At 65.8% G+C, this 228,002-nt stretch carries 214 protein-coding genes, 2 tRNA genes, 1 other RNA gene, 11 pseudogenes and 1 riboswitch (2 of these 229 cut by a window edge); of the genes and pseudogenes, 111 read left to right on the top strand and 117 right to left on the bottom strand.

The features are described from left to right. From P0Y64_11275 to proS, 11 genes are all read right to left on the bottom strand, one after another. Positions 1 to 461 carry the 5' portion of an HAD-IIB family hydrolase gene (locus P0Y64_11275; protein ID WEK41975.1) on the bottom strand. 286 nt of this gene lie to the left of the window's left edge, so the window shows 461 of its 747 coding nt (coding positions 1-461); its start codon is at positions 459 to 461; its stop codon lies beyond the left edge, outside the window. Next, positions 458 to 1,252, bottom strand: a complete 795-nt coding sequence (locus P0Y64_11270; protein ID WEK45041.1) for a Cof-type HAD-IIB family hydrolase — start codon at positions 1,250 to 1,252, stop codon at positions 458 to 460. The genes P0Y64_11275 and P0Y64_11270 overlap by 4 nt, the downstream gene beginning before the upstream one ends. Next, complete coding sequence (gene gnd, locus P0Y64_11265; GenBank protein WEK41974.1) at positions 1,252 to 2,238, bottom strand: decarboxylating 6-phosphogluconate dehydrogenase; 987 nt, start codon at positions 2,236 to 2,238, stop codon at positions 1,252 to 1,254. Before gnd ends, P0Y64_11270 begins: the two co-directional genes overlap by 1 nt. 69 nt (positions 2,239 to 2,307) lie before the next feature. Then, complete coding sequence (tal, locus tag P0Y64_11260; protein WEK41973.1) at positions 2,308 to 3,417, bottom strand: transaldolase; 1,110 nt, start codon at positions 3,415 to 3,417, stop codon at positions 2,308 to 2,310. 96 nt (positions 3,418 to 3,513) lie between these two features. Further along, positions 3,514 to 5,583 (bottom strand): transketolase, encoded by a 2,070-nt coding sequence (gene tkt / locus P0Y64_11255; protein WEK41972.1) that lies wholly within the window; start codon positions 5,581 to 5,583, stop codon positions 3,514 to 3,516. Between the two features lie 71 nt (positions 5,584 to 5,654). Then, the gene (rpiA, locus tag P0Y64_11250) at positions 5,655 to 6,332 is read right to left on the bottom strand and encodes a ribose-5-phosphate isomerase RpiA (GenBank protein WEK41971.1); all 678 of its coding nucleotides are present in this window, start codon (positions 6,330 to 6,332) and stop codon (positions 5,655 to 5,657) included. Between the two features lie 18 nt (positions 6,333 to 6,350). After that, positions 6,351 to 7,241: a crotonase/enoyl-CoA hydratase family protein gene (locus P0Y64_11245; GenBank protein ID WEK41970.1), complete on the bottom strand. Its 891-nt coding sequence runs from the start codon at positions 7,239 to 7,241 to the stop codon at positions 6,351 to 6,353. A 68-nt stretch (positions 7,242 to 7,309) separates the two neighbouring features. Then, on the bottom strand, positions 7,310 to 7,681 hold the full coding sequence (locus tag P0Y64_11240; GenBank protein ID WEK41969.1) for a DUF6491 family protein: 372 nt from the start codon (positions 7,679 to 7,681) through the stop codon (positions 7,310 to 7,312). Between the two features lie 91 nt (positions 7,682 to 7,772). Beyond that, positions 7,773 to 9,296 (bottom strand): fumarate hydratase, encoded by a 1,524-nt coding sequence (locus tag P0Y64_11235; GenBank protein ID WEK41968.1) that lies wholly within the window; start codon positions 9,294 to 9,296, stop codon positions 7,773 to 7,775. A gap of 17 nt (positions 9,297 to 9,313) precedes the next feature. Further along, the gene (locus tag P0Y64_11230; protein ID WEK41967.1) at positions 9,314 to 9,739 is read right to left on the bottom strand and encodes a hotdog fold thioesterase; all 426 of its coding nucleotides are present in this window, start codon (positions 9,737 to 9,739) and stop codon (positions 9,314 to 9,316) included. Continuing rightward, a complete protein-coding gene (gene proS / locus P0Y64_11225; GenBank protein ID WEK41966.1) occupies positions 9,739 to 11,271 on the bottom strand; it encodes a proline--tRNA ligase in 1,533 nt (510 codons plus the stop codon). Before proS ends, P0Y64_11230 begins: the two co-directional genes overlap by 1 nt. A 70-nt stretch (positions 11,272 to 11,341) precedes the next feature. Between proS and P0Y64_11220 the strand changes: the two genes are divergently transcribed. Continuing rightward, entirely contained in the window at positions 11,342 to 12,304 is a 963-nt protein-coding gene (locus tag P0Y64_11220; GenBank protein WEK41965.1) for a DMT family transporter, read from the top strand. 40 nt (positions 12,305 to 12,344) lie between these two features. Further along, a complete protein-coding gene (locus P0Y64_11215; GenBank protein WEK41964.1) occupies positions 12,345 to 14,081 on the top strand; it encodes a DUF885 family protein in 1,737 nt (578 codons plus the stop codon). Here the strand turns inward: P0Y64_11215 and P0Y64_11210 are convergent. Together P0Y64_11210 and fdhD are read right to left on the bottom strand one after the other, a co-directional pair. Continuing rightward, entirely contained in the window at positions 14,041 to 14,580 is a 540-nt protein-coding gene (locus P0Y64_11210; protein WEK41963.1) for a molybdenum cofactor guanylyltransferase, read from the bottom strand. The two genes, P0Y64_11215 and P0Y64_11210, sit on opposite strands and share 41 nt — an antisense overlap. Then, positions 14,577 to 15,362 carry a formate dehydrogenase accessory sulfurtransferase FdhD gene (fdhD, locus tag P0Y64_11205; protein ID WEK41962.1) on the bottom strand — a complete coding sequence of 262 codons (786 nt, stop codon included), beginning with the start codon at positions 15,360 to 15,362 and terminating at the stop codon, positions 14,577 to 14,579. The genes P0Y64_11210 and fdhD overlap by 4 nt, the downstream gene beginning before the upstream one ends. A gap of 97 nt (positions 15,363 to 15,459) precedes the next feature. On the opposite strand from fdhD, the gene P0Y64_11200 reads away from it, so the two are divergent. The 4 genes from P0Y64_11200 to P0Y64_11185 all read left to right on the top strand — a co-directional run bounded on the left by P0Y64_11200 (position 15,460) and on the right by P0Y64_11185 (position 17,784). After that, positions 15,460 to 16,053, top strand: coding sequence for a malonic semialdehyde reductase (locus P0Y64_11200; GenBank protein WEK41961.1), 594 nt, complete (start codon positions 15,460 to 15,462; stop codon positions 16,051 to 16,053). Positions 16,054 to 16,068: 15 nt separating this feature from the next. Beyond that, positions 16,069 to 16,680: a tRNA (adenosine(37)-N6)-threonylcarbamoyltransferase complex dimerization subunit type 1 TsaB gene (gene tsaB, locus P0Y64_11195; GenBank protein WEK41960.1), complete on the top strand. Its 612-nt coding sequence runs from the start codon at positions 16,069 to 16,071 to the stop codon at positions 16,678 to 16,680. Then, positions 16,677 to 17,150, top strand: a complete 474-nt coding sequence (gene rimI / locus P0Y64_11190) for a ribosomal protein S18-alanine N-acetyltransferase (GenBank protein ID WEK41959.1) — start codon at positions 16,677 to 16,679, stop codon at positions 17,148 to 17,150. Before tsaB ends, rimI begins: the two co-directional genes overlap by 4 nt. 70 nt (positions 17,151 to 17,220) lie before the next feature. Next, positions 17,221 to 17,784 (top strand): GNAT family N-acetyltransferase, encoded by a 564-nt coding sequence (locus tag P0Y64_11185; GenBank protein WEK41958.1) that lies wholly within the window; start codon positions 17,221 to 17,223, stop codon positions 17,782 to 17,784. 9 nt (positions 17,785 to 17,793) lie between these two features. Here P0Y64_11185 and P0Y64_11180 read toward each other — a convergent pair whose 3' ends face one another. Further along, positions 17,794 to 18,417, bottom strand: a complete 624-nt coding sequence (locus tag P0Y64_11180; GenBank protein ID WEK41957.1) for a TRIC cation channel family protein — start codon at positions 18,415 to 18,417, stop codon at positions 17,794 to 17,796. Positions 18,418 to 19,591: 1,174 nt separating this feature from the next. On the opposite strand from P0Y64_11180, the gene P0Y64_11175 reads away from it, so the two are divergent. The 4 genes from P0Y64_11175 to P0Y64_11160 all read left to right on the top strand — a co-directional run bounded on the left by P0Y64_11175 (position 19,592) and on the right by P0Y64_11160 (position 21,820). Beyond that, positions 19,592 to 19,900: a glycine zipper 2TM domain-containing protein gene (locus P0Y64_11175; protein WEK41956.1), complete on the top strand. Its 309-nt coding sequence runs from the start codon at positions 19,592 to 19,594 to the stop codon at positions 19,898 to 19,900. A gap of 74 nt (positions 19,901 to 19,974) precedes the next feature. After that, positions 19,975 to 20,403: an OsmC family protein gene (locus P0Y64_11170; protein ID WEK41955.1), complete on the top strand. Its 429-nt coding sequence runs from the start codon at positions 19,975 to 19,977 to the stop codon at positions 20,401 to 20,403. Positions 20,404 to 20,488: 85 nt separating this feature from the next. Continuing rightward, positions 20,489 to 21,355 (top strand): phenylalanine 4-monooxygenase, encoded by an 867-nt coding sequence (gene phhA, locus P0Y64_11165; protein WEK41954.1) that lies wholly within the window; start codon positions 20,489 to 20,491, stop codon positions 21,353 to 21,355. Positions 21,356 to 21,406: 51 nt separating this feature from the next. Next, on the top strand, positions 21,407 to 21,820 hold the full coding sequence (locus tag P0Y64_11160; protein WEK41953.1) for a globin: 414 nt from the start codon (positions 21,407 to 21,409) through the stop codon (positions 21,818 to 21,820). Between the two features lie 3 nt (positions 21,821 to 21,823). On the opposite strand, the gene P0Y64_11155 is transcribed toward P0Y64_11160, so the two are convergent. From P0Y64_11155 to P0Y64_11145, 3 genes are read right to left on the bottom strand one after another with little or no spacing between them, the layout of a single operon-like run. Beyond that, entirely contained in the window at positions 21,824 to 22,756 is a 933-nt protein-coding gene (locus P0Y64_11155) for a 50S ribosomal protein L11 methyltransferase (GenBank protein ID WEK41952.1), read from the bottom strand. After that, a complete protein-coding gene (locus P0Y64_11150; protein WEK41951.1) occupies positions 22,746 to 23,441 on the bottom strand; it encodes an SDR family NAD(P)-dependent oxidoreductase in 696 nt (231 codons plus the stop codon). Before P0Y64_11150 ends, P0Y64_11155 begins: the two co-directional genes overlap by 11 nt. Positions 23,442 to 23,497: 56 nt before the next feature. Continuing rightward, positions 23,498 to 24,853: a methyl-accepting chemotaxis protein gene (locus P0Y64_11145; protein ID WEK41950.1), complete on the bottom strand. Its 1,356-nt coding sequence runs from the start codon at positions 24,851 to 24,853 to the stop codon at positions 23,498 to 23,500. Positions 24,854 to 25,076: 223 nt separating this feature from the next. Here P0Y64_11145 and sdhC point away from each other — a divergent pair, with 223 nt between their 5' ends. Genes sdhC through sdhA form a run of 3 tightly spaced genes read left to right on the top strand, consistent with a single transcriptional unit; the run spans position 25,077 to position 27,630 of the window. Further along, entirely contained in the window at positions 25,077 to 25,445 is a 369-nt protein-coding gene (sdhC, locus tag P0Y64_11140; protein WEK45040.1) for a succinate dehydrogenase, cytochrome b556 subunit, read from the top strand. After that, entirely contained in the window at positions 25,445 to 25,828 is a 384-nt protein-coding gene (gene sdhD / locus P0Y64_11135) for a succinate dehydrogenase, hydrophobic membrane anchor protein (GenBank protein ID WEK41949.1), read from the top strand. Before sdhC ends, sdhD begins: the two co-directional genes overlap by 1 nt. Next, positions 25,828 to 27,630 carry a succinate dehydrogenase flavoprotein subunit gene (sdhA, locus tag P0Y64_11130; GenBank protein ID WEK41948.1) on the top strand — a complete coding sequence of 601 codons (1,803 nt, stop codon included), beginning with the start codon at positions 25,828 to 25,830 and terminating at the stop codon, positions 27,628 to 27,630. Before sdhD ends, sdhA begins: the two co-directional genes overlap by 1 nt. A gap of 72 nt (positions 27,631 to 27,702) precedes the next feature. On the opposite strand, the gene P0Y64_11125 is transcribed toward sdhA, so the two are convergent. From P0Y64_11125 to P0Y64_11100, 6 genes are all read right to left on the bottom strand, one after another. Continuing rightward, complete coding sequence (locus tag P0Y64_11125) at positions 27,703 to 30,000, bottom strand: TonB-dependent receptor (GenBank protein WEK41947.1); 2,298 nt, start codon at positions 29,998 to 30,000, stop codon at positions 27,703 to 27,705. Positions 30,001 to 30,013: 13 nt separating this feature from the next. Further along, on the bottom strand, positions 30,014 to 30,958 hold the full coding sequence (locus tag P0Y64_11120) for a FecR domain-containing protein (protein WEK41946.1): 945 nt from the start codon (positions 30,956 to 30,958) through the stop codon (positions 30,014 to 30,016). Further along, positions 30,951 to 31,457: a sigma-70 family RNA polymerase sigma factor gene (locus P0Y64_11115; protein WEK41945.1), complete on the bottom strand. Its 507-nt coding sequence runs from the start codon at positions 31,455 to 31,457 to the stop codon at positions 30,951 to 30,953. The genes P0Y64_11120 and P0Y64_11115 overlap by 8 nt, the downstream gene beginning before the upstream one ends. Positions 31,458 to 31,493: 36 nt before the next feature. Next, the gene (locus tag P0Y64_11110; GenBank protein ID WEK41944.1) at positions 31,494 to 32,306 is read right to left on the bottom strand and encodes a ChbG/HpnK family deacetylase; all 813 of its coding nucleotides are present in this window, start codon (positions 32,304 to 32,306) and stop codon (positions 31,494 to 31,496) included. After that, positions 32,303 to 33,193 carry a glycosyltransferase family 2 protein gene (locus P0Y64_11105; GenBank protein WEK41943.1) on the bottom strand — a complete coding sequence of 297 codons (891 nt, stop codon included), beginning with the start codon at positions 33,191 to 33,193 and terminating at the stop codon, positions 32,303 to 32,305. Before P0Y64_11105 ends, P0Y64_11110 begins: the two co-directional genes overlap by 4 nt. A 125-nt stretch (positions 33,194 to 33,318) precedes the next feature. Beyond that, on the bottom strand, positions 33,319 to 33,975 hold the full coding sequence (locus tag P0Y64_11100) for a uracil-DNA glycosylase (GenBank protein ID WEK41942.1): 657 nt from the start codon (positions 33,973 to 33,975) through the stop codon (positions 33,319 to 33,321). A gap of 27 nt (positions 33,976 to 34,002) precedes the next feature. Here P0Y64_11100 and folK point away from each other — a divergent pair, with 27 nt between their 5' ends. Both folK and P0Y64_11090 read left to right on the top strand, forming a co-directional pair. Then, positions 34,003 to 34,500, top strand: coding sequence for a 2-amino-4-hydroxy-6-hydroxymethyldihydropteridine diphosphokinase (folK, locus tag P0Y64_11095; GenBank protein ID WEK41941.1), 498 nt, complete (start codon positions 34,003 to 34,005; stop codon positions 34,498 to 34,500). Next, positions 34,491 to 34,566, top strand: a tRNA-Lys gene (locus tag P0Y64_11090). Before folK ends, P0Y64_11090 begins: the two co-directional genes overlap by 10 nt. Positions 34,567 to 34,616: 50 nt before the next feature. On the opposite strand, the gene P0Y64_11085 is transcribed toward P0Y64_11090, so the two are convergent. Next, positions 34,617 to 36,836, bottom strand: a complete 2,220-nt coding sequence (locus P0Y64_11085) for a sulfatase-like hydrolase/transferase (GenBank protein ID WEK41940.1) — start codon at positions 36,834 to 36,836, stop codon at positions 34,617 to 34,619. A gap of 227 nt (positions 36,837 to 37,063) precedes the next feature. Here P0Y64_11085 and P0Y64_11080 point away from each other — a divergent pair, with 227 nt between their 5' ends. Then, positions 37,064 to 38,275, top strand: coding sequence for an efflux RND transporter periplasmic adaptor subunit (locus P0Y64_11080; protein ID WEK41939.1), 1,212 nt, complete (start codon positions 37,064 to 37,066; stop codon positions 38,273 to 38,275). Continuing rightward, positions 38,272 to 41,388, top strand: a complete 3,117-nt coding sequence (locus P0Y64_11075) for an efflux RND transporter permease subunit (GenBank protein WEK41938.1) — start codon at positions 38,272 to 38,274, stop codon at positions 41,386 to 41,388. Before P0Y64_11080 ends, P0Y64_11075 begins: the two co-directional genes overlap by 4 nt. A gap of 16 nt (positions 41,389 to 41,404) precedes the next feature. On the opposite strand, the gene P0Y64_11070 is transcribed toward P0Y64_11075, so the two are convergent. Both P0Y64_11070 and P0Y64_11065 read right to left on the bottom strand, forming a co-directional pair. Then, a complete protein-coding gene (locus P0Y64_11070; protein ID WEK41937.1) occupies positions 41,405 to 41,677 on the bottom strand; it encodes a hypothetical protein in 273 nt (90 codons plus the stop codon). Beyond that, positions 41,674 to 42,732: a Glu/Leu/Phe/Val dehydrogenase dimerization domain-containing protein gene (locus tag P0Y64_11065; GenBank protein ID WEK41936.1), complete on the bottom strand. Its 1,059-nt coding sequence runs from the start codon at positions 42,730 to 42,732 to the stop codon at positions 41,674 to 41,676. Before P0Y64_11065 ends, P0Y64_11070 begins: the two co-directional genes overlap by 4 nt. Positions 42,733 to 42,854: 122 nt before the next feature. Here P0Y64_11065 and P0Y64_11060 point away from each other — a divergent pair, with 122 nt between their 5' ends. Continuing rightward, positions 42,855 to 43,325: an Lrp/AsnC family transcriptional regulator gene (locus P0Y64_11060; protein WEK45039.1), complete on the top strand. Its 471-nt coding sequence runs from the start codon at positions 42,855 to 42,857 to the stop codon at positions 43,323 to 43,325. A 10-nt stretch (positions 43,326 to 43,335) separates the two neighbouring features. On the opposite strand, the gene P0Y64_11055 is transcribed toward P0Y64_11060, so the two are convergent. The 3 genes from P0Y64_11055 to P0Y64_11045 all read right to left on the bottom strand — a co-directional run bounded on the left by P0Y64_11055 (position 43,336) and on the right by P0Y64_11045 (position 45,229). Continuing rightward, on the bottom strand, positions 43,336 to 44,601 hold the full coding sequence (locus tag P0Y64_11055; protein ID WEK41935.1) for a pyridoxal-dependent decarboxylase: 1,266 nt from the start codon (positions 44,599 to 44,601) through the stop codon (positions 43,336 to 43,338). Positions 44,602 to 44,852: 251 nt separating this feature from the next. Next, positions 44,853 to 44,942, bottom strand: a tRNA-Ser gene (locus tag P0Y64_11050). Next, a complete protein-coding gene (locus P0Y64_11045) occupies positions 44,921 to 45,229 on the bottom strand; it encodes a hypothetical protein (protein ID WEK45119.1) in 309 nt (102 codons plus the stop codon). The genes P0Y64_11050 and P0Y64_11045 overlap by 22 nt, the downstream gene beginning before the upstream one ends. Here P0Y64_11045 and P0Y64_11040 point away from each other — a divergent pair. Then, positions 45,120 to 45,885, top strand: a pseudogene (locus P0Y64_11040) (DUF1134 domain-containing protein). The gene P0Y64_11045 and the pseudogene P0Y64_11040 overlap by 110 nt on opposite strands. A gap of 56 nt (positions 45,886 to 45,941) precedes the next feature. Here the strand turns inward: P0Y64_11040 and P0Y64_11035 are convergent. Beyond that, a pseudogene (locus tag P0Y64_11035) lies at positions 45,942 to 46,728 on the bottom strand (crotonase/enoyl-CoA hydratase family protein). A gap of 103 nt (positions 46,729 to 46,831) precedes the next feature. Here P0Y64_11035 and P0Y64_11030 point away from each other — a divergent pair. Together P0Y64_11030 and P0Y64_11025 are read left to right on the top strand one after the other, a co-directional pair. Continuing rightward, positions 46,832 to 47,284 carry a PaaI family thioesterase gene (locus P0Y64_11030; protein WEK41934.1) on the top strand — a complete coding sequence of 151 codons (453 nt, stop codon included), beginning with the start codon at positions 46,832 to 46,834 and terminating at the stop codon, positions 47,282 to 47,284. Next, on the top strand, positions 47,281 to 47,664 hold the full coding sequence (locus tag P0Y64_11025; GenBank protein ID WEK41933.1) for a PaaI family thioesterase: 384 nt from the start codon (positions 47,281 to 47,283) through the stop codon (positions 47,662 to 47,664). The genes P0Y64_11030 and P0Y64_11025 overlap by 4 nt, the downstream gene beginning before the upstream one ends. Positions 47,665 to 47,717: 53 nt before the next feature. Here P0Y64_11025 and P0Y64_11020 read toward each other — a convergent pair whose 3' ends face one another. From P0Y64_11020 to P0Y64_11005, 4 genes are all read right to left on the bottom strand, one after another. Next, positions 47,718 to 48,365, bottom strand: coding sequence for a hypothetical protein (locus P0Y64_11020; protein ID WEK41932.1), 648 nt, complete (start codon positions 48,363 to 48,365; stop codon positions 47,718 to 47,720). A gap of 118 nt (positions 48,366 to 48,483) precedes the next feature. Next, complete coding sequence (locus P0Y64_11015; protein ID WEK45038.1) at positions 48,484 to 49,005, bottom strand: CHAP domain-containing protein; 522 nt, start codon at positions 49,003 to 49,005, stop codon at positions 48,484 to 48,486. A 194-nt stretch (positions 49,006 to 49,199) separates the two neighbouring features. Further along, positions 49,200 to 50,618 carry an MFS transporter gene (locus P0Y64_11010; GenBank protein ID WEK45037.1) on the bottom strand — a complete coding sequence of 473 codons (1,419 nt, stop codon included), beginning with the start codon at positions 50,616 to 50,618 and terminating at the stop codon, positions 49,200 to 49,202. 77 nt (positions 50,619 to 50,695) lie between these two features. Continuing rightward, a complete protein-coding gene (locus P0Y64_11005; protein ID WEK41931.1) occupies positions 50,696 to 51,523 on the bottom strand; it encodes an SDR family NAD(P)-dependent oxidoreductase in 828 nt (275 codons plus the stop codon). Positions 51,524 to 51,685: 162 nt separating this feature from the next. Between P0Y64_11005 and P0Y64_11000 the strand changes: the two genes are divergently transcribed. Beyond that, positions 51,686 to 52,474 carry an SDR family oxidoreductase gene (locus P0Y64_11000; GenBank protein WEK41930.1) on the top strand — a complete coding sequence of 263 codons (789 nt, stop codon included), beginning with the start codon at positions 51,686 to 51,688 and terminating at the stop codon, positions 52,472 to 52,474. Positions 52,475 to 52,998: 524 nt separating this feature from the next. Here the strand turns inward: P0Y64_11000 and ssrA are convergent. After that, positions 52,999 to 53,385, bottom strand: a transfer-messenger RNA (tmRNA) gene (gene ssrA / locus P0Y64_10995). Between the two features lie 42 nt (positions 53,386 to 53,427). Here ssrA and P0Y64_10990 point away from each other — a divergent pair. Further along, a complete protein-coding gene (locus P0Y64_10990; GenBank protein WEK41929.1) occupies positions 53,428 to 53,859 on the top strand; it encodes an Rrf2 family transcriptional regulator in 432 nt (143 codons plus the stop codon). A gap of 145 nt (positions 53,860 to 54,004) precedes the next feature. Here P0Y64_10990 and mscL read toward each other — a convergent pair whose 3' ends face one another. After that, complete coding sequence (mscL, locus tag P0Y64_10985) at positions 54,005 to 54,436, bottom strand: large conductance mechanosensitive channel protein MscL (GenBank protein WEK41928.1); 432 nt, start codon at positions 54,434 to 54,436, stop codon at positions 54,005 to 54,007. Positions 54,437 to 54,543: 107 nt separating this feature from the next. Between mscL and P0Y64_10980 the strand changes: the two are divergent. The 6 genes and pseudogenes from P0Y64_10980 to P0Y64_10955 all read left to right on the top strand — a co-directional run bounded on the left by P0Y64_10980 (position 54,544) and on the right by P0Y64_10955 (position 57,269). Next, positions 54,544 to 55,138: pseudogene (locus P0Y64_10980) on the top strand (LemA family protein). 84 nt (positions 55,139 to 55,222) lie between these two features. Further along, positions 55,223 to 55,363, top strand: coding sequence for a hypothetical protein (locus tag P0Y64_10975; protein ID WEK41927.1), 141 nt, complete (start codon positions 55,223 to 55,225; stop codon positions 55,361 to 55,363). 17 nt (positions 55,364 to 55,380) lie between these two features. Continuing rightward, on the top strand, positions 55,381 to 55,626 hold the full coding sequence (locus P0Y64_10970) for a TPM domain-containing protein (protein WEK41926.1): 246 nt from the start codon (positions 55,381 to 55,383) through the stop codon (positions 55,624 to 55,626). A 202-nt stretch (positions 55,627 to 55,828) separates the two neighbouring features. Next, complete coding sequence (locus tag P0Y64_10965) at positions 55,829 to 56,080, top strand: hypothetical protein (protein WEK41925.1); 252 nt, start codon at positions 55,829 to 55,831, stop codon at positions 56,078 to 56,080. Next, positions 56,080 to 56,752, top strand: a pseudogene (locus tag P0Y64_10960) (hypothetical protein). Before P0Y64_10965 ends, P0Y64_10960 begins: the two are co-directional and overlap by 1 nt. Then, positions 56,749 to 57,269 (top strand): annotated as a pseudogene (locus tag P0Y64_10955) (NUDIX hydrolase). The pseudogenes P0Y64_10960 and P0Y64_10955 overlap by 4 nt, the downstream one beginning before the upstream one ends. A gap of 21 nt (positions 57,270 to 57,290) precedes the next feature. Here P0Y64_10955 and P0Y64_10950 read toward each other — a convergent pair. The 3 genes from P0Y64_10950 to P0Y64_10940 are packed head-to-tail and all read right to left on the bottom strand — an operon-like array spanning position 57,291 to position 61,072. Continuing rightward, complete coding sequence (locus P0Y64_10950) at positions 57,291 to 57,572, bottom strand: ETC complex I subunit (protein ID WEK41924.1); 282 nt, start codon at positions 57,570 to 57,572, stop codon at positions 57,291 to 57,293. Between the two features lie 10 nt (positions 57,573 to 57,582). Beyond that, positions 57,583 to 60,021, bottom strand: a complete 2,439-nt coding sequence (gene hrpB / locus P0Y64_10945; GenBank protein ID WEK41923.1) for an ATP-dependent helicase HrpB — start codon at positions 60,019 to 60,021, stop codon at positions 57,583 to 57,585. A 52-nt stretch (positions 60,022 to 60,073) separates the two neighbouring features. After that, positions 60,074 to 61,072, bottom strand: a complete 999-nt coding sequence (locus tag P0Y64_10940) for an adenosine kinase (GenBank protein ID WEK41922.1) — start codon at positions 61,070 to 61,072, stop codon at positions 60,074 to 60,076. 123 nt (positions 61,073 to 61,195) lie between these two features. Between P0Y64_10940 and P0Y64_10935 the strand changes: the two genes are divergently transcribed. Both P0Y64_10935 and P0Y64_10930 read left to right on the top strand, forming a co-directional pair. Further along, the gene (locus tag P0Y64_10935) at positions 61,196 to 61,864 is read left to right on the top strand and encodes an EI24 domain-containing protein (GenBank protein WEK41921.1); all 669 of its coding nucleotides are present in this window, start codon (positions 61,196 to 61,198) and stop codon (positions 61,862 to 61,864) included. Continuing rightward, complete coding sequence (locus P0Y64_10930) at positions 61,861 to 62,232, top strand: hypothetical protein (GenBank protein WEK41920.1); 372 nt, start codon at positions 61,861 to 61,863, stop codon at positions 62,230 to 62,232. The genes P0Y64_10935 and P0Y64_10930 overlap by 4 nt, the downstream gene beginning before the upstream one ends. Before the next feature lie 16 nt (positions 62,233 to 62,248). Here the strand turns inward: P0Y64_10930 and P0Y64_10925 are convergent, their stop codons facing one another. From P0Y64_10925 to pdxH, 3 genes are read right to left on the bottom strand one after another with little or no spacing between them, the layout of a single operon-like run. Further along, positions 62,249 to 63,046 carry a PhzF family phenazine biosynthesis protein gene (locus P0Y64_10925; GenBank protein ID WEK41919.1) on the bottom strand — a complete coding sequence of 266 codons (798 nt, stop codon included), beginning with the start codon at positions 63,044 to 63,046 and terminating at the stop codon, positions 62,249 to 62,251. 17 nt (positions 63,047 to 63,063) lie between these two features. Next, complete coding sequence (locus P0Y64_10920; GenBank protein WEK41918.1) at positions 63,064 to 64,011, bottom strand: cation diffusion facilitator family transporter; 948 nt, start codon at positions 64,009 to 64,011, stop codon at positions 63,064 to 63,066. After that, entirely contained in the window at positions 64,008 to 64,589 is a 582-nt protein-coding gene (gene pdxH / locus P0Y64_10915; GenBank protein WEK41917.1) for a pyridoxamine 5'-phosphate oxidase, read from the bottom strand. The genes P0Y64_10920 and pdxH overlap by 4 nt, the downstream gene beginning before the upstream one ends. Positions 64,590 to 64,691: 102 nt before the next feature. On the opposite strand from pdxH, the gene P0Y64_10910 reads away from it, so the two are divergent. Continuing rightward, on the top strand, positions 64,692 to 65,438 hold the full coding sequence (locus P0Y64_10910) for a YebC/PmpR family DNA-binding transcriptional regulator (GenBank protein ID WEK41916.1): 747 nt from the start codon (positions 64,692 to 64,694) through the stop codon (positions 65,436 to 65,438). A 19-nt stretch (positions 65,439 to 65,457) separates the two neighbouring features. Then, entirely contained in the window at positions 65,458 to 65,946 is a 489-nt protein-coding gene (gene ruvC, locus P0Y64_10905) for a crossover junction endodeoxyribonuclease RuvC (protein ID WEK41915.1), read from the top strand. Positions 65,947 to 65,969: 23 nt separating this feature from the next. Here ruvC and P0Y64_10900 read toward each other — a convergent pair whose 3' ends face one another. Continuing rightward, positions 65,970 to 66,776 (bottom strand): hypothetical protein, encoded by an 807-nt coding sequence (locus tag P0Y64_10900; GenBank protein WEK41914.1) that lies wholly within the window; start codon positions 66,774 to 66,776, stop codon positions 65,970 to 65,972. Between the two features lie 197 nt (positions 66,777 to 66,973). Between P0Y64_10900 and ruvA the strand changes: the two genes are divergently transcribed. The 3 genes from ruvA (at position 66,974) to ruvB (ending at position 69,466) form a co-directional block, all read left to right on the top strand. Further along, the gene (gene ruvA / locus P0Y64_10895; protein WEK41913.1) at positions 66,974 to 67,576 is read left to right on the top strand and encodes a Holliday junction branch migration protein RuvA; all 603 of its coding nucleotides are present in this window, start codon (positions 66,974 to 66,976) and stop codon (positions 67,574 to 67,576) included. A gap of 456 nt (positions 67,577 to 68,032) precedes the next feature. Continuing rightward, positions 68,033 to 68,332 carry an RcnB family protein gene (locus P0Y64_10890; protein ID WEK41912.1) on the top strand — a complete coding sequence of 100 codons (300 nt, stop codon included), beginning with the start codon at positions 68,033 to 68,035 and terminating at the stop codon, positions 68,330 to 68,332. Between the two features lie 111 nt (positions 68,333 to 68,443). Then, entirely contained in the window at positions 68,444 to 69,466 is a 1,023-nt protein-coding gene (gene ruvB, locus P0Y64_10885; protein WEK41911.1) for a Holliday junction branch migration DNA helicase RuvB, read from the top strand. 54 nt (positions 69,467 to 69,520) lie between these two features. Here the strand turns inward: ruvB and P0Y64_10880 are convergent, their stop codons facing one another. Next, entirely contained in the window at positions 69,521 to 70,219 is a 699-nt protein-coding gene (locus tag P0Y64_10880; GenBank protein ID WEK41910.1) for an alpha/beta fold hydrolase, read from the bottom strand. 400 nt (positions 70,220 to 70,619) lie between these two features. Between P0Y64_10880 and tilS the strand changes: the two genes are divergently transcribed. The 3 genes and pseudogenes from tilS (at position 70,620) to ftsH (ending at position 73,509) form a co-directional block, all read left to right on the top strand. Then, the gene (gene tilS / locus P0Y64_10875; protein ID WEK41909.1) at positions 70,620 to 71,081 is read left to right on the top strand and encodes a tRNA lysidine(34) synthetase TilS; all 462 of its coding nucleotides are present in this window, start codon (positions 70,620 to 70,622) and stop codon (positions 71,079 to 71,081) included. A 19-nt stretch (positions 71,082 to 71,100) separates the two neighbouring features. Further along, on the top strand, positions 71,101 to 71,472 hold the full coding sequence (locus tag P0Y64_10870; GenBank protein WEK41908.1) for a hypothetical protein: 372 nt from the start codon (positions 71,101 to 71,103) through the stop codon (positions 71,470 to 71,472). A 65-nt stretch (positions 71,473 to 71,537) separates the two neighbouring features. Then, a pseudogene (ftsH, locus tag P0Y64_10865) lies at positions 71,538 to 73,509 on the top strand (ATP-dependent zinc metalloprotease FtsH). Positions 73,510 to 73,577: 68 nt separating this feature from the next. Here ftsH and P0Y64_10860 read toward each other — a convergent pair. Genes P0Y64_10860 through P0Y64_10845 form a run of 4 tightly spaced genes read right to left on the bottom strand, consistent with a single transcriptional unit; the run spans position 73,578 to position 78,196 of the window. After that, a complete protein-coding gene (locus P0Y64_10860; protein WEK41907.1) occupies positions 73,578 to 74,687 on the bottom strand; it encodes a DUF3667 domain-containing protein in 1,110 nt (369 codons plus the stop codon). Positions 74,688 to 74,745: 58 nt separating this feature from the next. Then, positions 74,746 to 75,987 (bottom strand): cytochrome P450, encoded by a 1,242-nt coding sequence (locus P0Y64_10855; protein ID WEK41906.1) that lies wholly within the window; start codon positions 75,985 to 75,987, stop codon positions 74,746 to 74,748. A gap of 50 nt (positions 75,988 to 76,037) precedes the next feature. Next, complete coding sequence (locus P0Y64_10850; protein ID WEK41905.1) at positions 76,038 to 77,282, bottom strand: ABC transporter permease; 1,245 nt, start codon at positions 77,280 to 77,282, stop codon at positions 76,038 to 76,040. After that, positions 77,279 to 78,196 carry an ATP-binding cassette domain-containing protein gene (locus P0Y64_10845; GenBank protein ID WEK41904.1) on the bottom strand — a complete coding sequence of 306 codons (918 nt, stop codon included), beginning with the start codon at positions 78,194 to 78,196 and terminating at the stop codon, positions 77,279 to 77,281. Before P0Y64_10845 ends, P0Y64_10850 begins: the two co-directional genes overlap by 4 nt. A 117-nt stretch (positions 78,197 to 78,313) precedes the next feature. Between P0Y64_10845 and queG the strand changes: the two genes are divergently transcribed. Next, positions 78,314 to 79,357 (top strand): tRNA epoxyqueuosine(34) reductase QueG, encoded by a 1,044-nt coding sequence (queG, locus tag P0Y64_10840; GenBank protein ID WEK41903.1) that lies wholly within the window; start codon positions 78,314 to 78,316, stop codon positions 79,355 to 79,357. 112 nt (positions 79,358 to 79,469) lie between these two features. On the opposite strand, the gene hemA is transcribed toward queG, so the two are convergent. From hemA to murI, 3 genes are read right to left on the bottom strand one after another with little or no spacing between them, the layout of a single operon-like run. Continuing rightward, positions 79,470 to 80,714, bottom strand: a complete 1,245-nt coding sequence (gene hemA / locus P0Y64_10835) for a 5-aminolevulinate synthase (protein WEK41902.1) — start codon at positions 80,712 to 80,714, stop codon at positions 79,470 to 79,472. A gap of 49 nt (positions 80,715 to 80,763) precedes the next feature. Further along, positions 80,764 to 82,350 carry a hypothetical protein gene (locus P0Y64_10830; protein WEK41901.1) on the bottom strand — a complete coding sequence of 529 codons (1,587 nt, stop codon included), beginning with the start codon at positions 82,348 to 82,350 and terminating at the stop codon, positions 80,764 to 80,766. Positions 82,351 to 82,406: 56 nt separating this feature from the next. Continuing rightward, positions 82,407 to 83,195, bottom strand: a complete 789-nt coding sequence (gene murI, locus P0Y64_10825; GenBank protein WEK41900.1) for a glutamate racemase — start codon at positions 83,193 to 83,195, stop codon at positions 82,407 to 82,409. A gap of 206 nt (positions 83,196 to 83,401) precedes the next feature. Between murI and plsY the strand changes: the two genes are divergently transcribed. From plsY to topA, 4 genes are read left to right on the top strand one after another with little or no spacing between them, the layout of a single operon-like run. Then, a complete protein-coding gene (gene plsY, locus P0Y64_10820) occupies positions 83,402 to 84,001 on the top strand; it encodes a glycerol-3-phosphate 1-O-acyltransferase PlsY (GenBank protein WEK45036.1) in 600 nt (199 codons plus the stop codon). Next, positions 83,998 to 85,068, top strand: coding sequence for a DNA-processing protein DprA (dprA, locus tag P0Y64_10815; protein ID WEK41899.1), 1,071 nt, complete (start codon positions 83,998 to 84,000; stop codon positions 85,066 to 85,068). The genes plsY and dprA overlap by 4 nt, the downstream gene beginning before the upstream one ends. Positions 85,069 to 85,084: 16 nt before the next feature. Next, positions 85,085 to 85,435 carry a hypothetical protein gene (locus tag P0Y64_10810; protein WEK41898.1) on the top strand — a complete coding sequence of 117 codons (351 nt, stop codon included), beginning with the start codon at positions 85,085 to 85,087 and terminating at the stop codon, positions 85,433 to 85,435. A 60-nt stretch (positions 85,436 to 85,495) separates the two neighbouring features. Then, positions 85,496 to 88,045, top strand: a complete 2,550-nt coding sequence (gene topA, locus P0Y64_10805; GenBank protein WEK41897.1) for a type I DNA topoisomerase — start codon at positions 85,496 to 85,498, stop codon at positions 88,043 to 88,045. A 141-nt stretch (positions 88,046 to 88,186) separates the two neighbouring features. On the opposite strand, the gene P0Y64_10800 is transcribed toward topA, so the two are convergent. Continuing rightward, complete coding sequence (locus P0Y64_10800; protein WEK41896.1) at positions 88,187 to 88,483, bottom strand: hypothetical protein; 297 nt, start codon at positions 88,481 to 88,483, stop codon at positions 88,187 to 88,189. 86 nt (positions 88,484 to 88,569) lie between these two features. Next, on the bottom strand, positions 88,570 to 89,415 hold the full coding sequence (gene panC / locus P0Y64_10795; GenBank protein WEK41895.1) for a pantoate--beta-alanine ligase: 846 nt from the start codon (positions 89,413 to 89,415) through the stop codon (positions 88,570 to 88,572). A 78-nt stretch (positions 89,416 to 89,493) separates the two neighbouring features. Between panC and P0Y64_10790 the strand changes: the two genes are divergently transcribed. From P0Y64_10790 to P0Y64_10775, 4 genes are read left to right on the top strand one after another with little or no spacing between them, the layout of a single operon-like run. Next, positions 89,494 to 90,288 (top strand): division plane positioning ATPase MipZ, encoded by a 795-nt coding sequence (locus P0Y64_10790; protein WEK45035.1) that lies wholly within the window; start codon positions 89,494 to 89,496, stop codon positions 90,286 to 90,288. Beyond that, a complete protein-coding gene (locus P0Y64_10785) occupies positions 90,288 to 90,569 on the top strand; it encodes a J domain-containing protein (GenBank protein WEK41894.1) in 282 nt (93 codons plus the stop codon). The genes P0Y64_10790 and P0Y64_10785 overlap by 1 nt, the downstream gene beginning before the upstream one ends. Positions 90,570 to 90,576: 7 nt before the next feature. Further along, positions 90,577 to 91,962, top strand: a complete 1,386-nt coding sequence (locus P0Y64_10780; protein WEK41893.1) for a phosphomannomutase/phosphoglucomutase — start codon at positions 90,577 to 90,579, stop codon at positions 91,960 to 91,962. Between the two features lie 4 nt (positions 91,963 to 91,966). Further along, complete coding sequence (locus P0Y64_10775) at positions 91,967 to 92,725, top strand: 3'-5' exonuclease (protein WEK41892.1); 759 nt, start codon at positions 91,967 to 91,969, stop codon at positions 92,723 to 92,725. A gap of 7 nt (positions 92,726 to 92,732) precedes the next feature. On the opposite strand, the gene P0Y64_10770 is transcribed toward P0Y64_10775, so the two are convergent. Next, complete coding sequence (locus P0Y64_10770) at positions 92,733 to 93,500, bottom strand: SDR family NAD(P)-dependent oxidoreductase (protein ID WEK41891.1); 768 nt, start codon at positions 93,498 to 93,500, stop codon at positions 92,733 to 92,735. Between the two features lie 101 nt (positions 93,501 to 93,601). On the opposite strand from P0Y64_10770, the gene P0Y64_10765 reads away from it, so the two are divergent. The 3 genes from P0Y64_10765 to P0Y64_10755 are packed head-to-tail and all read left to right on the top strand — an operon-like array spanning position 93,602 to position 96,623. Continuing rightward, positions 93,602 to 94,675 (top strand): acyl-CoA/acyl-ACP dehydrogenase, encoded by a 1,074-nt coding sequence (locus P0Y64_10765; GenBank protein ID WEK41890.1) that lies wholly within the window; start codon positions 93,602 to 93,604, stop codon positions 94,673 to 94,675. Further along, positions 94,672 to 95,859: an acyl-CoA dehydrogenase family protein gene (locus tag P0Y64_10760; protein ID WEK41889.1), complete on the top strand. Its 1,188-nt coding sequence runs from the start codon at positions 94,672 to 94,674 to the stop codon at positions 95,857 to 95,859. Before P0Y64_10765 ends, P0Y64_10760 begins: the two co-directional genes overlap by 4 nt. Then, positions 95,856 to 96,623, top strand: a complete 768-nt coding sequence (locus P0Y64_10755) for an SDR family oxidoreductase (GenBank protein ID WEK41888.1) — start codon at positions 95,856 to 95,858, stop codon at positions 96,621 to 96,623. Before P0Y64_10760 ends, P0Y64_10755 begins: the two co-directional genes overlap by 4 nt. Here P0Y64_10755 and nth read toward each other — a convergent pair. After that, a complete protein-coding gene (nth, locus tag P0Y64_10750; GenBank protein WEK41887.1) occupies positions 96,620 to 97,282 on the bottom strand; it encodes an endonuclease III in 663 nt (220 codons plus the stop codon). The genes P0Y64_10755 and nth overlap by 4 nt on opposite strands. Continuing rightward, complete coding sequence (gene dapB, locus P0Y64_10745) at positions 97,279 to 98,007, bottom strand: 4-hydroxy-tetrahydrodipicolinate reductase (protein WEK41886.1); 729 nt, start codon at positions 98,005 to 98,007, stop codon at positions 97,279 to 97,281. The genes nth and dapB overlap by 4 nt, the downstream gene beginning before the upstream one ends. A gap of 154 nt (positions 98,008 to 98,161) precedes the next feature. Here dapB and P0Y64_10740 point away from each other — a divergent pair, with 154 nt between their 5' ends. Together P0Y64_10740 and P0Y64_10735 are read left to right on the top strand one after the other, a co-directional pair. Continuing rightward, positions 98,162 to 99,808, top strand: a complete 1,647-nt coding sequence (locus P0Y64_10740; protein WEK41885.1) for a M28 family metallopeptidase — start codon at positions 98,162 to 98,164, stop codon at positions 99,806 to 99,808. Beyond that, on the top strand, positions 99,805 to 100,770 hold the full coding sequence (locus P0Y64_10735) for an agmatine deiminase family protein (GenBank protein ID WEK41884.1): 966 nt from the start codon (positions 99,805 to 99,807) through the stop codon (positions 100,768 to 100,770). The genes P0Y64_10740 and P0Y64_10735 overlap by 4 nt, the downstream gene beginning before the upstream one ends. Positions 100,771 to 100,859: 89 nt before the next feature. Here P0Y64_10735 and P0Y64_10730 read toward each other — a convergent pair whose 3' ends face one another. The 4 genes from P0Y64_10730 to aguB form a co-directional block, all read right to left on the bottom strand. After that, positions 100,860 to 101,261 carry a hypothetical protein gene (locus P0Y64_10730; GenBank protein WEK41883.1) on the bottom strand — a complete coding sequence of 134 codons (402 nt, stop codon included), beginning with the start codon at positions 101,259 to 101,261 and terminating at the stop codon, positions 100,860 to 100,862. A 121-nt stretch (positions 101,262 to 101,382) separates the two neighbouring features. Then, a complete protein-coding gene (locus P0Y64_10725) occupies positions 101,383 to 102,078 on the bottom strand; it encodes a response regulator transcription factor (GenBank protein WEK41882.1) in 696 nt (231 codons plus the stop codon). Positions 102,079 to 102,231: 153 nt separating this feature from the next. Then, entirely contained in the window at positions 102,232 to 103,272 is a 1,041-nt protein-coding gene (locus P0Y64_10720; protein ID WEK41881.1) for an AI-2E family transporter, read from the bottom strand. A 143-nt stretch (positions 103,273 to 103,415) separates the two neighbouring features. Further along, positions 103,416 to 104,279: an N-carbamoylputrescine amidase gene (aguB, locus tag P0Y64_10715; protein ID WEK41880.1), complete on the bottom strand. Its 864-nt coding sequence runs from the start codon at positions 104,277 to 104,279 to the stop codon at positions 103,416 to 103,418. 358 nt (positions 104,280 to 104,637) lie between these two features. Between aguB and P0Y64_10710 the strand changes: the two genes are divergently transcribed. Then, entirely contained in the window at positions 104,638 to 105,132 is a 495-nt protein-coding gene (locus P0Y64_10710; protein WEK41879.1) for a PEPxxWA-CTERM sorting domain-containing protein, read from the top strand. A gap of 130 nt (positions 105,133 to 105,262) precedes the next feature. Here the strand turns inward: P0Y64_10710 and P0Y64_10705 are convergent, their stop codons facing one another. Together P0Y64_10705 and P0Y64_10700 are read right to left on the bottom strand one after the other, a co-directional pair. Further along, the gene (locus P0Y64_10705) at positions 105,263 to 106,933 is read right to left on the bottom strand and encodes an amidohydrolase family protein (GenBank protein ID WEK41878.1); all 1,671 of its coding nucleotides are present in this window, start codon (positions 106,931 to 106,933) and stop codon (positions 105,263 to 105,265) included. Further along, entirely contained in the window at positions 106,930 to 107,769 is an 840-nt protein-coding gene (locus P0Y64_10700) for an NAD(P)-dependent oxidoreductase (GenBank protein WEK41877.1), read from the bottom strand. Before P0Y64_10700 ends, P0Y64_10705 begins: the two co-directional genes overlap by 4 nt. Positions 107,770 to 107,900: 131 nt before the next feature. Between P0Y64_10700 and P0Y64_10695 the strand changes: the two genes are divergently transcribed. Both P0Y64_10695 and P0Y64_10690 read left to right on the top strand, forming a co-directional pair. After that, positions 107,901 to 109,142 (top strand): threonine ammonia-lyase, encoded by a 1,242-nt coding sequence (locus P0Y64_10695; GenBank protein ID WEK41876.1) that lies wholly within the window; start codon positions 107,901 to 107,903, stop codon positions 109,140 to 109,142. 135 nt (positions 109,143 to 109,277) lie between these two features. Then, the gene (locus P0Y64_10690) at positions 109,278 to 110,027 is read left to right on the top strand and encodes an arginyltransferase (protein ID WEK41875.1); all 750 of its coding nucleotides are present in this window, start codon (positions 109,278 to 109,280) and stop codon (positions 110,025 to 110,027) included. Positions 110,028 to 110,036: 9 nt separating this feature from the next. Here P0Y64_10690 and P0Y64_10685 read toward each other — a convergent pair whose 3' ends face one another. Beyond that, entirely contained in the window at positions 110,037 to 112,022 is a 1,986-nt protein-coding gene (locus P0Y64_10685) for a protein-disulfide reductase DsbD family protein (protein ID WEK45034.1), read from the bottom strand. Between the two features lie 89 nt (positions 112,023 to 112,111). Here P0Y64_10685 and P0Y64_10680 point away from each other — a divergent pair, with 89 nt between their 5' ends. Beyond that, on the top strand, positions 112,112 to 113,770 hold the full coding sequence (locus P0Y64_10680) for an alkaline phosphatase family protein (GenBank protein WEK41874.1): 1,659 nt from the start codon (positions 112,112 to 112,114) through the stop codon (positions 113,768 to 113,770). A gap of 12 nt (positions 113,771 to 113,782) precedes the next feature. On the opposite strand, the gene P0Y64_10675 is transcribed toward P0Y64_10680, so the two are convergent. Beyond that, complete coding sequence (locus P0Y64_10675; protein WEK41873.1) at positions 113,783 to 116,671, bottom strand: PAS domain S-box protein; 2,889 nt, start codon at positions 116,669 to 116,671, stop codon at positions 113,783 to 113,785. A 72-nt stretch (positions 116,672 to 116,743) separates the two neighbouring features. Here P0Y64_10675 and P0Y64_10670 point away from each other — a divergent pair, with 72 nt between their 5' ends. Continuing rightward, on the top strand, positions 116,744 to 118,786 hold the full coding sequence (locus tag P0Y64_10670) for an NAD(+) synthase (GenBank protein WEK41872.1): 2,043 nt from the start codon (positions 116,744 to 116,746) through the stop codon (positions 118,784 to 118,786). Positions 118,787 to 118,899: 113 nt separating this feature from the next. Here P0Y64_10670 and P0Y64_10665 read toward each other — a convergent pair whose 3' ends face one another. From P0Y64_10665 to P0Y64_10630, 8 genes are all read right to left on the bottom strand, one after another. Further along, the gene (locus tag P0Y64_10665) at positions 118,900 to 119,688 is read right to left on the bottom strand and encodes an enoyl-CoA hydratase-related protein (protein WEK41871.1); all 789 of its coding nucleotides are present in this window, start codon (positions 119,686 to 119,688) and stop codon (positions 118,900 to 118,902) included. Continuing rightward, entirely contained in the window at positions 119,688 to 120,623 is a 936-nt protein-coding gene (locus tag P0Y64_10660; GenBank protein WEK41870.1) for a nitronate monooxygenase, read from the bottom strand. Before P0Y64_10660 ends, P0Y64_10665 begins: the two co-directional genes overlap by 1 nt. An 88-nt stretch (positions 120,624 to 120,711) precedes the next feature. Then, positions 120,712 to 122,289 (bottom strand): aminomethyl-transferring glycine dehydrogenase subunit GcvPB, encoded by a 1,578-nt coding sequence (gene gcvPB, locus P0Y64_10655; protein WEK41869.1) that lies wholly within the window; start codon positions 122,287 to 122,289, stop codon positions 120,712 to 120,714. Next, positions 122,286 to 123,644: an aminomethyl-transferring glycine dehydrogenase subunit GcvPA gene (gene gcvPA, locus P0Y64_10650; GenBank protein WEK41868.1), complete on the bottom strand. Its 1,359-nt coding sequence runs from the start codon at positions 123,642 to 123,644 to the stop codon at positions 122,286 to 122,288. Before gcvPA ends, gcvPB begins: the two co-directional genes overlap by 4 nt. Beyond that, positions 123,644 to 124,411: a methyltransferase domain-containing protein gene (locus P0Y64_10645; protein WEK41867.1), complete on the bottom strand. Its 768-nt coding sequence runs from the start codon at positions 124,409 to 124,411 to the stop codon at positions 123,644 to 123,646. Before P0Y64_10645 ends, gcvPA begins: the two co-directional genes overlap by 1 nt. After that, positions 124,408 to 124,779: a glycine cleavage system protein GcvH gene (gcvH, locus tag P0Y64_10640; GenBank protein ID WEK41866.1), complete on the bottom strand. Its 372-nt coding sequence runs from the start codon at positions 124,777 to 124,779 to the stop codon at positions 124,408 to 124,410. Before gcvH ends, P0Y64_10645 begins: the two co-directional genes overlap by 4 nt. A 1-nt stretch (position 124,780) precedes the next feature. After that, entirely contained in the window at positions 124,781 to 125,923 is a 1,143-nt protein-coding gene (gene gcvT, locus P0Y64_10635) for a glycine cleavage system aminomethyltransferase GcvT (protein WEK41865.1), read from the bottom strand. A gap of 168 nt (positions 125,924 to 126,091) precedes the next feature. Beyond that, a riboswitch (glycine riboswitch) is annotated at positions 126,092 to 126,201 on the bottom strand. 80 nt (positions 126,202 to 126,281) lie between these two features. Further along, positions 126,282 to 127,514, bottom strand: coding sequence for a PQQ-dependent sugar dehydrogenase (locus P0Y64_10630; protein ID WEK41864.1), 1,233 nt, complete (start codon positions 127,512 to 127,514; stop codon positions 126,282 to 126,284). A gap of 172 nt (positions 127,515 to 127,686) precedes the next feature. On the opposite strand from P0Y64_10630, the gene rimP reads away from it, so the two are divergent. The 12 genes from rimP (at position 127,687) to P0Y64_10570 (ending at position 140,428) form a co-directional block, all read left to right on the top strand. Beyond that, positions 127,687 to 128,220, top strand: a complete 534-nt coding sequence (gene rimP / locus P0Y64_10625; protein WEK41863.1) for a ribosome maturation protein RimP — start codon at positions 127,687 to 127,689, stop codon at positions 128,218 to 128,220. Beyond that, positions 128,220 to 129,845, top strand: coding sequence for a transcription termination factor NusA (nusA, locus tag P0Y64_10620; protein ID WEK41862.1), 1,626 nt, complete (start codon positions 128,220 to 128,222; stop codon positions 129,843 to 129,845). Before rimP ends, nusA begins: the two co-directional genes overlap by 1 nt. Then, the gene (locus tag P0Y64_10615) at positions 129,845 to 130,081 is read left to right on the top strand and encodes a 4-oxalocrotonate tautomerase family protein (protein WEK41861.1); all 237 of its coding nucleotides are present in this window, start codon (positions 129,845 to 129,847) and stop codon (positions 130,079 to 130,081) included. The genes nusA and P0Y64_10615 overlap by 1 nt, the downstream gene beginning before the upstream one ends. Further along, complete coding sequence (locus tag P0Y64_10610) at positions 130,062 to 130,793, top strand: DUF448 domain-containing protein (GenBank protein WEK41860.1); 732 nt, start codon at positions 130,062 to 130,064, stop codon at positions 130,791 to 130,793. Before P0Y64_10615 ends, P0Y64_10610 begins: the two co-directional genes overlap by 20 nt. Then, positions 130,790 to 133,618, top strand: a complete 2,829-nt coding sequence (infB, locus tag P0Y64_10605; protein WEK41859.1) for a translation initiation factor IF-2 — start codon at positions 130,790 to 130,792, stop codon at positions 133,616 to 133,618. The genes P0Y64_10610 and infB overlap by 4 nt, the downstream gene beginning before the upstream one ends. 72 nt (positions 133,619 to 133,690) lie before the next feature. Continuing rightward, positions 133,691 to 134,071: a 30S ribosome-binding factor RbfA gene (gene rbfA, locus P0Y64_10600; protein WEK41858.1), complete on the top strand. Its 381-nt coding sequence runs from the start codon at positions 133,691 to 133,693 to the stop codon at positions 134,069 to 134,071. A 21-nt stretch (positions 134,072 to 134,092) separates the two neighbouring features. Continuing rightward, positions 134,093 to 134,680 carry a thymidine kinase gene (locus P0Y64_10595; protein WEK41857.1) on the top strand — a complete coding sequence of 196 codons (588 nt, stop codon included), beginning with the start codon at positions 134,093 to 134,095 and terminating at the stop codon, positions 134,678 to 134,680. 88 nt (positions 134,681 to 134,768) lie between these two features. After that, complete coding sequence (locus P0Y64_10590) at positions 134,769 to 135,461, top strand: site-2 protease family protein (protein ID WEK41856.1); 693 nt, start codon at positions 134,769 to 134,771, stop codon at positions 135,459 to 135,461. Continuing rightward, a complete protein-coding gene (truB, locus tag P0Y64_10585; protein WEK41855.1) occupies positions 135,458 to 136,354 on the top strand; it encodes a tRNA pseudouridine(55) synthase TruB in 897 nt (298 codons plus the stop codon). Before P0Y64_10590 ends, truB begins: the two co-directional genes overlap by 4 nt. Positions 136,355 to 136,378: 24 nt before the next feature. Beyond that, complete coding sequence (rpsO, locus tag P0Y64_10580) at positions 136,379 to 136,648, top strand: 30S ribosomal protein S15 (GenBank protein ID WEK41854.1); 270 nt, start codon at positions 136,379 to 136,381, stop codon at positions 136,646 to 136,648. 192 nt (positions 136,649 to 136,840) lie between these two features. Beyond that, the gene (pnp, locus tag P0Y64_10575) at positions 136,841 to 139,177 is read left to right on the top strand and encodes a polyribonucleotide nucleotidyltransferase (GenBank protein ID WEK41853.1); all 2,337 of its coding nucleotides are present in this window, start codon (positions 136,841 to 136,843) and stop codon (positions 139,175 to 139,177) included. Positions 139,178 to 139,366: 189 nt separating this feature from the next. After that, positions 139,367 to 140,428: a class I SAM-dependent methyltransferase gene (locus tag P0Y64_10570; protein ID WEK41852.1), complete on the top strand. Its 1,062-nt coding sequence runs from the start codon at positions 139,367 to 139,369 to the stop codon at positions 140,426 to 140,428. 85 nt (positions 140,429 to 140,513) lie between these two features. On the opposite strand, the gene P0Y64_10565 is transcribed toward P0Y64_10570, so the two are convergent. Beyond that, complete coding sequence (locus tag P0Y64_10565; GenBank protein ID WEK41851.1) at positions 140,514 to 141,287, bottom strand: class II aldolase/adducin family protein; 774 nt, start codon at positions 141,285 to 141,287, stop codon at positions 140,514 to 140,516. Positions 141,288 to 141,415: 128 nt separating this feature from the next. Here P0Y64_10565 and clpB point away from each other — a divergent pair, with 128 nt between their 5' ends. Beyond that, entirely contained in the window at positions 141,416 to 143,995 is a 2,580-nt protein-coding gene (gene clpB, locus P0Y64_10560) for an ATP-dependent chaperone ClpB (protein ID WEK41850.1), read from the top strand. 90 nt (positions 143,996 to 144,085) lie between these two features. On the opposite strand, the gene P0Y64_10555 is transcribed toward clpB, so the two are convergent. Beyond that, positions 144,086 to 145,009, bottom strand: a complete 924-nt coding sequence (locus P0Y64_10555; GenBank protein ID WEK41849.1) for a TauD/TfdA family dioxygenase — start codon at positions 145,007 to 145,009, stop codon at positions 144,086 to 144,088. Positions 145,010 to 145,099: 90 nt separating this feature from the next. Between P0Y64_10555 and P0Y64_10550 the strand changes: the two genes are divergently transcribed. After that, entirely contained in the window at positions 145,100 to 146,074 is a 975-nt protein-coding gene (locus P0Y64_10550) for a hypothetical protein (protein WEK41848.1), read from the top strand. A gap of 25 nt (positions 146,075 to 146,099) precedes the next feature. On the opposite strand, the gene P0Y64_10545 is transcribed toward P0Y64_10550, so the two are convergent. Beyond that, the gene (locus P0Y64_10545) at positions 146,100 to 147,515 is read right to left on the bottom strand and encodes an aspartyl/asparaginyl beta-hydroxylase domain-containing protein (GenBank protein ID WEK41847.1); all 1,416 of its coding nucleotides are present in this window, start codon (positions 147,513 to 147,515) and stop codon (positions 146,100 to 146,102) included. Positions 147,516 to 147,547: 32 nt separating this feature from the next. On the opposite strand from P0Y64_10545, the gene P0Y64_10540 reads away from it, so the two are divergent. Next, positions 147,548 to 148,498 carry a hypothetical protein gene (locus P0Y64_10540; protein ID WEK41846.1) on the top strand — a complete coding sequence of 317 codons (951 nt, stop codon included), beginning with the start codon at positions 147,548 to 147,550 and terminating at the stop codon, positions 148,496 to 148,498. An 18-nt stretch (positions 148,499 to 148,516) separates the two neighbouring features. Here P0Y64_10540 and P0Y64_10535 read toward each other — a convergent pair whose 3' ends face one another. Beyond that, positions 148,517 to 148,792 (bottom strand): hypothetical protein, encoded by a 276-nt coding sequence (locus P0Y64_10535; GenBank protein WEK41845.1) that lies wholly within the window; start codon positions 148,790 to 148,792, stop codon positions 148,517 to 148,519. Positions 148,793 to 149,393: 601 nt separating this feature from the next. On the opposite strand from P0Y64_10535, the gene P0Y64_10530 reads away from it, so the two are divergent. Further along, a complete protein-coding gene (locus tag P0Y64_10530) occupies positions 149,394 to 150,512 on the top strand; it encodes a sulfotransferase (GenBank protein WEK41844.1) in 1,119 nt (372 codons plus the stop codon). A 57-nt stretch (positions 150,513 to 150,569) separates the two neighbouring features. On the opposite strand, the gene P0Y64_10525 is transcribed toward P0Y64_10530, so the two are convergent. After that, positions 150,570 to 153,737 (bottom strand): TonB-dependent receptor, encoded by a 3,168-nt coding sequence (locus P0Y64_10525; GenBank protein ID WEK41843.1) that lies wholly within the window; start codon positions 153,735 to 153,737, stop codon positions 150,570 to 150,572. 228 nt (positions 153,738 to 153,965) lie between these two features. Between P0Y64_10525 and P0Y64_10520 the strand changes: the two genes are divergently transcribed. Then, on the top strand, positions 153,966 to 154,493 hold the full coding sequence (locus tag P0Y64_10520; protein WEK41842.1) for a hypothetical protein: 528 nt from the start codon (positions 153,966 to 153,968) through the stop codon (positions 154,491 to 154,493). A gap of 119 nt (positions 154,494 to 154,612) precedes the next feature. On the opposite strand, the gene P0Y64_10515 is transcribed toward P0Y64_10520, so the two are convergent. The 3 genes from P0Y64_10515 to xseA are packed head-to-tail and all read right to left on the bottom strand — an operon-like array spanning position 154,613 to position 157,098. Further along, positions 154,613 to 155,524, bottom strand: a complete 912-nt coding sequence (locus tag P0Y64_10515; protein WEK41841.1) for a M23 family metallopeptidase — start codon at positions 155,522 to 155,524, stop codon at positions 154,613 to 154,615. Next, positions 155,521 to 155,721 (bottom strand): DUF2093 domain-containing protein, encoded by a 201-nt coding sequence (locus P0Y64_10510; GenBank protein WEK41840.1) that lies wholly within the window; start codon positions 155,719 to 155,721, stop codon positions 155,521 to 155,523. The genes P0Y64_10515 and P0Y64_10510 overlap by 4 nt, the downstream gene beginning before the upstream one ends. A gap of 12 nt (positions 155,722 to 155,733) precedes the next feature. Beyond that, on the bottom strand, positions 155,734 to 157,098 hold the full coding sequence (gene xseA, locus P0Y64_10505; protein WEK41839.1) for an exodeoxyribonuclease VII large subunit: 1,365 nt from the start codon (positions 157,096 to 157,098) through the stop codon (positions 155,734 to 155,736). Between xseA and purD the strand changes: the two genes are divergently transcribed. From purD to P0Y64_10465, 8 genes are all read left to right on the top strand, one after another. Next, positions 157,098 to 158,348, top strand: a complete 1,251-nt coding sequence (gene purD, locus P0Y64_10500; protein WEK41838.1) for a phosphoribosylamine--glycine ligase — start codon at positions 157,098 to 157,100, stop codon at positions 158,346 to 158,348. The genes xseA and purD overlap by 1 nt on opposite strands. A gap of 57 nt (positions 158,349 to 158,405) precedes the next feature. After that, positions 158,406 to 159,125, top strand: a complete 720-nt coding sequence (locus P0Y64_10495; protein WEK41837.1) for a hypothetical protein — start codon at positions 158,406 to 158,408, stop codon at positions 159,123 to 159,125. Between the two features lie 62 nt (positions 159,126 to 159,187). Next, complete coding sequence (locus P0Y64_10490) at positions 159,188 to 160,123, top strand: DnaJ C-terminal domain-containing protein (GenBank protein ID WEK41836.1); 936 nt, start codon at positions 159,188 to 159,190, stop codon at positions 160,121 to 160,123. Positions 160,124 to 160,153: 30 nt separating this feature from the next. Further along, entirely contained in the window at positions 160,154 to 161,122 is a 969-nt protein-coding gene (locus tag P0Y64_10485; GenBank protein WEK41835.1) for a YihY/virulence factor BrkB family protein, read from the top strand. Beyond that, positions 161,119 to 161,922 (top strand): enoyl-ACP reductase FabI, encoded by an 804-nt coding sequence (gene fabI, locus P0Y64_10480; GenBank protein WEK41834.1) that lies wholly within the window; start codon positions 161,119 to 161,121, stop codon positions 161,920 to 161,922. The genes P0Y64_10485 and fabI overlap by 4 nt, the downstream gene beginning before the upstream one ends. An 8-nt stretch (positions 161,923 to 161,930) precedes the next feature. Then, a complete protein-coding gene (locus P0Y64_10475; protein WEK41833.1) occupies positions 161,931 to 162,455 on the top strand; it encodes an N-acetyltransferase in 525 nt (174 codons plus the stop codon). Beyond that, positions 162,452 to 163,522: a chorismate synthase gene (gene aroC / locus P0Y64_10470; protein WEK41832.1), complete on the top strand. Its 1,071-nt coding sequence runs from the start codon at positions 162,452 to 162,454 to the stop codon at positions 163,520 to 163,522. Before P0Y64_10475 ends, aroC begins: the two co-directional genes overlap by 4 nt. A gap of 218 nt (positions 163,523 to 163,740) precedes the next feature. Beyond that, complete coding sequence (locus P0Y64_10465) at positions 163,741 to 164,007, top strand: hypothetical protein (protein WEK41831.1); 267 nt, start codon at positions 163,741 to 163,743, stop codon at positions 164,005 to 164,007. 73 nt (positions 164,008 to 164,080) lie between these two features. On the opposite strand, the gene P0Y64_10460 is transcribed toward P0Y64_10465, so the two are convergent. The 4 genes from P0Y64_10460 to P0Y64_10445 form a co-directional block, all read right to left on the bottom strand. After that, complete coding sequence (locus tag P0Y64_10460) at positions 164,081 to 165,370, bottom strand: adenylosuccinate synthase (protein WEK41830.1); 1,290 nt, start codon at positions 165,368 to 165,370, stop codon at positions 164,081 to 164,083. A gap of 109 nt (positions 165,371 to 165,479) precedes the next feature. Continuing rightward, positions 165,480 to 166,574, bottom strand: coding sequence for an ATP phosphoribosyltransferase regulatory subunit (locus P0Y64_10455; protein WEK41829.1), 1,095 nt, complete (start codon positions 166,572 to 166,574; stop codon positions 165,480 to 165,482). 123 nt (positions 166,575 to 166,697) lie between these two features. Then, on the bottom strand, positions 166,698 to 168,275 hold the full coding sequence (gene serA, locus P0Y64_10450; GenBank protein WEK41828.1) for a phosphoglycerate dehydrogenase: 1,578 nt from the start codon (positions 168,273 to 168,275) through the stop codon (positions 166,698 to 166,700). A gap of 98 nt (positions 168,276 to 168,373) precedes the next feature. After that, the gene (locus tag P0Y64_10445) at positions 168,374 to 169,534 is read right to left on the bottom strand and encodes a phosphoserine transaminase (protein ID WEK41827.1); all 1,161 of its coding nucleotides are present in this window, start codon (positions 169,532 to 169,534) and stop codon (positions 168,374 to 168,376) included. A gap of 145 nt (positions 169,535 to 169,679) precedes the next feature. Here P0Y64_10445 and P0Y64_10440 point away from each other — a divergent pair, with 145 nt between their 5' ends. From P0Y64_10440 to P0Y64_10430, 3 genes are read left to right on the top strand one after another with little or no spacing between them, the layout of a single operon-like run. After that, positions 169,680 to 170,699: a sterol desaturase family protein gene (locus tag P0Y64_10440; GenBank protein ID WEK41826.1), complete on the top strand. Its 1,020-nt coding sequence runs from the start codon at positions 169,680 to 169,682 to the stop codon at positions 170,697 to 170,699. Between the two features lie 31 nt (positions 170,700 to 170,730). Next, positions 170,731 to 171,369 (top strand): extensin family protein, encoded by a 639-nt coding sequence (locus P0Y64_10435; protein WEK41825.1) that lies wholly within the window; start codon positions 170,731 to 170,733, stop codon positions 171,367 to 171,369. A 9-nt stretch (positions 171,370 to 171,378) separates the two neighbouring features. Beyond that, the gene (locus tag P0Y64_10430) at positions 171,379 to 172,248 is read left to right on the top strand and encodes an LOG family protein (GenBank protein ID WEK41824.1); all 870 of its coding nucleotides are present in this window, start codon (positions 171,379 to 171,381) and stop codon (positions 172,246 to 172,248) included. A gap of 136 nt (positions 172,249 to 172,384) precedes the next feature. On the opposite strand, the gene P0Y64_10425 is transcribed toward P0Y64_10430, so the two are convergent. After that, a complete protein-coding gene (locus P0Y64_10425) occupies positions 172,385 to 173,038 on the bottom strand; it encodes a cytochrome c family protein (GenBank protein WEK41823.1) in 654 nt (217 codons plus the stop codon). A gap of 140 nt (positions 173,039 to 173,178) precedes the next feature. Between P0Y64_10425 and P0Y64_10420 the strand changes: the two genes are divergently transcribed. Both P0Y64_10420 and P0Y64_10415 read left to right on the top strand, forming a co-directional pair. Then, positions 173,179 to 174,069: a prephenate dehydratase gene (locus tag P0Y64_10420; GenBank protein ID WEK45033.1), complete on the top strand. Its 891-nt coding sequence runs from the start codon at positions 173,179 to 173,181 to the stop codon at positions 174,067 to 174,069. Positions 174,070 to 174,140: 71 nt separating this feature from the next. Further along, positions 174,141 to 174,749, top strand: a complete 609-nt coding sequence (locus tag P0Y64_10415; GenBank protein WEK41822.1) for a GNAT family N-acetyltransferase — start codon at positions 174,141 to 174,143, stop codon at positions 174,747 to 174,749. 13 nt (positions 174,750 to 174,762) lie between these two features. Here P0Y64_10415 and P0Y64_10410 read toward each other — a convergent pair whose 3' ends face one another. The 5 genes from P0Y64_10410 to P0Y64_10390 form a co-directional block, all read right to left on the bottom strand. Further along, entirely contained in the window at positions 174,763 to 175,290 is a 528-nt protein-coding gene (locus P0Y64_10410) for a DUF1254 domain-containing protein (GenBank protein WEK41821.1), read from the bottom strand. Then, entirely contained in the window at positions 175,287 to 175,856 is a 570-nt protein-coding gene (locus P0Y64_10405) for a DUF1214 domain-containing protein (protein ID WEK41820.1), read from the bottom strand. The genes P0Y64_10410 and P0Y64_10405 overlap by 4 nt, the downstream gene beginning before the upstream one ends. A 10-nt stretch (positions 175,857 to 175,866) precedes the next feature. Continuing rightward, positions 175,867 to 178,539 (bottom strand): pyruvate, phosphate dikinase, encoded by a 2,673-nt coding sequence (gene ppdK / locus P0Y64_10400; protein ID WEK41819.1) that lies wholly within the window; start codon positions 178,537 to 178,539, stop codon positions 175,867 to 175,869. Between the two features lie 73 nt (positions 178,540 to 178,612). Continuing rightward, positions 178,613 to 180,649 (bottom strand): glycine--tRNA ligase subunit beta, encoded by a 2,037-nt coding sequence (glyS, locus tag P0Y64_10395; protein WEK41818.1) that lies wholly within the window; start codon positions 180,647 to 180,649, stop codon positions 178,613 to 178,615. After that, entirely contained in the window at positions 180,646 to 181,551 is a 906-nt protein-coding gene (locus P0Y64_10390) for a glycine--tRNA ligase subunit alpha (protein ID WEK41817.1), read from the bottom strand. The genes glyS and P0Y64_10390 overlap by 4 nt, the downstream gene beginning before the upstream one ends. 94 nt (positions 181,552 to 181,645) lie before the next feature. On the opposite strand from P0Y64_10390, the gene P0Y64_10385 reads away from it, so the two are divergent. From P0Y64_10385 to ychF, 6 genes are all read left to right on the top strand, one after another. Next, the gene (locus P0Y64_10385; GenBank protein WEK41816.1) at positions 181,646 to 182,545 is read left to right on the top strand and encodes a TraB/GumN family protein; all 900 of its coding nucleotides are present in this window, start codon (positions 181,646 to 181,648) and stop codon (positions 182,543 to 182,545) included. Between the two features lie 120 nt (positions 182,546 to 182,665). Then, a complete protein-coding gene (locus P0Y64_10380) occupies positions 182,666 to 183,283 on the top strand; it encodes a 50S ribosomal protein L25/general stress protein Ctc (GenBank protein ID WEK41815.1) in 618 nt (205 codons plus the stop codon). Positions 183,284 to 183,363: 80 nt separating this feature from the next. Next, a complete protein-coding gene (gene pth, locus P0Y64_10375) occupies positions 183,364 to 183,933 on the top strand; it encodes an aminoacyl-tRNA hydrolase (GenBank protein ID WEK41814.1) in 570 nt (189 codons plus the stop codon). 46 nt (positions 183,934 to 183,979) lie between these two features. Beyond that, positions 183,980 to 184,561, top strand: coding sequence for a TIGR02466 family protein (locus P0Y64_10370; GenBank protein ID WEK41813.1), 582 nt, complete (start codon positions 183,980 to 183,982; stop codon positions 184,559 to 184,561). Positions 184,562 to 184,666: 105 nt separating this feature from the next. Beyond that, positions 184,667 to 186,409: a hypothetical protein gene (locus P0Y64_10365; protein WEK41812.1), complete on the top strand. Its 1,743-nt coding sequence runs from the start codon at positions 184,667 to 184,669 to the stop codon at positions 186,407 to 186,409. A gap of 73 nt (positions 186,410 to 186,482) precedes the next feature. After that, positions 186,483 to 187,583 carry a redox-regulated ATPase YchF gene (ychF, locus tag P0Y64_10360; GenBank protein WEK41811.1) on the top strand — a complete coding sequence of 367 codons (1,101 nt, stop codon included), beginning with the start codon at positions 186,483 to 186,485 and terminating at the stop codon, positions 187,581 to 187,583. Positions 187,584 to 187,650: 67 nt separating this feature from the next. Here ychF and P0Y64_10355 read toward each other — a convergent pair whose 3' ends face one another. Next, complete coding sequence (locus tag P0Y64_10355; protein WEK41810.1) at positions 187,651 to 188,052, bottom strand: MerR family DNA-binding protein; 402 nt, start codon at positions 188,050 to 188,052, stop codon at positions 187,651 to 187,653. 42 nt (positions 188,053 to 188,094) lie between these two features. Between P0Y64_10355 and P0Y64_10350 the strand changes: the two genes are divergently transcribed. The 4 genes from P0Y64_10350 (at position 188,095) to P0Y64_10335 (ending at position 191,279) form a co-directional block, all read left to right on the top strand. Further along, a complete protein-coding gene (locus P0Y64_10350; GenBank protein ID WEK41809.1) occupies positions 188,095 to 188,844 on the top strand; it encodes a glutaredoxin domain-containing protein in 750 nt (249 codons plus the stop codon). A 64-nt stretch (positions 188,845 to 188,908) separates the two neighbouring features. Then, positions 188,909 to 190,210, top strand: coding sequence for an ectonucleotide pyrophosphatase/phosphodiesterase (locus tag P0Y64_10345; GenBank protein ID WEK41808.1), 1,302 nt, complete (start codon positions 188,909 to 188,911; stop codon positions 190,208 to 190,210). Between the two features lie 14 nt (positions 190,211 to 190,224). After that, the gene (locus P0Y64_10340; GenBank protein WEK41807.1) at positions 190,225 to 190,686 is read left to right on the top strand and encodes a MaoC family dehydratase; all 462 of its coding nucleotides are present in this window, start codon (positions 190,225 to 190,227) and stop codon (positions 190,684 to 190,686) included. After that, positions 190,683 to 191,279, top strand: coding sequence for a nucleotidyltransferase family protein (locus P0Y64_10335; GenBank protein WEK41806.1), 597 nt, complete (start codon positions 190,683 to 190,685; stop codon positions 191,277 to 191,279). Before P0Y64_10340 ends, P0Y64_10335 begins: the two co-directional genes overlap by 4 nt. A 12-nt stretch (positions 191,280 to 191,291) precedes the next feature. Here the strand turns inward: P0Y64_10335 and P0Y64_10330 are convergent, their stop codons facing one another. The 5 genes from P0Y64_10330 to petA all read right to left on the bottom strand — a co-directional run bounded on the left by P0Y64_10330 (position 191,292) and on the right by petA (position 195,470). Then, entirely contained in the window at positions 191,292 to 191,705 is a 414-nt protein-coding gene (locus P0Y64_10330; protein ID WEK41805.1) for a hypothetical protein, read from the bottom strand. A gap of 362 nt (positions 191,706 to 192,067) precedes the next feature. Next, the gene (locus P0Y64_10325; protein WEK41804.1) at positions 192,068 to 192,604 is read right to left on the bottom strand and encodes an adenine phosphoribosyltransferase; all 537 of its coding nucleotides are present in this window, start codon (positions 192,602 to 192,604) and stop codon (positions 192,068 to 192,070) included. A 116-nt stretch (positions 192,605 to 192,720) separates the two neighbouring features. Further along, positions 192,721 to 193,563, bottom strand: coding sequence for a cytochrome c1 (locus tag P0Y64_10320; GenBank protein ID WEK41803.1), 843 nt, complete (start codon positions 193,561 to 193,563; stop codon positions 192,721 to 192,723). Positions 193,564 to 193,587: 24 nt separating this feature from the next. Then, positions 193,588 to 194,874 (bottom strand): cytochrome b N-terminal domain-containing protein, encoded by a 1,287-nt coding sequence (locus P0Y64_10315; GenBank protein WEK41802.1) that lies wholly within the window; start codon positions 194,872 to 194,874, stop codon positions 193,588 to 193,590. A gap of 11 nt (positions 194,875 to 194,885) precedes the next feature. After that, on the bottom strand, positions 194,886 to 195,470 hold the full coding sequence (petA, locus tag P0Y64_10310) for a ubiquinol-cytochrome c reductase iron-sulfur subunit (protein WEK41801.1): 585 nt from the start codon (positions 195,468 to 195,470) through the stop codon (positions 194,886 to 194,888). A gap of 204 nt (positions 195,471 to 195,674) precedes the next feature. Between petA and P0Y64_10305 the strand changes: the two genes are divergently transcribed. Next, positions 195,675 to 196,124 (top strand): tRNA (cytidine(34)-2'-O)-methyltransferase, encoded by a 450-nt coding sequence (locus tag P0Y64_10305; GenBank protein WEK41800.1) that lies wholly within the window; start codon positions 195,675 to 195,677, stop codon positions 196,122 to 196,124. Positions 196,125 to 196,175: 51 nt separating this feature from the next. Here P0Y64_10305 and P0Y64_10300 read toward each other — a convergent pair whose 3' ends face one another. After that, positions 196,176 to 197,171 (bottom strand): nitronate monooxygenase family protein, encoded by a 996-nt coding sequence (locus P0Y64_10300; GenBank protein ID WEK41799.1) that lies wholly within the window; start codon positions 197,169 to 197,171, stop codon positions 196,176 to 196,178. A gap of 178 nt (positions 197,172 to 197,349) precedes the next feature. After that, complete coding sequence (locus P0Y64_10295) at positions 197,350 to 198,720, bottom strand: acyl-CoA dehydrogenase family protein (protein WEK41798.1); 1,371 nt, start codon at positions 198,718 to 198,720, stop codon at positions 197,350 to 197,352. Between the two features lie 111 nt (positions 198,721 to 198,831). Here P0Y64_10295 and P0Y64_10290 point away from each other — a divergent pair, with 111 nt between their 5' ends. The 4 genes from P0Y64_10290 (at position 198,832) to P0Y64_10275 (ending at position 202,085) form a co-directional block, all read left to right on the top strand. Beyond that, a complete protein-coding gene (locus tag P0Y64_10290; protein WEK41797.1) occupies positions 198,832 to 199,800 on the top strand; it encodes a phosphotransferase family protein in 969 nt (322 codons plus the stop codon). Further along, entirely contained in the window at positions 199,797 to 200,147 is a 351-nt protein-coding gene (locus P0Y64_10285) for a DUF6285 domain-containing protein (protein ID WEK41796.1), read from the top strand. The genes P0Y64_10290 and P0Y64_10285 overlap by 4 nt, the downstream gene beginning before the upstream one ends. A 105-nt stretch (positions 200,148 to 200,252) precedes the next feature. Continuing rightward, the gene (locus P0Y64_10280) at positions 200,253 to 200,777 is read left to right on the top strand and encodes an FxDxF family PEP-CTERM protein (GenBank protein WEK41795.1); all 525 of its coding nucleotides are present in this window, start codon (positions 200,253 to 200,255) and stop codon (positions 200,775 to 200,777) included. Between the two features lie 123 nt (positions 200,778 to 200,900). Continuing rightward, on the top strand, positions 200,901 to 202,085 hold the full coding sequence (locus tag P0Y64_10275; GenBank protein WEK41794.1) for an acyl-CoA dehydrogenase: 1,185 nt from the start codon (positions 200,901 to 200,903) through the stop codon (positions 202,083 to 202,085). 137 nt (positions 202,086 to 202,222) lie between these two features. On the opposite strand, the gene P0Y64_10270 is transcribed toward P0Y64_10275, so the two are convergent. From P0Y64_10270 to cyoA, 8 genes and pseudogenes are all read right to left on the bottom strand, one after another. Further along, positions 202,223 to 203,023 (bottom strand): hypothetical protein, encoded by an 801-nt coding sequence (locus P0Y64_10270; GenBank protein ID WEK41793.1) that lies wholly within the window; start codon positions 203,021 to 203,023, stop codon positions 202,223 to 202,225. Positions 203,024 to 203,144: 121 nt separating this feature from the next. Further along, a complete protein-coding gene (locus P0Y64_10265; GenBank protein WEK41792.1) occupies positions 203,145 to 203,675 on the bottom strand; it encodes a response regulator transcription factor in 531 nt (176 codons plus the stop codon). Further along, entirely contained in the window at positions 203,672 to 205,009 is a 1,338-nt protein-coding gene (locus tag P0Y64_10260; GenBank protein ID WEK41791.1) for an ATP-binding protein, read from the bottom strand. Before P0Y64_10260 ends, P0Y64_10265 begins: the two co-directional genes overlap by 4 nt. After that, entirely contained in the window at positions 205,006 to 205,674 is a 669-nt protein-coding gene (locus tag P0Y64_10255; GenBank protein ID WEK41790.1) for an SURF1 family protein, read from the bottom strand. The genes P0Y64_10260 and P0Y64_10255 overlap by 4 nt, the downstream gene beginning before the upstream one ends. A 79-nt stretch (positions 205,675 to 205,753) precedes the next feature. Next, positions 205,754 to 206,149, bottom strand: a complete 396-nt coding sequence (gene cyoD / locus P0Y64_10250) for a cytochrome o ubiquinol oxidase subunit IV (GenBank protein WEK41789.1) — start codon at positions 206,147 to 206,149, stop codon at positions 205,754 to 205,756. Then, positions 206,146 to 206,775, bottom strand: a complete 630-nt coding sequence (gene cyoC, locus P0Y64_10245; protein ID WEK41788.1) for a cytochrome o ubiquinol oxidase subunit III — start codon at positions 206,773 to 206,775, stop codon at positions 206,146 to 206,148. The genes cyoD and cyoC overlap by 4 nt, the downstream gene beginning before the upstream one ends. A 3-nt stretch (positions 206,776 to 206,778) precedes the next feature. After that, positions 206,779 to 208,785, bottom strand: a pseudogene (gene cyoB / locus P0Y64_10240) (cytochrome o ubiquinol oxidase subunit I). A 4-nt stretch (positions 208,786 to 208,789) separates the two neighbouring features. Beyond that, positions 208,790 to 209,837: pseudogene (gene cyoA / locus P0Y64_10235) on the bottom strand (ubiquinol oxidase subunit II). A 124-nt stretch (positions 209,838 to 209,961) separates the two neighbouring features. Here cyoA and P0Y64_10230 point away from each other — a divergent pair. Beyond that, positions 209,962 to 211,284, top strand: a complete 1,323-nt coding sequence (locus P0Y64_10230; protein WEK41787.1) for an MFS transporter — start codon at positions 209,962 to 209,964, stop codon at positions 211,282 to 211,284. Positions 211,285 to 211,306: 22 nt separating this feature from the next. Here the strand turns inward: P0Y64_10230 and P0Y64_10225 are convergent, their stop codons facing one another. Continuing rightward, positions 211,307 to 212,062 carry a hypothetical protein gene (locus tag P0Y64_10225; protein WEK41786.1) on the bottom strand — a complete coding sequence of 252 codons (756 nt, stop codon included), beginning with the start codon at positions 212,060 to 212,062 and terminating at the stop codon, positions 211,307 to 211,309. A gap of 281 nt (positions 212,063 to 212,343) precedes the next feature. Between P0Y64_10225 and acnA the strand changes: the two genes are divergently transcribed. Both acnA and P0Y64_10215 read left to right on the top strand, forming a co-directional pair. Continuing rightward, positions 212,344 to 215,031 (top strand): aconitate hydratase AcnA, encoded by a 2,688-nt coding sequence (acnA, locus tag P0Y64_10220; protein ID WEK41785.1) that lies wholly within the window; start codon positions 212,344 to 212,346, stop codon positions 215,029 to 215,031. Positions 215,032 to 215,276: 245 nt separating this feature from the next. After that, on the top strand, positions 215,277 to 216,569 hold the full coding sequence (locus P0Y64_10215; GenBank protein WEK41784.1) for an NF038122 family metalloprotease: 1,293 nt from the start codon (positions 215,277 to 215,279) through the stop codon (positions 216,567 to 216,569). 65 nt (positions 216,570 to 216,634) lie between these two features. Here the strand turns inward: P0Y64_10215 and P0Y64_10210 are convergent, their stop codons facing one another. Next, positions 216,635 to 217,897, bottom strand: coding sequence for an amino acid permease (locus P0Y64_10210; GenBank protein WEK41783.1), 1,263 nt, complete (start codon positions 217,895 to 217,897; stop codon positions 216,635 to 216,637). A 281-nt stretch (positions 217,898 to 218,178) separates the two neighbouring features. Here P0Y64_10210 and hemF point away from each other — a divergent pair, with 281 nt between their 5' ends. After that, complete coding sequence (gene hemF, locus P0Y64_10205; protein WEK41782.1) at positions 218,179 to 219,024, top strand: oxygen-dependent coproporphyrinogen oxidase; 846 nt, start codon at positions 218,179 to 218,181, stop codon at positions 219,022 to 219,024. A gap of 8 nt (positions 219,025 to 219,032) precedes the next feature. Beyond that, a pseudogene (locus tag P0Y64_10200) lies at positions 219,033 to 219,633 on the top strand (GNAT family N-acetyltransferase). Positions 219,634 to 219,821: 188 nt separating this feature from the next. Here the strand turns inward: P0Y64_10200 and P0Y64_10195 are convergent. From P0Y64_10195 to P0Y64_10185, 3 genes are read right to left on the bottom strand one after another with little or no spacing between them, the layout of a single operon-like run. After that, a complete protein-coding gene (locus P0Y64_10195; GenBank protein ID WEK41781.1) occupies positions 219,822 to 220,376 on the bottom strand; it encodes a hypothetical protein in 555 nt (184 codons plus the stop codon). After that, positions 220,373 to 220,819, bottom strand: coding sequence for a hypothetical protein (locus P0Y64_10190; GenBank protein WEK41780.1), 447 nt, complete (start codon positions 220,817 to 220,819; stop codon positions 220,373 to 220,375). Before P0Y64_10190 ends, P0Y64_10195 begins: the two co-directional genes overlap by 4 nt. Beyond that, entirely contained in the window at positions 220,732 to 221,121 is a 390-nt protein-coding gene (locus tag P0Y64_10185; protein ID WEK41779.1) for a hypothetical protein, read from the bottom strand. The genes P0Y64_10190 and P0Y64_10185 overlap by 88 nt, the downstream gene beginning before the upstream one ends. Before the next feature lie 181 nt (positions 221,122 to 221,302). Between P0Y64_10185 and lipB the strand changes: the two are divergent. The 3 genes and pseudogenes from lipB to P0Y64_10170 all read left to right on the top strand — a co-directional run bounded on the left by lipB (position 221,303) and on the right by P0Y64_10170 (position 223,253). Continuing rightward, a pseudogene (gene lipB, locus P0Y64_10180) lies at positions 221,303 to 221,941 on the top strand (lipoyl(octanoyl) transferase LipB). A 307-nt stretch (positions 221,942 to 222,248) separates the two neighbouring features. Beyond that, a complete protein-coding gene (locus P0Y64_10175; protein WEK41778.1) occupies positions 222,249 to 222,371 on the top strand; it encodes a hypothetical protein in 123 nt (40 codons plus the stop codon). A gap of 192 nt (positions 222,372 to 222,563) precedes the next feature. After that, on the top strand, positions 222,564 to 223,253 hold the full coding sequence (locus P0Y64_10170) for a hypothetical protein (GenBank protein WEK41777.1): 690 nt from the start codon (positions 222,564 to 222,566) through the stop codon (positions 223,251 to 223,253). Positions 223,254 to 223,329: 76 nt separating this feature from the next. Here the strand turns inward: P0Y64_10170 and queE are convergent. From queE to P0Y64_10140, 6 genes and pseudogenes are all read right to left on the bottom strand, one after another. Beyond that, positions 223,330 to 223,964: pseudogene (gene queE / locus P0Y64_10165) on the bottom strand (7-carboxy-7-deazaguanine synthase). After that, a complete protein-coding gene (queC, locus tag P0Y64_10160; GenBank protein ID WEK41776.1) occupies positions 223,964 to 224,662 on the bottom strand; it encodes a 7-cyano-7-deazaguanine synthase QueC in 699 nt (232 codons plus the stop codon). Before queC ends, queE begins: the two are co-directional and overlap by 1 nt. Before the next feature lie 171 nt (positions 224,663 to 224,833). Then, positions 224,834 to 225,232: a hypothetical protein gene (locus tag P0Y64_10155; GenBank protein WEK41775.1), complete on the bottom strand. Its 399-nt coding sequence runs from the start codon at positions 225,230 to 225,232 to the stop codon at positions 224,834 to 224,836. A gap of 50 nt (positions 225,233 to 225,282) precedes the next feature. Continuing rightward, a complete protein-coding gene (locus tag P0Y64_10150) occupies positions 225,283 to 226,221 on the bottom strand; it encodes an Hsp33 family molecular chaperone HslO (protein ID WEK41774.1) in 939 nt (312 codons plus the stop codon). A 129-nt stretch (positions 226,222 to 226,350) separates the two neighbouring features. Further along, on the bottom strand, positions 226,351 to 227,274 hold the full coding sequence (argF, locus tag P0Y64_10145) for an ornithine carbamoyltransferase (GenBank protein ID WEK41773.1): 924 nt from the start codon (positions 227,272 to 227,274) through the stop codon (positions 226,351 to 226,353). A gap of 99 nt (positions 227,275 to 227,373) precedes the next feature. Further along, positions 227,374 to 228,002, bottom strand: the 3' portion of a protein-coding gene (locus P0Y64_10140) for an aspartate aminotransferase family protein (GenBank protein ID WEK41772.1). Its footprint extends 562 nt past the window's final position; only the last 629 of its 1,191 coding nucleotides appear in the window; its start codon lies beyond the right edge, outside the window — the gene reads right to left on this strand; the stop codon is at positions 227,374 to 227,376.

Raw genomic sequence — 228,002 nt, 5'->3', positions numbered from 1 at the left:
TTGCGCTTGGCGAAATCCGGATCCCATTTCTCCTTGGCCTCCAGCGGCGCCTGCTGACCGAGCGCGGAGAAGGTGATCTGGCTGCCGCGATCCTCAATCCGCTCCCCCCAGGTCTGTTCGGGCACAAAGCCGGTCGCGGCGAGACTGGCGTTGAACGCGTCGATGATCTGCTTCTTTTCTGCGTCGGAGAATAATTCGGCATAGACCGGGGACCATTGCCCGTTGCGGAACGTGAAGAGCTTGGTGCCTGTGGTCGGCATCAGCCACAGCTTCGCACGATCGGCGCGATCGGGCAGACGCGAGGCGACCTGTTTGTCGAACTGCGGCCAATCCCCGCCGGAGATCACGGCGACATCCGCCACGCCGAGCAGATCGGCCAGCGCCTCGGCCATGTCCGGCTTTATCGCCTGCTTGCTCTCCGCGAGCGTGCCGTCGAGATCGAACGCCACCAATTGCTTCACATCATTCTCCCGAGAATCAGATTATCGATGGCATGCGCCACGCCATCCGCGTCGTTACCCGTGGTGACGTCGTTCGCCCTGCCCTTCACCGCATCGGTCGCGTTGCCCATCGCGATCGAGCGCCCTGCGCGCTCGAACATTGCGAGATCGTTAGCCTGATCGCCGATCGCGACAATATGCTTCAGCGGCACATTCATCGCATGGGCCAGCGCGGTGATGCCATCGCCCTTGTTCGCCGGTAGGGCAGTGATGTCGAGATAATAGGTCTGCGACTGGACGATCGTCGCGCGATCGACAAACGGCTTCACCTTCTCCGCCAGCGCCACCAGCAGCGCCGCATCGTCGCTGACGAAGGTTATCTTGTCGGCGCGATCGAGCAGATCGTCGAATGTGTCGCGGATGATCGGCTCCTGCGCCGATGCCAGCCGCTCATGCTCGACATGCACGCCCTGATCGGTTGAGGCGTACCAGTGATTGTCAGCGAACACCCACCGATCGACCGCCGCATCGCCGATCAGATCGAAAACGCCGCGCGACACGTCCGCCGGGATCACGTGATGCTCGGCAATGCTGCCGTCGCGGCGGAAGATGATGCCACCGTTGAATGCCCCCATCGGCACATCGAGCGCCAGCCGTTCGGCGAGCGGCATCATGCCTGACATCGGCCGCGCGCTGATGATCGTGAAGCGGATGCCGGCCTTGCGCAGCCGCGCAACCGCCGCGATCGTCGTCTCAGTCAGCCGTTTCTGCTTGTCGACCAGCGTGCCGTCGACATCGCAGACCACCAGCATCACTGCGGAATCTCGACATGGCCGCCAAAGCCATAGCGCATCGCGGAGAGCAATTTGTCGCCGAACATGCTGTCGATGCGGCTGCGATAGCGCGCGAACAGGGCGGTGGTCAGCACGGCCACCGGGGTCGATTGCTCCATCGCCGCGTCGATCGTCCAGCGGCCCTCACCCGAATCCGCGACATGGCCGGAGAAATTGGACAGATCATGGTCCTTCGCCAGCGCCGCCGCGCTCAGATCGAGCAACCAGGACGAAATCACCGAGCCGCGCCGCCACACCTCCGCGATATCGGCCATGTTGAAATCGAACTTTTCATCTTCGGGCAGATGCGGCGCATTGCGGCCGAACAGCACGTCGAAGCCCTCGGCATAGGCCTGCATCAGCCCGTATTCGATGCCGTTGTGGACCATTTTGACAAAGTGCCCCGCGCCGACGCGACCGGCGTGGATATAGCCTTTCTCCGCGCGCGGATCCTCCCCGTCGGCAACTTCCCGGCCGGGGGTGCGCGGCACGCTGCCCGATCCGGGCGCGAGCGTATCAAAGATCGGATCGAGCAGGTCGACGGCCTCCTGCGCGCCGCCGATCATCATGCAGAAGCCGCGTTCCAGCCCCCACACGCCGCCTGATGTGCCGACATCGACATAATGCACGCCCTTTTCCGCCAGCGCGTGCCCGCGGCGGATATCGTCTTTCCAGAAGGTGTTGCCGCCATCGATCACGATCGTGCCCGGCGTGGCCTTCTCGGCGATCGCCATCACGGTCTGTTCGGTCGGATCGCCGGCCGGGAGCATCACCCACCAGATCGCGGGATCGGCGAGCTTGCTCCTCATATCATCGAGCGAGTCCGCGGCGATCGCGCCATCGGCCGCCAGTTCCTTCACGGCATCGGCATTGCGATCCCACACGACGCATTCATGGCCGCCGCGCATCAACCGTCGCGCGATATTGCCACCCATCCGGCCGAGGCCGACGATGCCGATTTTCATGAGCAATCCTTCTTCCCATTCCCGCCCCGGCTCAATCGCCGGGGGCGGATATCGTTCCGAAGGGAGGGGTCAGGCGGCAGCGGGATGCTTCGCCGCGATCGCGCCCAGCAGATCATCGAACGAGTGGACGAAGGCGTGAACGCCCTCCTCGACCAGCAGCGCGGTCACGCCATCGAGATCGAGCCCCAGTCGTTCGGCATCGGCCAATTCCCTGCGCGCGCCATCCACATCCTGCGTCAGCGTCTCCGCGACATTGCCGTGATCGCGGAAGGCGTCGAGCGTCTTGGGCGGCACGGTGTTCACCGTATCCTGCCCGATCAGCGTGTCGATATAGAGCGTGTCAGGATAAGCGGCGTTCTTCGTCCCGGTCGATGCCCATAGCAGCCGCTGCGGCATCGCGCCCTTCGCGGCGAGCTTCTGCCAGCGATCGGAGGCGATGAACTCCTGATACCAAGCGTAGGCCAGCTTGGCATTGGCGATCGCCACCTTACCCTTCAGCGCCTTCGCCGCGTCACCGCCGACGCCCGCGTCGATCTTGTCGTCGATCTTGCTGTCGATACGGCTGACGAAGAAGCTCGCCACGCTGGCGATGCGATCGATCGGCTGGCCCTTGGCGACACGCTGCTCCAGCCCCTCGACGAAGGCGAGCGCCACCGCTTTATATGCCTCGATCGAGAACAACAAAGTGACGTTGACGTTGATCCCGGCCGATATGGTTGCCGCGATCGCCGGCACGCCCTCCGGCGTCCCCGGAATCTTGATCATCAGATTGGGGCGATCGACCGCTTTCCACAGCCGCGCCGCTTCGGCGATCGTGCCGTCGGTATCTTCCGCCAGCTTGGGCGAAACCTCCAGGCTGACATAACCGTCCTTGGCGTTCAGGCGGTCGTACACCGGGCGCAGCGTATCCGCCGCGGTCTGAATATCCTGCACCGCGAGATGCTCGTAGCGCGCCATCGCGGACGCTTCCGGGTTCGCCTTGTCGAACGCCGCGAGGCTCTCGTCATAGGCCGTGCCATGGCCCATCGCCTTTTCGAAGATCGACGGGTTGGAGGTGACGCCGCTGATGCCATCCTCGGTAACGAGTTTCGTCAGCCCACCGTCGTTCAGCAGCTTGCGGTCGATGAAGTCGAGCCACACCGCCTGACCGTGGCTTTCAAGGTCATTGATGCGTCCCATAGCTTCCAACTCCATTTTCGAACCGAGTAACCAACAACAATATCTGATCGCACCCGCGCCGGCACAAGGTTGAACCCGATGCCGGCGCGGGGGATATCAGCCGCGCAGCGTGTCCTTCGCCACCTTCACCACGTTCGCCACGGTGAAGCCGAACTTCTCCGCCAGCTTGCCGGCCGGGGCGGATGCGCCGAAGCCATGCATCGTCACCGTGCGGCCCTGCGCGCCGACATAGCGATCCCAGCCCATCTCGCCGCCCATCTCGACCGCGACACGCGCCGTCACCTTCGCGGGCAGCACCTTTTCCTTATAGGCCGCGTCCTGCCGCTCGAAACGGAACCACGACGGCATCGACACGACACGCGCGGCGATCCCCTCGGCCTTCAACTGCTCATAGGCGCCGACCGCGAGCGACACTTCCGAGCCGGTGGCGATCAGGATGACCTGCGGATCGGGGCTGTCGGCCAGGATATAGGCGCCCTGCTCCACGCCCGAGGTGCTGCCGTATTTGCTGCGATCCAGCGTCGGCAGGGCCTGACGCGACAGGATCAGCGCGGTCGGATGCGCGCCATCGCGGACGATCAGGCGCCATGCCTCCGCCACTTCGTTCGCATCGGCGGGGCGGATCGTGTCGATGCCCGGCGTCGCGCGCATCATCGCAAGCTGCTCGATCGGCTGGTGGGTCGGCCCATCCTCGCCTACGCCGATCGAATCGTGCGTGTAGATCCAGGTGCTGCCCAGCTCCATCAGCGCCGAAAGGCGGACCGGCGGGCGCATGTAATCGAGGAACACGAAGAACGTGCTGCCATAGCCGCGCAGGCCGGACAGCGTCATGCCGTTGACCACCGCGCCCATCGCATGTTCGCGCACGCCGAAGTGGAAGTTCGCGCCGCCGTAATTGTTCGGCTCGAACGAAGCCGCGCCCTTGATATCCGTCTTGGTCGACGGCGCGAGATCGGCCGATCCACCGATCAGCCACGGCACGCGCTTCGCGATCGCATTGAGCACCTTGCCGCCGGCATCGCGGCTGGCCATGCCCTTTTCGTCCGCATCGAACGTCGGGATATCGGCGTCCCAGCCCTCGGGCAGCTTGCCGGCGAACACCAGCTCAAGCTCCGCCGCCAGTTCCGGCTCGACCTCGGCGAATTTGGCGAAGGTCGCCTGCCATTCCTCGCGCAGCGGGCGGCCGCGCGCGGTGATCGCCTGCTCGAACGCGGGCTGGACGCCTTCGGGAACGAAGAAATCCTTGGCCGGCCAGCCATAGGCTTCCTTGGTCTTGGCGATATTTTCGGCACCCAGCGGCTCGCCATGCGCCTTTTCGCTGCCGGCGCGCGGAGAGCCCCAGCCGATCACCGAGCGGACGATGATCATCGTCGGGCGATCGCTCATCGCGCGGAATGAGGTGAAGGCGGCGGTAAGCGCGGCGATATCATTGGCGTCAGCGACATGGATGACGTGCCAGCCATAAGCCTCGAAACGCTTGCCCACATCCTCGTCGAACGCCAGCTCGGTGCTGCCCTCGATCGAGATGTGATTCGAATCGTAGATCCAGCACAGGTTGGACAGCTTCAGGTGCCCGGCAAGGCTCGCCGCCTCGGCCGAAACGCCCTCCATCAGATCGCCGTCGCCGCACAGCGCGTAAACGTCATGATCGAACAGCGTGAAGCCCGGCTTGTTATAGCGCGCGGCGAGCCAGCGCTCGGCGATCGCCATGCCGACCGAATTGCCACAGCCCTGCCCCAGCGGGCCGGTGGTCGTCTCGACGCCGGTGGTGTGGCGGAATTCGGGATGGCCCGGCGTCTTCGAGCCGAGCTGACGGAACGCTTCGATATCGGCGAGGCTGACGGCCGGCTGGCCGGTCGGATTGCCGTTGCGATCCAGTTCCTTCACGCCCGCAAGGTGGAGCAGCGAATAGAGCAGCATCGACGCATGGCCGACTGACAGGACGAAACGGTCGCGGTTCGGCCAATCGGGCGTGCCGGGATCGTAACGCAGGAACTTCGCCCACAGCGCCCAGCCGACCGGGGCCAACGCCATCGGCGTGCCGGGGTGGCCGGAATTGGCCTTTTGCACCGCATCCATCGACAGCGTGCGGATCGTATCGATCGCCAGCCGTTCCGGGCTGCCATCCTCATGGAGGCTGGTGGGTGCGGTTGCGGTGTCGGTCATCAAAAGGCCTCGCTCGGGATCATGATGGCGAACGCACCGGACGGGCGCGCAGTTGCCGATTCCCCGCCCCCTTAGTCTGTCGATCCGCCGCGTTCCAGCCGTGTAACGACGCCATCGGCGGCAATATAGGCCGCATCGACCTCGTCGAGGAACAGCCCGTGCCCCAAAGCGCCCGGAATCGCGGCGATCCTCGCCGCCAGCGCGCGTGGATCGGGCATCGCAGGAAAGCGGCAATCGGCGACGATATTGCCATTGTCGGTTCGGTATCCGGCGCGCACCGTCACCATAGCGCCCAAATGCTCCAGCGCCGCCACCACGGAGGCGCGGGCGAAGGGGAGCACCTCCACCGGCAGTTTCGCCGCACCGATCGCGGCGACCCGCTTCGATGCGTCGGCGATCACCACCATCCGGCGGGCAGCGGCGGCGACCGTCTTCTCGCGCAGCATCGCCCCGCCCGCGCCCTTGATCGCGAACAGCCGGGCGTCGATCTCGTCCGCGCCGTCGATCGTCAGGTCCAGCAACGCGATCTCACTAAAGTCTCGCACGGCAATGCCGCCAGCGCGCGCGGCATTGGCGGTCACCTCGCTGGTCGCCACCGCCTCCACGCGCAGCCCGGCGGCGACGCGCCGCGCCAGCGCCGTGATGGCGTGCGCGGCGGTGGAGCCGGTGCCGAGGCCGACGAGCATCCCGTCCACCACCTCGGCCACCGCGGCCTCGGCCGCCAGTCGTTTGTCGTCATCCACGCGCATCGTGGCGGGGATAACGGATCAGCTGTATTTCTGCTCCTCCCACCACGGCACGAAGTCCGGCATGTCGGCGGATACGCGATCGGGATAGACCGGCGTGCGCTTTTCGAGGAACGACGACACCCCCTCCTTCGCGTCGCCCGAGCGGCCGCGCGACAGGATCGCGCGGCTATCAACCTTGTGCGCGTCCATCGGATGCGAATAGCCGAGCCCGCGCCACAGCATCTGCCGGGTCAGTGAGATCGAGACGGCGGCGGTATTGTCCGCGATCTCGCGCGCCAGTTCGTTGGCGCGGGCGAGCAGCTTGTCGCCGGGCAGCACTTCGGACACCAATCGCCCGCGCAAAGCCTCCGCCGCGTCGAACACCCGGCCCGAATAGCACCATTCCAGCGCCTGGCTGATGCCCACGACGCGCGGCAGGAAATAGCTCGATGCCGCTTCGGGGACGATCCCGCGCCGCGCGAAGACAAAGCCCATCCGCGCGCTTTCGCTGGCGAGGCGGATATCCATCGGCAGCGTCATGGTCGAGCCCACCCCCACCGCCGGGCCGTTGATCGCGGCGATCACCGGCTTCAGGCATTCGAAGATGCGCAAGGTCAGCCGGCCGCCGCCATCGCGCGCGCTTTCGCTCGAATAACGCAGCTCGCCATTCGGGCCGATCGGCGAATCGTCGCCGCGTCCCTCATAGTCGAAGGTCTTGGCGCCGCTCGACAGATCGGCACCGGCGCAGAAAGCGCGCCCCTCGCCCGTCACGATCACCGCGCGCACGTCATCGTCCGCGTCGATCCGGTCGAACGCATCGATCATCTCGTTCATCATGCGCCCGGTGAAGGCGTTAAGCTTTTCGGGGCGGTTCATCGTGATCGTCGCGATCCCGTCGCTCACCGCATAGCGAATCTGTTCGTAGTCCAAGCCGCCTCTCCTTCGATCTGGTTCGAAGGCAGCATAACATTATTTATGGTGAGAGGCGCAAGCGCGGCTCAGCTCTTCTTCGGTTTCTTCCCCGGCGGCGGCGCGCTCTTGACGAGTGAGGTGAGCTGGCACCGCTGATGGCCGACGATCAACGTCGCGAAGCGATCCAGCGTGTCCGTGCCCCGCGTCTCCACGCCGATATGTTCCGCGAACGGCAATTGCGTGCACGGGCCCATCAGCCGCGCATAATACCAGTCGAAGCCGTTCGCCCGCAGATAGACGGCCTGATCCCCGTCCGCGCGGAAATCATCGATCGTGCCGTGATTGACGAAGGGGACGCTGGCCTCCTTGGCATCCGGCGCGCCCGCGGCCTGTTTCGCCTGTGCGGCTGGAACCGAAGCAATCAGCGCGATCGCGGCGATTGTACCCGATTTGAACATGGCTTCGTCTCCATTCGACGCGCCATCAACGAACGAACATCAATGCGGCTCCGGACGCCGGGGGAGCCTGACGCTCCCCCGCCTGTTTTACTCACGCGCCGACGAGCAGATGCTCCTTCGCAATCTTCTCGCGCCACACCAGCGGAGCGAGCTGGTGGACGTTATTCCCTTCCGCATCCACCGCGACGGTGACGGGGAAATCCTGCACCTCGAATTCGTAGATCGCTTCCATGCCGAGATCCTCGAACCCGACAACCTTCGAGCCCTTGATCGCGCGCGCCACCAAATAGGCAGCGCCGCCCACCGCCATCAGATAGCCGCTCTTGTGATCCTTGATCGCCTCGGTCGCCGCCGGGCCGCGTTCAGCCTTGCCGACCATCGCGAGCAGGCCCTGCTCAAGCATCATGCGGGTGAACTGATCCATCCGCGTCGCGGTGGTGGGGCCTGCGGGGCCGACCACTTCCTCGCCGACCGGATCGACCGGCCCGACATAATAGATCACGCGGCCTTTGAACTCGACCGGGAGCTGCTCGCCCTTCGCCAGCATATCCTTGATCCGCTTGTGCGCGGCATCGCGGCCGGTGAGCATCTTGCCGTTGAGCAACAGGCGGTCGCCCTGCTTCCAGCTCTGCACCACCTCGGACGTCAGCGTATCGAGATCGACGCGGATCGCGGCCTTGTCCGGCGTCCAGTTGACGTCGGGCCATTCGTCGAGCTTCGGGGCCTCCAGATAGGCCGGGCCGGAGCCGTCGAGCGTGAAATGCGCGTGGCGAGTCGCGGCGCAATTCGGGATCATCGCCACCGGCTTGCCCGCCGCATGGCACGGTGCGTCCATGATCTTCACGTCGAGGATCGTCGCAAGGCCGCCCAGCCCCTGCGCGCCGATGCCCAGCGCGTTGACCTTGTCGAAAATCTCGATGCGCAGCGCCTCGATATCATTCTTCGGCCCGCGCTGTTTCAGCGTCGCCATGTCGATCTGTTCCATCAGCGACTTCTTGGCGAGCAGCACGCAATGCTCCGCCGTGCCGCCGATGCCGATGCCCAGCATCCCCGGCGGGCACCAGCCGGCGCCCATCTGCGGCAGCATCTCCAGCACCCAGTCGACGATCGAGTCCGACGGGTTCATCATCTTGAATTTGGATTTGTTCTCGCTGCCGCCGCCCTTGGCCGCGACATCGACATGCACCTTATCGCCCGCGACCATCTCGACATGGAGGACGCAGGGGGTGTTGTCCTTCGTATTGCGGCGCGTGAAGGCGGGATCGGCCAGCACGGAGGCGCGGAGCTTGTTCTCCGGGTGCAGGTAAGCGCGGCGCACCCCCTCATCCACCACTTCCTGCAAGCTGCGCGAGGTGTCGTCGAGGCGGCAATCCATGCCCCATTTCACGAACACATTGACGATGCCGGTATCCTGACAGATCGGGCGATGCCCCTCCGCGCACATCCGCGAATTGGTGAGGATCTGCGCGATCGCGTCCTTCGCCGCCGGCGATTGCTCCGCCTGATACGCATCGCCCAGCGCGCGGATGTAATCCATCGGGTGATAGTAACTGATGAACTGGAGCGCGTCGGCGACGCTTTCGATCAGATCGGCGGAGCGGATCGTCGTGGTCATTGGCTGATATCCTGTAATTACTGGCGGTCGATCACCGCGGCGGTCATGCGGGAGAGGCAGATGAGCTTGCCGGCATCATCCTCGATGCGGATCGTCCACACCTGTGTGGAACGGCCGAGCATCTCGGCCTTGGCGGTGGCGTGGACATGACCGGACATTGCCGGGCGCATGTGGTTGGCGTTGATCTCCAGCCCTACGGTCACCTTTTCGGGCGGGACCGCCATCGATCCGGCGACCGAGGCCACCGTCTCCGCCAACACCACCGAGGCGCCGCCATGGAGTCGCCCGAACGGCTGATGCGTGCGACTGTCCACCGGCATCCGCGCGCGCATCCAGTCGTCACCATAATCGGTGAACTCGATCCCGACGAGGCCGGGGAGCGCGTGCCCGCCAAGCGCGGTGAGCGCGGCAAGGTCGATCGGATGCGTCCAGATCGCGGCCATCAGTAGGACCTCCCGATCAGCACCCGCTCCACCGCCGGGGCACCGCTGAAGATGCACACCCCGGCAGCCGCGCCCTGATCCATCGGCGCGTTACGAATGGTGAGTTTGAGCGCTTTCAACCGCTCGACCACCTTGTCCAGCGCTTCGCCGGTCGGGCGCGACCATGCGACATCGGCCCAGCCCGGCTTGACGACGGATTCAGCGAACATCGCCTCCACCCCGGCCCAATCGTCGACGCGGGTGATGTTGCCGCGCAGCCGCGCGGTCGCATTGGCATGGAGCGCGGACTGGATATCCGCCAGCATCGCCGCTGCCTCGCCGATGAAGGCGTCACGCGGCGTCACGCGGCTGTCGAGCTTGCCATCCTCGCGGTACAGGCCATCGCGGCGCAAAACGGAGACGTTGCCGCCTGCCACATCGCGGCCGCCGACCTCGATCACGATCGGCGCGCCCTTCTTCACCCAGCCCCACCGCTTGGTCGCGGCCTTGGCCGATTTGAGATCGAGCAGCGCGCGCACCGGCTCGCCGAGCGCCGAAAGCTTGGCCAGCTCGCCTTGCAGATCGCGGCAATAATCGATGATCGCGGCGTCTTCCGGCTGATCGCGCAGCATCGGCACGATCACGATCTGCCACGGCGCGATCTTCGGCGGCACGCGCAGCCCGTCGTCATCGCCATGGACCATGATGACGCCACCGATCATCCGGGTGGAGACACCCCAGCTCGTCGTATTCGCATAATCCAGCCCGCCGTCCGCATTCTGGAAGCGGATGTTCTGCGCGTGCGCGAAATTGGTGCCGAGGAAGTGGCTGGTGCCCGCCTGGAGCGCCTTGCCGTCCTGCATCATCGCCTCGATCGAATAGGTCGCGACGGCGCCGGGGAAACGCTCGTTCTCGGGCTTCTCGCCCGCGACCACCGGCAGCGCGAGATCATCCTCGGCGAAGCTGCGATAGACTTCCAGCATCCGCTGCGTTTCCTCGCGCGCCTCTTCGGCGGTGGCGTGGGCGGTATGACCCTCCTGCCACAGGAACTCGGTCGTGCGCAGGAACATGCGGGTGCGCATTTCCCAGCGCACCACATTCGCCCATTGGTTGATCAGCACCGGCAGATCGCGCCACGATTGCACCCAGCGGGCAAAAGCGGTGCCGATCACCGTTTCCGATGTCGGGCGGACGACCAGCGGCTCCTCCAGCTTTGCCTCGGGATCGGGGATCAGGCCGCCCTTGCCGTCCGCGACGAGCCGGTGATGGGTGACGACCGCCATCTCTTTCGCGAAACCGTCGACATGCTCCGCTTCCTTCTCGAAATAGGAAAGCGGGATGAACAGCGGGAAATAGCAATTCTCATGGCCGGTCGCCTTGATCCGGTCATCGAGCAGGCGCTGGATACGCTCCCAGATGCCATAGCCCCACGGGCGGATCACCATGCAACCGCGCACGCCCGATTCCTCGGCCATGTCGGCCTCGGTGATGACGGTTTGATACCATTGCGCGAAATCGGCGTCGCGCGTGACGGAAAGGGCGTGCTTGATCATATCGCGCGCGCTTACCGCGCGACGCGCGGTTCGTCACCTGCGGACTTGTCGCGCGAGGTCGCGTGCCGCAATGACGGGCGCGATGGGGATCGGGGGACAGATAGCGCGCGATCGCGGCGCACCGGGTGTTAGCGGGCATCGCTCCCCCGTGCTCGCCGCGATCATGTTGCGACTCACGTCGGTCGCCTTGTTCGGGGTGATGAACGCCGCGATCAAACTCGCCGAGGTATGGGGGGCGACGCTGGGCGAGATCATGTTCTGGCGGCAATTCGGCGCAACCCTGCTCGTCGGCGCGATCGTCGTGAGCGGGCCTGGCCTCTCCTCGCTGCGTACGCAGCGGATGGGCGCGCACTTGCTGCGTTGTGCGCTGGGGCTCTGCGCAATGACGCTGACCTTCTCCACCGTGATGCTGCTGCCGCTGGCGGAGGCGACGACGATCGGCTTTTCGATGCCGATCTTCGCAACGGTGCTCGGCGCGATCGTCCTGCACGAGCCGACGGGATGGCGGCGCTGGCTGGCGGTGCTGACCGGGTTCGCCGGCGTATTGATCGTCACCCAGCCCGGCGGCGGGCATATCCCCCCGCTTGGCGTGATGACCGGGCTGGGCGCGGCTTTCCTAACCGCGACCGTATCGATTCTGCTGCGCACGATCGGGAAGACGGAAAGCGGGCTGACGACGGTGTTCTGGTTCTCCCTGCTGTCGCTCGCGCCGCTTGGCATCGCCTACTTTTTCGCCGCGCACTGGCAATCGCCGCGCGTCTGGGCGGCGCTGCTCGCGATCGGGCTGTTCGGCGGGCTCGGGCAGATCGCGATGACTCGTTCGCTGCATCTGGGCCGCGTCAGCGTCGTCGTGCCGATGGACTATACCGCATTGTTGTGGGCAACATTGTTCAGCGCATTGCTGTTCGGCACGCTGCCCACCGCCGCGACATGGGCCGGTGCGCCGATCATCATCGCATCGGGCCTTTATATCGTGTGGCGCGAGCATCGCCGCCATCGCGAGGAAACCCGCATCGCGATGACGCCCGGCTGACGGGTTGAAGCACGCGCGTCGTTCCGCCACGATAACGGCCATGCGCCATTCGCTCATTCCGGCAGCCCTGCTGCTCATCGCCGCCGCCCCCGCCCCCACGGCGACCGATCACCAGTTCGATCGCATCTGGCAGGACGAATGGACCTGGCGCGAGCACGAGGGGATCGCGGAAAGCGCGCCCGGCACGGTGCGGCCGCATATCGCGGACGATTCCGCGGCCACCCACGGCCGCCGCCTCGCGCACTGGCAAAGCGTGCTGGCGAAGCTCGATTCGGTCGATACCAAACGCCTCTCGCCGGACACGCTGACCGACTGGCAGGTCTATCGCGCGCAGATCGCGAGCCAGATCGACGACGAGACATTCCGCGAGTGGGAAAAGCCGGTCAACGGCGACAGCGCCTTCTGGTCGGACCTCACTTATGCCGCGCGCGGCGATTTCGCGAACGGCGAGCGCGATTATCGCGCGTATCTGTCATGGCTTGCCGATATCCCGCGCTATTTCGCGCAGGAGACGGACAATATGAAGGCCGGCCTCGCGCGCGGCTTCACCCCGCCGGCGATCGTGATGCAAGGCCGCGAGAAGGGCGTCGCCGACATCGCCGGCGCGACCGATATTACCAAAATCACTTATTACCATCCCTTCACCAAGCTCCCCGCGACGATGCCGCAGGCGACGCAGGACGCGTTGCGCGCCGCCGCCCGCAAAGTGATCGCGGAGCAGGTGATTCCGGCTCATCGCAAGCTGCTCGCCTTCCTGCGGGAAAGCTATTTCCCCGGCCTGACGAAGGAGCTGGGCGCGGATAAATATCCGAACGGCAAGGCTTATTATCAGAGCCGCATCCGCGTTTACACGACGACGAACATGGCGCCGGAGGAGATCCACCAACTCGGCCTGTCCGAAGTCGCGAAGATCCGCGCGGAGATGGAGCAGGTGAAGGCCGATGCCGGGTTCACGGGTGATCTTCCCGCGTTCCTGAAATTCCTTCGCACCGATCCGCAATTCCACCCGAGCACCGCCGATCAGTTGATGAAAGAGGCTGCGTGGCACGCCAAGCGTTTCGACGGGATGGCGGCGAAATGGTTCGGCCGGTTGCCGCGCCAGCGCTTCGCGATCATCGAGGTGCCGCCCGAGATCGCCCCTTATTACACCGCCGGTCGTGGCGGGCCGGGCGTGTATCTGGTCAACACCTACGATCTGCCGTCGCGATCGCTGATCCAGTTGCCCGCGCTGACGCTGCACGAAAGCGCGCCGGGCCACGCCTTTCAGATTCCGCTGGCGGCGGAGAATAAGGAACTGAAGCCGTTCCGCCGCAACAGCTATATCTCGGCCTATGGCGAAGGCTGGGCGCTCTATACCGAGCGGCTGGGCGACGAGATGGGCTTTTACCGGACGCCCTATGAACGGTTCGGGATGCTATCCTATCAGATGTGGCGCGCCGCGCGGCTGGTGGTGGATACCGGCATCCACACCAAAAGCTGGACGCGCGAACAGGCGCAGCAATTCCTCCACGACAATACCGCATTGTCCGATCACGAGATCATGACGGAGGTGGATCGCTACATCGGCTGGCCGGGGCAGGCGTTGTCCTATTATCTTGGCGAGCTGACGATCCAGAAGGCGCGCGCCAAGGCGGAAAAGGCACTGGGGCCGAAATTCGATATCCGCAACTTCCACGATACGGTGCTCTCGCTCGGATCGGTGCCGCTGCCGGTGCTGGAGGCGCGAGTCGATCGCTTCATCGCGGAGGGCGGCCCCTCCCCCTATCCGAAAGACTGAGCGCGGCGAGGTCCGCCGGCCGGTTGATATTGGCGATCGGCGGCGCATCGATCGGTGTCGCGCCGATCGACGCGCACCAGCGGCGCATCGATCGGTCAGGGTTGTCGTGGAGGTGGCGTTCGAGCGACGCCGCCAGCACGACGGGCCAGCGCCCGATGATAGGCGTATACGCCACAAAAGCGGCGCCGGGCGCGGTGGCCAATGCCGCCAGCGTCTCGGCCGGCACGAACGGCGTGTCGCACCCGATCGTCACGATCGCGTCATAGCCCAGCGCGGCGGCGTGATGCAGCGCGCCGCAGATGCCGCCAAGCGGCCCCAGCCCCGGCGCGGGTTGATCGTGAATGCCGGCGTCACCGCTTTCCACCACGTCTTCCACGAATGGCGCCAGCGTCGCCACCGCGTGTTCCGCCAACGCCACGCCGTCGAGCAGCGCCCGCGCCTTGTCGCTGCCGAAGCGCCGCGATTCGCCCCCGGCCAGCACCACGCCGAGCAGCTTCACGCACCCAGCTCCAGCATCGCGTCCGCCCGGGCGAGCGCGGTAAGCTTCAACCCGCAGGCGCGCGCGCGCTCAATCGCCAGACTGGTCGGCGCAGAAATAGTGACGAGGTGGGGGCATCCCGCCAGCGCGGCTTTCTCGACCAGTTCGTACGAGCAGCGCGAGGTGAGCAAGGCAAAGCCCCCCTCCCAGTCCGCGCCGTCGCGCAGCATCGCGCCGATCAATTTGTCGAACGCATTGTGTCGCCCGACATCCTCGCGCACCGCGATCACCTCCCCGTCCGCCGTGCAGCGCGCCGCGGCGTGGACCGCGCCGGTCTCGCGGTTGAGCGGCTGCTGCGCGGAAAGCGTCGCCAGCGCGCGAAAGATCGCTTCCGGGGCGGCGCAAGGCGCGGCGCGGACCATCGGCAAGGGGCGGATCGCCTGCGCGAGATTTTCGATCCCGCACAGCCCGCAGGACGATTCGGATATACGATGTCGCGCGCGCTCGATTACGGCTTCGCCGCATTCCGCCGCCAGCGTGACGCGCAGCAATTCGCCCTCGTCGCGCGCCACATGATCGATATCGCGGATTTGCGCGGCGCGCGTCACCAGCCGTTCGGTGAAGGCGAAGCCGGTCGCGAAATCGGCGAGATCAGCCGGCGTCGCCATCATCACGGCATAACCGATGCCATTGAATTCGATCGCGATCGGGCGCTCCACCGCCACGGCGCGCGCCACGCGTGCCGCATCGCCCGAGGCAGAAATGCGCTCTAAATCCACAAGGCTGCTGGTTCGCTCGGCCATGCGATCGTCTTAACCGCACAAGGCCGCGAACAGAAACATTGCGTCTCCCGCCATCGCTATCGACGGGGCCGCGCGAGCGACGCTATAGCCATCGGCGATGACCAAGCCCCTCGACGATGCTGCGCTCGACCAGCTCTTCCGCACCGCCCGCACCTATAACGGCTATACCGACGAACCCGTCACCGAAGCCGAATTACGCGCGATCTGGGATCTGATGAAGATGGGGCCGACCTCGGCCAACCAGCTTCCCGCCCGCCTCGTGTGGTGCGTGTCGGATGAGGCGAAGGCAAAGCTCGCCGCCGCATGCTCGGAGGGCAATCGCCCCAAGGTGTTGAAGGCCCCCGTCAGCGTCGTGATCGGCATGGACCTGAATTTCCACGAACATCTGCCGGAGCTGTTCCCGCACACCGATGCGAAGCCGTGGTTCGATGGCAACGAAGCGCTGCGCGAATCGAGCGCGTTCCGCAACTCCACCTTGCAGGGCGGCTATTTCATCATGGCCGTGCGCGCGCTCGGGCTCGATACCGGGCCGATGTCGGGCTTTGACGCGGCGGCGGTGGAAGCGGCCTTCTTTGCCGATCAGCCTGCTGTGCGCGCCAATTTTATCTCGACGCTCGGCCATGGCGATCCGGCGACGATCTTCGGCCGTTCGCCACGCCCCGCGTTCGAGAAGTTCAACCGCATCGCCTGACAGCCGGACGATCACATGCCTACGCTGGTAATCGATACGGCCACCGCCGCCTGCTCGGTCGCGCTGATCGAGGATGGGCGCGTGATCGATGCGCGTCACGAAGTCGTCGGGCGCGGCCATGCCGAGCGGCTGGTCGTGATGATCGCGGAACTGCTCGATGGCGGCCGTGCGGCACGCATTCTGGTCGATGTCGGGCCGGGCAGTTTCACCGGCATCCGCGTCGGCATCGCGGCGGCGCGCGGGCTGGCGCTCGGCTGGGGCGCTTCGGTCGCGGGCTATAGCTCAACCGCGCTACTCGCGGCGCAGGCGATCGCGGACGGCGTGAGCGCGCCGCTTGCGGTCGTGCTGGAAGGAGGGCACGGTGAGCTGTTCATGCAGAGCTTCGTCGCTCCCCTCGCCGCGCAAGGCCCGTTGCATTCGCTCCCACCCGCGGACGCGCTGGCGGCACTCGCCGGCCGCCCGGCGGTGGGCAGCGGGGTGCGCTGGCTCGCGCCGCTCGATGCCGGGCTGACGTTGCACGACGCACTGCCGCAAGCCGCGAACGCGGTGCTGCTGCCGGATGACATGGCCGCCCTTCCCGCCCGCCCGCTCTATGGCCGCGCGCCGGATGCCAAGCTCCCGACATGAGCGCGTCGCTGCGCATGGTGGAGCTGGTCTCGGGCGCCGCATCGGATATCGCGGCGATCGACACCGTAATGGCCGAAGCGTTCGATCCGCGTTTCGGCGAGGCGTGGACGCACAGCCAGTGTCTCGGCATCCTCAGCATGCCCGGTGTATGGCTGACGCTGGCGCGCGCCGATGGCGAGGTCGCCGGCTTCGCGCTGTCGCGGGCGATCCTCGATGAAGCGGAACTGCTGCTGATCGCCGTCCACCCGGCGTTTCGGCGGCGCGGGATCGGCGCCGCGCTGCTGCGCGGGGTGATCGCTGACGCACGGATGCGCAAGGTGACCCGGCTTCATCTGGAGGTGCGCGCCGGGAATGAGGCAGTCGCGCTCTATGCCGCGCACGGCTTCGCCAAGGTGGGCGAACGGCGCGATTATTATCGTGGGCGTACCGGGCAAAGCTTCGACGCGCACAGCTACGCCGTCACGTTGTGAAGCAGCGTGGCTGTTGCCCCGCACGCCATGTCCCGATAGCGCGGTCAGCCAGTATCGAGGGAGCCATGCATTGATCGTCATCCGGCCCGCCAAACCCGAAGACGCCGCCGCCGTCGCCGCGATCTACGCTCCCTATGTCCTGTCGGGCACCGTATCGTTCGAAACCGATGCGCCGGATGCGCGGGCAATGCGCACGCGGATGGCCGCATCGAACGGCCTCTACCCATGGTTAGTCGCCACTTCCGGCGCGGGTGATGATGCCGGCGTGGTGGCTTATGCCTATGCCACGCGTTTCCGCGATCGCCCGGCATATCGCTATGTCGTTGAAACCTCGATCTACGTTTCGGGATCGGTGCAGGGGCAAGGCGTCGGGCGGCTATTGTACGAGGCGTTGATCGATACGCTGCGCGCGCAGGGCTTCACTCAGGCGATCGGGGTGCTGTCACTCCCCAATGACGGATCGATCTCGCTCCATGAGGCGGTGGGATTCCGTCGCGCGGGGGTCTATCGCGAGATCGGCTATAAGCAGGGTCGCTGGGTCGATGTCGGCTTCTGGCAGTGTTCGCTGAACGATAGCGTCACCCCGCCGACCGAGCCACGCCCCTTCACCGAGACGGGCGTCGTCCGCGTCTGACCCTCGCGGTCAGCGCCGTCCTCGATAAGCCGGCAACGCCAGCCGGAAACGGATCGCGGCGGCGCGCAGGACGAATCCGGCGAGCGCGGCAAGGGTCGCCGCGAGCACTGCCGGCAAACCGAGCAGGGTCAGCGCAACATATAGCGCCGCTGCCAATGCGGCCGCTGTGACGTAAAGCTCCGGCCGCATGATGATCGAGGGCACACCGGCCACCACGTCGCGGATCACACCACCGGCACAGGCGGTCATCACCCCCATCAGCGCGGCCGGCAGCGGTGGCACCCCGAAGCGCATCGCCTTGGCCGCGCCGTAAACGGCATAGGCCGCCAGCCCCACCGCATCGAACCAGTCGAGCGCCGCGCCGCGCCACCATTTCTCCGGGGTCATCCAGATCAGCAACGCAACCGACAGGCATACGGCGGCGGCGCGACTGTCATGCACCCAGAACACCGGCGCGCCGATCAGCAGATCACGCACCGTCCCGCCGCCCACGCCCGTGATCAGCGCGAAAAAGGCGAGCGTGACCATCGTCTGCGCACGCCGCGCGGCGGCCAGCGCACCAGATGCGGCAAACACCGCGATCCCGGCGAGATCGAGCCATGGGGCAAAAACGGGCAGAAGTTCGGGCGGCATGCGAACTGGCTAACGCGGGTCGATCGAAATTTCCACGGGCGGGGCCGATCCGCGTTGAGAAGGAAGGGCATAGTCGGCGTTCGACCGGCATAGCGCGAACCCGGGCTTCGGCTTCAACCTGGCCGCGAATGCGGACACCCGCAGCGTTCTCACCCGGTTTCGGTGGCTTTGCGATAGCGCACGAGGCTCGGCCAGCTCCTCCTCAAAGCTGGATGCTGGCGATCCGATTCGATTGCGCGAATGTGCCTCGTGAGGACCGCGTCGCTATCGCGCAGGAGCCCGTGGGGCCTCCGAACACCGGAATTGAAACGCCGCCACCTGAGCGGCTCGTCCGGCGCCCCGCCCCGAAACGCATTCGGGGGACCGGTATTGCTACCGATCCCCCTGTCGCCGCACCTAGCGCGGTTTGCTGCCCCGAAGGACGCCGCGCCGGTTTTCGACGGCTTGCTCGACTCACCACTTGTCGCAGCGAGCTTCGCGGTTTCGGTGGTTGGGAACGAAACCGCGAGCCCGCAGGCCAGTGCTTCTGTTCGCCATGCCACCCGCGTCACGCCTTTCACCGTGAACGGTGCCGGTTTGCGCCGCGTTTCGGCCATTACGTGCCGTCTGCCCGCCTCAAGAGACGATCCGACCGGTCGCCATGACCCGGCTGTCCCGCACGCCGAAACGCGCGCTCTGCCGTTGGCCGCTTCATCCACGCCGACGCTCAACCCGACGTTCCCAAGAGAACGCAAAATCCCACGTCGCCGCTTCATTCGGCGGCCGGTATCCGGTGCGACCGTCAGGGACCGCACCGGATACCTTTGGGCTGCCGCGTGCCCGCTTCTCCCGGTTCGTCAGCTTTCGCCTCGAACCTGTGGATAACCGGATCGCCTGTCACCCTCCCCGATCAACCATCCTGCGGTTTGCTCGCGCCACCAGCATGATCATCGATTGGGTGCAAATTTCTGAATTTACTGAAGTTTTACCCCCAGTCCCCTCGTCCATCCGCAGTCACGATGCTGTCATCAATCGCGAGTCGCACCAAGCACGAATTGCTCTTCGGCGGGTGTGGATAACGTGGATATCGTGGATATCGCGCACCGATGAACGACTGGTTGCCGGAGGTTCAGGGGCCCTGTTTCATTACCCCCGCATTGTTTTTTCGTGACTAACCAGAAGACGGGAGTGAGATATGCGTAAACTGATGCTGGCGCTGGGCGCCACGGCGATGGTCGTGCCGACGCTGATCGCCACGACGCAGGAAGCAGAGGCGCGCGGGCGCCACGGCTATCGCGAATGGCGTGGACAGGACGGGCGCATGCGCTGCCGTCGCTCGGACGGGACGACCGGGCTGATCGTCGGTGGCGCGGCGGGCGCGCTGCTCGGCCGCGCGATCGATACGCGCGGCGACCGTACGCTCGGCACGCTGGGCGGCGCGGCGGTAGGCGCACTCGCGGGGCGGGCGATCGAGCGAGACTCGGGCAGCCGCCGCTGCCGCTGATTTATTTGAAACGGGCGCGGCACATTTTTGTGTCGCGCCTGTTATAAGCGCGACCACGCAGCAGGAGGAAAGCCATGCCAACCCACAGTGGATCCGCGCGTTACGAAGGCTTCGGCAAGGACGGAAAGGGGTTCGTCTCAACCCAGTCCGGCGCGCTTGCCGACAATCCCTATGGCTTCGCCACCCGGTTCGAGGATGAACCCGGCACCAATCCGGAAGAACTCATCGCCGCCGCGCACGCGAGTTGCTTCACCATGGCGCTGAGCTTCGCGCTCGCCCGTGCCGGCTATAATCGCGGGACGCTGGACACCGTTGCGAAAGTGACGCTGGACAAGGATGGCGACGGCTTCTCGATCACGAAATCCGCGCTTGAGCTGCGTGCGTCCGTGCCCGGAATCTCCTCCGACGATTTCACGCGGATCGCCAATGAGGCAAAGGCCGGATGCCCGGTATCGAAGCTGATGAAAGCGGAAATCACGCTCACGCACAGCCTCACCGAATAAGCGCGAAGCGGACAATCGACCGCCGCCAAGATGATTTCATCTGTTACCACCTTGGCAGCATGACGCAGCGCGCTATGTTGGCGGGATGGCCGATGTGAACCTTGAATCCCCGCCTCCCGGCGCCGCCGCCGATTGGACGGTGCCGCAGAACTGGGCGCATTATACCGCCGAAGAACATGCGACGTGGGACACGTTGTTCGCGCGGCAGGCGAAGCTGCTTCCCGGCCGCGCCTCCGACGCCTATCTGCGCGGGCTGGACGTGCTCAAACTTTCGCGGCCCGGCATTCCGGATTTCGAGGAATTGTCCGAACGACTGATGAAGCTCACCGGCTGGCAGGTCGTAGCCGTGCCCGGGCTGGTGCCCGATGCCGTGTTTTTCGATCATATGGCCAACCGACGTTTCGTCGCCGGCAATTTCATCCGCAGGCCGGACCAGCTCGATTATCTTCAGGAACCGGACGTGTTTCACGACGTGTTCGGCCATGTGCCGATGCTCGCGGACCCGGTGTTCGCGGATTATCTCGTCGCATACGGCAAGGGTGGCCAGCGCGCGTTGGGGCTGCATTCGCTGCAATATCTCGCGCGGCTTTATTGGTACACGGTCGAATTCGGCCTGATCGCGGAGCCGGAAGGGTTGCGCATCTATGGCGCCGGGATCGTCTCAAGCTATTCGGAAAGCCGGTTCGCGCTCGACGACCCCTCGCCCAACCGCATTGCCTTCGATCTCGCGCGGGTGATGCGCTCGGAATATCGCATCGACGATTTCCAGCAGAATTACTTCGTCATCCCGAGCTTCGACGATCTGCTACGCGTCACGGCCGAAACAGATTTCGCGCCGCTTTACGAAATGCTGAAGCAGCAGCCGGACATTCCGGTCGCGACCCTGATGCCGGAGGACGAGGTGCTGACGCGCGGCACCCAGGCCTATGCGCTCGCCAAGGCGGATCATTGACACCGATGTAAATAGCGCCACAATCGCACCATGGAGAGCGATGCGGCACTGATGGAACGGAGCCTCCTCGCCGCCGCGCCGCATGAACCGGCGATGCGCGCGGCGTTGTTCGAACGCTTCTTCGCCCGCTATCCCGCTCGTCGCGCGCTGTTCATGCATGTCGAGGCCACGTCGCTGCGCATGACGAGCGAAACATTGGGGTGGATGCTCGGGCTCGCACAAGGCGAAGGCTGGGTATGGGGCCAGGTCGCGGAGCTGGTTTATCAGCACCGCAACTATGGTCACCTCCCAGCCGACGAATATGCCGATTTCGTCGATATGGCGATCGATGCGCTGGGCGAGGCGGCGGGCCCGGAATGGAGCGACGCCACCGACGCGGCATGGGGGCGTAACGCGCAGGCGCTCAACACGCTGATCGCGCGCGCGATCAGCGAATGGACGACCTCCCCCCTTTCCTACCCCTGACGCTCAGCGGCCGTCGGTTTTCCACGCCTCGCGGTCGCCGGTGGTGGCGGTCGCGTGCGGCTCGGCCGGTGCGCGCAGCTGGAGAATCGTCCAGTCCCCGCGCACATCGCGCGCCGCCAGCGTGCAGCCCTGCGCGCGATACGCGTCGATCACTGCTTCGGCCTGATTGGTGAGCAGCCCCGCCAGCACGATTGTGGCATGCGGGCCCGCCACCGCCGTCACCTCCGGCGCCATCGCCACCAGCGGCCCAGCGAGGATATTGGCGATCAGCAGATCGTAAGGCGCACCCGCGTCGATCTCGGTCGCGCGCGCGCCGTCAGCCACGACCAGTTCGATCGCCGCGACATCATTGGCGACCATATTCTCGGCGGTCACCTCGATCGCGATCGGATCGATATCCGTCGCCATCACGCGCGCTTCGGGCCAGAGATGCCGTGCCGCGAAGGCTAGCAGGCCGGTCCCGGTGCCGAAATCGATGACATTGGCGAAACGCTCCCCCGCCAGCGCGTCGATCATCGCGAGGCAACCGGCGGTCGTATGATGATGCCCGGTGCCGAATGCCTGCCCGGCGTCGATCAGGAAAGCGCGCTCGTCAGGCGCGATAGTCACCGGATGCGCCGAAGTGTGAACCACGAATCGCCCCTCGCGGATCGGCTCCAGCCCGGCCTGGCTCATCGCCACCCAATCCTGCGCGGTCAGCGCCTCGATCTGGGGAGCGATACCGGCGGCACTAGGCACCAGCGCGCGCAACGCGGTCAGCGTCGCTTCGTTCGGTTCAGCCTCCAGATAGGCGTCGAGCCGCCACCGCTCGACGTCATCCTCCACCTCTTCGGTGGTCATCAGCACGGCATCGATCGCGAGGTCGCCCGCCGCATCGATCGCCTCCGCCTCCGCCCGCGTGCAGGGCAAGGTCACTTTCCAACTGTCAGCGGACATAGCTCGCTCCATTCACATCCAGCACCGCACCGGTCATCGACGCGGGTGCGTCGAGCGCCAGCCAGCGCGCCATTTCCGCCACTTCCTCCGGCATCGTCACCCGGCCGAGCGGGATATCGGCAAGCAAGGCGTCCCCGCCCCGGCTCGCGAGATAATCGTCGGCCATCCCGGTCATCGTGAAGCCGGGGCAGATCGCAAAGGCAAGGATGCCGTCGTGGGCATAGCCCCGCGCGATCGTCTTGGTCATCGCGACCATGCCGGCCTTGGCGGCCGCATAATGCCAGTGCGCCGGGCTGTCGCCACGATATGCTGCGCGGCTGGCGATATTGACGATTCGGCCGCCCTGCCCGCGCTCCTGCCAATGGCGCACCGCCATGCGCGAGAGTTCGGCGGCGGCGGTGAGATTGATGCGCATCGTGCGCTCCCACGCCGCGCTCCATGCCGCATCGTCCTGCTCGATCGGGTTCGCCTCGAACACACCGGCATTGTTGATCAGCACGTCGATCGCGCCGAGTTCGGCAATCGCCGCATCCCACAATTTCGCCGGCGCGGCGGGATCGGAGAAGTCGGCGGCGACCCCGCTCGCGGTGCCGTGCCCGACGATCCGCACGCCGGGACGATCGAGCGCCGCGAGAGTCGCGGCACCGATCCCACGCGATGTGCCGGTGGCAAGAATATGTATCATGCGCCGCCCATAGCGGCGGCTAACGGATCAGGCCACGGCCGAGGTCAGGTCACCGATCAGACGGCGACCTTGCGCGCGAAATCGCCGGCGCTCGCCTTCAGCACCGCGAGCCGGCTGGAAAGCGAATCGAAGCCGGCGCCGAATGCGTCGATCTCCCCCGCCACCGCCTCGGTATCCTCGCGGATCGCGGCGATGGTGTTCGACATCGAATCCGCCGCCAGCGCGGTTTCGTCGACCGCCGCGGTGATCGCGGTCACGGTTTGCGCCTGCGCTTCCATTGCGTTGCGGATGCGGGTGGCCGAATCCTCGACCTCCGCGACCGTCGCCTTGATGCTGGCGTTGGTTTCGACCGTGCTGCGGGTGGCGGACTGGATCGCGGCGATCTTGGCGGCGATGTCATCGGTGGCGCGCGCGGTCTGGTTCGCCAGGCTCTTCACCTCCTGCGCCACCACCGCGAAACCACGGCCGGCGTCACCGGCGCGCGCCGCCTCGATCGTAGCGTTGAGCGCAAGCAAATTGGTCTGCCCCGCAATGTCGCGAATCAAGCCCAGGATCGATTCGATCGATTGCGCGTGATCCGACAGCATTTGCGACACGCCGACGGCGGCGCCCGCCTGCGCGCTGGCGCGGTTGGCGATCTCTGCGGCCACCTCCACCTCGGTGCGCGCGTCCTCGATCGCGCGGATCAACCCGGCGGCAGTCATCGCCGCCTCGCGCATGGCCACGGCCGACTGCTCGGCGGCGGCGGCCACCTCGCTCGCCTTGCCGAGCACGCCGCGCGTCGACGATGACGCGCCAGATGCGAGCAATCGCAGAGCCCCGCCTTCCGACGTCGCGCTTTCCACCGTCGCGGCGATTCCATCGTGGAACTCGCTCGCCAGCCGATCGCGCGCCACCTTTTCGGCATGTTCGAGATAGGATGAATAGACCGCGACCGTGATTTCGCCTTCGAGCGCGGAGAGCCGCATCAGCGTGTCGACCATCGCGGCGAGTCGCGGATCGCTGCGCTCCAGCCGCCGCATCAGCACATCGAGCGCGGCGCGATCGCTGGCGCTGATCATCGACAGCAACGCGGTTTTCGATACGTCTCCGGCATAGGCCGCCGCGACCGAACGTTCGATCGATTCGATCCACGGGCTGCCCGCCGTGTCGAGGAATCGGTTGCGCAGAAAGGTGCAGCCGAGATCGATCATCTTCTCCGTCTCGTCGGGCGCCCATGCCCGCTGATCGGCGAAACAGCGCAGCCACTGCTCCCAATAAGCGGCGGAAACCAGCCGAATCTCCGGCTCGATCACCGCCCACACCTCACGGCTCGCGCCAAGCAGAGTGCCGTCGAGATCGAACACCTTGAGACGACCAGCGATATCGATCGTGGAGGCGATCGATCCGGCTTCGGGCAGGTCCGTAGGCAAGGGCAGGCTCCATTCCTGAGAGATAGCCAGAAAGGTTAAGGACCATTGGTTAATCACCGGTTAGGACGGGCTCGTAACGATTTGAGCAACGGTGCGCGCTTGCATCCCCGCGCGCGCCGCCTCATAGACCCGCCCGAACCGTCGGCTCATCGCAGGAAACACGCCCTTGGCCTCGAAACCCGCGCGTCCGCGCAGCCCGCATCTCTTCAGCGGCCCACTCCAGATTCATTATCGCTGGAGCCCGGCCATGCTGGCCTCGATCCTCCACCGCGTCACCGGCGACGGCATGGCGACGGTTGGCGCCGCATTGCTCGTCTGGTGGCTTGCCGCGATCGCGGCCGGCGGACAGGCTTATGCAACGTTCATCAGCGTCTTCGCGCAGCCCGACGGGCATCTGAATCCGCTCGGCTGGGTGGTCGGCGTCGGCCTGACCTTCTCGCTGTTCCAGCATATGATGAGCGGTATCCGCCATCTCGTGCTCGACACCGGCGCAGCTTTCGAGCTGAAGACGAATCGCCTGCTCGCGATCCTCACCTTCGTCTGCTCGACGCTGCTGACGATCGGCTTCTGGCTCTATCTGGGGGTGAAGTGATGGGAACCGGAACCGAACTTGGCCGCGTTCGCGGGCTGGGAAGCGCCCATCACGGCGTGCTGCACTGGTGGCATCAGAAGATCACTGCCGGCACGAACATCCTGTTCATGGCATGGCTGCTGATCTCGCTCGCCCGCCTGCCGGGCTATGATTACGCCAGCGTCCATACCTGGATGTCATCCGCATGGGTCGCCGTGCCGATGCTGCTGCTAATCGCATCTGTCTTCTACCACTTCCGCCTGGGACTCCAGGTGGTGATCGAGGATTATGCACACGGGCACAACCGCGTCGCGCTGATGATCCTTCTCAACCTGTTCGTCGCGGTCACTGCCGGGATCGCGATCTTCTCGATCCTCAAGATCGCCTTCGGAGCTGCCGCCTGATGCCCGCCGCATATCAGATCATCGACCATAGCTATGACGCGGTCGTCGTGGGCGCCGGCGGGTCCGGCCTCCGTGCCACCATGGGCATCGCGGAAAGCGGGCTGAAGACGGCCTGCATCACCAAGGTGTTCCCCACCCGCAGCCACACGGTCGCGGCACAGGGCGGCATCGCGGCCAGCCTCGGCAACAATTCGCCGGACCATTGGTCCTGGCACATGTTCGATACCGTCAAGGGTTCCGACTGGCTCGGCGACCAGGACGCGATCGAATATATGGTGCGCGAAGCGCCCGCCGCCGTTTACGAGCTGGAACACGCGGGCGTGCCGTTCAGCCGCAACGACAACGGCACGATCTACCAGCGTCCGTTCGGCGGCCACATGCAGAACATGGGCGAAGGCCCACCGGTGCAGCGCACCTGCGCCGCCGCCGACCGCACCGGCCACGCCATGCTCCACGCGCTCTATCAGCAGAGCCTGAAGTATGATGCGGATTTCTACGTCGAATATTTCGCGCTCGATCTGATCATGGAAAACGGCGCGTGCCGTGGCGTGATCGCGATGTGCATGGAAACCGGCGCGATCCACCGTTTCCGCAGCCACGCCGTCGTGCTGGCAACGGGCGGCGGCGGCCGCGTCTATCAGTCGGCCACCTCGGCGCATACCTGCACCGGCGACGGCAACGGCATGGCGCTGCGCGCCGGGCTGGCGTTGCAGGACATGGAGTTCGTGCAGTTCCACCCGACCGGCATCTACGGCGCGGGGGTGCTCATCACCGAGGGCGCACGCGGTGAAGGCGGCTATCTCACCAACTCCGAGGGCGAGCGCTTCATGGAGCGTTACGCGCCATCCGCCAAGGATCTCGCGAGCCGCGACGTGGTCGCGCGTTCGATGGCGATGGAGATGCGCGAAGGACGCGGCGTCGGCCCGCACGGCGAATATATCTACCTCCACCTCGATCATATTGATCCCAAGGTGCTGCACGAGCGGCTCCCCGGCATCACCGAGACGGGCAAGATCTTCGCCGGCGTCGATCTCACGCGCCAGCCGCTGCCGGTGACGCCGACCGTCCATTACAACATGGGCGGCATCCCCACGAACTATCACGGCGAAGTCGTCCAGCTGAAGGATGGCAACCCCGATGCCGTGGTCCCCGGCCTGTTCGCGGTTGGCGAAGCGGCGTGCGTTTCCGTCCATGGCGCGAACCGCCTCGGCTCGAACTCGCTGATCGATCTGGTGGTATTCGGCCGCGCGACCGGGCTGCGGCTCAAGGATACGCTGAAGCCGAACACGCCGCACAATCCGCTGCCGGGTGGCTCTGAGGAGCAGGCGCTGGCGCGGCTCGATCATTTCCGCAACGCCAGCGGCGGCTCGTCCACCGCGAAGATCCGCACGGAGATGCAGCGCACGATGCAGCGCCACTGCGCGGTGTTCCGCGATTCCGCGCTCCTCGCGGAAGGCGTCCAGAAGATCGACGCGGTCTATAAGAGCATGGCGGATATCGGCATCACCGATCGCTCGCTGATCTGGAACACCGATCTGATCGAGACGATGGAACTCGACAATCTGATCGGCCAGGCCGTCGTGACGATGAAGGGCGCGGACAATCGCAAGGAAAGCCGCGGCGCGCACATGCACGAGGATTTCCCGGATCGCGACGACGCAAACTGGATGAAGCACACCACCGCGACATTTGACGGCTGGGGCGGCAAGGGCGGCACGACCAAGATCGATTACCGTCCGGTCCACGATTACACGCTCACCGACGACGCGGAATATATCAAGCCGAAGAAGCGCGTTTACTGACGCGCCTTCGGGGCATTCCGGATCAAACAAAAATCCCGCGCAAGACATCGCTCTTGTGCGGGATTTTTCTGTTCATCGCTCCACTTTGACGCCGATCATAAACGTGGTGGGGCGCACCGGCGTGCTCTGCGCACGCATCGCCAGCGTGAACGGGTTGCCGAATGCGAAGCGATTGCCCCGGCTGTCGGTAAGGTTGTCGGCCGCCAGCCACAGGGTCAGGTCACGGCGTGACCATTCGGTCCGCGCCGACAGGACGGCATATTCCCCCTGCTCAAAATCCAGATAGCGCCCGGTGCCCAGCACGGAGCGACCGATATAGTCCACCGCGCCCGTCGCATGCATCGTGCCGCCGAATGCATTCCATTTATAGCTGATCCCGCCGTGTGCGCTGAACGGTGGCGTATTCGGCAGGCGTTGATTGTCCAACGCCGATGTCGCGGCCAGCGGGCCGGTGACGCGATTGACGGTGTAGAGCATGGACAGATCGAAACGCAGCGGCGCGATCGGCACCCAATCCGCGCTCGTCTCCGCCGTGAAGATATGGGCATTGCCGATATTCGCGGTGTAGGGCTGGCCGCGCCGGTCGATCAGATCGGCCTGGATATCGTGCCAGCGCGCATAGGAGAATGCGGCGGTAAGATTGACGCCGGTCACGCCGCGCCGCAGCCGCCGAACGCCGATTTCTCCCATCCCGATCGCATCGGATTTGAACTCCGCGACGCGCCCGATCCCGCGCGCCACCGCGAGGCCCCCGGTGCGGAAACCGGATTGATAACGGCCATAGACTGACAGGCTCGGCGCGAGTTGCCATGACAGCGCGAGCGTTGGGTCGATGCGCCGCGTCATTCGCCCGCGCACCAGATCGCCCGCGCGCGGCTTGATCGACGGATAGCCGTCGACGCGCGCCTCGGTAGCGCGCAGGCCCAGGGTTGCCGAGAAATTGCGGGAAAGCGGCTCGGTCAGTTCGCTGAACATCGACACGTTCTGGGATACGTTCGTGACGCCGATGATATCGCTCGGGTTGTTGGCTGGGCCGAGCGTGCGATTTTCGGCGTCGCGATTGCGCAGCACCGCCAGCCCGACCACCCACGATTCGCCATTCGCGCCCGAACGCGACAGGCGCACTTCGTTGGTCCAGAGCAGGTTGGAGCGCACAGTCGTGTAGCCGATGGCCTCCGGCGCGCCCGGCGGGGTGGCATCGAAATGATCCTCGGCGTCATATTGGCTGACCCCGCTGACCGAAACGAACTCAAGCCCGCTCGCCCAGCGCTTGGTGATGCTGACGCGCCCAAGCAGGATGCTGTTCCAATAAGGCTGTGCCGCGCGCGCCGATCGCGACAAATCCTCTCCACCGAGATCGATATATTGCGCATCGCCGGCCGATATCCGCTGCCCCAGCCCGGTGGCGTCGACCTGCCACCCGTCCCCCGCTTCGATCCGCACGGAGGCACGGCCGCCGATCCGATCGATCGCGTTGATCGCGTGACGGTTGAGCAGCGGATCGTCGATATAACCGCCCTCGCGCGACTGATAGCCGACGAGCCGCACCGCCGCGACGCCGCCCGCCAGCGGCAGATTGACGAAACCCGATATATCGCCGCCCGGCCGCCCCTCCACCGTCGCCGCGCCGCTGGCGGCGATCGCGCCGTGGAAGACGCCGGGTTGCGCCGGATTCGGCACGATACGGATGATCCCCCCGATCGCGCCCGCACCGTAGAGCGTGCCCTGCGGCCCCTCCATCACCTCGATCGAGCGAACGTCGACCAGCGCCAGCCCCGGCTCCGGCGTCGAATAGCTCATCTGCACATCATCAAGATAATAGCTCGTCGTCGCCTGTGTCGCGCCGTTGAAGCTGCTGTCGGCGATGCCCCGGATGAAGATCTTGTCGCGCCCCGGCCCAAGCGCGGTGGACTGCAATACCGGGGTGGAGCGCACCGCGTCTGTCAGGTCCGCGGTGGGGCTGTTCGCGGGGCTCGCTTGTGGCCGGATGGTGAGGATCGACGCGGGAAAGCGCAGCAACGGCACGTGCTGCTTGCTGGCGGTGACGAGAACTTCGGGCGCCGCCTCCCCCTCCACCGCCGCAGATGGAGCCTTCACCGGCGCGGGCCGGCGCTCCGGCGCACGGACCACGCGATAGCTGCGCGGCCCGATTCGCTCCGCGCGATAGCCAGTGCCCCGCAACAGGCGGCGCAGCGCCGCTTCGGCGGACAGGCCCGGCGGCGGCGGCTGGACACGGATCGCGCGCAGCCCCGGCTCAACGCTGACGATCTCGTCCCCGGTGCGGGTGGCGAGTTGCAATAGCGCGGTTTGAAGCGAAACCGGCTCCGCGGGGGCGGCGGCGAGCGGCGCGGCGATCAGCGCGCCCGCCACAACAATGGCGAACCTAGCGCGTCGGCCCAGCCGACGATGCGATGATCCAGCCATCCCCCTCATGAGAAACGCGCATTCCTGTCAGTTCCGCAAGATGCGCCATGTCGCGGGGCGCGTCGCCCGTCAATCGAACGATGCCGGTAAAGGGCGTCAGCGCCACGCTATCATCGGCACGAACGTCCCGTCCCAGGACAAGTCCGATCGTTTCCGCAGCGAATCGAATCGGCTGACCTGAAAAAACCACGGTCCGCGCCTGATTCGAATCGAGTCGCGATCGCACCATCCGATTCCCCGGAAGAACAGTGAGCCCCTCGCCCGCCTTTAGTGCGATGCGGTTGTTCTGGGGATCGAACAGCACCGATCCCTCGCTGACGCTAACGTCCACGCCATCGGCGCTGCGCGTGATCGCGAATATCGTGCCGACGTCCTGCACTTCCCAATCGCCCATCCGCACGGTGAAGGGGTGATCGGCATCATGCGTGACATGGAAAGTGACACGCCCGTTTTCCACCGACGCCGAACGCTGATCGCCGCCACCGATGGTCATGCGCGCGCCCGATGCCATCGCGACCCGCGTGCCATCAGCAAGCGCAAGCATACGCGGGCCGTTTGCGGCAATCGCGATCGGGGCATCGCTGCCGCGCCGCTGCTCCATCAGCCCGACGCTGCCGACCATCGCCGCCGCAAACGCCGCCGCTGCCACCGCGAAGCCGGGTCGACGACGATACCAGCGCCGCGCGCCGATTCCGTCTTCGTCATTGGCGGCCACCGGCAAATCGACGCGCGTCGGTGCATGGCGTTCCACATCGGCCATGCTCACCATGTCATAAGCGCGAGCGTGCGCCGGATCGGCCTCCAGCCAGGTGACGAAATCGAGCCACGCCCGCTCGTCCATCTCCGCCTGACGGACGTGCCAGCCGATCGCCGCGTCGAGGATCGTGTCGTCGATGTTACTCATCGCCAACTCCGTCCGCCATGGCGTGCAGCCGGCGATAGGCACGCTGCAACAATTTCTCTACCGCGCTGAGCGAGATACCCAACTGATCCGCGATTTCGCGCTGCGGCACGTGATCGATGCGGAACAGGCGATAGGCGACGCGCATCCGTTCCGGCATCGCGGCGATCACCATATCCGCGCGGCGCAACGCATCGCGCGCCAGCGTTTCGCGTTCCGGCGATGGCAGATCGATCGCCGAATCCCCCGATTCCACCCAATGCGTTTCCAGCGTCGCACGGCGTCGCGCGGCGATCCGCCGATCGGTCGCCAGATTGCCGGCCATGCGCATCAGATAGGCCGCCGGATTGTCCACCCGCCCGGCCGGGCTGGAGACGATGCGAAACCACAGATCCTGCAACGCATCCTCTGCGTCCGTCGCGCTGCCCAGCCGCGCGGTGAGCAGGCGCATCAACAAGGCGCGCTGCTCCCCATAAGCGGAAACCAGTGTCGGCTCCGCCATCAGGCGCTCTCTCGCAGCGTGGGAGCGCGCGCAATGTCATGCGTCGAATTCCAGGCCATGCGCGCGAGCCATGTCCGCGATCCGCATCCGGTGCAAGGCCGCTGCCTCACGCGGGCGAGCGTCGGCGATATCGTCGCCGGGCAACGTCCCCGCGCCGGGGTGGCACATGATGAGATGCATCTTGCCCGGCCGCCGCAGGAAGCGCGGGAAGATCGCTTCATAATCGCTGCGGAAATCGTAATGCCCCGCGAAGCTGGTATTGCAGGCAATCCCGCGCCGCGCCGCCGCGCGCCGCAGGCCACGCGCATGATAGGCGCTGCCGATCGCCTTGCCGCGATAGGGCCGCGCCGCGATCGCGCTCACCCGGTCGCCGCAATCGCGAATCCACGCGTTGGGCGCATGTTCGGCCACCGCGTCGAGGAACAGTCGGCGGATGCCGGGAAGGACATGGGCATGCTGATGCGCGTCAACGAAATCGGGCGCGCGGCCGGTCGCCTTGCGGAAGGCGCGAAATTGCGCGTCGATCTCGCACGCAATCTCTTCGAGTGGCAAATTGCCCTTCGCCGCCGCCGCGGTCAGCGGATCGATCTCCGGCATCCGGCCGCCGTCGGGCAGATATTCCGGCATGTCGGTAAGCGGCTCCTCGCAGGTGAGCGTAAGATGCAGCCCGAGCTGGACGCTCGACGGCAGCCCCTCGAGCAGTTCGACGTCGCGCGCCCAGCCGGGGCAGACCGTCATGCAACTGATCGCGTTAATACGGCCCTTATGCGCGAGCGACGCGATCGTCTCGCTGATCAGGCGCGACAGAGCGAAATCGTCGGCGCAAACGATAAGGCGCGGCGCGCTCATGCCGTCACCATCGCGGGCACGAACGCCTCCTGTGCGGCCGGCGAACCGCCGCCGGCCTGGAAACGCCGTTCGCGCAAGCGATCGCTCGACAATTTCCGGCGGATGAGGCGGCGCGCGAGATAATCGTAGAAGAACCAGTCACCGGCGCGTGCGGCCATGGCGAGATAACAAAGCCGCTCCGCGACGGTCCACCGCACCGAGGCACGATCGCGCTTGCGCGGCGCGGGCGCACACCACAGAGCCGCGCCATAACCCATCGAGCCCTGCTGAAGCAGGCGATGGATCACCTCGTGATCCTCCAGCACAAGATTCCAGCGCGCGGGATCGAACCCGCCCGCGCGGCGCAGCGTGCTCGTGCGAAACACCTGCCCGGCGCCACCGGCATGGCACTGTCCGGGGAACAGCCGCGCGACGAGCTGGATCTGGAATGCGCCCGCCGCGCGTTCGGCGACGCTCGCGCGGCGCGACACGAAATAGGCCCCCGCGCCGCCCCGTCCGTCCTGCTCGAGCAGCGCTTGCCCGGCGGCCAGATAATGCGGCGGATACCAGGTGTCGGCGTCGCACGTCGCGACATAAGGGGTCGCGACGAACGGCAACCCCGCCGCCAGTGCCGCAACCTTGCCGGGACGCGGCTCATGCACCAGCAGATGCGGCACGCCATATTCGCGCGCCACTTCGACCGCCACTTCGGCGCTGCCGTCCGAGCTGCCGTTGTCGATCAGTATCAGGAACGGCGGTTCCGACTGCCCCGCCAGACTTGCCACCGTGTCGCGAAGATAATCCCGCTCATTGAAAAACGGTAGCAAGACAGACCAGCCACGCGAACGACCTCCCCCCTCGAATGTCGTCGCGCCAAACCGATCCGGGCGCATGAAGTCCTGAAACACGCCGTTCCCTCCTACAACGCAGCGGACTTCCCCCTTGCCCGCTACATTGCCCATGACGACGCGGCCCCGGCCCTCCCGCACGGGGTCGTTAAAAAAATTTTACGATTGGGCGGAAACGCCCGGCGCTAGCCGCGCAGGGCCAGTGCGCGCTCGAATACCGCCTCGAACATCGCGGGCGTCAGGCGCCCGGTGCTCTGATTGTAGTGCGAGCAATGATAGCTATCGATCAGCATCCGCCCATCCGGCACGCGATGCTCGGCGAGATGCGCGAAACGCGCCTTGGGCAGCTTCCCGCCCAGCACCTTGACCGTCGACTGGTGCGCGATCTGCCCCAGCGCGACGAACACGCGCGCATGGGGAAGCGCGTCGATCGGCGCTTGCAGAAAGGGGCGGCAGGAGCGGATTTCCTCCGGCGTCGGCTTGTTCGCGGGGGGCAGGCACCGCACCGCATTCACCACCGCGACGCCCTTCAGCGCCACGCCATCGTCCAACCGTCCTTTGTACGCGCCCTCGCTCAGCCCAAACTTCGCGAGCGTGGCGAAGAGCAATGCCCCCGCGAAATCGCCGGTAAACGGTCGCCCGGTGCGATTCGCGCCATCCTTGCCCGGCGCCAGGCCGACAACCACCAGCCACGCATCGGGATCGCCGAACAGCGGCACCGGGGCGTTCCACCAATCGGGATGCGTCACGCGCAATTCCTCGCGCACGGCGGCGAGGCGGGGACAATTCGAGCAATCGTGCGATGGCTCGGTGGCGGGCAGAGGTGATGCTACGCTGGTCATCGCTAATCGGGTAGAGGCTTGCGCTGAATGACGCAAAGCTACCTGATCGCGCTCGGCTCCAATCGCCGGGGTCGCCACGGCGATCCGCGCGCGGAATTGCGCGCGGCGCTGGCGGCGATCGGTGCGAAACACATGTCGCCGATCATCACCAGCGCGCCGCTCGGCCCATCGAATCGCGCTTATGCCAATGCCGTCGCACTGATCGAGAGCGACGACACGCCCCCGGAACTGTTGGTACGCCTGAAGAAAATCGAGCACGCCTTCGGCCGCCGACGCGGGCGGCGCTGGGGCGCCCGCGTGATCGATCTCGACATTATCGCCTGGTCGGGCGGCATATGGCGTTCGCCCGGCCTCGTCATTCCTCATGTGGCATTGCGCGAACGCGATTTCGTGCTGCGTCCGCTGGCCGATCTCGCTCCCTCCTGGCGCGATCCGGTGACCGGACTAAATGCAAAGCAGCTTCACACACGGTTGACCCGGCGGCGCGCGCTCCCTAACCGGCGTGGCGCTGGTGAGGGTCCGTAGCTCAGTTGGTAGAGCAAGCGACTTTTAATCGAGAGGTCCCGGGTTCGAGCCCCGGCGGACCCACCAGCGCTTTTCCCACATTTTGCCGGGTCAGCCCGAAATCCGGGCGACGCCGTTCACTCCCGCGCGAGCAGCACCTGCGCCGCGGCTTCGTCATCGCCCGATGCGCCGTCGAGGATGGTCACCACGACTTTGCGAAGCTCGCCGGTAAAGGCGAACGGCGCGGCATAGTCCGATACGGGGCTCGATCGGTCATGCCCGATGTCGAGCCCGGACCATGAGATGAAATTGACGAAGCCGTGGCGAATCGTCCCGGTGCCCACCATTGCTTCATCGACCCTGAGCGCAATTGTGGCCGGCGCACCGTGGACGACCTCTACCGTAAGGACATGATCGCCGGGGGCGACGGGCGCATCTGAGCGCACGATCTGATGCTCCCCCACGTTCACATCGAAATGCAGATGGCCGTCGCGCAGGAACAGGCTGTAGCCGCAGGTGGCGTCGCCATGCGCGATCAGCACGCCCTCGTCGCCGGGGCGGACATGGGCATGCGCCTCGATCTTGTAGCTTCGCGCACGCAGATCGGGCGCGATATCGGTCGGGATATGGCCCATCCCCTTGTGGAAGGTGAACACCCGCCGCGCGCCGAGCCGCCGTGCGGCATTCTCCGCGAAACGCGGGCCGAAGCGATCGTCCAGCGGCAAGACGTCATGCGCCTCCGCCTCCTGCCACCACAGATCGATCAGCGCGGCGAGGCGCGCCGGCTCCGCTTCGGCGAGATTGTTGGTTTCGGAAAAGTCGCTGTCGAGGTGGAACAGCTCCCATTTATCACCGTCATATGGCGTGCCGGGCGGGTGGAAGGCGACCGCCTTCCAGCCCTGATGGATGATCCCGCGATGGCCGAACATCTCGAAATATTGGGGGCCATCGCGCGCCGGGGCGTTCGCGTCGAGCAGGCTGGCCGCGAAGCTCGTCCCCTCCAGCGGCATCTGGGGCACACCATTCACCTGTTCGGGCGGGGCGAGCCCGATGAGGTCGAGCAGCGTCGGCACCACATCGACGCAATGCGCGAACTGGTGCCGCATCTCGCCACGCGCGGGGATGCGCGCGGGCCAGCTCACGACAAGCGGATCGCGGATGCCGCCGCCATGCGTGTTTTGCTTGTAGCGGCGTAGCGGCGTGTTCGCCGCCATCGCCCAGCCGAGCGGGAAATTGGCGTGCGTATCGGGGCCGCCGATATCGTCGATCCGCGCGATCTTTTCCTCGATCGATTCCGGTCGCTGGTTGTACGGCCCCATCGCGTTGACGAAGCCGTAGAGCATCCCTTCCTGGCTCGCGCCATTGTCCGACAGCACGAGCACCAGCGTATCGTCGGTCAGGCCGGCGCGATCGAGGAACGCCATCAGCCGCGCGATATTGCGATCGGCATGATCCAGCATCGCCGCATAGGCGGCCTGCAACCGCGTGAAGAGGCGCCGCTGGTCCGTGTCGTAGCTGTCCCACGGCTGCACGAAATCGTTGCGCGGCGGCATATGCGTGTCGGGCGGGACCAGCCCTGCGTCCTTCATCGCGGCGAGGCGTCGTTCGCGCTCGATATCCCAGCCGTGCCCGAACTCTGCGTCATATTGCAGGATCAGATCATGCGGCGCCTGATGCGGGGCATGGCAGGCGCCATAAGCGAGCCACAGCAGGAACGGCGCATCGGGCTTGGCCGCGATGTGATCGCCCACGAAGCGGATCGCCTCGTCGGTCAGATCGGTCGTCAGGTGATAGCCGCTCTCATAGGTTCCCGGCGGGGTGGCCGGCGTGTTGTCGCGCACCAGCTCGGGCGCATATTGATCGGTCTCGGCGTCCATGAAGCCGTAAAAGCGATCGAACCCGCGCCCCAGCGGCCATCCGTCGACCGGGCCGGCCGGCCCCGTCTCACCGAGTGGCGTGACGTGCCATTTGCCGACCATGTAATTGTTATAGCCGTGCGGGCGCAGCATCTCCGCCAGCGTACCCGCCTCCTTGCGGATCTTGCCGCGATAGCCGGGATAGCCACTGTCGAAATTGGCGAGACAGCCCATGCCGACCGAATGATGGTTGCGCCCGGTCATCAGTGCGGCGCGGGTGGTGGAGCACATCGCGGTGGTGTGGAAACCGGAATAGCGCAGGCCGCGCGCCGCGATCGCGTCGATCGCCGGCGTGCGGATCGTCGATCCGTAGCAGCCGAAATCGGCGAACCCGACATCGTCGAACAGGATGACGACGATATTCGGTGCGCCATCCGGCGCGCGCGTCGGCATCGGCCAGTGCGCCTTGTGCGGCGTCGCCAGCGGGTCGCGCGCGCTCACCATGTGAAAGCCCTCATCCCGATCCTCTCCCTCCCGCTCGTTGGCGGCAGCGCCATTCGGCCTCGTGCCGCCGGGTTATGCAATCCTTTTTCGGTTTCCTCGTTCGGCATCGGCGGCGCGGACAGGTGATCCGGTTGCAACGAAAGCGCCGTGGCAACGTTCTTAGGCCCGCTACAGAATAGCCGGTGCGGCGATATTTTCCCGCGACCGTCTTTTTGGAGAAGCGCATGATCGAAGCGCGGCGAAGGCGGCATATCGTGCTTGGCGCTCTCGGGCTTTTGGCGCTCATATTGGTGGCATGGGTGCTGCTGCGCACTCCCCCGGCGAAGGCGACACCGCCCCCGCCGATCCCGGTAACGGCGGCGAAAGCGGTTTCCCGCGATCTGCCGATTTCGATCATCGGGCTGGGCGCCGCGCAGGCGTGGAACAGCATCACGATCCTGTCCCAGGTCAGCGGCAAATTGCTCCGCGTCAATTTCACCGAAGGCAGCGACGTGCGCGCCGGGCAGGTGCTCGCGGAGGTCGATCCCTCACCGTATCTCGCCGCGCTCCAGCAGGCCGAGGGAACGCTGCGCCGGGATCAGGCGCAATTGGCGGGCGCGCGGCTCGATCTGAAACGATATCAACTGCTCCAGAGCCAGGATTCGATCGCGCGGCAGACCGCGGAGGATCAGGCGGTGACCGTCGCGCAGGATGAAGGGACGGTGGAAATCGACCAGGGCGCCGTGGCCGCCGCGCGCCTCAATCTGCGCTGGTGCCATATCACCGCCCCGGTTGCCGGGCGGGTCGGCGTGCGGCTCGTCGATCCCGGCAATCTGGTCAGCGCGAGCGGATCGACCGCGAGTACCCCGAGCACCGCCGCAGCGACCAGCAACACGCCCGCCAGCGGATCGGGCGGAAGCGGGATCGTGGTGCTCAACGAGATCCAGCCGATCGCGGTGACGTTCACCGTCGCGGAAGGGGATTTCAATCAAATCCGCATGTTGTCAGGCGATTTTCGCAACGCGCTCGCGGTGCAGGCGCTCAGCCAGGAAGACGGCGAACTGCTCGATACCGGCGAGTTGCGCATCGCGGACAATCGGGTCGATCCGGCGACGGGGACGGTGCAGCTCAAGGCGCGCTTTCCCAACGGCGGCCGACATCTGTGGCCGGGCCAGTTCGTCAACGTGAAGCTGGCCACCCAGACGATCCGCAACGCCGTCGTGATCCCCACCACCGCCGTCAATCGCGGGCCGAGCGGGCAATATGCCTTCGTCATCGGGAAAGACGGCACGGCGGCGATGCGCCCGATCGCGACCGAGGGAGCAGAGGGCACGCTGACCGCGGTGAAGAGCGGGGTTAAGCCGGGAGAGATCGTCGTCGTCGATGGCCAGATGACGCTGAAGGCGGGATCGAAAGTTCGCATCGTCCGCCCTGCCCCCGGGCAAACCGGCGCTTGAGCCTCTCGCGCCCCTTTATCGAGCGGCCCGTCGCGACGACGCTGCTGGCGGTGGCGATTTTGCTGATCGGGATCGTCGCCTATCTCAGCCTGCCGGTCGCGGCGCTGCCCAATGTCGATTTCCCGACGCTTCAGATCAGCACCAGCCTCCCCGGCGCCAGCCCGGAGACGATGGCATCGAACGTCGCGACCCCGCTCGAACGGCAATTCTCGCTTATTCCGGGCATCCTCCAGATGACCTCGGCAAGTTCGCAGGGCACGACCAGTATTACGCTACAGTTCCAGCTATCACAAAGCCTCGATTCCGATTTCGAGCAGGTGCAGGCGGCTATCAACGCGGCCAGCGCGCAATTGCCGTCCAACCTGCCCGCGCAGCCCACGATCCGGCGCGTCAACCCGGCCGACGCGCCGATCATGATCCTCGCGCTGACCTCCGACACACTGCCGCTCGATCAGGTCGACAATTATGCCGATGTGATCTTCTCCCAACAGGTTTCGCGCATCTCCGGTGTCGGCCTCGTCAACATCGGCGGACAGCAGAAGCCGGCGGTGCGCATTCAGCTCGATCCGCGCAAGATCGCGGCGCGCGGACTTCAGATCGATACGATCCGTGCGAATCTGGTCGCGGCAACCACCAATGCGCCAAAGGGATCAATTACCGGACCACAGCAAGGGCTGACGGTTTACGCCAACGATCAACTCCTCGATGCCACCGCATGGCAAGATCTGGTGGTGGGCTATAGCAACGGCGCGGCGATCCGACTTTCAGATGTCGGCAACGCCAGCCCCAGCGTGGAGAATAATCAGATCGGCGCCTGGGTGTTCCCCGGCAAGGCGAATACCGATCCCGGATTCAAGAGCGGGAAATCCATCCTGCTCGTCATCTACAAACAGCCCGGCGCCAATGTCATCAAGACCGTCCGTCAGATCCGCGCCTCGCTCCCGCAACTTGAGGCGAGCATCCCGCCAGGCATCAACGTCCATATATTGCGCGACAGCACGCAAACGATCAGGGCCTCCGTGCTCGATGTGGAGAAGACGCTGCTGATCACCGTGGCGCTGGTCGTGATCGTGATCTTCATCTTCCTGCTCGATATCCGCGCGACCCTGATCCCCAGCGCGGTGATTCCGCTGGCGCTGCTGGGCGCGGCCGGCGTGATGCTCGCGCTCAACTACAGCCTCGACAATCTGTCATTGATGGCACTCACCATCGCGGTCGGCTTCGTCGTCGATGATGCGATCGTAATGGTCGAGGTGATCTGGCAGCATATCGAGGCGGGGGCAGCCCCGCTGGATGCCGCCCTCGCCGGCGCCGGAGAGATCGGCTTCACCATCCTCTCGATCTCGATCTCGCTCATCGCGGTATTCACGCCGCTGATGTTCATGGGCGGTGTGGTCGGGCTGCTGATGCGCGAGTTCGCTGTTACATTGAGCGCCGCCGTGCTGGTGTCGATGGTGCTGACGCTGACGCTCACCCCGATGCTCTGCGGCCGGTTCCTGAAAGCGCCAAAGCCGCGCACCAATCGCGTCACGCAAGCGTTGGACAGCGGCTTTCGCCGGCTCGATACCGGTTACGAGCGCGCGCTTGGCGTCGTGCTGCGCCACCAATTGCCGACGCTCATCGTCTTCCTGCTGACTTTGGTGATCGCGGTCTTTCTCTATCTCACGGCGAATACGGGTTTCTTTCCGCAGGAGGATACCGGCTTTCTCGGCGGCGTAATGCTTACGTCGCAGGATTCATCCTTCACCAAGACGCATGCGAAGGTGGAGCAGGTCGGCAAGCTGATCGGGGAGGATCACGGCGTGGCGGGCGTCGCGATGTTTGTCGGCAGCGGCAGCAGCAATCAGGCCAATCTGTTCATCGCGCTGAAGCCCAAGGACAGCGGGCGCGTCGCCACCGCAGACCAGATCATCGCGCGCCTGCGCCCGAAACTTGCGCAGCTGGTCGGCGTTCAGACCTTCCTTCAAGCGACGCAGGATATCAACGTCGGCGGCCGCGCCGGGCAGGCGCAATACCAATATACCTTGTCGGACTCAGACCTGACCGAGTTGAACACATGGGCGCCGAAGCTGCTCGCCGCGCTGCAAAAATTGCCCGAGCTGAAAGACGTCAGCTCCGATCAGCAATCGAAGGGCGGCTCCCTCAACCTCACCATCGATCGTGCGGCGGCAGCGCGGTTCGGCATATCGCCGGCGATGATCGACGCGACGATCTACGAGATGATCGGTCAGGATGAGATCACGCAATATTATACGCAGCAGAACAGCTATCATGTCGTGGTGGAGGCACCGCCCCGATTGCAGGCGACGCCCGATATCCTCAATTCGATTTATCTCCTCTCGCCGCTGACCGGGAAAAGCGTGCCTTTGTCGCTGTTCGTGCGGACGAGCCAATCCGGCACCAGCAGCGTGACGATCAATCATCAGGGCGAGTATCCGGCGGCGACGCTGTCGTTCAACCTCGCCCCGGGTATCGCGCTCAGCCAGGCGACCAAGGCGGTACAGACCGCGCGCGACAATCTCGGTGCGCCCACCGCGTTGAACGGCTCGTTCCAGGGCAATGCGCAGGCTTTCCAGCAATCGCTGTCGACCGAACCGTTGCTGATCCTGGCCGCGCTGATCGCGGTCTATGTAATCCTTGGCGTATTATATGAAAGCTTCATCCATCCGCTTACGATCCTCTCCACACTGCCTTCGGCGGGCGTGGGGGCGCTGCTGGCGTTGCGCGCGGCGGGGCAGGATCTCAATGTGATCGGGATCATCGCGATCATCCTGCTGATCGGCATCGTGAAGAAGAACGGGATCATGATAGTAGATGTCGCGATGCGCTTGGAACGCGAAGAGCATCTATCGGCTGCGGAAGCCGCGCGCAGAGCATCGACCCAACGCTTCCGCCCGATCCTGATGACCACGGCCTGCGCCGCGCTCGGCGGCATTCCGATGATCCTGATGAGCGGCACCGGCTCCGAATTTCGTCAGCCGCTCGGTTACGCGATCGTCGGCGGCCTGTTCGTCTCGCAGGTGCTGACCCTGTTCACCACGCCGCTCGTTTACATCTACCTCGATCGCTTGCGCACCCGCGCCGACCGCAAAGCCGCACCGGCAATCGCCTGACGATGCGCGGCACGCATCAACACCGCACGCGCAGGCTTTCAATCCGTCCCTGATCGTTCCACGCGACACGCTCGACCAACACAGAGGCGCGCATCTTTTCCGCGATGATCGCAGCATGCGGGGCGGCGAGCGCCGGCAACTCGATCACGAAATGCATCGAAGCACCACGCGCCTCCACCCGCACCAGCGAGGGAATCACATCGCGCTGGGCGAAATAGTTTATCAGCCGTGGCAGCGATTGCGGGTCCGAAGCGGCGATGATCTCGAAGCGGACAGGCCCATCGGTCACGCTGCAACCCGTAACCGCCCGTCCGCGATGATCCGGCGCGCCAGGACATCGGCGGCGATATTGGTTGGCACCCCCTGCATTTCCGCGTCACGAAAGATTCCCACCAGTCGCGGCGCGATGGCCAACACACGATCCCGCACCTGATCAGCCGTCTCAGCCAGATATTCCGCCGACACGTTGATGATCCCGCCCGCGTTGACGACATAATCCGGCGCGTAGAGGATGCCGCTATCGGCAAGCAATTCGCCATCCCGCTCCTCCACGAGCTGGTTATTCGCAGCGCCGCACACCAGCCGCGCCTTCAATTGCGGGATCGATTTCTCATTGAGCACGCCGCCCAGTGCGCATGGCGCGAAGATGTCCGCCGCCACCGCGTGAATCTCGTTCGGCTCGACGATCGCCGCCCCGAGTTCATCCGCGACACCGATCGCGAGACGGTGATCCACATCAGCCACAATCAGCCGCGCGCCGGCGTCCCGCAGCAGACGGCAAAGACCGCGCCCGACGCTGCCCACGCCCTGAACCGCGACCGTCAGCCCTGCGAGTTCGGATTGGAAGCGCACCTCAGCGGCGGCCTTCATCGCCTCGAACACGCCCAATGCGGTCCACGGCGAAGGGTCGCCGCCCGCCATACCCGGCTTAGCCTTCAGCCCCGCGACATATTTCGTGCGCTCGCTGACTATCTGCATATCGGCCATCGTCGTGCCGACATCCTCCGCCGTCACATATTGGCCGTCGAGCGCGGCTACCGCGCCGCCGAACACCCGAAAAACCGCTTCCCTGTCGAAATCGCCGGCGGGTCGTTGCAACACTGCCTTGCCGCCACCGAACGGCAGCCCCGCCACGGCATTCTTGTAACTCATGCCCCGTGCAAGCCGGATCGCATCAGCGGCAAGGTCCGCGTGACTTTCGTAGTGCCACAGGCGGCAACCACCTGCCGCCGGCCCAAGAACGGTGGAATCGATCGCGATGACGCCCCGCACCCCGGTCTCGACATCATCGATAATCTGCAACCGTTCCTGAAAATCGGTGGCGAGTGGGGCTTGATGAACCATCTGGGGTCTCCTTACCCATCGAAAGATATCGGAAAGAGAGCCGAAAAAAATTTCGCATTTCCACGATAGTTGCGCGATGCTGGAGGATATCTTTCGACATGTCCCCAATTCGAGAAAAAATCATGCCAGACGAACTCGATGCCTATGAGCGCAAGATCCTCGCCATCCTGCAACTTAACACCTCACGCTCGAACGCCGAAATCGCCGCCGAGATCGGCCTGTCGGAAGCGCCATGCTGGCGACGCGTGCAACGCCTGAAACGCGACGGCTTCATCCGCAGTCAGGTCAGCCTGCTCGACCGGCGCAAGATCGGGCTCAACGCGCAGGTATTTGCGCAAGTGAAGTTGACCGCGCATGGCCGCTCCCACCTCGCCGAATTTTCCGATGCGATCCGGGGCTTCCCCGAAGTGCTGGACTGTTTCGTCCTGATGGGGCCGGTCGATTTCCTGCTGCGCATCGTCGCGCGAGACATTGAAGCCTATGAGCGGTTCTTTTTCGACAAGTTGTCGCGAGTCCCGGGAGTTCAGGAAATCAACTCGATGGTGGCGTTATCCGAAATTAAATCCACCACCGCGCTGCCGATCGATCTGTGAATACCGCCGGCTAACCCGCGTAACGCGGCGCCGGCGCTCCCGGCGAAGCCCCCTCGGTCGGCGCCGTGGCGAGATCGGCGAGATATTGCTCGGCCACCCGCGCGTGAATCGGCGACAGCATGAGATGCAAGCCCGGAGGATCGGTCGTGACACTGGTGAACCAGCCGCACGCGTGGAGATGCCCCCAGGCCGCTGCCAGATTCAATCCGTCCTGCGTAAAGGCGATTAACCCGAGCTGCGGCTCGCCAAGAACGCGGTAGCCAAGCGCCTCGACACCTCGCTGAATCCGCCCTCGCGCATCAGTGACCTTCGCGTGGAGCGCGCGATAGCCGTCGACACCAAGGAAATTCATCACCGCCCACGCCGCGGCGATCGCGCCACCGGGTCGCGTGCCGGCCAGCGTCGGCGTGATCATCGCGCCGCCGGGCCAGTCGTTGCAGTTGAACACCATGAATTGCCGTAGCGCCTCGTTGCGGAAGAACACTGTCGAGGCGCCCTTCGCGCAATAACCGTATTTGTGCAGATCAGCCGATATCGACAGCACACCCGGCAGCGAGAAATCGAACGGTGGAATTTCAACGCCATTCATGCGGACGAACGGCGCAATATAACCACCTACGCAAGCATCCACATGCAGCCACAAACCGCGCGCGACGGCGAGATCACTCAACGCCGCGATCGGGTCGATCATTCCGTAAGGGAAACAGGGCGCGGACCCGACAATCATGATCGTCGCGCTATCGGCCGCCGCGTCCATCGCAGCGGGATCGGCCAGCAGCTTCTTCAACGGCGTGCGCCGCACCTCGATCTCCATCATCGCGGCCGCCTTGTCGAACGCGGGATGCGCCGAGCGCGGCAGGACGATGTTGAGCGGACCGGACAGCCCCTTTTCCTTGCGGGCGAAATCGCGCGCGGCTTTCAGCGCCATCGAGATCGAATCGGTGCCGCCCGAAGTTATGTTGCCCGCCGCATCCGACGGCGCGTTAAGCAGCGCCAGCCCGTATCCGACCACCGCGCGCTCCATCCCGGCAAGGCTCGGGAAAGCGGACGGTCCAAGCCCGTTCTCCGACATGAAGAGGGCATAGGCCTCTTTCTGCACCTGTTCGATCTCGGCCCCGGCATTGAACACATAGACGGCGGCACGGCCGTCCCGCCATTTCACATCGCCGCCGCCCATCTCCCCCATGCGCGCGCGGAGTTCGGGCCATGGAGTTCCGATCAGGGGCAATGGCTGATTCATGCTCCTACTCCCGCTCGCTCGAATCGCTTCCGGCATAGTGGCAGCGCAATTCGATCTGACCACTTGTTTCGGCAAACTCCACCGCTTCGATCGGACAGGGAAGCGCGGATCGCGCCGGCGATTTCCCGCGCGCGCAGCGTGCTGTGCTCAGGATCGCCATCTGGCAGGGCGACAGCGATCTGCGACCGCGAGCCTGGGCCCGTGTGCAGGCAGCGGCGGCCATCGCGGCGCCGGGGCAGCGGGCCGAATCGATCGATCAGGCTAAACAGCTGAATTAACAGCGTAATTGGCGGAGACGGAGGGATTCGAACCCTCGATACGGTTTCCCGTATGACGCTTTAGCAAAGCGTTGGTTTCAGCCACTCACCCACGTCTCCGGTGCGGCGTGGGGCGGGCTATAGCGATGGGAATCGTGGCAATCAACCGGCCCGTTGCAGATTCGCCTCGGCGCGAAATCGACTCGGGTCGTCGTCGTGTTCATTGCCGCGACAGCGACATGGTGGTTACGCTTGATCGCTGGGAACATTCCCGTTTCCCGGGGGGAAGGTTTAACGATGCGCAAGGTGATGCTGGCCCTGGGGCTGACGGCGACGCTGATGGCCGGCACGGCCGCGCCGGCGCAGGTGCGGACGATCGACCCGAACAAGGCGATCGACAACGACATTTCGTCCGCGCCAAATAACGCGCCGCAAATGCAGGCGCAGCCACAACGTTATCCTGACGAGCCGGTGCCGGTTGACCCGCCCGCTACGCAATCCGCGCCGCTCGCGCTGCCCCCGGCCCCCGACAACAGCACGCAGGACGGGCGCGCCGCAATCCACCACCACTGCGTCAGAGACGTTCAAGCGCGACGACCTGATCGGCGCGGGCGAAGGGGTATTCGGCAAGGGCGCGGAAGGTTTTGCCTCGATCATCGAGAAGATCCTGAAGGATCAGGGCGAGCCCAACGCCTATATCGCCGGGACGCGAGGCCTCCGGCGCGGTTGTCGTCGGGCTGCGCTACGGCTCGGGAATCATGACGCATAAGGTCGAGGGGCAGATGCCGGTCTATTGGACCGGGCCGTCCGTCGGCTTCGATCTTGGCGGCGATGCCAACAAGGTATTCGTGCTGGTGTACAACCTCTACGACACCGAGGAGCTGTACCGGCGCTTCCCGGGCGGCCGAGGGGCGGCTTGTATTTCGTCGGCGGCTTCGCCGCGACCTATCTGCGGCGCGGCAATGTCGTGCTGATCCCGGTGCGACTGGGCGTTGGCTGGCGCGCCGGTGTGAACGTCGGCTACATGAACTTCTCGCACAAATCCAAGTGGCTGCCATTCTGACGCGGCACCGATCGAAATGCGCATTTCGCGCATTTCGATCGGTGCCGCGTCAACCTTCAGTCGCTGAACACCGGCGGGCGCTTTTCCATATTGGCGCGCACCGCCTCGACCTGATTGGGGGAGCGCATCAGCGCGACCTGCTCGGCGCTTTCGGCGCGGAGCACCGGCAGCGGCATCGGCGTCCGCGGCGAGATTGTAGAGCCGCTTCGACGCGCGCACCGCATCGGGATTGCGGCCCGCGATCTCGCGCGCGAGCGCGAAGGCGGCGGCGCGGAGGATCCTCGTCGAGCCGCGTCGCGAAGCCATAGCCCAGCGCATCCGCACCGGAAAATTCGCGCGCGGTATAGGTCAGCTCGCGCAGCACGTCGTCGCGTGCCAGCGTCCGCCACAAGGCGACGCCCGCCATATCGGGCACCAGCCCCCAATAGGTTTCGCGGATCGACAGCCGCGTCGCGGGGTGGACGATGCGGATATCGGCGCCCGACATCACCTGAAAGCCGCCGCCCATCGCGACGCCATGCACCGCGGCGATCACCGGCATCGCCAGCTCGCGCCAGCCCCAGGCGACATGCTGCGCGGCATTGGCGAGGCCATGGCTGCGCGCCGACAGATCATTGCCCGATCCGCCGCCCGGCCATCGAGGCCATGTCGAGCCCGGCGCAGAAGGCGCTGCCCCTCGCCCGAAAGCACCGCGACGCGCACTTCGCGCATCGTCGCCAGCCGCTCGATCGCCTCGTTCAGTCCGGCGAACATCGCCGGATCGAGCGCATTCATCTTGTCCGCGCGATTGAGTCGGACATCGGCGACCCCGTCCGCCACCGTGATCGTCACCCGCTGTTCCACTACTCGCTCTCCTGCCGTTCGTTGTCACAGCGCTAACCCGCCCGGCCTCGCGCGGCAACGCCGGAACATTGCGCGGCGCGCTCGAGCGTGTAGGGAAACGACCATGAACTTCGATCCCGCAAAAATGGCGCTCGAGATGATCGAGAATCGCAATTTCAGCGGCCATGCCGGTCGGCTGGGCACCCGCTTCCACGCGATCGGGGACGATTGGATCGAACTGGCGATGCCGTATTCCGAGGAACTGATCGGCGATGAGGAAAGCGGCGTGATCGCTTCCGGGCCCATCATCGCGATGATGGATGTTGCGACCAGCCTCGCCGTGTGGCAGCGCATCGGAACGTTCGCGCCGCATGCCACGCTCGATCTGCGCATCGATTATCTCCGTCCCGCGCGACCGGGACATACGGTGATCGGCCGAGCCGAATGCCTGCGTGTCGCGCGCTCGATATCCTTCACGCGCGGGATCGCGCACGATGGCGACATCGACGATCCGATCGCGCATGTCGCCGCGACCTTCATGGTGCCGAGCGGCAGCTATCCGAGGACCGGCCGATGAAGCTCCCCCCGTATGCCGCGTTGCTGGAGGCGACGCTGGAGCATGACGAAGACGGCGCGCCGGTAATGGTGATGCCGTTCCACCCTGGCGTGCTGGGTCGCCCCGGCTTCCTTCAAGGGGGCGCGATCTCCGGATTGCTGGAGGTGGCCGCGATAGCGGCGCTCCGTCACGCGCTGGCAAACGAGGGCGGCGGCCGGATCAAGCCAATCAACGTGACGGTCGATTTCATGCGCGGTGGGCGCGATCGCGAAACCCGCGCTGCGGGGCGGATCACGCGGCTCGGCAACCGCGTCGCCAATGTCGATGCCTTCGCTTGGCAGGATGATCGCAGCCGCCCGATCGCAACGGCGCGGATGAACTACCTGATCGAACGCGATTGATCGAAGAGCGGAGCGCACTCCGCCGCCTCGACTGACAATCGCCCCCGCCCGGCTCAGCGCTGCGCGTTATACTTGAGCTGATCCTCGGTGAGCTGGAATCCGACCAGCGCCTCGAAGCTGGCCGACAGCACCGCCTGACGCACGTCCGGCGCGCTCAGCGGGTCGACGGCGGCGTCCTCCTGCCCGGCCTTACGCTTGCGGTTAAGCTTCGCCCGAACCTCGTCCGGCAGCGTCGCCGCGGCGCGATTGACCGTCGCCGAGGCTTGCCCGCTGGTCGTCGCGAGCGTCTGCCCCGCCTCGAAATGCAGCCCGACGCGTCCGACGCGCTTGGCGATCACTGCATTGCCGCCGCGCACGATCGTAATGAAATAGGGCAAGGTCACGTCTCGCGCGCCTTCGCCACGCGCGCGGCGTGCGCGCACATCGAAGGTGACGGTGGTGAGTACATTTTCGCCGCTGTCATCGCAGGTTGAACGGACGTTGCTGATATTCGCCACCACGTCGATCGCGGCCGAATCGCGGCTCGTTGGCGGGTCGAACAGCGTGATATCGCCGGTTCCGGCCGGCACGCCGACCGACGGGCAGGCGGAACGCACGGCGGTGATGCCGACGCCGGAGGAAAGATCGATATCGCCGGTCTTCGCGCAGCCCCCCAGCGCAGCGAGAAGGGCGATCGGGGCGGCTGCATGGCGAAGGGTCACTGGCACTACCTTGGCTCGAACACGAAATAGGGCCGCGCTTGCGATCGAAGGCGGCCCCGTTACGTCTGCACCATAATCGTTCCGCGCGCGCTGGCAATGCCGCGCGGTTCGGCGAAACTTACTGTTCGAGCGAAATACCGCCCGTCACCGGCGCTTTCGCCGCCGCCGCGATCGTCATATTGGCCATAGCGGTGGTGCTGCGCGTATCGGTGTCGATCGCGGGATGCGAGGCCGCCGGGGCATCGTCACCATAGATGAAGCCGCTGGTGGGATAATTGGAGGTGCCGAGATCGCCCTGCGGCGCATACCACACCTTAACCATGCTCCAGTCATTGTTCGGCGAAACATCGATCGCACGGACATTGGTCTCGACGCGGCCGGGGCGCGACCAATTGGCATGGGTCAGCAGCACTTCGCGGTCGCTGACGACGCGGGAAACCATCGCCACGTGGCCGACGCGCATCCGCGAGGTCGATTTGAACGCCAGCACCGCGCCGACGCGGGGCTCGTTGCCACGCTCGTAACGACCGGCGGCCTGGCTCCACCAGGTGTTGGCATTGCCATGAATCTCGATGCCCGAAATCTCGCGGGCGTAAGGCGCGCACTGCCAGAACTGGGCCGCCGCAGGGGCGGCCGCCATCAGGCCGAGCGAGAACACCAGCGCAAAGCGCGCTGCCAAAACCTTCAAATTCACTTGCGACCCCCCGGTCAACAGGACGTTCGTTGCATTCCGGCTACGGGCAAGGGTTAAAGAAACCAAGCGCGTCGGGAACCTTTTCCGACGAATCGTTTCGACGTGCCGATGACCTGAACCGAACGCCGTTCATCCGGGGGTCACGCAAAGGGTTCGCGAGGTTCCGAATCGAGTACGCCGGCCGCCGCGAGCCGTGCCAGACGCGCTTCATGCTCCCCGCGTCCGAACGGAAAGCGCGAGTAGAACACGGCTGCCAGCCCGTAGAACAACAGATAGCAACAGCAGAAGATCAGGGTCAGCCGATCCAGTGTCGGTGTCGCGACCTGCCCCGGCACCGCCTTCGCAGGGAAGCCGGCGGCGGCGAGGATCAGCCCCGTCACGAAGATCCCAATGCCGCTGGTGCATTTCTGGACGAAGAAGCCGCCGGCGAAGAACACCCCTTCCGATCGTCGCCCGGTTCGCGCCTCGGAATCCTCCACCACATCGGCAAGCATCGACGCGCCAAGAATATAGGCAGTGACGCTGAACGCGGTGGAAAGCCCCGCGAACATGAATACCAGCGGCAGCATCCATTGGTCGCCCGGCGCCGGGAACCAGCCCGCCAGCCGCAGCCAATATGGCGTCGTGCCGATCACCGCCGCGGTGATCGAGGCGATGGCAGCGGTCTTCGGCTTGCTCCCGTGACGACCAGCGCGCGGCGCGACGACAAAGGCCACGCCGACGCCGACGAACAGCGCCATGCTGTAATAAAGGAACGTCATCCCCTTAAAGCCCCATACGAAGCTCGCGAGGTAATTGGAGATCGCGTAGATGATCCCCTGCCCGGTATAGGCGCAGACTCCCGCCAGCATCAGTGTGGCGAAGGCACGATTCTTCACCGTCTCGGCGATATCGCGCAGGTTTTTCGAAAATGATTGCCGCTCGATCTCCGGCTTGGGCAGACGCGGAATCTCGCGATGCGTGCCGATCGCCGAAACGAGGATAGCCGTCCCCATGAAAAGCGCCCCGGCCACCGCAAAGCCGCTATACCCCGCCGGGTTGAGCAGGCCGTTCGGATATTCGGGCGTCGCGGCCAGGAAATAGACATAGGCGGAAACGAGCATCACCAGGCCGCCGGCCCAGCCGAACAGATAGCGATAAGACATGATCCGCGTGCGCTCGTCGTAATCGGCGCTCAGTTCGGCAGCCATCGCCTGCCCTGGCACCTCATAGGCGCTCACCGCACTGCGCACGACCACGGCGACGACGAACAGCCACAGCAGGATGAGCGTTTCGCTCGCGCCGATCGGCGGATTCCAAAGCGCGACCCAGCCGAGCATGATCGGAAGCACCGCTCCATAAAGCCATGGGTGTCGTCGCCCCCAGCGGCTGCGGGTGCGATCCGAAAGAAAGCCGACGGTCGGATCGATGAACGCATCGACGATCAGCGCGATCATCACGACGAAACCGACCGTCGCCGCTGGCACGCCGACCACCTGATTGTAGAACAGCAGCAGAAACGTGCCGAAGCCTGCGTCCTTCACCCCATAAGCAGCGGCACCGAAGCCATAGGCCCCCATCACGCCGTTCGAAAGGCGGCGAGCCGGTGGCGTGATCGCCGCGGTCGCCACCCCCGTCACCGGCGCGACGGGCGCGTTCACGCCATCGACTCCAGCGCTTCGAACATGCCCGGCATCGTCGGATCCCAGCTCTGCCTCGTGCCGATAGTCAGCCCGCCATCGACCAATATATGCGTGCCGGTAACGAAGGCCGCATCGTCGCTGGCGAGATAAGCGACTGCGGCCGCGATATCCTCCGGTCGCCCGGCGCGCTTCACCGGCTGGGCATGCGCGGCGATCCCGCCGATCGCCTGATTCGCCGCCGCGCGTTTTTCCGGCGGCAGATCGAGCGCACTGACGAAGATATTGGTGGTGATGAAGCCGGGAATGACCGCGTTCACACGGATCGCATCCTTGGCCAGCTCCGCCGCCGCCACCTTGCTCAGGTGCAACACGCCGGCCTTCGCGGTGGAATAAGCGATTGGGGCATAGCCGCTGCCGAGCGCGGAGACACTGGAGGTGTTGACGATCGCCCCGCCGCCGCGCTTCGCCATCAGCGGCGCGGCATAACGGATACCAAGCGCGACCGAGCGCAGCAGCAACGTGTGGGTGCGATCCCAATCTTCCGGCGCGATTTCGTCGATATGTTCGCGAGCACCGCCCGCGCCGGCATTGTTGAACAGCACATCCAGCCCGCCGGCCGCGTCCGCCGCCTCGATCAGCGCGCGAATATCCTCCGCTTTCGTCACGTCGCAGCGCTGGAAGCGAATGCGGCCGTTGGAGGTTTCCGCCACTTCACGGCCCCCGGCCTCGTCGACATCGCCGATCCACACCTCGGCGCCTTCTTCCGCCAGCCGCAGCGCGGTCGCGCGACCGATACCAGAGGCGCCGCCGGTCACGACGGCGCGCTTGCCCGCAAAGCGCATATACTCTCCTGTATCTTGTTTTCGGCAGCATAGTATGGCGTTGCAGTACGTCAATCGAGCTTGGTTCGAATTTTCGGTTTGCCGGCCTTGCCCCTCGCCGGGCCGTTCGTTAGCGCACGGTGGAGACGCCCGCGTGCCACCACCCGGATCAAGGAGAGAGACATGAGCCTGAATAATCTTTTCAGCCTGGAGGGGCGCATCGCGCTGGTCACCGGCGGATCGCGCGGGATCGGCAAGATCATCGCCAAGGCTTTCATCGAGCAGGGCGCGAAGGTCTATATCTCGTCGCGCAAGGCCGCTGCCTGCGACGAAACCGCCGCCGAGCTTGGCCCGAACTGCATCGCGCTGCCCGCAGACGTCTCCACCGTGGCGGGGTGCAAGGAACTGGCCGACGCGCTGATGGCCCGCGAGGAGCGGCTCGATATCCTCGTCAACAATGCCGGCGTGGCATGGGGCGCTCCGTTCGAGGAATTCCCGGAAAGCGGTTGGGACAAGGTGATGAATCTCAACGTAAAGTCCCCCTTCTTCCTCACGCAGATGCTGCACGACCATCTGAAGCGCGATGCCAGCCACGATCACCCGTCAAAGGTGATCAACATCACCTCCATCGACGGTCTCCGGCTCAATCCGTGGGAAACGTACAGCTATCACGCCTCCAAATCGGCGCTGATCTATCTCACCAAGCGGATGGCAGCGCGGCTGGTGAAGGACGGCATCATCGTCACCAGCCTCGCCCCCGGCGCTTTCGCCAGTGAGATGAACCGCGCCGCGCGCGATCATGGCGATGAGGTGGCCAGGGGCATCCCGATGCGCCGCATCGGCAATTTCGACGACATGGCCGGCGCGGCGATCTTCCTCGCCAGCCGCGCGTCGGATTATGTCGTGGGCGATACTTTGGTAGTCGACGGCGGCCTGGTCAACGCGGCGCTCGGCACCAGCATCGACGCCTGACCATATCCTCCCGCTATTGAAACAAACACGTGCCACCTCGCTCCGGGGTGGCGCGTTGCTTTGTAACCAGAGAGCCGGTGCGGCTGCGAGTTGCGGGTCAGTTGTTGGTGGTCAACAGACTGGCGACTTTCGAACCCGCAAGCTGAAAAGCTGCCACGGCGCTACAAGCAATCACCAGTCGAGCAGACGGCCAGCAGCGTCATGAACGGAAGCGCCGCCACGGCCAAGCCGATGTACGCGACGGCGACGACAGTTTTGACCTTCGCCGACCAAGGGGCCGTCGCGGCACCGGCTAACCCTACGATACCCGCCGAAAAGACTACCAGCAGGTCTAAGCCTGACACGATCGGGCGTATGAGATGCGCCCAGAGCAAGAGTATTAGCGGGGGCGCTAACAGCATGATTGCCAAGGCGCGGGCGTTTGCCATCATGCCAGCAATCTACTCTCGGCACGAATGACGGCAATCCGGAATGCCGGCAAAGTCCGCGAACGGCCGCTATGCGGCGCTTCCCGCCATCCGCGCAGTGGGGGGCTTCTGTTGCCCGGTGCCCCCCGTACCGCTGGAATCCGCTTCTGTTGCCCGGTGCGGCCCAACCGCGCTTTTGTTCGAATAACCTAGGCCGTTAGGCCGTCAGTTACGCGGCAATCGCGAGTGCTTCGTTATCGTTGGCACTTGTGTACGGGCCGTCACGGTGGTCCCATTCCGAGCAAAAGCCAGTGCCTTTCAACACACGTCGATCCTAGTTCGGCCCCGTCATCAGCCGCCTAAAAAGACGGTTGGTGGTGGAGCCGCCGGGTACCGCCCCCGGGTCCGCTGCGTCTATTTTACACCAACGTTTATCACCATAGCCGTGGGGCAAGCCCCGCGAGCCCGACCAATATAGGCGCTTGGACCAGAAACTAAAAGCCCGCCTTTCGCTCGCCATAATGCGGGTGCATATAATGGGCTATCATGTTGACGCAGCGTTCCCGCTACGCGCTACGCGCGATGCTTTTCCTGGCCGAAGCGCCCGCCGCCAGCCCGCCGATCCCGATGAACCGCATCGCGGCGGAGGCGAATGTGCCGCGCAAGTTTCTCGAGCTGATCCTGGCGGATCTGCGCGACGCCGGGCTGCTCCATAGCCATCGCGGCAAGATGGGCGGCTATCGCCTCTCACGCGCCAGCCATCTGATTTCGCTGGGTGACATCATCCGAGTGATCGAGGGCCCGCTAGCGCTGGTGCCGTGCGTCAGCCGCACCGCCTATCGCGCGTGCAAGGATTGCAAGAGCGAGGCGGATTGCGCGATCCGCCACGCGATGATGCGCGTGCGCGACGAAACCGCCCGCATTCTGGATGGCACCAGCCTGGCCGATGCTACGGCGGAGGATCTGGTCGCCGCCTGACCCGAGAGCATCGCGCCAAAAGCGGGAATCGTTTTCCGCCAAAGCGATGCGAACGCAAATGGTTAGAGCAGGCCGCACGATTCCATAATCATGCGGCCCGCACTATTCCGCCGCCCCGGCCGAAACCGGGGAGCGGATGATCCTGTTACGCCCCGCGCTTGGCGCGCAATTCGTCGCGGATTTCGCGCAGCAGAACCACATCGGCCGGATCGGCCGGCGGCGCCACTTCGGCCTTCGGCATCACGCGGTTCACCGCGCGCACGATCAGGAAGATGATGAAGGCGACGATCAGGAAGTTCACCGCCTGAGTGATGAACTCACCATAGCCGAGCAGCGGCACGCCCGCCTTTTTCAGCGCGGCATAATCGGTCGACCCCTGCAGCTTCTCCGGCACCGCACCGAGCACGATGAAATAGCTGGAGAAATCGAGTCCGCCGAATATCTTGCCGATCACCGGCATCAGCACGTCCTCGGTCAGCGAGGTGATGATCTTGCTGAACGCCGCACCGATGATCACCGCGACGGCGAGATCGATCACGTTGCCGCGGGCGATGAACGCCTTGAATTCCTTTAACATGAGCCGCCACTCCTGATGTGTGGCGGAAGGTTAACCGCCGATTGCCTCTTCGCCAAGCGATACAAGTGCACTATATGCCTAAGACAGGAACCGGAGGATCACACCCAATGACGTTTCGTTCGCTCGCCCCTCGTTCGCTCGCTGTTGCCGGCCTTGCGCTCACGCTCGGCGGCTGCGGAATCAACAGCATCCCGACGGCGGAGGAGAATGCGAAGGCGCGCTGGGCAGACGTCCAGAACCAATATCAGCGCCGCGCAGACCTGATCCCCAACCTCGTCGCCACGGTGAAGGCCGCCGGCGCGCAGGAGAAGGACATTCTCGTCGAGGTGACGCAGGCGCGCGCCTCGGCCAATCAGGTCAAGGTGTCGGGCGACCAGCTGACCGATCCGGCCAAGGTCGCAGCGTTATCAGACGGCGCAGGCCGGCGTGACGCTGTCGCTCCAGCGGCTGCAGGAGGCCTATCCCGAGCTGAAGAGCCAGGGCAATTACACCACGCTGATGAGCCAGCTCGAAGGCACCGAGAACCGCATCACCATCGCCCGCAACGATTACAACACGCGGTGCAGCAATATAACACGACGATCCGCACCTTCCCCGCAGCGGTCGGCGCGAAGATCTTCTACGGCGCGAAGCCGATGGTGCCGTTCGCCGGCGACCACGCCGGGGGCGGATACCGCGCCCAAGGTGAATTTCGGCAGTTGAGGCGATGATGAGCCCCAGCCTGACAGCTCGCCCGGCGCGGGCCGGGGCCGTCCCGTCCGCGCATGATGACGCGCGGCGGCTGTTATGGGCGCTCCTCGCGTTCGCGGCGGTACTGCTTATGACGCTCGCGTGCCCGCCGCCGGCGCCCAGACCTTCCCGAAGTTCACCGGGTTCGTGGTGGACGATGCGCCGGCATCCTATCGCCCGAAGAGCAGGCGAAGCTGACGCAAAAGCTTGAGGCGTTGCAGCGCGATACCAAGCGACAGGTCGCCGTCGTCACCGTCAAGGATCTTCAGGGCTATCCGATCGAGGAATATGGCAACAGGCTGCGCCGCACCTGGGGCGTGGGCCTGAAGGACGTCAACAACGGCGCAGCCTGCTCGTCATCGCGCCGAACGAGCGCAAGCGTGACGCGATCGAGGTCGGTTACGGGCTGGAGCCGATTCCTGACCGATGCTCTGTCGAGCGTCATCATCAACAATGACTGATCGTCCCGCGTTTCAAGGCCGGCGACATGCCCGGAGCGGATCGAGGCCGGCACTGACGCGATCGTCGCGCAACTCCGCGCCTCGCCGGAAGAGGCGCAGGCGCGGCTGGATGCGGCGGTGAAACAGTTCGATCAGACGCACAAGGCGCAGCGTAACGGATGGCGGCGGCGTCCCGCTTGGCCTGATCTTCTGGGGCATGGTGATGCTGTTCGTCCTGCTGTCCTTCGCGCGACGCGGTGGGAAGGGACAACGCTATGGCGGCGACGGCTCCGGGCGCGCTGCCGATCATACTGTGGTCGATCGCCAGCGAAATCGGCCGTGCCGCGACGCGCGGGCGGCGGTGGCGGCGGCTGGGGAGACGGCGAGTGGCGGCGGCGGTGGCTGGGGCGGCGGCGGCTTCGGTGGCGGCGGTGGCGGATCGGGCGGCGGCGGCGGCGCATCGGGGGGCTGGTGATGCAGATGACAGCGGAGGATCGTGATCGCGTGACGGCGGCGGTCACCGCGGCAGAGGCCGGCACCGATGGCGAGATCGTCACCGTCGTCGCGCGCGCGTCGGATGCCTATCACGATGTCGCGCTGCACTGGACATTGCTGGTGATGCTGCTGGTGGTGGCGTTGCTCGCGACCTTCCCAGCTGCTGATCGAGCAGCTGCATCTGCTGATCGATCCATGGGCGCCGGCGGTTCCGATCCGCGCGGCGTTGACCATCGCGCTGTTCCTCATCGCGATCGCCTTCTCTCCTTTGCCGGCTGATCTTAACCTGGCGACCGCTGCGGCTGGCGCTGACGCCGGGGGCGACCAAGGCCCGCCGCGTCCGCGCGCGCGCGCTGGCGATCTTCCGTGCGGCCGCCGAGAAGCGCACCGTCGGGGGGCACAGGCGTATCTGCTCTACCTCAGCCTCGACGAGCGCCGCGCGGAGATCATCGCCGACGCCGCGATCCACGATCGCGTGCCTGATGCGACATGGGGCGCAGCGATGGCGGCTCTGGTCGGCCCGCTACGCGAGGATCAGCCGGCGGAGGGCATGGCCGCGGCGGTCGGGCAGATCGGGCTGGTGCTGGCCGAACATTTCCCGCGGACGCCGGGCGATACCAACGAACTACCGGATAGACTTATCATTCTATGACCGCCGAAACCGTCTGGGAGGGCCGCTTCATCCGCATGATGAAGGACGGCAAGTGGGAATATGCATCGCGCAGCGCGGGGGATCGGCGCAGCGGTGATCCTCGCAATCACGCCAGCGGACGAGGTGATCCTCGTCGAGCAATATCGCGTCCCGCTGGGCCGCAATTGCCTCGAACTGCCCGCCGGGCTGGTCGGCGACGAACATGCCGGAGAGGATATCGCTCCCGCCGCGATCCGCGAGCTGGAGGAGGAAACCGGCTATCGCGCGGGCCGCGTCGAACTGCTCGGCGCTTTCCATTCATCCCCCGGCATGGTCAGCGAAGGATTCACTTTCGTCCGCGCGCATGATCTCGTGAAGGTCGGCGAAGGCGGCGGCGACGGGGACGAGAATATCATCGTCCACCGCATCCCGCGCCGCGAGATGGCCGCGTTCGTCGCGCGGAAAACGGGCGGAGGGAATCGCGATCGACGTCAAGCTGATGTTGTTGCTGGCGGATACGCTCGCGCCAGCGGCGTGACGGGGCACCTGCCCCGCCCGGTCAACGGAAATTGTCGGCGTAGGTCTGCAGCTTGAGCTTGCGCGCCGGCGCCGGGATCAGCGTGAAAGCCAGCCCCTCGCGCTCGGCATAGGCCACCGCCGCATCGCTCGACGGGAACGACATTCGCACCTGATCGCGCGTGTCGCCGCTGCCGGCCCAGCCGGTCAGCGGATCGGGCTGTTTCGCCTCGGCCGGTTCGAATTCGAGAATCCAGCTGTCGGTGCGGTGCTTGCCCGATTGCATGGCGTTTTTCGGGCGCTGGTAGATGCGAGCGATAGGCATGATCGCCCCCTTAGCTCGAATGTCCGCGCCTTGCATCGGCATTTTTCGTCCGAAGCGTCGCATTGGCGTTCGCGGGGTCGTCAGGCCACGGATGGCGGGGGTAGCGGCCGCGCATTTCCTTCGCCACCGCCGCCCAGCTTCCGGCCCAGAAGCCGGGCAGATCGCGCGTCGTCTGGATCGGTCGCCCGGCGGGCGAGGTGAGCGAGAGAACGAGCGGCACGCGCCCCTCCCCCACCACCGGATGCTCAGCCAGCCCGAACAGCGCCTGCACGCGCAGCTCGACGCGCGGGCCGCCCTCCGCGCCATAGTCGATCGCGTGCGTGCTGCCGGCCGGGCTGGTGAAATGCCCCGGCGCGACACGCTCGATCCGCTGGAGATCGTCCCATGACAAGAGATTGCGGATCGCATCGGTGAGCGCGCCCGGCGGGATCGCGTCGAGCCGCCGCCTTCCCTCGATGACCGCCGGCAACCATTCGTCGAGCCGCTCAACCAGCGTCGCATCATCGAGCGCGACGCCGGCATAATCGGCGCGCACCCGGAGCGCCCGTGCACCCTCGCTCCACGGCAGCAGATCGACACCATGCCGCCGAACGCCCTCCACCAGCGCATCGGCGATCGCCGCCGGCGAGGCATTGCTATCCGGCCCGCTCGACAGCCGCACCGCGCCCAACCGCCGTTCGCGCAGCGGACGCACCGCGCCGGTCGCGGGATCGAACTCGGCGGTGTGCCATGTCTCAATCCGGTCGGCGAACAGCGTTTCCACCTCCTCCGCGTCGATTGCGGCGGCGGAGAGGATGCGCGCACCAGCCGCCATCCCCTGTGTCTCCGCGACCGCCAACCATTCGTTGCGCGCCAGCGGCGAGGTGGGATCGAGCTTGAACCCGCGCCCGCCCGCCGAGGCCCAGCGCTCGCCAGAGGCATCGCGGCGCCGCGCCACGCGATCGGGGAAAGCCAGTGCGATGCAGGTCGCGATTCCGTCGCCCCGCCCCTTTCCGCCGACGAGTTTCGCCCAGCGCGTCGCGAGGTTACGCGCAGCTTCCGCCTTGCGCGAGCGATCGCCCCGCCAGCGCCGCAGCCGCAATTCGAGATCGGCGTCATTGCCGCCCAGCCCACGCTCCCCGAGCAGCACCGCGACCTCCGCCGCCGTAGACCCCAGCCCCATTTCCCCGGCCCGCGCGAGCATGTGCGCCAGCCGGGGCGGCATCGGCAAAGCGGCGATCGCTCGGCCATGCGCGGTCGGGCGGCCGTCCCCATCGACTGCCTCCAGTGTCGCGAGCCGCGCGCGGGCCTCTGTCACTGCGGCTTCGGGCGGAGGATCGATCCACGCCAGATCGCGCGGATCGGCCACGCCCCAGATCGCCGATGCGAGGATCAGAGCGGAAAGATCCGCCTCCAATATCTCCGGTGGATCGAAGCGCGGCAGGCCTGCGGTCGCCGCCTCCTCCCACAAGCGATAGGCGACGCCCGGCCGCTGCCGCGCGGCGCGGCCGGCGCGCTGCGTCACCGCCGCCTGGCTCGCGCGTTCGGTGACGAGCCGCGTCATCCCCGCCGCGCGATCGTAACGCGGCCGCCGCGCGAGGCCGGAATCGACCACCACGCCGATCCCGTCGAGCGTCAGGCTGGTTTCCGCGATCGAGGTGGCCAGCACCAGTTTGCGCGCGCCATCCGGCTCGGCCCGAATCGCCGCGCGCTGTGCAGCGGGATCGAGACTGCCGTGAAGCTTGTGGAGCGTAACACCCGCGACCCCCTCCAGCCGCTCGGCGGTGCGCTCGATCTCGGCCACGCCGGGCAGGAAGGCGAGCACGCCATCCGTCGTCTCCCGCAGCGCCTGCCGCACCGCGCCGGCGACCGCATCCTCGATCCGGGTCTCGCCGCCACGCGCGAGGTAGCGCAATTCGAGTGGCCAGCTCCGCCCCTCGCTTTCGATCACCGGCGCGTCGCCAAGCAGGCGAGCGAAGCGCGCGCCATCGAGCGTGGCGGACATCGCCACCAGCCGCAGGTCCGGCCGCAATCCCGCCTGCGCATCGATCGCCAACGCCAGCCCGAAATCGCCGTCCAGGCTGCGCTCATGCACCTCATCGAACAGCACCGCGGAAATGCCCGCCAGTTCGGGATCGCTCTGGATACGCGCGACGAAGATGCCTTCCGTCACCACCGTCACGCGCGTTTTGGCCGAACGCTTGCTGTCGAGCCGCGTGGCATAGCCGTAGGTTTGCCCGACCGGCTCCCCGGCAAGCACCGCCATCCGCTCCGCCGCCGCGCGCGCGGCGAGGCGGCGCGGCGAGAGCAGCAGTATCTCGCCGGTGCACCACGGCTCCGCGATCAGCGCGGGCGCCACCGCCGTCGTCTTGCCCGCCCCCGGCGGCGCAACCAGCACCGCCCCCGATCGCGTGCGCAGCACGGCGAGCAGATCGGGCAGCACGGCATTGATCGGAAGGTCAAGCGTCACACCCATGCCCCTGGGTCGTCACCCCGGCGGCGGCCGGCGTGACGACCAACGTTTACGCCAGCACCTCTGCGGCCAGCACCTTCAGGTCCACCTGCGGGCGGGCGCCGAAATGGCTGATCACCTCCGCCGCGCAAACCGCGCCTAGCTTCAGCGAGTGGGCGAGATCATGCCCTTCCGCCTGCGCGTGGAGAAATCCGGCAGCGAACAGATCGCCCGCGCCCGTCGTATCGACAACCTTGTCGACCGGCGCGGCGGCGACGTGCACGCGCTCCGCCCCTGCGATCGCCAGCGCGCCACGCTCGCTCAGCGTGACCACCAGCAGCGGCACCTTCGCCTGCACCGCAACGATGGCGGTTTCGACATCTGTCGTTTCGGTGAGCGACATGATTTCCGCCTCATTGGCGAACAGCACGTCGATCAGGCCGTTCTCGATCAGGTCGTGGAAGGCCGCGCGGTGGCGATCAATGACGAACTCGGCCGACAGCGTGAACGCCACCTTGCGCCCCGCGGCGTGGGCAACGTCGATCGCGGCGCGCATCGCGGCACGCGGCTCTTCCGGATCCCACAGATAGCCCTCAAGATAGAGATAGGCCGCATCGGCGATCAAATCGCGGTCCAGCGCTTCCGCCGGCAGATAGTGCGACGCACCGAGGAACGTGTTCATCGTGCGCTGCCCATCGGGCGTCACGAAGATCAGGCAGCGCCCGGTGGTAGGCTGGCCCGCGCGCGACGCGGTGTCGAAACGGATGCCGGCCGAGCGAATGTCGTGTCCGAAAACCTGCCCGAGCTGGTCGTCCGCGACCTGCCCGATGAAGCCGCATTTGCCGCCGAGCGAGGCGATGCCGGCGATCGTGTTCGCCGCAGAGCCGCCTGAAATCTCCTGCCCTGGCCCCATCTTGGCATAAAGCGCATCGGCGTCCTCCGGCGAGAAGACGAGTTGCATCGCGCCCTTGGTCATGCCGTTGTCGGTGATGAACTCGTCAGTGGCGGGGGCGATGATGTCGACGATCGCATTGCCGATCGCGACGACCGCGTAATTGGGCTTGGTCAAGAAGCTGTCTCCGGTATCTCACCGTTCAGGACCGGCGAAAGCACGGCGCGAACGTAAACTGCGGTGCGTTAGTGGCGCGCCGCTTCTTGCGCAACCGCCTGTAACCACGCATCTCTGGCGGCAATGTTCGGCGCCTTTGCCCTGTCACTCGCCCAATTGGGTGATCCGCGTATCCTGCGGGTGCTGGGGAAGAGCCTGCTCGTCACGCTCACGCTGTTCGCGGCGCTCGGCGTCGGGCTGTGGTGGGGCATCGAGGAACTGCTCGCGCAATCGGCTTGGCATGACGAGCTTGCCTCTGCCGCGACGGTCGTGCTGGTCGCGCTTGCCTTCTGGTTCCTGTTCCGCGCGGTCGCGGTGCTCGCGGTGGGATTGTTCGCAGACGATGTCGTCGCGGCGGTGGAGGCGAAACATTATCCAGCCGCGCTGGCCTCGGCACGCGCCGTTTCCTTCCATCGCGCGCTGATGATGGGGCTGCGCTCGGGCGGACGCTTCATCGCGATCAATCTGTTGCTCATTCCCGCCTATGTCGCGCTGCTGATCACCGGCATCGGCACGGCGGCACTGTTCTTCGCGGTCAACGGCTGGCTGCTCGGGAGCGATCTCGGCGACATGGTCGCGGCGCGCCACATGGACGATGCGGCGATGCGCGCGTGGCGCCGGACCAACCGCGCGCAACGCTTCCTGCTTGGCCTTGCCGCGACCGGGTTATTCGTGGTTCCGCTCCTCAATATCATCGCGCCGGTGCTCGGCGCGGCAATGGCGACGCATCTGTTTCATCGAGGACGGCAATGAAATCTGGTTTGGCGGTTGTGGCGATGGCGGCGTTGCTGGCGGGCTGCGCCTCAACCGGGACAAGCGCGCCGCCCTCGACGCCCGCCGTCGTTACGGTGCCGTATAGCTCGACCGGGCTGGAGCGCGTGATCGGGCAGGATGCCGCCGCGCTTGTCCGCCTGTTTGGCCAGCCCGATGCCGATGTGCGCGAAGGCACCGCGCGCAAGCTCCAGTTCCAGAGCCGCATCTGCGTGCTCGACGCCTATCTGTATCCGCGCGGATCGGACGAGCCACGCGTCACCTATATCGACGCGCGCGAGGCGGATGGCAGCTCGATCGATCGCGCAAGCTGCGTCGCCGCACTGACACGGCGCGAGGGCGGAAGGTAGGACTGGCCCAGACGGCTTAGCCCAGCAGAAACGTGCCCTCGATCACGGTGACGCAATCGCCGCCGAGCACCACGCAATCACCGGCGAGCCGACACGACAGCCGCCCGCCGCGCGCGCTCGCCTGATAGGCGCTGAACGTATCGCGCCCGAGCCGCTGCGCCCAATAAGGCACCATCACCGCATGCGCGGAGCCGGTCACCGGGTCTTCGTCGATCCCCGCCCCCGGCGCGAAGGCGCGGCTGACGATGTCCGTATCGTCGCCCGGCGCGGTGACGATGGTGAGAAGATCGCCCTCTTTCGCAAGCGCGCGGAAATCGGGATCGAGCGCGCGAACGGTCGCGGCATCCTTCACCACAACAAGGCCGTAGCGGCTCTCATGCCACAAGGTCTCGACCGCTTCATCGAGCCCCAGCGCCGCAACGATCGCCGGCAGCGGCTTCGGTGAGGGCGCCCACGCCGGTAGCGCCATCGCATAACTCGCGCCATCGCGCGCCACTTCCAGCACCCCCGCCGTGCGCGTGCGGAAACGCACCCGTTGGCGCGCGTCATCGCCCGACAGCACGAAATGCCCACTCGCCAGCGTCGCATGGCCGCATAATGCAACCTCCGACGCGGGGGTGAACCAGCGCAGCTCGAAATCGGCGTCGCCGCTAGCATCGGGGATCAGGAAAGCGGTTTCGGACAGATTGTTCTCCGCCGCGATGCGCTGCAGCGTCGCATCGTCGAGCCACGCGCCAAGCGGCATCACCGCCGCCGGATTGCCCGCGAACGCCTCACTGGCGAAGGCATCGATCTGTGCGAAACCCAATCTCATCGACGCTAATCCCCGTACTAAACGCGCTTCCCAAACCAATGCGGCGTCACATCCGCTTCGACCAGCGGATTATCCGTATCGACATGCCCCTCGGGATCGAGGTGGATCAGCACCTCTACTTTGGGAAAGGCATCGCGCAGCCGCCGCTCGACATTCTCGACGATATCATGCGCCTGCGCGATGGTCAGGTCGCGCGCTACTTCCATATGGAATTGCGCGAAATCGTGGCTGCCGGAGCGGCGCGTGCGGAAATCGTGGATGCCGCGAATCCCCGGTTGGCGCGCGGCGACCTCGATAAAGGCGGCTCGCTGATCCTCGGACCATTCCTTGTCCATCAACTGGTCGATCGCCTGGCTGGACGCCTGAAACGCCCCATATGCCAGCCACATCGCGATGACGATGCCGAACACCGGATCGGCCCAGCTCCACCCGATGAACTGATCGAGCACCAGCGCGACGATCACCGATCCGTTGAGCAATGCGTCGGACTGGTAATGCAGATTGTCCGCCATGATCGCGATCGATCCGGTGCGACGGATGATCGTCCGCTGATACCATAGCAGCACCAATGTCGCCACGATCGCCGCGACCGATACCGCAATGCCGGTGCTGGCATCGTGCGTCGGCTGAGGATTGCGCAGCGCCACCACCGCGCGCCATGCGATCGCGGCGGCGGATGCGGTGATCAGCGCCACCTGAAACAACGCGGCCAGCGCCTCCGCCTTGCCATGGCCGAAGCGATGGTCGTGATCCGCCGGTTCGGCCGCCAGCTTCACGCCATAAAGGGTAACGAGGCTCGCCAGCAGATCGAGCGCGGTATCGGCTAGCGAACCAAGCATCGCGACCGATCCGGTATGCCACGCACCGAAGCCCTTGAGGATCAGCAGCCCGCTCGCCATCGCCACGCTGGCCAGCGCCGCGCGCATGGCTAGCGGGATGATACGGCGGCGTTCGTCGCGGGTCATGGGTAGAGCAATCCCTCGCGCCACCCGCCGGTTCCGTCGGGCAGGAACAGGCGGCGTTCGTGCAAGCGGTGCGCGCGATCCTGCCAGAATTCGATCCGTTCCGGCGTGACGCGATAACCGCCCCAATGCGGCGGGCGCGGCACATCGCCACCAGCGAAGCGCGCGCTCACCTCCTCGAACCGCGCCTCGAACGTCTCGCGGCTGTCGAGCGGTCGCGATTGATCGGACGCCCAGGCACCGAGCTGCGAATCGCGGCTGCGCGTCGCGAAATAGGCGTCGCTCTCCGCATCACTCGCCAGCGTCACCGGGCCTTCGATGCGAATCTGCCGGCGCAGCGACTTCCAGTGGAACAGCAATGCCGCGTGCGGATTCGCCGCCAGATCGCCTGCCTTCCGCCCTTCGCGGTTGGTGTAGAAAACGAAACCGTCGCGGCCATGCCCCTTGAGCAGCACCATGCGCACCGACGGGCGACCCTGCGCATCCGCCGTTGCCAGCGCCATCGCATTGGAATCATTCAATTCACTGGCACGCGCCTCGGCATACCAGACGTCGAATAGCGCGAAGGGATCGTCGGTCATCCATATTCCCATAGCGAGCGGCCACGCGTGACGCCATCGCGCGCGTCTTGAGCCGATCCCTTGTCACGCCTAGAGGAACCGCCACAGTTTTGTGGAGTCCCCATGGCAGGCCATTCCAAATTTAAGAACATCATGCACCGTAAGGGCGCGCAGGATAAGAAGCGCTCCGCGGCATTCTCCAAGCTCAGCCGCGAAATCACCGTCGCGGCGAAGATGGGCACGCCCGATCCGGATATGAACCCGCGCCTGCGCGCGGCGGTCAATGCGGCCAAGGCGGCGTCGGTCCCGAAGGACAATATCGCCCGCGCGATCGACAAGGCGACGCGCGGCGACGCGGAGAATTACGAGGAAGTTCGCTACGAAGGTTTCGGCCCCGGCGGCGTCAGCCTGATCATCGAGGCGCTGACCGACAATCGCAACCGCACCGCGACCAACGTGCGCACCGCCGTCAGCAAGAACGGTGGCAACCTCGGCGCGTCCGGTTCCGTCAGCCACGGGTTCGACCGGATGGGGCTGATCACCTATCCGGCGAGCGTCGGCGACGCCGAAAAGGTGTTCGAGGCAGCGCTCGAAGCCGGGGCAGAAGACGTGCAGTCGAGCGACGACGGGCATGAAATCTGGACGGCGCAGGCCGATCTCCACGAGGTCGCCCGCGCGCTGGAGCCGGTGCTCGGCGAATATGAGGGCGCGAAACTCGCCTGGCGCCCGCAGACCAATGTGCAGGTCGACGAAAGCGACGCCGCCACCCTGTTCAAGCTGATCGACACGCTCGACGATGATGACGATGTGCAGCAGGTGTGGGGCAATTACGAAGTGTCGGACGAGGTGATGGAAAAGCTCGGCCAGTGAGCCTGAGCCCGACAGCCCCATGATTATCCTCGGTCTCGATCCCGGCCTCGGCACGACCGGCTGGGGCGTGATCCGGGCCGAGGGCAACCGGCTGTCGCATCTCGCCAACGGCCGGTTCAAGACGGACGCGGCCGAGCCGCTCGCGCGACGGCTCGCGCACCTCGATTCGATGCTCGCCGCGCTGATCGTTGATCATGCGCCACAGGCGGCGGCGGTGGAGGAGGTGTTCGTCAACGCCAATCCGCAATCGACGCTGAAGCTCGGGCAGGCGCGCGGCGTGGTGCTGCTGGCGGTGGCGCGCGCCGGGATTGAGCCCGGTGAATATGCCGCGCGTCTGGTCAAGAAAGCGGTGGTCGGCGTCGGCAATGCCGATAAGGCGCAGGTACATGCGATGGTCGGCCGCCTGCTGCCGGGTATCAAGATCGCCGGCGCGGACGCCGCCGATGCGCTCGCCGTGGCGATCACCCATGCGCATCATCTTGCGAGCCGGCGGGCGGGAATCAGCTAGGGCCGACCCCCGCCGCGTTCAGCTCAATACGGGCGGGGCCGATATCCGCGTCCGCCACGATAGCCGCCGCGATAGCCATAGCCGGGGCGGCCGTAACCATGATTGCGGTAATACCAATTGTGGTATGGATAGGGCCGGTAAACCCAGCGCCGATCGACGAACACCCACGGGCGATACCAGCCCGGCGCAGCATAATAATAAGGCTGGCCATAGCCTTCATAATAGAAGGCGGGAGCGCTACCGCGCACCACATATCCCGGCGGGCAGCCGGGGCTGGTCGCGTTGCTGCTCGCGCTGCCGACAGCCGCGCCACCAGCGGCGCCTGCGATCCCGCCGACGATTACGCCGGCGCCGCGATCATGCCGACCGGCAACGCTCGATCCGACCAACGCGCCGAGCAGGCCGCCAATTACGGCGCCCGCGCCAGTATTGTTGTTTGCCCGCACGCAATAGCGCTGCGCCCAATCCTCGGCATAGGCCTCATACTGGCGATCCTGATCGGGCTGTGCGGCATAAGCCGGGTCCGCCTGATAACCCGGAGGCGGCGGCGGCGGCTGCGAACCGTCATAGCCCGGAGGGGGCCCGGCGTCATATCCGCCCTGCTGCTGATAATCCGGTGCCTGGGGATAATTGGGTGACTGCGGATATTGCCCGTCGGGCTGACCATATTGGCCGCCCGGCTGGCCATATTGTCCACCAGACGGCGGCGGATAATCCGGCGAAGGCGGCGGCGGGGGATAGTTTTGGGCAGATGCGGCGGCGATCGGGCTTGCTGTCGCAACTACGCCGGTGATCATCCGCAACGTCCACGTACGCCAGTTAACAGCCATGGGACGAACCTTATCTAAGCCTGTCTGCATCTCTATTATCGCAAAAAATGTGAACCGGGCCTGACGGATCGCGCGAGGTCGATGTGATTTTCATTCGACTGCGGAAGCGCGGGATCAAACCCGCTTCCGCCGCCTCCGCGTTCCGGTTATGTGCCAGACATGCGACACCTTCCCCCTTCCCTGCCCGGCACCGCTCGATGATCGCGCACCTCAAGGGCCGGTTGGAAGAAACCGCCATCGATCATGCCGTGATCGACGTCGGCGGGGTCGGCTATCTCGTCGGCGCATCATCACGCACGCTTGCCGCGATCGGCCCGGTGGGCGAAGCCTGCGTATTGTTCACCGAAATGCTGGTGGGCGATGATTTCATCCGCCTCGTCGGCTTCGCGCGCGCCGATGAGCGGGACTGGTTCCGGCTGCTGACCGGGGTGCAGGGTGTTGGCGCAAGGGTCGCGCTGGCGATCCTCTCCGCGCTGGAGCCGGCGGACCTGTCACGGGCGATCGCGGCGCAGGACAAGGCGATGGTCGCGCGCGCCAATGGTGTCGGGCCCAAGCTCGCCGAGCGTATCGTGCGCGAGTTGAAGGACAAGGCCGGCGGCATCGTGCTCGGCTCGGGGGCGGCCGCGGGCGCCGCTCCGGCGGCGAACGGCGCGGGCGCGGATGCGGTGTCGGCCCTGCTCAACCTGGGTTTCCGCCCGGCGGAGGCGAGCGCGGCGGTCGCCTCCGCGGAGGAGGAACTCGGCACCGGCACCACGCTCGACGCGCTCGTCCGCCTCGCGCTGCGCAAGGCGGCGCGCTGACGCCGGGCCATGGATCAAGCCATAACGGTTGCATCCCCGGAATGATTTTCGTGCGATCGCGGCCGAACGGGGCTGGTTCGCTTGCAGCGAGGCCCGACCCCAGATAGCATCCGCGCGCTCAACAGGAGAGTGCCGATGAAGTGGCTTCCCCTCATATCTGCCAGCCTGCTGCTGGTTCCCGAAATCGCCATCGCGCAAGATAACGCGCGGCCCGCGCCTCAGGCCAGGCCCGGTGCCGGACAGCCCGGACGCCCGGGCGGTCCTGGCGCCGGACAACGGCCGCCAAACCCCGGTCAGGGGCAGCGACCGCCCGTTGTACGGCCGCCCAACCCAGGCCCCGGCAATGGTGGGCGCCCACCCATCACGCGCCCGCCAAATCCGGGCCCCGGCAATGGTCAGCGGCCGCCGATCACCCGGCCGCCGAATCCCGGCCCGGGCAACGGCCAGCGCCCGCCCGTGATCCGACCTCCGGTAACACGTCCGCCACACAATATCGGGCACCGGCCACCGAATTTCCGCCCGATCCACGCGCAGCCATTCCGCTATCCGCGTGGGTATCACTATCGCCGCTGGACGACCGGCTTATTGTTGCCGCGCCTGTTTCTCTCGGCGAGCTATTATTTCAACGACTACGCCGCTTATGGTTTCGGGCCGCCCCCGCATGGCTATCGCTGGGTGCGCTACGGGCCGGATTTGCTGTTGGTGAACGTCCGCAGCGGTCGGATCGCCGACGTCATCTACGGCGCGTTCTACTAGGATGATGATGCGGGAGCAGTCGTGGCGGCTGCTCCCCTTCCCCGCCATCCACCGGAATCCGGCACCCGATTTCGCTTCCCCCGCCGCGCGCGTTCTGTTTATGTCCCGGCGATGACCGATGCCGATCGCCTGCTGACCGCCGCCCGCCGGCCGGAGGATGTGGACGCCGCGCTGCGCCCGAAAACGCTCGACGAATTCGTCGGGCAGAAGGCGGCGCGCGAGAATCTGCGCGTGTTCATCCAGGCCGCGAAGGGGCGTGGCGACGCGCTCGATCATGTATTGCTGTTCGGGCCGCCCGGCCTCGGCAAAACGACACTGGCGCAAATCGTGGCACGGGAGATGGGCGTGGGCTTCCGCGCCACATCCGGCCCGGTGATCGCCAAGTCGGGCGATCTCGCGGCGCTGCTCACCAATCTCGAGGACGGCGACGTGCTGTTCATCGACGAGATCCATCGCCTCCAGCCCGCCGTGGAGGAAGTGCTCTATCCCGCAATGGAGGATCGCGCGCTCGATCTGATGATCGGCGAAGGCCCATCAGCGCGCTCGGTCAGGATCGATCTGCCGCGCTTCACGCTGGTCGGCGCGACGACGCGGCAGGGGTTGCTCACCACCCCGTTGCGCGACCGTTTCGGCATCCCGGTCAGGTTGCAATTCTACACGATCGATGAGCTGGAGCATGTCGTCTCGCGCGCCGCGCGGCTGCTTGATCTACATATCGCGCGCGACGGCGCGGCGGAGATCGCACGACGCGCGCGCGGCACCCCGCGCATCGCCGGCCGGCTGCTGCGCCGGGTGCGCGACTTCGCCAATGTCGCGGGCACGATCGAGGTCGACGCCGCCGCCGCCGATCGCGCGCTCAACCGGCTGGAGGTCGACAACCTCGGCCTCGATGCGATGGATCGCCGCTACCTCACGATGATCGCAGACATTTATCGCGGCGGCCCGGTGGGGGTGGAAACGCTCGCCGCCGGCCTGTCAGAGCCGCGCGACACGATCGAGGAAGTGATCGAGCCCTATCTGATCCAGCTCGGCCTCGTCGCACGCACCGCGCGCGGCCGCATGCTCAACGCGGGCGGCTGGAAACACCTCGGACTGAACCCGCCGGCGGAAGGGCAAGACGGCCTGTTCGACTGAACCGCCACGCCCCAGAATAGCGCGCAGATTCCCAGCGAAAGAATAGGCCCTCGTTTAGCGGGTGACGCCACTTTCAACTGCCGTCACCTCCGCCAGAAATGCTGAGACGACCGCGCCCAATTGCTCGGGCTCGTCATATGGCAGACCGTGCCCGGCTTCAGAAATCAGCTCGTAACGCAGCAATGGATTGAGATCGCCCAACTCGCGCGCGGTTTCAATCGAGACGATCCCGCGATCACCAAGCACAAGCAGCATCGGCACAGCTATGTCCGTGATCAGCTTGCGCCAATCCGGATTCGGCGGGGTAAGCACCTCGAAGGCGTTCACGCTGGTCTGAAGCCGTGCATCGACCAGATGCCCGACAATCTCCGGCGAACGATTCGGGTTCCTGACACGCGCCTCGACGAGCAGGTCTTGCCGTGTCGAGCGGAGCGATTGCCGATGTTCTGCCGCGACGTCGCTTTTGAACACCTCGCGCTGCCACGTCGGGCTGATGAACGTGGGCTCGATGAGAACCAGGGCCTTCGTGGCCGATCCGAGCCCGGCGGCAACAACCGCAGCGGTCATCCCTCCCATCGAGTGGCCGAGCAATATCGGCGCGTCCAACGCCAGCGCCGCAATCAGCCCGACGACGTCGCCGGCAAGATCATCATACAGATAGCCCTTGTCAGGGGCGCTGGACCCGCCATGCCCGCGGGCATCAGGCAGAACCACATCGAAGGCACCGTCCAGCGCGCGTGCCAGTGGCGACAAGCATGCGCCGCTTCCGATCAGTCCGTGCAAGGCAACAAGCGGAGCGCCGCCGCCGCCTGTTCGGCGATAATTGATGTCTATGCCGTTGGCACAACAGATGCCGCTTTGCCCGGCGGCAGGATGCACTGCGCATTTGCTCATGCCGGCGACAATTGCATGCCCGCTTCTCCGGCGTCGATAGCGCAAACCTGCGCAATCGAACGGGGGGCATACGCAGGGCCTCTCCCCCATTGCCGCATGGCCCACGGCCCCGCGCTCTGATAGCTGGCAGGCATGCGACCGCCTGCCGCCGTCATCGATCGATTTCGCGCCGATCTCGCACGCTTGCTGCCAGCGAGCGATCGGCTCGCGATCGCGGTGTCAGGCGGGCCGGACAGTATGGCGCTGCTAGTCCTCGCGCATGCCGCGATGCCCGGACCAGATCGTCGCTGCGACGGTCGATCACCGCCTCCGCGCCGCCAGCGACCGACGAATCGGCGGCGGTCGCGGCGCATTGCGCAGCACTCGGCGTACCGCCATTCGATCCTCGCGCCCGAAGCGCCGATCGGCGGGCGCCAGCATTCAGGCGCAGGCGCGGGAGGCGCGCTATGCCCTGCTCGCCCGCTGGGCGCGCGCACAGGGGGCGGGCGCGATCCTGACCGCGCATCATGCCGACGATCAGGCGGAAACCTTCCTGATGCGCGCCGCGCGCGGCTCTGGCGTCGCGGGCCTTTCCGGCATGCGCGCGCGCGTACGGACGATTGCGGGCTTCCCCGTGCTGCGCCCGCTGCTCGGCTGGCGACGCGCGGCGTTGCGGCGAGGTTGCGGTCAACGCCGGCGCGCCGTTCGTCGACGATCCCAGCAACGCCGATCCGCGCCATGACCGTACGCGAATCCGCGCGTTGCTCGCAGACGTGCCCGCGCTCGATCCGCTCGCGCTGGCGCAATCAGCCGCCGCGCTGGCCGAGGCCGAAGCCGCGTTCGCTTATGCTGTGGATCGCCTGTGGGCCGAGCGTGCGAGCGGCGACGGCGCGATCCTGCGCGATGTCGGCGGCCTCCCGCGCGAACTGCGTCGCCGCCTCGCCCGCCGCGCGATCACCGAGACTCGCGCGCGTCACGCGATCACTGCGCCGGCGTGGAGCGAGGCAACGAATATCGAGCCGTTGCTCGATTCGCTCGAGGCCGGCGCGCGCGCCACGCAAAGCGGCGTGATGATCTCGCCACGCGGCGATTCGTGGACAATCGACAAAGCACCACCGCGTCGATCACTCTGATAGGCGTTGTTCCATTGCCATTAACCTCCCGTCGCCTACATTGGGGCGGTTGCGAAAGGTAGTGCATGATCGACAAGGACAAGCAGCCCGGCCCCGACAATAATGGCGGTGGCCCGAATCCGTGGATGAAGAGCCTGCTGATCTGGGTCGGCATTCTGCTCGCCCTGGCGCTCGTCGTCACGATGTTCGACAGCAAGACGCCGGCGGCTCAGGGCAGCACGATCGCCTATTCGACCTTCCTCGACAAGGTCGATCGAGGGCACCGTGAAGGACGTGAACGTCAGTCGCGATCTGATCACCGGCACCTTCAAGTCCGGCGAGAAGTTCCGCGCCTATCCGGTCAGCGATCCGCAGCTGACCGATCGCTTGCGCAAGGCGAACATCGCGATTTCGGGTAAGCCGGAAGATGGGCCGTCGATCTGGCAATATGTGCTGGTGCAGGCGCTGCCGTTCATGCTGTTCCTCGGCATCGCGTTCCTTGTCATGCGCCAGATGCAAAAGGGCGGCGGCGCGGGCGGCGCGATGGGCTTCGGCAAGAGCCGCGCCCGGATGCTGACGCAGAAGGAAGGCAAGGTCACCTTCGATGACGTCGCGGGCATCGACGAAGCACGCGAAGAACTGGAGGAAATCGTCGAGTTCCTGAAGGATCCGACGAAGTTCGCCCGGCTTGGCGGCAAAATTCCCAAGGGCGCACTGCTGGTCGGCTCGCCCGGCACTGGCAAGACGCTGCTTGCTCGCGCGATCGCGGGTGAGGCGGGTGTGCCGTTCTTTACGATCAGTGGTTCCGATTTCGTGGAGATGTTCGTCGGTGTTGGCGCGAGCCGTGTCCGCGACATGTTCGAACAGGCCAAGAAATCCGCGCCCTGCATCGTCTTCATCGACGAAATCGACGCGGTCGGCCGCCATCGCGGCGCCGGCCTCGGCAATGGCAATGACGAGCGCGAACAGACGCTGAATCAGCTACTTGTCGAGATGGATGGGTTCGAGGCGAACGAGGGCATCATCATCATCGCCGCGACCAACCGGCCCGATGTGCTAGATCCCGCGCTGTTGCGTCCGGGTCGTTTCGATCGTCAGGTCGTCGTCCCCCGCCCGGATATCGAGGGCCGCATCAAGATCCTCGAAGTCCACATGAAGAAGGTGCCGCTCGCCCCCGATGTCGACGCCCGCGTCATAGCGCGCGGCACGCCGGGCTTCTCGGGCGCCGATCTCGCGAACCTTGTCAACGAGGCCGCGCTGATGGCCGCACGCAAAAGCAAGCGGCTGGTAGCGATGGCCGAGTTCGAGGAAGCGAAGGACAAGGTCATGATGGGCGCCGAGCGGCGCTCCATGGTGATGACCGAAGACGAAAAGCGCATGACCGCCTATCATGAGGCCGGCCACGCCATCGTCGCGCTCCACGAGCCCGCGTCCGATCCGATCCATAAGGCGACAATCATCCCGCGCGGCCGCGCGCTGGGCATGGTGATGCGCCTGCCGGAACGCGATTCGTACAGCTATCACCGCGACAAGATGTACGCGAACCTCGCTGTCGCCATGGGCGGCCGCGTCGCCGAGGAAGTGATCTTCGGCTACGACAAGGTATCGTCCGGCGCGTCTGGCGACATCCAGTATGCGACCGGTCTCGCGCGTGACATGGTCACCAAATGGGGCATGTCGGATAAGGTCGGCCCGGTCGAATACTCGCAGCCGGAGGGCGAAAGCTTCCTCGGTTATTCATCCTCACAGCCGGCGCGCATGTCCAACCAGACGCAGCAGCTGATCGACGACGAGATTCGCACGATCGTCGAGGGCGGCCTGGTCCGCGCCAAGCATGTGCTGAGCGAGCATATCGACCAGCTTCACGCGCTGGCCGGCGCGCTGCTCGAATATGAGACGCTGACCGGCGACGAGATCAAGAAGCTTATTGCCGGCGAGGAAATCGGCCGTATCGACAACGGTCCGAAGGCGACGACGGTGCGTGCCGCCGGCACTTCGATCCCCAAGACCCGGCGCCCATCCGGGCCATTCGGAACCCCGTCGCCGGCCGGGGTGTAACCGATTGAGGGGGAAAGCCCGCTGACTTCCGAAACCCCGGCCCTCCCGCCGGGGTTTCTTTTTGCGCGTTATGCGAGGCCCATGAAGATCAGCAGCATCGCGAAGACCGGCACGATCCCGCACAGGATCATCCCGCACAACAAAATGGTACGAACCAGCCCACTCGCCCGACCCAGCCGATAGGTGCCTTTCAGCTGTTTGTAGATATGGATCGGCGGAATGATTCCGGCGGCCGTCCATAGCTGCCATTCCGGCACACCGACCGCACCCAGCAATGCCAGCGCGATCGTGAGCAAGGTCATGAAGGTCAGCGAATAAGTGGTGAAGACGGCGTGATCGTACATGCCGTAGCGGCGACTGAACGGAAACAGCAGCCACAGGAACGGCAGCGAAATCGGGATCAGCGCCCAGCTGTATTTGTATGCGGTGTTCTTCAGCTTGTAGAGCACCAGTTCCGGGTTTTCGCGCGCGTGGCGGAATTTCGCCTCCAGCCAGTTGCTGTCTGACGAGGGTGGTGCGCCCTCTACGTCGAAGGTCGTCGGTATCGGCAGCGCGCGCTCCGCGGTGGTGATCGCCCGCACCGCATCATCCGCTTTCGCGATACGTTGCTGGAACTTGGCAACATCCTCGCTATCCGGATCTGTCTTGCGCTGCTCCTTCGCAAGCCGCGCCCGCGCGCTATCCGCGACAACGATGGCGCGCTTACGCTCCTCGTCGAGCTTGATCCGCGCCTGCGCCATCCCACCGCTCACACCGGGTTTCAGGAAATCAGGATTGCCGAAATGCCAACCCGACAGGTTGCCGATCACAGCAAACATCAGGAAGATCGAGAACAGGAAGATCGCCAGCGGCGACACGAAGCGCGCACGTTCGCCCTCGATGTAGCGCCGGGTGAGATCGCCCGGATGGAACAGCAGCATCGGCAGAGTTCGCCAGATCTTGCCGTCGAAATGGAACACGCCATGCGCGATTTCGTGGCCGATGGCGCTTATCGTGCGATGGACGTGCCCCGCCTGCCCGCAGGCATGGCAATGCGTGCCGATCAGGCTCGTTCCGCAATTGAGGCATTGCCCTTCGCCATGGCCATCGGCGCCCGGATGGCCGCCCGCTCCTGGCTCCACCGCGCGAGCCAGCAATGCCCCGGTGGCTAGATCCGCCCCCGCCTCGATTCCCGTCATGCTCATCCCCCGCTGGCAAACGGCAAATACCGTCCGCCGAACGGGTTGGCAAAGGGCCTCAGTAGCGGCTCAGCTCGACCGGAATCTTGCGATAGCCGTGAACGAAGCACGCAGAGACGCGCTCGATTTCACCGGTCACGTTCACGCGCATCCGACGCTTGGCCATCTCTTCCAGCAAGATGCCGACCTGCAATTCGGCCAGCCGCGCGCCAACGCAGCGGTGGATGCCATGCCCGAACGCCAGATGCCGCCGCGCATTGGCGCGATCGACCACCAGCTTGTCCGCATCCGCGCCGAACACCGTTTCGTCGCGATTGGCGGAGATGTACCAGAGCGCGAGCTTGTCGCCCGCCTTGATCTGCTGCCCCATCAATTCGGTATCGGCGGTCGCCGTCCGGCGCATATGCGCGAGCGGTGTCTGCCAGCGGATCACTTCGCTTACCGCATTGGGAATCAGCGAGGGATCGGCCTCCAGCTTGGCACGTTCGTCCGGGAATTTATCGAGGCCAAAGGCAAGCCCGGACATGGTGTTCCGCGTCGTATCGTTCCCGCCGACGATCAGCAGGATCAGATTCCCGATAAATTCGAAATGATCCATGTGGCTCATCGCGTCCGAATGGATCATCATACTGATCAGATCGGGCGTCTGCGGCTTGCCGGCCTTCTGATTCCACAGATTCTGGAAATAGGCGCCGCATTCATACATGTGCTGGAGCCGCTGCTGGCGCAGTTCCTCGTTTTTGACGATCTCGATATCGCCCGCCCAATCGGACCAGAACGTTAGCTTGCGGCGATCCTCCCAGGGGAAGTCGAACAGGATCGCCAGCATCTGCGTGGTCAGTTCGATCGAAACCGTATCGACCCAATCGAAGGATTCGCCCCACGGCAGGCTATCCAGCACCTCCTCGGTGCGGCGACGGATGTCGGCGGACATCCGCGTCATTTCCGATGGCGTGAAGGCGGGAGAAACGGTGCGGCGCTGGCCGGTATGCACCGGGCGATCGCGTGCGATGAACATCGGCATCTTCACGTCGGAGTTCTCGATGAAGTCCGCCAGCGTGATCCCGCCCACCTCCGACGAATAGAGATCGGGCAGCGACTCGACCTCAACGATCGGTTTGTAGGTGGAGACCGACCAATACGGCCCGTATTCCGAATGCTCGACCTTGTGGACTGGCGCTGTCGCCCGCAATTCCGCGAAGGGCTTATGCCACGTATCGTCGCGGTAAAGCTCCGCGCGGCTGACATCGAGCGGATCGACTGCCGCGATATCGCTCACGTTTTTCGCCAGCGTGGCCATGGTTCTCTCCTAGTTCTTTGGGAGGAGGAAACCTCTAGCTGACACGAATGTCAATAGCCGGCGCGATCGGCCGCGCGCTCGGCGCGATTGAACAGCTTGCGCCACGCGCCGGCCGGGCTGCCAGACTGAAGCACCCCGCGCCGGAACAGCCGTGCGCCGACCATGATGAAGATCGCCACCCACAGCGCCTGCCACCCCAAGGCCAGCAGGTGCGGCCATAATTCCGGCGCGTTCACCGCGCGCCCCGCCATGGCAAAGGGGGATGAAAGCGGGAATACTTCCGCCAGCCTCGCCAGCCACGATCCAGGATGCGAAACCGCGGCGGTGGACAAAGCAAACATCCCGATCTGTATGATCGTGATCGGCAGCGACAGCATCTGTATCTCGCGCATCGTGGATGCCTGCGCACCGACGCCGAGGAATACCGAACCGAGCAGAAGATAGGCCATCGCGAAATAGGCGATGAACAGGATCGCGAACGTCCCCATTCCGACGGCGGGGGCCATGTTCGTCAGGCCGCCCCCCGGCAGCAACGCGCTAATCTGGCTCAGCACCAGCCCCCAGAAGGTGACAAACAGCGCCGCGACGCCGAACATGCCGAGCAGTTTACCGAGAAACACGCTTTCAAGCGGCACAGCGGCCGCCAGCACCTCGATCACCTTGTTGTTGCGCTCCTCCGCCATTGTGCCGACCACCTGACCCGACAGGAACAAGGTCAGGAAGAATATCCCGAACACCGCGAAAAAGGCCGAGGCATCGCGATTTCGCGCGCTCGGCCGCTCACGCCCGACAACGCTGATTTCCGGTATCGAGCGCAGTGTCGGGTCGCGCGCAACGCGAGTCGCATGGTCTGCGAGCATGGCGAGATATTCGCCCCAGCGCCGCGCGTCCGAAGTACGCACGATGCTCGGCCGGCCGAGCGGCCCGACCATCACGGCCGAGATATCCACATCAGGGGTGGCAAGCGCAGCGCGGGCCTGCGCTCCCGGATCGCCGGAAGGCGCGCGGATTTCCAGCGTCGGCGGCTGAGCGTCTTGCGGAAACAACGGGCGCAACGCCGCATCGGCCTCGCGCAACAACGCCGCCTCGCGCGATCCCGCGATCGCCACGAGGTGCGTCTTGGCGGCAGAGCCGGTGGAGACATTCTGCGCCCCCAGCCCGCCAATCGCACCGAACGATCCCATGATCACCGGCGCGAACAGGAACAACAGAAAGATCGGCGTGAAAACGGTCGCGACGAAATCGCGCCGCGCGATAGTCAGCGTCTGGCGCAAGGCGCGAGGCAGCGCGCTCATGCCGCCTGCTCCAGATCCGCGTCGCCGACGATACGCACGAAAGCCTCATGCAATCCGGGCCGCTCGATCGACAAGCCGGAAATGCCGTGGCCTTTGTCGATCAACTGCTTCAGCAATTCCTCGATCCCGCCGCGTGGCATTTCGAAACGCCACCCGTCCCCAGCGCGCACCGCATCTGGAGGCAACAGCGCGCCGATCCCGGCGTCCGTGAAATGCGGGGTGTAAAGCACCTGTTGCGGCAGCAGCCCGCGCGCTTCCTCGACTGTCCCCTCGAACCGCCTTTTGCCGCGCGCGATGATCGCCAGCCGATCGCACAGCCGCTGCGCGTGCGCCATTACGTGCGTGGAAAACAGGATCGTCGCCCCGCGATCGCGCTCTGCGAGGATCAGCGCCTCCAGCCGCTCCTGATTTACCGGATCGAGGCCGGAGAAAGGTTCATCGAGCACCAGCAGCTCGGGCTGGTGCACGACCGAACCCAGCAACTGAACGAGCTGGGCCATACCCTTGGAAAGTTTTCGAATCTTCTGGTCGATCGCGTGGCCTAGCCCGTGCGCCTCAAGCAGCGCCGCCGCACGTTTGCGTCCGTCCGCCCATGGCAGGCCACGCAGCGCGCCCATGAAGGCGATCGCCTCCTGCGTCTTCATCGTTGGATAGAGCCCGCGCTCCTCCGGCAGATAGCCGACGAGATCGCTCACATCGCGTGGATGGCTGTTCCCGAGCAGGGTACGGCTCCCCTCGTCAGGTTCGATAATGCCGAGCAGCGTGCGCAGCGTCGTCGTCTTGCCAGCGCCATTGGGGCCGAGCACGCCATAGATCATGCCGCGCGGCACAATGAGATCGACGCCGTCGACCACACGCCGCCCCCCGAAACGCTTGACCAGGCCGTTTGCGGTGATCGCCGGATTTTCGCTCACGCTTCCACTTTCGTTCGCCCGATCATGCCGCACCCTGAAACGCCGAACCGGCTCGACAAGGCCCGAGGTTACGGGAATTAGGATCAGCCCCTTAACGCTTTGTGCTAATTATACCCGGTGCCTGTAAACAACTCTCTCGAAGCTCAACTGAAGCTGAAAGCCGCCGAATTCGGCTTCGCGGCGTGCGGCATCGCGCGTGCGGACGCCGCGCCGCAAACCGTGGAGCGGCTACGCGCGTGGCTCGCCGAGGGTGCGCATGGCGACATGCTGTGGATGGAGGCGCGCGCGCATCATCGCGAGAGCCCTGCCGGGCTATGGCCCGAGGCGAAGAGCGTGATCGCGCTCGGCATGAGCTATGCCCCGCGCGAAGATCCGATGCGGCTGGCGGATGAAGCGACGCACGGCCGAATCTCGGTCTATGCGCAGGGCAGCGATTATCACGATGTAGTGAAAAAGGCGCTGAAGGCGCTCGCCCGCTGGCTGGTCGCGGAGGCGGGCGGCGACCTGAAGGTGTTCGTCGATACCGCGCCGGTCATGGAAAAGCCGCTGGCGGAGGCCGCCGGGCTCGGCTGGCAGGGCAAACATACCAATCTCGTCAGCCGGATGGACGGAAGCTGGCTGTTCCTCGGCGCGATCTACACGACGCTGGAACTGACGCCCGACAAAGCCGGACGCGATACCTGCGGCTCGTGCGACGCCTGCCAGCGCGCATGCCCGACCCACGCCTTCCCCGCGCCCTATCGGCTCGATGCGCGGCGCTGCATCTCGTATCTCACGATCGAACATGCCGGGCCGATCCCGGAGGAGTTTCGCGGCCCGATCGGCAATCGCATCTATGGCTGCGACGATTGCCTCGCCGCCTGCCCGTGGAACAAGTTCGCCGGCGCCGCCCGCGCAAACCTCGCCTTCGCTCCGCGCGCGGAACTGACCGCACCGCATCTCGCCGATCTGCTCGCGCTCGACGATACCGGGTTTCGTCAGGTGTTCGCCGGCTCTCCGATCAAGCGGATCGGGCGGGATCGGATGATGCGTAACTGCCTGATTGCCGCCGGCAACAGCGGCGATGCAGCGCTGACGGCGGCCATCACGCCGTTGCTCGAGGACCCGAACGAGGTGGTGCGCGATGCGGCACAATGGGCGATGGCGCGGCTGGCGCGATAACGCCGATACCGGGAACGCTGGGACAGTCAGAGCGGCGGTTACGCACCCCCACCCTGTGCGGGATTCTCCGACGCCATCGGATACGCGGCCGGGACCAGCCCGGCCCCAAGCCTTACGCCGCCTTGCGAATCTCCAGCCGATCCCAGATCTCGGCCAGCGCATCGGTCAGGTCGCGCATCATCGTTTCGTCATGCGTCGGGCCGGGCGTGAAGCGCAGCCGCTCGGTGCCGCGCGGGACGGTCGGGTAATTGATCGGCTGGACGTAGATGCCATATTCGGCGAGCAGCACGTCACTGATCTTCTTCGCCTTCACCGGATCGCCGACCATCAGCGGCACGATATGCGTCTCGCCGATCATCACCGGCAGACCGGCTTCGGTGAACATCGCCTTCAATTTCGCGGCAGCGGCCTGCTGGCCCTCCCGCTCGGCGGTCGATTGCTTCAGGTGGCGCACGCTCGCCAGCACCCCGGCGACCAGCACCGGCGACAGCGACGTGGTGAAGATGAACCCCGGCGCATAGGAGCGGATCACGTCGATGATCACCTTGTCGGCAGCGATATAGCCACCCATCACTCCGAACGCCTTGCCCAGCGTGCCCTCGATGATCGTCAGCCGATGCGCCACATCGTCACGTTCGGAAATGCCGCCGCCGCGCGGACCATACATGCCGACCGCATGAACCTCGTCGAGATAGGTCAGCGCGTTATATTTGTCGGCAAGGTCGCAGATCGCCGCGATCGGGGCGACATCGCCCTCCATCGAATAGACGCTCTCGAACGCGATCAGCTTGGGCAGCGAGGGATCGGCCGCCGCGAGCAGTTCCTCCAGATGCGCGAGATCATTGTGACGGAAGACGTGCTTCTCGCAGCCAGCATTGCGGATACCAGCGATCATCGAGGCGTGGTTGAGTTCGTCCGAAAAGATGATGCAGCCGGGCAACACCTTCGCCACTGTCGCCAGCGTCGCCTCGTTCGAGACATAGCCGGAGGTGAACAGCAGCGCGCCTTCCTTGCCGTGCAAATCGGCCAGTTCGGCTTCCAGATCGACATGGTAATGCGTGTTACCGCCGATATTCCGCGTACCGCCGGAGCCCGCGCCGACATCGTGCAGCGCCTCTTCCATCGCGGCGATCACCTTGGGATGCTGGCCCATCGCGAGATAGTCGTTCGAGCACCACACCGTGATCGGCTTCGGCCCGTTATGCCCGGCGAAGCAGCGCGCATTGGGATAGGCGCCCTTGTTCCGCAGGATGTCGATGAAGACGCGATAGCGGCCCTCGGCGTGGAGCCGGTCAATCGCCTGGTTGAAAACGCGCGAATAGTCGACTGGGCGCGCGTCGCTTTCCTCGATGCTCATGCCTCGGTCGCTTACCTCCTTGTCAGCAAGGGCGCCAGCACAAATACGCTTATGGAACGATCATCGTCCATGCCCGCGCATCGCGGACATTCAGCCGGCACAGCCCATGGAGATCGTGTATCCGTGCATAGAGCAACACGCGCCGCTCATAATCGCCCGCGAGCGGCGCCGCGAAATCCCAATCCTGTGGCACAAATGTCGCATAGCCGTTGACCGTCGGCACGCGCCACCGCTCCGCCAGGAACATCGCATCGACATTATGGGCAAGTTGATCGTGCTTCTCCACCGAGCGGAAGATTGGCTCGCCGATGCGCGTCGCAACTGCATAAAAGCTGCGACAGACTGCGGGCGGCACCGGGATCGGCCACAATGCCGCGCGCTGCTCCCGCCGATCGAGCGCGGCAGCAGCCGGCTCAAGGTTGATCTGTTCCGCTACGAGCACAAACACGATCAGCCCGCCGCGCCACGGCCGCGCCGCGATCAGCGCAGACAGCCTGTCCCGCCACACCGCCGCGACCAGCAGCAGCACCGGCAGGATCAGGAACAATTGGAAACGCAGCACCACCCGCAATCCCGACGCGCCGGGCACGAGATGGAAAACCACCCCCCATGGTGAAAATATCCACAATTGCAGTGTCAGCGCCCATCCGATGACGACCGCCAATGTGTAGGTCCGCAACATCGGCGGAAACGAGTCGCTTCGCCGCAACACCCGCCACGCAGCAAGCACCGTCAGCGCGAATAGCAGCAGCGGGAAGCCAGTGACGTGCTCCCCCCCTAACCGTCCGGGATCGCTCGGCGTGAGCGCTGGCCACATCCAGCCCCACACGAGGTTGCCGGTTCCGACATTCGCCATGTCGATCAACGGCGTGACGAGGTAATCCACCGTCGCCGCATAATGATGCTCGCCGGTTTCGCGCGCCTTGGGGAGATAGACCGACAGGAACGGGATGGCCGCAATCGCGAAGCCGATCGCGCCGACGGTGAACGGGACAAGGTGGCCGCGCACAACCTCGATGACACCCTCGATCCCCGCATACCGCCGGCTCCACAGCCAGCATGCCACGAACAGGCAGCCGAACCAGATCGCGAACCACGCCATATAGTAAGCGGTGATCAGCCACGCCGCGATCAGCAGCGCGAGCGTGACGGCGAGACCCGACGCGCGCGCGGTTTCGCCCCGTTGCGACGCGCGTGCCATCGCGATCGCGAGCGCGAAGGTTACCGGCACCAGCGCCACCGTCTGAAGCTGCGCATGCACCGCCTGCACCCCCATGCCATTGGCGATGGTGAACAGCACCGCGACCAGAATCCCCGTTCCCCGCCACCAGCGCAGCACCCGCGCGACCAACACGTAGCTCGCGAAAAAGCCGATCGTCTTCCAGGTCGCCGCGGTCAGCGTATCGGCGAGAAACGGATCGGCGATGATTCGCCAGGCGGTGTAGAACAGGCCGGAAAGCAGATACCCGTCGTTATAGCCGAGCACATCGGCGTGCGGATAAAAGTACAGCGGCGCATTCCACGCAGCGCCGTGGATCAGCACGTTGCGCCAGTGTTCGAGCAGGCTGATCTCGATCATCGCATCGACGCGATCGCCGAAGCCCAACACGAAGCCGCTCGCGATCGGTTGCGCCAATGCTATCCCGATCGCGAGCAACCACGCGATCGGAACAAGCAGGCGCTCCCGCGCGATCAGAGTCGATCGACCCTTGAGAAACCGTAACGCGCCAGCGCAGGGGCCAGCACTTCCCCGCCTGGGCCCGTGAACACCGCGACATCCTCCGCGTCACGCACGAAATCCTGCCCTTGCGTAAGATAGGCGATGCGCCGCGCGATTCCTGCGCCGCCATCGACGAAGCGCACCGCATGTGGCGCGGCCGCGGCAAGCTCATCCGCGACCAGCGGGAAATGGGTGCAGGCGTTGACGATCACGTCGATCCTCTCCCCGCCCGGCTGATCGAACAGCCCGGCAAGCACCGCGCGATAGCGCGCCGGGTCGGTCGGCTCACCGCGCAATTTGGCTTCGGCCAGTTGCACCAGCTCCGCCGAGCCATAACGAATCACCCGGCAGTCAGCAGCGAAACGCGCGGCAAGATCGTCGACATAGGCCTGACGCACTGTCGCCTCGGTGCCCAGCACGCCGATCGAACGCGTTTCGCTCATTGCCGCCGCCGGCTTGATCGCGGGTACGGTGCCGACGATCGGCAGGTCCAGCGCCTGCCGCACCGCCGCCAGCGCGATCGTCGAGGCGGTGTTGCACGCGATCACGATCAGGCGCGGATCATAACGCTCCGCCAGCCGCCCGAGCAGCGCCGGCACGCGTGCCGCGATCTCGATCTCGCTCCTCGTGCCATAAGGAAAGCCCGCCGAATCCGCGACATACACGAACCGCGCATTTGGGACCGCCGCGCGTGCCGGCGCCGCGATCGACAACCCGCCAACACCCGAATCGAAAAACAGGATGGGCCGCGTATCGCTCATGAATCGCGCCCTTAGGGGGCAAATCCGATCGCGACAATGTGGTGGGGGCGCTCCGCTGTCTGCAATATCGCCCGTTGCCCTTGCATAATCACCGCATCATCATGACAGTTTCCAGGTCGTAATGAATAGGCCAAACTTGATACAGGTCAGTGGTGCTGGGAATGCGCTTGGTTTAAGCCATCATCCGTCATTTGGGGGATATAGAGCTGGAAACTGAAACCGTCTGGGTAGCGCCGGCCGCGGCCTTGCTGATCGGCTATCTGCTGGGCTCCATCCCGTTCGGGGTAATCCTGACGCGGATGTTCGGCGCCGGGGATCTGCGCACGATCGGCTCGGGCAATATCGGCGCGACCAACGTGCTGCGCACCGGGCGCAAAGGCCTGGCGGCGGCGACCTTGCTGCTCGATCTCGCCAAGGGCGCCGCCGCCGTGCTGATCGTCGAGGCGCTGTTTCCCGGCAATGCGGCGCTCGCCGCCGCCGGCGCGTTCTTCGGCCATTGCTATCCGATCTGGCTCGCTTTTCGCGGCGGCAAGGGAGTGGCGACACTGATGGGCATCGTGCTCGCACTGCACTGGCAGCTCGGCCTCGTTTATGCCGTGGTGTGGCTGGGGCTGCTCGCGTTGCTGCGCGTCTCGTCGCTTGCGGGAATTGCGGCGGCGATCGCGGCGCCCGTGGCGGCTGCGGCGTTCGGCTGGTTCGATATCGTGCCGCTGCTGATCGCGCTGGCGCTGATCGTATTGTGGAAGCACCGCGCGAACATCGCCCGGCTGCTCGATGGAACGGAACCAAGGGTCGGCGGCGCGTGAGTGACACCGATCGGCTGCGACTGATCCGCACGCCCGGCATCGGCCCCGTCACCTATCGCCAGTTAATCGCGCGTTGCGGCGATGCCACGCGGGCGCTGGCCGCCCTGCCCGATCTTGCGCGACGTGGTGGCGGCCGCGCGCCCTCCCCGCCAGAACCCCGCGCGATCGAGCGTGAGATGAAGCAGGTCGCCGAACTAGACGCGCGATACCTGTTCCTGGGCGATGCGGATTATCCGCCGCTGCTCGCCGAGCTGGAAAACGCTCCACCGGCGATCGTTGTGCGCGGCGATATCGCGCTGGCACAGCGCCCGACCATCGCCATCGTTGGCGCGCGCAACGCCTCCGCCGCCGCCTGCCGCTTCGCCCGCCAGCTCGCCCACGATCTCGGGGGCGAAGGCGCAGCGGTCGTCTCCGGCCTGGCGCGCGGTATCGACACCGCAGCGCATATGGGCGCCGGCCCGCGCACTATCGCGGTGATCGCGGGCGGGATCGATGTCGCCTATCCGCCCGAGAACTCCGCGCTTCAGGAACGGATCGCGCAGGAAGCGCTGCTGATCGCGGAGATGCCGCCCGGCACCGAGCCGCGCGCGCGCCACTTCCCGCATCGCAACCGTATCATCGCCGGGATCGCCGCCGGCACGGTAGTGGTGGAGGCTGCGCCCAAATCCGGCTCGCTGATCACCGCGCGACTGGCGAACGAGGCCGGGCGCGAGGTGATGGCCGTTCCCGGCAGTCCGCTCGATCCGCGTGCGCAGGGTTGCAATCTGCTGATCCGCGAAGGCGCGATCCTGGTGCAGACCGCCGCCGACGTGCTCGAACAGATCCGCCCGATCGATGCCCGTGCGGTGCGCGCGCCCACTCTGCCATTCACGGGCGCGCCACCCGCCGATGCCGACGATGCCGCGCGCGGCGCGATCACCGATCTGCTTGGCCCGGTGCCCGTCGCGATCGACGAGTTGATCCGCCAATCCGGCCATCCACCCGCGATCACGCAGACGGTGCTGCTGGAACTGGAGCTGGCCGGGCGGCTTGAACGTCATGCCGGGGGCCGGGTAAGTCTGGCCTGACCAGCGGAGAAAAGCGGTGGCACCGACATGGGTTTCTCGATGGTTTCGCGGCGCAGCGATCTATGGCCTTGCCGTTTTGCTCCCGCAATATCTCCAGACACCGCCGCCGGGCGCGGAGGCGGTTGCCTATGGTTTCGTCGGCACGGCCATCGCCTTTCAGTTCGCTTTCTGGATCATCGGCGGCGATCCGATGCGCTATCGCGCGCTGATGCCGGTCGCCGTGCTAGAGAAGCTGGTATTCGCGGTGCCGGTGGCGATCTTGTATGCGCAGGGCCGCGCTCCAACCTTACTGCTGCCCTTCGGCCTGATCGATCTTTTGCTCGGTATCGGTTTTTTGCTGGCCTTCCGCGCCACACCACGCTCTTGACGGCCGCGCCGACACCTCTCCACCCTCGCGCGTACGTGTGAAGGATAAAACGAAGCCACAATGCAGCTTGTCATCGTAGAATCGCCGGCCAAGGCGAAAACCATCGAGAAATATCTCGGCGCCGATTATCGCGTGCTCGCGAGCTACGGCCATGTCCGCGATCTGCCGCCGAAGGATGGCTCGGTCGATCCTGACGCCGGCTTCGCGATGGAATGGGAAAATTACGCCGACAAAGCCAAGCAGTTGAAGGCGATCGCCGACGAGGCGAAAAAGGCCGATCGACTGATCCTCGCGACTGACCCTGATCGCGAGGGCGAGGCGATTTCGTGGCACGTTCAGGAGGTGCTGCGCAATCGCAAAGCACTCCCGAAACAGGTGGAGCGCGTAACCTTCAACGCGATCACCAAGGCCGCCGTGACGCAGGCGATGGCGGCCCCGCGCGAACTCGATACCGATCTGATCGACGCTTATCGTGCGCGGCGCGCGCTGGATTATCTCGTCGGCTTCACGCTGTCGCCGGTGCTGTGGCGCAAGCTGCCGGGCGCCAAGTCCGCGGGGCGCGTGCAATCGGTTGCGCTGCGCCTGATCGTCAGCCGCGAGCGCGAGATCGAGGCATTCCGGGCGCAGGAATATTGGTCGGTCACCGCGTCGATGGAACAGGACGGCACGCCTTTCGCCGCTCGCCTCGTCCAATGGGAAGGCAAGAAGCTCGATCGTCTGTCGATCGGCGATGAGGGCACCGCGCAGCGCGCCAAGGCCGATGTCGAGGCCGGTCGCTTCGCCGTCCAGTCGGTCGAGACCAAGCCCGCGACCCGTAACCCGCCGCCGCCCTTCACCACGTCCACCTTGCAGCAAGAGGCGGCGCGCAAGCTCGGCTTCTCCGCCAGCCATACGATGCGGATCGCGCAGGGCCTCTACGAAGATGGCGCGATCACCTATATGCGTACCGATGGCGTGCAGATGGACGGCTCCGCCATCTCCGCCGCGCGCAAGGCGGTCGCCGATCGCTACGATGCGAGCTATGTTCCTGACAAACCACGCCAATATCAGACCAAGGCGAAGAACGCACAGGAAGCGCACGAGGCGATCCGCCCGACCGATTTCGGCCGCGACCGTGCGGGCAGCGGCGATCACGCGCGGCTCTATGAGCTGATCTGGAAGCGCGCGCTGGCCAGCCAGATGGCCTCGGCACGGATGGAGCGCACGACGATCGAACTGGCCGACGGCACCGGCCGCAACGTGCTGCGCGCGACGGGCCAAGTCGTGCTGTTCCCCGGCTATCTCGCGCTCTACGAAGAAGGCGTTGATGATGCGGAGGGCGACGACGCCCGCCGCCTGCCGCGTATGCGCGAAGGCGATGCACCGGCGAAAAAGGCCGTCGAGGCGGAGCAGCATTTCACCCAACCGCCGCCGCGCTTCTCCGAAGCCTCGCTCGTCAAGCGGATGGAGGAGCTCGGCATCGGCCGGCCTTCCACTTACGCCTCGATCATCCAGACGCTGAAGGATCGCGCATACGTCCGCATCGAGAAGAACCGCTTCTTCGCCGAGGAGAGCGGGCGACTGGTGACGGCATTCCTCGAACGCTTCTTCGAACGTTACGTGGGGTATGACTATACCGCCGAGCTGGAAGACGAGCTGGACGACGTGTCCGGCGGCCGCGCGCAATGGCAGGCGGTGCTGGAGGCGTTCTGGCGCGATTTCAAACCGCGCACGACCGAGGTGATGGAGCAGAAGCCGTCGGACATCACCGCCGCGCTCGATCAGTTCCTCGCGCCCTATCTGTTCCCCGAACAGGCGGATGGCGGCGATCCGCGCAAATGCCCGAATTGTGGCGACGGCAAGCTCGCGCTGCGCGGCGGCCGCTATGGCGCGTTCATCGCCTGCTCCAATTATCCTGAATGCAAATACACTCGTCGCTTCGCCCAGCCGGGCGGCAGCGAGGGCGAAAGCACCGGGCCGGAGGCGCTAGGCCGCGATCCCGAAACGGGGCTGGAGGTGGAGCGCAAGGCCGGTCGTTTCGGCCCCTATATCCAGCTCGGCGAAGGCAAGGATGCCAAGCGCGCGTCGATCCCCAAGGATATCGGCGAGATGAATCTGGAATGGGCGCTGAAGCTGCTCAGCCTGCCGCGCACGGTCGGCGTCCATCCCGATAGCGGGCATCCGATCACCGCCTCGATCGGTCGCTATGGGCCGTATCTCGCGCATGACGGCAAATATGCGCGGCTGCAATCGACCGCCGATGTATTCGAAACCGGCATGAACGCTGCCGTGGTCAAGCTGGCGGAAGCCGCTGCGGGGGGCGGTCGCGCGCAACGCGGTAGCCGTGAGCCGCTACGCGTGCTCGGCGCGCACCCGCGCACCGAAGCGGAAATCAAGCTGATGGAGGGGCGCTACGGCCCCTATGTCACCGACGGCACCACCAACGCGACGCTGCCCAAGACGATCGCGCCGGATCAGCTCACGCTGGAAGAAGCCGCGCAACTGATCGACGCGCGTGCCGCGATGCCGGCGAAGGGCAAGAAGAAAGCCGCACCGAAGAAAAAGGCGGCTCCCGCAAAGAAGCCGGCGGCGAAGAAGGCGCCCGCGAAGAAGGCTGCGGCAAAGGCCTGACGATCGATCGCCCCGGCCACGCGCCGGGGCCGATCAGAATAGCGGCATGACCGACGCAGCAAAGCCGCCTGACGCCAGAATGCCGCGGGCGTGCCGCGCTCGTCCGGTGACGTCACCTGCTATTGTATTCGGATCCGGGCGTTAGGCCGCGCGTGCGCGCAACATGCCCAGCCAGTCGCGTGCGGCGCGCTGGGCGATCGCCACGTCGCGGGCGCTCATGTCGCCCGCGATCTCGGCACGCGCGGTCTGCGCCGCGACGTCGCCGGTAATCGCGGCAAGATTGAACCATTTATGTGCTTCGATCAAATCGAACGGCACACCGGCGGTGCCCGTGGAATAGGCCACGCCGAGATCATAATATGCCATGACCTCGCCGCGCGCCGCATCACGCAGCCGGCTTTCGATCAGAAAATTCGCGCTCTTGAGACTGTTGCCCATCTCATCGCCCCCTTCGGTTTCAAAAGAACCGATCCGGGGGTTTGCCGCGCATTCCCTTCAGAAATGGTTAACGCAGTTAAGGGCGTTTATTGACCGTCCTCGATCGCGACATTGTCGATCAGCCGCGTCCCGCCCATCCGCGCGGCGGCGAGCAGCCGGCGCGGGCGCCCTTCGGCTGGATCGGCCTCCAGTGTCTCCGCATCCACCAGCGCGACATAATCGACCGCGAAGCCCGCCGCGACGAGGTTCGCCTCCGCCTCTGCCAGCGCCGCCGCCACGTCGTCACCACGCCCGATCGCGCGCGCCGCAACACCCAGCACCCGCGGCAGTGCGACCGCCTTCGGCCGCTCGGTTTCGTCGAGATAGATATTGCGCGACGACAGCGCGAGGCCGTCATCATCACGCTGAGTCGGCACGCCCACCACCTCGATATCGAAATCGAGATCGACGACCATGCGGCGAATCACCTGCAATTGCTGGTAATCCTTCTCGCCGAAATAGGCGGCGTCGGGCGAAACCTGATTGAACAGCTTCGACACCACGGTCGCCACGCCATCGAAATGGCCGGGGCGCGACGCGCCATCCAGCCCCTCGGTAACGCCCGCGACGCTGACATTGGTCGCGAAGCCATCCGGATACATGGTTTCCACCGCCGGCAGCCACGCCAAGTCGCAACCGGCGTCGGCCAGCATCGTCAGGTCCGCCTTTTCGCGGCGAGGATAGCGCGTAAGGTCTTCATTAGGGCCGAATTGCTTGGGGTTGACGAAGATCGACGCGATCACCTTCGTGCCCTGACGCTTGGCCGCTTCGACCAGCGCGATGTGCCCCGGATGCAGCGCGCCCATCGTCGGAACGAGCGCCACACGCATTCCCTCAGCACGGAACTCCCTCAGCGCATCTCGCAATGCGACAAGGTCACGAACGGTCAACACTCGATCTTACCCCCTCGTCCTGGACGAACCGGGCTTCTATGGGTGCCTATCCAGGGGATCAACAAGGGATTCGACGAATTGCCCAGCGGTAACGGACAGACTCACGTCATCGTCTTCGCCAACGAGAAGGGGGGGACCGGCAAATCGACCACTGCGGTGCACGTCGCGATTGCGCTGGCGGCGCAGGGCGCACGGGTGGCATGCCTCGATCTCGATCATCGCCAACGCACGATGGGCCGCTATCTCGACAATCGCGCCGAATCGGTGCGACGCAAGGGAATCGAGCTGGCGATTCCACGCCATGCGACCGGCGACGGGCAGGCCGGCGGCAATTTCGACTCGCTGTTCGCCGAACTGGCGGACGGCAGCGACTATCTGGTGATCGACACGCCCGGCCGCGACGATCCGGTCGCGCGGGAAGCGGCCACGCGTGCCGACACGCTGGTAACACCGATGAACGACAGCTTCGTCGATTTCGATCTGATCGGGCAGGTTCACCCCGAAACCTTCAAGGTTACCCGGCCGAGCTTCTATTCCGAGCTGATCTGGGATGCACGCAAGGCGCGCGCCAAGGCCGATGGCTCGACGATCGACTGGGTGGTGCTCCGCAACCGCCTTCAGCATATCGAGGCACGCAACATGCGCCGCGTATCGGAGGCGCTCGATCAGCTCTCCAAGCGAGTCGGCTTCCGCATCATTCCGGGGCTGGGCGAACGCGTGATCTATCGCGAACTGTTCCCGGCCGGGCTCACCATGCTGGACGCGAAGGAATTTGGCGCCATGGGGCTGGGCCATGTGGCGGCACGTCAGGAATTGCGCGAGATGATGGCCGGGTTGGCACTCCCCGAGCCCGCGCTGCCGCTGTTCGCCTGATGGCGAAGTTTGTCCTCGCGCTGCTCGTCGCCTATGCCGGCTGGCGGCTGTGGAAGGATGCGCTGGGGATCAAGCCGAAGCCGAAACGCCAGACCAGCGTCGATACCGGCCAGCAGGCGGCGCGCGAGCTGCTTGGCGTCGGGCCTGCGGCTGATCGCGATGAAATTCGCGCGGCGCACCGCCGGCTGATGGCGGACGCGCATCCCGATCATGGCGGCTCCGACGATCGTGCGCGCGCGCTCAATGCGGCGCGTGACCTGCTGATCCGGCACGCGGGCTGAGCCAATGATGACGCATCGGTTCGCCCCGTCGATCCTGCGCGAATATGACATTCGCGGCGTGACCGGCGCGACACTCGGCCCGGACGATGCGATCGCGCTGGGACGCAGCTTCGGCACATTGGTGCGGCGATCCGGCGGCAAGGCCGTCGCGGTTGGCTTTGACGGTCGACTGACGTCGCCCGTGCTGGAGGCCGCTTTAGTTGCAGGGCTCGTCGCAAGCGGCATGGATGTCGTGCGCGTCGGCCTCTGCCCTTCGCCGATGCTCTATCACGCCGCTGCCACGTTAGAGGTGGATGGCGGCATACAGGTAACCGGCAGCCACAATCCCGCCGATCACAACGGCTTCAAGATGCTCCACCAATGCCGGCCGATATTTGGCGCAGCGATCCGCGATCTGGCCGCGATGGCGGAGGCGGGGGATTGGGAGAGCGGCAACGGGCGCGTGTCCGGCGCCGACGTGCTCGATCATTATGTCCGCCGTGTCGCTGGTGATTGCACCGGTGCGTTCCGCATCGGCTGGGATGCCGGCAATGGCGCTGCCGGCCCCGCGATCGAGCAGCTCGTCAAACTGCTGCCGGGTGAGCATCATCTGCTGTTCACCGATGTCGACGGCAATTTTCCCAATCATCATCCCGACCCGACCGAGGATGCCAATCTTGCCGACCTGCGCGCGCTGGTCGCGGCGAAGAAGCTCCATTTCGGCGTGGCTTTCGATGGCGACGGCGATCGCGTGGGGGTGATCGACGGCGAAGGCCGCGTGCTGCGCGGCGATCAGATTCTCTCCATTCTGGTGGAACCCGTGCTGCGCGCGATGCCCGGCGCCGCGATCGTCGCGGACGTGAAATCGAGCAGTACGCTGTTCGATCGCATCGCCGCGCTCGGCGGACGGCCGGTGATGTGGAAATCGGGCCACAGCAATATCAAGGCGATGATGCGCGAACTCGACTCCCCGATCGGCGGTGAGATGAGTGGCCACATCTTCTTCGGCGGCGACTGGCTGGGGTTCGACGATGCGCTCCACGCGGCGGTGCGACTGATCGATGCGGTGCAGACGTCGGGCAAATCGCTCGCGGAGATGCACGATGCGATGCCGACGCTCGTCAGCACGCCGGAGTTGCGCTTCGCGGTCGATCCGGCGCGCAAGGAGCAGGTCGTGGCGGAGGTCGTCGCCCGGCTGCGCGCCGAAGGTGCGGCGGTCGACACCACCGATGGCGCGCGCGTCACGATCGATGGCGGCTGGTGGCTGCTACGTGCTTCGAATACCGAGGATATGCTCACCGCCCGCGCTGAGGCGAACAGCGCGGATGCCCTCGCCCGCATCGTCGCGGCGATCGACGCGCAACTCGCGCTGAGCAACGTCGCTCGACATGGGGCCTGCGAGGCTCCACATTAGGGCGATGCGTTCCCCGCCCAGTATCATTCGCGTAATCGACCTCGAAACCACCGGCCCCGCCCCACCTCAGCACGGGGTATGTGAGATCGGCTGGCAGGACGTGACGCTTGGGCCGGACGGTCGCTGGGAGCTTTCCGGCGACGGCGGCAACCGGATGGTCAACCCCGGCCGCCCGATGCCGCCGATCACGCAGGCGATCCACCACATCCGCGATGAGGACGTCGCAGACGCACCGCTGTGGCACGATGTGGCGCGGCAAGTGCTCGATCCATGGCCGCGCCGCGTCGCGCTCGCCGCGCATCGCGCCGATTTCGAGCAGGTGTTCTGCACGCCAGCGTTCACCCATGGCGCGGACTGGATCTGCACATGGAAATGCGCGATGCGGCTATGGCCGGATTCGCCAAGCTTTTCCAATCAGGTGCTGCGTTACTGGCACAAACCGCACGGGCTGATCCACGAACGCGGGTTACCAGCGCATCGCGCCTTTCCCGATGCCTATGTCACCGCGTTCCACCTGCGCGACATGCTGAACGAGGTGAGCATCGCGCAATTGCTCGAATGGTCGCGCCTGCCCGGGCTGCTGCCGCGCGTGCGCTACGGCCCCGATCGCGGCAAGGACTGGCGCGAGATCGACGAGGAGAGCCTGATCGGTTTCCTCGGGGATCGCGATGTCGACGTGCGCTTCACCGCCGAGACGGAAATGGCGCGGCGGCGCGGCGGTGGCCATGTCGGCCGGCCGAGCCCGGAGGATTTGCTGCTGTAAAGCGCCGTCACCCCGGCAGGAAGTTCATCAGGTTTGGCTGGCCGGTGGAGGCGGTTTGGCCGCCGTCTGCAACTATAACCGAACCCGTGACATAGGATGCCGCGTCGGAGGCGAGGAAGGCGACGACCTGCGCCATCTCCTCCGGCTGGGCTGGACGGCCGAGCGGGATCGTGTCGTTCCACGCCTGCTCCAGCCCCGGCAGCTCCCTGGCGCCCGCGATGATCGGGGTCGCGACAAGACCGGGGCAAAGCGCGTTCGCGCGTATTCCCTCGCGCGCATGATCGATCGCGAGACTGCGGGTGTAGTTGATCACCGCCGCCTTGGCCGCATTATAGGCGGTGAAGCCATAATCCGCCGCCAGCCCGGAAATCGATGCGGTGTTGACGATCACGCCGCCAGGCTTTGGCATATGCGGGATCGCCGCGCGGCAGGCGTAGAACACCGCGTTGAGATCGACCGCGATCACGCGTTCCCACTGGGCCGGATCGAGATCGGGCGTGCGGCCGAAGCAACCGATGCCAGCGTTGTTGAACAGGATGTCGATCCGGCCGTGCCGTTCGACCGCGCGTGCCACCGCGCGCTCCACATCGGCGCGTTGCGCCACGTCCGCCGTCACCGCGATGCCGCCGGTTTCGTCCGCCACCGCCTGCGCATGTTCCGCGACGAGATCGACCACGACGAGTTGCGCGCCCTCGCGCGCCAGCAACCGCGCGGTCGCCGCGCCGATCCCCGATCCGCCGCCGGTGACCAGCGCCACCTTGCCCGCAAAGCGCATCTCTCTCTCCCGTTACAGCCGGTTGATTCACCCACCGCTTCGCGTCATCATAACTTTCGTTACGGACGTCGGGCAAGCCGGCGCCGCGAGAGGATGGCCGCATGACCGATACGCTGCGAGACCCCCGCGAGGCCTCGCCCGCACTGAACGCGGAGGATCGCGCCGCATTGGCCGATTCGGTGCGCCGCCTGCTCGCCGATCGTTGCGCGGAAACCGATGTGCGCCGCATCATCGACAGCGAGACCGGGCATGATCCCGCATTGTGGCGCGCGCTGGCCGATCTCGGCATGGTTGGCCTTACCGTGCCGGAAGCGCATGGCGGCGCAGGGCTTGGCCCGATCGAACTGGAGCTGGTGATGGAGGCGGCGGGCGCGGCGTTGCTCCCCGCCCCGCTGATCTCCGCCGCGATCGCCGCCGCGCTGCTCGACGGCGATCGGCTCTCCGCGCTCGCCACCGGGGAGAGCATCGTCGCCGTGGCCTTTGCCGGAAGCCGCGACTGGACGGGCAAGAGCGACGTGCGGCACTACGGCAACCAGCTATCCGGCACCGCGCGCTTCGTTCCCGACGCCGCGATCGCCGACACCATCCTGGTCACCACCGACGACGCCGTATTCGCCGTCGCCCGCGCCGATGCCACGATCACCCCCCTCCCCGTCTTCGACCGCACGCGCCGCATGGCGGATGTAGCGTTCCACGGCCCCGCCACACGCATCGGCGACGGCAGCCGCGTGGCGCAGGCGCACGACGTTGCGTTGATCGCGCTGGCGGGCGAGCAGGCCGGGGCTGCGCGGCGCATCATGGACATGGCGGTCGATTATGCGCGCGAACGCCACCAGTTCGGCCGCGCGATCGGCAGTTTCCAGGCGGTGAAACATATGGCGGCCGATCTGCTGCTTGAGGCGGAGAGCGCGACGAGCGCGGCGCGCGACGCCGCGCGCCAGCTCGCGGAGGGCGCACCGATGAAGGACGCCGCGATCGCGCTCGCCGCCTTTGCCTGCGGCGACGCATTCGTCCGCTGCGCGAAAGATGCGATCCAGATGCACGGCGGCATCGCCTTCACCTGGGAGCATCCCGCGCATCTTTATCTGCGCCGAGCGCGATCCGGCGCGCAGCTTTACGGCGACGGCAATCATTGGCGCGACCGCTACGTCAGCGCGCTGGAGGCTCAGGCATGACCGACGAACAGCTCAAGGCCGAGGTGGAGGCATGGCTCGCCGCCAATTGGAAAGGCGTGCCCGCGCATCACGACACATTCGGCCGCGATCCGCGCAGCGCCTGGCTGGCGAAAGTGCGCGATTCCGGCTGGGCCGTTCCGCGCTGGTCCAGCGAATGGCACGGCCGCGAGCTTTCAAACGATCAGGCGAAGATCGTCGAGCGCGCCTTCGCGGCGTTCGACGCGCCCGGCGCGGGGCAGGATCGCACCAACCTGTGGGCCAATACCGCGCTGGCCCATGCCACCCACAGCTTCAAGCGCGAGATCGTGCCGAAGCTGCTCGCCGGAGAGGTCGGCATGTGCCTGCTCTATTCGGAGCCCGGCGCGGGCAGCGATCTCGCCGCGATCCGCACGCGGGCGGACAAGGTGAACGGCGGCTGGCGCATCACCGGGCAGAAGGTGTGGACCAGCGGCGCGATGATCGCCGATTACGGGATGCTGATCGCACGCACCGACTGGGACGTGCCCAAGCATCGCGGCATCAGTTTCTTCTTCCTGCCGATGAAGCAGCCCGGCGTGGAGGTGCGCCCGCTGCGCCAGATCACCGATGAGGCGCATTTCAACGAGGTGTTCATCACCGATGCCTTCGTGCCGGATGAAAATCTGCTCGGCCCGCTGAACGGCGGGTGGAGCGTGTTGCAGACAGCGCTGGCCTATGAACGATCGGTGATGGGTGATCGCGCGCGCGGGCCGCGTTCGGGCGCGGGCGGCCCGAAGGGCGATTATTCGCTGCTCGGGCTGGCGCGCGAGGCGGGCAAGCTCGGCGATCCGGTGATCCGGCAGGAACTGGCGCAGGTGATCGCGTGGCGCGCGCTCAACAAGCTCAATACGCAGCGCGCCAAGGCGGAGCTGGCGCAGGGCACCTCCGCGTCGATCATGTCGCTCGGCAAGCTGGCGATGAGCCGCATCCTGCACGAGGAAGGCCGCATCCGCACGTTGCTGCTCGGCGCGGAGAGCCTGTTGCAAGGGCCGGAGCATCCGCGTGCCGAGGATGCCAATTTCCTGACGCTCAACGCCTATTTCACCTCGATCGGCGGCGGGACGGATCAGATCCAGCGCAACATCATCGGCGAGCGCGTGCTGGGGTTGCCCAAGGAACCCGAGGTCGATCGTACCATCCCGTTCCGGGAGGTGCGCGCGGGATGAGCCGGGCGATCTTCATCAGCGGCGGCGCATCGGGCATCGGTCTCGCCGCCGCGCGCCGTTTCCACCGCGAAGGCTGGACGATCGGTATCGGCGATATCGACACCGCCGGCATGGCGCGGGTGGCGGACGAACTGGCCGCCTTCACCGTGCCGCTCGACGTGCGCGATCGCGCGCAATGGGATGCCGCTTTGGCCGGCTTCGCGGCGCACACCGGGCGGCTCGATGCATTGCTCAACAACGCCGGGATCGCGCGTTACGGCATGTTCGAGGAAGTGACCCCCGACGAATCCGAGCTGGAGGTCGATATCAATCTGAAGGGCGTGATCAACGGCGTCTATGCCGCCCTGCCGCATTTGAAAGCAACGCCGGGCAGCCGGCTGATCAACGTCGCATCGGTCGCCGGGATCATCGGCTCGCCCGGCCTCGCGGTATATTCCGCGACCAAGCACGCGGTGCGCGGCCTGTCCGAGGCGCTGGACGCGGAATTCACCCGCCACGGCATCGCGGTTTCATGCGTCATGCCGTTCTTCATCGAAACGCCGCTGCTCGATACCGGATCGAAGGGCAGCAACCGCGCGATCCGCGACGGGCTGGGCAAAGCGCCGGTCTATACCCCCGAAGACGCCGCCGAGGTGATCTGGCAGGCGGCGCATGGCGAGGAGCGCGAATATATCGTCGGCAAGGCGGGGCGGCAGGCCAGCTTCGCGCGGCGCTTCATGCCGGGCCGGTTGCGCAAGCGGATGAAGGCGGCGTTCGCGCGTTAGGCGGCCGCAGCCACCCTCCCCTTCGGCGCGGGCGTCTTCGGCTTGTACGCGCACAGATCCGCCTCCACGCAGCGCCAGCATTCGGGCGTGCGCGCCTTGCAGACATAGCGCCCGTGCAGGATCAGCCAGTGATGCGCGTGGACGCGAAACGGCTGCGGCGTATCCTTGTCCAGCTTCTTCTCCACCGCCAGCGGGGTCTTGCCCTTCGCCAGACCGGTGCGGTTGCCGACGCGGAAGATATGCGTGTCGACCGCGAACGTCTCCGCGCCGAACGCGACGTTCAGCACGACATTGGCGGTCTTGCGCCCCACGCCCGGCAGTTTCTCCAGCGCCTCGCGATCCGCCGGCACCTCGCCATCATGATCGGCGATCAGCACCTCGCTCAGCGCGATGACGTTCTTCGCCTTGGTGTTGAACAGCCCGATCGTCTTGATGTGTTCCTTCAGCCCCGCCTCGCCCAGCGCGACCATCTGCGCCGGCGTCTTCACTTCGGCGAATAGCCGCCGCGTCGCCTTGTTGACGCCGACGTCGGTCGCCTGCGCGGAAAGCGCGACCGCGACGACAAGCTGATAGTCATTGCCATATTCGAGTTCGGTCACCGGATGCGGATCGACCTCCGCCAGCCGGCGATAGAATTCGAAGATGTCGGCCTTTTTCAAAGCCCCAGCACCTCGTCCATCTGATATCGCCCCGCCGGCTTGCCCGCGAGCCACAGCGCCGCCTTCAGCGCGCCGCGCGCGAAGATAGAGCGATCCTCACCACGATGGCCCAGCTCGATCCGCTCGCCCTCGCCGGCGAACACCACCTGATGATCGCCCACCACCGATCCGCCGCGCAGCGAGGAGAAGCCGATCGTCCCCTCCGTCCGCGCGCCGGTCAGCCCGGCGCGGCCATCGACGCGCACCTCACCCAGCGTAGTGCCGCGCCCCGCCGCCGCCGCTTCGCCAAGCAATGTCGCGGTGCCGGACGGCGCATCGACCTTGTGGCGGTGATGCATCTCGACGATTTCGATATCCCATTCCGTGCCGAGCCGTTCCGCCGCCTCACGCACCAATACCGCGAGCAGGGTGACCCCGAGCGACGTATTCCCCGTCTGGAGCACCGCGACCGACTGCGCCGCCTTGTCGATCAGCGCGTGATGCGACGCGTGCAGCCCCGTCGTGCCGATCACGATCGGCGTGCCAGCCGCCACCGCTGCCGCAAGGTTCGCCTCCAGCGCGGCCGGGGCGGTGAAATCGACCAGCACGTCCGCCGCGCGCGCCAGCGGCGCGGGATCGCCGTCCGCATCGATGCCGCCAACGATCACGACGCCTTCCTCGCCCGCAATCACCGTGATCGCACGCCCCATGCGCCCCGCGCTGCCATAGATTCCGACCTTCGTCATATATTCTCCGCGGGTAAAAGTCCGTCTGTCTCGTGGCGGGCTCATGGCATAGTTCACGTGGCCCGGCGACACTCGATCGGGGAATTCGCTCGTCTTGCACCCCGATCGCGGCGCTGCCAAACAGCAGCACGTCTTTTCCGTTTCGGAGCCCGTAATGCGTCCTCGCCTGTCCCTGTTTCTCCTCGCCACCGCGCTTGCCACGCCGGCGCTCGCCCAGCAGCAGCCCAGCTTCTCGCTCGACACGCTGAAATCGGTGACGAAGGAGCTGTCGTCCGACGCCTATGAAGGCCGCGCGCCGACCACGCCGGGCGAGGTGAAGACGGTCGCCTATATCATCGAGCGGATGAAGGCCGCCGGCCTGAAGCCGGGCAACAAGGGCCAGTGGACGCAGGACGTGCCGATGGTCGAGATAACCGCGACCAACGTGAAGCCCTTCACCATCACCGGCGGCAAGAAGCCGGTCTCGCTCGCCTATCGCGACGATATCGTCGCGGGCACCTATCGCGTCGTGCCGAAAATCGCGTTGCAGAACAGCGACATGGTGTTCGTCGGCTATGGCATCAACGCGCCCGAAAAGGGCTGGAACGATTATGCCGGCATCGACGTGAAGGGCAAGACGGTCGTCATCCTGATCAACGATCCCGATTGGCAGACCAAGGAAGCCGGCGCCAATGCCGGCCCGTTCGAGGGCCGCGCGATGACCTATTACGGCCGCTGGACCTACAAGTTCGAAGAAGCCGCGCGACAGGGCGCCGCCGCCGCGATCATCGTCCATGATACCGAGCCGGCGGCATATCCCTGGGCGGTCGTCCGCTCGTCCTGGACCGGCGCGCAGCATGAGCTGGACGAACCGGGCAATCATATGGACCAGAGCCAGATCGTCAGCTGGGTGCAGCTCGATCGCGCCAGGGAAATCTTCGCCGCCGCCGGCAAGGATTTCACCGCGCTGGCGGAATCCGCGAAGCACAAGGGCTTCAAGGCGGTGCCGCTGGGCGTGAAATTCTCGGGCGGATTCAACAACACGATCCGCCGCAGCGCATCGAAGAACGTCGTCGGCCTGCTGCCGGGCACCGGGGCGCCGGACGAGACGGTGCTCTATTCGGCGCATTGGGATCACCTCGGCCATTGCGATCCGGTGGATGGCGACGGGATTTGCAACGGCGCGGTCGACAATGCCTCGGGCGTCGCCGGGTTGATCGCGATGGCGGAGACGCAGGCCAAGGCCGGCCCCGCGCGCCGCTCGATCGCGTTCCTCGCGGTGACGGCGGAGGAAAGCGGGCTGCTCGGCTCCGCTTATTATGCGCAACACCCGGTATTCCCGCTCGCGAAGACCGTCGGCGGGGTCAACATGGACGTGCTCAACGTGGTGGGCGCGACCAAGGATTTCGAGCTGACCGGCGCCGGCAAGTCCGAACTGGAGGATATGGTGAAGCCGCTGCTCGTCGCACAGGGCCGCACCATCTCGCCGGAGGCGACGCCGGAGAAGGGCCATTATTACCGCTCCGACCATTTCTCCTTCGCCAAGCTTGGCGTGCCGATGCTGTCTGGCGGCAGCGGCGAGGATCTGGTCAACGGCGGCGTCGCCGCGGGTCGCGCTGCGGCGGAGGATTACAACGCCCACCGCTATCACAAGCCGGCCGACGAATATAATCCGAACTGGGACTGGTCGGGCGCGGTGCAGGATCTGACGATCTATTATCAGCTCGGGCGCGAGCTGGCGGACGGCGCGATGTGGCCGAACTGGTATCCGACCGCCGAGTTCCGCGCGATCCGGGATCAGTCGCGGGGCGACGCGAAGTGAGCCGCACCCCACCGGCCGAATGGGCGCGCCACAAGGCGGTGTGGATCGGTTTCCCGTCCCACGCCGAATTGTGGCAGGACGATCTCGATCAGGCGCAGGAGGAGGTTGCCGCCTTCGCCCGCGCGGTCGATGCCGATGGGCGTGGCGAAAAGGTGCTGCTGGTCGCGGCGAATGATGAAGCCGGCGCGATCGCTGCCGAACTCGCACCGTTCGCGGAGGTGGTGGTCGAGCCGTTCGGCGACATCTGGCTGCGCGATACCGCAGCGATCATCACCGGCGACGGCACGGCACGCGATTTCGGCTTCAACGGCTGGGGCGGCAAATACGATCTGCCCGGCGACGACGACATCGGCGCGCGCCTCGCCCGGCGCCGCAACAAGCGCATCGTGCCGTGCGACTGGGTGCTGGAGGGCGGCGCGCTCGACGGCGACGGCACGGGCCTTGTCGTCACCACCGAGCAATGCCTGCTCAACCCGAACCGCAATGGCCCGATCGGCAAGGCGGGGATCGAGGAGCGGCTGGAGCGCGATCTGGGCTATGATCGCGTGCTGTGGCTCGGCGATGGGCTGCTCAACGATCATACCGACGGCCATGTCGATAATCTCGCGCGGTTCGTCGGCGAGGGGCGCCTCGCGATCCCGGTCGGATCGGAGAATGATCCCAACTGGCAGGTCTATCAGCAGGCCGCCGAACGCGCGCGCGCCTTCGGCCTCACGGTCGTCCCGGTCCCCTCCCCCGGCCGCGTGATGCGCGACGACGAGATCGTCCCGGCAAGCTACATGAACTTCTACATCGGCAACGCGAGCGTCGTCGTGCCGCTATACGGCGCCCCCGACGACAATGCGGCGGTGCGCGAATTCCAGGCGATCTTCCCCGATCGCAAGGTGATTGGCCTGCGCGCCGACGCGATCCTGACCGGCGGCGGCAGCTTCCACTGCATCAGCCAGCAGATTCCGGGATGATGCGGGCGGGCGCTTCGGGGAACCGGGGCGCCCGCTGGTGCTGACGCCCGGCGGGCTAGTGGCTGACTTTGGGTGGATAGTGGTCGTCGCTATTGGTTTGGCTGGTCGCCGATATATCGGATGATGAGCGAACCGTCTGGCCGACCGCGACCGCCGAAGCGTCTGCGAGTTTGACCGTCGATCTTTGCCGTATGAACGGTGACTATTAGGTCATTCGGCGAGGTCCATTTCACCTCGGGATTAGGCGTGGCTATGAGGTCGCTTTTCAAATCCTCAATAAAAAACCAACCGTCATCGCCCTGCGGAGCAGCGTCGAGGCGCAACCGAAACGCGTTGCTCTCACCGTCATTATAACTATCCGTGAGCAGGGTCGCTCCGTAAGACGAATGGCCGGGCGCCGGGACGGGCGTTTTCGTCTCGGAGTGCTGAGAGCATCCCGGCAGTAGCAGGTAGCCAAATAGAGCCAGACGCGTGATCGACATCATCGCCATTTATCGCGAAAGATGCCTGTCTGCTATTGGGGCGTCTGCCGCCGCCCTCACCCCAAAAAGAACACGGCCGCGGCACCCCCCGATGCCGCGGCCGTCTCCCGGTGACGAAGCTGGCTTAAGGTCAGGCGACCTGCGCCGCTTCTTCAGGTTCGCGCAGCACATAGCCGCGACCCCAAACGGTCTCGATGTAATTCTCGCCTTCGCATGCCAGGCTGAGCTTCTTGCGCAGCTTGCAGATGAAAACGTCGATGATCTTGAGTTCCGGCTCGTCCATCCCGCCATAGAGGTGGTTGAGGAACATTTCCTTGGTGAGCGTGGTGCCCTTGCGGAGCGACAGCAGCTCCAGCATCGCATATTCCTTGCCGGTCAGATGCACCCGCGCGCTATCGACCTCCACGGTCTTGGCGTCGAGGTTCACGGCCAGCTTGCCGGTCTTGATAACCGATTGCGAATGGCCCTTTGATCGGCGCACGACCGCATGGATGCGGGCGATCAGCTCTTCGCGGTGGAATGGCTTGGTGACGTAATCGTCGGCGCCGAAGCCGAACGATCGCACCTTCGAATCCATCTCATTGATGCCGGAAAGGATCAGCACCGGCGTGGTGACGCGCGCGACGCGGAGCCGCTTCAGCACATCATAGCCGTGCATATCCGGCAGGTTGAGATCGAGCAGGATGATGTCGTAATCATAGAGCTTGCCGAGATCCAAGCCCTCCTCACCGAGGTCCGTCGAATAGACGTTGAACCCCTCGGTCGAGAGCATCAGTTCGATCGCCCTGGCGGTCGTCGGCTCGTCCTCGATCAGCAGCACCCGCATCTGATATTCCCCGTTCGAGACCGCGACGAGCCTCCTCCCGGCTCGAACGCGTCAGAATCATTAACCAAATACTGTCTGAACGCAAAAGGTTAATTTCGACTTAAGCGAGGGATTCCGGCGAGTCGCGAGGGCGAATCGCCGAATCAGCGCATTTCAGCGCGTGCCATGTGGCATATCCTCCCCAAGGGTTTCGCGGAGGTAAAGGCTGCGAACGAGCGTGAAAATCACCACCAAGAGCGCGGCGGAAAAGAACAGGCCGAAAATGCCGAACACCGCGCCGATCGCCAGAATCGCAAACAAGGTTACCGCCGGCGGGATCGCGATCACCCGGCTGGTAACGAATGGCGTGACGAAATTGGTCTGCACCAATCGCACCAGCGCGAACACCACCAGCGCCCAAATCACCGACGAAGGCCCCTGGGTCGCCGCCAGCCCAAGCGCGGGCAGCATCGCCGCGAGCGGGCCGATATAGGGAATGAATTCCGACAGGCCGGTAAGCAGCCCCAGCGCGGCGGCGGACGGAACGCCAATCGCCCACAGCCCGAACCCGACGAGCAACCCCATCGTCGTCATCTGGATCAATTGCGCGCGCAGCCACAATCGCAGCGTGGAGGCGACGTCGATCAGCGCGTCATCGATCGCGGCGCGCTTCGAGGGCGGCATCAGCAGCAGGAAGCCGCGTTCGTACACCCCCGGATCGACCGCGAAGAAGATCGCGCCGACCAGCACCAGCAACGCGTTAAGAAATATCTCCCCCACCCCTTGCGCCAGGCCGCCGATATCCTGGGCGATCCGGCTGCCGGCGAAAGCGGAACGCACCGCATCATCGATCTTTGCGCCGACCGGCGACTGCGACATATAATGGCCAAGCTCAGCGATCATCGCCGGCAACCGCGCGACGAACATGTTGACCTGCTCGCGGAAGGCCACCCCGAACAGCCAGCCAAGAAAGGCGATCAACGCCAATACCGTCGCGATCGACAGGCTGAGCGCGAGCTTCGCCGGCATCCGCAGCCGCTCGCGATAGATTTCGGCGATGGCGTGGATCACGATCGCGCCGAGCACCGAGCCAAATGCGAGGATCAGCAGGTTGCCCGCGACATAAAGCGCGGCGAGCACCGCGATGACCAGCGCGACGAGAAACAGCCGCCGGATGAAGCGGGCATCAGCGTCATCGGGGGCGAGACGGCTCATCGCGGGCGAAGGTGCCAGAAAAGCGCCGCAAGCAACAGCGGCTTTGGCGCCCCAAGGCGCCCCGGAACGACGTCCGGCCTGCCCGCCCGCCTGCCTTCCCTCCGGCGCTTTATCGGATGACGACGCGGGGCGCTCGATCCGCGCTAGATGTCGTGGACAAGACGGCCGTACAGTTCGGGCCGGCGATCACGGAAGAAGCCAAAAGCGGCGCGGTGGCGCTTGACCCGATCCAGATCCAGCGTCGCGGTGATCACGCCCTCCTCGGCGCGATCGAGTTCCGCGAGAATATCCCCGCGCTCGTCACAGATGAAGCTGGTGCCGTAAAAGGTCTGCCCCACGCCATCGGACAGGCCCTCGGTGCCGACCCGGTTGGCGGCGATCACCGGCACGACATTCGACACCGCATGGCCGACCATCGCCCGGCGCCACAGCCGCGCGGTATCGAGCCCCTCGTCATGCGGCTCATTGCCGATCGCGGTGGGATAGAACAGCAGCTCCGCGCCCATCAGCATCAGCGCGCGCGCGGTTTCCGGATACCATTGATCCCAGCAGATGCCGATGCCGAGCTTCGCGCCCGGCCCGTCCCACACCTTGAACCCGGTGTTGCCGGGGCGGAAATAGAATTTCTCCTCATAGCCCGGCCCGTCCGGGATATGGCTCTTGCGATAGACGCCCGCGACCTTGCCATCGGGATTGACCATCGCGAGGCTGTTGTAATGGTGCGGGCCGTCCGCTTCGAAAAAGCTGGTTGGAATCCACACCTTCAGCTCGGCGGCAAGCGCCTGCATCGCCGCGACGGCGCGATGCTCGCCGACGGGCTTGGCATTGGCGAACAGCCCCTCATCCTCGACGCGGCAGAAATATTCGCCCTCGAACAGCTCCGGCGGCAGGATCACCTGCGCACCCTTCCCCGCCGCCTCACGGACCAGGCGGGAGACGTTGCGGATATTGCCCTCCAGATCATCGGAGAAGGCGAGCTGAAGTGCTGCGACATTGATCTCGGTCATGCGCGCGCATGTAGGCGAAGTGTGGGGCTGCGCCAATGGCGGGAAGGAATTCGGAAGCGGCGGCATTCCCCCAATTATCGTCCTTACGGGCAGTGCGGTTCGATACCGATTGTCGCCGGTGCGCAGGCGCGACCGCGTGGAGAAAGCGGCGTGCCTCCATCAATTTGTACCGTTTCAGCACAGGTTGCGCCGATCGAGCGGGAAATTTCATTCCGCGGGACAGATTTGCGGAAATTATTGGCCTGATGAGAAAACGGCGTATTTTCGTCTCATAAAACCACTGATATCGATCGCCACAGTATCAGTAAAAACACGTTGATAAAATCTGCGGCCAATGCGCCGCAAGAGGGGATTTATTATGAAGTTCTTATTATCGGGCGCCGCGTGCATTGCGCTGGCCTTATCAGCTCCGGCGGACGCCACGATTACCCTTACAGCGATTCCGGCCGCCGGCGTAAACATGTCCAATATTCATGTCGGCGATACTTTTAATATCGAATTTTATCTCGGAGGCGCTCCGGGAGAGCATTTTACCGGCGACGGCGTGGGAGTGGGATACTCGGCTGGAATTACGGAGAAATTTGTTTCCGATGGACCGAATTATCTCGCGGATGCTTCAACGAATCCGCTGTTATTCGTATGGAATTTTACCGCGATCGGTGCTGGCCCGGCGACCGTGGGCGGGTTCTTTAGTTCCGCTTCCGACCGAACATGGTCCAACAGTTTCCATTTCACAGTATTTTCCGCCGCCCCCGAGCCTGCCACTTGGGGCCTGATGATCCTCGGCTTTGGCGCAGTGGGCGGCATGATGCGCCGCAAGAGCGCGATGAAGACCAACATCCGCTTCGCCTGACATCAAGACGGGTCGCGAAAGGGAGTCCGCCAGGGAAACTCGGCGACTCCCTTTCGGCCAATGCCGCACGAATATTAGGTCATGGCTTTCGGGATTGTCGAGGTTCGGCTCCTCCCACGCTCGGACGGCCCTACTTCCGCTCCCACACCTTCTCACCACCGACCCATGTCTGCTGCACCAAGGTCTTGCGCAATTCAGTCGGGCTGGCGTTGAGCGGATCGCGATCGACGATGATGAAATCGACACGCTGGCCCGGCGCGAGGATGCCGAACTTGTTCTCGGCGAAGGCGGCATAGGATGCGCCGCCGGTATAGGCCCACCACGCCTGTTCGCGCGTCACCGCCTCTTCGGGACGCCACCCGCCGTAAGGCTGGCCATCCGCATCCTGCCGTGTGAACCCCGCCGCCCAGCCGGCCCATGGATCGGGCTTTTCGACCGGGGTGTCGGAACCGAAGGCGAGCTTCGATCCGTTCGCCAGCATGGATTTCCACGCATAGGCCCCCGCCAGCCGCTGCGGGCCGAGCCGCGCCTCCGCCATGGTCCGATCGCTGGTCTGGTGGATCGGCTGCATCGAGGCGATCGTGCCGAAATGCCCGAACCGCGGCAGATCGGCGGAATCGACGATCTGGGCATGTTCGATGCGCCAGCGGCGATCGCCGGTATAGGTATCCGACAGCGCCTGAATCGCATCCAGCACCTGCCCGTTGGCGCGATCGCCGATCGCATGGACCGCGACCTGAAAGCCGTCCATCGCGGCGCGGCTCATCTGGTTCTGCAATTGCGCATCGGTGTTGAAACCGAGGCCGGACTGGCCCGGCGCATCGGCGTAAGGCGCCTTCAGCCACGCCCCGCGCGATCCCAGCGCGCCATCGGCGTAGATCTTCACGCCCCCCATCCGCAGCCGATCGCCATAGAGCCACGGCGTCGGCCCCTTGCCGCCGACGCGGCTCGCCGTCTCCATGCCGCGCGCATAGCTCATCACGCGGATGCGCAGCGCGCCGATATCGGCCATGCGGCGATAGCTCAGCCAGTCGTCGAGCGTCGTGCCCATGTCGGCGATCGCGGTGACGCCATAGCCAAGCAGCACCTGCTGCGCGGCGAGGAAAGCGGCGTCGCGCTCCTTGGGCAGTGGCGGCGCGATCACCTTGGCGATCAGTTGCGTCGCGGCGTCCACGAACACGCCCGCCGGCTGGCCGCCGGCGCCCTTTTCGATCCGGCCGCCCGCCGGCGTCGCGGTGGCGGCGGTGACGCCCGCCTCCCGCATCGCGGCGCTGTTCGCCCAGCCGGCATGACCGTCGGCGCGCTCCAGCCACACCGCGCGATCGCCCGAAACGGCATCGAGATCGGCGGCGGTGGGGAAGCGCCCCAGCCCCCATTTCTCCTGATTCCAACCGCGCCCGATGATCCATTTCCGATCGGGATTGGCGGCGATATAGGCGGCGATCTTCGCCTTGGCCTCGTCGAGCGACCCGGTGTCCGAGAGATCGAGCGACATCGCCGCGAAGCCCAGTTCCTCGACATGTCCGTGCGCGTCGATGAAGCCGGGCAACAGCACCTTGCCCTTCATGTCCGCCCGCCAATCGTATCGCGGGCCGGGATCTTTCTTGGTCGGCTTGTGCGGCTCTTCGTTGACGGGGACGAGGCGGACGACCTTGCCGTCCTTGTCCATGACGATCGCCTTGAAGCGCGTGACCTGCCCGTTGCGATCGAGCGTGATGCCTTGCACATTATCGATCAGCGCATCAGCCAGCGCCGCCGTCGGGAACAGCGCGGCGACCGCCGCGAGCAATGCGCCCCTCACTTCGGCAACCGCCGCACCAGCGCGCTGGTATCCTGCCGCCCGCCGCCCATCTTCTGCACTTCGGCATAGAATTGATCGACCAGCGCGGCGACCGGCAGCACCGCCCCGCTGCGCTTCGCCTCGTCGAGCGCGAGGCCCAGATCCTTGCGCATCCAGTCAATCGCGAAGCCGAAATCGAATTCGTCCTTCGCCATCGTGCCCCAGCGATTGACCATCTGCCAGCTCTGCGCCGCGCCGCCGGATACCGCCTCGAACACCTTGTCGAGATCGAGATCGCTCGCCTGCGCGAAACGCAGCGCCTCGCTCAAACCCTGCACCACCCCGGCGATGCATATCTGGTTGACCATCTTGGTCTGCTGCCCCGCCCCCGCCGCGCCGACATGGACGATGCGCGCGGCATAAGGCTCCATCACCGCGCGCGCACTGGCCATCGCGGCGTCACTGCCACCGCACATGATCGAAAGCTGGCCCTTCTCCGCACCCGCCTGCCCGCCGGAAACCGGCGCATCGACGCACAGCCCGCGCGCCGCGGCGAGCCGCCGCGCGATATCGGCGGAAACCGTGGTGTGATCGATGAACACCGCATCCTCGCGCATCGCGGCAAAGGCACCGTCGGCGCCCAGCGTCACCTGTTCCAGATCGCCGTCATTGCCGACACAGGCGACCACCGCATCCGCGCCTGCGGCGGCCGCCGCAGGCGTGTCGGCCACTTTCAGCCCGGTCGCCTCCGCCTTTCGGCGGGTGCGGTTATAAACGGTGACGTCATGTCCGGCGCGGGCAAGATGCCCGGCCATCGGGGCGCCCATGACGCCGGTGCCGATGAATGCGATCCTCATGGCCGTGGGGATTAGGCGGAGTTTCCACGGCGCGCCAGATGGTCTACGCGGCGCTGTGTTGCGATCGGTCCCCACTTCGGCCGGGATGCACAGGCGTTGCCATCAGTAAATTAGCGTGAACGGAGGTTATGTTGGCCAGTCTTGCCACGAACGACGAGTCCCTTCCCGTCTCCATCGAGGACGTGCGTGCCGCGCACATGCGGATTCGCGACTCGATCGTGCGCACGCCGACGCTGATTAGCCGCACGCTTTCCCAGCTTACCGGCGCCAACATCTATCTGAAGTTCGAAAACCTTCAGTTCACCGCCGCCTATAAGGAGCGCGGCGCGCTCAACACGTTGCTCCAGCTTTCGGACGAGGCCAAGGCGCGCGGCGTGATCGCGGCATCGGCGGGCAATCATGCGCAGGGCCTGGCCTATCACGCCAACCGGCTCGGCGTACCGGCAACGATCGTCATGCCGACGACGACGCCGATCGTGAAGGTAACGCAAACGCAGGGCCATGGTGCGACCGTGGTGCTGGAAGGCGATACGTTCGACGCCGCTTATGCCCATGCCCGCACCCTGGAAGCCCGCGACGGCTACACGTTCATCCACCCGTTCGACGACCCCCGCGTGATCGCGGGGCAAGGCACGGTCGCGCTCGAAATGCTGGAGGATGTGCCGGATATCGACGTGTTTCTCACCCCGATCGGCGGCGGGGGCCTGATCTCCGGCATGGCGACGGTGGCGGCAGCCGCGCCCCGCCCGATCGAGGTGATCGGGGTGCAGGCGGAGTTGTTTCCGTCGATGTATAACCGAATCCACGGCACCCATATGCCGTGCGCCGGCGATACGCTGGCGGAGGGCATTGCGGTCAAGGAGCCGGGCGGCATCACCGCGCGCATGGTGAAGGCGCTGGTCGACGATATCGTGCTCGTCTCCGAGCGCAGCCTGGAGGAAGCGGTCAGCCTGTTGCTCCAGATCGAAAAGACGGTGGTGGAAGGCGCGGGCGCCGCGGGACTCGCCGCGCTGCTGCAACATGGCGAGCGTTTCCGGGGCAAGACGGTGGGCGTCGTGCTGTGCGGCGGCAATATCGACACGCGGCTGCTCGCCAACGTGCTGCTGCGCGATCTGGCGCGATCTGGCCGACTCGCGCGGCTGCGCATCCGGCTGAAGGATCAGCCGGGCTCGCTTTTCAACGTCGCGCGGATTTTCGACGAACAGCGCGTCAACATCATCGAGGTGTATCATCAGCGCGTCTTCACCTCGTTGCCGGCGAAGGGCCTGATCGCGGACATCGAATGCGAGGCGCGCGATCGCGATCACCTGAACCGGCTGATCGCGGCGCTGCGCGAGGGCGGATATGAGGTGAGCCAGGTCGAAGCGGGCTGATTTTCCCCCTCTGGAATGGCGGCCACGGTCGCGTTAACCTCTATTCGTGGTTAACGGGCTTTTCACGATTGAGTTGAGGATTCATATCCTGTCGATACGGCGCGAATCCGCGCACCGGGCAGAAGGATATCGTCGGTGACAGCGCCATTTCGCTTTCCGCGTTTCTTCGTGACCAGCCCGGCGCCCTGCCCCTATCTGCCCGACCGGCAGGAGCGGAAGGTGTTCACCGAACTGACCGGCCCGCATGCCGGCGAACTCAACGACGCGCTGGGCCGGATCGGTTTCCGGCGGAGCCAGTCCGTCGCCTATCGCCCGTCGTGCGCAGGATGCACGGCATGCGTGTCGGTGCGGGTGGTGGCGCATGATTTCGAGGCCAATGGCTCGCAGCGCAAGCTGATCCGCCGCCACGCCGATCTGGAAGTGACCGCGTGCCGCCCATGGGCGACCGACGAGCAATATCAATTGCTCCGCCGTTATCTCGCCGCGCGACATCCCGGCGGCGGGATGGCCGGGATGGATGAGACGGATTACGCCGACATGATCGAGCAATCGCCGGTCAATTCGGTGATCGTGGAATATCGCGAACCTTCGGTAAACGGCGCGCAGGGCCGCCTTGTCGGCGCGTGCCTCACCGATCGTCAGGCGGACGGACTGTCGATGATCTACAGCTTCTTCGCCCCCGATGAGGAGGAGCGGCCGGGGCTCGGCAACCTCATCATCCTCGATCACATCCTGCGCGCGCGCACCGCAAGGCTGCCCTATGTCTATCTCGGCTATTGGGTGAAGGGCTCGCCGCGGATGGAATATAAGACGCGCTATCGCCCGCTGGAGGTGCTCAGCCCGCGCGGCTGGGCGCTGCTGTCGGAGGATGAAGTGGTCGCCTGACCACCGCGCTCACTCGCCCGGCAAGGCGGCGAGCATATCGGGCGTCAGCAATTGCGGCAGCACACGCGGTTCGCGCGCCCCGGGGGCGTACCATAGATAGAGCGGCACGCCGGCGCGGTTGTTCGCCTCGATGAAGCGGCCGAGCGCGGGATTGCCATCGGTCCAGTCGCCGACCAGCACCGCGACCTTGCCCTTGCCGAACGCGCTGGCGACCCGCTCCGTCTCGATCGAGGTCTTTTCGTTGACCTTGCACGTCAGGCACCAATCGGCGGTGAAATAGGCGAACACGGGGCGCCCTTCCGCGCGCAACGCGGCGAGCCTCGCCTCGCTGAACGGCTCCGCTCCCGCGATCGCCACCGCCGGAGACGCGGCGGCCGGGCGCAGCAGCACGACCGCCACGAGCGCGAGCGGCAGCGCCGCCAGCGCCGGCCAATAGGCGCGCTCGACACCGGCGATTTGCCGTCGCCCCGTCCACCATAAGGCCAGCGCGAGCAGCAGCACCGCGCTCAGCACGAGCATCAGCCCGTCCGTTCCCGTCTGCCGCCCGACCACCCAGGCGAGCGCCAGTGCCGTCAGGAACATCGGCACCGACAGGATACGCCGCATTCGCACCATCCACGCACCCGGCTTCGGCAAGCGGCGGCGCAGCGCGGGGATGAAGCCGATCAACAGGAACGGCAATGCGATGCCCAGCCCCAGCCCGGCAAACACCAGCATCGCCGCGATCGTCGGCAGCACCAGCGCCGCGCCCAGCGCCGCGCCCATGAACGGGCCGCTGCACGGTGTCGCGACGAATGCCGCGAGCGCGCCGGTGGCGAAGGCGCCGGTCGTGCCCGATCCTGCGGCGAAGCGCGGGGTCGGCAGCTCGAACAGCCCCGCCAGATTGAACGCGATCCCCGCGACGAGCAGCAACAGCAAGCCGATCACGCGCGCGTCCTGCAACTGGAATGCCCAGCCAACCACGGCACCGCCGGCACGCAACGCGAGCAACGTGCCACCCAGCGCGAGGCAGACGAGGATCACCCCCGCCGCATAGGCCAGAGCCTCGCGCCGCGCGGCCCCTTCGGTTTCGCCCGAACGTGCGAGGCTCAATGCTTTGAGGCTCAGGATCGGGAAGACGCACGGCATGACATTGAGCAGAACGCCGCCGAGCACCGCCCCGGCAAATGCCGCCAGCGCGGCGAACCACAGGCCGCCACTCGTCGCTGCCGCGATCGGCGCGACCACGCCGGGTTCCGCGACGATCGACAGCCCGCGCCCGTCTCCGGTCGCCAGCACGCCCTCGATCCGGCCGGATGCGGGAGCCGCCGCGGCTTTGGTTTCGATCACCAGCCGATCGCCTTCGCGCGCCATCCTTTGCGGGGCGGCGAAATCGACCGTGCCCGATTCCAGCGGGTAGAAATAAACGTCTTTCGCCGACGCATCCGCCGGGAAAGGCACGCCAAGCCGGAAGGTGCCGCCGCTCGCCGCCCATGTCGCGCTCGCGCCGAGAGGCCTCGGCAGCGCGCGCCGCCACGCGTCGAACTTCGTGCGGAGCGCGGGATCAGGCGCGCCGTCGCCGATCGTCAGCAAGGTTTGCAGCGTCTGCGTTTCGGGGACGCAGAGATCGTTGGTGCAAACGAGATAGTCCGCCTTCACGCTGATCGGCAGCCGCGTGCCCGCCGCAAGCCCCCCCGGGATCTTCACATCGACCAGCATCGCGAACGGCCGCTCGAACACATAGTTCATCAGCCCCGCGATCAGCAGCCGCTGCGGCACCGGATAGCGCAGCTCACCCGCCGTCGCGCCCACCGGAAGCTGCCATTCGAGCCGCGTGCCGACGCCCGCGTCGCCGGGGTTCTGCCAATAAGCGTGCCAGCCGGGCGCGGGATCGGCGTCAAACGCGAGCGTCACCGCCTGCCCCGCGGCGGGTTGCGAGGTTTCGGCCACCAATTGCATCGCGACATGCCGCTGTGCGGCGGCGGGAATCGCGGCCAATGTCATCAGACCGACCATGAAGGTGGCTAACCACCCCAACCACGCTTGCCTCGCTATCATGGCGCGGACATACCGTGGCCCACGAATTATTGCACCAAGGACCGAGAATGAAAGTTCGGATCGCCGCCCCGCTTGCCCTGATCGCCGCTACTCTCGCCAGCCCGGCGCTCGCGCAACAGGCTGCTCCCGTTGCCGCCCCCGCGCCCGAAGCCGCCGGGCCGCGCGCCGCGCCGAAACTGATCGTCGCCATTTCGGTCGATCAATTCTCCGCCGATCTGTTCGCGCAATATCGCAATCGCTTCACCGGCGGCTTCGCACGGCTGCTGAACGGCGTGGTGTTCCCATCCGGTTATCAGAGCCATGCCGCGACCGAAACCTGCCCCGGCCATTCTACGATCCTGACCGGTATGCGGCCCGCGCATACCGGGATCATCGCCAACAACTGGCTGGATCAGAAGGCCGGCCGCGCGGACAAGATGATCTATTGCGCGGAAGACGAGCGCGTTCCCGGCACCGATCACAACAATTACACCGCATCCGATCTGCACCTGAAGGTGCCGACCCTGGGCGAGATGATGAAGGCGGGCAACCCCGCCACCCGCGTCGTGTCTGTCGCGGGCAAGGATCGCGCGGCGATCATGATGGGCGGCCACAAGGTCGACGAATTGTGGTTCTGGGACGGCAAGACCTTCGCCTCTTATGCCGGCCGCCAGACGCCGCCGACCGTGGCGCGCGCGAATGCCGCCGTCGCCGCGCTGATCGCCAAGCCGCAGGGGCCGCTGCCGCTGCCCGGCTGGTGCGCGGCGATCTCGCGCCCGATCCAGGTGGGCGGACAGACGCTCGGCACGGGGCGGTTCGAGCGCGCGGCCGGCGACGCCAAGGCGTTCCGCGCCTCGCCCGCGATCGACAGCGCGGTGCTGGGCATGGCCTATGGGCTGGCCAAGGACATGAAGCTCGGCACCGGCGCCTCGCCCGACCTGCTGATCGTCGGCCTGTCCGCGACCGATTATGTCGGCCATGCCAACGGCACGCAGGGCAGCGAGATGTGCATCCAGATGAACGAACTGGATCTCTCGCTCGAAACCTTCTTCGACGCGCTCGACGGGCTGGGCGTGGATTATGAGGTGGTGCTGACCGCCGATCACGGCGCGCACGACATGACCGAGCGGCAGATGCAGCACGCCATGCCGATGGAAACCCGCGTCGACGCGTCGATCGCGCCGAAACTGGTCGGTGCGGCGATCGGCAAGGAACTGGGCATCGCCGGCCCGGTGCTTATCGGTGGCGAAGGCGACGTCTATGTCTCCAGCGATGTGCCCGCCGCAAAGCGCGCCGCCGTGGTCGCCAGCGCGGTGAAGCGTTATACGGCGATGCCGCAGATCGCCGCCGCGCTGACCCGCGAGCAGATCGCCGCGACCCCGATGCCGAAGGGGCCGCCGGAAAACTGGACGCTGCTGGAACGCGCCCGCGCCTCCTACGACGCGGAACGTTCGGGCGATTTCCTGCTGATGCTCAAGCCGCGCGTCACGCCGATCCCGGTGCCCGGCCCCGGCTATGTCGAAACGCATGGCAGCCCGTGGGATTATGATCGCCGCGTGCCGATCCTGTTCTGGCGCAAGGGGATCGCCGGGTTCGAACAGCCGCTGTCGGTGGAGACGGTGGATATCGTGCCGACGCTCGCCGCGACGATCGGGCTGCAGGTGAACGGCCTGGACGGGCGCTGCCTCGATCTCGACGCCACCGCCGCCTCCACCTGTCCGCGTTAACGGCGATCGGTTCTAGCCCGCGACCAGCATCTCCCCCAGCCGGCGCGATACCGCGCCGGCTGGATAAGGTTTCTGGATCACCGCATCGTCGCCGACATGCGGGAGCGCGCGAATATCGGCATAGCCGGTGACGAACAGCACCGGCAGCCCCGGCCGCAGCCCGCGGGCCTGCGCGACGAATTCCACGCCGTTCATCCCCGGCATCGCGAAATCGACCACCGCCGCGTCGATCGCGGTGTCCTGTTCGATCACGCTCAATGCGCGCGCGCCGTCGGCCGCCTCGATCACCGTCGCGCCGGCATCGCGCAATTCCTGCGCCGTTACCGCGCGCACATGCTCGTCATCATCGAGCACGAGCACGATCCGTCCGGCGACCGAGCCATTTTCCGCCATTGCCGGTTCCGCCGCGCTCGACTGAAATTCGCCGGCGGCGCGCGGCAGATAGATGCTCACCGTGGTGCCCTTGCCCGGCGCGGTATCGATCCGCACGCCGCCGCCGGATTGCTTCACGAAGCCATAGACCTGCGCCAGCCCCAGCCCCGATCCCTTGCCGACCTCCTTCGTGGTGAAGAATGGCTCGAACACGCGCGCGCGGATCGCCTCGCTCATTCCTTCCCCGGTGTCGGAAACCGATACCATCACATATTCCCCGGCCGGCGGCTCATCGAGCGAGGACGGTTCGGCCAGCGTGATATTGGCGGTGGCGACGGTCAGCGTGCCCCCCGCCGTGCCCATCGCATCGCGCGCGTTGATCGCGAGATTGAGCACCACCAGCTCGAACTGCGTGGGATCGACCAGCGCGTGCCACAAGGCGGGCGCGAGCCGCGTGTCGATGGTGATCGCACGGCCGAGCGTGCTTTCCATCAGCTCGCGCATCCCGTCGATCGTCCGGTTCAGCTCCACCACCTTGGCCTCGAGCCGCTGGCTGCGCGAGAAGGCGAGCAATTGCGCGGTCAGCGCGGCCCCGCGCTCCGCCGCCATGCGCACATGCTCCAGCCGCAGCTTCGTCCGCCCGTCCGCCGCATCGCTCAGCGTCCGCTCGAGGATGCCGACATTGCCGAGCACGACCGTCAGCAGATTGTTGAAATCATGCGCCACGCCGGAGGTGAGCTGCCCCACCGCCTCCAGCCGCTGCATCTGGTGCAGCCGGGCCTCCACCCGCTGACGTTCGGCGATTTCCCCGATCAGTTCGCGAGTGCGCTCCGCGACGCGACGTTCCGACGCTTCACCCGCGAGGTGCGCCTCGCTGACATCCACCGCGCAGCAGATGAAACCGCGATACACCCCATCGATAATGCGCGGCCGCGCCTCGGTATGCACCCAGCGGGCATCGCCGGTCGAGGTCATCAGCCGCAGATCGCCGCCCATCGGCTTGCGGGTGGCATTGGCCTGAGCGCGGATCACGGCGAGCGCCGGGCGATCCTCCGGCAGATAAAGCCGCGTCCAGCCATCGCGGATGATCTCCGCCGGCGGCACGCCGAGAAGGGTTTCGAAGAACTGGTTGGCGAACACGATTTCGCCGGCTTCATCGGTCTGCCAGATCAGCGCGGGGAGCGAATCCGCGAGGTTGCGGAACCTTTCCTCGCTCTCACTGAGCGCCTCGCGCTCCTGCCTCCGTTCGGTGATATCGATCACGGTGCCGGCGGCGCGGACGCAGCTATCCCCTTCGAAAATGCCGCGCCCCTTGGCCGCGAGCCAGCGCAGCTCGCCGTCATTCGCTCGCCTCACCCGGAATTCGAGATCGAACGGTTCACGCCGCGCCGGATCGACCGCCGCCTCCAGGCTTTGCCGCACCAGCGGCAGATCCTCGGGATCGACGCGGCCGTAGCAATCATCCAGCGTCATCGGCCAGTCGGGCGAGAAACCATACATCGCCTTGGCCCGATCGGACCATGTGCCGATTTGCGCCGGCAGGTGCACATCCCACGCCCCGATCTCCGCAGCCTCGGCCGCGAGTTCGAGCGACTCCCGGCTCAGCGCGAGCGCCCGCTCCGCGCGATAACGATCGGTGACGTCGGTGCCCTGAACGAAGATGCTGGTGACTGCCCCGGTCGTATCGGTGATCGGCTGGAACACGAAATCGATGTGGCGAACTTCGGGCTCGCTCTCCGCCTGCCGCCACAAGGTGACACGCGCGCCATTGTCGCGATAGGGCTGACCGCTCGCCCGCACCGCATCGAGCAGCGCGATATAACCCTGGCTCTCGATCTCGGGCAGCACGTCGCGCGCGGAGCGGCCGATCACCTCCCCGTCGCGATCCCCGACCAGTTCGCGATAGGCGCGGTTGACCAGCTCGAACCTGTGATCCGGGCCGCGCAGCACCGCGGCGAAGCCCGGCGCCTCCTCGAACATCTGCGCCAGCCGCGCCCTGTCCTCGGCCACCGCGCGCGCCGCGCGCACGCGCTCGGTCGTCTCGGAAACGATGCACAACACGCCGCCGACCGACCCGTCCTCGATCCGCACCGGCGAATAGGACACGTCGAAGAACACTTCTTCCCCGAAACCGGCGCGCTCGATGTAGAAGGGGCGATCCTTCGCCGCGAAGGTTTCGCCGGTGCTACGGACGTGCGCGAGCAGCGGCTCCAGATCGCTCCACAACTCGCGCCACGCCTCGCGCGCGGGGCGGCCGAGCGCCGCGGGATGCTTGTCCCCGATCGTAGGCGCATAGGCATCGTTGTAGAGCGCGGCATAGTCCTCGCCCCAGAACAGCACGATCTCCGCGCTGGCGGGAAGCATCAGGCTGACCGCGCTTAGCAACGATTGCGGCCAATGCTCGATCGGGCCGAGCGGCGAACTGGACCAATCCTTCGCCAGCATCATCGCGCCCAACGCGCCGCCGCCGGCGAATTGCCGCGCAACGCCACGTAGATCTACGGTCGAGCCGCCCATCGCCGACGACACTATATCTTCCTTTCCGCCGCGCAAAGCGCGAACGATGGCGCAGCCGCGCAAAGCGAGCTAATCCCCTGTGCGATGAAGCCAGCGTTCCGTTCAATCCACGCGCATCGCCTGCTGCGCGTCGCCGCCGCCACGCCGCGCGCCTCCGTCGGCGATGCAACCGCCAATGCGCAGGCCGCGATCGCGCTGGCCCGCGACGCGCATGACGCGGCGGTCGATCTGGTGGTGTTTCCGGAGCTTAGCCTCACCTCTTACGCGATCGACGATCTTCACCTGCAAACCGCGCAGCAGGAGGCGACGCTCGCCGCGCTGGCGCGAGTGGCCGAAGCGACCCGCGATCTGCGCCCAGTGCTGGTGGTCGGCGCGCCGATCCGGCGCAACGGGCGCGTCTACAACTGCGCCGTTGCGCTCGCCCGCGGCGAGATCCTCGGCGTCGTTCCGAAGACCTTCCTGCCGAACTACCGCGAGTATTACGAAAAACGATGGTTCGCCTCAGGCGCGGGGCTCGCCGGGCTTGCAATCGACGTCGCCGGGCAGACTGCGCCGTTCGGGGCGGACCTGATCTTCGCCGCGGAAGACCTGGCCGACTTCACGTTCCACGTCGAGATCTGCGAGGACTACTGGGCGCCGACGCCGCCGTCGACCCAAGGCGCGCTCGCCGGGGCGCTGATCCTGTGCAACCTCTCGGCCTCCAACATCGTGATCGGCAAGGCCGAGGACCGCTCGCTGCTGTCCGCTTCGCAATCCATGCGCTGCGTGGCGGCCTACGCCTATTCGGCGGCGGGAGCCGGGGAGAGCACGACCGACCTCGCCTGGGACGGTCAGGGCTCGATCCACGAGCTCGGCGAGCTTCTCGCCCAGTCCGAGCGCTTCGCGCGCGAGCCGCAGTTGATCGTGGCCGACGTGGACGTGCAGCGGCTGCGGCTGGAGCGCGCGCGGTTCGGCACCTTCAACGACGCCGCCGCGCTCGCGGGCCATCCCGAGACGCGGTTCCGCGCCGTGGGATTTCGCCACCAGCCGAGCTTCGCCGACCTCGGATTGAAGCGTCCGCTGCGGCGGTTCCCTTATGTGCCGGACGTCCCCGCCCGGCTCGACCAGGACTGCTACGAGGCCTTCAACATCCAGGTCCACGGCCTCGTCCGCCGGTTCGAGGCGACGCAGGCCCGGACCATGGTGGTCGGCGTCTCCGGCGGGCTCGATTCCACGCAGGCGCTGATCGTGGCGGCCAAGGCCTGCGACCTGATGGGCCTGCCGCGGACCGCGATCCTCGGCTTCACCATGCCGGGATTCGCCACCGGCGAGGACACCCGCGCCAACGCCTGGAGCCTGATGCGCGCTCTCGGCGTGACCGCGGAGGAGATCGACATCCGCCCGGCCGCGAAGCAGATGCTGGCTGACATGGACCATCCCTTCGCCCGCGGCGAAGCGGTCTACGACATCGCGTTCGAGAACGTGCAGGCCGGCCTCCGCACCGATTACCTGTTCCGGCTCGCGAACCAGCGCGGCGGCTTCGTGGTTGGCACGGGCGACCTCTCGGAGCTCGCTTTGGGGTGGTGCACCTACGGCGTCGGCGATCACATGAGCCATTACGCCGTCAACGCCGGGCTGCCGAAGACGCTGATCCAGCACCTCATCCGCTGGACGGTGCGGACCGGCGAGTTCCGCGGCGCTGCGGCCGAGGTGCTCGAGGCGATCCTCGGCACGGAGATTTCGCCGGAACTGGTGCCGGCGGACGCCTCGGGCGCCATCCAGAGCACCCAGTCCAAGATCGGCCCCTACGAGCTGCACGACTTCTTCCTGTTCCACATCCTGCGCTACGGGCTGCCGCCGTCGAAGGTCGCGTTCCTCGCCTGGCGCGCCTGGGCCGAGCCCGAGGCGGGCGCGTGGCCGGCGGGGTTTCCGGAAGAGGAGCGGCGGGCCTATGACCTGCCGACGATCGTCCGGTGGCTCGAGGCCTTCATCACGCGCTTCTTCGCCACCAGCCAGTTCAAGCGCAGCGCCATCCCGAACGGCCCCAAGATTTCGCCCGGCGGGGCGCTCTCGCCGCGCGGCGACTGGCGCGCGCCGAGCGACGGCACCGCGACCGCATGGCTGGCGGAGCTGGCGCGCTGGGATTGAGCGCCGGGCGCTAGAGCGGTTGTCGATCCGCCCGCGTCGGATCGTCGTTCAAACTTCCTCTGCTGGCCGCGATTTCAGAGCCGGCACGTGTTACCGGCCGCCTTGAAATCGCTCTATCGCCCCTTGAACGTCGGCGCGCGCTTTTCGAGGAACGAGGCCATGCCCTCACGGAAATCCTCCGAGCGGAACAGCGGGAGCAATTGCAGGTAAACGTGCTGGACGTGCGTATCGAACGGCTCGTCCAGCCCCATGCGCATCATGCGTTTCGCGGCCTGCACCGCGAGCGGCGCATTGGCGGCAATCTCCAGCGCCAGCGCGCGGGCGACTTCGGCCACCTCGCCCACCGGGACGACGCGGTTGACCAGCCCCTCCGCGAGACACTCCGCCGCGCTTAATGTGCGCCCGGTGAAGACAATCTCCGCCGCCTTCGCCCAGCCCAGCATGCGCGGCAGGAACCAGGTGCCGCCCGATTCGGGCAACACCCCGCGCTTGACGAAGGCCGGCGCGAGCTTCGCATCATCGGCCATCACGCGGATATCGCAGCCGAGTGCGAGATCCATGCCATAGCCGGCCGCCGATCCGTTGAGCGCGCAGATCACCGGCTTGTCCATCGCGAACAGCACGGTGGGCGGCGTGTTGCGCAGATCGATCGTCGCGCCGAACGTGGCGGAGGACGATCCGATCCCCTCCCCGCTCGTCGCGGCGTTGAGATCAAGCCCGGCGCAGAACGCGCGGCCGGTGCCCGTCAGCACCACCACGCGCGCCTCTGCATCGGCATTGGCACGCACCAGCAGCGCCGTAAGCTGATCGAGCATCGGGCCGGAGATGGTGTTCATCCGCTCCGGCCGATCGAGCGTGATCGTCGCCACGCCGTCGGCCACGTCATAACGAACATCGATCATCACAAGCCCCCCGCCATGCGCGATACGGTCGCGGCGTAATCGCGCATCGTCTCATCGAGAATCTGCGCGACCGGCTTCACCTCATGGATGCGCCCCGCGACCTGCCCGGTCAGCGCGACGCCGGCCTCCAGATCGCCCTCGAAATAAACGCGGCGCGTGTCGGCGAACTCACCGAAGATATTGGGCGATCCCTCCGCCGCGATCCGCGTGGTGCGATCGGTGCGGAGCGCCCTGAGCGCCGGCCCCGGCCCCTTGCGGTTGAGGAACACGGTGTCGGTCGCGTCGGCGTTGATGATCGCCTGTTTCCAATTGTCATGCACCGGGCTTTCGGCGGAGGAGAGGATGCGCGTGCCCATCAGCACGCCCTCCGCGCCCAGCGCGAAGGCGGCGGCCATCGATTTGCCGTCGATGATCCCTCCGGCGGCGATCACGGGCACGTCGACCGCCTCCACCACCTGCGGCACCAGCACCATGGTCGACACGTCCTTCGGGTTCTTGAACCCGCCGCCCTCGCCGCCCTCGACGATCAAGCCATCGACCCCGGCTTCGACCGCGCGACGCGCACCAGCAAGATTGGGGACGACGTGAAACACCGTCAGCCCCGCGTCTTTAAGCATCGCGGTATATTTCATCGGATCGCCGGCGGAGGTGGTGACGAATTTCACGCCCTGATCGATCACGAAGCGCACGATATCGGGATCGCGGACGAAGGCCTGCGCGACGTTCACGCCGAACGGCTTGTCGGTCAGCGCGCGCATCTTGACGATCTCGTCGCGCACCGCGTCCAGCTGGCCCGACGAAGTTTCGATGATCCCCATGCCACCGGCATTGGAAACGGCGGAGGCGAGCTGCGCGCGGGCGATCCAGCCCATCGCCGCCTGGACGATCGGCTTTTCGATCCCCAGCATCTCCGTGACGCGCGTCTTCACCGCCATTGCCCTCTCCTGTTTTTAGAAGAACGGGTTGGCATGAAGCGTGGCTCGGCGCCAGCCCTGAACGGGCCGGCGCCGAAACACGGGTATGCTATTCCGCCGCGACGGCGGCCGTTTCCGGCTCCTGCCACACCAGCCGCGGCTTGCGCGCGGCGAGCGTTTCATCGAGCCGGCTGCGCGGCGCGAAATGCGGCGCGGTGCGCAGAGCCGGATCGCCGGCCCGCGCGCGCTCCGCCACCGAGCGCAGCGCGCCGATGAACTGATCGAGCGTCGCCTTGCTCTCGGTTTCGGTCGGCTCGACCAGCATCGCGCCATGGACGACGAGCGGAAAATACATCGTCATCGGGTGGAACCCCTCGTCGATCAGCGCCTTGGCAACGTCGATCGTCGAGAAACCTTCCGCGAACCCCGCGTCGGAGAAGATCGCCTCATGCATGCACGGCCCGGCCGCCGCGAACGGCGCGTCGAGCACGTCGGTCAGGCTGCGCAGCACGTAGTTCGCGTTGAGCACGGCATCCTCGGCCACCTGCCGCAGGCCATCCGCGCCGTGGCTGAGGATATAGGTCAGCGCGCGGGTGAACATGCCCATCTGACCGTTGAAAGCGGTCATCCGGCCGAAGCTGTCGGCATGATGATCCTGCGCCGTCTCTTCCTCGATCAGCGCGAAGTGATCGCCCTGCTTCTCGACGAACGGCAGCGGCGCGAACGGGGTCAGCCGCTCCGAAAACACCACCGGCCCCGAACCCGGCCCACCACCGCCATGCGGGGTGGAGAAGGTCTTGTGCAGATTGATGTGCATCGCATCGACGCCAAGGTCGCCCGGACGCACCCGCCCGACGATCGCGTTGAAATTCGCGCCGTCGCAATAGACGTAACCACCGGCAGCATGGACCGCCTCGGAAATCGCCTTCAGATCGCGCTCGAACAGGCCGCAGGTGTTGGGGTTGGTGATCATCACCCCCGCCACATCCGGCCCGAGCCGCGCCTTCAATGCCGCCGTATCGACGCGGCCATCGGCGTCGGCGGGGATATCCTCCACCGTGAAACCGGCGAAGGCGGCGGTGGCGGGATTGGTGCCATGCGCGCTTTCGGGAACCAGGATCACCTTGCGATGCCCTTGCCCGCGCTTCTCCAGCGCCGCCTTGATCGCGAGAATGCCGCAAAGCTCGCCATGCGCGCCTGCCTTGGGGCTCATCGCGACCGAGTGCATCCCCGTCAGCGTCACCAGCCAGTGCGCGAGTTGCTGGATCACCTCCAGCGCGCCCTGCACGGTGTCGATCGGCTGGAGCGGGTGGACGTCGGCAAAACCGGGCAGCCGCGCCATCTTCTCATTGAGGCGCGGGTTGTGCTTCATCGTGCACGATCCGAGCGGGAAGAGCCCGAGATCAATCGCGTAATTCTGCCGGCTGAGGCGCGTGTAGTGCCGCACCGTCTCCGGCTCGGAGAGGCCCGGCAGGCCGATCGGCGCGCTGCGCGCGAGGCCGCCGAGGCGGCTCGTCGCAGTGGCCGGGGCAGCGACTTCCACCCCGGTCGTGTCGCTGTCCCCGATCTCGAAGATCAGCGCTTCCTCAAGCATCAGCGCCTTGTTGCCCGTGAAGGTCGGCGCGACATCGCCGCCCTGCTGCTGCGGCGCGGTGGGGCGCCAGCCGCTCTGGTTGATCGCGCTCATGCCAGCACCTCCTCAAGCGCCGTGGCCAGCGCTTCGACATCTTCCATGGTTACGGTTTCGGTCACGGCGACGACCAGCCCGTTCGCGAGGCTCCCTTCGCCCGGATAGAGCCGCCCGAGCGACACGCCTGCGAGAATACCCTGGTCGGCCAGCGCGCGGACGATCGGCCGCGCCTCCTTGCCCAGATCGAGCGTGAATTCGTTGAAGAACGTGTCGTTGACGACGCGCACCCCCGGCACCTTGGCCAGCCGCTGCGCCGCGACGACCGCCGCCGCGTGGTTGGTCGCCGCCAGCGCGCGCAGCCCGGCCTCGCCCAGCAGCGTCATGTGGATCGAGAAGGCCAGCGCGCACAGCCCGGAATTGGTGCAGATGTTCGACGTCGCCTTCTCGCGCCGGATATGCTGTTCGCGCGTGGAGAGCGTCAGCACGAAACCGCGCCGCCCGTCGGCATCGACCGTCTCGCCGCACAGGCGCCCCGGCATCTGACGGACATATTTGTCCTTGCAGCCAAACAACCCGACATAAGGCCCGCCGAACTGAAGCCCGACGCCGATCGACTGGCCTTCGCCAACGACGATATCCGCGTCCATCTCGCCCGGCGACTTCAATGCCCCCAGCGCCACCGGCTCGGTGACGACCGCGATCAGCAGCGCCTTGTTCGCGTGGCATGCGTCAGCCAGCGGGCGCAGATCGGCGATGCGGCCGAGAATATCGGGATATTGCACGACGACGCACGAGGTATCGCCGTCGATCTTCGCGATCAGCGCGTCGAGATCGGTCTCGGCACCAAGCACCGGCAGCGACACATCGAGCGCATCGCCGGTATATTTCGCCATCGTTTTCGCGACCGAAACGTAATGCGGATGCAGGCCGCCCGACAGGATCGCCTTGCCGCGCTTGGTGATGCGCCGCGCCATGCCGATCGCTTCCCAGCACGCGGTCGAGCCGTCGTACATGCTGGCGTTGGCCACGTCCGTGCCCAGCAGGCGCGCGACCTGCGTCTGGAACTCGAACAGCATCTGCAACGTGCCCTGCGCGATTTCCGGCTGATAGGGCGTGTAGGCGGTGAGGAACTCGCCGCGCTGGATAAGGTGATCGACACTCGCCGGGACATGGTGGCGATAGGCGCCGCAGCCGAGGAAGAACGGCGCCTCCCCTGCCGACAGATTCTTCCGCGCCAGCGCGGTCATGTGGCGTTCGACCGCCAGTTCGCTGGCATGGTTCGGCAGGCCGGCGATCGGGCCGGTGAGGCGAACGGATTCGGGCACGTCGACGAACAGATCGTCGATCGAGGACGCGCCGATAACGCCAAGCATCGCTTCGCGATCTGGCTGGGTGAGCGGAAGATAACGCATCAGGCGGGCTTTCTCATCGTGAAGCGCAGACGGACATAATCGGCGATCCAGCCACCGTCCGGTCCGCGCAGTCGGTCGGCAAGGCGCGCGTCGATCGCATCGGCGATCGCGCTTTGGGTCGCGGGGTCGATCCCGGCAGCATTGAACGGGCCGGTCATAAAAGTGGCGATCCAGCCCTTCACCCCACTTGGCAGCGGGGTCGGGCGGTCGATCAGTTCGGCAGAAATGTCGGTGAAGCCGGCAGCGGCATAGACGGCGGTGAAATCCGCGACCGCAGGATACCAGTGAAGCGTGCTCGGCGGGAGCGACAGGCCGCGCGCGGCAAGCTCCGCATCGATCCCGCTCCAGATGGTCGCGACATTGCCGGCGCCGCCCATCTCCCCAACGAAGCGCGCGCCGGGTTTCAGCGCGCGCGCCACGCCACGCGCCACGGCGGCGGCATCGCGCATCCAATGGAGCGCCGCATTGGAGAAGGCCGCATCGAACTCGCCGTCGAAATCCAGCGCCTCTCCACCCATCACCCGTGCGTCCAGCCCGCGCTCGCGCGCTGCTGCAATCATCTCGGGCGAGGAATCGACGCCGATCACCTCGGCCCCGGCTGCGGCGATCGCGGCGGTCAGCACGCCATCGCCGCAACCGATATCGAGGATGCGCTCACCCGCACGGGGCCCAAGCAATGCCACCACCGGCAGCCCCATCGCGGGGACGAAGGCGGCGTTGGCGGCATAGGCCTGGGGATCCCAGTGCGAGGCGGGCGGCTTGCTCACAGCTTGGCGACGAACGCCTCGTAAGCGGCTTCGTCCATCAGCGCCCCAAGCTCCGACGGATCGGACAGCGTGATCTTGAAGAACCAGCCCTCGCCTTCCGGATCGGAATTGACCAGCGCGGGATCGTCCGCGAGCGCGGGATTGCCCTCGATCACCGTGCCCGACACCGGCGAATAGACATCGCTGGCGGCCTTCACGCTCTCCACCACGGCGGCATCGTCGCCCTTGGACAGCGCCTTGCCGTCTTCGGGCACGTCGACGAACACGATGTCGCCAAGCTGGCCCTGCGCATATTCGGAGATGCCGACCGTGCCGACTTCGCCGTCGACATCGATCCACTCATGGTCTTCGCTGAAATAACGGCTCATCTCACTTCACTCCTCGGAAGTAACGGTGGGGAACGAACGGCATCGCCGTAACGGTCGCGGCATGGATCTTGCCGCGCTGGGTAAGCTGGACGCGCGTGCCGGGGGCGGCGAGCGCGAGCGGCACATAGGCCATGGCGATCGGCGCGCCGACCGTCGGCGCGAAGCCGCCCGACGTGACCTTGCCGACATCGCTGCCATCGGCATCGAGCACCGATGCGCCTTCGCGCACCGGCTGGCGCCCCTCGACCAGCAGGCCGACGCGCTTGGCGACCGGGCCGTTCTCGCGCTCCAGCAGGATGCGCTCGGCACCGGGGAAATTGCCCTCCTCGCGGCGGCGCTTGAACAGCGCGAAGCCGAGATCGGCCATCACCGGCGTGATGTCGGGCGTCATGTCATGACCATAGAGCGGCAGCCCGGCTTCGAGGCGGAGCGAGTCCCGCGCGCCGAGGCCGATCGGCTTCACCTCCGGCTGCGCGGTCAGCGCATCGGCCAGCGCCTCGGCGACTTCGGCGGGCACAGAAATCTCGAACCCGTCCTCGCCGGTATAGCCGGAGCGGCTGATCCACAGTTCATGCCCCTGCCACTCGAACGCCGCCGCCTGCATGAACACAAGTGCCTCGACGCCGGGGATCAGGCGCGCGAGCACGTCGACCGCCTTCGGCCCCTGCAACGCGAGCAGCGCGTGATCGTCCATCAGGTTGAGCGTCACATCGTCGGGCAGATGCTCGATAATATGGCCGATATCGTCATATTTGGTCGCGCCGTTGACGACGAGATAGATCCGATCCTCCGACTGACGCGTCAGCATCAGATCGTCGAGGATGCCCCCCGCCTCATCGAGCAGCAGCGAATAGCGCGCGCGATTGAGGGCAAGGCCGGCGATATCGGCGGGCATCAGCGCCTCCAGCGCGCCCACCACATTATCGCCGGTGAAGGTGAGCTGGCCCATATGGCTGACGTCGAACAGACCGGCGGACTCGCGGGTCCACAGATGCTCGGCCATGATGCCTTCATATTGGACCGGCATGTGATAGCCGGCGAATTCGACCATGCGGCCGCCCTTCGCGCGATGCCAGGCATCGAGCGGCAGAGTCTGGATCGGCGGCTCTTCGTAATTATCGTCGCTCGGGCGCTGGTCGCTCATGGGAAATCTTCCGACAAGAAAGGGCGATGGACGCGGGGGTGCTACCCGTTGTCGATCCGTTTACCCCCTCTGTCACGGGACCTGAGAGCTTCCCCCGGGCGTTATCGCGCGGGGTTACCCCTTCGGTGAGGCGCGGCTGAAAGCCATGCCTGCTTTCCAGAGCATCGTTTGGCGCGTGCGGTCCTTTTGCCTGAGAGATTCCGGGGTGGTTGCTCCTTCGGCGGCCACCCTGCCACCCTGAAAGGGCGGCGTGGGCGGCTCTCTCCCGCGTGTGCCTTGCCGGTTGCCCGGGTCACGATGGGCGAGGCTCTGACCGCGCGGGAGATTTGAGTCAATCGCGTTTCGCGCGATCAGCCGATCATTTCGCGCTGAGGCGGAACAGCCGCCCCTCCGCCCCGCGCGAGCCATCCTCGAGCAACCAGATCGCGCCGTCCGCCGCCTGCGCCAGCCCGCGCACCCGAAAGCCCACGTCCCATTGGTCGGCCGGGGTCGCCTTCGCGCCATTGACGGTGACACGAACCAGCGCCTTGCCGGACATGCCCGCGATCATCAGCGAGCCCTTGTACTGCGGGAACATCGCGCCCGAATAGGCGATCAGCCCGCCGGGCGAGATGGTCGGCGTCCACCACAAAGCCGGCTCCGCGAACTCCGGCTTCGACGGGTGCGCCGGGATCGGCGCGCCGGAATAATTGATGCCGTTCGACACGACCGGCCAGCCATAATTGCGGCCCGGCTGGAGCAGGTTCAGCTCGTCGCCGCCCTTCGGCCCCATCTCGACCTCCCACAGCTTTCCATCCGTGGTGAAGGCGAGACCGTAGGGATTGCGATGCCCGAGCGTCCAGGTCTGCGCGCGGACGCCGCCCGCCTTGTAATGCGGATTGCCCGGCCATGCCGCGCCGTCGAGCGTCAGGCGAACGATCTTGCCGAGCGCCTGATTCGGATCCTGCGCCGGGGTGAAACGCTGGCGCTCGCCGGAGGACAGGAACAGCGACTTGCCGTCGGGCGCAAAGGTGATCGCGCCGCCGAACTGCTCGCCCGGACCATCGGAGCCCGCGCGCCAGATAACTCGCTGGCCGCTGAGCTTCGCGCCGTCGAACGCCGCCTTCATCAGCGCGAGACTCGCTCCGCCATTCGGGCGCGGCTCGGAATAACTGAGGTAGATGGTGTGGCTGGCCGCGAAATCGGGCGCGAGCGCGACGCCGAGCAAGCCACCCTGGCTGCTCAGCTTCACCGCCGGCACGCCCGCCACATCGGTAACCTTGCCGTCTGCCGCACGCAGCTTGAGCGCGCCCGGCTTCTCGGTGATCAGCGCAGCGCCATCGGGCAGCATCGCGATCGCCACCGGCTGGGTGAACGCGCCGATCTGCGTGACGGTGAATGGCGGCGGGGTGAGCGGCAGATTCGCTTGGCCGGACGTCGCGGGAATGTTTTTGATCCCCGGTTCGGCCGGCGAATCCTTTGGCACGGGATTGTTCGCGCCCGGCGGCTGTGGCCCCTGCGGCCCCTTCATGGCTTGCGGGTCGACCGCCTGCTGCGCCGAACAGGCCGTGCCGATCAGCAACATAAGGGCAAACGGATAGCGGCGAATCATGTGGCTCTCCCGGCGATTTAACGTCGCATCGCCTAACACATTATCGCCGCGCGGTTGCCAGCTTGCGTCATCGCCGGGTTCGTCATATATCGCCCGTGCTTTCTCTACATCGCCAGATGAAGAGGTCGCGGGGCCTGCCTCGCGGCGGCAACCACTCATGCGCGGAGCACCGATGGCGGATCTCGCCGTATTGACCGGATTGATCGCACCCGAGGCGCAAGCACTCGGCTTCGAACTCGTGCGCGTCCGCATGATGGGCCGGGGCGACGAACGCACGTTGCAGGTGATGGCGGAGCGCCCGGAGACGCGGCAGCTGACCATCGACGATTGCGCGGAGCTTTCACGCCGCATTTCCGATGTGCTCGACCGCGAAGACCCGATCGAGGATGCCTATCGGCTGGAGGTCTCCTCCCCCGGCATCGATCGCCCGCTGACCCGGCTCGGCGATTTCGCCGACTGGTCCGGCCATGAGGCGCGGATCGTGCTCAGCGCGCCGATCGACGGGCAGAAACAGTTCAAGGGCGAACTCGCCGGGCTCGAAGGCGAGACGATCGCGATCGTCCAGAAAAGCGGCGTCGTCGCGCATGTTCCCTTCGCCAGTGTGGTCGACGCCAAATTGGTGCTGACCGACAAGCTTATCCAGGCAACCGTCCCGCTCTCTGCCGAGGGTGCGGAAGAAGAAATCGAAGCAGAGGAAACCGAATAATGGCCACCGGCGTGACTGCTAACCGGGCTGAGCTGATCGCGATCGCGAATTCCGTCGCCAGCGAGAAGATGATCGACAAGGCGATCGTCATCGAGGCGATGGAAGACGCGATCCAGCGTGCCGCGCGCACCCGTTATGGCCAGGAAATGGACATTCGCGCCAAGCTCGATGCGAGCAACGGCGATCTGCGCCTGTGGCGCGTCGTCGAGGTGGTTGAGCTGGTCGACGATATCTACAAGCAGGTCGACCTGAAGGGCGCGCAGAAGCTTCAGGCCGGCGCTGTGGTGGGCGACTTCCTCGTCGATCCCCTGCCCCCGATCGAATTCGGCCGCATCCAGGCGCAGGCCGCGAAGCAGACCATCTTCCAGAAGGTGCGTGACGCGGAGCGCGAGCGCCAGTTCGAGGAATTCAAGGATCGCGCCGGCGAGATCATCACCGGCGTCGTCAAGCGCGTCGAATTCGGCCATGTCGTAGTCGATCTCGGCCGCGCCGAGGGCGTGATCCGCCGCGACGCGCAGATCCCGCGCGAAGTGGTGCGCGTCAACGATCGTATCCGCAGCCTGATCCTGAAGGTGGTGCGCGAAAATCGCGGGCCGCAGATCTTCCTTTCCCGCGCGCATCCCGATTTCATGAAGAAGCTGTTCGCGCAGGAAGTGCCGGAAATCTACGACGGCATCATCGAGATCAAGGCCGCCGCCCGCGATCCGGGCAGCCGCGCCAAGATCGGCGTGATCTCGCATGATTCGAGCATCGATCCGGTCGGCGCCTGCGTCGGCATGAAGGGCAGCCGCGTCCAGGCCGTCGTGCAGGAAATGCAGGGCGAGAAGATCGACATCATCCCCTGGTCGCCCGACACCGCGACCTTCGTCGTCAACGCGCTCCAGCCGGCGAACGTCAGCCGCGTGGTGATCGACGAGGAAGAAGATCGCATCGAAGTGGTGGTGCCCGACGATCAGCTTTCGCTGGCGATCGGCCGTCGCGGCCAGAACGTGCGACTCGCCTCGCAGCTCACCGCCAAGGCGATCGACATCCTGACCGAAACCGACGCGAGCGAGAAGCGTCAGCAGGAATTCGTCCGCAACTCCGAACTGTTCCAGAACGAACTGGACGTGGACGAGACGCTGGCCCAGCTGCTGGTCGCCGAAGGCTTCGGCGAGCTGGAGGAAGTCGCCTACGTCGAGCTGGACGAACTGGCGGGGATCGAAGGTTTCGACGAGGATCTCGCGCAGGAACTGCAGAGCCGCGCGCAGGAAGCGCTGGAGCGCCGCGAGGCCGCCGCACGCGACGAACGCCGCGCGCTGGGCGTCGAGGATGCGCTGGCCGAACTGCCTTATATGACCGAAGCGATGCTGGTCACGCTCGGCAAGGCCGGGATCAAGACGCTCGACGATCTGGCCGATCTCGCGACCGACGAACTGGTCGAGAAGAAGCGCCAGGAGCCGCGCCGCCGCAACGACGATGCACCGCGCAAGCCGGAGCATAAGGGCGGCGTGCTCGCCGAATATGCGCTGTCCGACGAGCAGGGCAATGAGATCATCATGGCCGCCCGCGCGCATTGGTTCGAGGATGAAGACGCCGCCGCCGGCAATGATGACGGCGAAGCGACGGAGGCCTCGGAAGCCTGATGCCGTTCGTCTCGATCCGATTGGCAGGCTCCGTGACCAAGGAGCAGAAGGCGGGGCTGGTGGCCGACGTCACCGCTTCGCTCGTCTCGCGGCTGGGCAAGAACCCGGCCGCGGTGCAGATCGTGATCGAGGAAGTGTCGACCGAAAACTACGCCAGCGCCGGCATCCTGATCGCCGATCGCGACGCCCCCGCCCGCCAGCCTGAGGGAGACGCTCATGCGGAACCCTCGCAATGAGAAACTAGCGGAGCCTACCCGGACCTGCATCCTCGGCCGCGAGCACGCGGCGCGCGACACGCTCGTGCGCCTCGCGCTCGGGCCGGATGGACGGGTGCTGCCCGATGTCCGCGCCAAGGCGCCGGGACGCGGCGCCTGGATCGGCGTCACGCAGGCGGAACTCGCCGCCGCGGCGGGGCCGAAGGGCAAGCTGCGCGGCGCGCTGGCGCGCGCGTTCAAGACCAGTGATTTCACGATTCCCGATGACCTGCCCGCGCTGATCGCCGCCGCGCTGGAGCGCAATGCGCTCGATCGGCTAGGGCTCGAATCGCGTGCGGGAACGCTGCTGACCGGCTCCGAACGGATCATCGCCGCCGCGCGCGGCGGGCAGCTTCACGCGCTCTATCACGCGGCAGACGCCGCGGCCGACGGTCGCGGAAAGCTCGCGCAGGCGTGGCGTGTCGGCTCGGATCGCGAGGGCAGCGACCTCAAGGGGCTGGCGCTTCCGCTCGAACGCCCCATATTGTCGATGGCGCTGGGCCGCGAGAACGTGGTACATATCGGCGTCACCGACCGCCTGGCGGCCGCGCGACTGGGCGAAGCGCTCGATCGCTGGCTGCACTTTATCGGCCCTGAACTGAACCCGGTGCCTTGCGAAACGGCCTCGCAAGGCGCATCGACGCCCGGACCTTCCGGGCAACCGGCCGTGACGACGCACGAGGAATTTGAGTGAGCGAGACCGACAACGACAAGCCGAAACTTGGCATGCGCGCGCCTTTGGGGCTGAAGCGCACGGTCGAGACCGGCAAGGTGAAGCAGAGCTTCAGCCACGGCCGTTCGAACACGGTGGTGGTCGAGGTGAAGCGCCGTCGCGTGCTCGGCCCCGGCGGCACCCCTGCCCCGGAACACACGCAGGAAGCTGCGCCGCCGGAAGTCTCCGCCCCCGTCCAGCAGGCGCCGGAGCCGCCGCGCCCCGTGTCGCGTCCGCCTGCCGGCGAAACGCCGCAGGAGCGTCAGGCTCGCATGCTGCGCGAGGCCGAGGATCAGCGGATGCACGCGCTGGAAGATCAGCGCCGTCGCGAGGAAGCGCAGCGTCAGCGCGCCGCCGAGGAAGAAGCGCGTCGCGTAGAGGAAAAGCGCGAAGCCGAGGCGAAGGCGGCCGCTCAGCCAGAGCCGGCGCCAGCGCCTGCCCCCGAACCGACGCCCGAGCCGGAAGCGCCCGAGGCAGTTGAGCCAGAGGTCGTCGCGCCTGCGGTCGTCGAGGCTGCGGCCCCCGCGCCCGCGCCTGCGGCCGTCGAAGCCAAGGCCGCCGAGCCGGCGGCTCCTGCCGCCGCCGCACCGCCGCCAGCGAAGAAGGTTGCGGCCGCCGCGCCGCCGCCTCCCCCGCCAGCGCCGCCGGTGATGTCGCTCGGGCTCGATCCGTCGATGCCCGCGCCGCGCCGCTTCTCGCCGGTCGTCCGGCCCGAGATTCCCAAGCCGAAGCCCAAGGCCGCCGAGCCGGCGAAGCCTGCCGCAACGGCAGCAGCCGCGCCCGCAGCGCCGGCCGCTTCGTCCGCCCCCGCCAGTGGCGGTGGTCAGCAGCGCAGCATGCCTTCGGGTCAGGCAACCCCGCGCAACGCTCCTCCGGCGCGTTCGCAGCAGCGCGATCGCAAGGGCGACGAGCGTCGCGGCGGCAAGCTGACGGTCAATCGCGCGCTGAGCGAAGAGGGCGCCCGCGCCCGCAGCCTCGCCGCGCTGAAGCGTGCGCGTGAAAAGGAGCGTCGTTCGCAATTCGGCGGCCCGCGCGAGCCGCAGGCCAAGCAGGTCCGTGACGTGCAGGTGCCGGAAGCGATCACCGTGCAGGAACTCGCCAATCGTATGGCGGAAAAGGGCGCGGACCTCGTGAAGGCCCTGTTCAAGATGGGCATGCCCGTCACCGTCAACCAGACGATCGATCAGGACACCGCCGAGCTGCTCGTCACCGAATTCGGCCACAATATCGTGCGCGTTTCGGATTCGGACATCGATATCCAGGGCGATGTCGCCCCCGATGACGAGGCCGATCTGAAGCCGCGTCCGCCGGTCGTGACGATCATGGGCCATGTCGATCACGGCAAGACCAGCCTGCTCGACGCGCTGCGCGGCACCGACGTGGTGCGCGGCGAAGCCGGTGGCATCACCCAGCATATCGGCGCCTATCAGGTAACGCTGAAGGACAAGTCGAAGATCACCTTCCTCGATACGCCGGGCCACGAAGCGTTCACCGCGATGCGCGCGCGTGGCGCCGACGTGACCGATATCGTCGTGCTGGTGGTCGCCGCCGACGACGGGCTGATGCCGCAGACGATCGAGGCGATCAATCACACCAAGGCGGCCGGCAAGCCGCTGATCGTGGCGATCAACAAGATCGACAAGCACGAAGCCAATGCCCAGCGCGTGCGCGAGCGCCTGCTGGAGCATGAAGTGGTGGTCGAGGAAATGGGCGGCGACGTGCAGAACGTCGAGGTTTCCGCGCTCAAGAAGATCGGGCTCGATGAACTGATCGAGAAGATCCAGATTCAGGCTGAGCTGCTCGAGCTCAAGGCCAATCCGGATCGCGCCGCGGAAGGCACCGTGATCGAGGCCAAGCTGGACAAGGGCCGCGGCCCTGTCGCCACCGTGCTCGTCACGCGCGGCACGCTGAAGGTCGGCGATGTGTTCGTCGTCGGCGCGGAAAGCGGCAAGGTCCGTGCGCTGGTCGACGACAAGGGCCGCCAGCTCAAGAAGGCGGAGCCGTCGATGCCGGTCGAGGTGCTGGGTATTTCCGGCACGCCGTCCGCAGGCGATCCGTTGCAGGTGGTGGAGAATGAAGCGCGTGCACGTGAAGTGGCGGAATATCGCCAGGGCGTGCTGACGCAGAAGCGCACCACCGCCGCGCCGGCCAGCCTGGAGAGCATGTTCTCCGCGCTGAAGGCCAATCAGGCGATCGAATATCCGCTCGTCGTGAAGGCCGATACGCAAGGCACAGTGGAAGCGATCGTCGCCAGCCTGAACAAGATTTCGACCGACGATATCAAGGTACGCATCCTGCATGCGGGCGTCGGCGGCATCACGGAAAGCGATGTGAACGTCGCGGCCGCATCCGGCGCGCCGATCATCGGCTTCCACGTCCGCCCCAATGCCAAGGCACGCGAGATCGCCGATCGGCATCGGGTGGCGTTCAAATATTACGACGTCATCTATGACCTGCTTGACGAGGTCCGCGCCGGCATGGCGGGCGAGCTTGGCCCGGAAGCATTCGAAACGGTCGTCGGCCGCGCCGAAATCCGCGAGGTCTTCTCGGCTGGCAAGCACGGCAAGGCCGCTGGTCTGCTGGTGGTCGAGGGTGTCATTCGCAAGGCGCTCAAGGCACGCATCACGCGCAACGACGTCATCATCTACAACGGCGAAATCGCGTCGCTGCGTCGCTTCAAGGATGATGTGGCGGAAGTGCGCGCGGGCCTGGAGTGCGGCGTGACGTTCACGCAGAACTTCACCGACATCAAGGCCGGGGATTACCTCGAAACCTTCGAGGTCGAGCTGCGCGAACGGACGCTCTAAGGTTCGGAACGGTCCACTTGCCGGCGCGGTTCGCCGCCCCGGCAAGTGGCCGTCCCCGTTGAAGGTCCAGCGATGCAAAAAGAACCGCAGGAAAAATCCGTCCGCACGCTCCGCGTCGGCGAACAGGTGCGTCACGTCCTGTCGGAGGTGTTGCAGCGTGGCGACGTGCATGACGACACGCTGGCGAGCCACCTCGTCTCGGTGACCGAAGTGCGCATGTCACCCGATCTGCGCCACGCCACCGTGTTCGTGAAACCGCTGCTCGGGCGTGACGAGGAGGCCGTGCTAAAGGCACTCCGGACGAACACCGCCTTTCTCCAGCGCGAGGTCGCGCGGCGCATCAACCTGAAATATGCCGCCAAGCTGAAGTTCCTCAGCGACGAAAGCTTCGACGAGGGCAGCCATATCGACGCGCTGCTACGTGCGCCCGGCGTCGCGCGGGATCTCGACTGAACACGCCGGAGGGCGCGGGCGATGGCAAAGCTGTATTTCTACTATGCCTCGATGAACGCGGGGAAATCGACCACGCTGCTGCAGGCCGATTTCAACTATCGCGAGCGCGGCATGGCGACGATGCTGTTCACCGCCGCGGTGGACGATCGCTTCGCGGCGGGCACGATCACCTCGCGGATCGGCCTTGCCGCCGCCGCGACGATGTTCGACCGCGCGACCGATATTGCCGCCATGGTGCTGGAGCGCCACGCCAGCGGGCCTATCGCCTGCGTGCTGGTCGACGAAGCGCAATTCCTGACCGCCGCACAGGTCGATCAGCTCGCCTGCGTGGCCGACGCGCATGATATTCCCGTACTGGCTTACGGCTTGCGCACCGATTTCCGTGGTGCGCTGTTCGAGGGATCGGCCCGGCTGCTGGCGCTGGCCGATGCGCTGATCGAGATCAAATCGGTCTGCGAATGCGGGCGCAAGGCGACGATGAACCTGCGCGTCGATGCAGACGGGCGCGCGGTGGCGGAGGGTCGCCAGACCGAGATCGGCGGCAACGATCGCTATGTCGCGCTATGTCGCCGCCACTTCACGGCCGCGCTGGCCGAGGCGAGCGGCTGACCTTTCGGTTCAGGCTCCCGATAGGCCGGGGACAATCTTCCACCCGCGCGCCTATTCATCCGCGGCGTTCATCCCTAGATCACGCGTCATGAACCCCGATAACGTCTTCTATGCCGCAGCGGTGTTGATCATCCCGCTCGTGATCGCGATCGTGTTTCACGAAGTGGCGCACGGGCTGATGGCGCGCGTGCTGGGCGACCCCACCGCGCATGAGCAGCGCCGGCTGAGCTTCAACCCACTGCGCCATGTCGACCCGATCGGCACGGTCGCGCTGCCACTGATCCTCGCCATCGCCAAGGCGCCGATATTCGGCTGGGCCAAGCCGGTGCCGGTGCGCGCGGAGCGGCTGCGCAACCCGCGCTGGGGGATGGTGGCGGTCGCGCTCGCCGGGCCGGCGATGAATCTGCTGCTGGCGGGCGTCGCGGCGGTGGCGATCGGTATCGTCGCAGGGCATGCGCTCGGCGAAGGCCAGCCACAAGGCGTGGCAGGGTTCGCGTGGGACAACCTGCGCAACTTCCTGATGATCAACATCTTCCTCGCGGTGTTCAACCTGCTGCCGATCCCGCCGTTCGACGGCGGCCACGTCGTGGAAGGCATCCTCCCCCGCCCCCTCGCCTGGCAGTGGGCGAAGCTGGGGCGGTTCGGCTTTCCGCTGTTGATCGTGCTGCTGGTGGTGGTGCCGATGGTGTTTCCGAGCGCCAGCATCGTCCAGCATATCGTGGGGCCGCCGGTGGAGACGCTGATGCGCGCCTATCTCAACCTCGCGGCGCTGTTCGCATGAACGGCTGGCTGATCCTCGACAAGCCGCTCGGGCTAGGATCGACGCAGGCGGTGAGCGCGGTCAAACGGGCGCTGCGCAGTGGCGGCTATGGCAAGGCCAAGGTGGGGCATGGCGGGACGCTCGATCCGCTGGCGACCGGGGTGCTGCCGATCGCATTGGGCGAGGCGACCAAGCTTGCCGGGCGGATGCTCGACAGCGAGAAGATCTACGATTTCACGATCCGCTTCGGCGAGGAGACCGACACGCTGGACAGCGAAGGCCCGGTGATCGCGACGAGCGAGGTTCGCCCGACGGGCGCCGCGCTGATCGAGGTGCTGGCGCGTTTCACCGGCCCGATCGCGCAGGTGCCCCCCGCCTATTCCGCGCTGAAGGTGGACGGCGCCCGCGCCTATGATCTCGCCCGCGCCGGCGAAGAGGTGGTGCTGAAAAGCCGCGACGTGACGATCCACGCGCTGACGCCCCATTCCGCGCCCGCCCCGGACACCGCGCTCGACGAGATAACGCTCACCGCGCATGTATCGAAGGGCACCTATATCCGCAGCCTCGCCCGCGATATCGCGCAAGCGCTTGGAACGGTGGGTCATGTCACCTATCTAAGGCGTATCAAGGCCGGCCCGTTCGACCTGTCGCACGCGATATCGCTGGACAAATTGGCCGAACTCGCTAATGGCCGCACGCTTGAACAACCTCTCCTGCCATTGAGGGCGGCGCTGGACGACATCCCGGCTCTCTCCCTCTCTCCCGACCAGGCAGGGGCGCTCCGTCAGGGGCGCGTTCTGGCCGGGATTGCTGTCGACGATGGCATGCATCTGGCACTGCTGGACGATGTGCCGGTGGCGCTGGTGGATGTGGCGGACCATGAGGTCCGCGTCGTTCGCGGCTTCAACCTGTGATATGATGTCGAAGGACTGAATTTAATGACGATTACCGCAGAGCGCCGTCAGGAAGTCATCAAGGAACATGCCCGCCAGGAAGGCGACACCGGCTCCCCCGAGGTGCAGGTCGCGATCCTTACGGAGCGTATCCGCAACCTGACCGAGCACTTCAAGGGCCACGCGAAGGACAATCACTCCCGCCGCGGCCTGCTGATGATGGTCAACCAGCGTCGTTCGCTGCTCGACTATCTCCGCAAAAAGGACGGGGCTCGCTACCTCGCCCTCATCGCGAAGCTCGGTCTTCGCAAGTAATTGGAAGGGCGCCCTCGCGGCGCCCTTCTCGTATTCGCCCCTTCCGCAATCCGGCGGACGGGCATGGGCGAAATCTCGCCCAACACCGCGCAGGCCGGACAGCCTGCACACCGGGTTTCCACGAAAGCAGTACTTTCGTGGGCGCCCCTCTAGGCCCCGGTCGCATAGGGCGGCCGGTCCAAAGGAAATAAAATGTTCGACACCCAAAAGGTAAGCATCGAGTGGGGCGGAAAGACCCTGACGCTCGAAACCGGCCGCGTTGCACGCCAGGCCGACGGCGCGGTGCTCGCGACGCTCGGCGAAACGGTCGTGCTGTGCGCCGTCACCGCTGCCAAGACGGTCAAGGAAGGGCAGGATTTCTTCCCCCTCACCGTCCATTATCAGGAAAAATTCTCCGCCGCCGGTCGTATTCCGGGCGGCTTCTTCAAGCGCGAGCGTGGAGCGAGCGAGCGTGAGACGCTGATCAGCCGCCTCACCGATCGCCCGATCCGCCCGCTGTTCCCGGAAGGCTTCTACAACGAAGTCAACGTGATCGCGCAGGTTCTGAGCTATGACGGCGAGAACGAGCCGGACGTTCTGGCGATGATCGCCGCCTCCGCCGCGCTCACGCTGTCGGGCGTGCCCTTCATGGGCCCGATCGGCGCCGCCCGCGTCGGTTACAAGGACGGCGAATATCAGCTGAACCCGACCGACGCCGAAATCGCCGAGGGCGAACTGGATCTGGTCGTCGCCGCCACGCACAACGCGGTGATGATGGTCGAATCCGAAGCCAAGGAGCTGTCGGAAGAGATCATGCTCGGCGCGGTGATGTTCGCGCACAACGCGTCGCAGCAGGTGATCAACGCGATCATCGACCTGGCCGAGAAGGCCGCGAAGGAGCCGTGGGAGCTGAAGGTCGCCGACGATACGTCGAAGGTGAAGGCCGAGCTGAAGAAGCTGGTCGGCAAGGACATCGACGCCGCCTATAAGCTGGTCGACAAGTCGGCCCGCTCGAACGCGCTCAACGCGGCGCGCGCGAAGGCGAAGGCGGCGATGGCCGAGCGCACCCCGCAGGAGCAGATGGCCGCGCAGAAGCTGGTCAAGAAGCTCGAAGCGGAAATCGTCCGTGGCGCGATCCTGAAGACCGGCCGCCGCATCGACGGCCGCGACACCAAGACCGTCCGCCCGATCGCGGCCGAGGTCCACTTCCTGCCGCGTGCGCATGGCTCGGCGCTGTTCACGCGCGGCGAGACGCAGACCATCGCCACCACCACACTCGGCACGCGTGACGCGGAGCAGATGATCGACGGCCTGAACGGCCTGTCGTATCAGCACTTCATGCTGCACTATAACTTCCCGCCGTATTCGGTCGGTGAAGTTGGTCGTTTCGGGGCGCCCAGCCGCCGCGACATCGGCCACGGCAAGCTCGCCTGGCGCGCGCTACACGCAGTGCTTCCGTCGAAGGAAGAGTTCCCGTACACGATCCGCGTCACCAGCGACATCACGGAGAGCAACGGCTCGTCCTCGATGGCGACGGTCTGCGGCGGCAGCCTCGCGCTGATGGATGCCGGCGTGCCGATCAAGCGCCCGGTTTCCGGCATCGCGATGGGCCTGATCCTCGAAGGCAAGAACTTCGCGGTGCTCAGCGACATTCTGGGCGACGAGGATCACCTCGGCGACATGGATTTCAAGGTGGCCGGCACCAGCGAAGGCATCACCTCGCTCCAGATGGACATCAAGATCGCCGGTATCACCGAGGAGATCATGAAGGTCGCGCTGGCGCAGGCGCATGAAGGCCGCGCGCACATCCTGGGCGAAATGAACAAGGCGCTGGGCGAAACCCGCACCGAGCTTTCCGCCCATGCGCCGCGCATCGAGACGATGCAGATCGACAAGTCGAAGATCCGCGACGTGATCGGCACCGGCGGCAAGGTGATCCGCGAGATCGTCGCCACCACCGGCGCGAAGGTCGACATCGACGATGAGGGCGTGATCAAGATCAGCTCCTCGGATGGCGCGCAGATCGAAGCGGCGATGAACTGGATCAAGGGCATCGTCGAGGAAGCCGAAGTCGGCAAGATCTACAACGGCAAGGTCGTCAACCTCGTCGATTTCGGTGCGTTCGTGAATTTCATGGGCGGCAAGGACGGCCTCGTCCACGTCTCCGAAATCAAGAACGAGCGCGTCGAGAAGGTCTCCGACGTCCTGAGCGAAGGCCAGGAAGTCAAGGTCAAGGTGCTTGAGATCGATCCGCGCGGCAAGGTTCGCCTGTCGATGCGCGTCGTCGATCAGGAAACCGGCGCCGAGCTGGAAGACACCCGCCCGGCACGCGAACCGCGCGCTGATCGCGGTGATCGCGGCCCGCGTCGCGACGGCGGCGATCGTGGTGGTGATCGCGGCGGCCGTGGTGGCGATCGCGGTGGTGACCGTGGTGGCGATCGTGGCCCGCGCCGTGATCGCGGCCCGCGTCGTGAGCGCAGCGAAGGCGGCAAGGACGACGGCCCCGCGCCCGAGTTCGCCCCTGCCTTCCTGACCGGCGACCGCGACTGATCGCATCGCCGCTCAAGGCAAAATGAAGAAGGCCCCGGCAGCGATTGCCGGGGCCTTTTTTCTTTGCCCGTGCCCTGCCCTCTTCCGGCGCGACGTGGCGGTTTCCACCAATTCACCGCCCGCGCGCCGCTGTGATATTTTCACGTGCACTCTCCCAACCCGGAGACCGAGCAACCACAGGAGAGGATCATGTCCGCGGCGATCGACGAAGCGAAGCTGCACGCCTTTGTAGGGAAGATGCTGGGCGATCTGGGCGGCGCGATGAGCGTGCCCACCGTTCGACTGGGCTTTCGGCTGGGGCTGTTCAAAGCCCTTTCGTCCGCCCCCGCCAACGCGGCCGAACTCGCGCGCAGAGCAGGCGGCCTGCACGAGCGCTACGTCCGCGAATGGGCGCTGGCGCAGGCGGCCAATGGCTATATCGACTTTGATCCGGCCGAGGATGAATTCAGCCTGTCGCCCGAACAGGCGATGGTTTTCGAGAACAGCGACAGCCCGGTCTATCTGGCCGGCGCGTTCGAGCTGGTCGCCGCGATGATCGAGGCCGAGCCGAGGGTCGAGGAATGTTTCCGCAACGGCACCGGCGTGCGCTGGGGCGATCATGCCGGATGCCTGTTCTGCGCGACCGGCGCGTTTTTCCGGCCCGGCTATGTCAACAATATCGTTCAGTCATGGATTCCGGCACTCGACGGCGCGGAGGCGAAGCTGCGGGCCGGCGCGAAAGTGGCGGACGTCGGGTGCGGCGTCGGCTTTTCCACGCTGCTGATGGCGCAGGCTTATCCCGAAAGCGCGTTCATCGGTTATGATTTCCACGAACCTTCGATCGAGGAAGCGCGTCGCCACGCCGCGAAACACGGGCTGAGCGAGCGGGTTCGCTTCGAAACCTCCACCGCGAAGGAGATTGCCGAACGCGATTTCGATCTCGTCACCATGTTCGATTGCCTGCACGATATGGGCGATCCGCGCGGGTGCGCCGCGCATATGCGTCGCATCCTGGCACCCGGCGGACGCTGGATGATCGTCGAGCCGATCGCCGGCGACCAACCGGAGCAGAACCTCAATCCGGTCGGCCGCCTCTATTACAACGCGTCGACGATGATCTGCGTGCCGACTTCGCTCGATCAGGAAGTGGGTGAAGGGCTTGGTGCGCAGGCCGGCGAGGCAAGGCTCTCCGGGATCGTTCGCGAGGGTGGGTTCAGCAAGGTCCGCCGCGCGACGGAGGGGCCGTTCAACATGGTTTTGGAGGCGAGCTGACGCGCGTTTCGCCGCGCCCGATCGGTCCACGCTGAATTTGGCAAAGCGCGGGGAGCCGCCCTTTTTGACACCTCCCCGCCCCAGCTCAGTCCCTGAAGCTCGGATCGATCCGGTCGAGCTTCCTGAGCAGCGCCGGCCACGCCAGCCGCTCGGCCAGCATTCCCATGCCCTTTGGATTGGACTGACGTGCCACCTTGTCCTCCACGCCCTGCGGCGGATTGTTGAGATTATCCTTGCCGGCCGACAGCATCAGCACCTGCGCCTCGCACGCGCGCTCCAGGAAATAGAGCCGCAGGAAGCACGCGCCGACGCTCTCCCCCACCGTCAGCGTGCCGTGGTTGCGCAGGATCATCGCGTGCTTGTCGCCAATGTCGGCGACCAGCCGTTCGCGCTCATCGAGATCGGTCGCGATGCCCTCATAGTCGTGATAAGCGACATCGTGCCCCGCGATCATCGAGGTCTGGGTATGTGGCAACAGCCCGAATTCCATCGCCGACACCGCCTGCCCGTGCGGCGTATGCAGGTGCATCACGGCATGCGCATCCTCGCGCGCCATGTGGATCGCGGAGTGGATCGTAAAGCCGGCGGGATTGACCGGGTGCGTCGTCGCGCCGACGGGATTGCCTTCCACATCGATCTTGACGAGGCTGGAGGCGGTGATCTCCTCGAACATCATGTCATAGGGGTTGATGAGGAAATGATGTTCCGGCCCCGGCACGCGCGCCGACAGATGCGTGAAGATCAGATCGTCCCAGCCGTAATAGGCAACGAGCCGATAGGCCGCCGCGAGATCGACCCGCGCCTCCCATTCACCGGGGGCGTAATGCGGTTTGGTGTCCACGGTCGCCAGCGTGGCCATGAGTCGCTCTCCTGTTTTGATTTGCAACTGTTGTATCCCCAATCCGTTGCTATCTCTACTGTCGTTGCCCCACCCCCTTGTGTGGTAAAAATACAACATTACATCCCTGCCATCTCAAGGGGAGCATCATGAACCTCGAAAAATTCACTGACCGCGCCAAGGGTTTCCTCCAGTCGGCGCAGACCGTTGCGATCCGCATGAACCATCAGCAGATCACGCCCGAGCATTTGCTCAAGGCGCTGCTGGAGGACGAGCAGGGCATGGCCGCCGGGCTGATCCAGTCAGCCGGTGGGGACGCGCGGCGCGCAGCGAGCGAGACTGATCTTGCGCTGTCCAAGATTCCCGCCGTGTCCGGCTCCGGCGCGCAGACCAGCCCCGGCCTCAACAATGATGCGGTGCGCGTGCTCGATTCCGCCGAGCAGATCGCGCAGAAATCCGGCGACTCCTATGTCACGGTCGAGCGGCTGCTCGTCGCGCTGGCGCTGGCGCTCAACACGCCCGCCGGAAAGGCGCTGAAAGCCGCCGGTGTCACGCCGGAAGGATTGAACAGCGCGATCAACCAGCTGCGCGGCGGCCGCACCGCGGATACCGCATCGGCCGAGGATCGCTATGACGCCCTCAAGAAGTTCGCGCGCGATCTGACGCAGGCGGCGCGCGACGGCAAGCTCGATCCGGTGATCGGCCGCGACGAGGAAATCCGTCGCACGATCCAGATCCTCGCGCGTCGCACCAAGAACAACCCTGCCCTGATCGGCGAGCCCGGCGTCGGCAAGACCGCGATCGCCGAGGGGCTCGCGCTGCGCATCGCCAATGGCGACGTGCCGGATACGCTCAAGGGCCGCACGCTGATGGCGCTCGACATGGGCGCGCTGATCGCGGGGGCGAAATATCGCGGCGAGTTCGAGGAACGGCTGAAGGGCGTGCTCGACGAGGTGAAGGCCGCCGAGGGCGACATCGTGTTGTTCATCGACGAGATGCACCAGCTGATCGGCGCCGGAAAATCGGAAGGCGCGATGGACGCGGGCAATCTGCTCAAGCCCGCGCTGGCGCGTGGCGAACTGCATTGCGTGGGTGCGACGACGCTCGACGAATATCGCAAATATGTCGAGAAAGATCCGGCGTTGCAACGCCGCTTCCAGCCTGTGTTCGTCGGCGAGCCGACCGTGGAGGATACGATCTCGATCCTGCGCGGGCTGAAGGATCGTTACGAACTGCATCACGGTGTTCGCATCACCGATGGCGCGATCGTGGCGGCGGCGACGCTCAGTAACCGTTACATCACCGATCGCTTCCTGCCCGACAAGGCGATCGACCTGATGGACGAGGCTGCCAGCCGCATCCGCATGGAGGTGGAGAGCAAGCCGGAAGAGATCGAGACGCTCGATCGCCGCATCATCCAGCTCAAGATCGAGCGCGAGGCGCTGAAGAAGGAAAGCGACGCGGCGTCGAAGGACCGGCTCGCCAACCTCGAAAGCGAACTCGCCAATCTCGAGCAGCAATCGGCCGAACTGACCCAACGCTGGCAGGCGGAGAAGGACAAGATCGGCGCGGAGGCGAAGCTGAAGGAACAGCTCGACGCCGCACGCACCGCGCTGGAACAGGCGCAGCGCGACGGCGATCTCGCACGCGCGGGCGAGCTGTCTTACGGCACGATCCCGCAGCTCCAGAAACAGGTCGAGGCGGCGCAGGGCGCGGCCAAGGGCGCAATGCTGCGAGAGGAAGTCACCGCCGACGATATCGCCAGTGTCGTCAGCCGCTGGACCGGCGTGCCCGTCGATCGGATGCTGGAGGGCGAGCGCGAGAAGCTGCTCAAGATGGAGGAGGTGATCGGCAAACGCGTGATCGGTCAGGCCGATGCCGTGCGCGCCGTTTCCACCGCCGTCCGTCGCGCGCGCGCCGGGCTACAGGATCCCAACCGGCCGCTCGGCTCGTTCCTGTTCCTAGGCCCGACGGGCGTGGGCAAGACGGAGCTGACCAAGGCGCTCGCCGAATTCCTGTTCGATGATCCCAATGCGATGGTGCGCATCGACATGAGCGAATTCATGGAGAAGCACGCCGTATCGCGGCTGATCGGCGCGCCTCCCGGCTATGTCGGTTATGAGGAAGGCGGCGTGCTGACCGAGGCGGTACGGCGCCGGCCATATCAGGTCGTGCTGTTCGACGAGGTGGAGAAAGCACATGGCGACGTGTTCAACGTGTTGTTGCAGGTGCTCGACGACGGGCGGCTGACCGATGGTCAGGGCCGCACGGTCGATTTCTCGAACACGCTGATCATCCTCACCTCGAACCTCGGCAGCCAGTTCCTCGCCAATCTCGGCGAGGGCGAGGATGTCGAAACGGTCGAACCGCAGGTGATGGACGTGGTCCGCGCGCATTTCCGCCCGGAATTCCTCAACCGGCTGGACGAGATCATTTTGTTCCACCGGCTGGGCCAGGCGCACATGGGGCCGATCGTCGATATCCAGATCGCGCGCGTGCAGAAGCTGTTGGCGGACCGCAAGGTGACGCTGGCGCTGACGGACGCGGCGCGCGCGTGGCTCGGCCGCGTGGGCTATGATCCCGTCTATGGCGCCCGCCCGCTGAAACGCGCGGTGCAACGCTATCTGCAGGATCCGCTTGCCGAGATGATCCTGCGCGGCGACGTGAAGGACGGCGCGACGGTCAATGTCGATGAAGGGGATGGCAAACTGGCGTTGGCGGTGGGCTGACGCGCCACCATAACCGCGCACCACACTTCAAGCGGCGGCCGGCTCGATCGCATCGGGCCGGCCTCGCTATTTCTGGGCGCGCCGTAATTCTTATCGCGGCAAATCGGGCGGAAAAGGCGGCCGAAAATCCTGCTTGCGCCAGATCGGATCCGTCGGCTCTTCCGAATCGGGGAGCGCGAAGCGGAGGTAGCCGAAGTAAGTTGCGATCAAGCGCTCGCCCGGATCAAGGATAGCGGCGCGCCCGTGCATGAAGCGGGTGTTGTCCAGCATCAGCACGTCGCCATTGCGCCAATCGATCGCCACCTTCAGCCGATCGCCCGTGGCCTTGATCCCCTGAAGCCATGCCTCAGGGACAGGATAACCGTCGTCGAGCAACGGAAAATCCGGGCGATTGTTGTTGAAGCGAGCAAAAAGCAAAAAGTTGCCGAACGCCGGCGCATCGATAAACATCGGACGATGAAGCATCGGCCGCGTAAAAATTCGGACGATTTGACCGTCTATGCGTCGAAAATCGTAAGGACAGGACGCAGGCGGGGATAGCAGTTGCTGGTCGCTCGGCGAGCGGGTGCCGAGCCAAAACTCCAATAACTCCGGCCAGGTCGCCTTGATATAAAGAAGGCGACGCCCCTCCAGCCGCGCCCGCAATTGCTCCGGCAGCTCACGCACCAGTTGCACGCCGTCACATATAGTCGTCTGCCCACCTGAACTTGGCGCGGAAAGGCAGCAGAACATCGCCATATCCGGCTTCCACGGCTCACGCGAAAGTTCTGGATGAAGGGAAAATTCCCGAACACCGCCATCAACCGTGTGAATATTGGCGTCCTGATCGATCGCCTGTCGCCCAGGGCTTTCGTTCAGCACAGACGTTGCGGAGAAAATCCGCGTAAACTTCCTGAACTGCTCAACATCGGCACCAAAGCCGCGAAACAGCAACGCGCCATGCATTTTATAGAGTTCGATGATCGTCGCGGAATCGAGCGAGAGAATGGTCTCTCCGGCGCTTGCTTCGACCACGACCTGCGGGCGCTCTCGCGTCGGAAGGTATATTTGCGGCATAAGCGCGGGGATAGCCGCTTCCGCGGGGGCAAGCTATACCCCTGCGCGATGACGCTGACACTCAACGAGCTGTTTTCCTCCCCCGACCATTATTTGCATTCGTTCGATGCGGGTGATGCGATATTCGTGCCGATGGACCGGGCCGCTTATCAGCGATCGATATTTCTGGATAATCGCATCTCACCAGCCGACGATGGCTCGATGCGCCTGCCGCTCGCCGCGATCACCCGCGATATCCCGCCACCGCAATCGACAAGCTGGATCTTCCATATCGCGCATTGCGGATCGACCCTGCTGGCACGGGCGCTCGATTTTCTCGGCGGCAACCTTGTATTGCGGGAGCCGCTGGCGCTGCGGCAATTGGCGCTAGCGCCTGATCCGACGCGACTGGCGTTGACGACCGCAATGCTTGGCAAACGCTATCGGCCAGAATCGGCGACATTGATCAAGGCCAACGTGCCGGTGAATTTCCTGCTTCCGGCGCTCGCTCAACACTCAGTCGCGCCGATGCGGGCAATCATGCTGTTCGCCACGCTGGAGGATTATCTGCTCGCGATCTTGCGGAGCGATAACCATCGGGATTGGGTGAAGCGCATAACCAGCCAGCTAGACGCGCATTTGGGCAATCTCGGCGAGCTATCCGTCGCCGAGCGCGCGGCCGCGCTTTGGCATGGGCAGATGAAGGCGTTCGAGAGCGCGTTGGCGGCGTCTCCCAATGCCCGCACGCTCGATGCGGAATCGTTCTTCAACGATCCGCTGCCGACGCTGACGGCCGGCGCACGCCATCTCGAAATCGACGCTACGACCGAGACATTGCGCGAGGTGGTTTCCGGGCCGCTGTTCTCATCCTATTCCAAACAGCCGTCGGTGCCGTTCGACAATGAAGCGAGGCTCGCGCGGCGCGACGCGCTCGTAGCAACACTTGCGCCGGAAATCGCCGCCGCGCGGGCCTGGGTGGAACAGGCGACGCAACGCGACGCACACGTTCCGGCGGCGATCATCGACGCACAACTCCGCATCTGACTTGCGACATCCGCGGCGGCGGCGCTCAATCGGCGACGTTGATCCCCTGCCCGGCGAGATCGCGGTTCGCCGATGAAATCTCGTAGAATTTGCGCAGCATCTTTCGCTCTGTGTCGGAAATATACGGGTTCCACACGTCGAAGATCAGAATCGCCCGCGCGCGATCGGAACGGTTCCATGCCTCATGCTCGATCGTATCGTCGAACACCCAGGCCTTACCCTCCTCCCAAATCCGCGTTTCTCCACCGACGCGGAACTCGCACGCCTCCGGCACGATCAGCGGCAGATGCACGATCGAGCGGACGTTGCTGACTCCCGAATGCGCAGGCAAATGCGCACCGGGCCGCAGGATCGAGAAAAAGACGGTCGGCGTATTCCCCGGCAGGTCGGATAGCGGGATCGCCTCTACCGCGGCTGCTGTTTGCGGGGCACGGGCGCAGGCCGCCTCGTTCCGCTTGCCGTCTTTCCACAGATGCAGCGCACCCCAGGTGAGCGATCCGTCCAGCGGGGTCCATTTGTTGGCCGGCGTTCCGGCCTTCATGTTCACATAAGGGAGGATCGCGCCGGCATCCTCCGCGAGGATCGCCTCAAGCTCGGCGCGGATAACAGCGGTTTTGGCCTCGATCTCCGCCAGCCATGGAAAATGCTCGCGATCGAAGAATTCCTCGGCCGGCAGGAACGGAAAGTGCATTCCCGCGCATTGATTGACGTAGATGCTGCGCCGGCCAAGCGCATGATCGATGCACGCGTCGAAGCGCCGCTTCTCATGCGCGTCCAATTCTCCGCGAAGCTCGGCCAGGCCCTCGTCGGTAACGGCCGCAAACCGGGCCTGATCGCGTGCCACAAAGTCTTGCGCATGCGCCAGCAACCCGTCGAGCGCGGGAGAGCGTTCATCGATCATCGCCCCCATCGCGACGACGCCCCGCCACCGCTCCGCCGCGCGCGCGTTTTCGCCCGTCCGCTCGTGAAGCTCGGCCAGGCGCACCAGTGCCATGAAATGGCGCTGGTCAAGCGAAAGTGCGCCTTCCAGCGCCGCGCGTTCGCCCGCCAAGTCGCCCAGCCGACGATAGGCCGTGGCCAGATTCATTTGAAGATCGGGCGCCTGCGGATCGGCGCTCACGCACCGCTGAAACCAGCCCACCGCGGCGGAATGATCGCCGCTCCCCAGAGACATCATCCCAAGCGCGTTCAGCGCGGCGGCCTGTTCCCCGGCGCCCGCCAATATCCGATGATAGAGGCCAGCCGCTTCCTCTGGTCGGCCCGCCTCGCCCGCGCGCCGGGCCGCCATAAGCAATTGCTGTATTTCGATCTGTTCCACGCCGCCGACGCTATACGTCGGTTCGAGGCTAGACAATGCAGGGAGCGATCGCGCACCAGTGAGGCATGAACCCGGTATCGACGAAAGCCTCCGCCGCAGCCGAATTGATTCGGGATTCGTCATGGCTCGCCCATCGCTACGACCCCGGACAGGATATGATCCATCTGCGGCGTGTTCCGCGATCCGCCTATGATGCTGCGACATTCCTGACCGACGAGCACCTCCCCGCAAGCGAGGAACGCGCCGTACCCCGAACCGATTTGCGGATCGAGGCGCTCGCCCCGGCACGGCAGCATTTCATCTTTCACTCGGCTTATTGCTGTTCGACACTTCTCGCTCGCGCGCTTGATCGACCGGGCCACGCACTGACGCTGAAAGAGCCGGTGATCCTCAACGACATGATCGGATGGCGCAGGCGGGGCGAACCGGGTGTCGATCAGGCGGTGGTGCTGCGGGACATGCTTTCCCTGCTGGCTCGGCCGTTCGATCCGGCCGAAGCGTTGATCCTGAAGCCGTCGACAGTGGCGAATGGCATCTCGGATGCGATGATGACCCTGAGAAGCGACGCCAACGCATTGCTGCTGCACGCGCCGCTGCGCACCTATCTCGCCTCCATCGCCAGCAAGGGGCTGGAGGGGCGGCTGTGGGTGCGCACGATGTTGGTGGGGATGCTCGACGATCGGCTGGTTGATCTCGGCTTCTCTCCACGCGACTATCTGGGGCAAAGCGACCTTCAGGTGGCGGCGGTCGGCTGGCTCGCGCATCAGAAGGTCTTCGCCGGCCTCGTCGCCCGCTTCGGTCGCGCGCGCGTTCGGACGCTTGATAGCGAGCGACTATTGGCCGCTCCGGCACTGGCATTGACGCAGTTGAACGACTTCTTCAGCCTTGGGCTGGATCAAGCCGCGATCCGCGCGATCGCCGAGAGCGATGTTTTCCGCCGTCACGCCAAATTCGATACCGCGTTCGACGCCGATGCGCGGCGAGCGTTGCATGATGGCGCCGCCCAGCATCACGCGGATGAAATCGAAAAGGTCGCGACCTGGACGGAAGTGGTCGCGCGCGGCGCGGGGATCAGCCTGTCGCTCGATGCGCCGCTGCTCGATTGAACCGCACAAAAACCGCGATCAGCAAGGGCCGCCGGTCGCGCGCGCGCGACACGAATCAATACCCGGCTGCGACTTGAAATTTTCGCGATCGCGCTCCCAGTCCAATTTGGTTTTGCACATGCGATAGCCGCGGACGAGGGAGCCGGTTTCGATGAAGCGCTTGCATATCACCTTATTGCGATCGTCGGCCGCGCGCTCGGGTGCATCGGCCTTGTTCTGGGCGAGCGCAGGCGCCGATATGGCCGGCATCGCGCCAACCCCCGAAATCAACAGCAAAACTGCCAGCGCCTTCATACACACGCCTCCGCCCGAAAATACTTGCGACAACCAGAGTCTTAGACGACGATTTTGGCTATATGCCAATCCCCAGCGGATCATTTCAACGGGCCGGAATGAAAAAAAACCACGATTATCGCGCGGCGGTTCAACGGGAATTGTCTGTCGGCAACCTCGTCAACGCAGCCAAATTCGCCGAGCGCGCTCTTTCGGCTGGCGAAATAGACCCGCTTTTCCTCAACCTCGCAGCGTGGCGCCCGCGAAGAAGCCGGGGATTATGCGAAGGCGCATGATCTTTTGCGACGCGCGCTGGCGATCAATCCATCGGACCCGCTGATCCTCGGATCAATCGGCGCGGTTTTGCGGAAACAAGGCTTTCTTGAGGAAGCACTCTCCGTGCTCGATCGAAACCGTGGCGATCGAGCCGCGTCACGCCGCCGCGTGGCTCGAGCGCGGATATGTGCTCGACGCGCTCCGCAATACTACCGAGGCGACCGACAGCTACGAACGCGCACTCTTGCGCTCGACAACCAGCTTGCCCCGGCATTCGGCAAGTTGGGCCGATGCCGCGGCGCGGCGCGGCGATATCATCGATGCCCGCGATCGTGCCGCGCAAGCATTGGCGCTGAACCCGATCGAACCCGCCGCAAGATCCGCGCTGGCCATACTCGACATTGAGGCGCGCGATGGCAAATCCGCGGCCGATCGCCTGAAAATACTCCTCGCGAGCAAACTGGTGCCTGAGGATCGGATTCGCGCGCTGACCTTGCAGGGCGACGCCTTTGATCGGCAGGATCTGATCGACGAAGCTTTCCAATCCTATCGGGCGGCGCAGCGTTGCTTCGTCGAGGCGTATCGCGCGTTGCTTGAGCCGCGCGCCGATCGCCCGTCGCATCGCGCGTTCATCGAAAAGATTCGCGAACAAGTCGAGAAAACGACAGAAATATCGGCGCCGGAAGGAACAGACGAAATAGCTGCGAGCGAGGCGGCAAATCACATCTTCCTACTTGGCTATCCTCGTTCAGGCACCACGCTCGTCGAGAATATTCTCGCCAGCGCACCCGGCGTTATCGCGCTGGAAGAACGCGATACATTCGCTGATATCGACGAACATCTGATGCGCAATGATGGCGTGATGCCCGATCTTGATCGGCTCGACCCCGCGCTCGTTACAACGCTTCGCAAATCATATTGGGCTCGCGTCAACCAAATGGGCGGCGAGGTGAACGGGCGAACGTTCGTCGACATGAATCCGTTCAACGCCATCAAGTTGCCAATTATCGCCCGCCTGTTCCCGCGCGCTAAGATCATCATCATGCGCCGCGATCCCCGGGATATCGTGCTTAGTTGTTTCCGGATCAATTTCACTCCCGGCACCGCGGCTTGGGCATTTAGCGACTTGATCGAAACCGCCCGGCACTATGACGCGATGATGCGATTGATCGATGCGTGCCGAGAACGTCTCCCGTTGCCCTTCCACGAGTTACGCTACGATCGCCTGGTGACGGATTTCGAAAACACGGTGCGGGCGCTGGCGGAATTCACCGGGCTTGGTTGGACCGATGACTTCAAATCATTTGACCGGACCGCCAGCCGTCGCGGCGTTCGTACGGCCAGCGAAACCCAAGTCCGCAAGGGTTTGTACAACGGGGGCGGTCAGTGGCGTCGTTACGAACGACAATTGGAACCGGCATTCCCAATCCTGAAGCCATGGATTTCCCGCTTCGGATCAGACTAGCAAAAGAAAAGGCGGGCCAAACGGCCCGCCTTTCCATTTTCAGTTCTGGTAGTTCGATCAGAACTTGAGCTTTGCACCAATCGCGAACCGGCGCCCAAGGGCATCGTAAGTCGACGGATAGGTGTTGCCGCTGTTGAACGAGGTCGAACCAACGGTCCCACCGACCATGGGCGGATCCTTGTCGAACAGGTTCATCACAGTGACGGTAAAGTCGAAATTCGGCGACACACTGAAGCGAGCCGACAGATCGAAGTAGTTGTACGCAGGGATACGGCTGAAATCGACCTTCTTGCCATTCAGCACGCCACCGCTCAGCGTACCGTCCGGATTACCGCCGTTCGGATTTGACGCGGAGAAGGCATTAACGACACCAGGCTCGGCACGCATCGAGTCGATATGGCGCCACAGCAGCGAAAGATCCACACCCTCGAACGACAGGGTCGTGCGCTGGTTCCAAGTGAATTTCGGCTGAAGCGAGCCGGCGGCCGACGACGGACCCGCCGAACCAGGCGAACCGCAGTTCTGGCTGTAATAGCCGACGCATTCACGCATATCGGTCGTCGGAAGCGCGAGTCCGGCGCCGATCGCCGCACCGGCCGGCACGACCGACCCAGGCGTGAGCGCCTGGAACTTCGAACGGCTCGTCCAGTTGCCCATGAAGCTCAGATTGAGCTTCGCGAAGCCGAGATCGCGGCGATAGTTGATGCCGAGATCGATGCCGTCCGTGAGGATGCGGCCCGAGTTGGTCGCCGGGAACAGCAGGCCCTGTGTAGTGGCAGGATCGCCATCGAGGCCACCAGTGACCGGGTTACGCTTGAACAACTGGCAGATCGGGTTGTTGACGTTCGCCGCCGTCCCGCTGTTGTTGCCAAAGCAACCCGTGATGAGGTCACCCGGAACCGGCTGTGAAATCGCGTTCCGAATCTGGATGTTGTAATAATCCACGGTGATCGACAGCCCTGGCACCATCCTCGGCTGGAACACGATGCCGAGCGTATAGCTGTCCGACGTTTCCGGCCGCAGATAGGTGCCGCCCGACGTGGTAGCGTTCGCCTGACCGGCGGTCGGATTCTGGATCGCGGCGATCGTAGAAGCCGGCGCGCCCTGCGCAAGGCAGACCGCGACGAGATTCGGATTATACGCGGCGTTTCCGACCTGCATCGCCGTGTTCGTTGCGCGGCAAGGATCAACCGCGAGGTTGGTCAGCCCGGTATTCAACGGCGAGAAAAGCTCGGCAATGTTCGGCGCGCGGACTGCGCGCTGATAATCGCCGCGGATCTTGAAGCCATCCACCGGCTCCCACGTGCCGCCCGCCTTATAGGTCGTCGTATTATAGCTCGGGTTCGACGGTGCGTGGACCGAATAGGACGAATAACGGATGCCCGCTTCGATCGTGAGCGACTTGAAGAACGGCTTGTCCGCAACGATCGGCGCGTTGATTTCGCCGTACACTTCCTTGACGTCGTAGCCGCCGGTGTAATTCGGCGTTGCGCCACCGGCGCCGCCGAGTTCACCCGCCGTTTGCGACAGGATGTCCGCCGTCTGCGTCGCAGTATAACGACGATATTCGGCACCGAGCGCGAAGCCGACCGCATTGTCGGCCCATGGCAGCGTAAGCCCAAAATCACCGCTCAGCAGCGCGCGGGCCTGCGCCAGCGTCGTCAACTGCGCAGTGCCGGCCGACGCCGTCAGATACGGGACCTGATTCGGGGTGATCGACCCATTGGGACCGAAGATATTGACCGGAACGCAACCCGTTCCCGCATTGGTTGCCGCACCTGCGTTCGCCAGCGGCGGAAGCAGGGGGTTCGGATTCGCAATCGTCGGCGACGCGCCAAGATTACAGCTCGTCGCGCTCGTGGTGTAAACCGCGCTACGCAGTCGCGAGATCAAAACGTAGTTGGACTGCGTCTGCCGGTTTTCGGATTCGCCGTATGCGCCAGTCAGATCCAGCGACATGGTGTCGGTCACGCCGATCTTCACGCCCGCGCGATAATCGAAGAACTGCGTCACATATTGCGACAGACGCGACCCGACTTCGGGCATGCGCCGTCCGACCGTCGTGGTGAACGTCTTGAAATTCGGATCGTTCGGGTCGGTCGCGACAGCCGCCGCGTCGCACTGTGCCTGCGTCAGCCCGTTGGCGCCGCAGAACTGATTACGTGCCGGCGTCGGCAGATAAGGATTGCTGTACGGAATGGTCAGCAACTGACCGAACACGCCCGATGGCGCGATGATCGTCTCGACCTTATTCTTCGAGAATATGCCGCGGGCATATACCTCGATATTGTCAGCCACGTCATAGTGACCGGCAGCGTAGATATTGTAACGCTCGAACGGCACCTGGAACACGTTGAACGGGTTGAAATTGAACCCGTCGGTCGCGCCGACATACGGACGCAGTTGCCCCGTCGACGGAACGATCGTGTTATATTTTCCACCAAGCGTGAAGCGCCCCGGCACGGTCGTGCCCGAACCGCCAACGCTGCCCGAGGTGGATGTATAGTTGTTGAGCGAGATGCGGCGCGCGCCCTGATAAACCGGATCGGCCTTCTGATAGCCGACCGACAGCACGACGTTGCCGCGCCCGTCATCCAGGTTCGCGCCGATCGTCAGATCGCCACGGAAAGTCTTGCCATCGCCGCGCCCGGTGATCTGGTTCGAAACCGAGGCTTCGACACCGGAGAAATCGCGGCGCGTGATGAAGTTGATGACGCCGGACACCGCGTCGGCGCCGTAGGTGGTCGCGGCACCGCCGGTCAGCGTGTCAACGCGCTCCACCAGCGCCAGCGGAATATTGTTCAAATCGACCAGGCCGACCAGGTTCGACGGGGCGACGCGCGCGCCATCGATCAACACGACGTTGCGGAAATTGCCCAGACCGCGAAGGTCGGCGAATGCAGCGCCTCCGTTGCCGTTGTTCACGGACGAGCCGATGCTTGGCACCGCGCCCGGAAGGTCACGCAGCACCTGCTCCGCGGTGTTCGTCTGACGAAGATTCAGTTCGTCCTGGTTGACCACCGACACCGGGGTCGAAGAAATCAGGTTCGGGTTGCGGATCAGCGAGCCGGTGACGACGATATCGCCGGTCGTGGTATCCGTTGCCGCTGGCGTCGCTGCCTGCGGCGCTTCGGGCTGGGTCTGCGCGAAGGCAGCCGGTGAAGCCACCGCAGCGCCGACAAGCAACGTCGTCGCAAGCAACTGCGATCGATATGGCAACATCATTTTGTATCCCCTTACTTTCCGGCGTTGCGCCGTTATCCGTATTCTTGGCCATCGCACGAGCGAGCCCGCAGCGACATGGAATGGGACACTAGCAGTTCGCAGGTCGACAGCAATCGCACTCGGCCACACCACGGAATTTCACCACCGAACTGTAGTAGATGCGCAACACAAGGCGGACTTGCGCCGACCAATCGCACCCCGTAACCTCGCCAACGAAATCGAGGCCATATGATGCAGATCAGATATCTCGCCGCGTTAGCCATTGTACCGGCCGTTCTGTCGGCCCAAGCCGCTTATGCCGACACGCGCACCAGTGCAGACAACGCAACGGGCCGAATGCTCGAGGCCATTTCGGAATGCCGGAAAATCTCGAACGATCCATCGAGGCTCGCCTGCTTCGAGCGCTTCGCCACCTCTTTGGAAACGTCGATCGGGAAAGAAGATTTCAAGATCGTCGATAAAAACGACGTAAAAAATATAAAAAAATCACTGTTCGGATTTGCTTTGCCAAGAGTTGATCTGTTCGGCAGCAAGGAACCGTTCGTCGAAATAAATTCGACGATTGCGTCGGTGCGCCCTGTCAACAACGATCGCATACAAATCACGCTTTCCGACGACGATGCCACCTGGCAAACGACCGATCCCGTCAATTTCCCGCCGAAGCCGGGAAGCGCCGTTCGCATAAAGAAGGGCGCGCTCGGCAACTATTTCATTTTTGTCGACGGGAAAAATTATCGCGGGGCGCGGATCAGGTAAATCGGTTGCGTCTCAAGCGGCTGGCGCGCTCCTTCGAACGGGTGGCCGCCGACAAGGCGAAATTCGCCCCGTCATCCGGTCGCAAATGTCGCACCGCGTTCCATTCAAGCCGCCCGGCGCTACCGCCCCATCTCCCCGGCCAGCGGCATCGGATCAATCCGACTTCCCTGCCACATCATCGCCCAATGCAGGTGCGGCCCTGACGCGCGGCCCGTGGCGCCGACCTGTCCGATCTCCTGCCCCTGCCGAACGTGATCGCCGACGTTCACCTCGATCTTCGAAAGATGCAGGAAGGCGCTGTTCAACCCGCTGCCGTGATCGATCATCAGCAGATTGCCCTCCAGCGTGAAGGGCGCTGCGGCGGCGAGGATCACCACGCCGTCAGCGGGCGCCACGACGGGCGAGCCTGTCGGCTTCGCCACATCGACCCCGCCGTGATAGGCGCCCGGCTCGCCGCGATAAATGCGTTGCGCGCCGAACAGGCCCGAGATGCGGCCAGTCGCGGGCCAGATGAAATGCTGACGCCAGCCCTGCGCGTCGGTACGCATCTCTCGCGCGGCCTTGATCTGCGCGAGTTCGGGCGGACGACGACGTGCGAATTCTGCGCTCGGCACTGGTGTCTTGGCGACCGTATCCAGTCGCTCAAGCCGCCAATCGCCGGGCGCGACATCGAATAACTGCGTCGCCTGCCGACCATCAGCGAGCGTCGCGACCAGCGTGGCGCGCGGGCCGGCATCGCGATCGAAGGCGATGATGAAGCGGCGGTCGGGCGCGAACCCAACGGGCGCGCCATCGAGCGACAGCCCCGTCGTCCCCATCGGCGCGGTGCCGAGCATCACCGCACCCTGCCGCGCGGTGCCAGATAAAATGAAACGGGCGGCTTCAGCGGGGGGCGGAGGGGCAAGCGGCCTCGCCTGCGGCGGGGCATTGCGCGCCGGCATCGGAGCGGCCCGATCGGCCGGCGGCGGGACGCAGCCGGCGACGGCCATCACTAGCGTCGCTGCCGCCAGCCCCCGGCCCGCGCCGCTCATTGTGGCGAGAGTGCCTCGGTCGCCAGCGCCGCGGAAGCGAAGGCGCGCTGGCCGGCAATGTCCCAATAACGCAGATCTTCCAGCGCGATGCGCGCGCCGGATGCCGCGCACAGGACGTGATCGCCCGGCACAAGCACACGAAAACCGTTGGGGAGATAGTGCAGCCGCGCGGGGCGATCGGTATTGGACATCAGCATCGGATCACAAACTCATAACAGCGAAGGTTGTTCGGGTGGAGGCGGAGCATAGGCACGCGGCCGCGCGCCCTCAACCTTGGCGTCGACGGTGCCGTCGCGGAAGTGTAGCGTAACGCCTCCTGCCCCGCGCGCCGCCGCGACGGTCGCCACGGTAGCGCCGCCGCGCGCGGTGACGCGGGCATAGCCGCGCTGCAACGGTGCATCGGGATCGACCGCCGCGAGCAGCCGCCCGAAATCGTCGAGCCGCTGCCGCGCCGCCTCCAACCGGCGATCGAGCGCGGCGGGGCGGAGCGCGCCGGCGATGCGATCGAGCTGGCTACGCGCCTGCGCCACGCGCCGCTCCAGCGCACGATCGGCGCGCATCCCGGTGTCGTCGAGCCGCTGACGTTGCGGGCCGAGCAACCGATCGCGCGTCGGCATCAGCCGCGCCTGCGCCTCCAGCCGCTCGCGCCCGCGCTCGACATAGCGCCGCGCGCAGCGTTCGGCGCGCTGGGCGTGCGCCGCGATCGTCAGGCGAAGGTCCGCCAGCACCGGCACCGCCAGCTCGGCGGCGGCGGTGGGAGTAGGCGCGCGCAGATCGGCGGCGTGATCGCACAAGGTGGTGTCGGTCTCATGCCCGACCGCCGAGATCGTCGGGATGCCGGAGCCGGCGACCGCGCGCACCACGACCTCCTCGTTGAACGCCCACAGATCCTCGATCGAGCCGCCGCCGCGCGCGACGATGATGAGATCCGGCCGCATGTCTTCGGGCAGCGCGTTGAAGCCGCGCACCGCCGCCGCGACCTCGTTGGCCGCGCCCTCCCCCTGCACCTTCACCGGCCAGACGAGCACGTGGCTCGGGCAGCGATCCTCCAGCCGGTGGAGGATATCGCGGATCACCGCGCCGGTCGGCGAGGTGACCACGCCGATCGTGCGCGGCAAGAAAGGCAAACGGCGCTTGCGGCTCGCGTCGAACAGCCCCTCTGCCGCCAGTGCGGCGCGACGCTTTTCGAGCAACGCCATCAGCGCGCCCGCGCCGGCCAGCTCCATCCGCTCGATGATGATCTGATATTTGGAGCGGCCGGGATAGGTGGTCAGCCGCCCGGTGGCGATCACCTCGATCCCGTCCTCCGGGCGGAAAGCAAGGTTCGCGACCTGCCCCTTCCAGATCACGCCATCGATCACCGCCGCCTCGTCCTTGAGCGCGAGATAGGCATGACCGGAGGCGACGCGCTTATAGCCGGAAATCTCGCCGCGCAGGCGGACATGGCCGAATTCGCCCTCCACCACGCGCTTCAGCCGCTGCGACAGTTCGCCGACCGACAGCGCGGGCGCGTTGCTGCCGGGGGCAGGCTCGGCTACCAGCCGGCCCGGCGGATCAAAAAAGGGATCGGACATTGAATATTCTACTGGTTGGCTCGGGCGGGCGTGAACATGCGCTGGCATGGAAGCTGGCGCAATCTCCGACCCTCGATACTTTGTTCGCCGCCCCCGGCAACCCCGGCATCGCGCAACATGCGACGATCCCCGCGCTGAACGTGTCGGATCATCGCGCGGTGATCGATTTCTGCCGTCGCGAAAAAATCGGGCTGGTGGTGATCGGGCCGGAAGCGCCGCTGGTCGAGGGGCTTGCCGACAATATCCGCGCGATCGGCGTGCCGGTGTTCGGCCCCGGCCGCGCCGCGGCGCAGCTTGAAGGGTCGAAGGGCTTCACCAAGGATCTGTGCGCGCGCGTCGGCATCCCGACCGCACGTTATTTTCGCGTCACCAGCAAGGATGGCGCGCTCGCCACGCTCGACGACTTCGGCGAGAAATGCGTCATCAAGGCCGATGGCCTCGCCGCCGGCAAGGGCGTGACGGTTGCCACCAGCCGCGCCGAGGCGGAGGCCGCGATCGAGGCGCTGTTCGCGGACGGCCCCGCCGAAGCAGTGATCGAGGAAATGCTCGAAGGGCCTGAGGTCAGCCTGTTCGTCCTTTCCGACGGCACCGTCTCCGCATCCTTCGGCTCGGCACAGGATCACAAGCGCGTCGGCGATGGCGATACCGGGCCGAACACCGGCGGCATGGGCGCCTATAGCCCGGCGGCGGTGCTGACGCTGGAACTGGAGGAGCGCGCGCTGGGCGAGATCGTCCGCCCGACGATCGACGCTCTGGCCGATGCCGGTACGCCTTATGTCGGCGTGCTCTATGCCGGGCTGATGCTCACCGCCGATGGCCCCAAGCTGATCGAATATAACGTCCGTTTCGGCGATCCCGAATGCCAGGTGCTGATGGCGCGCTTCACCGGCGATCTGGTCGAGCTGCTGCTCGCCGTGGCGGCAGGGCGGCTGGCCGATCAGCCCGAACCCGCCTTCTCGTCCGATATCGCACTGACCGTGGTGATGGCGGCAAAGGGGTATCCGGGCACCCCCAAGGCCGGCGGGGCGATCTCCGCGATCGACGCGGCCGAGGCGACCGGCGCGGTGGTATTCCAGGCGGGCACGAAGGAGGTCGATGGCCAGCTCGTCGCCAGCGGCGGCCGCGTGCTGACCGTCACGGCAACCGGCGCGGACGTGAAGAGCGCGCAGGATATCGCCTATCGCGCCGTCGATGCGATCGACTTTCCCGACGGTTTTTGCCGGCGCGACATCGGCTGGCGCGCGATCTGACCGCTGGACAGGCGCGGTTAGCGGACTAAGGCTTCGCGTTCGACACGGGAGCAGGATATGGGCCCTAGAGTGATGGATACCGGCACATTGACGACGATCGCACTGGCACTGATCGTTGTGTTCGCGGTGCTGACGGTTATCGGCATCCTGTGGGGCGCGCACCTCAAGCGCCAGCGCGTCGCCGCCGAGCGGATCGAGGAACTGGTCGCCGAACAGGATCGCAAGGCCGCCGAGCGCCAGCGCGCCGCGAGCGAGCAACCCGCGCGGGCCGCCGAGCCCGCGCCCGTCTCGCCGCCGCCGCTGCCGGTCGCCCCCCCACCCCCGCCACTGGCGCCCGAACCGCCGGTGATCGTGGAGCCGGTGATCGAGGAACCTGCGGCGGAAGAGCCGTCGATCGATCCCGCGCCGTTCGCCGACGAGCCGATCGTCGCCGCTGCGCCGCTGGAGGCGTCCCCGGCGGCGGAAGCCGCCGTCGCGCAGCCGCCCGCGCCGCCTGCCCCTCCACCCGCGCCGCCGGTGACGGAAGGCCCGCCACCCGGCGATGGCCCGATCACCCAGCTCAAGGGACTGGGGCCGAAGCTGGCGGAGCGGCTTGCTGAACTGGGCATCACCACCGTCGGCCAGCTCGCCGCGCTCGATACCGCGCAGGCCGAGGCGCTCGACGCGCGGCTCGGGCCGTTCACCGGCCGCATGAACCGCGATCGCTGGATCGAGCAGGCGCGTTTTCTGGCCGCTGGCGATCGCGCGGGTTTCGAGGCGGTGTTCGGCAAGCTGTGAGCCGCATTGCGCTTGCGCCGCGCACGCCCCACATAGTCGGGTAACACACCAACGGGGAATCGATGGCCGATCCATATTCGACGCTGGGTGTCGCGCGCGGCGCATCCGAAGCGGACATCAAAAAGGCGTATCGCAAGCTCGCGAAGGAGCTGCATCCCGATCGCAACAAGGACAACCCCAAGGCATCGGAGCGTTTCAGCCTGGTCACGGCCGCCTATGACCTGTTGACCGACAAGGAGAAGCGCGCACGCTTCGACCGTGGCGAGATCGACGCCGACGGCAACCCCACCTCCCCGTTCGGTGCCGGCTTCGGCGGCGGCCGTGGTGGCGCCGGCGGCGCGGGCGGCTTCCGCTCGCAGGGCTTCGAATTCGGCGGCGAAGGCGCCGATATGTCCGACATTTTCGAGGGTTTGTTCGGCGGGCGCGGTGGTGGCGGCGGCGGCTTCGCCAGCGGCTTCGGCCGGCGCCAGCCGCCCGCGAAGGGCGCCAATGTCGCCTATCGCCTGCGCGTGCCGTTCGTCGACGCGGCCGCGCTGGAGCCGCAGCGCATCACGCTCGGCGACGGCAAGACGATCGACCTCAAGCTCCCCGCCGGTGTCGAAGATGGCACGCAGATGCGCCTTTCCGGCAAGGGCGAGGCCGGCCCCGGCGGCGCTGGCGATGCGATCGTAACGATCGAGGTGACGCCGCATCGCTTCTTCGTCCGCGAAGGCGATGACGTGCGGCTCGATCTGCCCGTAACGCTCACCGAGGCGGTGAAGGGCGGCGCGGTGAAGGTGCCGACGGTCGAAAAGCCTGTGATGCTGAAAGTCCCCGCCGGCTCGTCATCCGGCAAGGTGCTGCGGCTAAAGGGCAAAGGCTTCCACAAGAAGGGCGGCGGACGCGGCGATCAGCTCGTTACGCTGATGGTGGACGTGCCCGCGGACGACGCCGCGCTTCAGCAATTCGTGGATAGTTGGGATGGTGGGGGGAACCCGCGCGCCGCGATGGGCGTCTGATTCCCGTGGAGCGATAAAAGGGAGCAGGGTTTGAACGATGCCGCGAACGCGCTGACGCCGGAAGATCGCGCGCAACGCAGCGGCACCACGCGCGCGCGGTTCGACCATCAGCTCGCTCAATTGTCGCCCGGCGGCGTCGTGTTCGAAGTGCTGAAGCGCGCCGGGACCGGGGTTTATACCGTCGGCTTCATGCACGCCGGCAACCTTGCCTATCTCGCGCTGATGGCGGTGTTTCCGTTCTTCATCGTCGCGGCGGCGATATTGTCCCTGCTCGATGAGAATGACCGCATTCAGATGGCGGTCACCTCGTTCCTCCATGTCCTGCCCGCCAACGTATCCGATATCCTGCGCACCCCGATCCATGACGTGCTGACCGCGCGCACCGGATCGCTGCTGTGGCTGGGCGCGCTGGTGGGGCTGTGGACGGTCGGCAGCTTCGTCGAGACGATCCGTGAGATTTTCCGTCAGGCCTATGGCACCAAGAGCACGCAGCCGATCTGGCGCGCGCGGCTGGGGTTGTCGTTCGGGATCGTCATCTCGGTCATCCTCGCGCTGATCTCGTTTCTGGTGCAGGGCCTGCTCACCGCCGCCGAGCAATTCATCTATCGCCTGATCCCCTGGGCACAGGATGCCGCCACCTGGATCGGGGTCAGCCGCGCGATCCCCGGCGTGGTGATGTTCGGCGCGCTGTTCATGCTGTTCTATTTCGTCACCCCGTCCAAATACCGCTACACGAGCAGCCGCAAATGGCCGGGCGCGCTGTTCACCACCGTCTGGTGGATCGGGATGACGGCCGGGCTGCCGCTCGTCCTCGCGCAGCTCGGCGGGTACAGCCTGACGTACGGCAGCCTCGCGGGTGTGGTGGTCACCCTGTTGTTCTTCTATCTGATCGGGCTTGGGCTGGTATTCGGCGCACATCTGAACGCGGCACTGGCGGAACCGCCAGAAACGGCGCTAGAGGAAGCCCAAACCGAACAAAAGGAAAAGGCGGGACCGTGACCGGATTGATGGCAGGTAAACGCGGGCTGATCATGGGGCTTGCGAATGACAAGTCCCTCGCATGGGGTATTGCGAAGAAGCTGAGCGAAGCGGGCGCCGAACTGGCGTTCAGCTATCAGGGCGAGGCGATGGCGAAACGCGTGCGCCCGCTGGCCGAAGAGCTGGGCATCGCGCGCCTGTTCGATTGCGACGTGGGCGACATGGATGCGCTGGACGCCACCTTCGCCGCGCTGGCGCAGGATTGGCCGACGATCGATTTCGTCGTCCACGCGATCGGCTTTTCGGACAAGTCGCAGCTGCGCGGACGTTATTACGACACCACGCTCGACAATTTCCTGATGACGATGAACATCTCGGCCTATTCGCTCGTCGCGGTTGCAAAACGCGCGCGGGCGATGATGCCGGAGGGCGGATCGATCCTGACGCTGACCTATTATGGCGCGGAAAAGGTCATCCCGCATTACAACGTGATGGGCGTGGCCAAGGCCGCGCTGGAAACCAGCGTGAAATATCTCGCGGTAGATCTCGGGCCGGAGAATATCCGCGTCAACGCCATTTCCGCCGGCCCGATCCAGACGCTCGCCGCGCGCGGGATCGGTGATTTCAACTATATCCTGAAATGGAACGAGCTGAATTCCCCGATGCGCCGCACCGTGACGATCGAGGATGTCGGCGGCGCGGGCCTCTACATGCTCTCCGATCTCGCGAGCGGCGTGACCGGCGAGATTCACCATGTCGATGCCGGCTATAACGTGATCGGCATGAAGGCCGAGGACGCGCCGGACATCGCTCTGGCCTGACGCGTCGCATGACCATCACCGTCCGCCCTGCCCGCGCCGAAGATGTCGCCGCGATCGACGCACTGTTGCGCGGAAGCTTTCCCGCGCCCGACGAGGCCACGTTGGTGCGCGATCTGTGCGTCGAGGGCGATATGGTGCTCACGCTCGTCGCGCATGACGAGGATCAGGACGCGCTGGCGGGAATGATCGCGTTCAGCCGGATGGATGTGGCCGTGGGCGGCAAGGCGGTTCCTTCGGTGGCGCTGGCGCCGCTCGCGGTCGGGCAGGCATGGCGGCGACAGGGCGTCGCGGAGGCGCTCGTTCGCGCCGGCCACGATCGGCTGGAGGCGGAGGGCGTGGTGCTGAGCTTCGTGCTGGGCGAGCCGGAATATTATGGTCGCTTCGGTTACGACGCGGCGGTGGCGCGGAATTTTGCGTCACCTTATGCCGGCGACTATTTCATGGCGCTGCCGTTGCAAGGCGGCCTGCTGCCATGCGGGGTGCGCGAGGAGGCGCGCCACGCGCCGGCTTTCGCGCGATCGGGATCGGAATGAGCTTCAACACCTTCGGCCGCGTATTTCGGTTCACCACATGGGGTGAAAGCCACGGGCCCGCATTGGGCGCGGTGGTCGACGGGTGCCCACCGGGAATCGCGCTCACCGAGGCGGACATCCAGCCATGGCTCGACAAGCGCCGCCCCGGCCAGTCGCGCTTCACCACGCAGCGGCGCGAGCCGGATGCGGTGCGCATCCTCTCCGGCGTGTTCGAGGGGAAGACCACCGGCACGCCGATCAGCCTGATGATCGAAAATGTCGACCAGCGATCGAAGGACTATTCGGAGGTAGCGCAGGCCTATCGCCCCGGCCACGCCGATTACGCTTATGATGCGAAATACGGTTTCCGCGATTATCGCGGCGGCGGGCGTTCCTCCGCGCGCGAAACGGCCGCGCGGGTCGCCGCGGGCGCGGTGGCGCGGCTCGTCGTGCCACAGGTCCGCGTCCGCGCATGGGTGGAAGCGATCGGCGGCGACGCGATCGACGGGCACGCGTTCGACGATGCAGAGATTGATCGCAATGCCTTCTTCTGCCCCGATGCCGCCGCCGCGCTGCGCTGGGAGGCAAAGGTTGATGCGGCACGCAAGAGCGGCAGTTCGCTCGGCGCGATCGTGGCGTGCGAAGCGACCGGCGTGCCCGCCGGCTGGGGCGCCCCGCTTTATGCCAAGCTCGATAGCGAACTGGCTTCCGCCTGCATGTCGATCAACGCGGTGAAGGCGATCGAGATCGGCGACGGCTTCGCGGCGGCCGCGCTATCGGGTGAGGAAAATGCCGATGCGATGCGTCCCGGCCCCGATGGCCGGCCGCTGTTCCTCGCCAACCACGCCGGCGGGATCGCGGGCGGGATCGCCACCGGCCAGCCGGTCCGGCTGCGCGTCGCGTTCAAGCCGACCAGCTCGATTCTGACCCCGGTGGAGACGATCACCCGCGCGGGCGAGGCGAGCGAGATTGCCACCAAGGGGCGCCACGACCCTTGCGTCGGCATTCGCGGCGTGCCGGTGGTAGAGGCAATGGTCGCGCTGGTGCTCGCCGATCAGGCGTTATTGCATCGCGCGCAATGTGGATGAATTTGATCCAGTATCCCACAATCAATAATTGCGAATCGACAACCTGAACAACGGTTAATAATCACCTCATCTACGATGAGCCACGCTTCATCTTTTTAGCAATATTTCAGCGTATATTTGTTGGGCTGAATCGTGGCGCGACCAAGTTCAGCTGACCGCACATCATGAATTTTCTCCCTATATTGCCCTGACAACAGGGGAACACCAGGAGAAGATTTATGAAGATCATTCACATCATCGCCGCTGGCGCCCTTGTCCTCCCGGCCGTGGCTTCCGCACAGATGGCCCCCGGCGATCAGCCCACCACCTCCGCCAAGGAGAAAAAGGGCAAGAAGCATCACGATATGATGAACAATCCGGCTGGGGCGCCGACGGGCACCACGACCCCGCCGCCCGCATCCGATCCCTCGACGATGCCGCCGGCCGACACCTCGGCCCCGGCGCCGGCCCCCGCCCCTGATCAGACCACGCCGCCGCGCATCTGATCGACAGCGGAGGTTTCTCCCGGAGGGGCCGGCGGACTTGGGTTCGCCGGCCCCTTTGTCTTACGCGCTCAGGTTAATCCGCGAACGGATCGCGCACCAGGATCGTGTCCTCGCGTTCCGGGCTGGTCGATACCAGCGCGACGGGGCAGCGGATCAGTTCCTCGACGCGGCGGATATATTTGATCGCCTGCGCGGGCAGATCGGCCCAACTCCGCGCCCCGGCGGTCGATTCCGACCACCCCTCCATCGTTTCATAGACCGGCTCGACCTCCGCCTGATCGGCGGCGTGCGACGGGAAATAGTCCAGCGTCTCGCCGCGCAGGCGATAGCCGGTGCAGATCCGCACTTCATCGAACCCGTCGAGCACGTCGAGCTTGGTCAGCGCGATCCCGGTGATGCCGCTCACCGCCGCCGACTGCCGCACCAGCACCGCATCGAACCAGCCACAGCGCCGCTTGCGCCCGGTGACCGTGCCGAACTCGCGCCCACGCGTACCGAGCCGCTCGCCCGTCTCATCATCCAGTTCGGTCGGGAACGGGCCGGAACCGACGCGCGTGGTGTACGCCTTGGCGATCCCCAGCACGAAGCCGACGCCACTCGGCCCGATGCCCGAGCCACCGGCCGCCTGTCCGGCGATCGTGTTTGACGAGGTGACGAAAGGATAGGTGCCGTGATCCACATCGAGCAGCACGCCCTGTGCGCCTTCGAACAGGATGCGCTGCCCGGCCGCGCGCGCCTCATTCAGATCGCGCCACACCGGCTTGGCAAAGGGCAGCACGAAACCGGCGATCTCGCGCAATTCACCCAGCAGCCGCTCGCGGTCGATCGGCGGCTCGCCGAAGCCGGCACGCAGCGCGTCATGATGCGCGGTGAGGCGATCGAGCTGCGGCCCGAGATCGTCGAGATGCGCAAGATCGCACACGCGAATCGCGCGGCGGCCAACCTTGTCCTCGTAAGCCGGGCCGATGCCGCGCCGCGTGGTGCCGATCTTGCCCGCGCCGCTGGCATCCTCGCGCAGCGCATCGAGATCGCGGTGGAACGGCAGGATCAGCGCGCAATTGTCGGCGATGCGCAACGTTTCCGGCGTGGCCTGCACACCCTGTTCGCCAAGCCGCGCGATCTCGTCGCGCAGCGCCCAGGGATCGAGCACCACACCATTGCCGATGACGGACGGCGTACCGCGCACGATGCCGGAGGGGAGCAGCGACAGCTTATAGGTCATGTCGCCGACGACGAGCGTGTGGCCCGCGTTATGGCCGCCCTGAAAGCGCACCACCATGTCGGCGCGCTCGGCGAGCCAATCGACGATCTTGCCTTTGCCCTCGTCGCCCCACTGGGCACCGATAACCGCTACGTTCGCCATGAATACAGAACTCCCCCTGCCGGGTCTTATCCGCGCGCCCTTCGACAGGACTCGGCGTGCGGACGTTCCGAATTATTCGCCGGCCGGGTAGCCGGGCGCGCGGTGGGCGTCAACCGGCGAGCGGCTTTGCCTCGCCACCATTGAGGATGTGCGTGCAGAGCTGCGCCTCGGGCGTGTCGCCTTCCTCCAGCGCGGCGACCGTCACCCAGCCGGCGGCGCGCATTGCTACGCCCGTTGACGCGGGGGTGGCGTAAGGCAGGAACAGTCGGCGGCGCTCGGGCATCGTGCTTCCCACCAGCGCATCGGCAAAGAGGGAGAAGCCGGTAGCGGCCTCCTCCGTGCCGTCCTCGCGCATGACGCGATAGGTGCCGCCGCGACCCACTTCACGCGCCGCACCATGCACGAACAGCGAGAAGCCAAGCCAGCTCTGATATTCGAAACCGTGCCGCTCGGTCGGATCGAGCGTCAGCTGCACGCGCGTTCCCAGCGAGGCGACGATCTCGCCAAGCCCGTCGATCCGCGAGGCGAGGATGCCGCCCTTATCGAACGCGCGCAGCCGCTCCAGCGCGTCAGGGAACGGCCCGGCCGCCGCGATCAGCGGGAGATAGTCCGGGGCCAGCGCCGCGACCCCGCCCGCGTCCTTGGCGTCGAGCCGCTCACGCAACGCATCGACATCCTCGACCGGCAGCGCGGCCGCCATCGTGTCGACCAGATCGGGGAGCGTGAAATCGATCGAGATGCCGGTCGCCCCGGCCGCCTCCAGCGCATCGACCGCGACCGTCACCACCTCGCGCGCCGCCGCGACCGAATCGAGCCCGATCAGCTCGCAACCGATCTGCCGCACCTCGCGCGCCGGGTTCAGCGCATCGCCGCGCAGCTTAAGCACCGGGCCGGCATAGCTCAGCCGCACCGGGCGCGGGTGATGCGCCATGCGCGTCGCCGCGATCCGCGCGATCTGTGCGGTAAGATCCGGCCGGATCGCCAGCGTGCGTTGCGATACCGGATCGACGAAGCGCACCGCGTTACGCAGGCCGCCATCCTTGAGCCGTGAGCCAAGCCCGTCGGCGAACTCCGCGAGCGGCGGATCGGCGCGCTCATATCCATGGCTCGCCGCCGCCGCGAGCGCGCGCGCCTCCACCGCCGCCGCCGCATCGGCGAATGGCGGCAACGTGTCGCGGAAACCTTCGGGGAGCAATGCGGTCATCGAAACCCTGTCCTGATCTGCACCGCGCGCTTCGTCGTTATGGCTGTCGTCGTCAACCTGCGCGGATGAAATCCCGCGCGGTCCAGCGGGGAGAGGGCAATGGCCCCCTCCCCGCGATCACGCTCAGAACGCCAGGCCCATCGCGGTCTTCACGCCCGGCAGCTTCTTGATCTGCGCGAGCAGATCGGCGCTCACTTCGTCATCGACCGAGAGCAGCAGCACCGCTTCTCCGCCCGCCTGACGACGGCCGAGGTGGAAGGTGCCGATATTGACCCCGGCTTCGCCCAGCAACGTGCCGATGCGCCCGATGAAGCCCGGCGCGTCCTCGTTGACGACATAGAGCATGTGGCCAACCAGATCCGCCTCGACCTTAATGCCGAACAGCTCAACCAGACGCGGCGCGGCATCACCGAACAGCGTACCGACGACCGAACGCTCGCCCGTCTCGGTCTTCACCGAAACGCGCAGCAGCGTGTGGTAATCGCCCTCGCGTTCGGTGCGGATCTCGCGCACCTCGATCCCGCGCTCGCGGGCAAGGAACGGCGCGTTGACCATGTTCACCGTGTCGGTCTGCGTCCGCAGGAAGCCCGCCAGCACCGCAGAGACGAGCGGCTTGGGGTTCAGCTCCGCCGCCGCGCCTTCTGCATGGATCGAGATGCGCGGGATCGCGCCGTGCGAAAGCTGCCCGACGAGACTGCCGAGCTTCTCCGCCAGCGCCATATACGGCTTGAGCTTGGGGGCTTCCTCCGCCGACAGGCTCGGCATGTTGAGCGCGTTGGTTACGCCGCCGGTGACGAGATAATCCGCCATCTGCTCCGCGACCTGGATCGCGACATTCACCTGCGCTTCGGTGGTCGACGCGCCGAGATGCGGTGTGGAGATGAAGTTCGGCGTGCCGAACAGCGGGCTTTCCTTGGCCGGCTCGGTGACGAACACGTCGAGCGCCGCGCCGCCGATATGCCCCGAATCGAGCCCAGCCTTCAGCGCCGCCTCATCGATCAGGCCGCCACGCGCGCAATTGATGATGCGCACGCCCTTCTTGGTCTTGGCGAGATTTTCGGCCGACAGGATGTTGCGCGTCTGATCGGTCAGCGGCGTGTGCAGCGTGATGAAGTCCGCCCGGGCGAGCAGCTCGTCCAGCGTCACCTTTTCCACGCCCATTTCCACCGCGCGCTCCGGCGTCAGGAACGGATCGTAGGCGACGACCTTCATCTTCAGCCCGTGCGCGCGATCGGCGACGATCGAGCCGATATTGCCCGCGCCGATCAGGCCGAGCGTCTTGCTGGTCAGCTCGACACCCATGAAGCGGTTCTTCTCCCACTTGCCGGCCTGCGTGGAGACATCGGCCTCCGGCAATTGGCGGGCGAGCGCGAACATCAGCGCGATGGCGTGTTCGGCGGTAGTGATCGAATTGCCGAACGGGGTGTTCATCACCACCACGCCCTTGGCGCTGGCGGCGGGGATTTCCACGTTATCGACACCGATCCCGGCGCGGCCGACGACCTTCAGGTTGGTCGCGGCGTCGAGGATTTCCTTGGTCACCCGGGTCGAAGAACGGATCGCGAGGCCGTCATATTGGCCGATGATCGCCTTCAACTCTTCCGGCGTCTTGCCGGTGATCTCGTCCACTTCCACGCCGCGCTCGCGAAAGATCTGCGCGGCCTTGGGGTCCATTTTGTCGCTGATGAGAACTTTAGGCATGGTTCACCTCGTCGTTCCGGCAAAAGCCGAAATCTCGTGCCTTCCGGGCACCTGATGGGAAAGGCCCCGGCCCACGCGGCCGGGGGAAACACGGATGGTTACGCGGCCTTCGCCGTCGCATAGGCCCAATCGAGCCACGGCCCGAGCGCCACGACATCGGCGGTGTCGACCGTCGCGCCGCACCAGATACGCAAGCCCGCCGGGGCATCGCGATAACCGGCTACGTCGAATGCCGCGCCTTCCTTTTCCAGAAGGCCCGCCATCGATTTGATCAGCGCCTCGTCGGCACCCTCCACCGTCAGGCACACGCTGGTCTTCGAGCGCGAGGCGGCGTCGGGCGCGAGATGGCCGAGCCATTCACGCTCCGCGACGATCTTGTCGAGCGCCGCGGCATTGGCGTCCGAACGCGCGATCAGCCCATCCGCGCCGCCGACCGACTTCGCCCATTCCAGCGCGAAGATCGCATCTTCCACCGCCAACATCGACGGGGTGTTGATCGTCTCGCCCTTGAACACGCCCTCTGCGAGCTTGCCCTTGGAAACGAGGCGGAACACCTTGGGCAGCGGCCACGCGGGGGTGTAGGTTTCGAGCCGCTCAACCGCGCGGGGCCCCAGGATCAGCACACCATGGCCGCCCTCGCCGCCCAGCACCTTCTGCCAGGAGAAGGTGGCGACATCGATCTTGTCCCACGGCAGATCGTAAGCGAACACCGCCGAGGTCGCGTCGGCGAAGGTCAGCCCCTCGCGGTCGGCGGCGATCCAGTCGCCGTTCGGCACGCGCACGCCGCTGGTAGTGCCGTTCCAGGTGAACAGCACGTCGTTGGTGAAATCGACCTGATTGAGATCGGGAAGCTGGCCGTAATCGGCGCGAATGACTGTCGGATCGAGCTTGAGCTGCTTGGCCGCATCGGTGACCCAACCTTCACCGAAGCTTTCCCAAGCGAGCGTCGTCACCGGGCGGGCGCCCAGCATCGTCCACATCGCCATTTCGAACGCGCCGGTATCCGAACCGGGCACGATGCCGATGCGATGCGTATCCGGCAGGCGGAGCAGCTCGCGCATCAGATCGATGCAATATTGCAGCCGCTGCTTGCCGAGCTTCGAGCGATGCGAGCGACCGAGCACGTCGGTGGCGAGCTTCGAGGCATCCCAGCCCGGAGGCTTGGCGCAGGGACCGGATGAAAAATGGGGGCGAGCCGGCTTGGTGGCGGGCTTGGCAGGCGCAATGGTGGCGCCGGTAACGAGCGTCGTATCAGTCAATTTAACTCTCCTCACAGAGAGCACGCGCGGCGTTGGGACCGCGTGGCCCGCTGGCCGCCCTAAGGATTTTGCGCAGTGCGTCAATCGATTATTCCGCCCGCGCATTTACCGAACGCTAGTATTGGCGCCGCTAAACTCCGCGACGATGCATGAAAACATCAGCAATATACTGTGGTTAGCGATCAAATCGGCGGGGCGGCAGCTCGGCGGGACATTTCTTTCCCCCGGTTCCAGCCTGTCGATTGCCGCACTCATGCTGTCGCTGCTCGTATTCATTCTCGTGGCCGTGCCGCGCGGCCATCGCCGCGGAGTGCCGCTGAAGGTGATGGTGCGACTCGTCGTGCCGCGTCGCCAGTTCGGCACCGCGTCGGGCCGCGCCGATGCGGGCTATTTCTTTGGCGGCGTGCTGCTCGCCGGGCTGGCGGTCGGCTGGGCGCTCGTTTCGGCCGATCAGGTGCGCGCGACGCTGCTGGCGCTAGCGGGCGGCCCGGGCACCGCGCGGCTGCCATGGTGGGCGGCGGCGGTGATCGCGACCGTCATCATGTTCGTCGCCTTTGAATTCGCCTATTGGCTCGATCACTGGCTGAAGCATCGGGTCGCCTTCTTCTGGCATTTTCACAAGGTTCATCATCAGGCAGAAAGCCTGTCGCTGCTTACCAACGGGCGGGTTCACCCGGTCGATACGATAGTGTTCCTCAACATCGTCGCGGTGACGCTGGGCACAACGCAGGCCGGGCTGATGCTGATACTGGGGCCGCCCGCCACCCCGATCGCGCTATACGGCAGCAACGCGCTGCTGATGATCGCGTCGGTCACCATTTCCCACCTTCAGCACAGCCATTTGTGGATCGGCTTCGGCCCGCGCTGGGGGCGCTGGCTGCTCGGCCCGGCGCATCATCAGATCCATCACTCGTGCGCGCCGGAACATTATAATCGCAACCTCGGCAATGTGTTGGCGGTGTTCGACCGGCTGGCGGGCACGTTCAGCGCGCCCGGCGCGACGCGTCCACCGATCCGCTTCGGCGTGGACGATGACGAGCCCGCGCCGCACGGCCTGCGCGCGCTGCTGATCCAGCCGTTCATCGCCGCCGGCGCCGGATTGGCGGCGCCGCTCCTGCGCCGAAGCGAGCGCCGCCGGCGATCGGCCGGGGCAGCTAACGGCTGACAGACGCGCCGCACCGCCCCATGGTCGGCGGATGCGCATTCCATCCGCCCTGCTTCTCGCCTTCGCACTCGCCGCCTGCGGAAGCGTTGAACGTCCTTCGGCCCCTCCCCGTCCAGGTGCGCCGGTCGCCGGCCCCTCGGAGCGCGAAACCGCGCAATGCCTCGCCGATCTGCGCATGCTCGGCGTCGACTATCAGCCGTTGCCCGATCGCCAGTTCGGCCCCGGTTGCGCGATCGTCGGCACGGTCAAGCTGCTCGATGTGGGGGTGCCGACCACCAATCTCGGCGCGGTGCGGTGCGGCGAGGCGCGGACCTATGCCGGCTGGGCGCGCAACGCGGTGGGCCCGGCGGCTTACCAGATCCTCGGCAGCGAGCTGGCGCGAATCGACAGCATGGGCAGCTATTCGTGTCGCAACGTCGCCGGCACCGCCCGGCGATCGGGCCATTCGATCGCCAACGCGATCGACGTCGGGGCGTTCGTTCTGAAAGACGGGCGACGCATCACCGTGCTCAATGACTGGAACTCGCCCGATCAGAATGTGCGGCAATTCCTGCGCGTGGTGCATCAATCGGCGTGCAAGCGGTTCGGCACGGTATTGTCACCCGATTACAACGCCGCGCATCGCGATCACCTGCATCTGGAGGATGACCGCGCCAATTTTTGTCGCTAACAATTTTCGATGACTGAAACACGCGTACCCAGCCGAGTCTTTCCCCGCGCCAAGCAGGATGCGGAAACCGCCAAGACCGGCATCTCCACCCCACAGACCGAAAATCCAGCCTATCGTCTGGCCTTTCAGGATCTGGACTTCCTGCTGCGCGAAGATCTGCGGCCGGTGCGCTTCCAGCTTGAGCTGTTGAAGCCGCAATTGCTGATCGACGAAGCGCATATCGGCTCCACCTTCGTCTTCTACGGTTCGGCGCGCATTCCGGAGCCGGAAAAGGCGCAGGCGCTGCTCGAAGCGGCAACCGACGATAAAAGCCGCCGCATCGCGGAACGGCTGGTCGCCAAATCACATTATTACGAGATGGCGCGCGAACTGGCGCGCCTCGCGAGCAATTTCCCGCGCGACGAGCAAGGCAAGCGCCACTTCGTCGTCTGCTCCGGCGGCGGCCCGTCGATCATGGAGGCCGCGAACCGCGGCGCCACGGACGTTCACGCCGATTCGATCGGGCTCAACATCGTGTTGCCGCATGAGCAGGCGCCGAACCCCTATGTCACGCCTGCGCTCAGCATGCAGTTCCACTATTTCGCGCTCAGGAAGATGCATTTCCTGCTCCATGCGCGTGCGCTGGCGGCGTTCCCCGGCGGCTTCGGCACGTTCGACGAGCTGTTCGAACTGCTGACGCTGATCCAGACCGGCAAGATCGCGCCGATCCCCGTGCTGCTGTTCGGCCGGGATTTCTGGGAACGCGTGGTGAATTTCGACGCGCTGGTCGAGGAAGGCGTCGTATCCGAGCGCGATCTTGAGATCTTCACCTATGTCGAGACCGCTGCCGAGGGTTGGGCGGTCGTCCAGCGCTTCTATCAGGACAATCCGCCAGCCTGAGCCGCTGTCGCGGCGGCTGAAGGTCGCCCGATCCATCCAGATACACAAACGCGCCGGAGAGGGCTTCCCTCCCGGCGCGTTTCGTATCCGGCCATCGCGCGGCGCGAACGAAAGCGTCGCGCCGCTTGCCAGGCGTTTACTTCTTCGCGGCCGATTCGGCGGCCGGCGCGGCAGCATTGGCGGGTGCGCCTGCCGCGGCTTCCGCCGGCGCGGCAGCATTCGCCGGCGCGGCACCAGCGGGCGCGGCCTCTGCTGCTGCGGCCGGAGCGGCCGGCAACGGGAGGTTCGATCCCTGCTGATTGAGATACAGGATGATGTCGGCGCGATCCTGCGCGTTCGACAGGCCGGCGAAGGTCATCTTCGTGCCATTGGCGAACTTGCGCGGGCTGGTCAGCCACGCATTCATCTTGTCGAAATCCCACTTGCCGCTGACGCCCTTCAGCGCGTCGGAGAAAGCGAAGCCCGCCTTGCCATGCGCGATCTCGTCACCCAGCGTTGCGTAGAGATTCGGGCCGATGCCATTGGCGCCGCCCTGATTGATCGTGTGGCACGCGGCGCACTTCTTGAATACTTCCGCGCCCTTGGCCGCATCGGCCTTCGGCAGCAGCGACGCGATCGGCACCGCGGCCTCCGCACCGCCCGCGCCACCTTCTTCAGCTGCCTCGACCGGATAGCCAAATTTCTCGACGTGACCGGAGTGAAAAATCATTCCGCCGGCGATCGACAACCCCAAGGCTGCGCCACATGCCGCTAGCACCCACCCCGCAATGGTGTTGTTCCGATCGTCCATATCGTGAAACCGCCCCTGAAATTTATCTCGAACCCCATAGAAAAGCCGGGATGCCTCCGCAAGCGGCGGTTGCAGTGATCGCGCGACACACCCTCTCCGCTTCCCTGAATGGGGTTCTCCCGCTAACGGCCGTGCCCAAGATGGAGAATTTTGCCGCCCCCGCCCGCCCGATCGTCGCCGCGATGACCGCAGCCGCAGCCGCCGATCCGGAGCGCGCGGTCGCGTTTCAGGGCGCGCCGGGCGCGAACAGCCATGTCGCCGCGCTCGAAGCCTTCCCGGACGGCCTGCCGCTGCCGTGCTTTTCGTTCGAGGACGCGATCGACGCGGTGAAGGAAGGGCGCGCGGCGCAGGCGATCATCCCGATCGAAAATTCGCTCCACGGCCGCGTGGCGGACATTCACTTCCTGCTGCCCGAATCGGGGCTGGTGATCACCGGCGAGCATTTCCTGCCGATCCGCTACGCGCTGATGGGCATCGGCACACGCGATGAAGTGCGCGAGGCGATGAGCCACCCGCAGGCGCTCGGCCAGTGCCGGCACTGGCTGAAGGCGCATGACATGCAGCCGCTCGCCTATCCCGATACCGCCGGCGCCGCCGCGATGGTGGCGGAGATCGGCGATGCCCGCACCGCCGCGCTCGCGCCCCCGCCGGCTGCCGAAATCTATGGGCTGAAACTGCTCGTCAACGATATCGCCGATGCCGATCACAACACCACGCGTTTCGTGATGCTGGCGCGCGGGGGCCGACCGACGGTGGGCGATGGGCCGTGGATGACGACCTTCATCTTCGAGGTGAAGAACATCCCCGCCGCGCTCTACAAGGCGATGGGCGGCTTCGCGACGAACGGCGTCAACATGACCAAGCTGGAAAGTTATCAGCGCGGTGGCACGTTCGCCGCGACCGAATTCTACGCCGATGTGGCGGGGCGGCCCGGCGACCCGGCGTTCGATCGCGCGATGGAGGAACTGGGCTTCCATTCCAAATGGGTGCGCGTGCTCGGCACCTATCGTCAGGCGCGCAAGCGGGGCTGAGCCGGGGCGGCTGGACATCGCGGCGACGGCCCATCATCCTTTCCGGCCCCACCGCCCGGAGAAACGCCGCGATGAGCGCCCCACCCATGACCGTCCTGTCGGTCCCGCCGGAGGAAGCGGAGGCGATCCGCAGCGCGGTGCGCGCGCCCGATCTCGCCGCGCTCGGCCCGGAACGGGCAATCGCCGGACCGGAGCATGTCGCGGGGCTGCTCGCGCTGCTGCGCGATCCCGCCGTGTCGGACCCGATCTATGATCTGCCGCGCCCGTTCACGATCGAATCGATCGGCCGATGGGTGGAGGATGCGCGCCGCAAGCAGGCGAACGGCGAAGCGATCCTCGCGGTGGCGCTGGACGATGACGGCGCGGTCATTAGTTATTCCTATTTCACCATCTGGCCCGAACGCTCGGCCGCCGAACTGGCCGGCGCGATCCGCGTCGACCGGCAGCAATCGGGCAATGGCCGGGCGGGCGCCGCACGCAGCTTTCAATGGATGTTCCATAGCCTCGGCGTCCGCCTGATCGGCCTCACCGCCGCGCTCGACAATGATCGCTCCGCCCGCGTGATCGAGGCGGCGGGGTTCGTGGCGAAGGGCGTGCGCGACAGCGTGCGCCCGGACGGCAGCATCCGGCAATCACGTTACTGGGAATTGCTGCGTGATCAGGGCGCCACGGCCGCCTGACCCGCCGCGTCGCTCAACCGGCGCCGATTATCCGGCAGGTCGCCGCGCGCCGCGCCGTTTCGATCGCCGGGAAGCGCGCGGGATCGTCAACCAGAATGCGAATCAGCGCCACGCCGCGCGCGCCCTTCACCCGCACGACCTCCGCGCCGGCGGGCACCGCTTGTCCCTCCTGCGCGACGACCACCGCGACCGGCTTGCCGCCCGTCTCGATATTGTTGCGAATGAACGCGACATCGGTGTTCGCCTGGAACACGGATAGCGACCAGTAATTCGCCGGCACCGCGGCAACCGCGACCGCCAGCGGCCCCTTCGACAAATCGAACGGGCAGGTCGAATAAGCGAGATCCGGGCTCGGCCGCACCACCGCGCGCGATTTGCTGGTGGCCAGCGGCGCATGGGTGAAGCTGTTCATCCCCCCCTTGCCCAGTCGCGAAACCGCCGCCGCCATCAGCGTCTGCGGGGTGCGCGACAACGTGACGTAATAAGTGATCAGCCCCAGCACCAACGCCAGCACGATCGGCCCCGCCCAACGCCGCATCATGCGCATGCCTCCCGCCGGATGCTGGGTAACTGGTCGCGCGCTGGATTGGCCTTGCCCGCATCGGGCGGCAGATAGGTGCGCAAGGTCAGATCGAAATGCTTGAGCCCGGCGGTGAGCAACCAATTCCCCGCCTGCCGCTCCGGCGAGACGAGGATGGTCCAGCGCCCCTGATTCTCTGCCGGAATCGCCGCACTTTCGATCGAGTATGGCCCGTCACCGGCGAGATAGCCGTCGCCGTCATACAGCGTCATGCTCCACCAGCGCCCCGGCAGCGCACCGCCCGTCACGCGATAGCTGCACCGCCCCTCGAGCGAGCGCCCGGCATCATCGACCGAGGCGGTGTAATAGCGCGCTTCCCGCGCCGGCAGCGCGAGCAGCCCGCGCCGCGCGACCACCGCCCGCGTCCGCGCGCCCTGCTCCGTTGAGCCGAAATCCCTGCCGGTCGCCCATGGACCGATCGTCACATTCGAGCCAAGCGCGCCGGCCCGCACCGTATAGATCGCGCTGCCCAGCCCCGCCACAACACCCACTACCGCAGTTACGAGATAGCGGGCCCATGGCTTCACAAGCGCTCTCCTATTTTTTCAGCGCCGCCTGAGCTGCCGCCAGGCGTGCGATCGGCACACGGTAAGGCGAAGCGGAAACGTAATCCAGCCCCACCGATTCGCAGAACGCGATCGATGCCGGATCCCCGCCATGCTCGCCGCAGATGCCGAGCTTGATCCCCGGCCGGGTCGAGCGCCCGCGCTCGGCGGCCATCTCCACCAGCTCGCCCACACCCTCGATATCGAGGCTGACGAACGGATCCTTGGCGTAGATGCCCTTCTCGACATAGCTGGTCAGGAAGCGCGCGGCATCGTCTCGACTCACGCCCAGCGTGGTCTGCGTCAGATCGTTGGTGCCGAACGAGAAGAATTCGGCCGCTTCCGCGATTTCGGCGGCGCGCAGCGCGGCGCGCGGCAGCTCGATCATCGTGCCGACGAGATAGTCGACCCGCTTGCCACGTTCCGCGAACACCGCCTCTGCGGTGCGATCAACCACCGCCTTCATCAGTTCCAGCTCGCGCTTGGTCGCGACCAGCGGGATCATCACTTCCGGGATCGGCGCCTCGCCGGACTCGTCCGCCACATCCAGCGCCGCCTCGAAGATCGCGCGCGCCTGCATCTCGTAGATTTCGGGGTAGGTAACGCCGAGCCGGCAACCACGATGCCCGAGCATCGGGTTGAACTCATGCAGCTCCGCCGCGCGGCGCTTGAGCGTATCCACATCCACGCCCGCCGCGGCGGCGACCTCTGCGAACTCCGCCTCCTCATGCGGCAGGAATTCGTGCAGCGGCGGATCGAGCAGGCGGATCGTCACTGGCAATCCGGCCATGACTTCAAGGATTTCGAGGAAGTCCTTGCGCTGTTCCGGCAGCAATTTCTCCAGCGCGACGCGTCGCCCGGCCTCATCGGCCGCGAGGATCATCTGGCGCACCGCCGTGATCCGCGCCGCATCGAAGAACATATGCTCGGTGCGGCACAGCCCGATGCCCTCCGCGCCGAATTCGCGCGCGGTGCGGCAGTCGAGCGGGGTTTCGGCGTTGGCGCGCACCTTGAGGCGGCGCACCGCATCGGCCCATTCCATCAGCGTGCCGAAATCGCCGATCAGCTCGGGCTGGATCGTCGCGACCTCACCCGCCATCACTTCGCCGGTCGTGCCGTCGATGGTGACCGTCTCGCCTTCGCGCACCTCCCGCGAGCCAACCCGCGCGATCTTCGCCTTGGCGTCGATCGACAGCGCGCCCGCACCGGAAACGCACGGCCGGCCCATGCCGCGCGCTACCACCGCCGCATGGCTGGTCATCCCGCCGCGCGCGGTCAGGATGCCCTTCGCCGCGTGCATGCCATGGATATCCTCCGGCGAGGTTTCGGTGCGCAGGAGGATCACCGCCTTGCCGTCCGCCGCCCAGCGCTCGGCCGTGTCGGCATCGAACACCGCCGCGCCGCTCGCCGCGCCCGGCGATGCGGGCAGGCCCTTGGTCAGCACGTCGCGCGCCGCATCGGGATCGAGCGTCGGGTGAAGCAACTGATCGAGCGCCTGCGGATCGACCCGCGCGATCGCCTCCTCGCGCGTTATCAGCCCTGCATCGGCCATCTCGACCGCGATCTTCAGCGCCGCCTTGGCGGTGCGCTTGCCCGATCGCGTCTGGAGCATCCACAATTTCCCCGCCTCGACGGTGAATTCGATGTCCTGCATGTCGCGATAATGGTTTTCGAGCCGGTCGAACACCGCCGCCAGCTCGGCGTAGACCACCGGCATCGCCTCTTCCATCGACGCGGCCTTGGCCCCCGCCGCCTCACGCGCGGCGAGCGTCAGATATTGCGGGGTGCGGATGCCCGCCACCACGTCCTCGCCCTGCGCGTTGATCAGGAACTCGCCGTAATAGACGTTCTCGCCGGTCGAGGGATCGCGCGTGAAGGCAACCCCGGTCGCAGACGTATCGCCCATGTTGCCGAACACCATCGCCTGCACGTTGACTGCGGTGCCCCAGGTGCCCGGAATGTCGTTAAGGCGGCGATAGACCTTGGCGCGCTCCGCCTGCCACGATCCGAACACCGCGCCGACCGCGCCCCACAGCTGATCGTGCACGTCCTGCGGGAAGGGCTTGCCCCATTCCGCCTCGACGAGCCGCTTATATTCGCCAACCAGCGCCTTCCAGTCCGCCGCCGACATCTCGGTATCGAGCGTAAAGCCCTGATCTTCCTTGGCGATCTCCAGCGCTTCCTCGAACGCGCCGTGATCCAGTTCCAGCACCACATCCGAATACATCTGGATGAAGCGGCGATAGCTGTCCCACGCGAAACGCTCGTCGCCGGAAACCTTGGCCAGCCCCTCGACCGTCGCGTCGTTGAGGCCGAGGTTGAGGACCGTATCCATCATGCCCGGCATCGACACCCGCGCGCCGGAGCGGACCGAGACGAGCAGCGGCCCCGCGCCCGTAGCGGAGGCATCGCCGAACTTCTTGCCGGTCACGCCCTCGATATGCGCGATGCCCTGCGCCACTTCGTCACGCAGCGAGGCGGGGAATTGCTCGCCATCCTCATAATAACGCGTGCACATCTCGGTCGAGATGGTGAATCCGGGAGGAACCGGCAGCCCGATCGAGGCCATTTCGGCCAGATTCGCGCCCTTGCCGCCGAGCAGAAACTTGTCGCCCTTGCCCCCATCGGAAACACCACCACCGAACCGATAGACGTATTGCGTCATCTTCTATCCCCAAGTGTCTGTTTTCGCTGCGGACGCGAAATAGATAGGTCGAACATTCCGGAACGAGGGGGCCTTATCCCTCGATCTTCGAGAAATCGGCGACGCTGTGCACTGCAGCACGAACGCGCGCAAGCAATGCGAGCCGCGCGGCGCGTTTGTCCTGATCGGCGTCGTTGACCGTCACACTGTCGAAGAATGCATCGATCGGTGCGCGCAACGTGGCGAGCGCGGCCATCGCCGCCTCAAAGTCCTCGTTGCCGACGGCATCGGCGGCGGCCGGCTCGGCAGCGTCAAGCGCCGCGATCAGCGCGGCCTCATCGTTCTCGGGCGTGTACGTAAGCGGCTTCCACTCGGCCGACTCGACGCCCTCTTTCTTGAGGATGTTCGCCGCGCGCTTGTAGCCTGCGAGCAGGTTGGCGCCGTCATCGGTGGTCACGAACGATTGCAGCGCATGGACGCGCGCGAGCAACCGAACGAGATCGTCCTCGCCACCAAGCGCGAACACCGCGTCGATCAGGTCATGCCGAACGCCGGCTTCACGCTGCTGGACCTTGAGGCGGTCGATGAGGAAGGCTTCAAGCTCCGGAAACGCGGAAGCAGCGCCGGTCTCGATCAAAAGGCGTTTGAATGAACAACGGAGCCGATTGTCCACGATCAGGGCTAAAAAGCCCAGTGCCGCGCGTCGAAGCGCATACGGATCTTTTGAACCCGTGGGCGGCATCCCAGCAGCAAAGAACCGGGCCAGCGTATCCAGCTTATCCGCCAGCGACACCGCCACCGTAACCGGTGCGGTCGGCACGTCATCGCCCTGCCCGACCGGCTTGTAGTGATCGCGGATCGCCTCGGCGACCGCTGCATCCTCACCCTGCGCGGCGGCGTAATATCCGCCCATCAGGCCCTGAAGCTCGGGGAATTCGCCGACCATGCCGGTGACGAGATCGGCCTTGCACAATTCCGCCGCGCGGCGCGCCAGCTTCGGATCGCAACGGGGGACGATCTTTTCGCTCGCCAGCCATTCCGCCAGCTTCGCCACCCGCTCCACCTTGTCGGCAACGGTGCCGAGCTTTTCGTGGAAGACAATTTTCTCGAGCTTCTTCGCCTGTTCTTCCAGCGGCACCTTTAGGTCCGTCTCGTAGAAGAAGCGCGCATCGGCCAGCCGCGCGGCGAGCACCTTGCGGTTGCCCTCCGTGATCTTCGCACCGCCGTCGGTCGCGGCGATGTTCGCGGTGCAGACGAAGGCGTTCGCCAGCTTGCCCGCGCCATCGCGGCACACGAAATATTTCTGGTTCACCCGCGCGGTGAGCTGGATCACCTCGGGCGGCACCTCAAGGAACGCCGCGTCGAAGCGGCCGAGCAGCGGCACCGGCCATTCGGTCAGCCCGGCATTCTCCGCAACCAGCCCCTCGTCCTCGATCAGTTCGAGCCCGGCCTCGCGCGCCAAGGCGGAGGCGCGAGTCCGGATGATCGTCATCCGCTCGTCCTGATCGACGATGACATGGGCGGCGCGCAGTTTCTCGGCATAATCCGCCACCGATCCAATCGTGATCGCGCCCGGATGGTGGAAGCGATGGCCAAGCGTCGCCGCACCGCTCTCCACGCCAGACACCGTGACGGGAACGATATCGCCGCCGAACAGCGCGACGATGCCATGCAACGGGCGCACCCAGCGCTGGCTCTCTGTCGAGCGCGATTCCGCGCCCCAGCGCATCGACTTGGGCCAGGGGAAAGCACGGATCACGGCGGGGATCGCGCTGGCGAGCACTTCGGCGGTCGCGCGGCCGGGGCGCTCGATCACCGCGAAGAACACGCCGTCGCGCTCCTCAAGCTGCTCGCGCGTGAGGCCGGTCTTGCGCAGGAAACCCTCCAGCGCCTGCGGCGGGGCGGACGAGCGCGGGCCTTTCAGTTCCTCGCGCACCGCCTCGGTCGCCTGCGGCAGCCCGCGCAGGATCAGCGTCAGCCGGCGCGGCGTGGCATAAGTGATCGTCTCGGTCGCGGCGATGCCGGATTGCGCCAGCTCGGCCGCGAACAGCCGGGCAAGATCGTCACGCGCCTTGGCCTGCATCCGGGCGGGGATTTCCTCCGAGCGGAGTTCGAGCAGGAAATCGGTCACGCGGCATTCCATTCGGGATATTTCGCCTGCCATGCGGGCGTGTTCTTCTCGATCCACGCCGCGCAGCTCGCCTTGGCGAGATCACGCACGCGGCCGATATAGGCCTGCCGCTCCGCCACGGAAATCACGCCGCGCGCCTGCAACAGGTTGAAGATGTGGCTCGCCTCGATCGCCTGCTCATAAGCGGCGAGCGGCAGTTGCGCCGCAAGCGCATTCTCGCATTCGGCCGCCGCCTTGCGAAAAAGATCGAACAACGCGTCGGTGTCCGCGACCTCGAAGTTCCACTTCGACATCTCGCGCTCGTTTTCGAGGAACACGTCGCCGTAGCTGACGCCCTCGTCATTGAAGCGCAGGTCGTACACATTGTCGACGTTCTGGATATACATCGCCAGCCGCTCGAGCCCGTAGGTCAGCTCGCCCGCGACCGGCTTGCAATCATAGCCGCCCATCTGCTGGAAATAGGTGAACTGGGTCACCTCCATCCCGTCGCACCACACTTCCCAGCCGAGCCCCCATGCGCCAAGCGTCGGGCTTTCCCAATCGTCCTCGACGAAGCGGATATCGTGGATGCTCATGTCCACCCCGATCGCGGCAAGGCTGCCGAGATAGAGCTGTTGCAGATCCGGCGGGCTGGGCTTCAGGATCACCTGATATTGGTAATAATGCTGGAGCCGGTTGGGATTTTCGCCGTAGCGGCCATCGGTCGGGCGGCGGCTGGGCTGGACGAAGGCGGCTTTCCACGGCTCCGGGCCGAGCGAACGCAGCGTCGTCGCGGGGTGAAAAGTGCCCGCGCCCATCCGCATGTCATAGGGCTGGAGGATCACGCACCCGCGCTCGCTCCAATATTGATGGAGGCGCAGGATCATGTCCTGAAAGCTCAGCGGCGTGTCTGTTGACCTCATATTCATCGCGCGCGCGCAATGACGGATGGCTCGCCAACAGGCAAGGGTATGAGTAAGTCACACCCTGTTACTTTTGACACGAGGTCGAACCGCATTGTTCCGCTCATTCGCCGCTTCGTTCGCCGCCCTCGGGCTCGCCTTCGCCCTTCCCGCCTGCGCGCAGCCCGCGCCACAGGTCGCGACGACGCCCGCCGATCCCGCTTTGTGGGTGGTGAAGGACAAGGACACCACGATCTATCTGTTCGGCACGATCCATGTGCTGAAACCCGGCCTGTCGTGGTTCGACGAGGCGGTGAAGAAGGCGTTCGATCGCTCCGGCACGCTCGTCCTCGAAATGGTCGAGCCGGATCAGGAAACGCAGCAGAAGGTGGTGCTGTCCAAGGCCTTCGCGCCCAACGGCCCGACGTTGACCGAGCAATTGCCGCCGGAAAAGCGCGCCGCTTTCGCCACCGCGCTGACCGAGAACGGGCTGGCGCTGTCGCAATTCGATCGGATGCGCCCGTGGTTCGCCGCGATCAGCCTGTCGATCCTGCCGCTCGAAAAGATCGGTTATGATCCCGCGAACGGCCCCGAAGGCATCCTGACCCGCGCGGCAAAGGCGCAGAAGAAGCAGGTAATGGGGCTGGAGACGTTCGAAGGGCAGCTGTCCATCTTCGACAGGCTCTCGCAAAAGGGACAGGTCGAGCTGCTCTCCTCGACGATCGACGAACTGCCCAAGGCGCGGGAAAATATGGACAAGATGGTCGCCGACTGGGCGGCCGGGCGGCCCGAGGAACTGGCGAAGGACATGAACGCCTCGCTGGAGGATTCCCCCGAGGTGGCGCAAACGCTGCTGCTCAACCGCAACAAGCAATGGGCGGGGTGGATCGCGGAGCGCATGCGCACGCCGGGCACGGTGTTCATCGCGGTCGGCGCCGGGCATCTGGCGGGCAAGGGCAGCGTGCAGGACGAACTGCTGCGCTACAAGCTGAAGGCGGTGCGGATTAAGTATTGAGGGCGAATCCGCCCCATCATTGCTTTTTTCGTCGCGTCCCGCTAAGCGCGCCGGCTTCCCGTCATGGTCATCCCTGGAGGCGTGGCGGGAGATGAACCACTTTCGTTTCGGAGATATTGTATGAGCGATACGCTGACGCTCGCAGCCGAGACGCGTGATCGGATTGGCAAGGGAGCCTCCCGTGATCTGCGTCGTCAAGGCCGCGTACCCGCCGTGATCTACGGCCAGAACAAAGAGCCCACCTCGATCCATCTCGAGGAAAAGGCGCTCGTGAAGGCGCTCGGCACCGGGCACTTCATGAACTCGGTCGTCATGGTCAACGGTGAGCGCACGCTGCCGAAGGACGTGCATTTCCACCCGGTCACCGATCGTCCGGTCCACGTCGATTTCCTGCGCATCAGCGCGCACGCCAAGGTCACCGTTGCGGTGCCGGTCGTGTTCGCGGACGAAGAGGAAGCCCCCGGCCTGAAGAAGGGCGGCGTGCTCAACATCGTTCGCCACGAGCTGGAGCTGGTGTGCGACGCGGCGGAAATCCCCGGTGAGATCGCGATCTCGCTCAAGGGCTTCGATGTCGGCGAATCGATCCACATCTCGAACGTGAAGCTGCCTAAGGGCACCGCTTCGGCGATCGAAGACCGCGATTTCACCATCGCGACGATCGTTGCCCCGTCGGCGCTCAAGTCGACCGAAGGCGCGGCCGAGGTTGCGGCTGAGGAAGAAGGCGACAAGGCGGAGTAATTCGCCCGATCGTCTGCTAGCCAATTCGGGCGGGGTGACGGCAACGTCCCCCCGCCCGTTTCATATCGGAGGGAATGCGCGTGCAATTGTGGGTCGGTCTGGGCAATCCGGGGCCGCAATATGCGATGCACCGGCACAATGTCGGGTTCATGGCGCTCGACGCGATCGCCGTCGTGCATGATTTCGGCCCGGTCACGAAGAAGTTTCAGGGCTGGGTGCAGGAAGGGCGGCTGGGATCGGAGAAGATCCTGCTGCTGAAGCCCGCCACGTTCATGAACGAAAGCGGCCGCAGTGTCGGCGAGGCGCTGCGCTTCTACAAGCTCGATGTAGACGCGCTCACCGTGTTCCACGACGAACTCGATCTCGCGCCGTTCAAGGTCAAGGTGAAACGCGGCGGGGGCACCGCCGGGCACAACGGGCTGCGCTCGATCGACCAGCATCTCGGCCCCGATTTCCGCCGCGTGCGGATCGGCATCGGCCATCCCGGTCACAAGGATCGCGTCACCGGCTATGTGCTCGGCAATTACGCCAAGAATGAGATCGATCCGTTGTCCGATCTGCTCGGCGCGGTCGCGGCGGAGGCACCATGGCTCGCCGGTGATGACGACGCGCGTTTCATGAACGACGTGGCGCTCCGGCTGGGGGATTGAGCCGCCGCCGTCTCCCCCTTCCCCGTTTCGAACAAGGCCCCGCCCCATGCCGATCCGCACGCTGTTTCCCACCCTGTTCTACGAAGACCGCATCGCCGACGAGGCGCTGATCGCAGATCTCGAACAATCGGCGCATGTGCTGGCGCAGGAGGATGGCGCTGGCCGCGCATGGTCGCGCGCGCACGGCTATCGCGGCTACACCAGTTATGCCTCGCTCAACGATCTGCCCGCGCGCGATCCCGCCTTTGCCGCGCTGAAGCGTCGGCTGGACAAGCATGTCGCCGCCTTCGCCAGCGAATTGCAACTCGATCTGGGCGGCCGGCGGCTGAAGCTCGACAGCCTGTGGGTCAATGTGATGAAGCGCCATGCGACCCATTCCGGGCATATCCATCCGCATAGCGTGATCTCCGGCACCTTCTATGTCGCGGTGCCGGCGAGATCGGGCGCGCTCAAGCTCGAAGACCCGCGTCTGCCGATGCTGATGGCCGCACCGTTGCGCCCCGATACTTTCGTTTATGCCGAGCCCGCGACCGGAAGCGTATTCCTGTGGGAAAGCTGGCTGCGCCACGAAGTGATGCCGAGCGACGCGAAGGACGAACGGATCAGCATCAGCTTCAATTATAGCTGATCGTTCAAAATCCTGCTGCGGGATTAACCGCGCGCCCAGAACCCGTTCATCTTCATCGCGCTATGTGCCCATATTAGCCGGGAGGAAGAAGGGAGTCGCATTGCGATGGCTGGATTTCGCTTTTCCCGTTTCGGCGCCTCGGTCGCGCTCGCCGCGCTCGCGCTGGCCGGCTGCAAGCCCGCCGCGAGCGACAATCAGGCGCTTTTGAACAACCAGAGCGCCGCTGCCGCGCTCCCCGATCTGCCCGCGACGCTGCCGATGACCGACGCGCCGGCGGCCCCCATCACCGCCGCGCCCCGCGTGGCCGCGTTGCCGGAAGCCCCGCCGATCCGCACCGTGCGGGTGCGCGATCCGGGCAGCGGCGCAGGCTATGCCTATGCCGACGCCGCTTATCGCTTCAGCGACGCGCTGGGCGAGGCCCCGCCCGATTACGGCTTCGACTATGAGGGCGTCCAGCCGTGGGCATGGCAGGGCTATGATGATTCGGTGGTCTTCGCGGAGCCGGTCTCCGGGGGGTATCGCACTTATTATTATCGGCCCGGCGCGGATCAGCCGTATTTCGTCCGCGATCCCTATTATTCCTATGGTTATGACGATGGCCAGCTCGCCGTGGTCTATGCCGCCGATGGCGCGATCGTGCCGTGGGCGGATTATGGGCCACAGGTGATCTATGCCTCGCGCTATCTGGTGCGCGGGCGTGATCTGTGGCGCGCCTCGCGTGAGCAGCGCATCCCGATCAGCGCCGGGAGCTGGAACAATCAACGCGGCGGCTGGTTCGGCGCGCAGCAGCAATGGGGCGCCGTGCGCGCGCGCCAGCCGATATGGGCGAGCTATGCGCAAACCGATGCCCCCGCGCAAAGCCACTGGCAGGCGGAGCAGGTGCGCCGCGCCGCCGACACCAATCGCTTCGCCGAATGGCAGGCCCAGGGCTTCCGCTCCGCGCCGCCGCCGCGCGCGATCCCTACGCAATGGCAACAGGCGTCCTGGGCACAAAATCGCAACCATTTCGCGCCGGCCGCGGCAGCGGTGGTTGCGGGTGGCGCGGTCGCCGCAGAAGCGGTGCTGGCGCACGACGCCGCCGTGGCGGCACAGCGCCGAAACGCAGCGACGATGCGCCAGCAACAGGAACGTCAGGCCCAGATCGCCGATTCCGCCCGCGTCCAGCAGGAACAGGCGCGGATGGTCGCGCAACGTCAGCAGCAGCAACAGGCGATGCAGGCGCAGGCCGGCCGCACGCAACAGGCTCACGCGGCCGACATGGCGCGCCGCGATCAGCAAGCCGGCCAGATGCAGCGCCAACAGGCCGTGCGAGCGGAGCAACAACAGGCCCGCGCCGCAGACACCGCGCGCCGCGAACAGGCGCAAGCCGCCCGCGTGCAACAGGCCCATGCGACCGACATGGCGCGCCGCGAACAGCAAGCCGGCCAGACGCAGCGTCAGCAGGCCCTGCGAGCGGAGCAACAACAGGCCCGCGCCGCCGGCGTCGCGCAGCATCGCGAACAGCAACTCGAGCAGACCCAACGTCAACAGGCCGCACGGATCGAGCAACAACAAAGCCGCGCCGCCGCGATGGCGCAACGTCGCGAACAACAGGCCAACGAGATACAGCACCAGCAGGCCGCGCGGATGGAACAGCAGCAGGCTCGCGCCGCCGATAACGCGCGCCGCGAACAGGCCAGCGCCGCGCGTGCGGAGGAGGCACAGGCCCACGCGCAGCAACAGCAGGCCCGCGCCGCGGAGTCCGCCCAACGCGCGCAGGCGCAGGTCGCGCGCGCCGCCGAACAGCATGCGCCCCGCCCTGCCGCGCCGCCGCGCGAGCATCCGGAACGTCCGCACGACCATCGCTGAGCCGATCCTCGGGGTGGCGCGATGCGGGCGGAGGCTGTACGGCCGCCCGCATCCCCCTTCTTGAGGAACGAATATGGGTTTCCGCTGCGGCATCGTGGGCCTGCCCAATGTGGGCAAGTCCACCCTCTTCAACGCGCTGACCGAGACGGCGGCGGCGCAGGCCGCGAACTATCCTTTCTGCACGATCGAGCCAAACGTCGGCAATGTCGGCGTCCCCGATCCGCGCCTGGCGAAGCTCGCAGCGATCGCCGGTTCGGCCAAGATCATCGAGACGCAGCTCGCCTTCGTCGACATCGCCGGGCTGGTGCGCGGCGCTTCCAAGGGCGAGGGCCTCGGCAACCAGTTCCTCGGCAATATCCGTGAAGTGGACGCGATCGTCCATGTGCTGCGCTGCTTCGAGGATGGCGACGTGACGCACGTCGAGGGCAAGGTCGATCCGATCGCCGACGCCGAAACGGTCGAGACCGAACTGATGCTCGCCGATCTCGAAAGTCTCGAAAAGCGCGTGCCCAATCTGATCAAGAAGGGCCAGTCAGGCGACAAGGAAGCGAAAATCGCCGCCAGCGTACTGGGGCAGGCGCTCGATCTGCTGCGTGAGGGCAAACCCGCGCGGCTGACCCAGCCGAAGGATGTCGAGGAGCAGCGGCTGTTCGCGCAGGCGCAATTGCTCACCGCCAAGCCGGTGCTCTATGTCTGCAACGTCGAGGAAGCGAGTGCGGCGAACGGCAACGCTTTGTCCGCGCGCGTGTTCGAACGCGCGGCGGCCGAGGGCGCCGAAGCCGTCGTCGTCTCCGCCGCGATCGAGGCGGAAATCGCGACGATGCCGATGGAGGATCGCGGTGAGTTCCTCGCCGAGCTGGGGCTGGCCGAAACCGGCCTCGCCCGCGTGATCCGCGCCGGCTATACCTTGCTCCACCTGCTCACCTTCTTCACGGTCGGGCCGAAGGAAGCGCGCGCCTGGACGGTTCCGGCGGGATCGAAGGCACCGCAGGCCGCCGGCGCGATCCACACCGATTTCGAACGCGGCTTCATCCGCGCCGAAACGATCGCGTTCGACGATTATGTCGCGCTGGGCGGCGAAGCCGGCGCGCGCGAGGCCGGCAAGCTTCGACAGGAGGGCAAGGAATATCTCGTCCACGATGGCGACGTAATGCTGTTCCGCTTCAACGTGTGATGTAGTTCCGCAGGCTCCCCGTCACCCGGCGTTATGCCGGGGCGGCGGGGAGCCGATCGGCGTGGGCTTATCCCTCGAACGCGGTGATGATCGGGCACCCCCCGCCCTCGCCCGCCGCGCAGGATCGCGCCAGCCGCGCCAGCGACTCGCGCGCGGCGGCAAGCTCGGCGATCTTCGCGTCCAGCACGATGATGCGGTGTTCGGCGAGCGCGCGTGCCGCCGCGCGATCCTCCCCCGCATCGAGCGCGAGCAGCTCGGCGATCTCATCGAGCGTGAACCCCGCGCCCTGCGCCGCGCGGATGAAGCGCAGCCGGCGCAGCGCCTCCGCGTCATAGCGCCGGATGCCGCCGTCGATCCCGTGGCCGGCGCGCGGCGGCGTCTCGATCAGCCCGCGCCGCTGGTAATAACGCACCGTTTCCACGCCTACGCCGCCCGCTTTCGCCAGCGCACCGATCGTCATTGCCGCCATCGCTTGACTCCGTACCATGGTACGGCCCCTATATCGGCACGCATGGATACCACCGCAAGCAAGAGCGCCACGCTCTATCGTATGGTCATGCCCGGCCACACCTGCCCTTATGGCGTGAAGGCGAAATGGCAGCTCGAACGCCACGGCTATCGCGTCGATGATCGCTGGCTCACCACCCGCGCCGAAACCGATGCCTTCAAGGCGCGATATGATGTGCAGACCACGCCGCAAACTTTCATCGATGGCGAACGGGTCGGCGGTTATGACGATCTGCGCCGTTTCTTCGGCAAGACCGTGCCCGCCCCCGGCGCGACCAGTTATCGCCCGGTGATCGCGCTGTTCGCGATGACCGCATTGATGGCGCTTGCCGCGAGCCATGCCGTGTTCGGCTCCCCCTTCACGATCCGCGCAGGCGAATGGTTCATCGCGTTCAGCATGTGTGTGCTCGCGCTGCTCAAATTGCAGGATGTCGAGAAATTCTCCTCGATGTTCGTGAACTACGATCTGCTCGCGGCGCGGTGGGTGCCCTATGCCTATCTCTATCCGTTCCTGGAGGGGCTGGCCGGCGTGCTGATGGTCGCGGGTGCGCTGACATGGTTCGCCGCTCCGCTCGCCCTGGTGATCGGCGGGATCGGCGCGATTTCCGTGTTCAAGGCGGTCTATCTCGATCGGCGCGAGTTGAAATGCGCCTGTGTCGGCGGGTCGTCGAACGTGCCGCTCGGCTTCGTCTCGCTGACCGAAAATGTGATGATGGTGGCGATGGCGGTGTGGATGCTGGCCGGGATGCATTGACGCATAAGCGCGGCGCGCTGATTGTGCCTTCCACCTGTCATCCGCCGCGCGTAAGCGCTTGAGGATGATCGGTCGCACCCTCGTGCTCGCCGCGCTCGCCGCTTTGGGTGGCTGCGCCTATCCTTATACCCCGCATGGCCTGCCGCCGGCGAACCAGCCGGCGCCGGTCGCGAACGCGCCGGCCGCAGCGGAGCACCGCGCGCCCGTCACCATCCTGATCTCGATCGACGGCTTCCGCCCGGATTATCTCGATCGCGGCGTCAGCCCGAATCTCTCGCGGCTCGCGGCAAGCGGCGTGTCGGCGGCGATGCGTCCGTCCTTCCCGTCCAAGACCTTCCCCAATCACTGGACGCTCGTTACGGGCCTCCGCCCGGATCGCCACGGCATCGTCGCCAACAACATGGAAGACCCCGCCCGGCCGGCCGAGAAATTCAGCATGGCGACCGAAGATCCCTTCTGGTGGAATACCGCCGAGCCGATGTGGGTAACCGCGCAAAAGGCCGGCATCCACGCCGCCTCGATGTTCTGGCCCGGCTCCAGCGTCGGCTGGGGCGGCACGCGCGCGGCGGAATGGCCGAACAACGTCACCAATGGCATGCGCCCGGACGACTGGCAGCAATTCACCCAACAGATGCCCGGCGAGAATCGCGTCAATGCGGTGATCGACTGGCTGCGCCGCCCCCCCGCCACGCGCCCCGGCTTCATCACGCTCTATTTCGATACGGTGGACACCGCCGGCCACCAGTTCGGCCCCGCCAGCCGCGAAGTGACGACGGCGGTGGGCGAGGTCGATCGCTGGATCGGCGATTTGACGGCGGGGCTGGCACAACTCGGCCAGCCCGCCAATCTAGTGATCGTCGCCGATCATGGCATGGCGCCGACCTCCAGCGACCGCGTGATCGCGCTGGACAAGCTCATCAGCCCCGACGACGCGCAGATCATCGAAGCCGGCCCCTATGTCAGCTTCGTCCCCGCCCCCGGCCGCGATGCGGCGGTCGCGGCGGTGTTGCTCAAGCCGCACCCGCATCTCACCTGCTGGCGCAAAGGCGAGATTCCGGCGCGCTTCCATTATGGCAGCAACGTCCGCGTGCCCCCGTATTTCTGCCTCGCGGAGGATGGCTGGATGGCGATGAAGACCGCGCCCGCAAAACCGTTCACGCGCGGCGAGCATGGCTATGACAACGATCAGGCGGACATGCGCGCCTTGTTCATCGCCAACGGCCCGGCGTTCATCGCGGGGCGCAAGCTGCCGACGTTCGATAATGTCGATATCGCGCCGCTGCTGCGCGATCTGCTCGGGCTGCCGGCGGGGGTCGGGCTCGACGGCAACGACGCGCCGTTCCGCGCGGTGCTCAACAAGCAATAAGCGAAAGGGTCAGGATGCAATATTTCGAGGATATCGCGGTCGGCACGAAGGCCAGCTTCGGCGCCTATCAGGTGACGCGTGAGGAAGTGATCGAGTTCGCGGGCAAATATGATCCCCAGCCCTTCCACCTTTCCGACGAAGCCGCCGCCCAGACCTTTTTCGGGCGGCTTTCGGCGAGCGGCTGGCACACCTGCGCGATGGTGATGTCGATGATCGTCGAAAATCTGAAGCACAATCAACAGGCCGGGCTCGGCTCCCCCGGTATTGACGAATTGCGCTGGCTCACGCCGGTTTTCCCCGGCGATACCCTGCGTTGCGAGACCGAGGTGATCGAGAAGCGCCAGTCCGCCAGCCGCCCGGAAATGGGCATCTTCAAGAGCCGCATGACGGTGTTCAACCAGCATGACGTACCGGTCATGACGATGATCTCGAACGGCCTGATCCGCACTCGATCGGGGGCGACCGCAACGGCGTGACGGGACGCGGCGGCGTGTCGCGCGAGGCGGATCTCGTTGCGCTGATCGCGGCGGACGATCGGCGCATGGCGGCGCTGGCGATCGTCGGGTCGCTTGGTTTGGCGGATTGCTGGATCGGCGCGGGCTTCGTGCGCGATGCGGTGTGGGATCACCTCCACGGGCGTCCGCCCGCGATGCCGCACGGCGATGTCGATGTGCTGTACTTCGATCGCGGCAACCTCGCCCACGATAATGATGCGGCACTGGAGCGCCGGCTGCGCATCGCCGCTCCCGAACTCGATTGGTCGGTCAGGAATCAGGCGAGAATGCATGTGCGTAATGGCGATCGGCCTTACCGATCGGTCCGCGATGCGATGCGCTTCTGGCCCGAGACCGCGACCGCCGTGGCGATTCGGCTGGCGGCCGATGGCGTGATCGAGGTGAATGCGCCTTTCGGGCTGGAGGATCTCTACCTCCTGCGCCTCGTCCCGACGGAAACTTTCGTCGCACGGAAGCGTGCGATTTTCGACAAGCGGATCACGGACAAGAATTGGATGGCGCGTTATCCGTTGCTCCGCGCCATCCAATCAGATCCGCCGTTCTCGGGCGTCTAGCTAAAGCGGATATCAGCGCGGGGGCCGCCCGCCGCCCGGCCTGCCGCCATGATTGCCGCCATTCGGCCCGCGACGGAAATCATGCCAGTTCGCGCGCGGATTGGGCCTTGCCGCCTGACCGTTGCCGCCCGGGCGGCCATGCCAATAGCTGTCGCCCCGGCCCTGCCAGTAACGCTGCTGATCGCCGTTCCACCGATATGGCCGACGCCCGCGATCATAAACGTACACGCCGGTACCGGGATAGTAATAGTCGCCGTACCAGCCCCAATAACCGTCGCCGTAGCCGTAGCCGCCATAGCCGTCGTAATAGCCCGGCGCCCCATAGCCGACCGACATGCCGCCATAGCCATAATCGTCGACGCAGCCCGACACGCCGATCCCTGCCGCGCCAATCAGCGCCACAAGCATGATGCGTTTCCGATCCATTGTCTTTCTCCCACAAGCCGGGCGATCCACGCACAGCATCAGCGGCCAATCCAATAATGGAACGCCGACGAATGTTCCTCCGCCTGCGAAACCAACTGTGGTCATTATGTGACGGGGGGTGTGAAGCGCCGCTGAACTGGCCTGTTCTCCACCGTTCAGGATCAAGCGTGCCCGGCGCGCGATACATTGCCCGCTACGATGCCGGCCGCCTCCTTGCGCCACTATCGGCGCACGCGGCTCGACTGTTACTGGAAGGCATGTGGACGAGCCGCTCCTCGATCCTGTCCGCTGCGGTCACCGCCGCGCTCTCGATCCGGCGCGATCGAGCGATGATGCCTCCGCGCCGCCCGGCGGGCGGCGCGTCAATGCCCCGGAAACGCCACCAGCGCATCGACCTTGATGCCATCCGTCGCCAGCGCGGCCGCGCCACCCAGATCGGGGAGGTCGATCAGGAATTGCGCCTGCGTCACCACCGCGCCAGCCTTGCGCAGCAGGCGGATCGCGGCACGCGCGGTGCCGCCAGTGGCGATCAGATCATCGACCAGCAGCACGCGTGCGCCGGGCGCCAGCGCATCGGCGTGCATCGCGATACGGTCGCTGCCATATTCAAGCGCATAATCCTCCGCGATCGTCGCGCCCGGCAGCTTGCCGTCCTTGCGGATCAGCAGCACCCCGGCCCTCAGCGGCACCGCCAGCGCGGCCGCGAACAGGAAGCCGCGCGCCTCGATCCCGGCGACGAGATCGATCGGCCCGTCGGTCGCCGCTACCATCCGCTCGACGCTCGCGGCGAGCCCGGCCGGCGACAGGAGCAAGGTGGTGATGTCGCGAAACGCGATCCCCGGTTTGGGGAAATCCGGGATGGTGCGGATCAGCGCCTTCAGATCGTCATTCACCGGCATCTCCATCCGCGCGACTGCGCTCGCGCTATCCAAACGCAAAACGGCGGCCGGGGTTCGCACCACGGCCGCCGTTTCATCTACCCGCACCCTTCACGCGGTGAAGGAGCGGCCAATCCTCAATGCTTAAGGTCGCGCCACACGTTCTGATACGCGCCCCAGGCGAGGAAGCAGAAGATCGCGAGGAACAGCACCGTCGCCAGCCCCGCGCCGTGGCGCGATTCCAGGTTCGGCTCGGCCGTCCAGGTCAGGAAGGCGGCGACGTCGCGCGCCATCTGATCCTTGGTCGCCTTGGTGCCATCGGCATAGGTGACCTGACCGTCGGCGGTCAGCGGCGGCGGCATCGCGATGTTCAGGTTCGCGAACACCGGGTTATAGTGCAGCCCCTTCGGCGTCACCGAGCCCGGGAATTCCTTCACCAGCTCGGCCGGCTGATCGCGATAGCCCATCAACAACGCGTGGACGTAGTTGGAGCCATTCTCACGCGCCTTGGCCATCAGCGAGAGATCAGGCGGCAGCGCGTTGTTGTTCGCGGCGCGCGCGGCGACCTCGTTGGCGAACGGCGACGGGAACGGATCGGCCGGCACGTTCTTGCGCGTTGCCGCCTCGCCCGTATCCGGGTTGATGCTCGGCTGCTCGATCACCCAGCCCTGCGCGATCGCCTTCACCTGCGCTTCGGAATAGCCGAGCTTGGCGAGATCGCGGAAGTGGACGTATTTCAGCGAATGGCAAGCCGCGCAGACTTCCTTGTAAACCTGGAAGCCACGCTGAACCTGCTGCTGATCGAACTTGCCGAACAGGCCGGCGGACTTCAGCCCGATATTTTCCGGCTCGACGCGGAAGACGTGCTCGGCGGATTCGGGCGTCGGATCGGTGATCGTGGTTTTCACCGTGCCGAACAGCGCGAAACCGAGCGCCGTCAGGAACGCCGCGCCGATCAGGAGTGCGATGGTACGAACCATTGTCTTGTCAGTCCCCTGTTCGGCTCAGTGTGCCAGCGCCGGTTGGGCCGGCTGTGTTTCGCCGTGCTTTGCCAGCACTGCTTCGGTGATCGAATTGGGCAGCGGGCGCGGCCGCTCCGAACGCGCGACCATCGGCAGGATGATCAGGAAGTGCGCGAAGTAATAAGCCGACGCGATCTGCCCCATGATCACGTTGCGCGCGATCGGTTCCGCCCCGCCGACATAGCCGAGCACCAGCACGTCCACGAGCAGCACGCCGAGGAACCAGCGATACTTCGGACGATAGCTGGCCGAACGCACCGGCGACGAATCCAGCCACGGCAGGAAGAACAGCAGCAGGATCGAGCCGAACATCGCGAGCACGCCCCACAGCTTCGCCGGCAGGATCAGATCCGCGGTGAAGCTCTTCAGGATCGCGTAGAACGGCAGGAAATACCATTCGGGCACGATGTGCGCGGGGGTCGAAAGCGGGTTCGCCTCGATATAATTGTCCGGGTGGCCAAGCAGGTTCGGCGCGAAGAACACCAGCACCGCGAACACCAGGAAGAACACGCCGACGCCGACGCCATCCTTGGCGGTGTAATACGGGTGGAACGGCACCGTATCCTGCTCGCCCTTCACGTCCACGCCGGTCGGGTTGTTCGAGCCCGGAATGTGCAGCGCCCAGATGTGCAGGATGATGACGCCCGCGATCACGAACGGCAGCAGATAATGGAGCGAGAAGAAACGGTTCAGCGCGGCATTGTCGGGCGCGAAACCGCCCAGCAGCCAGATGCGGATCGTTTCGCCGACGCCTGGTATCGCCGAGAAGAAGCCGGTGATAACCTGCGCCCCCCAGAAGCTCATCTGGCCCCATGGCAGCACATAGCCCATGAAGGCGGTGGCCATCATCAGCAGGAAGATCACGACGCCCAGCAGCCACACCATCTCGCGCGGCGCCTTGTACGAGCCGTAATATAGCCCGCGTGCGATATGGACATAGACGACCAGCAGGAACATCGACGCGCCGTTGGCGTGCGCATAGCGCAGCAGCCAGCCGCCGTTGACGTCACGCATGATATGCTCGGTCGAGCCGAACGCGACCAGCGCGTTGGGCGCATAATGCATCGCCAGCACGACGCCGGTGATGATCTGGCACACCAGCGCCACCCCGGCGAGCACGCCGAAATTCCACCAGTAGTTGAGGTTGCGCGGCACCGGATAACCGGCACCGATCGAATTATAGACGAGGCGCGGCAGAGGCAGCTTCTCGTCCAGCCACCGCATCAGCGGCTGCTTTGGCTCATAATGTTTGGCCCAGGGAAAGCTCATCTTGCGCTACCTCAACCGACCGTGACGGCCGTGTCAGACTTGAAGGTGTAATCGGGAACGTGCAGGTTGAGCGGCGCCGGTCCCTGGCGGATGCGCGCGGCCGTATCGTAGGCCGAGCCGTGGCACGGGCAGAAATAACCGCCGAACGGCCCGCGATTCTCGCCCTCGCCGGCGCCCAGCGGCACGCAGCCGAGATGGGTGCACACGCCGAGCGTGATCAGCCAGTTCTTCTTGCCCGGCTTGGTGCGCTGCTCCAGCGTCTGCGGGTCACGCAGCGTGTTCAGCGGCACCGCATCGGCTTCGGCGATTTCCTTCGGCGTCAGGTTGCGCACGAACAGCGGCTGCTTGCGGAAGATCGTCTTGATCGCCTGCCCCGGCGCGATCTTCGACAGATCGACGTCGGTGGTCGCCTGCGCGAGCACGTCCGCGGACGGGTTCATCTGGTTGATCAGCGGCAGGACGATGACGCCCGCACCGACACCGGCCCACGCTACGGCAGCGATATTGATGAAATCGCGGCGGCGGGGATCGTGATCTTCCTCAAGATATCGGACTGGGTTCGCACCCGGGGGAATCGTGTCTTCGACCGTCGCCATTCGCTAACCCTTGTCCCTTCCTGCCGGGCGGGCGCATCGTAGCGGATCTCGATCCTCCCACGCCCACCTTTTGACCACCGTCCCCACGGAGGCTCGGGCCTGATAGCCGCGCCCCCCGCCGCTGCCAACAGCATTTTGCGCTAATCCATCATCGTAACGACCGCGCCCTTCCGCCGGAAACCCGCGCGCGCTAATCACGCGGCGATGCGCATCGCCCTCTATGAACCCGATATCGCGGGCAACGTCGGCACGATCCTGCGGCTCGCGGCCTGCATGGGCGCCGGAGTCGATCTGATCGAGCCGATGGGTTTTCCGTGGAGCGATCGCGCGCTCGCCCGCGCCGGGATGGACTATGCCGGCGCGGCCGATGTGACGCGCCACGCCGACTGGGCGAGCTTCATCGCGCAGGCCGGCGGGCGGATCGTGCTTGCCACCACTAGCGGCGCGATTCCGCTGCCGCAGGCGAATTTCCGCGCCGACGACATCCTGTTGTTCGGCTCGGAGGGCGCTGGCGTGCCGCCAGCGGTTCACGATCGCGCCGATCTGCGCGTGCGGGTGCCGATGCGCGCCGGCTTCCGCTCGCTCAACATCGCGGTATCCGCCGCGATCATGCTGGGCGAGGCATTGCGGCAGACCGGCGGCTGGCCGGATTGATTCGCTGAGATAGCGCCCCCGCCCGGCGTCAAAGCCGCGCGGATCACGCGCTTACGCCGCCGCTTCCGCATGGCGGTGAACCATCGCGGCGAGCCGGCCGTCGATGATTTCCTCCGCCTCGGCGACGATGCGATCGACCAGTTCCTTCACGGTCGGCACGTCATGGATCAGCCCCTGCACCATGCCGGCGGACCAGATGCCGCCATCGGTATCGCCATTCTCCATCGCCGCGACGCCGCGCTTGCCCGCGACGAGGTGCTGCACGTCCTCGAACTTCGCGCCGCCGCGCCGCTCGATCGCGACGACCTCCTGGCTCACCGCATTCTTCATTACGCGCGCGGTATTGTGGAGCGTGCGGAAGATCAGATCGGTCGCGCGCTCGTCGTTCGCCACCATCTGCTGCTTGAAGCTTTCGGGAATCTCGGCCTCTTTGGTGACGCAGAAGCGCGTGCCCATGTTAATGCCGTCCGCGCCCAGCGCGAGCGCCGCGACCAGCCCGCGACCGTCACCGAACCCGCCCGACGCGAGCATCGGCACCTTCACCTTGTTCGCGGCCGCCGGGATCAGGATCAAGCCGGGGATATCATCCTCGCCCGGATGGCCGGCGCATTCGAAACCGTCGATCGAGATCGCATCGACCCCCATCCGCTCGGCGGAAAGCGCGTGGCGGACGGCGGTGCATTTGTGGATCACCTTGATCCCGTGCGCCTTGAAATCGTCGACATGCTCTTGCGGCTTATAACCCGCGGTCTCGACGATCTTCACCCCGCCCTCGATGATCGCGCGGCGATATTCGGCATAAGGCGGGGGCGTGATCGTCGGCAGGATCGTCAGGTTCACGCCGAACGGCTTGTCGGTCAGATCGCGGCAGCGCGCGATCTCCTTCGCCAGCGCCTCGGGCGTCGGCTGGGTGAGCGCGGTGATGAAGCCCAATGCGCCGGCATTGGCGACCGCGGCGACCAGCGGCGCGCGGCCGACCCACTGCATCCCGCCCTGCGCGATCGGATATTCGATCCCGAACGCCTCGGTGAACCGTGTCTTCAGCATAGCCCTCTCCCTCGCCGCCCTGCGGGCATCGGTGTTCCGTAACTCTTGTTATGCCGATTCGGCGCCGTCTCGCAAGTCCCGTGCCGCCCACGTCGGCGACGGCGGCGGCCCGGCATCCGCCGGATGCCGGCCGCCCCGCGCGCCGTCACCCCGGCCTCATGCCGGGGCGACAGTCAGCTCAACGCTGCGTCCCGATCGCCTGCCAGCCGCTGCGCGGGCGAATCTGGCTCTCGGTGCGGTAATCCACATCATCCCAGCCAAGCTCAGCGAATTCCTTCCGACGCGGACCGAGATAGCCGAACAGGAACGCACCCACCTTGCGCATCTGGATCTCCTCCGCGCCCTCGGTGATGCGATAGCGGCGGTGGTGGCGATAGATGTGCTCGAATGGCTTGTGCCGCGAATAGCCGATGCCGCCATGTACCTGCATCGCGCGATCGGCCGCCTCGCAGCACAGCCGGTTCGCCCAGTAATTGCACATGCTGACCTTGTCGGAGAGGCGCTTCTCCACCTCCGGGTGCGGCATCTGATCCATTTCCCACGCGGTCTTGCGGATCAGCAGGCGCAGCATCTCGGTCTGCGTGGCGAGTTCCACCAGCGGGAACTGGATCGCCTGATTGCGCGCCAGTTCCTCGCCGAACGGCTTGCGTTGGCGGGCATAGCGCACCGCTTCCTCGATGCAGTAAACCGCCGCGCCCAGGCTGGAGGCCGCCTGCCGGATGCGGTTTTCATGGACGAAGCTCTGCGCCAGCGGCAGGCCGGTGTCGGCGGGGCCGAACATCGCGCTGTCGGGCACCCACACGTCGTTGAAGCTGACGCGCGGGTGATCCGTCGGCATGTTGAAGGTCCAGAGATATTCCTCGATCTGCACGCCCGGCGCATCGGACGGCACGAGGAAGCAGCTGATGCCGCGCGCCGCGCCATCCTCGCCGCTGGTCCGCGCAAACAGGGCGCAATGCGTCGCGACGTGCATGCCCGTCGTCCACATCTTCTCGCCGTTGAGCAGCCAGCCGGACACGCCGTCGCGCTCCTGCCGCACGCCGCGCGTTTCCATGTGAGTCGCGTCCGATCCGTGATCCGGCTCGGTCAGGCCGAAGGTGATGCGCTTGGTGCCATCAAGCATGCCGGGGATGAACTCGGCCTTCTGCTCGTCGGTGCCGAAATCGTCGAACATCTTGGCGAAGGGATTGTTCGCGACGATCGAATGCTCGTTCTGCAGATCGTTATGCAGCCCCAGCCCCTTTGAGGCGAGATATTCGCGGATCACGCACATCCACAGGTTGGATCCGCCCTTCCCGCCGAATTTGGGCAGCAGCGCGAACCGCAGATGCCCCGCCTTGTCGGCGCGGCGCTTCGCCTCGCGCAGCAGCTCTTCCCATTCGTGGCGCGGCAGGCCGCCATTTTCGAAATCGGTCCGCGCCCATTCGCGGCGGTGATCGAAAAAGCGGACATTATCGTCCGCGTCTTCCAAAGGCTTGATTTCCGCCTCGATGAAGGCATCCAGTTCGGCCAGATAGTCGATCAGATCCTGGGGCAGTGCGAAATCCATATTGATCCTCTCCGAACAAACCTTAGTGTTCTATGCAATTTGACGCAGCGCGGCATGAATGGCCAGCCTGAAATGACAAGGAAGCATATGGCGGACGTTGCGGAAAGACTTATGGCACTTGCGCCGGCAATGGCGGGCGGACAGGCGCGAATCGCCGATCTTGGGCTGCTCACCGGCGGGGCGAGCATGGAGACATGGGCGTTCACGCTGGTTCCCGCATCCGGCGAATCGACCCAGCTCATCCTGCGTCGCGGCAATTCCCCCCTCGCCACCCATCCCGGCAACAAGCCGCCGCTCCGGATCGAGGCGGAGCTGATCGCGGCGGCCGTCGCGCATGGCGTGCCCGCGCCGGAGGTGGTGCATATCTGCACGGAGGCGGACGGGCTGGGCGAGGCTTATGTCATGCGCCGCGTCTCGGGCGAGACGCTGGGCAAGCGCATCGCCACCGATCCCGCGTTCGACGCGATTCGCCCCGCGCTGGCGCGGCAATGCGGCGCGGCGCTCGCGCGTATCCACGCCACCCCGCCGGTCGCCGAGCTGGCCGCGCTCGATATCCGCACCACACTCGCCAATTATGAGGAAACCTGGCGCACAGCCGGCGTGATCCGCCCGACGATCGAGGCCGCGTTCCGCTGGCTGGAGCGCCGCGTGCCGGAGACGACCGATCTCACGCTGGTCCACGGCGATTTCCGCAACGGCAATCTGATGGTCGATCCCGCAACCGGGCTCGCCGCCGTGCTCGACTGGGAACTGGCGCATATCGGCGATCCGGCGGAGGATATCGGCTGGATCTGCACCAACAGCTGGCGTTTCGGCCGGCCGCAGCATCGCGTCGGCGGGTTCGGCGATCTCGATGATCTGCTCGATGGCTATGTCGCGGCGGGCGGCACGAGAATCGCGAAGGAGCGTGTCGATTTCTGGCAGATGCTCGGCAGCCTGAAATGGGGCGTGATGACCACGATGATGCACGCGCGCTGGGCCGCCGATACCTCCGCCGGGCCGGAACGCGCCGTGATCGGGCGGCGCTTGTCGGAAACCGAGGCGGATATCGTCGCCATCATCGAACGGAGCGCCGCATGATCACTCATCCCACCGCAGAGGCATTGGTAGCGGGCGTCGCCGGCTGGCTCCCGGTCGACGGCAGCGCGAGCGGTTTCACGCTCCGCGTCGCACGCAACGCGCTGGAGATCGCGGCGCGCGACATGGCGCTCGGCGCGTCCGCCGATGCCCGCGCCGCCACCCGCATCGCCGCGCTGCTCGGGCGCGACGACACCGGAGACCGTGACGCGCTCGATCGCTTGCTGGTGGAGGCGATCCGCCATGGCGACATCGCGCCGGACGATGCCCGGCTGATCGCGCACATGAAGGCATGCGCGCTCGATACGCTCGCAATCGATCAGCCGCGCTACGCCCATGAGCTGGGCTGAGCCTTTCGCTCGCGTTCCAAATTGGAACACTGCAACGCCACGTTAATCTTTTATTAATGCAGGAAACCCGGCATCCGCCGCCCCGACAGTTCGGGGAGTGATATGATGAAGACGATGGCTTTCTTCGCTACGGCAGCCGCCGCGGCATTCGTCGCAGCGCCGGCTTCGGCGGCAACGACGATCAACCTGGTTCCGGTGCTCGGCACGCTGAGCGGCGCCTTCGGAAACCTGAACCCGCACCGTTCGGGGACCGACGTCTATAACTTCACCGTGCCGTCGGACGGTGATGTGTTCGGCTTCGTCGGCTCGATCGGGCTGAAGCTCACGCTCACCAACCTTGATTTCACCAAGGTCACGCTGAACGGCGTCGATTTCGACATCAACAGCACCGGCATCCTGGAGGATCGCACGATCTCGCTGCCGGTCCTCGCCGGGCTGCAGACCCTGTCGGTCAGCTACAAGAACGCGCAGGCGTTTTCGAGCTACGGCGGGTTCGTCTCCTTCACCGCCGGCGCGATCGGCGCGGTGCCGGAACCGGCGACCTGGGCGCTGATGATCCTCGGCATGGGCGGCGTCGCGGGTGCGATGCGCCATCGCCGCCGCACGACGGCGACCGTCCGCTTCGCCTGATCGGCCGGATCGTTTGGCAAAAGGGCCGTTCGCCGGTTGGCGGACGGCCCTTTTTGCTGCCCGCGCCCTCTGGACAATCATCGCCATTCCCGCGAAGCGACACGCAGACGTGAGGAGATGGTGATGGCCGGCATGGGCGCGTTCGATTGGGCGGACCCCTTTTTGCTCGACGATCAGTTGAGCGATGACGAGCGGATGGTGCGCGATACCGCGCGATCCTATGCCGAGGATCGGCTGGCCCCGCGCATCATCGATGCTTTCGCCAACGAACACACCGATCCGGAAATCTTCCGCGAGATGGGCGCATTGGGCCTGCTCGGCCCCACCGTGCCGGAAGAATATGGCGGGGTCGGCGCGTCATACGTCGCCTACGGCCTCGTCGCGCGCGAGGTGGAGCGGATCGACTCGGGCTATCGCTCGATGATGAGCGTCCAGTCGAGCCTCGTGATGTACCCGATCTACGCTTACGGATCGGAAGAGCAGCGCCGGAAATATCTGCCGAAGCTCGCCAGCGGCGAATGGATCGGCTGCTTCGGCCTGACCGAGCCGGACGCGGGATCGGACCCCGGCGGCATGAAGACCCGCGCGGTGAAGACCGACGGCGGCTATCGCATTTCCGGCAGCAAGACGTGGATTTCGAACGCGCCGATCGCGGACGTGTTCGTGATCTGGGCCAAATCCGATGCGCATGGCGGCGGCATCCGCGGCTTCGTCCTCGAAAAAGGCATGAAGGGCCTCTCCGCGCCGAAGATCGAGGGCAAGCTCTCCTTGCGCGCGTCGATCACCGGCATGGTGATGATGGATGATGTGGAGGTCGGCGAGGATGCGCTGCTCCCTGAGGTGCAGGGGCTAAAGGGGCCATTCGGCTGCCTCAACCGCGCGCGCTACGGCATTTCGTGGGGATCGCTCGGCGCAGCGGAATTTTGCTTCCACGCCGCGCGGCAATATGGGCTCGATCGTCACCAGTTCGGCCGCCCGCTCGCCGCCAACCAGCTTTATCAGAAGAAGCTCGCCGACATGGAGACCGAGATCGCGCTCGGCCTGCAAGCCTCATTGCGCGTCGGCCGGCTGATGGACGAGGGCAAATTCGCGCCCGAGATGATCTCGATCGTCAAGCGCAACAATGTCGGCAAGGCGCTCGATATCGCGCGGCAAGCGCGCGACATGCACGGCGGCAACGGCATTTCCGGCGAATATCAGGTGATGCGCCACCTGATGAACCTCGAAACCGTCAATACCTATGAAGGCGCGCACGACGTCCACGCGCTCATCCTCGGCCGCGCGATCACCGGAATCGCCGCCTTCTGACAGACGCCCGCCCGGTGAGCCTCGGCCGCGTGCCGAAGGTCACCGGGCCGCACCCGCTGCTCGAAGGCGTGAACGCCCGTTAGTGGTGGTTAGTCGACGTGCCGCTTTTCGGGAATCTGATTAGTGAGAGCTGCCATCTACGGGGCGGATACGGGCTGCTGGGCTGACAGCTCCAGCGCAACCGAAACCGTCGATTTAGGTTCAAATTTCTCCGGGTCCGCAAGGTAGCGAGTTCGCTCTGCGTTATAATGCCCTTCGTCCTTCAGCAGAAGCTTATAATAGCCATTGTATACGGCGGCCATCAAGCCGAAGAGCAATGTGAGTGCTCCACTACTCACCCATACGAATGACACCGCGTAGTCGTCGAGGAAGCGGCCTATGCCGCTTTCGTAAGCTCGATCTTGCGCCGTGGGCCAATCATAGTTCACGCGGAAACGGCCGGCGGACGAATAGGTGCGGAATCGCTCCGGAAAGAGATAGGAGCTGTAATTACCCCAAAGATAGACGAGCGCCTTGTCGCCGGGCTTCATATCTGGAAGCATGATTCTGTTCACATCGTGCAGACTGCTCGTCTTACCGGCGGCATCAATAATCAAGGCGTCTTGCGCGGATAGCGGCGGCATGAGTCGGAAGTTTATATTGGTAACCGGATTGCTGCTATCGTTAGTAACAGTGACGCGAGCGATGCCGTAATCCGAGCTGTCCGCGTCAACGCGGAGCTTCGCCAGCGCATTATTCAGCGCATCGTCGGAAGCGGACGCCTGTTTCGACTGGGCCGGTACAGCTGGACGCGCATACCATGGAGCGAGTTGAACCTCAGCCTGCAGGCGATCCCGACTCACCCAATCGTCGATCGGCGCCTTCAACCACGCGCCCAACGCTGATGTCATCGCCAGGATGACCAGCGCAGTGACTATACCGCCGAACCACTTGCCCACCGCTTCTCACCCCCAGAACCGCGCCCGAACAAGATGAAGTTGAACGATCGACCGATTTCGAGCAAGCCAACTTCACCAACGGACGGCGACAAATGGCGCGCGCCCCGCCACCCCTCCCGCCTCAGATATGCCGCTTCTCCAGCTTCCGCGCGAGCGTCCGCCGGTGCAGCCCCAAGCGGCGTGCGGCCTCCGATATGTTGAAATCCGTATCCACCAGCGTCTGATGGATATGTTCCCATTCCAGCGTCTTGATGCTCGTCGCGCGGGTGGCGATGTCGGCGCCGGGATCGCCGTCCACCCGTGCGAAGGCGGCCTCGATATCGTCGGTATTGGCGGGCTTGGTGAGGTAATTGGTCGCGCCGAGCTTGATCGCCTCAACCGCGGTGGCGATGCTGGCGAAGCCGGTCAGCACCACGATGCGCATCGCCGGATCGATCGCATGGAGCATCTTAACGCAGGTCAGCCCGGAAGCGCCGCCGCCGAGCCGCAGATCGATCACCGCATGATCGGGGGCGAAGCGCCGCGCGACTTCCTCCACCGCATCGGGGCCGTTCAGCACCTCGACCTGATAGCCGCGCCGCTCGAACGAGCGCCCGAGCGTGCGGGCGAACATCGCGTCATCCTCGACGATCAGCAACCGGCCGACGCTCATTTCCAATCCCCCTCGGCCCATTCATCCCGGCCCCATTCGCCCCGCGCGACATTTTCCACGGGTGCCTCTTCCAGCGCGAGCGCGGCGAGCGGCAGCCGGAGCGTGACGATCGCGCCGCGATGTGCGTCGTTGCTCGCCATCAGCGATCCGCCCAGCGTGCGCAGCACATTGGTGGCGAGGAACAGCCCCAGCCCGGCGCCGCGCCGCTCCTTGGTGCTCTGATACGGGCGGCCGATGCTGTCGAGGAAATCGGGCGGGAAGCCGCGTCCGTCATCGCGCACCGCGATCACGATCTCCTCGTCGCCATCCTCATTGTCATCGAGCGCGAGCGTCAGCGTGATGGCGGTCGCGCCGGCCTCGATCGCATTGTCGAACAGGTTGACGAGCGTTTGCGCCAGCGCGCGATCGGCAACGATCGGCGGATCGCGCCACAGGCAATCGTCGAGCGTCACCGCCCCGCCCCAGCGCGCGATAATCCGCCCGACGAAGCGGCGCAGCGTGGTGCGCGCGGGTGCCTCCCCCGTCACCTCGCCGGCGGCGAACAGGATGCCGGCGAGGATCTCCTTGCAGCGCGCCACCTCGGTTTCCAGATCGGCAATCTCAGCGGCGAGCCGGGGATAGGCGCGTACATCCGCCTCGCGCCGCCAGTCACCCAATGTCACCGACAGCGTCGACAAGGGGGTGCCCAGTTCGTGCGCCGCGCCGCTCGCCAGCAATCCCATCCGCACGATCTGTTCCTGTTCCGCCGCGCGCTGACGCATCGCCGCAAGGTGCGCGTCGCGCTGGCGCAGGTTGCGCGCGCTGCGCGTCACGAACATGACGAGCAGCACCGCCGCCATCGTGAAGGTGAGCCAGCTCCCCACCATATAGGGCACCGACAACCGGCTGGCGAAGCCGGCGGGCAGCGGCAGCGGGCGGTGGACAGCCGCGAGCAGCGCGAACGCCCCGCTCGTCACCGCGACCAGCAGCCAGCTGGACCATGTTTCGAGCAGCACCGCCCCCAGCACCACCTGCAACAGGAACAGGGTGATGAACGGATTGGTCGCGCCGCCGGACAGCGCGAGCTGCACGCTGAGCGCGGTGACGTCGATCAGCAGCGCGCCGAGCAGTTCGGCATTGGTGACGGGGAAGCGCGCGGTGGCGAGCTGGACGAGGTTCAGCACCACCAGCCCGCCGATCGTCGTCAGCATCGGCGCGAGCGGCAGGCGGATGCCCATGCCGAATTCGACCACCAGGATCGTCACCAGCTGCCCGCCCACCGCCAGCCAGCGCAGCAGGATCAGCAGCAGCAGGTTGCGCCGCGCGGCATCGTCCGGGCGCGGAATGGCGGTCACCCGGCCCCCTTGCGCCACGCGCGCCACGCCAGCACGGCGAGCAGCGCGGCCATCGCGAACCAGGTCAGCGCATAGCTCAGATGGCTGTTACGGAAGGTGACGATGGTCAGCCCGCCGCGCGGCCATGCGTCGCCATTCGCGCCCGCGTCGATGAACCACGGCGCGACCGGGCCGAGCCCGCGCGCCGCCGCGATCGCGGTGACGTCGCGCGAATACCAGCGATCGGCGGCCGGATCATTGGCGCGCAGGAAGCCGCCGCCCGGCTCGTTCAGCCGCAGCAGCCCGGTGACGCTCGCCGCGCCGCTCGCCGCGGGTGCGCGGCCGCGCATGTCGTTGGGCACGAAACCGCGATTGATGATGATCCGGCCATGCGGCGTATCGAGCGGGGTCATCACCCAATAACCGCCGCCCAGCGCGGTCACCGCCTGCACATAGGCGTCATGGCCGGGCAGCCATTGTCCACGCGCCACGACGCGGGTGTAGGTATCCGCCTTGCCTGCGCGATAAGTGGCGGGTGGCGCGGGCACCGGCGCTGCGGCGAGCTTCGCCTCCACCTGCCGGATCAGTTCACGCTTCCACTGCAACCGCTCGACCTGCCACACGCCGAGCGCAAGAAAGCCCAGGATCGCCGCGATCGTCAGCAGCCGCGCCGCGATCGACTTCATGCGTTGCCGCCAAACGGCAACGGCCCGCCTCGCCGATGGGGCGAAGCGGGCCGGGGAAAGGTGTCGGGCGTGGCCCTGCTCACATCCCGCCCATGTCCATCGTATGCACGCTATGCACCTCCGGCATCGGCGGCATCATGTGATAGTTCATGTTGATCATCACCCACAAGGAACCCGCCAGCGCGATCACGATGATGATGATCGTGAAGATCAGCGCCATCAGCGTCCAGCCGTTTTCCGAGCGGCCGTTCATGTGGAGGAAGTAGATCATGTGGACGACGATCTGCACCACCGCGAACGCCATGATGATCCCGGCGGTGATCGTCTTGTCCGCGATCACGCCGCTCATCACCAGCGCGAACGGCACGGCGGTGAGCACCACCGAAAGCAGGAAGCCGGTGATATAATCGCGCCGCGTGCCATGCGCCGCGCCGCCGGCGCCATGATCGTCGGTTTCGTGTTGATGCGCGCTCATGCCATCGACCCCAGCAGATAGACGAAGGTGAAGACGCCGATCCACACGACGTCGAGGAAGTGCCAGAACAGCGACAGGCATTCCAGCCGCCGCACATTGGCGGTCAGCAGCCCCTTGCGCGACACCTGCACCATCAGCACGACCAACCAGATCGAGCCGAAGGTGACGTGCAGCCCGTGGGTGCCGACCAGCGTGAAGAAGCTGGAGAGGAACGCCGAACGCGACGGGCCCGCGCCTTCGTGGATGAAGTGCGAGAATTCGTATAATTCGATCGCGAGGAAGCCCAGGCCGAACAACAGTGTCACCGCCAGCCAGCCGAGTGTCGCCTGTTTGCGCTTCGCATGCGCCGCGATCATCGCGAAACCGTAAGTGATCGACGAGAACAGCAGCAGCGCGGTGTTGAGCGCCACCAGTTTCAGATCGAACAGTTCGTGCGAGGTGGGGCCGCCCGCGAAATTGCGGCCATAGACGCCCCATGACGCGAACAGCATCGCGAAAATGAGGCAGTCGCTCATGATGTAGATCCAGAAGCCCAGCATCGTGCTGGACCCGCTCTCCTCATGATGCGGCGTCGTTTCCCAATAGACGGGCGTTCCGTCGGCGGCGGTCAGGTTGCGTTGCGCCATGGTTCAGGCCCCCGTCGCCGCCAGCGCCTTCAGGCGCGCGGTTTCCGTTTCGGCCACTTCGGCGGCCGGAATGTTGAAATCGCGATCGTAATTGAAGCTGTGGAAGATCGCATAGCCGATCACCCCCAGCATCCCCAGCACGGCCATCCACCACATGTGCCAGATCATGCCGAAGCCGACGGCCATCGACAGGCCGGCGAGGATGATCCCAGCGCCGGTGTTGCGCGGCATATGGATGTCCATCCAGCCCTGCTCCGGCGCGAACGCCTTGCGTGCTTTCATATCGGCCCATGCGTCGAGATCGTGGATCACCGGCGTGAACGCGAAATTATATTCCGGCGGCGGCGACGAGGTGGACCATTCCAGCGAACGGCCGTTCCACGGATCGCCCGTCACGTCCTTCAGCGCCTCGCGGTTGCGGATGCTGACGTAGATCTGGACGAGGAAGGCGGCGATGCCCACCGCGATGATCGCGGCGCCGATCCCGGCGATGATGAACCAGATCTGCAGGCTCGGATCGTCGAACGTGCGCAGCCGGCGGGTGATGCCCATCAGGCCCAGCACATAGAGCGGGGTGAACGCCACCCAGAAGCCGATCACCCAGCTCCAGAAGCTCACCAGACCCCATTTGCGGTCGAGCTTGAAGCCGAATGCCTTGGGCCACCAGTAATTGATGCCGGCGAACATCCCGAACACCACGCCGCCGATGATCACGTTATGGAAGTGCGCGACCAGGAACAGCGAGTTGTGCAGCACGAAATCGGCCGGGGGCACGGCGAGCAGCACGCCGGTCATGCCGCCGATCACGAACGTCAGCATGAAGGCGATCGCCCACATCATGGGCAGCTCGTAAGCGGATGCGGCCCTTGTACATCGTGAACAGCCAGTTGAAGATCTTCGCGCCCGTCGGGATCGAGATGATCATCGTCGTGATGCCGAAGAAGCTGTTGACGGTCGCGCCCGATCCCATCGTGAAGAAGTGATGCAGCCACACGAGATAGGACAGGATGCAGATGACGATCAGCGCATAGACCATCGACGTATAGCCGAAGAGCCGCTTGCCGCGTGAAGGTCGAGACGACCTCGCTGAACACGCCGAACGCGGGCAGGATCGAGGATGTAAACCTCCGGGTGGCCCCAGATCCAGATCATGTTCACGTACATCATCGGGTTGCCGCCCAGCGTCGTTCGTGAAGAAATGCGTGCCGAGCGAAGCGGTCGAGGCGAGCAGCGCGAGCACGGCGGTCAGCACCGGGAAAGCGGCGACGATCAGCACGTTGGTGCACGAGCGCCGACCAGGTGAAGACCGGCATCTTCATCATCGTCATGCCGGGCGCACGCAGCTTCACGATGGTCGCGATCAGGTTGACGCCGGACAACAGCGTGCCGACACCGGCCACCTGCAGCGCCCATATGTAATAATCGACCCCGACGTCCGGACTGTAGTCAGTCCCGAAAGCGGCGGATAGCCAGCCAGCCGGTGCGCGCGAATTCGCCGATGAACAGCGACCATCATGACCAGACCGCGCCGGCGGTCGTCATCCAGAAGCTGAAGTTGTTGAGGAACGGGAAGGACACGTCGCGCGCGCCGATCTGCAGCGGGACGATATAGTTCATCAGGCCCGTCACCAGCGGCATGGCCACGAAGAAGATCATGATCACGCCGTGCGCGGTGAACACCTGATCGTAATGGTGCGCGGTGAGATAGCCCTCGCTGCCGTTGAAGGCGATCGCCTGCTGCGATGCGCATCATGATCGCGTCGGCGAAGCCGCGCAGCAGCATGACGATGCCCAGCACCATGTACATGATGCCGATGCGCTTGTGATCGACGGTGGTGAACCACTCGCTGCCAGAGGTAGCCCCACAGCTTGAAGTAGCTCAGCGCGCCGACCAGCGCGATGCCGCCGAGCGACGACCATCGCGAACGTGCCGACCAGGATCGGCTCGTGATAGGGAATCGATTCCAGCGTGAGCCGGCCGAAAATGAATTTGGTCAAGGAGTCGGACATGGCCTCAAGCCCCCGTCGCCGGCGCGTGGGCGCCGTGCGACCGATGTGATTGGTGCGATTGCGGCGCGGCGTCGGCGGCCGGCGCCAGAGCGGGCGTCGGTGTGGCGGCCGCGGGAACCATGGCGGGGGTCGGCTGCGCCGGCATATGGCCGTGCATCGATTCGCTCATGCAGGTGGTTCCCGGCTTGACGCACATGTTCACCGCGCGATCGAACAGCCCGCGCTCGACGCCGCTGAAATAGGTCACCGGCACGCGCTCGCTCGGCTGTTCGAGCTTCAGGTAGTTCGCGGCATCGAGCCGCGCGCCGCCGCTCGCCTTGGCTTTGTCCACCCATTGCGCGAAGGCCGCATCGTCCACCGCATGCGTGCGGAAGCCCATGCCGGAGAAGCCAGCGCCGCTGTAATTGGCGGACATGCCGGTGTAATTGCCCGGCTTGTTGAGCACGGCGTGGAGCTTCGTCTCCATCCCCGCCATCGTATAGACCATGCCCGCCATCGCCGGCACGTAGAAGGTGTTCATCACGCCCGCCGAGGTCATGCGGAAACGCACCTGCCGATCGACCGGCACGACCAGCTCGTTGATCGTGGCGATGCCCTGTTCAGGATAGATGAACAGCCATTTCCAGTCGAGCGAGACGATCTGCACTTCCAGCGGCTTCTGGTTCGCCGGCACCGGCTGCCCCGCCGCGATGCGATCGAGCGGGCGATAGGGATCGAGCGTGTGAGTCGCGACCCAGGTCAACGCGCCCAGCGCGATGACGATCAGCAGCGGCGCGGACCAGATGACCAGCTCCAGCGCCGTCGAGTGATCCCAGTCGGGCTGATATTCGGCGTCGCGATTCGACTCGCGATAACGCCAGGCGAAAAGCACGATCAGCGACCATCACCGGAATGATGATCAGCAACATCAACCCGGTCGACCAGAGGATCAGGTCGGCCTGCTGACGCGCGACGTCGCCGGACGGATTCATGACCACCATGTCGCACCCGCCGAGCGCCGCGACGAGCGGCGTGGCGAGCAATGCGCGGGGCCACTTCCAGTTTCGAGCCATTTTGTGCATGATGATCACCGGCTAGATCGAATTGTGCAACTGCGAAATAGGACAATTTGTCCTATCCCCGGCTCGAAATGGCGAGCCTAAGGGAGCGTGATTTTCATTCGAGAGTTTATGCCAGATGGCCGAAGCGATTGCTAATTCCGAACCCCTGGGGCGCGACCCGAACGCGCTCCATGGCGGTAGCCCCGTCCGTCCCGGCGAGATCGCTATCGGGGTGATCATCGGCCGCACCTCCGAGTTCTTCGACTTCTTCGTTTACGCGATCGCCTCGGTGCTCGTCTTTCCCGAGCTGATCTTCCCGTTCGTCGATCGCGTGACGGGTACGCTTTACTCGTTCGCACTGTTCCCGCTGGCCTTTCTGGCTCGGCCGATCGGGACGCAGATCTTCATGGCGATCGACCGTCGCCATGGTCGCGGAACGAAGCTGACCATCGCCTTGTTCCTGCTCGGCACGTCGACCGTGTCGCTGGGCTTCCTGCCGGGCTACGCCTCGATCGGCATCGCTTCGGCGGTGATCCTCGCGGCGCTGCGCATCGGGCAGGGCATCGCGCTGGGCGGGGCGTGGGACGGGCTGGCCTCGCTGCTCGCGCTCAACGCGCCGGCGAGTCGCCGCGGCTGGTATGCGATGGTGCCGCAGCTTGGCGCGCCGCTCGGCCTGATCGTGGCGAGCGGGCTGTTCGCCTTCTCCATCGGCACGATGAGCTTCGCCGATTTCATGAGCTGGGGCTGGCGCTATCCGTTCTTCGTCGCCTTTGCGATCAACGTCGTGGCGCTGTTCGCCCGCCTGCGCATGGTGGTGACGCCGGAATTCACCGAGATGTTCAAATCGCGCGAGCTGACCCCCTCCCCCGTCATCGCGACGGTTAAGGCGCAGTGGCGCAACATCATCATCGGCGCCTTCGCCCCGCTGGCGAGCTTCGCCTTGTTCCACATGGTCACCGTGTTCCCGCTGTCGTGGGTCGCGCTGTTCACGCAGGAGAGCATCACGCGCTTTCTGGTGATCGAGATGGTCGGCGCGGCGTTCGGCGTCGCGGCGATCGTCGCCTCTGGCGCGCTGGCGGACCGGATCGGGCGGCGCTCGCTGCTCGGCTATACCGCCGCTGCGATCGCGGTGTTCTCCGGCTTCGCGCCGCAGCTGCTCGACGCGGGCGGCGTGGGCGAGGCGGCGTTCATGGTGCTGGGCTTCATCCTGCTCGGCCTGTCGTTCGGCCAGTCGTCCGGCGCGGTGACCAGCAACTTCCCGAAGCGCGCGCGCTATACCGGCGCGGCGCTTACCTCCGATCTCGCCTGGCTGTTCGGCGCCGGCCTCGCGCCGCTCGCGGCGCTGCTGCTGGCGAAGGATTTCGGGCTGCTCGCGGCGGGTGGCTATCTGCTCTCGGGCGCGATCGGCACGCTCGTCGCGCTGGCGCTCAACAGCGAACTGGCCCGCCGGCTCGACTGATCCCGGCACGCGGGGGAAGGCGTTACGGCGCCTTCCCCTCCGCCACCATGCGATCGGCGAAGACGATCGCCGCCGCCCGCCGTCGCCGCTCGATCGCATCGAGCCGCGCCAGCAGCACGCGATTGGTTTCCTCAGCGCGGGCATAGCCCTTTTCCGGCGGTGCGCTTTCCGCCGCCTTCACCGCATCCTTGGCGGCCTTTGCGAGCAACAGCCGAAGCGCGCTATCCGAATAGCGGCGGCGATGCCCCACCACCTCGCCCTGAAAGAACACCGGCTCCAGCCAACCGTCGACCGCGCGTTCATAAGCCGCGGCCTCGATCGAGCGCGGCGGCTCCGCGCTCAGCGCGCGCTTCCACGCCGCCGCGAAGCGCGGGCTGCGCTGGCGCAAACCATAAGCCGCGCGCTTCGACACCCCCGCCACCGCGCACGCCTCTATCACGCAGCCGGTATTGCCGAGCGCGCGCAGAAACCGCGCCCGCGCATTGGCATCCCATCCGCCGCGCTCCCGCCCGTCGAACAACCGGTCCTCCGCCGCGCCGGCATCGCCATCCGCATCCAGCCGGGCCTGTTGCGCGGCGAGAAAGGCGCGCTGCTGCGCCGCCACCGCCTCCGCCCAGCGCGCCGCGAAACCGGGATCGCACCGGCGGCGCTTATAGGCGGCGGCCGGGTTACGCCCGATCTCCGCCGCCGCCTTGCGGACATTGCCGGTGAGCCGCAGCGCGAGCAGAAACGCCGTCTCCGTCTCGGCGGTCCAGCGCGAATAGGGTTTGACGATCATGCTGCCTCCCCATGGCCAAGAAGGCGCGCCATCTATCGCATTCCGCCGCTTGTAGGACAGCCCTTCGCCCCGTGTTCGCGATCCCCGGCGCATATGACCAAAAAACCATCGCGCTTCCCCTCTTCGCACCCCTTCCCCCCTGCGGCACCCGCTGCTATCGGCCTCCGCAATACGTCGCTTCACACGCCCGCCCGGGCGCGCTCGCGCGGCGGCCCGGCTCCTGTCGCGGCCACCGCCTCCCCGCCGCGTCCTGGTTGGCTCGAACCCTGGAAAGGACCAGCATGACCGCCATCGGCCACGATACGCTCGGCGCTCGCACCACGCTCGACGTGGGCGGCAAGGCCTACGATTATTTCTCGCTCGCCAAGGCGGCCGAGAAGTTCGGGGACATTTCGCGCCTGCCCTTCTCGATGAAGGTGCTGCTGGAAAACATGCTGCGCTTCGAGGACGGCACCACCGTCACGCCGGCGGACGTGCAGGCGATCGTCGACTGGCAGAAGGAGCGCCGCTCCGATCGCGAGATCCAGTATCGCCCCGCGCGCGTGCTGATGCAGGATTTCACCGGCGTGCCCTGCGTGGTCGATCTCGCCGCGATGCGCGATGCGATCACCAAGCTTGGCGGCGACGCGGCCAAGATCAATCCGCAGGTGCCCGTCCACCTCGTCATCGATCACTCGGTGATGGTTGACGAATTCGGCACGCCCAAGGCGTTCGCCGACAACGTCGATCTGGAATATGCCCGCAACAGCGAGCGTTACGAGTTCCTGAAATGGGGTTCCAAGGCGCTCGACAATTTCCAGGTCGTGCCCCCCGGCACCGGCATCTGCCACCAGGTGAACCTCGAATATATCGGTCAGGCCGTGTGGTCGTCGCGCGAAAGCGGCGATCACGCCAAAAGCGGCGCGACGATCGCTTATCCCGATACGTTGGTCGGCACCGATAGCCACACCACGATGGTCAACGGCCTGGGCGTGCTCGGCTGGGGCGTCGGCGGGATCGAGGCCGAGGCCGCGATGCTCGGCCAGCCGGTGTCGATGCTGATCCCCGAAGTCGTCGGGTTCAAGCTCACCGGCGCGCTGCGCGAAGGCATCACCGCCACCGATCTGGTGCTCACCGTCACGCAGATGCTGCGCGCCAAGGGCGTGGTCGGCCGCTTCGTCGAGTTCTACGGCCCCGGCCTCGCCTCGATGACGCTCGCCGATCGCGCGACCATCGCCAACATGGCGCCGGAATATGGCGCGACCTGCGGCTTCTTCCCGGTCGACGATCGCACGCTGGAATATATGCGCCTCACCGGCCGCCCGGACGAAACCGTCGCGCTGACGGAGGCCTATGCGCGTGCGCAGGGCATGTGGCGCGATGCCAATTCGCCCGATCCGGTGTTCACCGACACGCTGGAGCTGGACATGTCGAGCGTCGTTCCGTCGCTCGCCGGCCCGAAGCGCCCGCAGGACAAGGTGACGCTCGACTCGGTCGATGACGTGTTCAACGGCGATCTCGCCAAGCTCTACAACAAGACGGCGCCGGCGCGCGTGCCGGTCGAGGGGCTCGATCACGATATCGGCGATGGCGACGTGGTGATCGCGGCGATCACTTCGTGCACCAACACCTCCAATCCGTCGGTGCTGGTCGCCGCCGGGCTGGTCGCGCGCAAGGCGCGGGCCAAGGGCCTGAAGCCGAAGCCGTGGGTGAAGACCTCGCTCGCGCCGGGGTCGCAGGTCGTTACCGACTATCTCGACAAGGCCGGGCTGAGCGCGGATCTGGACGCGATGGGGTTCAACCTCGTCGGCTATGGCTGCACCACCTGCATCGGTAATTCGGGGCCGCTGGCGGCGCCGATCTCGGCGGCGATCAACAACAATGATCTCGTCGCGGCGAGCGTGCTGTCGGGCAACCGCAATTTCGAAGGCCGCGTCAGCGCGGATGTGCGCGCCAATTTCCTCGCCTCGCCGCCGCTGGTCGTCGCTTATGCGCTGAAGGGCACCGTAACCGAGGACATGGTCAACACCCCGATCGGCCAGGGCTCGGATGGTTCGGACGTCTACCTCAAGGATATCTGGCCCACCAACGACGAAGTAAATTCGTTGATGACGGCCAATATCAACGACGCGATGTTCCGTGCGCGTTATGGTAACGTCTATGCCGGCGACGCAAAGTGGCGCGAGATTCAAGTCGAGGGCAGCGACACTTATGGCTGGCGCGCCGGCTCCACTTATGTCGCCAACCCGCCTTACTTTGACGGGATGGAGATGACCCCCAAGCCGGTCACCGACATCATTGACGCCAAGCCGCTCGCCATTCTTGGCGACTCGATCACCACTGATCACATCTCGCCCGCGGGATCGATCAAGGCGGACAGCCCGGCCGGCACTTACCTGCAAGAGCATCAGGTCAGCCGTGCAGACTTCAACAGCTATGGCGCGCGTCGCGGCAATCATGACGTGATGATGCGCGGCACCTTCGCCAATATCCGCATCCGCAACGAAATGGTTCCGGGTGTCGAAGGCGGCATGTCGAAGTATAATGGCGAAGTGATGCCGATCTATGACGCCGCGATGCGTCACAAGAACGACGGCACGCCTTTGGTCGTCATCGCCGGCAAGGAATATGGCACCGGATCGTCGCGCGACTGGGCGGCGAAGGGCACCAATCTTCTTGGCGTTCGCGCGGTGATCACCGAAAGCTTCGAGCGTATTCACCGCTCGAACCTTGTCGGCATGGGCGTGCTGCCGCTCCAGTTCGCGGACGGCGTTGATCGCAAGTCGCTGAAACTGGACGGGTCCGAGACGTTCACCATCCACAATGTCGCCGGCCTGCGCCCGCGTCAGGATGTCGAAGTCACGCTCACCCGCGCCGACGGCAGCAAGCAGACGTTCCTCACGCTGTGCCGCATCGATACCGTCAACGAGCTGGAATATTTCCTCAACGGCGGCATCCTGCAATACGTGCTGCGCAAGCTCGCCGCCTGATCCGACAAGCCCGGCTCCGCTGAGCCGGCAATGTCCAAAAGAAAGAGGCGCCCCGCAAAAGCGGCGGCGCCTCTTTCTTCGTTCTGGGCCCATGCGTCAGGCTGATTTCCAGCGTCATAACCGCCCGTTTCGGAGCAATTATGAGTGTCAAATGAATCGAATTGACGCCTCAAAAAAAATCACGAATTATTAACCACATATGGTGAGCGCGCGACTCGCCGAAAAAACTAGACGAGGGGAAGCTCATGAGAACGTTGAAAAACGCGTTGCTTGTTGCGTCCGCCCTTTCGGGCATGTTTTTTGCGGGCACGCCCGCGGATGCGATCAACATCATCCTCCGACCCGATGCCACTTTCTCCAGCGCGCCGAACGGAGCCGCTGCGCTCTATGCCTTTCAGAAAGCCGCTAATTACTGGAACCAGACGTTGAGCGGCGTCGGCGGCATGCAGAATATCAACATCAGCGTATCGTTCGCCCCGCTCGCGCCCAACGTGATCGGTTCGACCGGCAGCACGGGCTATGACGTATCCGCAGCCTCCGCCTATCAGGCGCTTGCCAACAACGCCGCGACCGCGCTCGACGCCAGTGCTGTCGCAAACCTCTTCCCGCTTACGGCGGACGGCGGCCTCGGCTATCGCCGCGCACCCGCCGCGGACGGCTCGCTCACCGGAACGGGGCTCAATATCGCCGTCGGCAGCGTGTTCGATAATAACGACAGCTATAACAACCAATATCTCTACGCGAACGGCGCCAACCTCAAGGCGCTTGGCTATGATATCGGCCAAAGCGCGATCGATGCGAGGATCACCTTCAGCTCGAATTTCGCCTTCGATTTCGATCCGACCGACGGCATTTCAGTCGGCACCGAGGATTTCACCGCCGTCGCGGTGCATGAACTTGGCCATGCGCTCGGCTTCGTCAGCGGCGCGGATTATTATGACTATTATGGCGGGGCCGGCCCCGGCGCGAGCATACCGGTTGGCTGGGACAACGAATCGGTCCTGACGATTCTCGATCTCTTCCGCCGGTCCAGCAATGGTGGCGCCGCCGGCTTCGATCCGGTGTCGGGGCAGCGCTATATCCAGCTGGACCCGAACCGCGGGGCGTTGTTCACCGTCGATGGCGTGAATCCGTTCAACGGCGACGGCAGCTATTCGCAATTTGCCACCGGCCGCTTCAACGGTGACGGCCAGCAGGCCTCGCACTGGAAAGACGGAACCGGCTATAGCGATCAGAACAACTGCTTCGTCTCATCGCCGCAGCAGATCGGCATCATGGATCCGACCTCGGGTTATTGCCAGCAGGGCATCGTCACCTCGAACGATCTCGCCGCATTCGACGCGATCGGATACAATCTGAACTTCGATGTCCTGCTGAACAAAGGATATGAGTTCACCACGGCGGACATCTTCCGTCTCGCCGGGCTGGCGGGGGTGCCGGAACCGTCGACCTGGGCGATGATGATCCTCGGCTTCGGTTTCATCGGCGGCGCGATGCGGTCGCGGAGCCGCAAGACGAAAGTTCGCTTCGCGGTCTGATTGCCGTTGCAGCGTAAGATAACGGGCGGCTCGCCATATGGCGGGCCACCCGTTTCGTTTCCCGTTCAGGTCATGCCCGCATTCGCCCGGCGTCGACCGTATGTGAAATAGACCAGCAACCCGATGACGTTCCACAGCAGGAAATATTCCTGCGTCCGATGCGGCAGGCTGAAGAACAGATAGATGCAGCCGAGCACGCCAATCGTCCCCACCACCGGCGCGAGCGGGGTGCGGAAAGTACGTGGCGCATCAGGCGCACGGCGGCGCATCACCAGCATACACACACATACCGCGACGAATGCGGCGAGCGTCCCGGCATTGGCCAGCGCGGCAATCGCATCGAGCGGCATCACCCCGGCGATGATCGCCACCAGCACCGCGGTGAGCGCGGTGATACGTACAGGCGCGCCACGCCGCGACACCTTGGCGAGCCCCGCCGGCAACAACCCGTCTCGCGCCATCACGAAGAAGATGCGGCTTTGCCCGAACAGAAAACCGAGCAGCACCGTCGGCAGCGCGATCACCGCGCTCACCGCGAGGAAGGTCGCAAAGCCTGGCCGCCCGATCTCACGCAGAATCAGCGCCAGCGGCTCCGGGCTGTCGGCGAAACGCGTGAAGGACAGCGCCCCGACCGCCGCCACCGCGACCAGCATGTAGATCGCCACACACGCCACCATCGATCCGACGATGCCAATCGCCAGATCGCGGCCCGGGTTGCGCGTCTCCTCCGCCGCCGTCGAGATCGCGTCGAAGCCGTAGAAGGCGAAGAAGATGATCGCCGCCGCCGCCATCACGCCGCGCTCCACGCCGTCGATCGCTCGCGTGCTTGGCGAAGCCATAAGGCATGAACGGCTCAAGGTTGCGAACCGTTGAAAATGCGGCAGCGCGATCGCGACGAACACGGCCAGCGCGATCATCTTCACCACCACCAGGATCGCGTTCAGCGTCGCGCTCTCCCGCGTGCCGAACATCAGTAGCCCCGCAACCACCGCGATGATGAACACCGCCGGCAGGTTGACGAGGCCGCCGAGCGCGGGCCCGTTGGTCAGCTCGACCGGAAATCCGTAAGGCGTCAGCAGTGGCGCTGCGTAGCCTGACCAGCCCACCGCTACGGTCGAGACGACAAGCGAATATTCGAGGATCAGCGACCAGCCGATCACCCAGGCGATCACCTCGCCAAGCACGGCATAACTATAGGTATAGGCGCTGCCGGACGCGGGGATCATCGTCGCCATCTCGGCATAAGCGAGCGCGGCGCAGGCGCAGATCGCGCCGGCGATGACGAACGAAAGGATCACCGCCAGGCCCGGCGCGATCCGCGCCGACACCGATCAGCGTCAGAATGCCGGTGCCGACGATCGCGCCCACGCCGAGCGCCACCAGATGCGGCCATGACAACGTGCGCGCCAGCGCGCGCTCTGGCGGCTGCTCGATAATCGTCTTGCGGCGTAACAGGCTGCCCATCCGTCCCCTTTCGCGGTCTATCCCCGTGTCAGCTCGTAACAGATGGAACGATCGGCGCAAACGCGTGCTCGCTCTCCGCTGCCATTGCGCCTGCGTTTTCACCGTGAGTGTTGCCAGCCTCGCGGCCGTTGCTTACCGCCGACACATGCAGCCGCTTGACCAACAACAATCCACCGCGCGCGCCTGGTTCGAGGAATTGCGCGATCTGATCTGCGCCGAGTTCGAGGCGATAGAGCGCGAGGCCGGCTCCGACGCAAGGTTCGACTATATCTCGTGGGACCGCACCGATCCGAGCGGCGCGCCGGGCGGCGGCGGGGTGCGCGGCGTGATGAAGGGGCGCGTGTTCGAGAAGGTCGGGGTCAATGTTTCGACCGTCGGGGGCGCGCTGGAGGGCGATTTCGCCAAGACGATCCACGGCGCGGCCGACGATCCCAGCTTCTTCGCCACCGGGATCAGCCTCGTCGCGCATATGGCGAATCCGCATGTGCCGGCCGTCCATATGAATACGCGCTTCCTTGCGACGACGAAGCGCTGGTTCGGCGGCGGGGCGGATCTTAATCCCCCCCTCCCGATCGTGGAGGATACCGCCGATTTCCATGCCGTGCTGAAAGCCGCGTGCGATACGCATGACGCGGGCCATTATCCGCGCTTCAAGCAATGGGCCGACGACTATTTCTACATCCCGCACCGCAAGGTGCACCGCGGGGTCGGGGGGATCTTCTACGATCATCTCGAGGGCGATTTCGCGAGCCGATTTCGCCTTCACCCAGGATGTCGGGCGCGCCTTCCTCGAGGTGTCTTCCCGCGCATCGTGCGGCGGCGGATGGGGCTGCCGTTCACCGAGGCGGAGCTGGCGGCGCAGCGCGAATGGCGCGGGCGCTATGCCGAGTTCAACCTCGTCCACGATCGCGGCACGTTGTTCGGGCTGAAGACCGGGGGCAATATCGACGCGATCCTGATGAGCCTGCCCCCGCTCGCCACCTGGAGCTGACTCGCGCGATGGGCCTGACGCCGGTTCCCGAACGACCAGCTCGCGACGATCGTGACGACGCTGGAGATGACGGGGCGGCCGCCACGTTGCGCCCGGCACGCGCCGACTCGCGCATTGCGGCTGGTGCACTGGGCCGGCGCCGGAGCTCGGACAAATATCGCGCGCTTGTTCCGGCGCGTCGGCGGGCCGTGGCTGTGGTATTCGCGGCTGGCGATGGACGATGCGCCGGCTGGGCGGCGATCATCCGCGCGCCGGCGGTCTCGGTGTTCGCGGTCGACCGATCGCGCCGGGCATCGAGGTGGGGATGGTGGAGCTGGATCACGCGCCACGCCGGCGAGCTGCGAGCTGTCCTATTTCGGGCTGGTGCCCGAACTCGCCGGCAAGGGGCACGGCCGCTGGCTGATGGGGGAGGCGCTGACGCGGGCGTGGCGCGCGGGCGTCAACGCGGGTCTGACGGTCCACACCTGCACGCTCGATCACCCGTCCGCGCTCAATTTCTATCGCGCGCAGGGCTTTGTCGCGGTCAAGCGGACGATCGAGACCTTCCCCGATCCGCGCGCGCTGGGGCTGTTGCCGGCGGACGCGGCGCCTCACATCCCGTCGCTGGCCGCGAGCCTGCCGGTAGAAGGCGAGCCCGACCCCGATCGCAACGCAGGCCAAGATGATAAGCGGCCGCCGCCGCCGCGATCACCGGCATCGGCCAGCGCGAGCACGAACGGATTCTCGCGCCCGGCGGAGCGCAGGACGCTCGTCCGCCGGGCTGAGCGGCGCGCGCACCAGATATTGCGCGAGGAAGATCAGCGTGACGACGGCCGCCGAGCACGCCCCACCAGTCGCGCGCGCGTCAGCCGCCAGCTCCGCCCGACGGCGCGCGCCGCGCTGACCGGGGCCTCGGCGACCAGGGCGGGGATGGTCGCGATCAGCCGCGCCTGCATGTAAAGCCCCGGCAGCACGAACAGCCAGAAGCCCAGCGAGATCGGGATCGCCATCATGAGATAGGCGAGGAAGAATCGCCAGAAGCGCCGCGCCGCGGTGATCAGCGCGGTGCGCACGTCGGGGCGCGCCGGATGGATCAGCAAAATGGTGAGCGTCGCCATCCCATAAATGCCGATCAGATTGACCAGCAGATACCAGCCGGCATTGGCCTGCATCCAGGCGTACATCGCCTCCGCCCAGGCCTGTACCGCGGCGCGATCGCCCCCCGATTGCGGCGTGGGCGGCGGCGCAACGAGCAATTGCACCGCGAAATTGGGCAGGAACAGGAACGGTGCGGCGACGCGCAGCACCAGATCGCCGTCGCGGCGCAGGATCGTCCATGCGTCGGCAAGGACGCGACCGAGAGTCAGTTTCATGCGTGGTCGAGCTGTTCGCGGGCGGCGACGTAAAATTGTGCGCTGAACACGGTCTGGATCACGCTGAACCCGGCGGTCAGCACGCTGGTTGCCAGCGCAACGAGCAGGAACGCGCCGTTGCGCCCGAGCAGAATCTGCCCGACGCTGCCGAGCACCCAGGTCACCGCGGTGAGCAGGACGACCGCGAGCGATCGGCATAGAGGAGCGTCAGCCCGAGCAGCTTGAGCGTGCTGCCGCGGGTCAGCGCGAAGGCGCGGGCGAACGCGCCGAGCCCACGCTGCTCGTTCGTTGGCGACCACCGCGAACAGCGGGATCAGCAATCGCGCGCTGAGCCACAGGGCGAGCAGCCCGAGGATCAGGACAAGCCGAAACGGCGCGCTGCCGGCGCGCAGCCGGACTCGATCAGCGAGGATGCCGAAACGCCCTGCTGCAGCTCGCGCCATGTCGACGCTGCCGGCGACGCAATAGCCACGCCACCGGCATCACTGCGACGACGATCAACGCCACCACCGCATCGCCACCAGCAGCACGGCGATCGCCGGCGGGCAGGCGGCGGCGACGCGAGCGCGATCGCCTCATGCCGGTCGACGGCGGGATCGCTGGCCATCGCGGTCATCGCCAGTACGAGCCCCAGATCGCGAGCGCGGCCACCAGCCAGCCCGACCAGCGCGATGCCAGCCGCTTCAGCGAAGCCGCCGGCCGCGCCGCCGCTCGCCGCGACGCAGCGCAGGATCGCCTGAAGCAACGAGGGCGGGCGCAAACAGGAACAGGCCGGCGAGCCACGCCAGCAAGCCGGCGCGGCCGGCGATCACTGCGGACGTCCGATCCCAAACCGCGCCGATCCGTATCATCAAGGTCGCCTGTCTGCGCGCCAAACCTAGCGCATCGCCGCCACGCTTGCCAATCGAGCGTATCGACGGTCGCATCTGGGCATTAGCGTGACCCAAGCAGCCGCAATCGAGTGGCGCGTGTCGCCGGGGCTCACCGACTATGCCGCCGCGCTCGACCGAGATGGAGGCGCGCGCCGCGGCGGTCGCCGCGCGGCGAGGCGGGCGAGCTGATCTGGCTGGTCGAGCACCCACCGGTCTACACCGCGGGCACCAGCGCGGATCCCGGCCGAGCTGATCGACCCGCGCTTTCCCGGTGGTCAGCGCCGGGCGCGGCGGGCGTTATACCTATCACGGGCCGGGGCAGCGTGTCGGCTATCTGATGCTCGATCTCACGCAGCGCGGGCGCGACGTGCGGCATTTCGTCCATTCGGTGGAAGGCTGGGTGATCGACGCACTGGGCGAGCTGGGCATCGAAAGCTTTCGCGCGCCGGGGCGGATCGGCATCTGGACGATCGACCACGCAACGGGCGCTGAGGCGAAGATCGGGGCGATCGGGGTGCGCGTGCGCCGGTGGGTGACGATGCACGGCTTCTCGGTGAACCTTGTCGCCGGACCTCGGGCGACTTTCGGCGGGATCGTGCCGTGCGGGATCGCGGAGTACCCGGTCACGAGCGCGGAAATGCCCTTGGCGCAGCCCACGATCTTGCAACCTTTGACGCCGCGCTTTGGCGTTGACCCGTGGCCGATTTCATCGAACGGCTCTCGCGTGCCACTCGTGAAAACGAGGCTTGAGGGCGCGAGCCGGATGCGACTAATGTCCCCCCTCGATTTGGGGATTAATGGGCACATGCTGCCGTCCTAAATCTACTGTCTAGGGAGCTCTCAATGCGTGCTACTTTCCAAGATCCTGACCGGTACGGCCATGGTGGCGGCGGCGTCTGGCCGTCTCGGCCTGCGGCTCGAAGACCGAGACCAGCGACCGAGAACACCACGATCACCGACATGAATGCCACCGAAGGCATGGACACGACCAGCCGACAACATGACGGCGGTCGACAGCTCCATGAACGCTGGCGCGATGGCGAACGACGCGGGTGCGGCCGACGCGAACGCGAGCGGCGCCGGCCGGCAACGCGCACTGATCGGCCCGCAAGGCAAATCATAGCGTGAAGGAAGGGGGCGTCCGGGCAACCGGGCGCGCCCTTTTCTATCGTGCCGGACCGGCGCTGCCGGAAGCAATGCCGTCGCTTCAGCAAGCGCGATGCGGCGGGCCGAGTCTGCAACGACGTGACGAAACGGGGTTGGGTTAACGGCCCAAACGGCCTAGAATCCCGCGCGATAGCGTGGGAGAATTTCAATGTTGTTGGGGCAGATTGTCGGTGCGGGCGTGGCCGCAGCAGCGCTATTGGGCGCGACGCCGGCCGCTGCACAATTTTTCATGCAGGCCAAGGATTTATCGGGGGCGCCGGTTGTCGGCAACGAGCCTGGCCTCGGCCCCGATCTGCCCGGCGCGACGCTCGATGAGCAAAAAGCCGCGGTGACGTGGAACGTGCGCGCCGCGCTGAATGTCGCCGCGCTGCAATGCCAGTTCGATCAGACGTTGATGGCCGTCAGCAATTACAATGCGATGCTGACCGATCACAAGACCGAGCTGAAACAATCGTGGGACGTGCTCAACAAATATTTCGCGCGCCTCAACAAGACGCCGAAGGCCGCCCAGAACGCGCTCGATCAGTTCGGCACCCGCACCTATTCGAGCTTCACCACGGTCGCCGCGCAATATAATTTCTGCCTCGCCGCCAATGAAGTCGGCCGCGAAGTGGTGTTCGCGCCGCGCGGCGGCTTCGGCGCGATTGCGCTGCAACGCATTCGCCAGCTCCGCAACAGCCTGACACCATGGGGCGAACAGCGCTTCCCGCGCTTCATCTATCCGCAGACGACGCTGCCGCGCCTCGACAATATCTGCTGGAAGAACGGCGACTGGCAGGTGAAGAAGTGCGGCGCGCAGAATTTCCCGCCTGCCGGCGTGGGCGTCGCCCAGCGCTGATCCGTCCGCAAGGGGCGGCGCGACACGTCGCTCCTGCGCCCTCTTTCGAGGGCGCGACGAACGGTGATCCTGCGTCTTAGCGCAGTCCCAGCATCTTGTGGGTTTGCAGCGTTAGCCGCCAGCGCGGACGCTCCATGACAAGCGCCACGGCGGCGTCGCGGTTCGCCTCGGCATGTGGATCGTCCAGCGGCTGGATCAAGAGATGGGAGAAGCCCCATGTCTCCATCGCATCCACATCGCTGCCCGGCTGCGGCCAGACCAGCTTGAGCTCGTCGCCCGAGCGCTGCACCGTCTCGCTGCCCGCCTTGGGGCTGATGCACACCCAGTCGATCCCGGGGTGCACCGGCAAGCGTGCCGTTGCTCTCGATCGCGATGAAGAAAGCCGGCGGCGTGGAGCGCATCGACCAGCGCGTCGTCGACCTGCAGCATCGGCTCGCCGCCGGTCAGCACGACGAAACGCTCCGCCTCGTCGCCGTCCCACATTTGCGCGACCGCTTCCGCCAGCGCGGCGGCATCGGCGAAGCGACCGCCGCCCAGCCCGTCCATCCCGACGAAATCGGTGTCGCAGAAGCGGCAGATCGCGCTCGCCCGGTCTTCCTCCCGCCCCGACCACAGGTTGCAGCCGGCGAACCGCACGAACACCGCGCGGCGCCCCGCCTGCACACCCTCTCCCTGGAGCGTCAGGAACATTTCCTTGACCGCGTAGCTCATCACGCGACCGGCGGCGCCACCGCATAAGCGGTCGGATCGGGGATGCCGGCTTCGACGAAGCCCTTGTGGCGCAGGCGGCAACTGTCGCACAGGCCGCAATGCAGACCAACCGGCGTCGGATCATAGCAGGACCAGCTGACGCCCATGTCCAGCCCAAGCCGCGCGCCCTCGCGCACGACATCGGCCTTGGTCATCATTTGCAGCGGCGCGCGGATGCGGAAGGGGGCGCCTTCCACGCCGGCCTTGGTCGCCAGTTCGGCCAAAGTCTCGAACCCGGCGATGAATTCCGGGCGGCAATCGGGATAACCAGAATAATCGAGCGCGTTGACGCCGACATAGATGTCGCGCGCGCCGCTCGCTTCCGCCCAGCCGAGGGCGAGGCTGAGAAAAATCGTGTTCCGCGCGGGAACATAGGTGATCGGTATCCCCTCCCCCACGCCGTCTTTCGGCACCGCGATATCGTCGGTCAGCGCCGAGCCGCCGAAAGCGCGCAGATCGAGCGGAAGGACGACATGGCGTTCCGCCCCCAGCATCGTGGCGACACGGTGGGCGGCGGCCAGCTCCACCTGATGGCGCTGATTATAGTCGACCGAAAGCGCGAGGACGCGGAAACCGGCTTCACGCGCAAGAGCGGCGGAAACCATCGAATCAAGGCCGCCCGAGACGAGGACGACCGCCAGCGGAGATTGGCTTGTCATAAGCTGATACCGGCTAGGCCCTTGCCGGCTCGCGCGCAAGAAAAAGGGCCGCTCGAAAGCGGCCCAAAGGAAATACGGCCGTCACCAGCCGGATCAGGGAGAAAGCGTGCTCCAAGAAAAAGCACTACTCTCCCTAAGCCCTTCAACGTTAACGCACTGCTAACGCGGCGCTTAACATTTGCCGGTGCGGCGCCCCTCGAAATCGAAATCGAACGGCGCGCCCTTCATCAAGCCCTGCGTCTGAAGGCGGATCAGATTGCGATCTTCCACCTTGATCGTGGTGCGGCCATAGCCCTGCCCGGGGCAGCTATATTGGACCGTCAGGCTGTTGGGGCGATCCTCGATCACATATTGCGCGCATTGCGCCGGCCCGTGGATCAATTGCAGCAACAGCTTCGGATCATGGACGCAAATGGCGCGGGTAGAGCTGCTGTTGCCGATCTCATGCAACGACCAGGCTCCACGCTCGAGCCCGCCGAGCGCGGCCATCCGCGCCTCCTGCGCACCCGCGCCGGCGGCAACAGCGACGAGCAATAATGTCGCCGAACGAAGAAGGCCGAATCTTTTCACGACGCGAAACCATAACAACGATTCACCGCCAGCCAAGCCCGCTTTGCCGCTCAGGCAGCCTTCGAATCGATCCGAAGCAGGGAAAACGCTTCGAGCAGAAGCGGCAATCGACAGCGATCACGCCCGCTTTCGTCGGCCATTTCCACGCTGCTCTGATCGAGCGGGAAACGCGCGATCACCGAGCGGATATGGTCCGCGGATTGCAGCGGCAGCCGCGCACGATCGCGGGGTCGCCGCGAGCACCCGCACCTCGGGCTTTCCTCGTTGAACAGCCGCCAGACGAGGTTCTCGAGCGGCAATGCGCGGGATCGGCGAGTTCGTCCGACGCCCATCGTGGAGCCGAGCGCGGCGACATGCTCCCATTCGGGGTGATCGAGGCGGACATGCAAGCCGCTCGCGCCCCGGTCCTCGCCCTCGGGCAGATGCTGGAGGAGCAGGCCGCCGGCGACAGACGCGGCCGCCGACGCGACTGCGACGCCGACGCGCGACGAGGCTGGGGATCTGCTCCGAGCTGGACGAAATAATTGCTCCGCCGCCTGCGGCCAGCGACGCGCCGTCGAGCGGGACGATCGCCCTGATAGCGCTCGCCGGTGCGTCGCCATGATCGAAGGTGATCGCGAGATAGCCCTGCCCGAACAAGCGCGAACAAGGTCGGCTCGGCCGGCGCATGCGGCGAGCCGGTCGGGGTCGAAATCGACATAGCCACGCAGTTCGCCGCCGCGATAATCGACCACCAGCAGCCGCACGACGCCATTTTCGGTCTGTGCCTGAAGCGTCAATTGCCCGGCGGCGTCTTTCAGCGTCGATCCGATCAGCGCGCCGAGCACCAGCGCCTCGGCCAGCAGATTTTCGATCGGTGGCGGATAAGCATGACCGGAGAGGATCGCATCCACCACCGGCCCCAGCCGGGTCACCCGCCCCCGTGCATCGCGCGCCGGAATCGTGAAGCCGAGCGCGCGATCGAGATCGGTCTTGGTCGTGTCAGTCATATTCACCATTCAGCCCCGGTCTGTCGAAAACCCGGCCCTTCCGCCGCACGAAAGCCGCGCGGTCTCCGCGATTTGCTCAGCGCGAACTGGGATTCCCGAAACGAGAGATGGGGTTGCGCCGGCGCGCGATCAACCGATCTGGCCGAAACACCAGCGCAGGATCGCCTTCTGCGCATGGAGCCGGTTCTCCGCCTCCTCCCAGATCAGCGATTGCGGGCCGTCGATCACCTCGCCGGTCACTTCCTCGCCGCGATGTGCCGGCAGGCAGTGGAGAAACACCGCATCGGGCTTGGCGCGCGCCATCAATTGCTGTGTCACCTGATACGGCATCATCGCCTTGAGCTTGGTATCGGCATGCGCCTGACCCATCGAAATCCACGTATCGGTGACGATCACGTCGGCGCCGGCCGCCGCTTCACCCGGATCGGCGACGACACGCGCGCGGCCACGTCCCAGCGCGACCTCGGCGTCGGCGGGCATGAAGCCCTGCGGGCAGGCAGCGACGACATCGAAATGCATCAGCCCCGCCGCCTCCATGATCGAGGCGAGCACGTTATTGCCATCGCCCAACCATGCGACCTTCAGCCCCGGCAGCGCCTTGCCATGCTCGATGATCGTCTGGAGATCGGCGACGATCTGGCACGGATGCGATGCGTCGGTCAGGCCGTTGATCACCGGCACGCTGGAATGCGCCGCCATTTCCTCGATCTTGGCGTGATCGTCGGTGCGGATCATGATCGCGTCGACATAGCTCGACAGGACGCGCGCGGTATCCGCGATCGTTTCGCCGCGCCCGATCTGCATCGTCCCCGCATCGGCGACGATCGGCGTGCCGCCAAGCTGACGGATCGCCATGTCGAAGCTGAAACGGGTGCGGGTCGAATTCTTCTCGAACACCATGGCGAGCGTGCGACCGGCGAGCGGCGCATCCGCGTCGGCCGCGCCCTTGGGCAAGCCCGTGCGGGCAGCCTTACGATCGATCGCATCGGCAAGGATCGCGGCGACGCCGTCGGCGCCGGCATCGGACAGGTTCAGGAAATGGCGGATGGTCATGGATATCTCCCCCCGGAGTGTCGCCCGGCCTGACTCGTCGCGGCGCTTCCTCCGGGTGGAGGAAAGCGCCGCGAACGGATCAGCGCGGACGAACCGGCGTCAATCGTCGGCAGCCGGCACGTACATCCGCGCCGCCTCGCTCAACCGCTCGACACACTCCGCGATATGGCTTTCATCGATGTTTAGCGGCGGCAGGATGCGGACGACATTGTCGCCGGCCGACACCAGCAGCAGCCCGTGATTGTCGCGCGCATGCGCCACGAAGGCGCGGCTGTCGCTCTTGAGCTTGAGGCCCAGCATCAGGCCGTGGCCCCGCACGCTGTCGAACAGATGATCGTGGTTGGGGATCATCTGCTCCAGCGCCTGGCGCAGGCGATTGCCGGTCTTCTCGACATTTTCGAGGAAGCCGTCTTCCAGCAACACATCGAGCACCGCCTCGCCCGCCGCCATGGCGAGCGGGTTGCCGCCATAGGTGGAGCCATGCGTGCCGATCACCATGCCTTTCGCGGCCTCTTCGGTCGCGAGGCAGGCGCCGAGCGGGAAGCCGCCGCCAATCCCCTTGGCCACCGCCATGATATCCGGGGTGATGCCGTAAAGCTCATGCGCGAACAGCTTGCCGGTGCGGCCATAGCCCGCCTGCACCTCGTCCAGCACCAGCAGCAGGCCGCGCTCGTCGCACGCCTTGCGCAGCCCGGTCAGGAATTCCTCGCTCGCCGGGCGGATACCGC

It is taken from the genome of Candidatus Sphingomonas colombiensis (assembly GCA_029202845.1).
GTDB lineage: Bacteria > Pseudomonadota > Alphaproteobacteria > Sphingomonadales > Sphingomonadaceae > Sphingomonas > Sphingomonas colombiensis.
The sequence above is the reverse complement of the archived record's forward strand: the minus strand, read 5'-3'. Positions and strand labels throughout refer to the sequence as shown.

Excerpts from the sequence above, each read along its gene's own strand:
- P0Y64_11270 (WEK45041.1), bottom strand. The coding sequence starts at position 1,252 with ATGCTGGTGGTCTGCGATGTCGACGGCACGCTGGTCGACAAGCAGAAA.
- gnd (WEK41974.1), bottom strand. The coding sequence starts at position 2,238 with ATGAAAATCGGCATCGTCGGCCTCGGCCGGATGGGTGGCAATATCGCG.
- tal (WEK41973.1), bottom strand. The coding sequence starts at position 3,417 with ATGGGACGCATCAATGACCTTGAAAGCCACGGTCAGGCGGTGTGGCTC.
- tkt (WEK41972.1), bottom strand. The coding sequence starts at position 5,583 with ATGACCGACACCGCAACCGCACCCACCAGCCTCCATGAGGATGGCAGC.
- rpiA (WEK41971.1), bottom strand. The coding sequence starts at position 6,332 with ATGCGCGTGGATGACGACAAACGACTGGCGGCCGAGGCCGCGGTGGCC.
- P0Y64_11240 (WEK41969.1), bottom strand. The coding sequence starts at position 7,681 with ATGTTCAAATCGGGTACAATCGCCGCGATCGCGCTGATTGCTTCGGTT.
- P0Y64_11235 (WEK41968.1), bottom strand. The coding sequence starts at position 9,296 with ATGACCACGACGATCCGCTCCGCCGATCTGATCGAAAGCGTCGCCGAC.
- P0Y64_11230 (WEK41967.1), bottom strand. The coding sequence starts at position 9,739 with ATGGCCGCGATCTGGACGCATCCGATCGACCTTGCCGCGCTCACCGCG.
- proS (WEK41966.1), bottom strand. The coding sequence starts at position 11,271 with ATGATCAAGCACGCCCTTTCCGTCACGCGCGACGCCGATTTCGCGCAA.
- P0Y64_11220 (WEK41965.1), top strand. The coding sequence starts at position 11,342 with ATGACGGGCGCGATGGGGATCGGGGGACAGATAGCGCGCGATCGCGGC.
- P0Y64_11215 (WEK41964.1), top strand. The coding sequence starts at position 12,345 with ATGCGCCATTCGCTCATTCCGGCAGCCCTGCTGCTCATCGCCGCCGCC.
- fdhD (WEK41962.1), bottom strand. The coding sequence starts at position 15,362 with ATGGCCGAGCGAACCAGCAGCCTTGTGGATTTAGAGCGCATTTCTGCC.
- P0Y64_11200 (WEK41961.1), top strand. The coding sequence starts at position 15,460 with ATGACCAAGCCCCTCGACGATGCTGCGCTCGACCAGCTCTTCCGCACC.
- tsaB (WEK41960.1), top strand. The coding sequence starts at position 16,069 with ATGCCTACGCTGGTAATCGATACGGCCACCGCCGCCTGCTCGGTCGCG.
- rimI (WEK41959.1), top strand. The coding sequence starts at position 16,677 with ATGAGCGCGTCGCTGCGCATGGTGGAGCTGGTCTCGGGCGCCGCATCG.
- P0Y64_11180 (WEK41957.1), bottom strand. The coding sequence starts at position 18,417 with ATGCCGCCCGAACTTCTGCCCGTTTTTGCCCCATGGCTCGATCTCGCC.
- P0Y64_11175 (WEK41956.1), top strand. The coding sequence starts at position 19,592 with ATGCGTAAACTGATGCTGGCGCTGGGCGCCACGGCGATGGTCGTGCCG.
- P0Y64_11170 (WEK41955.1), top strand. The coding sequence starts at position 19,975 with ATGCCAACCCACAGTGGATCCGCGCGTTACGAAGGCTTCGGCAAGGAC.
- phhA (WEK41954.1), top strand. The coding sequence starts at position 20,489 with ATGGCCGATGTGAACCTTGAATCCCCGCCTCCCGGCGCCGCCGCCGAT.
- P0Y64_11160 (WEK41953.1), top strand. The coding sequence starts at position 21,407 with ATGGAACGGAGCCTCCTCGCCGCCGCGCCGCATGAACCGGCGATGCGC.
- P0Y64_11155 (WEK41952.1), bottom strand. The coding sequence starts at position 22,756 with ATGTCCGCTGACAGTTGGAAAGTGACCTTGCCCTGCACGCGGGCGGAG.
- P0Y64_11150 (WEK41951.1), bottom strand. The coding sequence starts at position 23,441 with ATGATACATATTCTTGCCACCGGCACATCGCGTGGGATCGGTGCCGCG.
- sdhD (WEK41949.1), top strand. The coding sequence starts at position 25,445 with ATGGGAACCGGAACCGAACTTGGCCGCGTTCGCGGGCTGGGAAGCGCC.
- sdhA (WEK41948.1), top strand. The coding sequence starts at position 25,828 with ATGCCCGCCGCATATCAGATCATCGACCATAGCTATGACGCGGTCGTC.
- P0Y64_11120 (WEK41946.1), bottom strand. The coding sequence starts at position 30,958 with ATGAGTAACATCGACGACACGATCCTCGACGCGGCGATCGGCTGGCAC.
- P0Y64_11115 (WEK41945.1), bottom strand. The coding sequence starts at position 31,457 with ATGGCGGAGCCGACACTGGTTTCCGCTTATGGGGAGCAGCGCGCCTTG.
- P0Y64_11110 (WEK41944.1), bottom strand. The coding sequence starts at position 32,306 with ATGAGCGCGCCGCGCCTTATCGTTTGCGCCGACGATTTCGCTCTGTCG.
- P0Y64_11100 (WEK41942.1), bottom strand. The coding sequence starts at position 33,975 with ATGACCAGCGTAGCATCACCTCTGCCCGCCACCGAGCCATCGCACGAT.
- folK (WEK41941.1), top strand. The coding sequence starts at position 34,003 with ATGACGCAAAGCTACCTGATCGCGCTCGGCTCCAATCGCCGGGGTCGC.
- P0Y64_11080 (WEK41939.1), top strand. The coding sequence starts at position 37,064 with ATGATCGAAGCGCGGCGAAGGCGGCATATCGTGCTTGGCGCTCTCGGG.
- P0Y64_11065 (WEK41936.1), bottom strand. The coding sequence starts at position 42,732 with ATGGTTCATCAAGCCCCACTCGCCACCGATTTTCAGGAACGGTTGCAG.
- P0Y64_11060 (WEK45039.1), top strand. The coding sequence starts at position 42,855 with ATGCCAGACGAACTCGATGCCTATGAGCGCAAGATCCTCGCCATCCTG.
- P0Y64_11055 (WEK41935.1), bottom strand. The coding sequence starts at position 44,601 with ATGCCGGAAGCGATTCGAGCGAGCGGGAGTAGGAGCATGAATCAGCCA.
- P0Y64_11045 (WEK45119.1), bottom strand. The coding sequence starts at position 45,229 with ATGTCGTTGTCGATCGCCTTGTTCGGGTCGATCGTCCGCACCTGCGCC.
- P0Y64_11030 (WEK41934.1), top strand. The coding sequence starts at position 46,832 with ATGAACTTCGATCCCGCAAAAATGGCGCTCGAGATGATCGAGAATCGC.
- P0Y64_11025 (WEK41933.1), top strand. The coding sequence starts at position 47,281 with ATGAAGCTCCCCCCGTATGCCGCGTTGCTGGAGGCGACGCTGGAGCAT.
- P0Y64_11015 (WEK45038.1), bottom strand. The coding sequence starts at position 49,005 with ATGGCGGCCGCCCCTGCGGCGGCCCAGTTCTGGCAGTGCGCGCCTTAC.
- P0Y64_11010 (WEK45037.1), bottom strand. The coding sequence starts at position 50,618 with ATGGGGGCCTATGGCTTCGGTGCCGCTGCTTATGGGGTGAAGGACGCA.
- P0Y64_11005 (WEK41931.1), bottom strand. The coding sequence starts at position 51,523 with ATGCGCTTTGCGGGCAAGCGCGCCGTCGTGACCGGCGGCGCCTCTGGT.
- P0Y64_11000 (WEK41930.1), top strand. The coding sequence starts at position 51,686 with ATGAGCCTGAATAATCTTTTCAGCCTGGAGGGGCGCATCGCGCTGGTC.
- P0Y64_10990 (WEK41929.1), top strand. The coding sequence starts at position 53,428 with ATGTTGACGCAGCGTTCCCGCTACGCGCTACGCGCGATGCTTTTCCTG.
- mscL (WEK41928.1), bottom strand. The coding sequence starts at position 54,436 with ATGTTAAAGGAATTCAAGGCGTTCATCGCCCGCGGCAACGTGATCGAT.
- P0Y64_10975 (WEK41927.1), top strand. The coding sequence starts at position 55,223 with ATGGGCGCTCCTCGCGTTCGCGGCGGTACTGCTTATGACGCTCGCGTG.
- P0Y64_10965 (WEK41925.1), top strand. The coding sequence starts at position 55,829 with ATGCTGTTCGTCCTGCTGTCCTTCGCGCGACGCGGTGGGAAGGGACAA.
- P0Y64_10950 (WEK41924.1), bottom strand. The coding sequence starts at position 57,572 with ATGCCTATCGCTCGCATCTACCAGCGCCCGAAAAACGCCATGCAATCG.
- P0Y64_10935 (WEK41921.1), top strand. The coding sequence starts at position 61,196 with ATGTTCGGCGCCTTTGCCCTGTCACTCGCCCAATTGGGTGATCCGCGT.
- P0Y64_10930 (WEK41920.1), top strand. The coding sequence starts at position 61,861 with ATGAAATCTGGTTTGGCGGTTGTGGCGATGGCGGCGTTGCTGGCGGGC.
- P0Y64_10925 (WEK41919.1), bottom strand. The coding sequence starts at position 63,046 with ATGAGATTGGGTTTCGCACAGATCGATGCCTTCGCCAGTGAGGCGTTC.
- P0Y64_10920 (WEK41918.1), bottom strand. The coding sequence starts at position 64,011 with ATGACCCGCGACGAACGCCGCCGTATCATCCCGCTAGCCATGCGCGCG.
- pdxH (WEK41917.1), bottom strand. The coding sequence starts at position 64,589 with ATGACCGACGATCCCTTCGCGCTATTCGACGTCTGGTATGCCGAGGCG.
- P0Y64_10910 (WEK41916.1), top strand. The coding sequence starts at position 64,692 with ATGGCAGGCCATTCCAAATTTAAGAACATCATGCACCGTAAGGGCGCG.
- ruvC (WEK41915.1), top strand. The coding sequence starts at position 65,458 with ATGATTATCCTCGGTCTCGATCCCGGCCTCGGCACGACCGGCTGGGGC.
- P0Y64_10900 (WEK41914.1), bottom strand. The coding sequence starts at position 66,776 with ATGGCTGTTAACTGGCGTACGTGGACGTTGCGGATGATCACCGGCGTA.
- ruvA (WEK41913.1), top strand. The coding sequence starts at position 66,974 with ATGATCGCGCACCTCAAGGGCCGGTTGGAAGAAACCGCCATCGATCAT.
- ruvB (WEK41911.1), top strand. The coding sequence starts at position 68,444 with ATGACCGATGCCGATCGCCTGCTGACCGCCGCCCGCCGGCCGGAGGAT.
- tilS (WEK41909.1), top strand. The coding sequence starts at position 70,620 with ATGCCGCGATGCCCGGACCAGATCGTCGCTGCGACGGTCGATCACCGC.
- P0Y64_10860 (WEK41907.1), bottom strand. The coding sequence starts at position 74,687 with ATGACGGGAATCGAGGCGGGGGCGGATCTAGCCACCGGGGCATTGCTG.
- P0Y64_10855 (WEK41906.1), bottom strand. The coding sequence starts at position 75,987 with ATGGCCACGCTGGCGAAAAACGTGAGCGATATCGCGGCAGTCGATCCG.
- P0Y64_10850 (WEK41905.1), bottom strand. The coding sequence starts at position 77,282 with ATGAGCGCGCTGCCTCGCGCCTTGCGCCAGACGCTGACTATCGCGCGG.
- hemA (WEK41902.1), bottom strand. The coding sequence starts at position 80,714 with ATGAGCATCGAGGAAAGCGACGCGCGCCCAGTCGACTATTCGCGCGTT.
- murI (WEK41900.1), bottom strand. The coding sequence starts at position 83,195 with ATGAGCGATACGCGGCCCATCCTGTTTTTCGATTCGGGTGTTGGCGGG.
- topA (WEK41897.1), top strand. The coding sequence starts at position 85,496 with ATGCAGCTTGTCATCGTAGAATCGCCGGCCAAGGCGAAAACCATCGAG.
- P0Y64_10800 (WEK41896.1), bottom strand. The coding sequence starts at position 88,483 with ATGGGCAACAGTCTCAAGAGCGCGAATTTTCTGATCGAAAGCCGGCTG.
- P0Y64_10785 (WEK41894.1), top strand. The coding sequence starts at position 90,288 with ATGGCGAAGTTTGTCCTCGCGCTGCTCGTCGCCTATGCCGGCTGGCGG.
- P0Y64_10780 (WEK41893.1), top strand. The coding sequence starts at position 90,577 with ATGACGCATCGGTTCGCCCCGTCGATCCTGCGCGAATATGACATTCGC.
- P0Y64_10775 (WEK41892.1), top strand. The coding sequence starts at position 91,967 with ATGCGTTCCCCGCCCAGTATCATTCGCGTAATCGACCTCGAAACCACC.
- P0Y64_10770 (WEK41891.1), bottom strand. The coding sequence starts at position 93,500 with ATGCGCTTTGCGGGCAAGGTGGCGCTGGTCACCGGCGGCGGATCGGGG.
- P0Y64_10765 (WEK41890.1), top strand. The coding sequence starts at position 93,602 with ATGACCGATACGCTGCGAGACCCCCGCGAGGCCTCGCCCGCACTGAAC.
- P0Y64_10760 (WEK41889.1), top strand. The coding sequence starts at position 94,672 with ATGACCGACGAACAGCTCAAGGCCGAGGTGGAGGCATGGCTCGCCGCC.
- P0Y64_10755 (WEK41888.1), top strand. The coding sequence starts at position 95,856 with ATGAGCCGGGCGATCTTCATCAGCGGCGGCGCATCGGGCATCGGTCTC.
- dapB (WEK41886.1), bottom strand. The coding sequence starts at position 98,007 with ATGACGAAGGTCGGAATCTATGGCAGCGCGGGGCGCATGGGGCGTGCG.
- P0Y64_10740 (WEK41885.1), top strand. The coding sequence starts at position 98,162 with ATGCGTCCTCGCCTGTCCCTGTTTCTCCTCGCCACCGCGCTTGCCACG.
- P0Y64_10730 (WEK41883.1), bottom strand. The coding sequence starts at position 101,261 with ATGGCGATGATGTCGATCACGCGTCTGGCTCTATTTGGCTACCTGCTA.
- P0Y64_10725 (WEK41882.1), bottom strand. The coding sequence starts at position 102,078 with ATGCGGGTGCTGCTGATCGAGGACGAGCCGACGACCGCCAGGGCGATC.
- P0Y64_10720 (WEK41881.1), bottom strand. The coding sequence starts at position 103,272 with ATGAGCCGTCTCGCCCCCGATGACGCTGATGCCCGCTTCATCCGGCGG.
- aguB (WEK41880.1), bottom strand. The coding sequence starts at position 104,279 with ATGACCGAGATCAATGTCGCAGCACTTCAGCTCGCCTTCTCCGATGAT.
- P0Y64_10710 (WEK41879.1), top strand. The coding sequence starts at position 104,638 with ATGAAGTTCTTATTATCGGGCGCCGCGTGCATTGCGCTGGCCTTATCA.
- P0Y64_10700 (WEK41877.1), bottom strand. The coding sequence starts at position 107,769 with ATGAGGATCGCATTCATCGGCACCGGCGTCATGGGCGCCCCGATGGCC.
- P0Y64_10685 (WEK45034.1), bottom strand. The coding sequence starts at position 112,022 with ATGGTCGGTCTGATGACATTGGCCGCGATTCCCGCCGCCGCACAGCGG.
- P0Y64_10680 (WEK41874.1), top strand. The coding sequence starts at position 112,112 with ATGAAAGTTCGGATCGCCGCCCCGCTTGCCCTGATCGCCGCTACTCTC.
- P0Y64_10670 (WEK41872.1), top strand. The coding sequence starts at position 116,744 with ATGAAGCCAGCGTTCCGTTCAATCCACGCGCATCGCCTGCTGCGCGTC.
- P0Y64_10665 (WEK41871.1), bottom strand. The coding sequence starts at position 119,688 with ATGATCGATGTTCGTTATGACGTGGCCGACGGCGTGGCGACGATCACG.
- P0Y64_10660 (WEK41870.1), bottom strand. The coding sequence starts at position 120,623 with ATGGCGGTGAAGACGCGCGTCACGGAGATGCTGGGGATCGAAAAGCCG.
- gcvPB (WEK41869.1), bottom strand. The coding sequence starts at position 122,289 with ATGAGCGCGATCAACCAGAGCGGCTGGCGCCCCACCGCGCCGCAGCAG.
- gcvPA (WEK41868.1), bottom strand. The coding sequence starts at position 123,644 with ATGCGTTATCTTCCGCTCACCCAGCCAGATCGCGAAGCGATGCTTGGC.
- gcvH (WEK41866.1), bottom strand. The coding sequence starts at position 124,779 with ATGAGCCGTTATTTCAGCGAAGACCATGAGTGGATCGATGTCGACGGC.
- gcvT (WEK41865.1), bottom strand. The coding sequence starts at position 125,923 with ATGAGCGACCAGCGCCCGAGCGACGATAATTACGAAGAGCCGCCGATC.
- P0Y64_10630 (WEK41864.1), bottom strand. The coding sequence starts at position 127,514 with ATGATTCGCCGCTATCCGTTTGCCCTTATGTTGCTGATCGGCACGGCC.
- rimP (WEK41863.1), top strand. The coding sequence starts at position 127,687 with ATGGCGGATCTCGCCGTATTGACCGGATTGATCGCACCCGAGGCGCAA.
- nusA (WEK41862.1), top strand. The coding sequence starts at position 128,220 with ATGGCCACCGGCGTGACTGCTAACCGGGCTGAGCTGATCGCGATCGCG.
- P0Y64_10615 (WEK41861.1), top strand. The coding sequence starts at position 129,845 with ATGCCGTTCGTCTCGATCCGATTGGCAGGCTCCGTGACCAAGGAGCAG.
- P0Y64_10610 (WEK41860.1), top strand. The coding sequence starts at position 130,062 with ATGCGGAACCCTCGCAATGAGAAACTAGCGGAGCCTACCCGGACCTGC.
- rbfA (WEK41858.1), top strand. The coding sequence starts at position 133,691 with ATGCAAAAAGAACCGCAGGAAAAATCCGTCCGCACGCTCCGCGTCGGC.
- P0Y64_10595 (WEK41857.1), top strand. The coding sequence starts at position 134,093 with ATGGCAAAGCTGTATTTCTACTATGCCTCGATGAACGCGGGGAAATCG.
- P0Y64_10590 (WEK41856.1), top strand. The coding sequence starts at position 134,769 with ATGAACCCCGATAACGTCTTCTATGCCGCAGCGGTGTTGATCATCCCG.
- truB (WEK41855.1), top strand. The coding sequence starts at position 135,458 with ATGAACGGCTGGCTGATCCTCGACAAGCCGCTCGGGCTAGGATCGACG.
- rpsO (WEK41854.1), top strand. The coding sequence starts at position 136,379 with ATGACGATTACCGCAGAGCGCCGTCAGGAAGTCATCAAGGAACATGCC.
- pnp (WEK41853.1), top strand. The coding sequence starts at position 136,841 with ATGTTCGACACCCAAAAGGTAAGCATCGAGTGGGGCGGAAAGACCCTG.
- P0Y64_10570 (WEK41852.1), top strand. The coding sequence starts at position 139,367 with ATGTCCGCGGCGATCGACGAAGCGAAGCTGCACGCCTTTGTAGGGAAG.
- P0Y64_10565 (WEK41851.1), bottom strand. The coding sequence starts at position 141,287 with ATGGCCACGCTGGCGACCGTGGACACCAAACCGCATTACGCCCCCGGT.
- clpB (WEK41850.1), top strand. The coding sequence starts at position 141,416 with ATGAACCTCGAAAAATTCACTGACCGCGCCAAGGGTTTCCTCCAGTCG.
- P0Y64_10550 (WEK41848.1), top strand. The coding sequence starts at position 145,100 with ATGACGCTGACACTCAACGAGCTGTTTTCCTCCCCCGACCATTATTTG.
- P0Y64_10545 (WEK41847.1), bottom strand. The coding sequence starts at position 147,515 with ATGACGAATCCCGAATCAATTCGGCTGCGGCGGAGGCTTTCGTCGATA.
- P0Y64_10540 (WEK41846.1), top strand. The coding sequence starts at position 147,548 with ATGATCCATCTGCGGCGTGTTCCGCGATCCGCCTATGATGCTGCGACA.
- P0Y64_10535 (WEK41845.1), bottom strand. The coding sequence starts at position 148,792 with ATGAAGGCGCTGGCAGTTTTGCTGTTGATTTCGGGGGTTGGCGCGATG.
- P0Y64_10525 (WEK41843.1), bottom strand. The coding sequence starts at position 153,737 with ATGATGTTGCCATATCGATCGCAGTTGCTTGCGACGACGTTGCTTGTC.
- P0Y64_10520 (WEK41842.1), top strand. The coding sequence starts at position 153,966 with ATGATGCAGATCAGATATCTCGCCGCGTTAGCCATTGTACCGGCCGTT.
- P0Y64_10515 (WEK41841.1), bottom strand. The coding sequence starts at position 155,524 with ATGAGCGGCGCGGGCCGGGGGCTGGCGGCAGCGACGCTAGTGATGGCC.
- P0Y64_10510 (WEK41840.1), bottom strand. The coding sequence starts at position 155,721 with ATGCTGATGTCCAATACCGATCGCCCCGCGCGGCTGCACTATCTCCCC.
- xseA (WEK41839.1), bottom strand. The coding sequence starts at position 157,098 with ATGTCCGATCCCTTTTTTGATCCGCCGGGCCGGCTGGTAGCCGAGCCT.
- P0Y64_10495 (WEK41837.1), top strand. The coding sequence starts at position 158,406 with ATGGGCCCTAGAGTGATGGATACCGGCACATTGACGACGATCGCACTG.
- P0Y64_10490 (WEK41836.1), top strand. The coding sequence starts at position 159,188 with ATGGCCGATCCATATTCGACGCTGGGTGTCGCGCGCGGCGCATCCGAA.
- P0Y64_10475 (WEK41833.1), top strand. The coding sequence starts at position 161,931 with ATGACCATCACCGTCCGCCCTGCCCGCGCCGAAGATGTCGCCGCGATC.
- aroC (WEK41832.1), top strand. The coding sequence starts at position 162,452 with ATGAGCTTCAACACCTTCGGCCGCGTATTTCGGTTCACCACATGGGGT.
- P0Y64_10465 (WEK41831.1), top strand. The coding sequence starts at position 163,741 with ATGAAGATCATTCACATCATCGCCGCTGGCGCCCTTGTCCTCCCGGCC.
- P0Y64_10460 (WEK41830.1), bottom strand. The coding sequence starts at position 165,370 with ATGGCGAACGTAGCGGTTATCGGTGCCCAGTGGGGCGACGAGGGCAAA.
- P0Y64_10455 (WEK41829.1), bottom strand. The coding sequence starts at position 166,574 with ATGACCGCATTGCTCCCCGAAGGTTTCCGCGACACGTTGCCGCCATTC.
- serA (WEK41828.1), bottom strand. The coding sequence starts at position 168,275 with ATGCCTAAAGTTCTCATCAGCGACAAAATGGACCCCAAGGCCGCGCAG.
- P0Y64_10440 (WEK41826.1), top strand. The coding sequence starts at position 169,680 with ATGCATGAAAACATCAGCAATATACTGTGGTTAGCGATCAAATCGGCG.
- P0Y64_10435 (WEK41825.1), top strand. The coding sequence starts at position 170,731 with ATGCGCATTCCATCCGCCCTGCTTCTCGCCTTCGCACTCGCCGCCTGC.
- P0Y64_10430 (WEK41824.1), top strand. The coding sequence starts at position 171,379 with ATGACTGAAACACGCGTACCCAGCCGAGTCTTTCCCCGCGCCAAGCAG.
- P0Y64_10425 (WEK41823.1), bottom strand. The coding sequence starts at position 173,038 with ATGGACGATCGGAACAACACCATTGCGGGGTGGGTGCTAGCGGCATGT.
- P0Y64_10420 (WEK45033.1), top strand. The coding sequence starts at position 173,179 with ATGGAGAATTTTGCCGCCCCCGCCCGCCCGATCGTCGCCGCGATGACC.
- P0Y64_10415 (WEK41822.1), top strand. The coding sequence starts at position 174,141 with ATGAGCGCCCCACCCATGACCGTCCTGTCGGTCCCGCCGGAGGAAGCG.
- P0Y64_10410 (WEK41821.1), bottom strand. The coding sequence starts at position 175,290 with ATGATGCGGCGTTGGGCGGGGCCGATCGTGCTGGCGTTGGTGCTGGGG.
- ppdK (WEK41819.1), bottom strand. The coding sequence starts at position 178,539 with ATGACGCAATACGTCTATCGGTTCGGTGGTGGTGTTTCCGATGGGGGC.
- P0Y64_10390 (WEK41817.1), bottom strand. The coding sequence starts at position 181,551 with ATGAGGTCAACAGACACGCCGCTGAGCTTTCAGGACATGATCCTGCGC.
- P0Y64_10380 (WEK41815.1), top strand. The coding sequence starts at position 182,666 with ATGAGCGATACGCTGACGCTCGCAGCCGAGACGCGTGATCGGATTGGC.
- P0Y64_10370 (WEK41813.1), top strand. The coding sequence starts at position 183,980 with ATGCCGATCCGCACGCTGTTTCCCACCCTGTTCTACGAAGACCGCATC.
- P0Y64_10365 (WEK41812.1), top strand. The coding sequence starts at position 184,667 with ATGGCTGGATTTCGCTTTTCCCGTTTCGGCGCCTCGGTCGCGCTCGCC.
- ychF (WEK41811.1), top strand. The coding sequence starts at position 186,483 with ATGGGTTTCCGCTGCGGCATCGTGGGCCTGCCCAATGTGGGCAAGTCC.
- P0Y64_10355 (WEK41810.1), bottom strand. The coding sequence starts at position 188,052 with ATGGCGGCAATGACGATCGGTGCGCTGGCGAAAGCGGGCGGCGTAGGC.
- P0Y64_10350 (WEK41809.1), top strand. The coding sequence starts at position 188,095 with ATGGATACCACCGCAAGCAAGAGCGCCACGCTCTATCGTATGGTCATG.
- P0Y64_10345 (WEK41808.1), top strand. The coding sequence starts at position 188,909 with ATGATCGGTCGCACCCTCGTGCTCGCCGCGCTCGCCGCTTTGGGTGGC.
- P0Y64_10340 (WEK41807.1), top strand. The coding sequence starts at position 190,225 with ATGCAATATTTCGAGGATATCGCGGTCGGCACGAAGGCCAGCTTCGGC.
- P0Y64_10330 (WEK41805.1), bottom strand. The coding sequence starts at position 191,705 with ATGGATCGGAAACGCATCATGCTTGTGGCGCTGATTGGCGCGGCAGGG.
- P0Y64_10325 (WEK41804.1), bottom strand. The coding sequence starts at position 192,604 with ATGCCGGTGAATGACGATCTGAAGGCGCTGATCCGCACCATCCCGGAT.
- P0Y64_10320 (WEK41803.1), bottom strand. The coding sequence starts at position 193,563 with ATGGTTCGTACCATCGCACTCCTGATCGGCGCGGCGTTCCTGACGGCG.
- P0Y64_10315 (WEK41802.1), bottom strand. The coding sequence starts at position 194,874 with ATGAGCTTTCCCTGGGCCAAACATTATGAGCCAAAGCAGCCGCTGATG.
- petA (WEK41801.1), bottom strand. The coding sequence starts at position 195,470 with ATGGCGACGGTCGAAGACACGATTCCCCCGGGTGCGAACCCAGTCCGA.
- P0Y64_10305 (WEK41800.1), top strand. The coding sequence starts at position 195,675 with ATGCGCATCGCCCTCTATGAACCCGATATCGCGGGCAACGTCGGCACG.
- P0Y64_10300 (WEK41799.1), bottom strand. The coding sequence starts at position 197,171 with ATGCTGAAGACACGGTTCACCGAGGCGTTCGGGATCGAATATCCGATC.
- P0Y64_10295 (WEK41798.1), bottom strand. The coding sequence starts at position 198,720 with ATGGATTTCGCACTGCCCCAGGATCTGATCGACTATCTGGCCGAACTG.
- P0Y64_10290 (WEK41797.1), top strand. The coding sequence starts at position 198,832 with ATGGCACTTGCGCCGGCAATGGCGGGCGGACAGGCGCGAATCGCCGAT.
- P0Y64_10285 (WEK41796.1), top strand. The coding sequence starts at position 199,797 with ATGATCACTCATCCCACCGCAGAGGCATTGGTAGCGGGCGTCGCCGGC.
- P0Y64_10280 (WEK41795.1), top strand. The coding sequence starts at position 200,253 with ATGAAGACGATGGCTTTCTTCGCTACGGCAGCCGCCGCGGCATTCGTC.
- P0Y64_10275 (WEK41794.1), top strand. The coding sequence starts at position 200,901 with ATGGCCGGCATGGGCGCGTTCGATTGGGCGGACCCCTTTTTGCTCGAC.
- P0Y64_10265 (WEK41792.1), bottom strand. The coding sequence starts at position 203,675 with ATGAGCGTCGGCCGGTTGCTGATCGTCGAGGATGACGCGATGTTCGCC.
- P0Y64_10255 (WEK41790.1), bottom strand. The coding sequence starts at position 205,674 with ATGAAGTCGATCGCGGCGCGGCTGCTGACGATCGCGGCGATCCTGGGC.
- cyoD (WEK41789.1), bottom strand. The coding sequence starts at position 206,149 with ATGAGCGCGCATCAACACGAAACCGACGATCATGGCGCCGGCGGCGCG.
- cyoC (WEK41788.1), bottom strand. The coding sequence starts at position 206,775 with ATGGCGCAACGCAACCTGACCGCCGCCGACGGAACGCCCGTCTATTGG.
- P0Y64_10230 (WEK41787.1), top strand. The coding sequence starts at position 209,962 with ATGGCCGAAGCGATTGCTAATTCCGAACCCCTGGGGCGCGACCCGAAC.
- P0Y64_10225 (WEK41786.1), bottom strand. The coding sequence starts at position 212,062 with ATGATCGTCAAACCCTATTCGCGCTGGACCGCCGAGACGGAGACGGCG.
- acnA (WEK41785.1), top strand. The coding sequence starts at position 212,344 with ATGACCGCCATCGGCCACGATACGCTCGGCGCTCGCACCACGCTCGAC.
- P0Y64_10215 (WEK41784.1), top strand. The coding sequence starts at position 215,277 with ATGAGAACGTTGAAAAACGCGTTGCTTGTTGCGTCCGCCCTTTCGGGC.
- hemF (WEK41782.1), top strand. The coding sequence starts at position 218,179 with ATGCAGCCGCTTGACCAACAACAATCCACCGCGCGCGCCTGGTTCGAG.
- P0Y64_10195 (WEK41781.1), bottom strand. The coding sequence starts at position 220,376 with ATGAAACTGACTCTCGGTCGCGTCCTTGCCGACGCATGGACGATCCTG.
- P0Y64_10190 (WEK41780.1), bottom strand. The coding sequence starts at position 220,819 with ATGGCGCGAGCTGCAGCAGGGCGTTTCGGCATCCTCGCTGATCGAGTC.
- P0Y64_10175 (WEK41778.1), top strand. The coding sequence starts at position 222,249 with ATGACGGCGGTCGACAGCTCCATGAACGCTGGCGCGATGGCGAACGAC.
- P0Y64_10170 (WEK41777.1), top strand. The coding sequence starts at position 222,564 with ATGTTGTTGGGGCAGATTGTCGGTGCGGGCGTGGCCGCAGCAGCGCTA.
- queC (WEK41776.1), bottom strand. The coding sequence starts at position 224,662 with ATGACAAGCCAATCTCCGCTGGCGGTCGTCCTCGTCTCGGGCGGCCTT.
- P0Y64_10150 (WEK41774.1), bottom strand. The coding sequence starts at position 226,221 with ATGACTGACACGACCAAGACCGATCTCGATCGCGCGCTCGGCTTCACG.
- argF (WEK41773.1), bottom strand. The coding sequence starts at position 227,274 with ATGACCATCCGCCATTTCCTGAACCTGTCCGATGCCGGCGCCGACGGC.